At 52.9% G+C, this 227,805-nt stretch carries 235 protein-coding genes and 1 tRNA gene (2 of these 236 running past the window's edge); 91 read left to right on the plus strand and 145 right to left on the minus strand.

Annotated elements, in window-relative coordinates:
- The 3 genes from AC6I8T_RS11250 to AC6I8T_RS11260 all read right to left on the minus strand — a co-directional run.
- Positions 1–1,234 carry the 5' portion of a DNA topoisomerase III gene (locus AC6I8T_RS11250; protein WP_021183047.1) on the minus strand. The gene continues 695 nt to the left of window position 1, outside the view, so 1,234 of the gene's 1,929 nt are visible here — the first part of the coding sequence; it begins with the start codon at positions 1,232–1,234; its stop codon lies beyond the left edge, outside the window.
- Between the two features lie 22 nt (positions 1,235–1,256).
- Complete coding sequence (selD, locus tag AC6I8T_RS11255; RefSeq protein ID WP_415174536.1) at positions 1,257–2,300, minus strand: selenide, water dikinase SelD; 1,044 nt, start codon at positions 2,298–2,300, stop codon at positions 1,257–1,259.
- Positions 2,301–2,452: 152 nt separating this feature from the next.
- On the minus strand, positions 2,453–3,004 hold the full coding sequence (locus tag AC6I8T_RS11260) for an NAD(P)H nitroreductase (RefSeq protein WP_021183045.1): 552 nt from the start codon (positions 3,002–3,004) through the stop codon (positions 2,453–2,455).
- Positions 3,005–3,173: 169 nt separating this feature from the next.
- Here AC6I8T_RS11260 and sppA point away from each other — a divergent pair, with 169 nt between their 5' ends.
- From sppA to pncA, 3 genes are all read left to right on the plus strand, one after another.
- The gene (gene sppA, locus AC6I8T_RS11265) at positions 3,174–5,030 is read left to right on the plus strand and encodes a signal peptide peptidase SppA (protein WP_208723540.1); all 1,857 of its coding nucleotides are present in this window, start codon (positions 3,174–3,176) and stop codon (positions 5,028–5,030) included.
- 85 nt (positions 5,031–5,115) lie between these two features.
- On the plus strand, positions 5,116–6,129 hold the full coding sequence (gene ansA, locus AC6I8T_RS11270) for an asparaginase (protein ID WP_036625011.1): 1,014 nt from the start codon (positions 5,116–5,118) through the stop codon (positions 6,127–6,129).
- A 16-nt stretch (positions 6,130–6,145) separates the two neighbouring features.
- Positions 6,146–6,754: a bifunctional nicotinamidase/pyrazinamidase gene (gene pncA, locus AC6I8T_RS11275; RefSeq protein ID WP_208725541.1), complete on the plus strand. Its 609-nt coding sequence runs from the start codon at positions 6,146–6,148 to the stop codon at positions 6,752–6,754.
- Positions 6,755–6,789: 35 nt separating this feature from the next.
- On the opposite strand, the gene AC6I8T_RS11280 is transcribed toward pncA, so the two are convergent.
- Both AC6I8T_RS11280 and msrB read right to left on the minus strand, forming a co-directional pair.
- Positions 6,790–7,071, minus strand: coding sequence for a YeaC family protein (locus tag AC6I8T_RS11280; RefSeq protein WP_021183041.1), 282 nt, complete (start codon positions 7,069–7,071; stop codon positions 6,790–6,792).
- 2 nt (positions 7,072–7,073) lie between these two features.
- On the minus strand, positions 7,074–7,484 hold the full coding sequence (gene msrB, locus AC6I8T_RS11285) for a peptide-methionine (R)-S-oxide reductase MsrB (RefSeq protein WP_208723541.1): 411 nt from the start codon (positions 7,482–7,484) through the stop codon (positions 7,074–7,076).
- 339 nt (positions 7,485–7,823) lie between these two features.
- On the opposite strand from msrB, the gene gapA reads away from it, so the two are divergent.
- The gene (gapA, locus tag AC6I8T_RS11290) at positions 7,824–8,822 is read left to right on the plus strand and encodes a glyceraldehyde-3-phosphate dehydrogenase (protein ID WP_021183039.1); all 999 of its coding nucleotides are present in this window, start codon (positions 7,824–7,826) and stop codon (positions 8,820–8,822) included.
- Between the two features lie 83 nt (positions 8,823–8,905).
- Positions 8,906–9,781, plus strand: a complete 876-nt coding sequence (locus tag AC6I8T_RS11295; RefSeq protein ID WP_208723542.1) for a D-hexose-6-phosphate mutarotase — start codon at positions 8,906–8,908, stop codon at positions 9,779–9,781.
- Positions 9,782–9,802: 21 nt separating this feature from the next.
- Here AC6I8T_RS11295 and AC6I8T_RS11300 read toward each other — a convergent pair whose 3' ends face one another.
- Entirely contained in the window at positions 9,803–10,654 is an 852-nt protein-coding gene (locus AC6I8T_RS11300; protein WP_497833827.1) for an aldo/keto reductase, read from the minus strand.
- Positions 10,655–10,739: 85 nt separating this feature from the next.
- Complete coding sequence (locus AC6I8T_RS11305; protein WP_036625007.1) at positions 10,740–11,489, minus strand: MipA/OmpV family protein; 750 nt, start codon at positions 11,487–11,489, stop codon at positions 10,740–10,742.
- Positions 11,490–11,898: 409 nt separating this feature from the next.
- On the opposite strand from AC6I8T_RS11305, the gene yeaG reads away from it, so the two are divergent.
- The 6 genes from yeaG to AC6I8T_RS11335 all read left to right on the plus strand — a co-directional run bounded on the left by yeaG (position 11,899) and on the right by AC6I8T_RS11335 (position 20,626).
- Positions 11,899–13,833, plus strand: a complete 1,935-nt coding sequence (gene yeaG / locus AC6I8T_RS11310; protein WP_021183035.1) for a protein kinase YeaG — start codon at positions 11,899–11,901, stop codon at positions 13,831–13,833.
- 91 nt (positions 13,834–13,924) lie between these two features.
- Positions 13,925–15,202, plus strand: coding sequence for a YeaH/YhbH family protein (locus tag AC6I8T_RS11315; protein ID WP_208723544.1), 1,278 nt, complete (start codon positions 13,925–13,927; stop codon positions 15,200–15,202).
- Positions 15,203–15,432: 230 nt separating this feature from the next.
- Positions 15,433–17,160, plus strand: coding sequence for a potassium/proton antiporter (locus AC6I8T_RS11320; RefSeq protein ID WP_208723545.1), 1,728 nt, complete (start codon positions 15,433–15,435; stop codon positions 17,158–17,160).
- 77 nt (positions 17,161–17,237) lie between these two features.
- Positions 17,238–17,471 carry a DUF1480 family protein gene (locus AC6I8T_RS11325; protein ID WP_021183032.1) on the plus strand — a complete coding sequence of 78 codons (234 nt, stop codon included), beginning with the start codon at positions 17,238–17,240 and terminating at the stop codon, positions 17,469–17,471.
- A gap of 378 nt (positions 17,472–17,849) precedes the next feature.
- Entirely contained in the window at positions 17,850–19,316 is a 1,467-nt protein-coding gene (gene wbaP / locus AC6I8T_RS11330; protein WP_497829083.1) for an undecaprenyl-phosphate galactose phosphotransferase WbaP, read from the plus strand.
- Between the two features lie 116 nt (positions 19,317–19,432).
- Entirely contained in the window at positions 19,433–20,626 is a 1,194-nt protein-coding gene (locus AC6I8T_RS11335) for a multidrug effflux MFS transporter (RefSeq protein ID WP_208725542.1), read from the plus strand.
- Here AC6I8T_RS11335 and dadX read toward each other — a convergent pair.
- The gene (gene dadX / locus AC6I8T_RS11340) at positions 20,619–21,689 is read right to left on the minus strand and encodes a catabolic alanine racemase DadX (protein ID WP_208723547.1); all 1,071 of its coding nucleotides are present in this window, start codon (positions 21,687–21,689) and stop codon (positions 20,619–20,621) included. The genes AC6I8T_RS11335 and dadX overlap by 8 nt on opposite strands.
- A 21-nt stretch (positions 21,690–21,710) precedes the next feature.
- Positions 21,711–23,012: a D-amino acid dehydrogenase gene (locus AC6I8T_RS11345; protein WP_021183028.1), complete on the minus strand. Its 1,302-nt coding sequence runs from the start codon at positions 23,010–23,012 to the stop codon at positions 21,711–21,713.
- Positions 23,013–23,517: 505 nt separating this feature from the next.
- On the opposite strand from AC6I8T_RS11345, the gene AC6I8T_RS11350 reads away from it, so the two are divergent.
- Positions 23,518–25,053: a SpoVR family protein gene (locus AC6I8T_RS11350; protein ID WP_036624998.1), complete on the plus strand. Its 1,536-nt coding sequence runs from the start codon at positions 23,518–23,520 to the stop codon at positions 25,051–25,053.
- A 63-nt stretch (positions 25,054–25,116) separates the two neighbouring features.
- Here AC6I8T_RS11350 and fadR read toward each other — a convergent pair whose 3' ends face one another.
- A complete protein-coding gene (gene fadR, locus AC6I8T_RS11355; protein ID WP_208723548.1) occupies positions 25,117–25,836 on the minus strand; it encodes a fatty acid metabolism transcriptional regulator FadR in 720 nt (239 codons plus the stop codon).
- A 208-nt stretch (positions 25,837–26,044) separates the two neighbouring features.
- On the opposite strand from fadR, the gene nhaB reads away from it, so the two are divergent.
- A complete protein-coding gene (nhaB, locus tag AC6I8T_RS11360; RefSeq protein ID WP_208723549.1) occupies positions 26,045–27,574 on the plus strand; it encodes a sodium/proton antiporter NhaB in 1,530 nt (509 codons plus the stop codon).
- Positions 27,575–27,694: 120 nt separating this feature from the next.
- A complete protein-coding gene (gene dsbB / locus AC6I8T_RS11365; protein ID WP_036624994.1) occupies positions 27,695–28,225 on the plus strand; it encodes a disulfide bond formation protein DsbB in 531 nt (176 codons plus the stop codon).
- Between the two features lie 35 nt (positions 28,226–28,260).
- Here dsbB and ycgN read toward each other — a convergent pair whose 3' ends face one another.
- The 3 genes from ycgN to AC6I8T_RS11380 form a co-directional block, all read right to left on the minus strand.
- Positions 28,261–28,707, minus strand: a complete 447-nt coding sequence (gene ycgN / locus AC6I8T_RS11370; RefSeq protein WP_021183023.1) for a cysteine cluster protein YcgN — start codon at positions 28,705–28,707, stop codon at positions 28,261–28,263.
- A 64-nt stretch (positions 28,708–28,771) separates the two neighbouring features.
- Positions 28,772–29,431: a fumarylacetoacetate hydrolase family protein gene (locus AC6I8T_RS11375; protein ID WP_021183022.1), complete on the minus strand. Its 660-nt coding sequence runs from the start codon at positions 29,429–29,431 to the stop codon at positions 28,772–28,774.
- A 248-nt stretch (positions 29,432–29,679) separates the two neighbouring features.
- Complete coding sequence (locus AC6I8T_RS11380) at positions 29,680–29,955, minus strand: YcgL domain-containing protein (RefSeq protein WP_208723551.1); 276 nt, start codon at positions 29,953–29,955, stop codon at positions 29,680–29,682.
- A gap of 153 nt (positions 29,956–30,108) precedes the next feature.
- Between AC6I8T_RS11380 and minC the strand changes: the two genes are divergently transcribed.
- Genes minC through minE form a run of 3 tightly spaced genes read left to right on the plus strand, consistent with a single transcriptional unit; the run spans position 30,109 to position 31,932 of the window.
- Positions 30,109–30,813, plus strand: coding sequence for a septum site-determining protein MinC (gene minC, locus AC6I8T_RS11385; protein ID WP_208723552.1), 705 nt, complete (start codon positions 30,109–30,111; stop codon positions 30,811–30,813).
- 33 nt (positions 30,814–30,846) lie between these two features.
- Positions 30,847–31,659, plus strand: coding sequence for a septum site-determining protein MinD (gene minD, locus AC6I8T_RS11390; protein ID WP_021183019.1), 813 nt, complete (start codon positions 30,847–30,849; stop codon positions 31,657–31,659).
- Between the two features lie 3 nt (positions 31,660–31,662).
- Positions 31,663–31,932: a cell division topological specificity factor MinE gene (gene minE, locus AC6I8T_RS11395; RefSeq protein WP_013509389.1), complete on the plus strand. Its 270-nt coding sequence runs from the start codon at positions 31,663–31,665 to the stop codon at positions 31,930–31,932.
- A 54-nt stretch (positions 31,933–31,986) separates the two neighbouring features.
- Here minE and rnd read toward each other — a convergent pair whose 3' ends face one another.
- From rnd to yoaA, 5 genes are all read right to left on the minus strand, one after another.
- Positions 31,987–33,108, minus strand: coding sequence for a ribonuclease D (gene rnd, locus AC6I8T_RS11400; RefSeq protein WP_497834294.1), 1,122 nt, complete (start codon positions 33,106–33,108; stop codon positions 31,987–31,989).
- A 101-nt stretch (positions 33,109–33,209) separates the two neighbouring features.
- Complete coding sequence (gene fadD, locus AC6I8T_RS11405; protein WP_208723553.1) at positions 33,210–34,883, minus strand: long-chain-fatty-acid--CoA ligase FadD; 1,674 nt, start codon at positions 34,881–34,883, stop codon at positions 33,210–33,212.
- A gap of 211 nt (positions 34,884–35,094) precedes the next feature.
- Entirely contained in the window at positions 35,095–35,688 is a 594-nt protein-coding gene (locus AC6I8T_RS11410) for a Slp family lipoprotein (protein WP_208723554.1), read from the minus strand.
- A gap of 61 nt (positions 35,689–35,749) precedes the next feature.
- Positions 35,750–36,448, minus strand: a complete 699-nt coding sequence (gene tsaB / locus AC6I8T_RS11415) for a tRNA (adenosine(37)-N6)-threonylcarbamoyltransferase complex dimerization subunit type 1 TsaB (protein WP_208723555.1) — start codon at positions 36,446–36,448, stop codon at positions 35,750–35,752.
- Positions 36,449–36,501: 53 nt separating this feature from the next.
- Positions 36,502–38,412 carry a DNA repair helicase YoaA gene (gene yoaA, locus AC6I8T_RS11420; RefSeq protein ID WP_415174525.1) on the minus strand — a complete coding sequence of 637 codons (1,911 nt, stop codon included), beginning with the start codon at positions 38,410–38,412 and terminating at the stop codon, positions 36,502–36,504.
- Positions 38,413–38,537: 125 nt separating this feature from the next.
- Here yoaA and AC6I8T_RS11425 point away from each other — a divergent pair, with 125 nt between their 5' ends.
- Positions 38,538–38,882, plus strand: coding sequence for a RidA family protein (locus AC6I8T_RS11425; RefSeq protein ID WP_021183012.1), 345 nt, complete (start codon positions 38,538–38,540; stop codon positions 38,880–38,882).
- Between the two features lie 13 nt (positions 38,883–38,895).
- On the opposite strand, the gene AC6I8T_RS11430 is transcribed toward AC6I8T_RS11425, so the two are convergent.
- Positions 38,896–39,081: a YoaH family protein gene (locus AC6I8T_RS11430; protein ID WP_021183011.1), complete on the minus strand. Its 186-nt coding sequence runs from the start codon at positions 39,079–39,081 to the stop codon at positions 38,896–38,898.
- Between the two features lie 111 nt (positions 39,082–39,192).
- Between AC6I8T_RS11430 and pabB the strand changes: the two genes are divergently transcribed.
- From pabB to pdeD, 4 genes are all read left to right on the plus strand, one after another.
- Complete coding sequence (gene pabB, locus AC6I8T_RS11435) at positions 39,193–40,551, plus strand: aminodeoxychorismate synthase component 1 (RefSeq protein ID WP_497833828.1); 1,359 nt, start codon at positions 39,193–39,195, stop codon at positions 40,549–40,551.
- A gap of 1 nt (position 40,552) precedes the next feature.
- Complete coding sequence (locus AC6I8T_RS11440) at positions 40,553–41,131, plus strand: CoA pyrophosphatase (RefSeq protein WP_208723557.1); 579 nt, start codon at positions 40,553–40,555, stop codon at positions 41,129–41,131.
- 185 nt (positions 41,132–41,316) lie between these two features.
- A complete protein-coding gene (locus tag AC6I8T_RS11445) occupies positions 41,317–42,681 on the plus strand; it encodes an L-serine ammonia-lyase (protein WP_208723558.1) in 1,365 nt (454 codons plus the stop codon).
- 238 nt (positions 42,682–42,919) lie between these two features.
- Positions 42,920–44,482, plus strand: a complete 1,563-nt coding sequence (gene pdeD, locus AC6I8T_RS11450) for a cyclic di-3',5'-guanosine monophosphate phosphodiesterase PdeD (protein ID WP_021183007.1) — start codon at positions 42,920–42,922, stop codon at positions 44,480–44,482.
- Positions 44,483–44,546: 64 nt separating this feature from the next.
- Here the strand turns inward: pdeD and AC6I8T_RS11455 are convergent, their stop codons facing one another.
- On the minus strand, positions 44,547–46,106 hold the full coding sequence (locus AC6I8T_RS11455; protein ID WP_208723559.1) for a TerC family protein: 1,560 nt from the start codon (positions 46,104–46,106) through the stop codon (positions 44,547–44,549).
- 510 nt (positions 46,107–46,616) lie between these two features.
- Between AC6I8T_RS11455 and manX the strand changes: the two genes are divergently transcribed.
- The 4 genes from manX (at position 46,617) to AC6I8T_RS11475 (ending at position 49,849) form a co-directional block, all read left to right on the plus strand.
- The gene (gene manX, locus AC6I8T_RS11460) at positions 46,617–47,579 is read left to right on the plus strand and encodes a PTS mannose transporter subunit IIAB (RefSeq protein ID WP_208723560.1); all 963 of its coding nucleotides are present in this window, start codon (positions 46,617–46,619) and stop codon (positions 47,577–47,579) included.
- A gap of 62 nt (positions 47,580–47,641) precedes the next feature.
- A complete protein-coding gene (locus tag AC6I8T_RS11465) occupies positions 47,642–48,442 on the plus strand; it encodes a PTS mannose/fructose/sorbose transporter subunit IIC (RefSeq protein ID WP_021183003.1) in 801 nt (266 codons plus the stop codon).
- Positions 48,443–48,457: 15 nt separating this feature from the next.
- Complete coding sequence (locus AC6I8T_RS11470; RefSeq protein ID WP_021183002.1) at positions 48,458–49,303, plus strand: PTS mannose transporter subunit IID; 846 nt, start codon at positions 48,458–48,460, stop codon at positions 49,301–49,303.
- Between the two features lie 87 nt (positions 49,304–49,390).
- Positions 49,391–49,849 (plus strand): DUF986 family protein, encoded by a 459-nt coding sequence (locus AC6I8T_RS11475; RefSeq protein ID WP_021183001.1) that lies wholly within the window; start codon positions 49,391–49,393, stop codon positions 49,847–49,849.
- Here the strand turns inward: AC6I8T_RS11475 and rlmA are convergent.
- From rlmA to AC6I8T_RS11500, 5 genes are all read right to left on the minus strand, one after another.
- Positions 49,846–50,652 (minus strand): 23S rRNA (guanine(745)-N(1))-methyltransferase, encoded by an 807-nt coding sequence (rlmA, locus tag AC6I8T_RS11480; RefSeq protein WP_497833829.1) that lies wholly within the window; start codon positions 50,650–50,652, stop codon positions 49,846–49,848. The genes AC6I8T_RS11475 and rlmA overlap by 4 nt on opposite strands.
- 139 nt (positions 50,653–50,791) lie before the next feature.
- Positions 50,792–51,001 carry a transcription antiterminator/RNA stability regulator CspE gene (cspE, locus tag AC6I8T_RS11485; RefSeq protein WP_001062678.1) on the minus strand — a complete coding sequence of 70 codons (210 nt, stop codon included), beginning with the start codon at positions 50,999–51,001 and terminating at the stop codon, positions 50,792–50,794.
- A 77-nt stretch (positions 51,002–51,078) separates the two neighbouring features.
- Complete coding sequence (locus AC6I8T_RS11490; RefSeq protein ID WP_139810977.1) at positions 51,079–51,159, minus strand: DUF2627 domain-containing protein; 81 nt, start codon at positions 51,157–51,159, stop codon at positions 51,079–51,081.
- Between the two features lie 530 nt (positions 51,160–51,689).
- Entirely contained in the window at positions 51,690–52,700 is a 1,011-nt protein-coding gene (locus AC6I8T_RS11495) for an MBL fold metallo-hydrolase (RefSeq protein WP_208723562.1), read from the minus strand.
- A gap of 18 nt (positions 52,701–52,718) precedes the next feature.
- Positions 52,719–52,991 (minus strand): YebO family protein, encoded by a 273-nt coding sequence (locus AC6I8T_RS11500; protein WP_208723563.1) that lies wholly within the window; start codon positions 52,989–52,991, stop codon positions 52,719–52,721.
- Between the two features lie 210 nt (positions 52,992–53,201).
- Here AC6I8T_RS11500 and AC6I8T_RS11505 point away from each other — a divergent pair, with 210 nt between their 5' ends.
- Entirely contained in the window at positions 53,202–53,438 is a 237-nt protein-coding gene (locus AC6I8T_RS11505) for a YobH family protein (protein WP_021182996.1), read from the plus strand.
- A gap of 42 nt (positions 53,439–53,480) precedes the next feature.
- Here the strand turns inward: AC6I8T_RS11505 and kdgR are convergent, their stop codons facing one another.
- Positions 53,481–54,272 (minus strand): DNA-binding transcriptional regulator KdgR, encoded by a 792-nt coding sequence (gene kdgR, locus AC6I8T_RS11510; RefSeq protein WP_021182995.1) that lies wholly within the window; start codon positions 54,270–54,272, stop codon positions 53,481–53,483.
- A 190-nt stretch (positions 54,273–54,462) separates the two neighbouring features.
- Between kdgR and AC6I8T_RS11515 the strand changes: the two genes are divergently transcribed.
- Positions 54,463–55,845, plus strand: coding sequence for an MFS transporter (locus AC6I8T_RS11515; protein WP_208723564.1), 1,383 nt, complete (start codon positions 54,463–54,465; stop codon positions 55,843–55,845).
- Between the two features lie 68 nt (positions 55,846–55,913).
- On the opposite strand, the gene htpX is transcribed toward AC6I8T_RS11515, so the two are convergent.
- From htpX to AC6I8T_RS11535, 4 genes are all read right to left on the minus strand, one after another.
- On the minus strand, positions 55,914–56,795 hold the full coding sequence (htpX, locus tag AC6I8T_RS11520; protein WP_021182993.1) for a protease HtpX: 882 nt from the start codon (positions 56,793–56,795) through the stop codon (positions 55,914–55,916).
- Positions 56,796–57,017: 222 nt separating this feature from the next.
- The gene (gene prc / locus AC6I8T_RS11525; protein ID WP_497833830.1) at positions 57,018–59,057 is read right to left on the minus strand and encodes a carboxy terminal-processing peptidase; all 2,040 of its coding nucleotides are present in this window, start codon (positions 59,055–59,057) and stop codon (positions 57,018–57,020) included.
- A 19-nt stretch (positions 59,058–59,076) separates the two neighbouring features.
- Positions 59,077–59,760, minus strand: coding sequence for an RNA chaperone ProQ (proQ, locus tag AC6I8T_RS11530; RefSeq protein ID WP_021182991.1), 684 nt, complete (start codon positions 59,758–59,760; stop codon positions 59,077–59,079).
- A gap of 96 nt (positions 59,761–59,856) precedes the next feature.
- A complete protein-coding gene (locus AC6I8T_RS11535) occupies positions 59,857–60,357 on the minus strand; it encodes a GAF domain-containing protein (RefSeq protein WP_021182990.1) in 501 nt (166 codons plus the stop codon).
- Between the two features lie 215 nt (positions 60,358–60,572).
- Between AC6I8T_RS11535 and yebS the strand changes: the two genes are divergently transcribed.
- From yebS to rsmF, 3 genes are all read left to right on the plus strand, one after another.
- Positions 60,573–61,817, plus strand: coding sequence for a membrane integrity lipid transport subunit YebS (yebS, locus tag AC6I8T_RS11540; RefSeq protein WP_497833831.1), 1,245 nt, complete (start codon positions 60,573–60,575; stop codon positions 61,815–61,817).
- A complete protein-coding gene (locus tag AC6I8T_RS11545) occupies positions 61,786–64,425 on the plus strand; it encodes a PqiB family protein (protein WP_208723566.1) in 2,640 nt (879 codons plus the stop codon). Before yebS ends, AC6I8T_RS11545 begins: the two co-directional genes overlap by 32 nt.
- Before the next feature lie 81 nt (positions 64,426–64,506).
- Entirely contained in the window at positions 64,507–65,925 is a 1,419-nt protein-coding gene (rsmF, locus tag AC6I8T_RS11550; protein ID WP_497833832.1) for a 16S rRNA (cytosine(1407)-C(5))-methyltransferase RsmF, read from the plus strand.
- A 3-nt stretch (positions 65,926–65,928) separates the two neighbouring features.
- Here the strand turns inward: rsmF and AC6I8T_RS11555 are convergent, their stop codons facing one another.
- A complete protein-coding gene (locus AC6I8T_RS11555) occupies positions 65,929–66,576 on the minus strand; it encodes a metallophosphoesterase (RefSeq protein WP_021182988.1) in 648 nt (215 codons plus the stop codon).
- A 544-nt stretch (positions 66,577–67,120) separates the two neighbouring features.
- On the opposite strand from AC6I8T_RS11555, the gene AC6I8T_RS11560 reads away from it, so the two are divergent.
- On the plus strand, positions 67,121–67,399 hold the full coding sequence (locus tag AC6I8T_RS11560) for a hypothetical protein (protein WP_497833833.1): 279 nt from the start codon (positions 67,121–67,123) through the stop codon (positions 67,397–67,399).
- 46 nt (positions 67,400–67,445) lie between these two features.
- On the opposite strand, the gene AC6I8T_RS11565 is transcribed toward AC6I8T_RS11560, so the two are convergent.
- Together AC6I8T_RS11565 and AC6I8T_RS11570 are read right to left on the minus strand one after the other, a co-directional pair.
- Complete coding sequence (locus AC6I8T_RS11565) at positions 67,446–67,613, minus strand: hypothetical protein (RefSeq protein ID WP_021182986.1); 168 nt, start codon at positions 67,611–67,613, stop codon at positions 67,446–67,448.
- Between the two features lie 82 nt (positions 67,614–67,695).
- Positions 67,696–68,022: a hypothetical protein gene (locus AC6I8T_RS11570; protein WP_497833834.1), complete on the minus strand. Its 327-nt coding sequence runs from the start codon at positions 68,020–68,022 to the stop codon at positions 67,696–67,698.
- 1,222 nt (positions 68,023–69,244) lie between these two features.
- Here AC6I8T_RS11570 and AC6I8T_RS11575 point away from each other — a divergent pair.
- Complete coding sequence (locus AC6I8T_RS11575) at positions 69,245–70,291, plus strand: acyltransferase family protein (protein ID WP_497833835.1); 1,047 nt, start codon at positions 69,245–69,247, stop codon at positions 70,289–70,291.
- Between the two features lie 1,341 nt (positions 70,292–71,632).
- On the opposite strand, the gene AC6I8T_RS11580 is transcribed toward AC6I8T_RS11575, so the two are convergent.
- From AC6I8T_RS11580 to AC6I8T_RS11595, 4 genes are all read right to left on the minus strand, one after another.
- Positions 71,633–71,878 (minus strand): hypothetical protein, encoded by a 246-nt coding sequence (locus AC6I8T_RS11580; RefSeq protein ID WP_497833836.1) that lies wholly within the window; start codon positions 71,876–71,878, stop codon positions 71,633–71,635.
- Complete coding sequence (gene umuC, locus AC6I8T_RS11585; protein WP_497833837.1) at positions 71,875–73,137, minus strand: translesion error-prone DNA polymerase V subunit UmuC; 1,263 nt, start codon at positions 73,135–73,137, stop codon at positions 71,875–71,877. Before umuC ends, AC6I8T_RS11580 begins: the two co-directional genes overlap by 4 nt.
- The gene (locus AC6I8T_RS11590; RefSeq protein ID WP_497832259.1) at positions 73,137–73,376 is read right to left on the minus strand and encodes a DNA polymerase V; all 240 of its coding nucleotides are present in this window, start codon (positions 73,374–73,376) and stop codon (positions 73,137–73,139) included. The genes umuC and AC6I8T_RS11590 overlap by 1 nt, the downstream gene beginning before the upstream one ends.
- A gap of 370 nt (positions 73,377–73,746) precedes the next feature.
- A complete protein-coding gene (locus AC6I8T_RS11595) occupies positions 73,747–75,051 on the minus strand; it encodes a tail fiber domain-containing protein (protein ID WP_497833838.1) in 1,305 nt (434 codons plus the stop codon).
- A 162-nt stretch (positions 75,052–75,213) separates the two neighbouring features.
- On the opposite strand from AC6I8T_RS11595, the gene cor (AC6I8T_RS11600) reads away from it, so the two are divergent.
- On the plus strand, positions 75,214–75,438 hold the full coding sequence (cor, locus tag AC6I8T_RS11600; RefSeq protein WP_497833839.1) for a phage exclusion lipoprotein Cor: 225 nt from the start codon (positions 75,214–75,216) through the stop codon (positions 75,436–75,438).
- On the opposite strand, the gene AC6I8T_RS11605 is transcribed toward cor (AC6I8T_RS11600), so the two are convergent.
- The 5 genes from AC6I8T_RS11605 to AC6I8T_RS11625 all read right to left on the minus strand — a co-directional run bounded on the left by AC6I8T_RS11605 (position 75,427) and on the right by AC6I8T_RS11625 (position 81,477).
- Positions 75,427–76,383 carry a hypothetical protein gene (locus tag AC6I8T_RS11605; RefSeq protein ID WP_497833840.1) on the minus strand — a complete coding sequence of 319 codons (957 nt, stop codon included), beginning with the start codon at positions 76,381–76,383 and terminating at the stop codon, positions 75,427–75,429. The two genes, cor (AC6I8T_RS11600) and AC6I8T_RS11605, sit on opposite strands and share 12 nt — an antisense overlap.
- Positions 76,383–79,517, minus strand: a complete 3,135-nt coding sequence (locus AC6I8T_RS11610; RefSeq protein ID WP_497833841.1) for a TipJ family phage tail tip protein — start codon at positions 79,515–79,517, stop codon at positions 76,383–76,385. The genes AC6I8T_RS11605 and AC6I8T_RS11610 overlap by 1 nt, the downstream gene beginning before the upstream one ends.
- Positions 79,518–79,580: 63 nt before the next feature.
- Positions 79,581–80,105 (minus strand): tail assembly protein, encoded by a 525-nt coding sequence (locus AC6I8T_RS11615; RefSeq protein ID WP_497833842.1) that lies wholly within the window; start codon positions 80,103–80,105, stop codon positions 79,581–79,583.
- Positions 80,048–80,776: a C40 family peptidase gene (locus AC6I8T_RS11620; RefSeq protein ID WP_497833843.1), complete on the minus strand. Its 729-nt coding sequence runs from the start codon at positions 80,774–80,776 to the stop codon at positions 80,048–80,050. Before AC6I8T_RS11620 ends, AC6I8T_RS11615 begins: the two co-directional genes overlap by 58 nt.
- The gene (locus AC6I8T_RS11625; protein WP_497834295.1) at positions 80,773–81,477 is read right to left on the minus strand and encodes a phage minor tail protein L; all 705 of its coding nucleotides are present in this window, start codon (positions 81,475–81,477) and stop codon (positions 80,773–80,775) included. Before AC6I8T_RS11625 ends, AC6I8T_RS11620 begins: the two co-directional genes overlap by 4 nt.
- A 178-nt stretch (positions 81,478–81,655) precedes the next feature.
- Here AC6I8T_RS11625 and AC6I8T_RS11630 point away from each other — a divergent pair, with 178 nt between their 5' ends.
- Positions 81,656–81,925 carry a DUF1883 domain-containing protein gene (locus AC6I8T_RS11630; RefSeq protein WP_497833844.1) on the plus strand — a complete coding sequence of 90 codons (270 nt, stop codon included), beginning with the start codon at positions 81,656–81,658 and terminating at the stop codon, positions 81,923–81,925.
- Here AC6I8T_RS11630 and AC6I8T_RS11635 read toward each other — a convergent pair.
- The 4 genes from AC6I8T_RS11635 to AC6I8T_RS11650 all read right to left on the minus strand — a co-directional run bounded on the left by AC6I8T_RS11635 (position 81,908) and on the right by AC6I8T_RS11650 (position 85,835).
- Positions 81,908–82,081 carry an Rrf2 family transcriptional regulator gene (locus tag AC6I8T_RS11635; protein WP_497833845.1) on the minus strand — a complete coding sequence of 58 codons (174 nt, stop codon included), beginning with the start codon at positions 82,079–82,081 and terminating at the stop codon, positions 81,908–81,910. The genes AC6I8T_RS11630 and AC6I8T_RS11635 overlap by 18 nt on opposite strands.
- An 8-nt stretch (positions 82,082–82,089) precedes the next feature.
- The gene (locus AC6I8T_RS11640; RefSeq protein WP_497833846.1) at positions 82,090–82,443 is read right to left on the minus strand and encodes a phage tail protein; all 354 of its coding nucleotides are present in this window, start codon (positions 82,441–82,443) and stop codon (positions 82,090–82,092) included.
- 11 nt (positions 82,444–82,454) lie between these two features.
- Positions 82,455–85,478 (minus strand): tail protein (tape measure), encoded by a 3,024-nt coding sequence (locus AC6I8T_RS11645; RefSeq protein ID WP_497833847.1) that lies wholly within the window; start codon positions 85,476–85,478, stop codon positions 82,455–82,457.
- A 63-nt stretch (positions 85,479–85,541) separates the two neighbouring features.
- Positions 85,542–85,835, minus strand: a complete 294-nt coding sequence (locus AC6I8T_RS11650; protein ID WP_497833848.1) for a hypothetical protein — start codon at positions 85,833–85,835, stop codon at positions 85,542–85,544.
- Positions 85,836–86,189: 354 nt separating this feature from the next.
- Here AC6I8T_RS11650 and AC6I8T_RS11655 point away from each other — a divergent pair, with 354 nt between their 5' ends.
- Together AC6I8T_RS11655 and AC6I8T_RS11660 are read left to right on the plus strand one after the other, a co-directional pair.
- Positions 86,190–86,477, plus strand: a complete 288-nt coding sequence (locus AC6I8T_RS11655; RefSeq protein WP_497833849.1) for a hypothetical protein — start codon at positions 86,190–86,192, stop codon at positions 86,475–86,477.
- A 3-nt stretch (positions 86,478–86,480) separates the two neighbouring features.
- Positions 86,481–86,987, plus strand: coding sequence for a hypothetical protein (locus AC6I8T_RS11660; RefSeq protein ID WP_497833850.1), 507 nt, complete (start codon positions 86,481–86,483; stop codon positions 86,985–86,987).
- 157 nt (positions 86,988–87,144) lie between these two features.
- Here the strand turns inward: AC6I8T_RS11660 and AC6I8T_RS11665 are convergent, their stop codons facing one another.
- From AC6I8T_RS11665 to AC6I8T_RS11805, 29 genes are all read right to left on the minus strand, one after another.
- A complete protein-coding gene (locus tag AC6I8T_RS11665; RefSeq protein WP_497833851.1) occupies positions 87,145–87,870 on the minus strand; it encodes a DUF6246 family protein in 726 nt (241 codons plus the stop codon).
- A 50-nt stretch (positions 87,871–87,920) separates the two neighbouring features.
- A complete protein-coding gene (locus tag AC6I8T_RS11670) occupies positions 87,921–88,664 on the minus strand; it encodes a phage tail tube protein (RefSeq protein WP_497833852.1) in 744 nt (247 codons plus the stop codon).
- Between the two features lie 24 nt (positions 88,665–88,688).
- Positions 88,689–89,072 (minus strand): phage tail termination protein, encoded by a 384-nt coding sequence (locus AC6I8T_RS11675; protein WP_497833853.1) that lies wholly within the window; start codon positions 89,070–89,072, stop codon positions 88,689–88,691.
- Positions 89,069–89,509: an HK97 gp10 family phage protein gene (locus AC6I8T_RS11680; protein ID WP_497833854.1), complete on the minus strand. Its 441-nt coding sequence runs from the start codon at positions 89,507–89,509 to the stop codon at positions 89,069–89,071. Before AC6I8T_RS11680 ends, AC6I8T_RS11675 begins: the two co-directional genes overlap by 4 nt.
- 2 nt (positions 89,510–89,511) lie before the next feature.
- Positions 89,512–89,862: an uL10 family ribosomal protein gene (locus AC6I8T_RS11685; protein WP_497833855.1), complete on the minus strand. Its 351-nt coding sequence runs from the start codon at positions 89,860–89,862 to the stop codon at positions 89,512–89,514.
- Between the two features lie 170 nt (positions 89,863–90,032).
- Positions 90,033–90,410, minus strand: coding sequence for a DUF7370 family protein (locus AC6I8T_RS11690; protein WP_497833856.1), 378 nt, complete (start codon positions 90,408–90,410; stop codon positions 90,033–90,035).
- 2 nt (positions 90,411–90,412) lie between these two features.
- Positions 90,413–90,727: a hypothetical protein gene (locus AC6I8T_RS11695; RefSeq protein WP_497833857.1), complete on the minus strand. Its 315-nt coding sequence runs from the start codon at positions 90,725–90,727 to the stop codon at positions 90,413–90,415.
- A 40-nt stretch (positions 90,728–90,767) separates the two neighbouring features.
- Entirely contained in the window at positions 90,768–91,799 is a 1,032-nt protein-coding gene (locus AC6I8T_RS11700) for a major capsid protein (protein WP_497833858.1), read from the minus strand.
- A gap of 12 nt (positions 91,800–91,811) precedes the next feature.
- Complete coding sequence (locus AC6I8T_RS11705) at positions 91,812–92,255, minus strand: hypothetical protein (RefSeq protein ID WP_497833859.1); 444 nt, start codon at positions 92,253–92,255, stop codon at positions 91,812–91,814.
- On the minus strand, positions 92,255–93,688 hold the full coding sequence (locus AC6I8T_RS11710; RefSeq protein WP_497833860.1) for a DUF2213 domain-containing protein: 1,434 nt from the start codon (positions 93,686–93,688) through the stop codon (positions 92,255–92,257). Before AC6I8T_RS11710 ends, AC6I8T_RS11705 begins: the two co-directional genes overlap by 1 nt.
- Positions 93,689–94,051: 363 nt before the next feature.
- Positions 94,052–94,942 carry a phage minor head protein gene (locus AC6I8T_RS11715; protein ID WP_497834296.1) on the minus strand — a complete coding sequence of 297 codons (891 nt, stop codon included), beginning with the start codon at positions 94,940–94,942 and terminating at the stop codon, positions 94,052–94,054.
- A gap of 58 nt (positions 94,943–95,000) precedes the next feature.
- Complete coding sequence (locus AC6I8T_RS11720) at positions 95,001–96,431, minus strand: anti-CBASS protein Acb1 family protein (RefSeq protein WP_497833861.1); 1,431 nt, start codon at positions 96,429–96,431, stop codon at positions 95,001–95,003.
- Positions 96,432–96,443: 12 nt separating this feature from the next.
- Positions 96,444–97,745, minus strand: a complete 1,302-nt coding sequence (locus AC6I8T_RS11725) for a terminase large subunit domain-containing protein (protein WP_497834297.1) — start codon at positions 97,743–97,745, stop codon at positions 96,444–96,446.
- On the minus strand, positions 97,723–98,709 hold the full coding sequence (locus tag AC6I8T_RS11730; protein WP_497833862.1) for a terminase small subunit: 987 nt from the start codon (positions 98,707–98,709) through the stop codon (positions 97,723–97,725). Before AC6I8T_RS11730 ends, AC6I8T_RS11725 begins: the two co-directional genes overlap by 23 nt.
- Positions 98,710–98,762: 53 nt before the next feature.
- Positions 98,763–98,924: a hypothetical protein gene (locus tag AC6I8T_RS11735; protein ID WP_497833863.1), complete on the minus strand. Its 162-nt coding sequence runs from the start codon at positions 98,922–98,924 to the stop codon at positions 98,763–98,765.
- Positions 98,925–99,129: 205 nt separating this feature from the next.
- Positions 99,130–99,372, minus strand: a complete 243-nt coding sequence (locus AC6I8T_RS11740) for a DUF1378 family protein (RefSeq protein ID WP_497833864.1) — start codon at positions 99,370–99,372, stop codon at positions 99,130–99,132.
- A 5-nt stretch (positions 99,373–99,377) separates the two neighbouring features.
- Entirely contained in the window at positions 99,378–99,629 is a 252-nt protein-coding gene (gene lysC / locus AC6I8T_RS11745; protein WP_497833865.1) for an Rz1-like lysis system protein LysC, read from the minus strand.
- The gene (locus AC6I8T_RS11750; RefSeq protein WP_497833866.1) at positions 99,517–99,909 is read right to left on the minus strand and encodes a DUF2570 family protein; all 393 of its coding nucleotides are present in this window, start codon (positions 99,907–99,909) and stop codon (positions 99,517–99,519) included. The genes lysC and AC6I8T_RS11750 overlap by 113 nt, the downstream gene beginning before the upstream one ends.
- Positions 99,906–100,406 carry a lysozyme gene (locus AC6I8T_RS11755; protein WP_497834298.1) on the minus strand — a complete coding sequence of 167 codons (501 nt, stop codon included), beginning with the start codon at positions 100,404–100,406 and terminating at the stop codon, positions 99,906–99,908. The genes AC6I8T_RS11750 and AC6I8T_RS11755 overlap by 4 nt, the downstream gene beginning before the upstream one ends.
- 8 nt (positions 100,407–100,414) lie before the next feature.
- Entirely contained in the window at positions 100,415–100,660 is a 246-nt protein-coding gene (locus tag AC6I8T_RS11760) for a phage holin (protein ID WP_497833867.1), read from the minus strand.
- A 230-nt stretch (positions 100,661–100,890) separates the two neighbouring features.
- On the minus strand, positions 100,891–101,124 hold the full coding sequence (locus tag AC6I8T_RS11765) for a hypothetical protein (RefSeq protein ID WP_497833868.1): 234 nt from the start codon (positions 101,122–101,124) through the stop codon (positions 100,891–100,893).
- A 238-nt stretch (positions 101,125–101,362) separates the two neighbouring features.
- Positions 101,363–102,202, minus strand: a complete 840-nt coding sequence (locus tag AC6I8T_RS11770) for an antitermination protein Q (RefSeq protein ID WP_497833869.1) — start codon at positions 102,200–102,202, stop codon at positions 101,363–101,365.
- Positions 102,203–102,235: 33 nt separating this feature from the next.
- Positions 102,236–102,592, minus strand: a complete 357-nt coding sequence (locus AC6I8T_RS11775; protein WP_497834299.1) for a RusA family crossover junction endodeoxyribonuclease — start codon at positions 102,590–102,592, stop codon at positions 102,236–102,238.
- The gene (locus AC6I8T_RS11780; protein WP_497833870.1) at positions 102,592–103,974 is read right to left on the minus strand and encodes a replicative DNA helicase; all 1,383 of its coding nucleotides are present in this window, start codon (positions 103,972–103,974) and stop codon (positions 102,592–102,594) included. The genes AC6I8T_RS11775 and AC6I8T_RS11780 overlap by 1 nt, the downstream gene beginning before the upstream one ends.
- Positions 103,971–105,023, minus strand: coding sequence for a replication protein (locus tag AC6I8T_RS11785; protein ID WP_497833871.1), 1,053 nt, complete (start codon positions 105,021–105,023; stop codon positions 103,971–103,973). The genes AC6I8T_RS11780 and AC6I8T_RS11785 overlap by 4 nt, the downstream gene beginning before the upstream one ends.
- Positions 105,016–105,240 carry a hypothetical protein gene (locus AC6I8T_RS11790; RefSeq protein WP_497833872.1) on the minus strand — a complete coding sequence of 75 codons (225 nt, stop codon included), beginning with the start codon at positions 105,238–105,240 and terminating at the stop codon, positions 105,016–105,018. Before AC6I8T_RS11790 ends, AC6I8T_RS11785 begins: the two co-directional genes overlap by 8 nt.
- Positions 105,233–105,424, minus strand: coding sequence for a DUF4222 domain-containing protein (locus AC6I8T_RS11795; protein ID WP_497833873.1), 192 nt, complete (start codon positions 105,422–105,424; stop codon positions 105,233–105,235). The genes AC6I8T_RS11790 and AC6I8T_RS11795 overlap by 8 nt, the downstream gene beginning before the upstream one ends.
- Positions 105,411–105,713, minus strand: a complete 303-nt coding sequence (locus AC6I8T_RS11800) for a CII family transcriptional regulator (RefSeq protein ID WP_497832300.1) — start codon at positions 105,711–105,713, stop codon at positions 105,411–105,413. The genes AC6I8T_RS11795 and AC6I8T_RS11800 overlap by 14 nt, the downstream gene beginning before the upstream one ends.
- Positions 105,714–105,774: 61 nt before the next feature.
- Positions 105,775–105,972: a Cro/CI family transcriptional regulator gene (locus AC6I8T_RS11805; protein WP_497833874.1), complete on the minus strand. Its 198-nt coding sequence runs from the start codon at positions 105,970–105,972 to the stop codon at positions 105,775–105,777.
- Positions 105,973–106,080: 108 nt separating this feature from the next.
- Here AC6I8T_RS11805 and AC6I8T_RS11810 point away from each other — a divergent pair, with 108 nt between their 5' ends.
- From AC6I8T_RS11810 to AC6I8T_RS11860, 11 genes are all read left to right on the plus strand, one after another.
- Positions 106,081–106,797, plus strand: a complete 717-nt coding sequence (locus AC6I8T_RS11810) for a LexA family protein (RefSeq protein WP_497833875.1) — start codon at positions 106,081–106,083, stop codon at positions 106,795–106,797.
- Positions 106,798–107,484: 687 nt separating this feature from the next.
- The gene (locus AC6I8T_RS11815) at positions 107,485–108,075 is read left to right on the plus strand and encodes a hypothetical protein (RefSeq protein WP_497833876.1); all 591 of its coding nucleotides are present in this window, start codon (positions 107,485–107,487) and stop codon (positions 108,073–108,075) included.
- A 413-nt stretch (positions 108,076–108,488) separates the two neighbouring features.
- Positions 108,489–108,893 carry a hypothetical protein gene (locus AC6I8T_RS11820; protein ID WP_497833877.1) on the plus strand — a complete coding sequence of 135 codons (405 nt, stop codon included), beginning with the start codon at positions 108,489–108,491 and terminating at the stop codon, positions 108,891–108,893.
- On the plus strand, positions 108,890–109,024 hold the full coding sequence (locus tag AC6I8T_RS11825) for a hypothetical protein (RefSeq protein ID WP_497833878.1): 135 nt from the start codon (positions 108,890–108,892) through the stop codon (positions 109,022–109,024). The genes AC6I8T_RS11820 and AC6I8T_RS11825 overlap by 4 nt, the downstream gene beginning before the upstream one ends.
- Positions 109,015–109,224, plus strand: coding sequence for a hypothetical protein (locus AC6I8T_RS11830; RefSeq protein WP_497833879.1), 210 nt, complete (start codon positions 109,015–109,017; stop codon positions 109,222–109,224). Before AC6I8T_RS11825 ends, AC6I8T_RS11830 begins: the two co-directional genes overlap by 10 nt.
- Positions 109,193–109,870 (plus strand): exodeoxyribonuclease X, encoded by a 678-nt coding sequence (gene exoX, locus AC6I8T_RS11835; protein ID WP_497833880.1) that lies wholly within the window; start codon positions 109,193–109,195, stop codon positions 109,868–109,870. Before AC6I8T_RS11830 ends, exoX (AC6I8T_RS11835) begins: the two co-directional genes overlap by 32 nt.
- A gap of 1 nt (position 109,871) precedes the next feature.
- Complete coding sequence (locus tag AC6I8T_RS11840) at positions 109,872–110,549, plus strand: P-loop NTPase family protein (RefSeq protein ID WP_497833881.1); 678 nt, start codon at positions 109,872–109,874, stop codon at positions 110,547–110,549.
- The gene (locus AC6I8T_RS11845) at positions 110,549–111,250 is read left to right on the plus strand and encodes a hypothetical protein (RefSeq protein WP_497833882.1); all 702 of its coding nucleotides are present in this window, start codon (positions 110,549–110,551) and stop codon (positions 111,248–111,250) included. Before AC6I8T_RS11840 ends, AC6I8T_RS11845 begins: the two co-directional genes overlap by 1 nt.
- Positions 111,251–111,334: 84 nt before the next feature.
- The gene (locus tag AC6I8T_RS11850) at positions 111,335–111,523 is read left to right on the plus strand and encodes an ANR family transcriptional regulator (RefSeq protein WP_497833883.1); all 189 of its coding nucleotides are present in this window, start codon (positions 111,335–111,337) and stop codon (positions 111,521–111,523) included.
- Complete coding sequence (locus tag AC6I8T_RS11855) at positions 111,524–112,054, plus strand: HD family hydrolase (RefSeq protein WP_497833884.1); 531 nt, start codon at positions 111,524–111,526, stop codon at positions 112,052–112,054.
- Positions 112,047–112,265 carry a hypothetical protein gene (locus tag AC6I8T_RS11860; RefSeq protein ID WP_497833885.1) on the plus strand — a complete coding sequence of 73 codons (219 nt, stop codon included), beginning with the start codon at positions 112,047–112,049 and terminating at the stop codon, positions 112,263–112,265. Before AC6I8T_RS11855 ends, AC6I8T_RS11860 begins: the two co-directional genes overlap by 8 nt.
- 79 nt (positions 112,266–112,344) lie before the next feature.
- On the opposite strand, the gene AC6I8T_RS11865 is transcribed toward AC6I8T_RS11860, so the two are convergent.
- A complete protein-coding gene (locus AC6I8T_RS11865) occupies positions 112,345–113,106 on the minus strand; it encodes a hypothetical protein (RefSeq protein WP_497833886.1) in 762 nt (253 codons plus the stop codon).
- A 25-nt stretch (positions 113,107–113,131) separates the two neighbouring features.
- Here AC6I8T_RS11865 and AC6I8T_RS11870 point away from each other — a divergent pair, with 25 nt between their 5' ends.
- From AC6I8T_RS11870 to AC6I8T_RS11885, 4 genes are all read left to right on the plus strand, one after another.
- Entirely contained in the window at positions 113,132–114,001 is an 870-nt protein-coding gene (locus tag AC6I8T_RS11870; RefSeq protein ID WP_497833887.1) for a phage N-6-adenine-methyltransferase, read from the plus strand.
- Positions 113,998–115,740, plus strand: a complete 1,743-nt coding sequence (locus AC6I8T_RS11875) for a DNA cytosine methyltransferase (RefSeq protein ID WP_497833888.1) — start codon at positions 113,998–114,000, stop codon at positions 115,738–115,740. Before AC6I8T_RS11870 ends, AC6I8T_RS11875 begins: the two co-directional genes overlap by 4 nt.
- Positions 115,741–115,816: 76 nt before the next feature.
- Positions 115,817–116,089 (plus strand): excisionase, encoded by a 273-nt coding sequence (locus AC6I8T_RS11880; protein ID WP_497832318.1) that lies wholly within the window; start codon positions 115,817–115,819, stop codon positions 116,087–116,089.
- Complete coding sequence (locus tag AC6I8T_RS11885; protein WP_497833889.1) at positions 116,058–117,143, plus strand: tyrosine-type recombinase/integrase; 1,086 nt, start codon at positions 116,058–116,060, stop codon at positions 117,141–117,143. The genes AC6I8T_RS11880 and AC6I8T_RS11885 overlap by 32 nt, the downstream gene beginning before the upstream one ends.
- 315 nt (positions 117,144–117,458) lie before the next feature.
- Here AC6I8T_RS11885 and AC6I8T_RS11890 read toward each other — a convergent pair whose 3' ends face one another.
- The 3 genes from AC6I8T_RS11890 to copC are packed head-to-tail and all read right to left on the minus strand — an operon-like array spanning position 117,459 to position 119,098.
- The gene (locus tag AC6I8T_RS11890; RefSeq protein WP_036625101.1) at positions 117,459–117,806 is read right to left on the minus strand and encodes a YebY family protein; all 348 of its coding nucleotides are present in this window, start codon (positions 117,804–117,806) and stop codon (positions 117,459–117,461) included.
- A gap of 33 nt (positions 117,807–117,839) precedes the next feature.
- A complete protein-coding gene (gene copD, locus AC6I8T_RS11895) occupies positions 117,840–118,721 on the minus strand; it encodes a copper homeostasis membrane protein CopD (RefSeq protein WP_497833890.1) in 882 nt (293 codons plus the stop codon).
- Positions 118,721–119,098 (minus strand): copper homeostasis periplasmic binding protein CopC, encoded by a 378-nt coding sequence (gene copC, locus AC6I8T_RS11900; protein ID WP_208724172.1) that lies wholly within the window; start codon positions 119,096–119,098, stop codon positions 118,721–118,723. The genes copD and copC overlap by 1 nt, the downstream gene beginning before the upstream one ends.
- Positions 119,099–119,251: 153 nt before the next feature.
- Here copC and AC6I8T_RS11905 point away from each other — a divergent pair, with 153 nt between their 5' ends.
- Positions 119,252–119,482 (plus strand): DNA polymerase III subunit theta, encoded by a 231-nt coding sequence (locus AC6I8T_RS11905; RefSeq protein ID WP_021182980.1) that lies wholly within the window; start codon positions 119,252–119,254, stop codon positions 119,480–119,482.
- A gap of 3 nt (positions 119,483–119,485) precedes the next feature.
- Complete coding sequence (gene exoX, locus AC6I8T_RS11910; RefSeq protein ID WP_497833891.1) at positions 119,486–120,154, plus strand: exodeoxyribonuclease X; 669 nt, start codon at positions 119,486–119,488, stop codon at positions 120,152–120,154.
- Here exoX (AC6I8T_RS11910) and AC6I8T_RS11915 read toward each other — a convergent pair.
- The gene (locus AC6I8T_RS11915) at positions 120,148–122,211 is read right to left on the minus strand and encodes a S9 family peptidase (RefSeq protein ID WP_497833892.1); all 2,064 of its coding nucleotides are present in this window, start codon (positions 122,209–122,211) and stop codon (positions 120,148–120,150) included. The genes exoX (AC6I8T_RS11910) and AC6I8T_RS11915 overlap by 7 nt on opposite strands.
- Before the next feature lie 120 nt (positions 122,212–122,331).
- A complete protein-coding gene (locus AC6I8T_RS11920) occupies positions 122,332–122,985 on the minus strand; it encodes a tellurite resistance TerB family protein (RefSeq protein ID WP_497833893.1) in 654 nt (217 codons plus the stop codon).
- 163 nt (positions 122,986–123,148) lie between these two features.
- Here AC6I8T_RS11920 and purT point away from each other — a divergent pair, with 163 nt between their 5' ends.
- Entirely contained in the window at positions 123,149–124,327 is a 1,179-nt protein-coding gene (purT, locus tag AC6I8T_RS11925; protein WP_497833894.1) for a formate-dependent phosphoribosylglycinamide formyltransferase, read from the plus strand.
- A 38-nt stretch (positions 124,328–124,365) separates the two neighbouring features.
- Here purT and AC6I8T_RS11930 read toward each other — a convergent pair whose 3' ends face one another.
- The 5 genes from AC6I8T_RS11930 to AC6I8T_RS11950 form a co-directional block, all read right to left on the minus strand.
- Entirely contained in the window at positions 124,366–125,004 is a 639-nt protein-coding gene (locus AC6I8T_RS11930) for a bifunctional 4-hydroxy-2-oxoglutarate aldolase/2-dehydro-3-deoxy-phosphogluconate aldolase (RefSeq protein WP_208724168.1), read from the minus strand.
- Positions 125,005–125,145: 141 nt separating this feature from the next.
- On the minus strand, positions 125,146–126,570 hold the full coding sequence (gene dhaM, locus AC6I8T_RS11935) for a dihydroxyacetone kinase phosphoryl donor subunit DhaM (protein ID WP_497833895.1): 1,425 nt from the start codon (positions 126,568–126,570) through the stop codon (positions 125,146–125,148).
- Positions 126,571–126,601: 31 nt separating this feature from the next.
- The gene (gene dhaL / locus AC6I8T_RS11940) at positions 126,602–127,225 is read right to left on the minus strand and encodes a dihydroxyacetone kinase subunit DhaL (protein WP_208724166.1); all 624 of its coding nucleotides are present in this window, start codon (positions 127,223–127,225) and stop codon (positions 126,602–126,604) included.
- Positions 127,226–127,298: 73 nt separating this feature from the next.
- On the minus strand, positions 127,299–128,363 hold the full coding sequence (gene dhaK, locus AC6I8T_RS11945; RefSeq protein ID WP_208724165.1) for a dihydroxyacetone kinase subunit DhaK: 1,065 nt from the start codon (positions 128,361–128,363) through the stop codon (positions 127,299–127,301).
- Positions 128,364–128,412: 49 nt separating this feature from the next.
- Positions 128,413–129,141: an MIP/aquaporin family protein gene (locus AC6I8T_RS11950; RefSeq protein WP_208724164.1), complete on the minus strand. Its 729-nt coding sequence runs from the start codon at positions 129,139–129,141 to the stop codon at positions 128,413–128,415.
- Positions 129,142–129,588: 447 nt separating this feature from the next.
- Between AC6I8T_RS11950 and dhaR the strand changes: the two genes are divergently transcribed.
- Positions 129,589–131,574, plus strand: a complete 1,986-nt coding sequence (dhaR, locus tag AC6I8T_RS11955) for a dihydroxyacetone kinase operon transcriptional regulator DhaR (protein WP_208724163.1) — start codon at positions 129,589–129,591, stop codon at positions 131,572–131,574.
- An 87-nt stretch (positions 131,575–131,661) separates the two neighbouring features.
- On the opposite strand, the gene zwf is transcribed toward dhaR, so the two are convergent.
- Entirely contained in the window at positions 131,662–133,137 is a 1,476-nt protein-coding gene (gene zwf / locus AC6I8T_RS11960) for a glucose-6-phosphate dehydrogenase (protein WP_021182969.1), read from the minus strand.
- 365 nt (positions 133,138–133,502) lie between these two features.
- Here zwf and AC6I8T_RS11965 point away from each other — a divergent pair, with 365 nt between their 5' ends.
- The 4 genes from AC6I8T_RS11965 (at position 133,503) to AC6I8T_RS11980 (ending at position 138,691) form a co-directional block, all read left to right on the plus strand.
- Positions 133,503–134,381, plus strand: coding sequence for a MurR/RpiR family transcriptional regulator (locus tag AC6I8T_RS11965; protein ID WP_200864652.1), 879 nt, complete (start codon positions 133,503–133,505; stop codon positions 134,379–134,381).
- Between the two features lie 106 nt (positions 134,382–134,487).
- Complete coding sequence (pyk, locus tag AC6I8T_RS11970; RefSeq protein ID WP_021182967.1) at positions 134,488–135,930, plus strand: pyruvate kinase; 1,443 nt, start codon at positions 134,488–134,490, stop codon at positions 135,928–135,930.
- Between the two features lie 86 nt (positions 135,931–136,016).
- Positions 136,017–137,249, plus strand: a complete 1,233-nt coding sequence (locus tag AC6I8T_RS11975) for an MFS transporter (RefSeq protein ID WP_208724161.1) — start codon at positions 136,017–136,019, stop codon at positions 137,247–137,249.
- Positions 137,250–137,752: 503 nt separating this feature from the next.
- On the plus strand, positions 137,753–138,691 hold the full coding sequence (locus AC6I8T_RS11980) for an omptin family outer membrane protease (RefSeq protein ID WP_021182964.1): 939 nt from the start codon (positions 137,753–137,755) through the stop codon (positions 138,689–138,691).
- Between the two features lie 42 nt (positions 138,692–138,733).
- On the opposite strand, the gene lpxM is transcribed toward AC6I8T_RS11980, so the two are convergent.
- The 3 genes from lpxM to znuA form a co-directional block, all read right to left on the minus strand.
- Positions 138,734–139,708 carry a lauroyl-Kdo(2)-lipid IV(A) myristoyltransferase gene (gene lpxM / locus AC6I8T_RS11985; protein ID WP_208724159.1) on the minus strand — a complete coding sequence of 325 codons (975 nt, stop codon included), beginning with the start codon at positions 139,706–139,708 and terminating at the stop codon, positions 138,734–138,736.
- A 126-nt stretch (positions 139,709–139,834) separates the two neighbouring features.
- Complete coding sequence (gene mepM, locus AC6I8T_RS11990) at positions 139,835–141,169, minus strand: murein DD-endopeptidase MepM (protein WP_208724158.1); 1,335 nt, start codon at positions 141,167–141,169, stop codon at positions 139,835–139,837.
- 14 nt (positions 141,170–141,183) lie between these two features.
- Entirely contained in the window at positions 141,184–142,152 is a 969-nt protein-coding gene (gene znuA, locus AC6I8T_RS11995) for a zinc ABC transporter substrate-binding protein ZnuA (protein ID WP_208724157.1), read from the minus strand.
- 77 nt (positions 142,153–142,229) lie between these two features.
- On the opposite strand from znuA, the gene znuC reads away from it, so the two are divergent.
- Together znuC and znuB are read left to right on the plus strand one after the other, a co-directional pair.
- Complete coding sequence (znuC, locus tag AC6I8T_RS12000; RefSeq protein WP_036624966.1) at positions 142,230–142,985, plus strand: zinc ABC transporter ATP-binding protein ZnuC; 756 nt, start codon at positions 142,230–142,232, stop codon at positions 142,983–142,985.
- Positions 142,982–143,767, plus strand: coding sequence for a zinc ABC transporter permease subunit ZnuB (gene znuB / locus AC6I8T_RS12005; protein ID WP_497833896.1), 786 nt, complete (start codon positions 142,982–142,984; stop codon positions 143,765–143,767). The genes znuC and znuB overlap by 4 nt, the downstream gene beginning before the upstream one ends.
- 7 nt (positions 143,768–143,774) lie before the next feature.
- Here the strand turns inward: znuB and ruvB are convergent, their stop codons facing one another.
- From ruvB to aspS, 6 genes are all read right to left on the minus strand, one after another.
- Positions 143,775–144,779, minus strand: coding sequence for a Holliday junction branch migration DNA helicase RuvB (gene ruvB, locus AC6I8T_RS12010; protein WP_021182958.1), 1,005 nt, complete (start codon positions 144,777–144,779; stop codon positions 143,775–143,777).
- 8 nt (positions 144,780–144,787) lie between these two features.
- Positions 144,788–145,402, minus strand: a complete 615-nt coding sequence (gene ruvA, locus AC6I8T_RS12015) for a Holliday junction branch migration protein RuvA (RefSeq protein WP_013509467.1) — start codon at positions 145,400–145,402, stop codon at positions 144,788–144,790.
- A gap of 91 nt (positions 145,403–145,493) precedes the next feature.
- Positions 145,494–146,021 carry a crossover junction endodeoxyribonuclease RuvC gene (gene ruvC, locus AC6I8T_RS12020; RefSeq protein WP_084875399.1) on the minus strand — a complete coding sequence of 176 codons (528 nt, stop codon included), beginning with the start codon at positions 146,019–146,021 and terminating at the stop codon, positions 145,494–145,496.
- A 37-nt stretch (positions 146,022–146,058) separates the two neighbouring features.
- Positions 146,059–146,802, minus strand: coding sequence for a YebC/PmpR family DNA-binding transcriptional regulator (locus tag AC6I8T_RS12025; protein WP_021182956.1), 744 nt, complete (start codon positions 146,800–146,802; stop codon positions 146,059–146,061).
- 161 nt (positions 146,803–146,963) lie between these two features.
- Complete coding sequence (gene nudB / locus AC6I8T_RS12030) at positions 146,964–147,395, minus strand: dihydroneopterin triphosphate diphosphatase (RefSeq protein WP_021182954.1); 432 nt, start codon at positions 147,393–147,395, stop codon at positions 146,964–146,966.
- Positions 147,395–149,176: an aspartate--tRNA ligase gene (gene aspS, locus AC6I8T_RS12035; RefSeq protein ID WP_036624961.1), complete on the minus strand. Its 1,782-nt coding sequence runs from the start codon at positions 149,174–149,176 to the stop codon at positions 147,395–147,397. The genes nudB and aspS overlap by 1 nt, the downstream gene beginning before the upstream one ends.
- Before the next feature lie 224 nt (positions 149,177–149,400).
- On the opposite strand from aspS, the gene AC6I8T_RS12040 reads away from it, so the two are divergent.
- The 3 genes from AC6I8T_RS12040 to cmoB all read left to right on the plus strand — a co-directional run bounded on the left by AC6I8T_RS12040 (position 149,401) and on the right by cmoB (position 152,008).
- The gene (locus AC6I8T_RS12040; protein WP_208724155.1) at positions 149,401–150,222 is read left to right on the plus strand and encodes a DUF72 domain-containing protein; all 822 of its coding nucleotides are present in this window, start codon (positions 149,401–149,403) and stop codon (positions 150,220–150,222) included.
- Between the two features lie 92 nt (positions 150,223–150,314).
- Positions 150,315–151,043: a carboxy-S-adenosyl-L-methionine synthase CmoA gene (gene cmoA, locus AC6I8T_RS12045; protein WP_013509473.1), complete on the plus strand. Its 729-nt coding sequence runs from the start codon at positions 150,315–150,317 to the stop codon at positions 151,041–151,043.
- Positions 151,040–152,008: a tRNA 5-methoxyuridine(34)/uridine 5-oxyacetic acid(34) synthase CmoB gene (gene cmoB / locus AC6I8T_RS12050; protein WP_497833897.1), complete on the plus strand. Its 969-nt coding sequence runs from the start codon at positions 151,040–151,042 to the stop codon at positions 152,006–152,008. The genes cmoA and cmoB overlap by 4 nt, the downstream gene beginning before the upstream one ends.
- Positions 152,009–152,011: 3 nt before the next feature.
- On the opposite strand, the gene AC6I8T_RS12055 is transcribed toward cmoB, so the two are convergent.
- A complete protein-coding gene (locus AC6I8T_RS12055) occupies positions 152,012–152,632 on the minus strand; it encodes a LysE family translocator (protein ID WP_497833898.1) in 621 nt (206 codons plus the stop codon).
- A 175-nt stretch (positions 152,633–152,807) separates the two neighbouring features.
- Between AC6I8T_RS12055 and AC6I8T_RS12060 the strand changes: the two genes are divergently transcribed.
- Entirely contained in the window at positions 152,808–153,905 is a 1,098-nt protein-coding gene (locus AC6I8T_RS12060; RefSeq protein ID WP_208724152.1) for a glycerol dehydrogenase, read from the plus strand.
- 38 nt (positions 153,906–153,943) lie between these two features.
- Here AC6I8T_RS12060 and AC6I8T_RS12065 read toward each other — a convergent pair whose 3' ends face one another.
- Positions 153,944–154,792, minus strand: coding sequence for a hypothetical protein (locus tag AC6I8T_RS12065; protein WP_208724151.1), 849 nt, complete (start codon positions 154,790–154,792; stop codon positions 153,944–153,946).
- Positions 154,793–155,316: 524 nt separating this feature from the next.
- Here AC6I8T_RS12065 and AC6I8T_RS12070 point away from each other — a divergent pair.
- Entirely contained in the window at positions 155,317–155,505 is a 189-nt protein-coding gene (locus AC6I8T_RS12070; RefSeq protein ID WP_021182947.1) for a hypothetical protein, read from the plus strand.
- 91 nt (positions 155,506–155,596) lie between these two features.
- Here AC6I8T_RS12070 and cutC read toward each other — a convergent pair whose 3' ends face one another.
- On the minus strand, positions 155,597–156,349 hold the full coding sequence (gene cutC / locus AC6I8T_RS12075; RefSeq protein WP_021182946.1) for a copper homeostasis protein CutC: 753 nt from the start codon (positions 156,347–156,349) through the stop codon (positions 155,597–155,599).
- A gap of 86 nt (positions 156,350–156,435) precedes the next feature.
- Between cutC and AC6I8T_RS12080 the strand changes: the two genes are divergently transcribed.
- Positions 156,436–157,581: a MalY/PatB family protein gene (locus AC6I8T_RS12080; protein ID WP_497833899.1), complete on the plus strand. Its 1,146-nt coding sequence runs from the start codon at positions 156,436–156,438 to the stop codon at positions 157,579–157,581.
- Here AC6I8T_RS12080 and AC6I8T_RS12085 read toward each other — a convergent pair.
- On the minus strand, positions 157,578–158,138 hold the full coding sequence (locus tag AC6I8T_RS12085) for a VOC family protein (RefSeq protein WP_208724149.1): 561 nt from the start codon (positions 158,136–158,138) through the stop codon (positions 157,578–157,580). The two genes, AC6I8T_RS12080 and AC6I8T_RS12085, sit on opposite strands and share 4 nt — an antisense overlap.
- Positions 158,139–158,452: 314 nt before the next feature.
- Between AC6I8T_RS12085 and AC6I8T_RS12090 the strand changes: the two genes are divergently transcribed.
- Together AC6I8T_RS12090 and argS are read left to right on the plus strand one after the other, a co-directional pair.
- The gene (locus AC6I8T_RS12090; RefSeq protein WP_013509482.1) at positions 158,453–158,575 is read left to right on the plus strand and encodes a hypothetical protein; all 123 of its coding nucleotides are present in this window, start codon (positions 158,453–158,455) and stop codon (positions 158,573–158,575) included.
- A 180-nt stretch (positions 158,576–158,755) separates the two neighbouring features.
- Positions 158,756–160,486 (plus strand): arginine--tRNA ligase, encoded by a 1,731-nt coding sequence (argS, locus tag AC6I8T_RS12095; RefSeq protein ID WP_021182943.1) that lies wholly within the window; start codon positions 158,756–158,758, stop codon positions 160,484–160,486.
- A 36-nt stretch (positions 160,487–160,522) separates the two neighbouring features.
- Here argS and flhE read toward each other — a convergent pair whose 3' ends face one another.
- The 10 genes from flhE to AC6I8T_RS12145 form a co-directional block, all read right to left on the minus strand.
- Positions 160,523–160,918 carry a flagellar protein FlhE gene (gene flhE / locus AC6I8T_RS12100; RefSeq protein ID WP_497833900.1) on the minus strand — a complete coding sequence of 132 codons (396 nt, stop codon included), beginning with the start codon at positions 160,916–160,918 and terminating at the stop codon, positions 160,523–160,525.
- Between the two features lies 1 nt (position 160,919).
- On the minus strand, positions 160,920–163,007 hold the full coding sequence (flhA, locus tag AC6I8T_RS12105; RefSeq protein ID WP_021182941.1) for a flagellar biosynthesis protein FlhA: 2,088 nt from the start codon (positions 163,005–163,007) through the stop codon (positions 160,920–160,922).
- Positions 163,000–164,154: a flagellar biosynthesis protein FlhB gene (gene flhB, locus AC6I8T_RS12110; RefSeq protein ID WP_021182940.1), complete on the minus strand. Its 1,155-nt coding sequence runs from the start codon at positions 164,152–164,154 to the stop codon at positions 163,000–163,002. Before flhB ends, flhA begins: the two co-directional genes overlap by 8 nt.
- Positions 164,155–164,341: 187 nt before the next feature.
- The gene (cobA, locus tag AC6I8T_RS12115) at positions 164,342–165,157 is read right to left on the minus strand and encodes a uroporphyrinogen-III C-methyltransferase (protein ID WP_208724147.1); all 816 of its coding nucleotides are present in this window, start codon (positions 165,155–165,157) and stop codon (positions 164,342–164,344) included.
- An 11-nt stretch (positions 165,158–165,168) separates the two neighbouring features.
- Entirely contained in the window at positions 165,169–167,772 is a 2,604-nt protein-coding gene (locus tag AC6I8T_RS12120) for a nitrate reductase (RefSeq protein ID WP_208724146.1), read from the minus strand.
- Positions 167,769–171,833, minus strand: coding sequence for a nitrite reductase large subunit NirB (nirB, locus tag AC6I8T_RS12125; protein ID WP_497833901.1), 4,065 nt, complete (start codon positions 171,831–171,833; stop codon positions 167,769–167,771). Before nirB ends, AC6I8T_RS12120 begins: the two co-directional genes overlap by 4 nt.
- Before the next feature lie 10 nt (positions 171,834–171,843).
- Positions 171,844–172,632, minus strand: a complete 789-nt coding sequence (locus AC6I8T_RS12130; protein WP_208724144.1) for an ABC transporter ATP-binding protein — start codon at positions 172,630–172,632, stop codon at positions 171,844–171,846.
- Between the two features lie 12 nt (positions 172,633–172,644).
- Positions 172,645–173,520: a nitrate ABC transporter permease gene (gene ntrB / locus AC6I8T_RS12135; RefSeq protein ID WP_208724143.1), complete on the minus strand. Its 876-nt coding sequence runs from the start codon at positions 173,518–173,520 to the stop codon at positions 172,645–172,647.
- Between the two features lie 11 nt (positions 173,521–173,531).
- Positions 173,532–174,782: a CmpA/NrtA family ABC transporter substrate-binding protein gene (locus AC6I8T_RS12140; RefSeq protein WP_208724142.1), complete on the minus strand. Its 1,251-nt coding sequence runs from the start codon at positions 174,780–174,782 to the stop codon at positions 173,532–173,534.
- 264 nt (positions 174,783–175,046) lie between these two features.
- A complete protein-coding gene (locus AC6I8T_RS12145; RefSeq protein ID WP_208724141.1) occupies positions 175,047–176,267 on the minus strand; it encodes a nitrate regulatory protein in 1,221 nt (406 codons plus the stop codon).
- Positions 176,268–176,760: 493 nt separating this feature from the next.
- On the opposite strand from AC6I8T_RS12145, the gene AC6I8T_RS12150 reads away from it, so the two are divergent.
- The 8 genes from AC6I8T_RS12150 (at position 176,761) to AC6I8T_RS12185 (ending at position 185,743) form a co-directional block, all read left to right on the plus strand.
- Positions 176,761–177,252 carry an SH3 domain-containing protein gene (locus tag AC6I8T_RS12150; RefSeq protein WP_200864649.1) on the plus strand — a complete coding sequence of 164 codons (492 nt, stop codon included), beginning with the start codon at positions 176,761–176,763 and terminating at the stop codon, positions 177,250–177,252.
- Between the two features lie 85 nt (positions 177,253–177,337).
- Positions 177,338–178,552 (plus strand): type IVB secretion system protein IcmH/DotU, encoded by a 1,215-nt coding sequence (gene icmH, locus AC6I8T_RS12155; protein WP_021182931.1) that lies wholly within the window; start codon positions 177,338–177,340, stop codon positions 178,550–178,552.
- Complete coding sequence (tssM, locus tag AC6I8T_RS12160; RefSeq protein ID WP_036625092.1) at positions 178,552–180,666, plus strand: type VI secretion system membrane subunit TssM; 2,115 nt, start codon at positions 178,552–178,554, stop codon at positions 180,664–180,666. Before icmH ends, tssM begins: the two co-directional genes overlap by 1 nt.
- A gap of 13 nt (positions 180,667–180,679) precedes the next feature.
- Complete coding sequence (gene tagF, locus AC6I8T_RS12165) at positions 180,680–181,378, plus strand: type VI secretion system-associated protein TagF (protein WP_208725578.1); 699 nt, start codon at positions 180,680–180,682, stop codon at positions 181,376–181,378.
- 35 nt (positions 181,379–181,413) lie between these two features.
- Positions 181,414–182,532: a type VI secretion system-associated FHA domain protein TagH gene (tagH, locus tag AC6I8T_RS12170; protein WP_021182928.1), complete on the plus strand. Its 1,119-nt coding sequence runs from the start codon at positions 181,414–181,416 to the stop codon at positions 182,530–182,532.
- Complete coding sequence (locus AC6I8T_RS12175) at positions 182,529–183,305, plus strand: PP2C family protein-serine/threonine phosphatase (protein WP_021182927.1); 777 nt, start codon at positions 182,529–182,531, stop codon at positions 183,303–183,305. Before tagH ends, AC6I8T_RS12175 begins: the two co-directional genes overlap by 4 nt.
- 14 nt (positions 183,306–183,319) lie before the next feature.
- Positions 183,320–184,270: a hypothetical protein gene (locus tag AC6I8T_RS12180; RefSeq protein WP_021182926.1), complete on the plus strand. Its 951-nt coding sequence runs from the start codon at positions 183,320–183,322 to the stop codon at positions 184,268–184,270.
- A 60-nt stretch (positions 184,271–184,330) separates the two neighbouring features.
- A complete protein-coding gene (locus AC6I8T_RS12185; protein WP_497833902.1) occupies positions 184,331–185,743 on the plus strand; it encodes a serine/threonine protein kinase in 1,413 nt (470 codons plus the stop codon).
- Here the strand turns inward: AC6I8T_RS12185 and AC6I8T_RS12190 are convergent.
- Both AC6I8T_RS12190 and chaB read right to left on the minus strand, forming a co-directional pair.
- Complete coding sequence (locus AC6I8T_RS12190) at positions 185,740–186,417, minus strand: gamma-glutamylcyclotransferase (protein ID WP_208724139.1); 678 nt, start codon at positions 186,415–186,417, stop codon at positions 185,740–185,742. The genes AC6I8T_RS12185 and AC6I8T_RS12190 overlap by 4 nt on opposite strands.
- 237 nt (positions 186,418–186,654) lie before the next feature.
- Positions 186,655–186,885: a putative cation transport regulator ChaB gene (gene chaB, locus AC6I8T_RS12195; protein WP_021182922.1), complete on the minus strand. Its 231-nt coding sequence runs from the start codon at positions 186,883–186,885 to the stop codon at positions 186,655–186,657.
- 367 nt (positions 186,886–187,252) lie between these two features.
- Between chaB and chaA the strand changes: the two genes are divergently transcribed.
- The gene (gene chaA / locus AC6I8T_RS12200; RefSeq protein WP_021182920.1) at positions 187,253–188,344 is read left to right on the plus strand and encodes a sodium-potassium/proton antiporter ChaA; all 1,092 of its coding nucleotides are present in this window, start codon (positions 187,253–187,255) and stop codon (positions 188,342–188,344) included.
- A gap of 121 nt (positions 188,345–188,465) precedes the next feature.
- Here chaA and kdsA read toward each other — a convergent pair whose 3' ends face one another.
- The 6 genes from kdsA to hemA are packed head-to-tail and all read right to left on the minus strand — an operon-like array spanning position 188,466 to position 193,768.
- Positions 188,466–189,320 carry a 3-deoxy-8-phosphooctulonate synthase gene (kdsA, locus tag AC6I8T_RS12205; RefSeq protein WP_208724138.1) on the minus strand — a complete coding sequence of 285 codons (855 nt, stop codon included), beginning with the start codon at positions 189,318–189,320 and terminating at the stop codon, positions 188,466–188,468.
- A 25-nt stretch (positions 189,321–189,345) separates the two neighbouring features.
- Positions 189,346–190,155: an invasion regulator SirB1 gene (gene sirB1, locus AC6I8T_RS12210; protein ID WP_021182918.1), complete on the minus strand. Its 810-nt coding sequence runs from the start codon at positions 190,153–190,155 to the stop codon at positions 189,346–189,348.
- Complete coding sequence (locus tag AC6I8T_RS12215; RefSeq protein ID WP_021182917.1) at positions 190,152–190,550, minus strand: SirB2 family protein; 399 nt, start codon at positions 190,548–190,550, stop codon at positions 190,152–190,154. The genes sirB1 and AC6I8T_RS12215 overlap by 4 nt, the downstream gene beginning before the upstream one ends.
- Before the next feature lie 10 nt (positions 190,551–190,560).
- Entirely contained in the window at positions 190,561–191,394 is an 834-nt protein-coding gene (gene prmC / locus AC6I8T_RS12220; protein WP_497833903.1) for a peptide chain release factor N(5)-glutamine methyltransferase, read from the minus strand.
- Complete coding sequence (gene prfA, locus AC6I8T_RS12225) at positions 191,394–192,476, minus strand: peptide chain release factor 1 (RefSeq protein ID WP_208724136.1); 1,083 nt, start codon at positions 192,474–192,476, stop codon at positions 191,394–191,396. The genes prmC and prfA overlap by 1 nt, the downstream gene beginning before the upstream one ends.
- Before the next feature lie 35 nt (positions 192,477–192,511).
- The gene (hemA, locus tag AC6I8T_RS12230; protein ID WP_208724135.1) at positions 192,512–193,768 is read right to left on the minus strand and encodes a glutamyl-tRNA reductase; all 1,257 of its coding nucleotides are present in this window, start codon (positions 193,766–193,768) and stop codon (positions 192,512–192,514) included.
- A 217-nt stretch (positions 193,769–193,985) separates the two neighbouring features.
- On the opposite strand from hemA, the gene lolB reads away from it, so the two are divergent.
- The 3 genes from lolB (at position 193,986) to prs (ending at position 196,549) form a co-directional block, all read left to right on the plus strand.
- A complete protein-coding gene (gene lolB, locus AC6I8T_RS12235; protein ID WP_021182913.1) occupies positions 193,986–194,609 on the plus strand; it encodes a lipoprotein insertase outer membrane protein LolB in 624 nt (207 codons plus the stop codon).
- Positions 194,606–195,463: a 4-(cytidine 5'-diphospho)-2-C-methyl-D-erythritol kinase gene (gene ispE, locus AC6I8T_RS12240; RefSeq protein ID WP_497833904.1), complete on the plus strand. Its 858-nt coding sequence runs from the start codon at positions 194,606–194,608 to the stop codon at positions 195,461–195,463. The genes lolB and ispE overlap by 4 nt, the downstream gene beginning before the upstream one ends.
- Before the next feature lie 138 nt (positions 195,464–195,601).
- Complete coding sequence (gene prs, locus AC6I8T_RS12245; protein ID WP_021182910.1) at positions 195,602–196,549, plus strand: ribose-phosphate diphosphokinase; 948 nt, start codon at positions 195,602–195,604, stop codon at positions 196,547–196,549.
- Between the two features lie 47 nt (positions 196,550–196,596).
- On the opposite strand, the gene AC6I8T_RS12250 is transcribed toward prs, so the two are convergent.
- Positions 196,597–197,904, minus strand: coding sequence for an IS4 family transposase (locus AC6I8T_RS12250; protein ID WP_303465395.1), 1,308 nt, complete (start codon positions 197,902–197,904; stop codon positions 196,597–196,599).
- Positions 197,905–198,210: 306 nt separating this feature from the next.
- On the opposite strand from AC6I8T_RS12250, the gene AC6I8T_RS12255 reads away from it, so the two are divergent.
- On the plus strand, positions 198,211–199,380 hold the full coding sequence (locus AC6I8T_RS12255) for a GGDEF domain-containing protein (protein ID WP_036624938.1): 1,170 nt from the start codon (positions 198,211–198,213) through the stop codon (positions 199,378–199,380).
- A 2-nt stretch (positions 199,381–199,382) separates the two neighbouring features.
- Here the strand turns inward: AC6I8T_RS12255 and ychH are convergent, their stop codons facing one another.
- On the minus strand, positions 199,383–199,658 hold the full coding sequence (gene ychH, locus AC6I8T_RS12260; protein WP_021182908.1) for a stress-induced protein YchH: 276 nt from the start codon (positions 199,656–199,658) through the stop codon (positions 199,383–199,385).
- A 263-nt stretch (positions 199,659–199,921) separates the two neighbouring features.
- Here ychH and pth point away from each other — a divergent pair, with 263 nt between their 5' ends.
- From pth to AC6I8T_RS12280, 4 genes are all read left to right on the plus strand, one after another.
- Positions 199,922–200,509, plus strand: coding sequence for an aminoacyl-tRNA hydrolase (pth, locus tag AC6I8T_RS12265; RefSeq protein ID WP_013509510.1), 588 nt, complete (start codon positions 199,922–199,924; stop codon positions 200,507–200,509).
- Between the two features lie 111 nt (positions 200,510–200,620).
- Positions 200,621–201,712 carry a redox-regulated ATPase YchF gene (gene ychF, locus AC6I8T_RS12270; protein WP_021182906.1) on the plus strand — a complete coding sequence of 364 codons (1,092 nt, stop codon included), beginning with the start codon at positions 200,621–200,623 and terminating at the stop codon, positions 201,710–201,712.
- Positions 201,713–202,061: 349 nt separating this feature from the next.
- Entirely contained in the window at positions 202,062–203,741 is a 1,680-nt protein-coding gene (locus AC6I8T_RS12275; RefSeq protein ID WP_497833905.1) for a hypothetical protein, read from the plus strand.
- A gap of 23 nt (positions 203,742–203,764) precedes the next feature.
- Positions 203,765–204,187, plus strand: coding sequence for an NUDIX domain-containing protein (locus tag AC6I8T_RS12280; RefSeq protein WP_021182904.1), 423 nt, complete (start codon positions 203,765–203,767; stop codon positions 204,185–204,187).
- Positions 204,188–204,245: 58 nt separating this feature from the next.
- On the opposite strand, the gene phoA is transcribed toward AC6I8T_RS12280, so the two are convergent.
- Positions 204,246–205,652 (minus strand): alkaline phosphatase, encoded by a 1,407-nt coding sequence (gene phoA, locus AC6I8T_RS12285; protein ID WP_208724131.1) that lies wholly within the window; start codon positions 205,650–205,652, stop codon positions 204,246–204,248.
- Between the two features lie 245 nt (positions 205,653–205,897).
- Between phoA and AC6I8T_RS12290 the strand changes: the two genes are divergently transcribed.
- Positions 205,898–205,985: transfer RNA gene (locus tag AC6I8T_RS12290), tRNA-Ser, on the plus strand.
- Between the two features lie 390 nt (positions 205,986–206,375).
- Here the strand turns inward: AC6I8T_RS12290 and AC6I8T_RS12295 are convergent.
- Both AC6I8T_RS12295 and AC6I8T_RS12300 read right to left on the minus strand, forming a co-directional pair.
- Entirely contained in the window at positions 206,376–206,795 is a 420-nt protein-coding gene (locus tag AC6I8T_RS12295) for a tail fiber assembly protein (RefSeq protein WP_497833906.1), read from the minus strand.
- A 10-nt stretch (positions 206,796–206,805) separates the two neighbouring features.
- On the minus strand, positions 206,806–207,768 hold the full coding sequence (locus tag AC6I8T_RS12300; RefSeq protein WP_497833907.1) for a hypothetical protein: 963 nt from the start codon (positions 207,766–207,768) through the stop codon (positions 206,806–206,808).
- 162 nt (positions 207,769–207,930) lie between these two features.
- Between AC6I8T_RS12300 and cor (AC6I8T_RS12305) the strand changes: the two genes are divergently transcribed.
- Positions 207,931–208,155: a phage exclusion lipoprotein Cor gene (gene cor, locus AC6I8T_RS12305; RefSeq protein ID WP_497833908.1), complete on the plus strand. Its 225-nt coding sequence runs from the start codon at positions 207,931–207,933 to the stop codon at positions 208,153–208,155.
- On the opposite strand, the gene AC6I8T_RS12310 is transcribed toward cor (AC6I8T_RS12305), so the two are convergent.
- The 9 genes from AC6I8T_RS12310 to AC6I8T_RS12350 all read right to left on the minus strand — a co-directional run bounded on the left by AC6I8T_RS12310 (position 208,144) and on the right by AC6I8T_RS12350 (position 218,236).
- The gene (locus AC6I8T_RS12310; RefSeq protein ID WP_497833909.1) at positions 208,144–209,100 is read right to left on the minus strand and encodes a hypothetical protein; all 957 of its coding nucleotides are present in this window, start codon (positions 209,098–209,100) and stop codon (positions 208,144–208,146) included. The genes cor (AC6I8T_RS12305) and AC6I8T_RS12310 overlap by 12 nt on opposite strands.
- A complete protein-coding gene (locus AC6I8T_RS12315) occupies positions 209,100–212,234 on the minus strand; it encodes a TipJ family phage tail tip protein (protein ID WP_497833910.1) in 3,135 nt (1,044 codons plus the stop codon). The genes AC6I8T_RS12310 and AC6I8T_RS12315 overlap by 1 nt, the downstream gene beginning before the upstream one ends.
- Positions 212,235–212,297: 63 nt before the next feature.
- Complete coding sequence (locus AC6I8T_RS12320; RefSeq protein WP_497833911.1) at positions 212,298–212,822, minus strand: tail assembly protein; 525 nt, start codon at positions 212,820–212,822, stop codon at positions 212,298–212,300.
- Complete coding sequence (locus AC6I8T_RS12325; RefSeq protein ID WP_497833912.1) at positions 212,765–213,493, minus strand: C40 family peptidase; 729 nt, start codon at positions 213,491–213,493, stop codon at positions 212,765–212,767. Before AC6I8T_RS12325 ends, AC6I8T_RS12320 begins: the two co-directional genes overlap by 58 nt.
- Positions 213,490–214,194 (minus strand): phage minor tail protein L, encoded by a 705-nt coding sequence (locus AC6I8T_RS12330; protein WP_497833913.1) that lies wholly within the window; start codon positions 214,192–214,194, stop codon positions 213,490–213,492. The genes AC6I8T_RS12325 and AC6I8T_RS12330 overlap by 4 nt, the downstream gene beginning before the upstream one ends.
- Positions 214,191–214,544, minus strand: a complete 354-nt coding sequence (locus AC6I8T_RS12335; RefSeq protein WP_497833914.1) for a phage tail protein — start codon at positions 214,542–214,544, stop codon at positions 214,191–214,193. The genes AC6I8T_RS12330 and AC6I8T_RS12335 overlap by 4 nt, the downstream gene beginning before the upstream one ends.
- Before the next feature lie 56 nt (positions 214,545–214,600).
- A complete protein-coding gene (locus AC6I8T_RS12340) occupies positions 214,601–214,813 on the minus strand; it encodes a hypothetical protein (RefSeq protein ID WP_497833915.1) in 213 nt (70 codons plus the stop codon).
- A gap of 36 nt (positions 214,814–214,849) precedes the next feature.
- A complete protein-coding gene (locus tag AC6I8T_RS12345) occupies positions 214,850–217,879 on the minus strand; it encodes a tail protein (tape measure) (RefSeq protein ID WP_497833916.1) in 3,030 nt (1,009 codons plus the stop codon).
- Positions 217,880–217,942: 63 nt separating this feature from the next.
- Positions 217,943–218,236 carry a hypothetical protein gene (locus AC6I8T_RS12350; protein WP_497833917.1) on the minus strand — a complete coding sequence of 98 codons (294 nt, stop codon included), beginning with the start codon at positions 218,234–218,236 and terminating at the stop codon, positions 217,943–217,945.
- A 192-nt stretch (positions 218,237–218,428) separates the two neighbouring features.
- On the opposite strand from AC6I8T_RS12350, the gene AC6I8T_RS12355 reads away from it, so the two are divergent.
- Positions 218,429–218,719 (plus strand): hypothetical protein, encoded by a 291-nt coding sequence (locus AC6I8T_RS12355; RefSeq protein WP_497833918.1) that lies wholly within the window; start codon positions 218,429–218,431, stop codon positions 218,717–218,719.
- A 3-nt stretch (positions 218,720–218,722) separates the two neighbouring features.
- Positions 218,723–219,229 carry a hypothetical protein gene (locus AC6I8T_RS12360; protein ID WP_497833919.1) on the plus strand — a complete coding sequence of 169 codons (507 nt, stop codon included), beginning with the start codon at positions 218,723–218,725 and terminating at the stop codon, positions 219,227–219,229.
- A gap of 13 nt (positions 219,230–219,242) precedes the next feature.
- On the opposite strand, the gene AC6I8T_RS12365 is transcribed toward AC6I8T_RS12360, so the two are convergent.
- The 13 genes from AC6I8T_RS12365 to AC6I8T_RS12425 form a co-directional block, all read right to left on the minus strand.
- Entirely contained in the window at positions 219,243–219,980 is a 738-nt protein-coding gene (locus AC6I8T_RS12365; protein WP_497833920.1) for a DUF6246 family protein, read from the minus strand.
- Between the two features lie 50 nt (positions 219,981–220,030).
- Entirely contained in the window at positions 220,031–220,774 is a 744-nt protein-coding gene (locus AC6I8T_RS12370) for a phage tail tube protein (RefSeq protein ID WP_497833921.1), read from the minus strand.
- Between the two features lie 24 nt (positions 220,775–220,798).
- Positions 220,799–221,182 (minus strand): phage tail termination protein, encoded by a 384-nt coding sequence (locus tag AC6I8T_RS12375; protein WP_497832275.1) that lies wholly within the window; start codon positions 221,180–221,182, stop codon positions 220,799–220,801.
- Positions 221,179–221,619 (minus strand): HK97 gp10 family phage protein, encoded by a 441-nt coding sequence (locus tag AC6I8T_RS12380; protein WP_497832276.1) that lies wholly within the window; start codon positions 221,617–221,619, stop codon positions 221,179–221,181. Before AC6I8T_RS12380 ends, AC6I8T_RS12375 begins: the two co-directional genes overlap by 4 nt.
- A 2-nt stretch (positions 221,620–221,621) precedes the next feature.
- Positions 221,622–221,972 carry an uL10 family ribosomal protein gene (locus tag AC6I8T_RS12385; protein WP_497833922.1) on the minus strand — a complete coding sequence of 117 codons (351 nt, stop codon included), beginning with the start codon at positions 221,970–221,972 and terminating at the stop codon, positions 221,622–221,624.
- Positions 221,973–222,142: 170 nt separating this feature from the next.
- On the minus strand, positions 222,143–222,520 hold the full coding sequence (locus AC6I8T_RS12390; RefSeq protein ID WP_497834300.1) for a DUF7370 family protein: 378 nt from the start codon (positions 222,518–222,520) through the stop codon (positions 222,143–222,145).
- A gap of 2 nt (positions 222,521–222,522) precedes the next feature.
- Positions 222,523–222,837 (minus strand): hypothetical protein, encoded by a 315-nt coding sequence (locus AC6I8T_RS12395; RefSeq protein WP_497833923.1) that lies wholly within the window; start codon positions 222,835–222,837, stop codon positions 222,523–222,525.
- Between the two features lie 40 nt (positions 222,838–222,877).
- Entirely contained in the window at positions 222,878–223,909 is a 1,032-nt protein-coding gene (locus tag AC6I8T_RS12400; RefSeq protein WP_497833924.1) for a major capsid protein, read from the minus strand.
- 12 nt (positions 223,910–223,921) lie between these two features.
- On the minus strand, positions 223,922–224,365 hold the full coding sequence (locus AC6I8T_RS12405) for a hypothetical protein (RefSeq protein WP_497833925.1): 444 nt from the start codon (positions 224,363–224,365) through the stop codon (positions 223,922–223,924).
- Positions 224,365–225,798 (minus strand): DUF2213 domain-containing protein, encoded by a 1,434-nt coding sequence (locus tag AC6I8T_RS12410; protein WP_497833926.1) that lies wholly within the window; start codon positions 225,796–225,798, stop codon positions 224,365–224,367. The genes AC6I8T_RS12405 and AC6I8T_RS12410 overlap by 1 nt, the downstream gene beginning before the upstream one ends.
- Before the next feature lie 59 nt (positions 225,799–225,857).
- Positions 225,858–226,478, minus strand: a complete 621-nt coding sequence (locus AC6I8T_RS12415) for a hypothetical protein (RefSeq protein WP_497833927.1) — start codon at positions 226,476–226,478, stop codon at positions 225,858–225,860.
- A 30-nt stretch (positions 226,479–226,508) separates the two neighbouring features.
- Entirely contained in the window at positions 226,509–227,399 is an 891-nt protein-coding gene (locus tag AC6I8T_RS12420) for a phage minor head protein (protein ID WP_497834301.1), read from the minus strand.
- A gap of 31 nt (positions 227,400–227,430) precedes the next feature.
- On the minus strand, positions 227,431–227,805 hold the end of the coding sequence (locus AC6I8T_RS12425) for an anti-CBASS protein Acb1 family protein (RefSeq protein ID WP_497833928.1). 1,083 nt of this gene lie beyond the right edge of the window; 375 of the gene's 1,458 nt are visible here — the last part of the coding sequence; its start codon lies beyond the right edge, outside the window — the gene reads right to left on this strand; it ends in the stop codon at positions 227,431–227,433.

The following is a 227,805-nucleotide window of genomic DNA, read 5'->3' on the forward strand; positions in this document are numbered from 1 at the left end:
TCAGATACTGACGCGCAATCAGGCCGTAGATATTGGCTTCATTTTCACTGAGATTCACCTTACTGGCGCGTGCGGTCGGGATGATGGCATGGTGAGCATCGACTTTCTTGTCGTCCCAGCAACGGTTGCGCTGTTCAGGGTTGAAATCAGCCGGTGGTGTCATATCCGGTTGATGGGCCTGAATGGCGTTCAGCACCGCATGACGCCCGGCAAAGTGTTCTTCCGGCAGGTAACGGCAATCTGAACGCGGATAGGTGATCAGCTTGTGGGTTTCATACAACCGCTGGCAGCAATCCAGAACGTTTTGTGCGCTCAGGCCGAAGCGTTTTGCCGCTTCAATCTGCAAACTGGAGAGGGAGAACGGCAGCGGCGCGATTTCTGATTCCCGTTTGTCGTTATAGGCGGTGACCAGCGCCGGTTGGCCGTTAATGCGCTCCAGCACATGATCCGCCAGTGGGCGGTGCAGCAAGCGCCCTTCCTCATCCTGCCAGGGTTCGCAGGCATCACTCGGCACCCAACTGGCGACAAAACGCTCATCCTTTGGCGTGACAATATGTGCTTTGACTTCGAAATAGTCCTTCGGGATAAAGTTCTCAATCTCTTCATCGCGTCGTACCACCAGCCCAAGCACCGGCGTCTGTACCCGACCGACCGACAACACACCGTCATAGCCTGCGTTACGCCCTAACAGCGTCCAGGCACGGGTCATATTGATGCCATACAACCAATCGGCACGGGCGCGTGCCAGCGCCGAAACACACAACGGGATAAACTCACGATTTTCACGCAGGCGGCTCACTGCGCGTTCCACCGCCTGCGGGTTGAGGTCATTAATCAGGCAACGTTGTACTTTCTGGCGCTTTTCCGCAGGCAATTGCAGGTAATCAATCACCTCATCCACCAGCAATTGTCCTTCGCGATCCGGGTCGCCCGCGTGAACCACTTCGGACGCTTGCGCCAACAAGCCTTCAATGACTTTAAGTTGTTTCGCCACCGAGGGACGCGGCTGGAGCCGCCACTTCTCAGGGATAATCGGCAAGTCAGCCAGATTCCAGCGCGCATAACGGCTGTCGTAGCTATCAGGTTGCGCCTGTTCCAGCAAATGCCCGACGCACCAGGTGACAACCTGATCATTACCGCAGGCAATATAACCATCGCCGCGTCGATGGGGTTTAGGCAACACGTCGGCGATGGCACGTCCGAGGCTCGGTTTTTCTGCAATAAACAAACGCATGAATGGCGTCGATCCTTAAACGTCAGTTAACTACGGTAATCAGCGGATGATTGGGTTCGGCGTCATACAATTCGCCAATCGCGGTGGGCGTCACACCGGCCAGCATGGCACAGCGGTGAAAGGCTTCAACTTCAGAAGGCTGTACCGCCACCAGTAAACCACCGGAGGTTTGTGGGTCACACAGTAGCGCACGCGTCGCGTCATCCAACGGTGACACATGGTGACCGTAGCTGGCAAAATTACGACTGGTTCCTCCCGGTACGGCACCGGCAGCGATATACCCGTCCACTCCCGGCAGGCGTGGCACCTGGGTCGCGTTCACCTCAGCACGTAAACCGGAACCCTGACAGATTTCACTTAAATGCCCCAGCAGACCAAAACCGGTGACATCGGTCATTGCAGTCACTCCGGCGAGCTGGGCAAACTCCGCACCCACCTTATTCAACTGACACATCACTTCCGCCGCCAGCGAGTGATGTTCCGGTCGTAACAGCCCTTTTTTCTCGGCGGTAGTCAGAATACCAATGCCGAGCGGTTTGGTCAGGAACAGCTGGCAGCCAGGCTGGGCTGCGCTATTTTTCTTCACCCGCGCCACATCAACGATGCCCGTTACGGCGAGGCCAAAAATCGGCTCAGGTGAATCGATCGAATGACCGCCCGCCAGCGCAATGCCGGCGGCCTGGCATGCCGCACGACCACCCTCAACCACCTGCTGCGCGACCTCGGGGCTCAGCACATTCACCGGCCAGCCAAGAATGGCGATCGCCATGATCGGCTTACCGCCCATTGCATAGATATCGCTGATGGCATTGGTGGCAGCGATACGGCCAAAGGTGTGGGGATCGTCAACAATCGGCATAAAGAAGTCGGTGGTGCTGACCACCGCACTGCCATTGCCCAGGTCATAAACGGCGGCATCATCGCGGGTTTCGTTCCCCACCAGCAGATGGGGATCGTGGAAGGCGCTCAGTTCACTATGCAGGATGGTTTCCAGCACCTGGGGTGAGATTTTGCAGCCACAGCCAGCGCCGTGGCTGTATTGGGTCAGGCGAACAGGGTCACTCATGGCAGGTTCCTTATGCACTGGCAGATAGCGCTATGTTAGCCTGGCTGCCAGCCTGAGGTAAGTGGTGCGCAATCACAGCTCGATCAATCGCACACGCGGTGTGCAATATTTGCAACGCCGCTCAGCCTGACGGAGAAACCCGCGGGTGTCTGTCAGAAATAACTGACAAATTCCGCCGTGTCAGGGGGCAGAACCGTGGTGCTGGATTTTAACTGCGGCGTACCGAGATACAGAAAACCGACAATCGCATCCTGTTCCCGACAGCCGAAGGCGTCACGCACCTGCGGATGATCGGTCCAGGGACCGCTGCGCCAGATGCCATTGAAGCCCTGCGCGGCTGCCGCCATCTGCATCGCCATCACCGCACAGCCTGCGGAAATCAACTGTTCCCAGCGTGGCACTTTAGGATGTTCTTCACAACGTGCGACCACCGTGATGATCATCGGTGCCCGGAACGGCGATGAGCTGGCTTTCTCGATGGCCTTGTCATCCATCGCGCTGGCACGCGCGGCCTGCTCCAGCAGCGTGCTCAAGCGCTCACGTCCCTCTTTCTCGACGATGATGAAGCGCCAGGGTTGCAGGGTGCCGTGGTCCGGCGCGCGCATACCGGCGCGCAGGATGTTTTCCAGCACCTCACCTGCCGGGGCGGGATCCGCCAGACGTGAGGCTGAACGGCGATTAACTAACAAATCAAGTGCATCCATTATCTTCTCCCTTGGAAAAAAACGTTGTCTAATCCTGGCATACCACGATCTTTTGTAACAGTCTGGCGCGATTTCCTGCTGACTTTTAACACGCTGCTCTTTAGGATGTGGTCGATATCGAGGCGGCTGGCGTGCTGGCTGTCTTCGGCTACGTGAATATGGAGAGTCTATGCGCACATTGTGGCGAATTATTGCTGGCCTGTTCCGCTGGGGCTGGCGGGTGCTGAATTTTATCCGGGAATTTATCCTTAATTTATTTCTGATTGTGTTGATCCTGGCGGGTGTGGGGATCTGGTTACAGGTGAGCGGTTCCGGCAGCAGCGAACCGGTCCAGCAGGGCGCGCTGAAAGTCGATCTTACCGGGGTGCTGGTGGACAAACCTTCGGTCAGCAACCGTCTGAGCCGGATTGGCCGTCAGTTGCTGGGTACCAGTAGTGATCGTCTCCAGGAAAACTCGCTGTTTGATGTGGTCGATGCCATTCGTCAGGCAAAAAGTGACAAAAACATCACCGGCATCGTGCTGGATCTGCGTGATTTTGCCGGTGGCGATCAGCCGTCATTACAATATGTCGGTAAAGCACTGCGCGAATTCCGTGACAGCGGCAAACCGGTCTACGCGATTGGCGATAGTTACAGCCAGGCACAATATTATCTGGCGAGTTACGCCAACAAAGTTTATCTCTCGCCGCAGGGCACCGTTGATCTGCACGGTTTCGCCACTAACGGCCTGTACTACAAAACCTTGCTCGACAAGCTGAAGGTTAACTCACATGTCTTCCGCGTCGGTACCTATAAATCGGCGGTCGAACCGTTCCTGCGTGACGATATGTCACCAGAAGCACGCGATGCCGATAGCCGCTGGATCGGTCAGCTGTGGCAGAACTATCTGAACACCGTCTCCGCGAACCGTCAGATTACCCCGGAACAGTTGTTCCCGGGTGCCGCCGGTATCATCAGCGGTTTGCAGGCGGTACAGGGTGATACGGCAAAATATGCGCTGAACAACAAGTTGGTCGACGCGCTGGATAGCCGTGCTTCTGCTGATCAGGAGCTGATTAAAACCTTCGGCTGGGATAAACAGAATAACGATTATCGTAACGTCAGCATTTACGATTACACCGTTAAGCAACCCACGCAGCAGGATGGCAATATCGCCGTGGTGATGGCGAGTGGCGCGATTATGGACGGTGAAGAAACCGCCGGAAACGTCGGTGGCGACACCACCGCTGCACAGATCCGCGATGCGCGTCTCGATCCGAAAATCAAAGCGATCATTTTGCGCGTCAATAGCCCTGGTGGCAGCGTGACCGCGTCAGAAGCCATCCGCGAAGAACTGGCTGCTGCCCATGCGGCAGGTAAACCGGTAGTGGTGTCGATGGGCGGGATGGCCGCGTCTGGTGGCTACTGGATCTCCACTCCGGCGGATTACATTGTGGCTAACCCCAGCACGCTGACCGGTTCGATTGGCATCTTCGGCGTGATCAATACCGTTGAGAACAGCCTGAGCACCATTGGTGTGCATACCGATGGCGTTGCCACCTCGCCGTTGGCTGACGTCGCCACCACCAAAGCGTTACCGACGGAAGTACAGCAACTGATGCAGCTGACCATCGAGAATGGTTATCGTAACTTCGTCGGTTTAGTGGCGGCTTCGCGTCATAAGACGCCAGAGCAGATCAATGAGATTGCCCAGGGCCATGTCTGGACCGGCAGCGATGCCAAAGCCAACGGGCTGGTGGATGCGCTGGGTGACTTTGATGATGCCGTCAGCAAAGCCGCTGAACTGGCTAAAATCACCACGCCGCAATTGAGCTGGTATCAGGATGATCCGGGCATGCTGGATCTGCTGCTGAATCAGATGAGCGCGTCTGCCAGCGCTATCATGCCGGAAGCCTTAAAAGTGTGGCTGCCTGCGCCGATGTTGGATGTCATGAGCGCAATGAAAAAACAGCCCGGTCTGTTTGATAACCTTAACGATCCGCAAAATCGCTACGCGTTCTGCCTGAACTGTGGCCAGGTAAAATAATCTTTACAGCCCGGCCGCTGGTCGGGCTGCTTTTCCCCGGTAATCCCCTTATACTGCGCGTTTTACGGCAAGTCTGAGTTCATTCATGCAAAAGAAAAATATCTACGTAGCCTACACGGGCGGGACCATTGGTATGCAGCGTTCGGCACACGGCTACATTCCGGTTTCTGGCCATCTGCAACAGCAACTGGCGAATATGCCCGAGTTCCATCGCCCGGAAATGCCCGATTTCACCATCCACGAGTACCAACCGTTGATGGATTCTTCCGATATGACGCCGGAGGACTGGCAGGCCATCGCCGATGATATCAAACAGAATTACGATCAATACGACGGCTTTGTTATTCTGCATGGCACAGACACCATGGCGTTCACCGCTTCGGCCCTCTCCTTTATGCTGGAGAATCTCGCCAAGCCAGTGATTGTGACCGGCTCGCAAATCCCGCTGGCCGAGTTACGCTCAGACGGTCAGCAAAACTTGCTTAACTCATTGTATGTCGCGGCTAATTATCCGATTAATGAAGTCGCGCTATTCTTTAATAACACGTTGTTCCGTGGCAACCGCACCACCAAAGCCCACGCCGATGGTTTTAATGCGTTTGCCTCCCCTAACCTGTCGCCGCTGTTGGAAGCCGGTATCCATATTCGCCGCCTGAATACCCCTCCAGCTCCCAAGGGAACAGGTGACTTGATTGTTCACCCGATCACCCCGCAGCCGATTGGTGTGGTGACGATTTATCCGGGGATCTCTGCCGAGGTGGTACGTAACTTCCTGCGTCAGCCGGTGAAAGCCCTGATCCTGCGTTCTTACGGCGTTGGCAATGCGCCACAAAACGCGGAGTTTCTGGCTGAACTGCAACAGGCCAGCGAGCGCGGCATTGTGGTGGTCAACCTGACGCAATGCATGTCCGGTAAGGTGAATATGGGTGGTTACGCCACAGGGAATGCGCTGGAGCATGCCGGGGTGATCAGTGGTTTTGATCTCACCGTGGAAGCGACATTAACAAAACTTCACTTTTTACTGAGTCAAAACCTCACCAGCGCGGAAATTCGTGCCAGAATGCAACAGAATTTACGTGGCGAACTGACAGAAGACTGATACGGAGCGAGATGTGATGAAGCGGGCACTGATAATCATCGATATACAGAACGATTTTTGCCCCGGCGGCCCCATGGCCGTACGCGAAGGTGACCTGACCGTTGCCGTTGCGAATCGCTACGCGCGTGAGTTTCGTGCCCGGGGCGAGTGTGTGGTGGCATTGCAGGACTGGCATCCGAATAATCATGGCAGCTTTGCGTCGGTATCGGGTGAGCCGGTTTATACCCTGGGTGAGCTGAACGGGCTGGCGCAGATCTGGTGGCCGGATCATGGCATTCAGGGTTCGGTGGGTGCCGATTTCCACCCTGACCTGGATCGCACGCTGATCGATGCCGTATTCCATAAAGGCGAAGATGTTGACGTTGACAGCTACAGCGCCTTTTTCGATAACGGCCACCGGCGCAAAACTGAGCTGGATAGATGGCTGCGCGAGCGTGACATCAGCCATCTGGTGGTGCTGGGTTTAGCAACCGATTATTGCGTTAAATATAGCGTGCTGGATGCGCTGGAACTGGGCTACCAGGTCGAGGTGGTGGAGGAAGGTTGTCGTGGGGTCAATCTCAACCCTGAAGACAGCGCCATTGCCATCGAGCAAATGCGTAACCAGGGTGCCATCATTATCTGAAAAAGCAGGGCTGGTTTTACAGCCCTGCTTTTTACTCAGTGCAGGTTGATGCGGGTGATATCCGTCTCAATACCGAACTCTTCTTTCAGTTCTTTTTTCGACTTCGTCACCATCTCACCACCTTTGCTGATGGTCATATGTTGCGGCGCATCGTTATGGCGCGCCTGCCAGAGCATCACCAGTTGCAGGCAATTTTCTTTTTGTTCGGGCGTCAGCGCTACCCCATCAGGCCACTTGCCGGTTTCCACCGCCGTGGCAAGACGCTGGTAAACTTCTGGCGTCATCGCCGCCAACATCGCTTCCAGTTCCTGTTTCATGCTTACCCCTGTTGTTGATTGCCTTGCTCGTCGGTAAAGTTGAGCGAGGCCGAATTCACACAGTAGCGCTCGCCTGTTGGCTGTGGGCCGTCCGGGAACACATGCCCCAGATGCGCATCACAGTTGCCACAGCGGATTTCAACCCGGTGCATACCGTGGGAATCATCTTCGAGGTAGCGGATAGCGTCATCACTAACCGGCTGATAGAAACTCGGCCAACCGCAGCCCGAGTCATATTTGGTTTCAGAGAGGAACAGCGGTGCGTTACAAACCAGGCAGTGGTAGATGCCCTCCTGCTTGTTATGCAGCAGGGCTCCTGTAAAAGGGGGTTCGGTTCCGCGATGCTGAGTTACATAGCGCTGCATTTCCGACAGCTGCGCGATTTTTTCCGCGGATGCGGTGTCTTTAGCCATTTTGGGATTCCGGAGTGTCATTCTGAAAAAATCGACTAGTATTCTAACAAATGAATAACATCATCCGGGTCTTTTTTCGTGCGAACACATCCGTCCTGCTGACGACAGCACGAATTTGTGATGCCGATCACCCTTTAGATCCCACATCCCTTTATAGTCGGCGATCGGCAAATCTGGCTTTGGAATAATCCCTGTTGCGCAAGCGTTTGCGCAACGAATAATTCCTGTCATTGGAATTGACCTGTCGCAACAATTGACACGATTCCGCTTGACGCCTGGTAAGGTTTTTGTAATTTTACAGCCAACCTTTTATTCACTAACAAATAGCTGGTGGAATATATGACTATCAAAGTAGGTATCAACGGTTTTGGCCGTATCGGTCGCATCGTTTTCCGTGCTGCGCAGCAGCGTTCTGACATCGAAATCGTCGCGATCAACGACCTGCTGGACGCCGATTACATGGCTTACATGCTGAAGTATGACTCTACGCACGGTCGTTTTGACGGCACCGTAGAAGTTAAAGACGGCGCGCTGATTGTTAACGGTAAAAAAATCCGTGTTACCGCTGAGAAAGACCCGGCTAACCTGAAATGGGACGAAGTGGGTGTTGACGTTGTTGCTGAAGCAACCGGTATCTTCCTGACCGACGAAACCGCACGTAAACACATCGCTGCGGGTGCGAAGAAAGTGGTTCTGACTGGCCCGTCTAAAGATGACACCCCGATGTTTGTTCGTGGTGCTAACTTCGACAAATATGCCGGCCAGGACATCGTTTCTAACGCATCCTGCACCACCAACTGCCTGGCTCCGCTGGCAAAAGTGATCAACGACAAGTTCGGCATCGTTGAAGGTCTGATGACCACTGTTCACGCTACCACCGCGACTCAGAAAACCGTTGATGGCCCGTCTCACAAAGACTGGCGCGGCGGCCGTGGCGCTTCTCAGAACATCATCCCGTCTTCTACCGGTGCTGCTAAAGCAGTAGGTAAAGTTCTGCCAGAGCTGAACGGCAAACTGACCGGTATGGCGTTCCGTGTTCCGACTCCGAACGTATCTGTTGTTGACCTGACTGTTCGTCTGGAAAAAGCGGCTTCTTACAAAGAAATTTGTGCAGCGATCAAAGCCGCTGCTGAAGGCGAAATGAAAGACGTTCTGGGTTATGTTGAAGATGACGTGGTTTCTACCGACTTCAACGGCGAAGTACTGACTTCAGTATTCGATGCTAAAGCAGGTATCGCGCTGAATGACAACTTTGTGAAGCTGGTTTCCTGGTACGATAACGAAACCGGTTACTCCAACAAGGTTCTCGATCTGATTGCTCTGGTTTCTGCTAAATAAGCTAACCAGCACAACAGACAGATCAGACAAGGGGCGACTTAGGTCGCCCTTTTTATTTGGCTAGCTTAAGAGAAGGATTTTGTATGCAAGAGTCGCTTTTTTCGCTACCCGTAGTTCAGCAGATCACCCCTTATCTGTCACAACGTCAGATTGGTGAACTGCCGGTCATTATTGTCAGCCATCCCCGCGTGCGCGCAGCCATTACCTTGCAAGGTGCGCATCTGCTCGCCTGGCAACCCAGTGGTCAACAGCCGGTCCTCTGGCTCAGTGAGAAGACGCCTTTTGCTGTCGGCAAGGCGATTCGTGGTGGCGTACCGATCTGCTGGCCGTGGTTTGGCCCGGCGGGTGAACCTGCGCACGGTTTCGCCCGTAATCAATCCTGGACGTTATCCGCGCATGACGAGAATGAAGAAGGCGTCATTCTGACCTTTGCGCTGGAGAGTAATGCACAAACGCTGAAACTGTGGCCGCACGATTTTACCCTGCTCGCCCGCTTCCGTATTGGTGCCCATTGCGAAATTGAGCTGGAAGCGCATGGCGACTTCGCCGCAACTGCCGCGCTGCACAGCTACTTCCAGGTGACCGATATTGCGGCAACTGAAGTCAGCGGTCTGGGTAACAGCTTCGTGGATAAAGTGAATGACAGTGCGGTCGGCACATCCAATGGTAAGCAGACCTATCCGGGTCGTATCGATCGCGTCTTTACCGCGCCGGAAGATTGCAGCGTGATTCATGATAAAGCGGGCAATCGACAGATCGAAGTGTACCATCACTATCAAAGTGACGTTGTCACCTGGAATCCTGGTCCGGAGCTGTCGTGCAGCATGGGGGATATGGCTAACGATGGTTACAAAACTATGGTGTGTGTCGAAACTGCACGCATTAACCAGCCACTGGTGAGCGCCGGTGAATCCCCTGCTCGCCTCGCCACAACTTTCCGGTTACGCAATAAAGTCTGACTAAACGGCGCGCATGCGCCGTTAGACCACATCCAGCGGCAGTTTAGCCTGCGGTGGTGGGAAGGCCTGATTCAGAATGGCCAGTTGTTCGCCACTTAACACCACATTAAGCGCTGCCGCATTTTCCTGGACATGCGCCACACTGCTGGCTTTCGGTATGGCGATCACCCCCTCTTTGCGAATCACCCACGCCAGCAGCAATTGCGCTACGCTAATGCCCTGCTGTTGTGCAATCTGCTGCACGCGCGGGTCACTGAAGAGCGTCTGGCGCAGACGTCCAGCCTGGGCCAACGGGCAATACGCCATAATCGGCACATCACGTAACTGGCATTCCGGTAGTAAATCATACTCAATACCGCGAGACGCCAGATGGTAAAGCACCTGATTGGTTAAACAGGCCTCTCCACCCGGCTCTCCCCACAGTTCCTGCATATCCTCGGTGTCAAAGTTGGAGACACCCCAGTGGCGAATCTTGCCCTGCTGTTGCAGTGTCTCCATGGCGCGAATGGTTTCCTCCAGCGGCACATTGCCCCGCCAGTGCAACAAATAAAGATCCAGATAATCAGTCTGTAAACGACGCAAGCTGCGTTCGCAGGCATCTATCGCATCGACTTCTCCCGCATTCCACGGATAGACCTTAGACACCAGCCAGGCTTGATCGCGCCGTCCTTTTAGCGCCTCGCCGACAACCATTTCGGCACCGCCTTCCGCATACATTTCGGCGGTATCAATCAGTTTAAGCCCAAGGTCGAGGCCTGACTGCAACGCGGCAACTTCCTGCTGATGTGTCGCCGGACTCTCCCCCATGTACCAGGTACCCTGGCCAATGGCTGGGATGGGTGCTTCTCCCCTGAACTGAATCATCTTTGTCATAAAACCTCCAAATGAACCATAACGGTGCGCAGCCTTGGTGCGCAGCAATAAAAATGCCCCATTTTGGGGCATTTCATTGCAGCCATCAGAAGCTGTAGCTGATACCTGTCCAAAGCGTCACTTGCCCGCTCTTATTCACCATTGGACTGTCTTTGATGTCACTACCAAATCGGGTATAACGTCCGGAAACCGTCGCGTTCCAGCTTTGGCTGATCTGGTAACTGGCGTTCATTTCCAGGTAGGGAGACCAACTGTCATCCGGTTGATAACGCGCGATACCGGTACGCGCACTTTCCTGTGATGAGACGCCATAGTAGTAGCGGTTTTGATTGGCGCTGTTCCACAAGGCACCAATCCCCGGCGTCAGGCTAAACGCACCAAAATCGAAACGATACAACCAGGTCATATCCCACATCACACCGTTGCTGTTGTTGAGTACATCCCCTAACAGCGCGGTGCGTAAGATGCCCCACTGTGAGATATGGCGATAGCTGGCACCCGCCATCAACGTCATGCGACGCTTGTCGAGTCGCTTCATATCGCTCAGATCATTGTCTTTCGGGTCATACTGCTGCGGCGAACCGAGCACCGTCAACGACAGTTGATCCTGCGGGTCCTTCCACAGGTAGTAACCCCCCTGTAGGCTATGGAACCAGAAGCTGTCGCCTTCATAATTAATCACCGGCACCGGTATATATCGGTCCTGTCCCCCGCGGTAGGGCGATTCGGCGTAAATAACAGAGGCCCCAAGAGATAAGGGATCGGCATACGTGCTGAAAGCCGCAAAATAGCAGGGTGCGAGCAGAGCAAGCGCTTTAAGTTTGAAATGGTTCACAATTTATTCAGTCCATAAATATAACAATCACACGCAGAGTCTAACCAATTTCTCCACAGGGTTTAACTTTTAATGGGGGTTGTTGTTAGCCGCAGCAGAATTGTCTGAAACCATCAATACCGCTGTGATTTGAGAGATCGGTTCCCTGTCCCTTATGAGACTTTGTTATTGATATATCGCTAAATAAGGAGAAGAAACGGAGGAAATTTCTTAAATGCCTTCTACAGTTAAAAGTAAGACGAGACTTTTTGTACGAGCAGAGTAACCATAAGAATTGTGTATCCCGATAAAAAATCGTCAGGTTGGCATAAGGGTTGCTGTACTCAATAGAGAATATCTTCCGGGAGCTGCAAGAGCATCTTAATTACGCTCCTTTACCTGTGCTAAAAACGAAAGGACGGGCATCGCTATGAATATATTCGATCACTATCGTCAGCGTTATGAAGCTGCCAAGGACGAAGAGTTCACACTGCAGGAATTCCTCGCAATTTGTAAGCAGGATCGCAGTGCATACGCCAACGCTGCAGAGCGACTGTTGATGGCCATTGGTGAGCCGGTGATGGTTGATACTGCTCAGGAGCCACGCCTTTCCAGAATATTCTCGAATCGCGTCATTGGACGCTACCCTGCGTTTGAAGAGTTCTATGGCATGGAAGAAGCGATTGAACAAATCGTCTCTTACCTGAAACATGCTGCGCAAGGGCTGGAGGAGAAGAAACAGATTCTTTACCTGCTGGGTCCGGTTGGTGGCGGTAAATCATCCCTGGCTGAACGCCTTAAATCCCTGATGCAGCGCGTACCGATTTACGTGTTAAGCGCTGACGGTGAGCGTAGCCCGGTCAATGACCATCCGTTGTGCCTGTTTAACCCACAGGAAGACGCGAACATTCTCGAAAAAGAGTATGGTGTTCCACGTCGTTACCTCGGCACCATTATGTCGCCGTGGGCAGCTAAACGCCTGCACGATTTTGGCGGCGATATTACCCGTTTCAAAGTTGTGAAAGTCTGGCCGTCAATCCTCGAACAGTTGGCGATTGCCAAAACTGAACCGGGTGACGAAAACAACCAGGATATTTCTGCGTTGGTGGGTAAAGTGGATATCCGCAAACTGGAAAACCACGCACAGAACGATCCCGATGCCTACGGTTACTCCGGTGCCCTGTGCCGCGCCAACCAGGGCATCATGGAATTCGTTGAGATGTTCAAAGCACCGATTAAAGTGCTGCATCCCCTGTTGACCGCCACTCAGGAAGGTAACTACAACGGTACGGAAGGTATTTCGGCGCTGCCGTTTAACGGCATCATTCTGGCGCACTCTAACGAATCTGAGTGGGTCACCTTCCGTAACAACAAAAACAACGAGGCGTTCCTTGACCGTGTTTACATCGTCAAAGTGCCTTACTGCCTGCGAGTTTCCGAAGAGATCAAAATCTACGAGAAACTGCTTAATCACAGTGAACTGTCAACCGCGCCATGCGCACCAGGCACACTGGAAACCCTGGCGCGTTTCTCTATCCTGTCGCGTTTGAAAGAGCCGGAAAATTCCAGCATCTACTCAAAAATGCGCGTCTATGATGGTGAAACGCTGAAAGATACTGATCCAAAAGCCAAGTCATGGCAGGAGTATCACGACTACGCTGGCGTGGATGAGGGAATGAACGGTCTTTCTACCCGTTTCGCCTTCAAAATTCTGTCACGCGTATTCAACTTCGACCATGCGGAAGTGGCCGCCAACCCGGTGCACCTGTTCTATGTGCTGGAACAGCAGATTGAACGTGAGCAGTTCCCACAGGAGCAGGCAGAGAAATATCTGGAGCACCTGAAAGGTTACCTGATTCCGAAGTATGCGGAGTTTATCGGCAAAGAGATTCAGACCGCCTATCTGGAGTCCTACTCCGAATACGGCCAGAACATTTTTGACCGCTATGTCACCTACGCCGACTTCTGGATTCAGGATCAGGAGTACCGTGATCCCGATACCGGACAACTGTTTGACCGTGAATCACTGAATGCCGAGCTGGAAAAAATCGAGAAACCTGCCGGGATCAGTAACCCGAAAGATTTCCGCAACGAGATTGTCAACTTTGTGCTGCGCGCCCGTGCGCAGAACAGCGGACGCAATCCGAACTGGACCAGCTACGAAAAACTGCGCACGGTCATCGAGAAGAAAATGTTCTCGAATACCGAAGAGTTGCTGCCGGTGATTTCGTTCAATACCAAAACCTCAACGGACGAACAGAAAAAACACGATGATTTTGTCGACCGCATGATGGAGAAAGGCTATACCCGCAAACAGGTTCGCCTGCTGTGCGAATGGTATCTCCGGGTGCGTAAATCGTCATAATTAGGTTTGTAAGCTAAACGGCGTCCAGACGCCGGAAGAGGAAGGTCGGGCAAGTCCCGACCTGGCTTGCACTGTAGTTTGGGGGAACTTTATGGCCTATTTCATCGATCGGCGTCTGAACGGCAAAAACAAAAGCGCGGTCAACCGGCAACGCTTTCTGCGCCGTTACAAGTCGCAAATCAAGCAGTCGATCTCCGAGGCCATTAATAAGCGTTCGGTTACCGACGTGGAAAGCGGTGAGTCTGTCTCCATTCCGATTGAAGATATTAACGAACCTATCTTCCATCAGGGCCGGGGGGGCAGCCGTCATCGCGTACATCCCGGTAACGATCACTTTGTGCAGAACGACCGCGTCGAACGCCCACAAGGTGGCGGCGGAGGCGGTGGTGGCGGCCAGGGCAATGCCAGTCAGGATGGTGAAGGCCAGGACGAGTTCGTCTTCCAGATTTCGAAAGATGAATACCTCGATTTGCTGTTCGAGGATCTTGCGCTGCCTAACCTGCGTAAAAATCAGCATCGTCAATTAAATGAATATAAAACTCATCGCGCTGGCTTCACCTCTAACGGGGTACCTGCCAACATTAGCGTGGTGCGTTCGCTGCAAAACTCGCTGGCGCGTCGGACTGCCATGACGGCGGGCAAACGCCGCATGCTGCATGAACTGGAAGCCACGCTGACCGAGGTGGAAAAATCTGAACCGGCGCAACTGCTGGAAGAGGAACGGCTGCGCAAAGAGATCGCCGAACTGCGTGCCCGTATTGAGCGGGTGCCGTTTATCGATACCTTTGACCTGCGTTACAAAAATTTTGAGAAACGTCCGGAACCGTCAAGCCAGGCGGTGATGTTCTGCCTGATGGACGTTTCAGGTTCGATGGACCAGGCCACCAAAGATATGGCGAAACGTTTTTACATTCTGCTCTACCTGTTCCTGAGCCGAACCTATAAAAACGTCGATGTGGTTTATATCCGTCACCATACTCAGGCGAAAGAGGTAGACGAACAGGAGTTCTTCTACTCACAGGAAACAGGCGGCACCATTGTCTCCAGTGCCCTGAAGCTGATGGATGAGGTGGTAAAAGAGCGTTATGACCCGACGCAGTGGAACATCTATGCTGCCCAGGCATCGGATGGTGATAACTGGGCGGATGACTCCCCGCTCTGCCACGAGATTCTGGCGAAAAATATCCTGCCGGTGGTGCGTTATTACAGCTATATTGAGATAACTCGCCGCGCGCACCAAACCCTGTGGCGTGAGTATGAGCATTTGCAGGTGATGTTTGATAACTTCGCTATTCAGCACATCCGCGAGCCGGAAGATATTTACCCGGTATTTAGGGAGCTTTTCCACAAACAAGTGGCAGAATCCTGATAAAAGCAGCCGGTCACTGACCGGCTTTTTACTCTCTGCTTTCCGCTAAAACCCTCTGCACCATACAGATTTTGTTGGCAAATTTAACTACAGATGCCTCAACACCTGCCGATATAAAAAAATATGTTATTTTCCGCTGACAAGCTATTGATAAGGCATTATCTTTTGTCTTTGTTCGCGTGAAGCTTACACACTACACCTGGATCACCACCCGCCGCAGGAGAATGCCGTTGAATGCCAGCATGGTTTACAGTTTATTCATTATTGGTTCAGTGCTGGTTGCAGCAAGCATTCTGCTAAGCTCCTTTTCCTCGCGCCTGGGCATACCAATTTTGGTGATCTTCCTCGCGCTCGGGATGCTAACCGGGGTCGATGGTATCGGCGGTATCGCTTTTGATAACTATCCGGTGGCCTACCTGGTATCCAACCTGGCGCTGGCGATTATCCTGCTTGACGGCGGTATGCGCACCAAGGCCAGCTCATTCAAAGTGGCGCTTGGCCCGGCGTTGTCGCTGGCAACGGTTGGGGTGATGATCACCGCCGGTCTGACCGGTCTGGCCGCTGCCTGGCTGTTCCACCTCGATTTGATGCAGGGCTTTCTGATTGGCGCCATTATCGGCTCCACCGATGCTGCTGCGGTATTCTCTCTGCTCGGCGATAAAGGGTTAAACGAACGTGTCAGCGCAACGTTGGAAATCGAATCCGGCAGCAATGACCCGATGGCGGTGTTTCTGACCATCACCCTGATCGACATGATTCAACAGGGACAAACGGGGCTGAGTTGGATGTTTATCGTGCATCTGGTGCAGCAATTTGGTCTGGGCATCGTGCTGGGGCTGGGCGGTGGTTGGGCGTTGCAGCAACTGATTAACCGCATCAATCTGGCGCAGGGACTTTATCCCCTGCTGGCATTGAGTGGCGGTATCATCGTGTTTGCCCTGACCACGGTGATGGAAGGTAGCGGCATTTTGGCGGTGTATCTATGTGGTTTCCTGTTGGGTAACAGCCCAATTCGCAACCGTCATGGCATTCTGCAAACCTTCGATGGTATGGCATGGTTGAGCCAGATTGGCATGTTCATTGTGCTGGGTCTGCTGGTGACGCCATCCGATTTGTGGCATATCGCCATTCCGGCGATGCTGCTGTCGCTGTGGCTGATTCTGGTGGCGCGTCCGTTGTCGATTCTGGTCGGCCTGTTGCCATTTAAGGGCTTTACCGGACGTGAACGCATTTTTATTAGTTGGGTTGGATTACGCGGTGCGGTGCCGATCATCCTGGCGGTGTTCCCGATGATGGCCGGGCTGGAGAACTCATCGCTGTACTTTAATATCGCCTTCTTCGTGGTGCTGGTATCGCTGATGTTGCAGGGGACGTCACTGGGTTTCGCCGCGCGAAAAGCCAAAGTGGTGGTTCCACCGACGGCCTCACCAATCAGCCGGGTTGGACTGGATATTCATCCTGAGAACCCGTGGGAGCAGTTCGTGTATCAGCTGAGCGCCGATAAATGGTGTATTGGTGCCGCCCTGCGAGACTTACAAATGCCGCGCGAAACCCGCATCGCGGCGTTATTCCGTGACAACGTTTTGATGCACCCCAACGGCAGCACGCGCCTGAAGGAAGGTGACGTGTTATGCGTGATTGGTCGCGAGCGCGATCTCCCTGCCCTCGGCAAGATGTTCAGCCAGTCACCGCCGGTGGCGCTCGACCAACGTTTCTTTGGTGACTTTATCCTGGATGCTGACGCCCGGTTGCGCGATGTGGCGCAAATTTACGGGTTGGATCTCGATGAAGAAACCAACGATCAACAATCCCTGGGGCAGTTGGTGATGTCGTTGCTGGGCAGCACGCCGGTGGTCGGTGACCAGGTTGAATGGAACCAGCTTACCTGGACGGTGGCGGAGAAAGAGGACAACCATATCCTGAAAATTGGTGTGCGACCGACAGAAGAGAAGGAATAATCCGAGCGCATTCGATTAGTAAAGCCCGCTGGACCGACTATGATCACTATTCCACCCTGCTGAAACGGGAGAATACGATGGGACATGTGGTTAAGATTGGTCGTTACGAGATCATCGATGCGGAATTGAACGCGGGAAAGCTCGAAACCGTCAGCATTCCCTGCCTGACCAATCCCGGCCTGAGTTATCAGCTCGACGGCTGGGATCATGAAACCAGTGTACCGGCGTGGATTGACGGCCAACCCGTCGATTTGGAGATCGGACACTATGACAAACAGCAAGACCGTTGGGTATTAAAGAAACCCGCCTGAGTTAATTTATTACCGCCATGCAGCTCATATGGCGGTTATTCCTAAAAGCAGTCTTAAAATCAAGCGCTATATCTGATGTTTTTTTGATTTTATCCATTCTATTCAATACGTTAAATGGGCGCTTCCACAGGCAATTCTTTTCTTTTCAGACTATGTCCATATTAACGCCATCAAATATATCCTGCATACTCATAAACGTTGCTGCATTATTTTGTGACGAAAATCACGCCACAAACGGTCCTTATCGTGCAGCGCTTATGGCAATGCTGATTTATATCTCGCTGAAATAAAAAGCCTTCTTCTTTCGGCGGTCCACACCTGAGCGCGTACTTGATTCTGGTCAGGCCATCTTTTACTTAAGAAAAGAGAGCAGGTTTTATGGCAAGTACATTGGTAATAAATAATGCAGCCCGCTCATGGAGCGGCTTGCGAAAAAACATTATTGCGAAAATAGCCCTAAGCATTTCTGATTTAATTGCACTGAATCTGGCACTTTTTTTATCCGCCGCCACCATCCAGGGGATTTGGGGAGAACTGGACACCTTTATTCCTCCGCATCAAATTGAATATCGCTTCGTTGCGCAGTTAGGCCTTTCACTACTTTGCACTTTATGGTTTTGGGTGCGCCTCCGTCATTACACCTACCGCAAGCCTTTCTGGTTTGAACTGAAAGAGATCGTCAAAACCCTTTTCGTTTTCTCCCTACTCGACCTGGCACTGATTGCCTTCTCGAAATGGGACTTCTCGCGCATGGTGTGGGTGTTTAGCTGGAGCTATGCCCTGCTGCTGCTGCCGCTGATGCGTGCCGGAGTGAAGCGAGCCATTAATCGCGCCGGTCAATGGCAAAAAGAAACCATTATTATCGGTTCCGGTAAAAATGCGCTGGAAGCCTATGCAGCCCTGCAAAGTGAAGAGATTCTTGGCTATAACGTGCAGGCGTTTATTGCCCTTGATAGCGACAAGCACCCGGAGCATGTCAATGGCGTGCCAGTGATTACCTGGGAAGATATTAACTGGCAAACCATGGATCGTGATAACACCCAATTTATTGTCGCCACTGAGTTCGAACAGCAGGTGGTGCGGGATAAATGGTTGAAGTTCCTTTCCAAAATGCAATGCCGTTCGGTTTCCGTTATCCCGACACTGCGCGGTGTGCCGCTGTACGGCACGGATATGTCGTTTATCTTCAGTCATGAAGTGATGATCCTGCGCGTCAGCAACAACCTGGCAAAACGCTCTTCGCGCTTCCTTAAGCGTAGCTTCGACATTATCGTCGCTTCATTGCTGTTGCTGTTCCTCGCCCCGGTATTTGCGCTGCTGTGCTGGATGGTGAAACGTGACGGCGGCAACGCCATCTATGGTCATGAGCGCGTCGGTTTCGAAGGCAAGAAGTTTCACTGTCTGAAATTCCGTTCGATGGTGACCAATTCACAGGAAGTGCTGCAAAACCTGCTGGCGACCAGTGAGGAAGCGCGAGCCGAATGGGACCGCGACTTTAAGCTGAAAAACGATCCGCGCATCACCAAAATCGGGGGCTTCCTGCGTAAAACCAGCCTCGATGAATTACCTCAGCTATGGAACGTGATTCGCGGTGAAATGAGTCTGGTGGGACCACGACCGGTGATTGAGGCCGAACTGGAGCGTTATGCCGGAGATGTGGACTACTACCTGATGGCGAAACCAGGCATGACCGGGTTATGGCAGGTGAGCGGCCGTAACGATATCGACTACGATACCCGCGTCTATTTTGACTCCTGGTACGTGAAAAACTGGGCGTTATGGACAGACATCGCCATCCTGTTCAAGACCGCTGGTGTGGTTCTGCGCCGCGACGGTGCCTACTGATACCCTCGACGCGATGTCTGTTGCAGTCTGGCAGACATCGCCTTTTTTAATCCTTTCCTTTTGCCCTCTGAATCATTACCCTTCCCGCTCGATTAACAGGATGTTTCTGGTTTGTGATGCAAAAATTTACCCTGCTGCTTTTAAGCCTGGTGCTGCTGGCACCGCTCGGCATTGATCTCTACCTGCCAACGCTACCGCAAATTGCCGAGGGGCTAAACAGCCCGGTGAGTCTGATTCAGACCACCATCCCACTGTTTTTACTGGTAATGGGGATCGGTCAACTGATCACCGGGCCATTGGTCGATAATTTTGGCCGTAAACCCATCGCGTTGATCGGGCTGGCGCTCTACATCATCGGTAGCGCCGTAGCGGCCACCGCCAGCGTCTGGCCGATATTTATGCTGGCACGCTTAATTCAGGGCTGTGCGGTATGTTGCACCGCGGTGGTGGCATTCAGCGGCGTACGCGACCGACTGAGCGGTGATGCCGCTGCTCGCGCTTACGGTTTTCTCAATGGCGCACTGAATATCGTCCCCGCACTGGCACCGTTGCTGGGTGGCCTGTTAGCCGATGCCTGGGGCTGGCGTGCCCCCTTCTGGTTTCTGTCGGCCTATGCCGTGGTGATCACTGCGGTGGTGCTGCTGTGGCTGCCAGAAACCCGCCCGGCCAATACCCTGCGTGTCTCAGGATTACCGCTGGGACAATATCTCGCCATCGCGCGGGAGCCACGTTTTCTGGCATTCGCCTTTGCCAATGCAGGCGCACTCGGCATGGTGCTGACCTATGTGTCGCTGGCCCCCCATGTACTGATGACCGAAGGCGGTCTGACACCACTCCAGTTCTCTTTTGCCTTTGGTGCCAATGGGTTCTGGATCATGCTGGTGAGTGCTTTTGTGAATAAAACCATCCGCAAAGCCGGTCGGCCATTTTGTCTGGCGATGGGTTTTGTCGCTATGTTAGTCGGTGCGCTGCTGCTCACCGGCGGAATGGCGCTGTTACCTGCGGCCTGGCAAACGCACTGGGCGTTGTACATGATCCCGGTCGCCATCTCCGTCGCCGGACTGGCTTTTACCGTTGGCCCGGCCACCAGCTATGCGTTGGAACCGTACCAACAGCAGGCGGGCGTTGCTGCGGCATTACAGGGATTTATTCAGATGGCCTGTGGTGCAGGCGGCAGCCTGTTGGTGGTGGCCTTACCGCTGGCGGAGAAATCCGCGCTGGCACTGATGATGCTGGTAGGTGCAGCGCTGGCGCTTATCGCCTGGCGCTGCAGTAAACGTATGCACGGTTCACTCACCGCGGTTAAATGATTTCCACCGGAACGCGTGGTGCCAGGGCGCACATCAACTCGTAGCCCACCGTTCCGGCTGCTTTTGCCACGTCATCGATTTTCACCTGTTCGCCCCACAGTTCCACTTTCGAACCAATTCCGGCCTGCGGGCAAGGTTCGAGATCAATCATAATCATATCCATCGAAATCGCGCCGACGGTTCGCGTCATCACTCCATTGACACTTACCGGTGTCCCGGTCGGCGCATGGCGCGGATAACCATCGGCGTAACCGCAGGCCACCACACCGATACGCTGAGCGGCAGATGCGTGATAGCGATAACCGTAGCCCACACCATCACCCGCCTGTAATTGTTGAATACCAATGATTTCGCTGGTCAGGGTCATCACCGGTTTAAGACCGGTGCTGGCGATATCCTGCCAGTTACCGCTCGGCGAGGCACCGTACAACACAATGCCGGGACGGACCCAGTCGAAATGCGCTTCCGGGTGCCACAACGTAGCCGCCGAATTCGACAGCGAGCGTGGGCAGTTCAGCCCTTCTGCTGCCAGTTCAATGCGCTTCATCGGCTCGATAATTCCCTGCGGATTCTCGGCATCAGCGAAGTGTGCCATCAGCGTCATCTCGCCGACATTGGGTAACGCCCGCAACGCCTGCCAGGCGGCATTCACCTGCTCAGGACGGAAGCCGAGGCGATTCATGCCGCTGTTCACCTTCACATAGATATCGATCGGCGCAGAGAGTTGCACCTGCGCCAGCGCCTGAATCTGCCAGTTGCTGTGCACGCTGGTCGTCAGGCGATAGCGGTCGATCAGTTGCAGATCTTCTGCATGGAAAAAACCTTCCAGCAGCAGAATCGGTTTTTTCCACCCCTGCTCACGCAGCAGGATGGCTTCTTCCATGTTCAGTAACGCGAAACCGTCGGTTTCGGCCAGGTTCTGCCAGACGCGGCGGATACCGTGCCCATAAGCGTTAGCCTTTACCACGGACCAGACGCGTGATGCGGGTGCCGCCTGACGAACGACGGTGAGATTATGTCGCAGCGCCTGTTGATTAATGGTGGCGACAATCGGACGTGACATGCTCTTGCTCTCCCTGAATGCTCAACGCGTTACGTTAGCGTTACGCAACGGCGATGTGTTTGGCTCAAAACCGGGTAAATAACGCAGCACTGACAAATCGTCAGAAGCGATGGCCGGTTTCTTCCCGGAAATCAGATCGGCCAGCAACTGGCCAGAACCGCAGGCCATCGTCCATCCCAGCGTACCATGACCGGTATTAAGATAGAGATTAGAGAGCGGCGTACGGCCAACAATTGGCGTGCCGTCCGGCGTCATCGGACGCAATCCGCTCCAGAACGTGGCCTGTTCAACATAACCGCCTTCAGGATAGAGATCGCTGACCACCATCTCCAGCGTTTCACGACGTGCTGGCAACAGTTTGGTGTTAAAACCAACAATTTCCGCCATGCCGCCCACGCGGATACGATCATCAAAGCGTGTGACAGCCACTTTATAGGTTTCATCCAGAATGGTAGAGACCGGCGCCGCATCCGGGTTTTTAATCGGAATCGTCAGCGAATAACCTTTCAACGGATACACCGGAATGCTGACAATATCTTTCAGCAGCGCGGTCGAGTAAGAACCAAACGCCACCACGTAAGCATCGGCTTTGATCACTTCATCACCACATTTCACACCGTAGATACGGTTACCTTCACGTAGCAGGTGATCAACCGGCGTATCGAAGCGGAAGGTGACGCCAGCGGCGGCAGCCATCGCCGCGAGGCGCTGGGTAAATAGCTGGCAATCGCCAGTTTCATCGTTTGGCAGACGCAAACCACCGGTCAGTTTGTGGGCCGTTGTCGCCAGCGCCGGTTCAACACTCGCCAGTTGGTGGGACTCCAGCAGTTGGTAAGGCACTCCCGCTTCTTTCAGCACCGCAATATCTTTGCTGGCGCTTTCGAATTGCTGGCGGGTGCGAAACAGTTGCAGGGTGCCGCCCTGACGTCCCTCGTAAGCTATCCCGGTCGATTCACGCAAGGCTTTCAGGCAGTCACGGCTGTATTCCGCAATCCGCACCATGCGACTTTTGTTTTCCTGATAGTGGCGCATATCGCAGTTGCGCAGCATGTTCCACATCCACTCCAGTTGGAAGCGACTGCCATCGAGGCGGATAGCCAATGGCGCATGACGCTGGAACATCCATTTAACCGCTTTGAGTGGTACACCCGGTGCGGCCCAGGGGGCAGCATAGCCGGGAGAAATTTGTCCGGCATTACCTGCGCTGGTCTCCAGCGCTGCCCCCGGCTGACGATCAATGACGGTAACCTCATGCCCGGCCTGCGCCAGGTACCAGGCGCTTGCGACGCCGACCACACCACTTCCCAGAATCACTACGCGCATAAGACCCTCGCCACCACCACAAAAGCATAATTGACCATATATTAAGCCTGGCACAGCATAACCAGACACCGGAAACCACCTCACATCTGACAGTATCATTTCACATGTTTTTTACCTTTCTGGTAACTAAAATCATGCCATCACGACAAAATCAGGATTTTTTATGCTGAAAAGTCATAAATCAGCAATTTATGATGCGGGAATCAGTCATTTTCACTTTTTTCAGGAGAAAGCGCCGCAGTCATACAATGCACTTATAATCAGAATAATATTCTGCAAAATAAAACCAAATCCATATTTGAAATTATGAAATCAGTTGCGAGGATTTTTTGAATGATTTTGTGCCAAAAGAATTCGTTTGAGTTCCGGTTTCGGATAAGCGACAGTGGACTATCATTGATGTGTTCGCTCAGTTTTTTTGGGCTGTCTTTCTCAGGATGAAGCCTTAAACGTTCGTGACAGGTGACATTCCGTTACCTGCCACTCTGCAAAACAGAGGTGCGCTATGACGACAATCTTTGACGAGCCAACCAGGAACAGTAAACGACTCAGTGACGGGCCTGACTGGACATTCGAGTTGCTTGATGTCTATCTGGCAGAAATTGACCGTGTAGCCAAACTCTATGGGCTGGATACCTATCCGCACCAAATTGAAGTAATCACCTCTGAGCAGATGATGGACGCCTACTCCAGCGTGGGTATGCCGATCAACTATGCCCACTGGTCCTTCGGCAAGAAATTTATTGAGACTGAGCAACGCTATAAGCACGGGCAACAAGGCCTGGCTTATGAGATCGTGATTAACTCCAACCCCTGTATCGCCTATCTGATGGAAGAGAACACCATGACGATGCAGGCGCTGGTTATGGCGCATGCCTGCTATGGTCACAACTCTTTCTTCAAAAATAATTACCTGTTCCGCAGTTGGACCGATGCCAGTTCGATTGTCGATTACCTGCTGTTTGCCCGTAATTACATCTCCGACTGTGAAGAACGTTACGGTGTAGAGGAAGTTGAGCGGTTGCTCGACTCCTGCCATGCCCTGATGAACTACGGCGTGGATCGTTATAAACGCCCGCAAAAAATCTCCTTACAGGAAGAGAAAGCGCGGCAAAAAAGCCGTGAAGAGTATCTACAAAGTCAGGTCAATACGTTGTGGCGTACCCTGCCGCGTAAAGAGAAAGAGTCGGTACAGGTTGAAGCCGCTCGCTATCCCTCTGAGCCACAAGAGAATTTGCTTTATTTTATGGAGAAGAATGCCCCGTTGCTGGAACCCTGGCAGCGTGAGGTGTTGCGCATTGTGCGTAAGGTTAGCCAGTACTTCTATCCACAAAAGCAAACCCAGGTAATGAACGAAGGCTGGGCAACGTTCTGGCATTACACCATCCTCAACCATATGTATGACGAGGGGAAAGTGTCGGAACGCTTCATGATGGAGTTTTTGCATAGCCATACCAACGTGGTTTTCCAGCCGCCCTATAACAGCCCGTGGTATAACGGCATTAACCCTTATGCTCTCGGTTTTGCGATGTTCCAGGATATCAAACGTATTTGTCAGTCCCCGACTGAGGAAGATCGTTACTGGTTCCCGGATATCGCCGGTTCAGATTGGTTAAAGACGTTGCACTTCGCGATGCGGGAATTCAAGGATGAAAGCTTTATCAGCCAGTTCCTGTCGCCGAAAGTAATGCGCGATTTCCGCTTGTTCACCGTGCTGGATGATGATCGTAACAACTATCTGGAAATTGCCGCGATTCATGACGAAGCCGGTTATCGGGCAATCCGCCAGCAGCTGTCGGCGCAGTACAACCTGAGTAATCTGGAACCCAACATTCAGGTTTACAACGTCGATCTGCGCGGGGATCGCTCGCTGACGCTGCGTTACGTACCGCAGCAACGTGCGCCGTTAGATAAAAGCCGCCGCGAAGTCCTGAAGCACGTACATCGCCTGTGGGGCTTTGATGTCATCCTTGAACAACAGAATGAAGATGGCAGCGTAGAACTGCTGGATCGCAGCCCGGCACGCGGTCCGGCGCTGTAAAGGTCACAAAAAAGCCGCCATCATGTTGATGGCGGCTTTTTATTGGACAAAAGGCAGGTTGAATTAACGCTTAGTCCCCAAATCATCCGGCATACTTTTCTGCATGCCATGCCAGATTTCACCGCTGCGGCGACCATAATCACGCACGCAATCGACAATCTGCTCCTGCGTCGGTTTAACCCCACACAGATCCGCCAGTTGACGGTAGAAACTGCGAGCCAACTCACGCGCTTCCGGATTGGAGAAGTAGTGGCGGCCAACGCGGGTATACAGACCTTTCAGTCCATTGAGGATCAAACCGTAGATCGGGTTACCGGAAGCAAATGCCAGACCACGGAATACACGATAGTCCAGCTCAGTGTAGGCATCTGCCTGATCCTCAGAATTCAGCGCCGTTTCCAGCACATCGCGCGCTTTGTCCGGATGATGACGTAAGGCACGGCTGATAAAGATAGAGGCAATATTGGTTCGTACCGACAACAGATTATCAATCAGCTGCGGCACGCTATCATGATCGAGCCTTGCCAGAGTTTCGAGAATGTTTAAACCTGATGTTTCCCAAAAATCATTCACCCGCGTAGGTTTACCGTGCTGGATGGTCAGCCAGCCATCACGCGCCAGGCGCTGTAAAACTTCACGCAGCGTAGTACGGGTCACCCCGATCAATTCAGAAAGCTCACGTTCGGCAGGTAGAATTGACCCCGGCGGAAAACGACTGTTCCAGATGCTTTCAATAATATACTCTTCAGCAAATCCTGCGGGGCTTTGCGCCTTAATCACCATAGCATTTATTTCTCGTTGCTTTCTTTATCGTAATTGGACTCATCATACCAGAGGGGCTATAGCGGATATAGCCTGGCAACCGATTAAAAGCGCGCGCTGCCGCAAATTTCCATATCATTTAATACCCACACGATCTCCATTTGCGTAGCACCTGGAGACGCATTACCCTTGGCAAAATTTATAACATGCAAGATCTCAGGGAGAGTCGATGGAACTCAGCTACGCGCAGGCCTTCAGACGCAATTTTCTCGGGCAATCACCCGAGTGGTACAAACTGACACTGATTACTTTTCTGGTCATCAATCCGCTGTTGTTCTTTTTTGTCAGCCCGTTTTTGGCGGGTTGGGTGTTGGTCGCCGAGTTTATTTTTACCCTTGGCATGGCGTTAAAGTGCCACCCACTGCTGCCCGGTGGCTTGTTGGCTGTCGAGGCAATTGCCATTGGCATGGCCAGTGCTGAACAGGTGAAAACTGAACTGGCCGGGAATATTGAAGTGTTGCTGCTGCTGATTTTTATGGTGGCGGGGATCTTCTTTATGAAACAACTGCTGTTATTCGTATTCACCCGTATTTTGCTGTCGATCCGCAGCAAAGTGCTGCTCGGCCTGACCTTCTGTCTTGCCGCTGCGTTTCTCTCCGCCTTCCTCGATGCGCTGACCGTACTGGCGGTGGTGATCAGCGTGGCGATGGGTTTTTATGATATTTATCATCGCGTGGCTTCGTCCGGGCTGCCGCACCATGAAGAAGTTGTCCAGCGGGAAACCCTGGAAAAATTTCGCGCCTTTTTGCGCAGCCTGATGATGCAGGCCGGTGTCGGCACCGCACTTGGCGGTGTAATGACAATGGTCGGCGAACCACAGAACCTGATCATTGCCCATGCCGCAGGGTGGAACTTCACAGAGTTTTTCCTGCGCATGGCGCCGGTTACCGTTCCGGTGTTGTTGTGTGGGATTATCACCAGCATTCTGGTGGAACGCTTCCGGGTGTTTGGCTACGGTGAAACGCTACCTGAGGCCGTACGCGCGATTTTACTGGAGAGCGACCGTCAGGCCAGTGAGCAGCGCACCCGCCAGGATACGCTGAGATTGTGGGTGCAGGCTTTGATCGGCGTTTGGCTAATTATCGCCCTCGCCTTTCATCTCGCCGAAGTTGGGTTGATCGGCCTTTCTGTGATTATTCTCGCCACCTCGCTGTGCGGGTTTACCGATGAACATACTCTCGGCCAGGCCTTTACCGAAGCTCTGCCCTTTACTGCATTGCTGGCGGTATTTTTTGCCATTGTCGCGGTGATCATTGACCAGCAACTGTTCCAGCCACTGATCCATTTTGTGTTGCAGGCCGACCCGGCCTCGCAACTCAGTTGGTTTTATGTGTTTAATGGTTTGCTGTCATCCATCTCGGATAATGTGTTTGTCGGCTCGGTGTATATCAACGAAGCGAAACATGCCTTCCAGAGTGGTGCGATTGATTTGCGTCAGTTTGAACTGTTGGCGGTCGCCACCAATACCGGCACGAATTTACCCTCAGTTGCTACCCCGAATGGTCAGGCAGCCTTCCTGTTTTTGTTGACCTCAGCACTGGCACCGCTGATTCGTCTCTCATATGGCCGCATGGTGTGGATGGCGCTGCCGTTTACCCTGGTGCTGTCACTGGTGGGATTTTTCTGCATCAATGAATTGCTGGTACCAATGAGTGATTATTTCATCCAGCAAGGTTGGCTTAGCACCACACAACTCTGAGGTTTTTTGGCCTGGATCAGGATAAGTCATTTTTATACATGATTTTTTCCTGCGTCCGGGCTGGCATGGTCACGCTTTTGGTTTACACTGCGAAACATTAATGGCTACAGGAAAGGCAATATGTTGCGATATTTGAACCAATGTTCGCGAGGACGCGGAGCCTGGTTATTGTTGGCACTGACGGCACTGGCTCTCGAACTGACTGCGCTCTTTTTCCAACACGTCATGGGATTACAGCCCTGTGTGATGTGTATTTATGAGCGTTGCGCACTGTTTGGCGTGATGGGTGCGGGTATTGTCGGAGCCATTGCGCCGAAAACCCCGTTGCGTTGGGTTGCGATTGTCATCTGGCTGTACAGTGCGATTCAGGGAGTTCGCCTCTCTTATGAACACACCATGATCCAACTCCATCCGAATCCCTTTGTCACCTGTGATTTTGCCGCGCGTTTCCCGACCTGGCTGCCACTGGATAAATGGTTGCCTGCCGTGTTCGTGGCGCGGGGTGACTGCGCCGCCATTGACTGGAGTTTCCTTGGCTGGAGCATGCCGCAGTGGATGATCGTCATTTTTGCGGCTTATCTGGTAGTTGGCCTGCTGGTGCTGATTGCACAGCCGTTCAAAGCCAAACGTCGTGATTTGTTTGGCCGTTAACAAATGAAAACAGGCAGCCTGAGCTGCCTGTTTTTTTAACCGTTACGGTCTGGCCGATCGATGATGTGATCTTCCCAATCCCGCACTTCACTCTCCCGCACCGCGATGTAACGCACTGAAATGCGTTGTGCATGCATGGCTTTCTTGGAACCTGCAACCAGCGGATGCCAGGCGGGTAATGTCTTCCCTTCACCGAGCAAACGATACGCACAGGTACGCGGCAGCCAATTGAAAGTGGTCAGATTTTCGCGTGTCAGCTTGATGCAGTCTTCTTCATATTCAAACCGCCGTTCGTAATTGCGACACTGGCAGGTTTTAATGTTTAGCTGATTGCAGGCGACGTTAGTGAAGTAAATTTCATCGGTATCCGCATCCTGCAATTTATTCAGGCAGCACTGCCCACAGCCGTCGCACAGCGATTCCCACTCTGCGTCGTCCATTTGGTCAAGGCGTTTTGTTTGCCAGAAAGGGTGATCAGTCATGATGGCGGTCCGGATTAACGTAAAGACCGCACCTTATAAAGGTTCAGGTGCGGTGATGCAAGTTTTACAGCACGCGCGTCGTAATACCGTGACCGGCCAGCGAGATCTCAAGTTTGTCACCAGAACGCATCGGGCCCACACCCTCTGGGGTGCCGGTAAGTACCACATCGCCCGCACGCAGCGTGAAATACTGGCTCATATAGGCAATCAACGGCAGAATTTTGTGGATCATATCTGCGGTGGTGCCATGCTGGCGAACTTCGCCATTCACCACCAGTTTCAGTTCGGTATCCTGTGGATTGCCGCTGAATTCAGCGGCCGGGATAAACCCAGACAGCGGGCAAGAGTTATCAAAACCTTTCGATTTTTCCCACGGCTGTCCCGCTTTTTTCAGACCAGCCTGGACATCACGCAACGTCAAATCCAGCGCCACACCGTAACCCGCGATGGCTTTCGCCACATGCTCTTCACTCGCCTGCTTCAGCGTGGCACCAATCAGCACCGCCAGTTCAACTTCGTGGTGGACTTCACCGAAATTCCCTGGAATCGACAGTGGCTGACGCAGATCGCACAGCGCGGTTTCAGGCTTGATGAACACCACCGGCTCGGTTGGCGTTGCACTTCCCATCTCCTTAATGTGCTTAGCATAGTTGCTGCCAACACAGACCACTTTACTGGCCGGGTAATCCAACAAAGCGCCCTGCCAGTTACGATGCTGATACATGCTATTCCCCTGCTTTAGTTTGCGTATGACGCCAGCCCTGCTGGCGCGTTGTGTTTGCTTCAGTGCCGGAACGTGGCACTGAGGGTCAATATATTAAGCTGGTTTGCGACTGCGGACTGTGCGGAAATTGTCAAAAGACGTTAATCAGATTCACTATATTGTCTGCAATAAGGGATTTAGCGCAGGCAAATAAATAAAGCTATCCATACAGATGATTAAATCTGGATATATTTACAGATGAATCCGAATTAATCTTTTTTGCCTTGCTGAAGATGTATGTTCAGCAGACTTTCCAGCGGGGGCGGCAATTGTAAATAATAGCCCTGATCGCTCAATGCCTGCTTTACTTTATTGATGTCTGCATTAGCCAGTTTGCCGCGTTTTTCCAGTGACAGCACCATTGCCAGCTGAGGTTTACCAAAGCCCCGCAGCAATTCTTCCGGCACGCGGGAAAAATCGTCTTTTTTTTCAACATAAAGATAAGTCTGGTCGCGTTGCGGGCTTCTGTAGATCACACAAAACATATTTTTTACTCGAATTAACTGATGGCGTCACTTGCCTGAATATAGCAGTAACTATAACATGCTTGCTGAACTTCGAATATTGACCGAGTGGTGTTAATGACGATTTTATCGGCATTCATCACCTGGTAGTGAAAACAGGACGAGTCAGGACAGATGTCGCAAATGCCAATCGAATTCAAGGGAAGCAGTTTTACCCTGTCAGTCGTTCATCTGCACCATTCGCAACCTGAGGTGATTCGTCAGGCGTTGCAGGACAAAATCGACCAGGCGCCTGGCTTTCTGAAAAATGCGCCCGTGGTGCTCAATGTGTCGGCATTGAACGGCGACATCAACTGGAAACAGATGCAACAAGCCGTCAGCGCAACCGGATTGCGTATCGTTGGCGTCAGCGGTTGTAAAGATGATGCGCTGAAAAAGATGATTGCGCGCGCCGGTTTACCGGTGCTGTCTGAAGGTAAAGAGAGCAAAAAGCGCACTGAAACGCCGGTTGCTGAAGCCGTCGCCGCCCCTGTTGTGGCTGAGACCGTCAATAAAACCCGCATCATCAATACGCCAGTACGTTCAGGCCAGCAGATCTATGCCCGCAATGCCGATTTAATCGTCACCAGCAGCGTCAGCGCCGGTGCTGAATTAGTTGCCGATGGCAACATCCACATTTACGGCATGATGCGCGGCCGCGCGCTGGCGGGTGCCAGCGGTGACCGTGACTGCCAGATTTTTTGCACCAACCTCGCCGCAGAGTTGGTCTCGATTGCCGGGGAGTACTGGATCATGGATCAGATCCCGGCAGAATTTTTTGGTAAAGCTGCGCGCCTGTGCCTCAAAGAGGGCGCGCTCACCATTCAGACACTTAATTAGGCCCCTTTTCTTTCGTTAAGGAAATCAACATTTATGGCACGCATCATTGTAGTTACATCCGGTAAAGGGGGCGTTGGCAAGACCACGTCAAGCGCGGCCATCGCCACTGGACTCGCGCAGAAAGGCAAAAAAACCGTGGTTATCGATTTTGACATCGGTCTGCGTAACCTCGACCTGATCATGGGCTGTGAACGCCGTGTGGTTTATGACTTCGTCAACGTTATTCAGGGCGATGCCACACTGAACCAGGCGCTGATTAAAGATAAGCGTACCGAGCAACTCTACATCCTGCCTGCGTCGCAAACCCGTGACAAAGATGCCCTGACCCGCGAAGGCGTTGAGAAAGTACTGAACGATCTGGCGACCATGGAGTTCGATTTTATCGTTTGTGACTCGCCGGCCGGTATCGAAACCGGTGCGCTGATGGCGCTCTATTTTGCCGACGAAGCGATTATTACTACTAACCCGGAAGTCTCTTCAGTACGTGACTCCGACCGTATTCTTGGCATCATCGCCTCAAAATCTCGCCGTGCAGAGAATGGCCAGGATGCCGTGAAAGAACACCTGCTGCTGACCCGTTACAACCCGGGCCGCGTCAGTCGTGGTGATATGTTGAGCATGGAAGACGTACTGGATATCCTGCGTATTCCATTGGTCGGCGTCATTCCTGAAGACCAATCGGTACTGCGCGCCTCTAACCAGGGCGAACCGGTGATCCTTGACGCGACCTCAGATGCCGGTAAAGCCTATGCTGATACCGTAGACCGCCTGCTTGGCGAAGAACGCCCCTTCCGCTTTATTGAAGAAGAGAAGAAGGGTTTCCTGAAACGCCTGTTCGGGGGATAACCAATGGCATTACTTGATTTCTTTTTATCCCGTAAGAAGAACACAGCCAACATAGCCAAGGAAAGGCTGCAAATTATTGTGGCTGAACGCAGAAGGGGCGACAGTGAGCCCCACTACCTGCCGCAGCTCAAGCGCGACATTCTGGAAGTGATTTGCAAGTATGTGAAGATTGACCCAGATATGGTGACCGTTCAGCTGGATCAGAAAGGAGATGATATCTCGATTCTGGAGCTGAACGTTACGCTACCGGAGACGGAAGAAGTCACCAAATGACGCTAGCGGTCTCCTGATTTTCCCCTGCGTTGTTTGCAGGGGAAAATACTGGATTTAGTGCGTCTGCAAAATCTCGTCGATGCGCGCCTTGAACAAATCGCCACGCCAGCCTGCGATTAATTCCGGTGTGCGTGAGGCATTTTTCAACCCCCAATGCACGCTCAACACCTGATTGATCTGACGACGTGAAGCCAGCAACTCCTGGCTAAAACCCGTCTCTTCGCTCACCTGCTGGACCAACGCTTTGATGGCTTTGAAGGTCTGCTTGTATTCCGGGTGATCAATCAGATTCCCCAGCGGTTGCGGCAACGTGCTTTCATCCTGCGCTTGCGCTTCGGCCACCATCGCCACCAGCGCTTTACCGTGGAAGCGGATTTCATGGCCATTCAGGCCCAGATGATCCAGTTCACCGAGACTGCCGGGCATAAAACGCGCCACTTTCCACAAGTTCTCTTCGCGCACCACGAAGTTCACCGCCATATCTTTCTGCCGCGCGATATTCAGCCGCCACGCCGCAAGACGCTGCAAAGCCGCCAACTGACGCGGGCGCAGTTGCCAGGCATTGGTGATATCACGCCAGGCATCTTCAGGCGCCAGCACATCCAGACGACGCTGGCATAAGGTGTCACATTCGCTCAGCGCTGCGGCCATGTTGCCTGCCGCTTCCGTTTGCGCCACCAGTTGATGGGCTATCGGCAGCAGGTAAGCGACATCCGCCGCCGCATATTCACACTGGCGCGCCGTCAGCGGACGCGCCAGCCAGTCAGTGCGCGCTTCACTTTTATCCAGCTCGATCTGATTAAAGTGCATCACCATCGCGGCAAAACCCCACGACAGAGGCTGCCCGGCAAAAGCCGCCAGAATTTGGGTATCGACCATCGGATCCGGCAGGCAGCGAAAACGATGCAGAAACACTTCGAGATCTTCACCACCCGCGTGCAGGAATTTGGTTACCTGGGTATCACGCAATAACGCAATAAACGGTGACCAGTCGCTAATGTTGAGAGGATCGATCAGGACCAATTGCTCGCCATCAAACAGCTGGATCAGGCCCAACTGCGGATAGTAAGTACGGGTGCGAACAAATTCGGTATCCAGCGCCACAGCGCTATGCTGCCGTGCTTTGTCACATACCGCCGCCAGTTGGTCATTTTGGTCGATCAGGGAATAATTCACGTTATGTTTTCGCTGCAACATACTTCGTGCAGCGCTCCATGTTAAAAGCAATAAAAACGCCGGACTTTGCCGGCGTTAACCTTTGAGCGAGGTGCGCACACTTACCCTTCCCGCTTCACCTCATCGCGCAACTCACGACGTAAAATCTTGCCGACATTAGTCTTAGGCAACTCGTCGCGAAACTCGATAATCTTCGGCACCTTGTAGCCGGTTAGCTGACGGCGACAGTGATCCAGCACTTCTTCTTTGGTTAAGGTGGGATCTTTCTTCACGATACACACTTTCACCGCTTCACCGGAAAGATCGCTCGGTACGCCAATCGCGGCGGCCTCTCGCACTTTCTCATGCTGCATCAGCACATCTTCGATCTCATTAGGATACACGTTAAAGCCCGACACCAGAATCATGTCTTTTTTGCGATCGACGATGCGGATAAAGCCTTCGCTGTCCACGGTAACAATATCACCGGTATGCAGCCAGCCATTTTTTAGCACTTCTTCGGTAGCTTCCGGGCGTTGCCAGTAACCGACCATCACTTGCGGGCCGCGTACGCAAAGCTCTCCCGGCTCACCCGGCAGGACATCATGTTCATCTTCATCGACGATACGCACATCGGTAGAAGGTACCGGTAAACCGATGCTTCCGGTATGGCAGGTGATGTCATAAGGATTCACCGACACCAACGGTGAACACTCGGTCAAACCGTAGCCTTCCAGCAGATAGTGGCCGGTCAGTTTCTCCCAGCGTTCAGCCACGGCTTTTTGCACCGCCATACCGCCGCCCGCCGACATCCGCAGGGTGGAGAAATCCAGCTTATTAAAGTTGGCATCGTTGAGCAGCGCGTTGAACAGGGTATTCACACCGGTAATCGCGGTGAACGGGAACTTAGCCAGCTCCCTGACAAAACCCGGGATGTCGCGCGGATTGGTGATCAACAGGTTCTGGCCACCCAGATCGAGGAACAGCAGACAGTTAACCGTCAGAGCAAAAATATGGTACAGCGGCAAGGCGGTGACCACGCACTCCTGTCCCGGACGCAGCAGCTTGCCATAGGTGGCTTTCGCCTGTTCGAGGTTGGCCTGCATATTGCCGTGCGTCAGCATTGCGCCTTTCGCTACCCCGGTGGTACCACCGGTATATTGCAGAAACGCCAGGTCATCATTGGTCACATCAGGGCGTTGATAAGTCAGTTGCTCCCCCTGCTGCAACGCCAGACGAAAAGAAACGGCACCTGGCAGATGGTATTTCGGCACCAACTTCTTCACATAGCGAACTACAAAATTAACCAGCGTTCCTTTGATGGGGGCCAGTTGATCGCCCATGCGCGTTAACATCACATGTTTAACCTGAGTCTCGGCCACGACTTTTTCTAAGGTGTGCGCAAAATTCGAGACGATGACAATCGCACTGGCACCGCTGTCGTTAAGTTGATGCTTTAACTCGCGTGGTGTGTAGAGTGGGTTAACATTCACTACCACCATGCCTGCACGCAGCACGCCAAACAGCGCCACCGGATATTGCAGCAGATTAGGCATCATCAGCGCAACCCGATCACCGGCTTTAAGCTTCAACCCCTGTTGTAACCAGGCAGCGAAAGCGCGACTTTGCTGGTCCAGCTGACGATAGGTCATCGGTTGACCCATGTTTACGAAAGCGACCTGATCGGCATAACGCGTTGCTGCATGCTCAAATAGATCGATCAAAGAGGTATAACGGTCCGCAGTAATTTCCGCTGGGACATCCGGCGGATAGCGTTTCAGCCAAACCTTAGTCAAAGATTCACCCCGAGATTCTTGTTGCGTAGCCATCGCAGCCTCTGCCATCAGTGTTGTTAACAATATTTTAACTGATTGTACCAGTTTGCCGGTGTCGACCTGTTCAGGTTGCGAGGCTCATCACTAAATTTCGCGCTTCGTTTGCGCACTCAATAAAAAGGCCCGTTCGCGTGCGCCGCGATCGGGCCGTAAATAACTGATTAAAAATAACTTATTCAGTCAGGATGGTTTCTACCTGTGCCGGACCACTATTGGACATGCCCCAGTAAGGGTTGGGTCCCCAATAGCCTGGATGATGGCGTGTCGGTCCGTAGAAAATCCAGGGATCGATAGGCTGCGGTGGCGTCATAACCTGCTGCGTTAAATGCCAGCGCTGATAACCTCTTACATCGATAACCACAAAATTATAGCTGGCCTGGCCGATCGTCCCTTTTTCTGTCCCTTTGATATTGCCCAGCACGGTAACGTACTGGTTTTTCACATCGGTCGGATCAACGAAGCCGTGAATATCGGCAAAAATACGACCGACCGATGCCGAACCAAGACGTGGTCGGGCGCTGTCATCCAATGGTTGGGTGGCAATTTCGAGGCGCGTCAGACCATTAAGATTGGTGACGTTTACCACTTTACCGCCGAAGCGCGACTCCTGGCCGACATAGAGCTGCGGCGCATTCATCACGCGTAATAGATCTTGCTGTGGAAGCTGTGAACTCCCTTTAATGGCATCCGGCACCGAAACACAACCGCTGATCAACAGCACGCAGGCTAACAGAGCGCCAGACATCCCTTTACGACTCATTGGCATAGCACTTCTCCTGTTATTTCTCAGATTAGACTGAGAGCGTAGCGATAAGTTGCGCGGTCCCTTAACGTCCCGGCAATTTTTTCCATGCCACTTCATTGCGCAGATATACGGGCTCGGCGTGTTCTACCGCTACCGTTTCTCCCCGTTGCCAGGCCGCAAGCGCCAACGGCAGCATATCTTCAGCAGCAGGTAACTGGACTTCGCTGGCGATCAGATGCGCACCGGGCGTGGTTAACAGCTGCGGATACGCCTGCCAACCGGTGCCAACCGTGGTCCACTCACCGCTCAGGCTGGCAATACGCGTCTGAGCGGCTTCCGGCGACAGCACGGCTTCGGTTTCTTCGCCGTGCCACTCGCCGTTCGCATCGCGTTGATACTCCGCCCAATAGACTTCGCCCATGCGTGCATCGATCGCCGCCAGCACACGCGTTGCGCCGCTCAGTCGCCAGGCGCCTTGCGCCATGGTGGCTAACGAGGAGACGCCAATCATTGGCAGATTCGCCCCCAGCGCCAGCCCCTGGGCGATACCGATGCCGATACGCACGCCGGTAAAACTGCCCGGCCCGCGTCCAAACGCCAGCGCATCCAGCGCCGTCAGCTCAAGTTGTTGCGCCTGCAACAACGCCTGTACCAGCGGCAGAATACGTTGAGTATGGTCACGCGGAGCGATTTCGAAACGGGAATCAAGCTGTTGTTGATTCAGCAGCGCGGCAGAACAGGCTTCTGTCGCCGTGTCCAGGGCTAAAATTCGGGCGGACATAACAACCTCGGGAGATTCAAAATGGCGCGCATCTTAACACAGGCTGACACAAATTAGTGACTCTCCTGCTCGCGGACAAAACGAATGGCGCGGTCAAGATCGCGGGTGCGCGGGGTAGGCGGCAAACTGTTGAGGAACAGCGCGCCATAGGGGCGAGACACCAGGCGCTGATCGCAAATCACCAGCACACCACGATCGTCGGTATCACGGATCAGACGGCCTACCCCCTGTTTGAGGGTAATTACCGCATCGGGTAACTGCACATCGTTAAACGGCTCACCGCCGCGCAGACGACAATCCTCCATGCGGGCTTTCAACAACGGATCCTCCGGTGAAGTAAACGGCAGTTTATCGATGATCACCAGTGACAACGCATCGCCCCGCACATCCACGCCTTCCCAGAAGCTGCTGGTTGCCACCAGCAAGGCATTGCCTGCCTCAAGGAATTGTTTCAACAGCTGACCTTTACTGGTTTCGCCCTGTAGCAGCACCGGTATGGTCATGGAGGCACGAAATTCCGCCGCCAGTTCACGCATCATCATATGCGAGGTACATAAAAAGAAGCAGCGGCCTTTGTTGGCATCAATCAACGGCTTCATCATCTGTGCCAACCGGCGCGCGCCACCGGGACGATTTGGCTCCGGCAGATGGCGCGGTACGCACAACAGCGCCTGGCGCGCATAATCAAACGGGCTGTTGAGGATCAGCGTTTTTGCTTTATCCACACCCAACCGGCTCGAGAAATGGCTCATCTGCTCATTCACCGCCAGGGTAGCAGAGGTGAAGACCCAGGCTGCTTTGCGATTGTCCATCACTTCGCGGAAACGTTCGGCAACCGAGAGCGGCGTCAGCGCGAGGGTAAAATGACGGCTGGAGCATTCATACCAATAGCTGAAGCCCGGTTCATCAATGGCACGTAAGCGTTTCAGGCGGGTACGATACAGGGCGGCGCGCTCAAAGGCGGCATCCAGCAATGCAGAACGCCCCAGCGATAACTTAATCACGTCGTAACAGAGTTCGAGTGCATCATCCAACAAGGTCAGCATGCGCATCACGTTATTATCGCTCAGCAAGTCGCGCAGGTTGCCGCGAAAGCCGGGTTCTCCCAATGTCAGGCGGAAATCCTGGGTGCATTGCGCCAGGCGGTCGGCGGATTTCTGCAACTGCTGCACATCACGCACTTCAGTACGGTAGGCAATAATGATGTCTTTGACTAAATCGAGGAGTTGGCGGCTGGAGAGTTGCTGGCCGAAATATTGGCTGGCGATATCCGGCAGCTGATGGGCTTCATCGAAAATCATCACATCGGCCTCGGGAATCAGTTCCCCAAAGCCCCCTTCTTTTACCACCAGATCAGCGAGGAACAAATGGTGATTCACCACCACCACATCAGCGTCCATTGCCCGTTTGCGGGCTTTCACCACAAAACAATCTTTGTACAGCGGGCAATCACTGCCCAGACAGTTGTCGTTGGTGCTGGTGACATAAGGCCACACCGGGCTGTCTTCTGCCACACCGGCACAGCTGCTGATATCGCCATCAATGGTTTCCGATGACCAGCCGCGCAACGTAATCAAATCGCCCAGCGCCTGGACGTTGAGATCCCCGCCGCTCTGGGTTTGCTGTTCCATCCGTTCCAGACAGAGATAGTTGGAGCGGCCTTTCAGCAAGGCGGTTTTGCCTTTGAACTTGAGCGCACGGGCAACGGTGGGTAGATCGCGATTATACAGCTGATCCTGTAACGCTTTGGAACCAGTGGAGATGATCACTTTTTTGTCAGCACGCAGCGCGGGTGCAAGATAAGCATAGGTTTTACCGGTGCCGGTACCGGCCTCCACCACCAGCTCACCGCCACTTTTTACCGCCTCTGCGACAGCCTGCGCCATCTCGCGCTGCGCTTCACGCGGTTTAAAGCCGGGAATCGCCTGCGCCAGCGCGCCGTCAGCTGCAAAATCGTCTGCCACACATCCTCACCGAAAATTCAAAAAAGTACTGTAATTATGTCAGGATTCTATTCATGCGACCACAACAGATGACAACCTGGCTGCGGTTATGGCAGGCTAGCGCTGCGATAAATAAGGAGAAAATCATGACCATTACGCGTATTGATCCAGAACACCGTATGTCGGAAGCTGTTATTCATAACCAGACGGTGTACTACACCAGCGTGCCAGAGAATCTTGATGAGGATGCAGAGGCACAAACCGCCAACGCGCTGGCCGTGATCGACGCCATTCTGACCCGTGTAGGTTCAGACAAAAGCAAAATTCTCGACGCGACTATTTTCCTCGTCGATAAAGCTGATTTCCCGGCGATGAACCGCGCCTGGGATGCCTGGGTGTCACCGGGCAATGCACCGGTGCGTTGCACCGTGCAGGCCGGTTTGATGAATCCGAAATATAAAGTCGAAATTAAGATCATCGCCGCGTTGTAAACTGATTCGGGCGTCAGACGTCCTCTTCGTCGTCTTCAAAGCGCGCCCGAATTTGTTCTCCCTGATGACTCTGACGAATTTCATGCGCGACCTGCGCAATCGCCTGGCCGCTGGCCATACCCCCTGCCATCAGTTCCTGAATACGTTCAACCGCCTGCTGCTGCTGTTCGTGAGATAATGCCGGAAGACCTGTAAACATGACTCGCTCCTGGGAAAAAGGGGACGCATTATTCCATGCGGAACAAACAGGTGCCAGCAACAAAAAAATGTGTCAGGCTTAGGTCTTTGTTGCTGTTATCTGATTTGTCTCATGATCGTAAAAACCCTCGCTCTCAATTATACGCCGGATACGCTGACGCACCTGTTTTCCACCCTTGCTCATCAGCCCTGGGCAATGCTGTTGACGTCGGGCCAGGCCGATCATGCTGATAACCGCTTTGATATTATGACCGCCGATCCGCGTGTAACCCTGGTGACCCGGGGTGACGTAACGGAAATCGTTCAGCAAGACCATATCCAGACCAGCCCGAATGATCCGCTGACGCTACTCCAGCAGCAGTGCGATGCATTCGGAGTTCAGCCCGCTTTTAATCCTGACCTGCCTTTTCAGGGCGGCGCGCTGGGATTATTTGGTTATGACCTGGGGCGTCGTTTCGAAACCTTACCTCAGCTGGCGAAGTCCGATCTCATTACCCCGGATATGGCGGTCGGCATTTATGACTGGGCGTTAATCGCTGACCATCAATTATGTCGCCTGACGCTGGTGTCACTGGATGATGCCGACGCGCGCTGGCAATGGCTGCAAGCGCAAAACGCCCCCGCTCAACAACCCTTTGCGCTAACCAGTGACTGGCAATCCAATCTGAGTTACGACGACTACACCCAACGTTTTGCCGCTGTGCAGGCCTATATTCAGGCAGGTGATTGCTACCAGGTTAATCTGGCCCAGCGCTTTCAGGCCAGCTATCGCGGTGATGAGTGGCAGGCTTTTCAGCATCTGAATGCGGCCAATCGCGCTCCCTTCAGCGCCTTTCTTCGGCTGCCGCACAGCGTGATTCTCAGCTTGTCACCGGAACGCTTTCTTTCCCTGCATCAGCAGGAAATTGAAACCCGGCCAATCAAAGGCACGCGCCCACGCCTGGCCGATCCTCACGCCGACCGTCGGCAGGCAGAAGAGCTGGCGCATGCCGAGAAAGATCGCGCAGAAAATTTGATGATTGTCGATCTGCTGCGCAATGATATCGGGCGCGTTGCCGAACCTGGCAGCGTCAGCGTACCTGAGTTATTTGTCGTCGAACCGTTCCCGGCGGTGCATCATCTGGTGAGTACCGTGCGAGCAAGGCTGCCCGCGCAGCTTGCCGCCACTGATCTGCTGCGTGCCTGTTTTCCCGGGGGCTCCATTACCGGCGCGCCGAAGATCCGCGCCATGGAGATCATTGAGGAGCTGGAACCACATCGCCGCAATGCCTGGTGCGGGAGCATCGGTTATATCAGCCTGTGTGGCCGCATGGATACCAGCATCACCATCCGCACACTTGTCGCCGAAAACCAGCAGTTATACTGCGCAGCGGGCGGTGGGCTGGTGGCCGACAGTGACGTCACCGCTGAATATCAGGAGACGTTGCATAAAGTGAATCGTATTCTTCCCAGCCTGCGAGAACTGGCCTGAAATGAACAGCGACCTGACTCTGGATCAATTCCTCAGCCGTTTTATGTTGCAACCGCCGGTGACACTGGCGAAAACGCCTGTTAATGGCCGGCGCGCTGCGGTGCTGGTGCCTGTTATTAACGATACAGAACCCGGGTTATTGCTGACGCGCCGTTCCAGTCGGCTCCGAAAACATGCCGGTCAGGTGGCTTTTCCTGGTGGGATGCAGGATGCCAGCGATGACTCGCTGATCTTTACCGCCCTGCGTGAGGCGCAGGAGGAAGTAGGTATCCAGCCTGATCAGGTGCAGGTGGTTGGCGTGCTGCCCGCAGTAACCAGCAGCACCGGTTTTGCCGTCACGCCGGTGGTCGGCATCATTCCCGCCGGGTTGCCTCTGGCGATTAATCCCGATGAGGTCGAAAGCGCCTTTTCCATGCCGCTGGCGGAAGCCTTGCGCCTTAGTCGCTACAGCGGTCTGACGCTACGTCGCGGCCAGCGTCAGCATCAGGTGTGGCTCTCATGGTATGAAGATTATTTTATCTGGGGCATGACCGCAGGCATTATCCGTGCGCTCGGTCAGCAAATTGCCCTGCCTGGTTGATGTACCCCTCGCTTGCCATTTCTTCCTGCACCGGTTTTGCCTCCTGCAATGGATAACTATTTCTGTGCTGTATAATTAGTTTATTTCATGCGAAAAGCTGCTCGTGTCTGCGCGCGTGCGATTACTATTAGCCGCATAAAACGGCCTGAGCCGTACAAAAATAAGCTTTGTGAGGAGTGTCACCGGTGATTAGTGTTTTTGACATGTTTAAAGTGGGCATCGGCCCTTCCAGTTCGCATACTGTCGGCCCAATGAAAGCGGGCAAACAGTTTGTTGATCTGCTGGCCGAACAGGGTAAGTTGCAGGACGTCACGCGTGTTGCGGTGGACGTTTACGGCTCTCTGTCGCTCACGGGTAAAGGTCACCACACTGACATCGCGATCATTATGGGTCTGGCCGGTGCCGCTCCGGATACCGTTGATATCGACAGCATTCCCGCTTTTATTCAGGATGTCGAACAACGCGAACGCCTGCTGCTGGCCAACGGTGCCCATGAAGTTGATTTCCCCCGCGAAGGCGGCATGGTGTTCCGTAGCGAAAACCTGTCGTTGCATGAAAATGGCCTGACACTGTTCGCTTTCGCTGGCGACCTGCTGATTCTGAGCAAAACCTATTACTCCATTGGCGGTGGCTTTATCGTTGATGAAGAGCATTTTGGTCAGTCCGTGCTGGACCAAGTCTCCGTGCCGTTCCCGTTCGATTCTGCTAAAGAGTTGCTTGCTCACTGTCGGCAGAGCGGCCTGTCACTGTCTGGCCTGGTGCTGAAGAACGAACTGGCGCTGCACAGCCGCGATGAAATTCATAGCTACTTCGCTAACATCTGGCAGACCATGCAGGCGTGTATCGATCGTGGGCTGAATACTGAAGGCGTGCTGCCGGGGCCACTGCGGGTGCCGCGCCGTGCGGCTTCGCTGCGCCGTTTGCTGGTCTCCTCCACCAAGCATTCTAATGATCCAATGAACGTGATTGACTGGGTCAATATGTTTGCGCTGGCAGTCAATGAAGAGAATGCCGCAGGTGGCCGCGTCGTCACCGCCCCGACCAACGGTGCCTGTGGCATCGTTCCAGCGGTGCTGGCGTATTACGATCACTTTATTGAAAGCGTGACGCCTGACATTTATATCCGTTATTTCCTCGCCTCCGGGGCCATTGGCATTCTGTATAAAATGAATGCCTCCATTTCCGGTGCTGAAGTGGGATGCCAGGGAGAAGTGGGTGTGGCCTGTTCGATGGCGGCCGCCGGCCTGGCGGAGTTGCTGGGCGCCAGCCCGGAACAGGTGTGTGTCGCTGCTGAAATTGGTATGGAACACAACCTTGGACTGACCTGCGATCCGGTCGCAGGTCAGGTGCAGGTCCCTTGCATTGAACGTAATGCCATTGCCTCGGTAAAAGCCATCAATGCGGCACGCATGGCGCTTCGTCGTACCAGCGAACCGCGCGTCTCACTGGATAAAGTCATTGAGACGATGTATGAGACCGGCAAAGATATGAATGCAAAATATCGTGAAACCTCGCGCGGTGGCCTTGCTATCAAGGTTCAGTGCGACTAACTCCCCCATGCAGTTGCTTTCTTCGGTGAGCAAAAAAACACCGATTGAACAATTTTATGCAACTGCTGCTACCTCCATCATGCTAAACCAGATAGAGTGATTTACGCGCGGCCCTCCCTGGCCGCGCTGCTTTTTCAGTACCGCTTTTTTTCCAGAGCCGTGCTAAACCTGGCCGCCGCTATGCCGATAACCCAGAAGTTCTTTGGCTTTATTCTTAGTCTTTGCAAGGTGGTTACTGATGCTCATAGCCCAGCAATTTGTTGGTCAATTTCGCCGTAAGCGATTGCTTATTGCGTTAGTGATCGCCGCGCTGGTTTTAATTCTTACGCTGACTTTTCGCTACATTGAAGAGAAGTCACGTATTGAGCAACAGTCTCTGGATTTTGCCTCTCGCGCCATTGAACGTTTTGATCGCATGTTTTCGCCGCTGGATGTCTCTGCCAATAACACCCTTGGCCTGGTCGGCGTGCCCTGCCCGCAAGTCCGTTTTCCGCTCATTGAAAAAATCGCCGCGCTGCAAACCGTCAGATCGATTCTGCTGGTGGAGAACGACACGCTTTACTGCTCCAGTATTTACGGCCCGCAAAATATCTCCTTCAGCCAGACTTACCCGGAACTGGCGATTAATAATGAACGCATGATGCTTACCACCGACGATTACCTGTTAAAAGGTTCTCCGGTATTGCTGCTGTGGACGCCTAAATCGCTGGATAATCGCGATGGTTTATTACAGGTCATTAATATCGAGTTAATGACCAATTATTTGCTTGAACCGCAGCTGCCGTGGGTGGAACGGGCAATTTTTAACGTGGGTGGACAAAGCCTGGAATATGGCAATCCGCTGATTGAACCGACGGTGCCCTCAGAAGATGAAGTCGCCTACGATCAGGCATCACTACGTTATCCCTACACCATTACGTTGTACGGTCCGTCACCGGCACGCCTGGCGCTGAGCACCCTGCCGTCTCAGTTGCCACTGGCGGTGCTGCTTAGCCTGCTGATGGGCTACATCGTCTGGCTGGCGACCGCCAACCGCATGAGCCTGAACTGGCAAATCAGTTATGGCATCACCGCAAATGAATTTATGGTTTATTGTCAGCCGCTGATTAACGCCAAAAGTGGCGAATGCGACGGTATCGAGCTGCTGTTACGCTGGCACAATCCCCGTCAGGGATGGATCGCTCCGGACGTGTTTATTCCGCTGGCCGAACGGCAAAATCTGATCGCACCACTCACCCGTTTTGTGATTGCTAAAGTGGTAGATGAACTACCGAATCTGCCGCACTGCTCTTCTTTCCATATTGCGATTAACGTTGCCGCCAGCCATTTTCACGATCGGGTGATTGTTGAGGACCTGCAACGAATCTGGTGGCCAGCCAACCCGTTACCGAAACTGGTGGTCGAGTTGACCGAACGCGATGCGCTGCCGGTGATTGATCAGGCGGTAGTTGCCCAGTTGCATGAGATTGGCGTCCGTCTGGCGATTGACGACTTCGGGACCGGGCACAGTTCGCTTGCCTATCTGAAAGATCTCAAACCCGATGTGCTGAAAATCGATAAGATTTTTACCGCCGCTATTGGCACCGATGCCATTAACGCCACCGTTACCGATATGGTGATTTCACTGGCGCAACGCCTGAACATCGCGTTGGTGGCGGAGGGAGTGGAGACTGCCGAACAGGCGCATTATCTGCGCGAACGTGGTGTCGACCATTTGCAGGGGTATTTCTATGCGCGTCCGATGCCGATTGAAGACTTCCCGGCCTGGCTGGAACAGCATCAGGCGCAGCTCAGCGCGTAATAGCGCGATAAATCGCGCCGCTACAACTGAATGAAAAAATTTGGCACCCGAAGGTGCCAAATTTTTATATTTCTTCATCCTCGTGCGGCTTGTCCTTTGTCACCCGCACTAAATCTACGCGGTAGTCAGTCGCTTCGATAATCTGGAAATGCAGCGGTGGCAAATCAATCACCTCACCCGGCACTGGCAATTGGCCTTTCTGATCAATCAGCAGGCCTGCCAGCGATGCATGATCGTCTTCAGCTTTAACCAATTCGTGATAATCCAGCAGCTGTTGCAGTGAGTGCAAATCCGTCCCCCCCTTCACCAACCAGCCCTCGCCATCGGCAATGATATCCGGTGTTTCATCTTCGTCCGGGAACTCACCGGCAATCGCTTCCAGTACGTCAAGCGGCGTGATTAAACCCTGGACCACGCCGAATTCGTTAGTGACGATCACAAAGCTGCCCTTCGCCCGACGCAACACGCCCAGCAGGTTAATCGGGTCCAGTGTTTCAGGCACCACAATCGGCGGGGTGTTGGCGGCAAAGGTCGCCACATCCATGCCATGCTCGAGAGCGACCAACAGCTCCTTGGCGCGAACCACGCCGATGATCTCATCCAACTCGCCGCGGCACACCGGGAACAGGCTGTGTGGTGTATCCAGCAACTGAATGCGAATTTCATCCACCGGACGTTCCACATCCACCCAAGAGATTTCACCACGCGGCGTCATGATGCTACGAATCGAGCGTTGCGCCAGCGTCAGCACACCGTTGATCATGTAACGTTCTTCGTCCTTAAAGGCTTCCTGCGGCATGGCTTCCACCAACGCCTGCTCTTCCGTCGTTACCGCCTGTTTACGCTGACGGCCTCCCATCAGACGCAGAATCGCTTCGGCGGTGCGTTCACGCATCGGGCGATGCGCCTGATGGCGGATAAAGTTACGACGCGCAATCTGGTTAAACAATTCGATCAGGATCGAGAAGCCAATCGCCGCATACAGGTAACCTTTCGGAATATGGAAACCAAAACCTTCCGCTACCAGCGACAAACCGATCATCAGCAGGAAGCTAAGACACAACACCACCACCGTCGGATGCGCGTTAACAAAACGGGTCAAAGGTTTTGAAGCCAGCAGCATCACACCCATCGCGATCACTACCGCCGTCATCATCACCGGCAGATGGTTCACCATCCCTACGGCGGTAATCACCGCATCCAGCGAAAACACCGCGTCCAGCACCACGATTTGTGTCACCACTGCCCAGAAGCTGGCATAGCTGCGGTTACCCTGATGCTCCAGATTGCGGTTCTCCAGCCGTTCATGTAGCTCCATCGTGGCCTTGAACAACAGGAACAGACCACCGGCCAGCAGGATTAAATCGCGCCCGGAAAAGCTGAAATCGCCTACGCTGAATAGGGGTCGCGTCAATGTCACCATCCACGAGATGAGTGACAACAGGCCAAGTCGCATTACCAACGCCAGCGACAGGCCGATCAGACGCGCTTTATCGCGCTGTTTTGGCGGCAGCTTGTCGGCCAGGATAGCAATAAAAACCAGGTTATCGATGCCGAGAACAATCTCCAGCACGATAAGCGTCAGCAAACCCGCCCAGATGGAGGGGTCGAAGAGAAATTCCATCAATGACTCCTTACCAGGGAAGCGTGCGAACGAAAACGGGCCTGCGCCACGCGGCGAGACAGCAAATCGTTAACGGATTGGATTACGCCATCAGGCGTGGATGCATGCGCCAGCAGGCGCTGTGAAGAGGTGAAGCGACGTCGGTGACGGTCCATAAAGGTGAGCTAATGCCCGGTACTCCTGAATAATAAACAGAACGTTAATGTATCAGTTACATCACCGGCGTCAAAAAATTTTCTTACATTTACAAACGGTAACAGCCTGAAAAAAGGGGAGATAAAAGCACAAATAGACACCGTTACGCTCTGAATTACTGACAAGCATCACATAATTTATTTTTTCACTCACTAAAATAAATCGCGACCTTATCGCTGTGTAGCGGAAAGTTTTAGGTTATTTATTGATGTTTTTCTTCATCTTAAACCGAAGCGATCCACAGGAAACAACAACGGTAATTTTCATCGATTCCCGGCGAAGCCAGAGAATCTCTCATGCGAACGGAGGTAGCAAGTGACCATTGCTATTGTAATTGGTACACATGGCTGGGCGGCAGAACAGCTGCTTAAAACAGCAGAGATGCTGTTGGGTGAGCAGGAAAATGTCGGATGGATTGATTTCGTGCCCGGCGAAAATGCAGAAACGCTAATTGAAAAGTATCAGGCCCGACTGGCGACAATGGACACCTCGAAGGGGGTGCTGTTCCTGGTCGACACCTGGGGTGGCAGTCCCTTCAACGCGGCGAGCCGCATCGTGGTGGATAAACCGGATTATGATGTCATTGCCGGTGTCAACATTCCGATGCTGGTCGAAACCCTGATGGGACGTGATGATAATCCCTCACTGGAGGAGTTAATTCACATCGCGGTCGAAGCAGGTCGCGAAGGTGTTAAAGCACTGAAAACCGAAACGGCTGAGCCTGCACCTGCCGTCCCCGTTGCCAAAGCTGCGCCGCAGCCGCAAAAACCGCTGGCCCCCGGCGAGCATATGAAGATTGGCCTGGCCCGCATTGATGACCGTCTGATTCATGGTCAGGTTGCAACCCGCTGGACCAAAGAAACCAACGTCACACGCATTATCGTCGTCAGCGATGAAGTCGCCAATGACCATGTGCGGAAAACGCTGCTCACCCAGGTGGCACCGCCCGGCGTCACGGCGCATGTGGTTGATGTCGATAAAATGATTCGCGTCTGGAACAACCCGAAATATGGTCAGGATCGCGTCATGTTGTTGTTCACCAATCCGACCGATGTGGAACGTATTGTGGAACAGGGCGTGGCTATCAAATCCGTCAATATCGGCGGGATGGCGTTCCGTCAGGGTAAAACCCAGGTTAATAACGCGGTCTCGGTTGATGAGAAGGATATTGCGGCGTTCCGCAAACTCAATGACCGTGGTATCGAGCTGGAAGTGCGCAAAGTTTCTAACGACCCGAAACTGAAAATGATGGACCTGATTGCGAAGGTAAATCCGTAATTCGCCATCTGTGCCTGCTTGCGCGGGCGAATATTTCGTGACCTTTGCTTAGGAGAAATGCAATGGAGATAACCTCGCTACAAATCATTTTGATATTTATTGTGGCTTGTATCGCCGGGATGGGATCGATTCTTGATGAGTTCCAGTTCCACCGTCCGTTGGTGGCTTGTACTCTGATCGGTGCGGTACTGGGTGATATGAAAACCGGTATCATCATCGGCGGTACACTGGAGATGATCGCGCTGGGCTGGATGAACATTGGTGCTGCTGTGGCACCGGATGCTGCCCTCGCCTCAATCATCTCAACCATCCTGGTTATTGCCGGTGGTCAAAGTGTCGGTGCGGGTATCGCGCTGGCCATTCCACTGGCTGCGGCCGGTCAGGTACTGACCATCATCGTTCGTACTATCACCGTGGCCTTCCAGCACGCAGCCGATAAAGCTGCGGAGAAAGGCAACCTGTCGGCAATTTCGTGGATTCACGTTTCAGCCCTGCTGTTGCAGGCGATGCGTATCGCAATCCCGGCATTGATCGTGGCAATTTCCGTCGGTACCAGCGCGGTTCATAGCTTGCTGAGTTCTATCCCGGAAGTGGTGACCAACGGCCTGAACATCGCCGGTGGCATGATCGTGGTCGTCGGTTACGCAATGGTCATTAACATGATGCGTGCTGGCTACCTGATGCCGTTCTTCTACCTCGGCTTCGTCACTGCTGCATTCACCAACTTCAACCTGGTGGCGCTGGGCGTGATTGGCGTGGTAATGGCGGTACTGTACATCCAGTTGGCTCCGAAATATAACCGTGTTGCGGGCGCTGCGGCTGCCGGTCCTGCGCAAAACGACCTCGACAACGAACTCGATTAAGGAACAGGTGACATCATGGTTGATACTACTCATTCTCAAAAGAAACTCACTCCGGGCGATGTCCGTGGCGTGTTCCTGCGCTCTAACCTGTTCCAGGGTTCGTGGAACTTTGAACGTATGCAGGCGCTGGGCTTCTGCTTCTCGATGGTGCCGGTAATTCGCCGTCTCTATCCGGAAAATAACGATGACCGGAAACAAGCCATCAAACGTCATCTGGAATTCTTCAATACCCATCCGTTCGTTGCAGCGCCAGTGCTCGGCGTGACGATGGCGATGGAAGAACAACGTGCTAACGGTGCAGCGATTGATGATGGTGCCATAAACGGTATCAAAGTCGGTCTGATGGGCCCGCTGGCGGGTGTGGGTGACCCGATTTTCTGGGGTACGGTACGTCCGGTGTTCGCTGCCCTCGGGGCAGGGATCGCCATGAGCGGCAGTCTGCTTGGCCCGCTGCTGTTTTTCCTCCTGTTTAACATTGCGCGTCTGCTGACCCGTTACTACGGCGTGGCCTATGGTTATCGCAAAGGGGTGGATATCGTTAGCGATATGGGCGGCGGCTTCCTGCAAAAACTGACCGAGGGGGCGTCAATTCTCGGCCTGTTTGTCATGGGGGCGTTGGTTAACAAGTGGACGCATGTGAACGTGCCGCTGGTGGTGTCACGCATCACCGACCAGACCGGCAAAACCACCGTTACCACCGTTCAGTCGATTCTCGACCAACTGATGCCGGGCCTGATTCCGCTGCTGTTAACCTTTGGCTGTATGTGGCTGCTGCGCCGCAAGGTCAACGCGCTGTGGATTATCGTTGGCTTCTTTGCGATTGGTATTTTTGGTTACTGGATCGGCTTGCTCGGTCTGTAAAATCTTGCCGGGGACCTTGTGTCCCCGGCAGTTTTACAGGGGTTACCTGAGCGTCAACGCTGAGGTCACTTCTGTTAAGGAATCATCATGTCACTGACTGACGCCCTGATTACGCTGCTTATTGCTGGCCTGCTGCTGTTTGCTATCTACGACGAGGCAATTCTGCCGCGACGTAATGGTCCCACAAAACTGCGTGTTGCGCTGCGCCGTCGCCATAAAATCGACAGCGCCATCTTTATCGTGTTGTTGCTAATTTTATTGTGGAACAACGTCAGCCATCAGGGACCACAACTCACCACCACCCTGCTCATGGTGCTGTGCTTTATGGCGTTCTGGTTGTTCTGGCTGCGTAGCCCGAAATTGCTGATGAAGAATGACGGCCTGTTTTTCGCCGGCGTCTGGATTGATTATCACCGCATTCAAAGCATGAACCTGTCCGAAGATGGCATTCTGGTGATGCAGCTTGAGCAGCGTCGCCTGTTGATTGCGGTAAAACAACTCGACGATTTAGAAAAGATTTACCACACGCTGGTGGACGCGCGTTAGGTGCGTTGCCAGAGCGTCAGCGTAAAGTCAGCTTCACAGTCAAACGCGGTGGCTGCCGCAAGGGTTTGCCACACCTCTTCCCGCGCACGCCAGGCAAATGGCGTCATCTGCAATAAGGTGGTGGCTGCGACACTGCTGAGCGTCATCCTGTAGCGCAGACTCTCCTGCGCCACCTGATTAAAACCCGCATACACCTTCTCTTCCGCCGCATGTAGCTGCACTTCACGGTAGATTAGCGCCTTAAATTGCTCCAGATGATGCGCCCCAGGGGTTACCGTCAGTAAATAACCGCCAGGCTTCACCACACGGCTCAATTCCTCTTCATTACATGGGGCATAGATGCGTACGATGCCATCGAGCGAGGCATTGGCAAACGGCAGCCGCTGGCTGGAGGCAACGCAAAATTTTATCGCGCGGTAGCGTTTCGCCGCCATGCGAATCGCCGCTTTCGCCACATCCAGACCATAGACTTGCGCCTGTGGTAATGCTGCCGCCATCTCGGCGGTGTAATACCCTTCGCCACAGCCGATATCCAGCAACTGCGCAGATACCGCTGGCAGACGTTGAGACAGCCATGCAGCAACGCGATCGCGCAATGGTTGGTAATATCCGACATCGAGGAATTCGCGGCGCGCCAGCAGCATTTCCGGGCTGTCGCCGGGCTGACGCGAGCTTTTGTGTTGAACCGGCAGCAGATTGACATACCCTTCTTTGGCCAAATCAAACTGATGACCGGTATCGCAGCGATAGCTGGCGGTTTGCAGCAGAAGAGGTTGATGACAAAGAGGGCAAATCAAAGACATAGATAACTCCGGGTTAGCAATTCGCGGCGCAGTTTACCCTGGTCATCTGTTTACAGAAAGGATAAAGAAAAGCCCCGGTCAGTGACCGGGGCTTTAGGATTCGTTTCAGTGGTGCATGACACCGAGCCTGGCGACGAAATCAGATAGCAGTGACGTTGACTGCAGCCGGACCTTTCTGGCCGTCCTGGATTTCGAATTCAACATTTTGGCCTTCGGCCAGAGTTTTAAAACCATTGCCCTGGATTGCAGAGAAGTGTACGAACACATCTTTGCTACCGTCAGCAGGAGTGATAAAACCAAAACCTTTAGACTCGTTGAACCACTTAACCTGACCTTTAATTTTTGCCATTTTGCAAATTCCTTAGAGTGTTTATATTGCCCGAAGGCAGACTTACAGAAAAACCAGAGACATTACTGCATGAGGCACTAATTTAAGGTTTCGGCAAGGAAGCGGTATTCAACGTCAACGTCTTTACTCGTAACTTCTTTACTGAAGATGCCATACATAAACAGAACTGTACCTCGTTTGACCCACGAATCGTTATCACATATCCGCAAATTAATGGCAAGCCATTTTTAAACACCTATCGACTTGTCGCACATAATTGCTGGCGAAGGCACAAACTTCACCTGCATTCTTCCTTCTTCGCGTAACCTTGCCTGCACAAAAAAGGATTATTGATCAGTAGCGTTACAGCCAAAAAAATGTTGTAGTCCAGCGGCTGATTTTTGTCCAATCCAACGCTATTTAAACTGATAATCATACGCAAAAAATATTGCACAAATATGGCATAGATAATGAATTTCACCAAAATGTTAACTTCTGGCGCAACATATGCGCATCGCGCGAATCTTGTACAGCTGTTTTTATCAGGTACAGGTTATTAATAGTTTTGCACCAAAATCAGGAAAATATATTCACCCTTGCCCCAAATATACGCATCCATTCTGTTTGGCAGTTATCTCATTTTTTTCTAACATCAAAACAAATAAATGTTAAAAAAACGCACCAACGTCCTCAATTTAACAAAATGCGGTTAGGACAAATCTGAATCAATATTCGGCAGGGTCCGACTCTCACCTATTCTCCACGGTGTGAAGTCATTACTCGTCTCGTTTGCGCTGAGCAACGCCTGAGCAAGAACTGCGGGTGGTTCATCCAGTGATTCGTCTGCCAATTCAAAGACTCCCCAATGAATGGGTATCGTCAATGGACGGCCAATTTGCTGCCATAACTGCACTGCCTGATCCGGGTCCATGTGCTGCCCACGCATGAACCATTTTGGTGCGTAGGCACCGATTGGCAACGCAGCCAGATTAAACGGACCGAGTTGTTGCGCGATGAGATTCAGGTTATCGCTATAACCACTGTCGCCCGCAAACCAGAAGTTGAGTGCTGGATTACGCACCACCCAGCCACACCATAAGGAACGGTTACGATCAAAGAAGGTACGCATACTCCAGTGACGCGCAGGTACTGCGGTAAACTGCGCACTTCCCAGCACAATGCTTTGCCACCAGTCCAGTTCAGTGACATGCCGGACACCGCGCTGCTGACACCACTTCCCCATGCCCAATGGCACCAGAAAATGGGCTGCGGGAAATTGTCGGGCAATGCGTTTCACCGTGGGACGATCCAGATGATCGTAATGATTGTGCGAAATCAGCACATAATCCAGATGTGGCAACTGCGCCACACGTAATGGTGCCGGCGTTTTGCGTTGCGGACCGGCAAAGGGAAACGGAGAGGCGCGTTGTGACAGCGCGGGATCAATCAACAGATAACGCTGATTCAGACGAAGTAATAAGGCAGCATGGCCGAGCCACCAGATACGATCCTCTTCCCCACTCAAATCGACTGGCTGGCACCAGTCGCTGATAAACGCCGGATAACCGGCCTGAGGGGGAAAGGGTAATCCCTGCTCTTTACGTTCACGCTGCCAGCGCTGTAAATCCCCCGGCTGCCTTAACTCTTCTTCCGGGTTACGAAAGCCCTGCGGCGTATGGTGTTGTTTCGCCGCATCGTACCAGGGATTTTGCCAGGCCATTACCACTCCATCTGTCGATTAACGCTCAGGGATCAGACGAATAAAATCGCGTTTTTCGTCCTCTTCCTCTACATCTTTCGGTGCTGTGTCAGACTGTGCATCCGCCAGGCGGCGCAACAGCGCATTTTGCTTTTTCTGTTCTTCTAACAGCGTTTCCAGCAACTGTATCTGCTCGCTGGCACGTACGCTGGCCCGGTTAACAAAGAACCAGGCGATAAAGGCCACAACGATAATGATGACCAGCACAGCGTAACTGAACAACGGGCTGGGATTTGCGGCTAACTCATTCATAACTGCCTCAGATTACTGATTAACGTCAAACTCTCACTTAGCGGGTGATTCTACTCTTTGCGGCAGGAAAAGATAATGGGGACGCACCGAATGCAGATTTTCCTGTGCATCACCTTTCAGTTATCTCTGATCGACCCGGTGAGGCAAGCTGCTACTATAGGGATGGCAGCAGCATCTGGACAGCTGCGTTATGTATCACATGGAGACAAAATGAAACTATTCATCCGGGCGATTATGCTGATCGCCGTTATCTGGCTGGCGATGTTATTCACGGGCTATGGCGTGTTAACCGGCAGCAATAAAAATGCAGCCGGACTCGGCCTGCAATGTAGCTATCTAACCGCGCGAGGCATGATTACCGCGCAATATCTGCATACCGATAGCGGCATTGTTGGCGTAACTGACTGCCCGATACTGAAGAAAAGCGGTGAAGTGATCGATAATTAATTACTGCATAAACGGGCTGGCAACAGCCCGTTTATTGCTGCGTTAAAACGGATATTCGTGATACCCCATTTGCTCTGAGACGGCACGCGCCGCTCGATGCAGCATCGCCACATATTCGTTTTTTCCCTCTTCCGAGAAACGAATAGTGGGGAAAGAGATGCTGAGGCCCGCAATCACTACGCCAAAACGGTCAAATACCGGCACGGCAATGCAACGTAACCCCTCTTCCTGCTCCTCGTTATCTTCGCCGAATCCCTGCACTTTTACCTGATCAAGCACCTTAAGCAAGGCGTCAGCGCTGACGATGGTGTTGGCAGTACTGCGCCGAAACTCCACTTCGCTAAGGATTTCCTGTACTTCGCTACGATCACGCCACGCCAGCAGCACTTTGCCGATTGCGGTGGTATGCAGCGGGTTGCGGCGACCAATACGTGAATACATGCGCAGGTTGTAGAGCGAGTCGATCTTGTGGATATAGACAATGCTGTCTTCTTCCAGCGCCCCAAGATGAATGGTTTCTTTAGTGAGGCGTGACAGTTCGCGCATCTGTACATCCGCGCTGCGGATCAGATCAACGTTCTGTAACGCCTTCGCGCCCAGCTCGAATAACTTGAGCGTCAGCGAATACTTTTCCGTTTCGCCTTCCTGCGCGACATAACCCAGCGACTTCATGGTTTGCAAAAAGCGATAGACGGTGCTTTTAGACATCATCACGCGTTGAGACAGCTCTGTGATGCCGTGGTCGCGCTCTTCACCCAGCGCCTGCAAAATACCAAACACCTTCATCACTGATGAGACGGAGTCAGGTTGTTTATCGTTATCAGCGTTCGCCATCGCGTATCCTTTTTTGAGGTTGTTTCAAAAAAAACGGAACAATAGTGCCAGTATATTCGCTTCAGGCCTTAAGCGGCAATCGATAGCACTAAGCGACACATTCCCTGATACTTTTTGTCACTTCATGCGGTGCTTTCTGCTACAGAATTGATTAGCATGATGATATTCACTTCCTTCACTTATTCTCCCTATGTCCGCAAGCTCACTCCAGGATGGTTTACCGGTTCCACAACGCTATGGCGCAATCATCACCATCGCGCTGGGTATTATGATGGCGGTGCTGGATGGCGCGATTGCCAATGTCGCCCTGCCCACCATTTCGCGTGAATTACACGCCAGCCCGGCGGAATCGGTGTGGATTGTCAACGCCTACCAGATCGCTATCGTTATCTCGTTGCTTTCTTTGTCGTTCCTCGGCGATATGCTGGGTTATCGACGCGTATATCAGGCGGGTCTGGCGCTGTTTATCGCCACGTCGTTGTTCTGCGCACTCTCTTCATCGCTGAACATGCTGACGCTGGCTCGCGTATTACAAGGGTTCGGCGGTGCTGCGTTAATGAGCGTCAACACCGCATTGATACGCATCATTTACCCGCAGCGTTTCCTTGGCCGTGGGATGGCGATCAACTCGCTCATTGTCGCGGTTTCAACGGCTGCCGGGCCGACGGTCGCTGCCGCGATCCTCTCCGTTGCCAGCTGGAAATGGCTGTTTCTGATCAACGTACCGCTTGGGATCATTGCATTGTGGCTGGCGCTGCGTTTTTTGCCTGATAATCCGCAAAAAGCCAAACAGCAGAAATTTGATGTGGTGAGCGCAGTGATGAACGCGCTGTTCTTTGGCCTGTTAATCTCCGCATTGAGCGGTTTTGCTCAGGGACAAAATCACTGGCTGATTCTCGGTGAGCTGATTGCATTGTTGTTGATCGGGGTGGTATTTATTCGTCGTCAGTTGGCGATGCCGGTGCCACTGCTGCCAGTGGATTTACTGCGCATCCCTATTTTCACCCTCTCCATCTGCACGTCGATCTGCTCCTTTTGCGCGCAAATGCTGGCAATGGTGTCGTTACCCTTCTTTCTGCAAAACGTGCTGGGACGCGATGAGGTAGCGACCGGTCTGCTTCTGACCCCTTGGCCGCTGGCGACCATGGTGCTTGCACCGATTGCTGGCCGTCTGATTGGCAAGGTTCATGCGGGCCTGCTGGGCGGGCTGGGGCTGGCGATGTTTGCGGCCGGTCTGTTCCTGCTGGCGTTGCTCCCCGCACAGCCAACGGATGTTGATATCATCTGGCGTATGATGCTGTGTGGTGCCGGTTTTGGTCTGTTCCAGTCACCGAACAACCACACGATTATCTCTTCAGCGCCGCGTAACCGTAGCGGAGGTGCCAGTGGCATGCTGGGCACGGCACGCCTGCTGGGGCAAAGCAGTGGGGCTGCGCTGGTCGCTCTGATGTTTAACCTGTTTAACGTGAGCGGTACTCATGCCTCGTTGATTCTGGCGGGTGCATTTTCCACTGTCGCGGCGGTGGTAAGTATGGCGCGGATGACGCAATCGCGTGAGACGACAGAGTCATAAAATCGTAGCGGTGCGATGATCTGGGGCTTTAACCCCGCGCGATGAATCGCGCCGCTACGTGAAGAGCCTTATTTCAGATAAGCACCGCTGCGCAGCGCTTCAATACGCTTATCCAGCGGCGGGTGTGACATAAACAGCTCGCTCAGCGACTTACCTTTACCGTTAATACAGAACGCCATCATGCTGCTCGGCTCCTGCGGTTCATAGCTGGTTTTTAGGCGCTGTAACGCGGCAATCATTTTCTCACGACCTACCAGTTTCGCTGAACCGGCATCGGCATGGAACTCACGATGACGCGAGAACCACATGGTGATGATGCTGGCAAGAATGCCGAATACCAGTTCCAGCACAGTAGCGACTGCGAAGTAAACCAGCGGGTTACCGTTGCTGCTCTCCTCACCATCACGGTTGCCAGACAGAAAACCCGATGCAACCTGCGCAATGATACGTGAGATAAAGATCACGAAGGTGTTCACGATACCCTGAATCAGCGTCATGGTAACCATGTCGCCATTGGCGATATGGCTGATTTCGTGGGCCAGTACTGCTTCCGCTTCATCGCGGCTCATGTTTTGCAACAGACCGGTAGAGACAGCGACCAACGACGCATCACGGCGCGCGCCCGTCGCAAAGGCGTTGATATCTGGCGCGTGATAAATCGCCACCTGCGGCATGGCAATGCCAGCCTGCTGAGCCTGGCGGCCAACAGTATCCATCAGCCAGCGTTCTGTCTCGTTGCGAGGTTGTTCAATCACTTCACCTCCCACCGAACGCAACGCCATCCATTTCGACATCAGCAGTGAAACAAACGCACCGCCGAAGCCAAACAGACCTGCCATAATCATCAGACCCTGAACACTGCTTGACTGGATTCCTGTCAGACTGAGAATCAGTCCGAAAACCAACATCACCGCCAGGTTGGTGATCAGGAAAAGAGCAATACGCATCATAAACGTTAATCTTCCTCAGTTGTGCACGCGCTTATGCGCGGATATACATCCTAGGGTCATTACGCAGCATTTCAAGCAACCTTAATGTTTAAGTGTCTAAAAAGACATAACTTTACATTCAGTAACGTCATATCCTCCAACCCATAAAACGACACTTAAGTATCCGACACCAGACAAAAAAAAAGCACCGCATTGAGCGGTGCTTATTCTCTGTCCGTACGGTTATTTACTGCCTGCGGGTTGCGGCTGGGATTTTTCCAGCTGCGCCAGATCGTTGGCAATTTTCACCGTTTCATCCAGATAAGGATCCGGCTCTTTGTAATCCTTTGGCAGATCGTCAAGGCTCTTCAGCGGTGCTTTACCTTCAGCCTGATAACGTGCATTGATACGCTCCAGACGCAGTGCATCTTCGTCATGGTTCTCTTTCTCGCGCTGGGCCAGATTGAGTGACACGATATTACGTTTATCTTTGGTCGCGTTAAAGCGCGCAATATCTTTCATGATGTACTGGAACTCGCGATCTTTCGCAATGCGGTCCTCATGTTCTTTGGTCAACTGCGGTACCAGCGCGGTGATATCCCCGGTTTTGGTATAGGTCGCCGCGTTGATGCTGTCCCACGGTAAGGCATTGTCTTCAAACTTCTCACCGGTTTCCGCCGCTTCCACGCCAGTTGGCATCAGCAGATCCGGGGTTACCCCTTTACGCTGAGTGCTGCCGCCGTTGATGCGGTAGAACTTCTGGATGGTGTACTGCACCGAGCCTAATGCAGGCCATTCAGGACGCAGCATCTGATCATAGATACGGTTCAGGGAGCGATACTGTTGAACGGTGCCTTTACCGAAGGTCGGTTCACCGACAATCAGGGCGCGACCATAGTCCTGCATGGCAGCAGCAAAAATCTCAGAAGCCGAAGCACTGAAACGATCGACCAGGACCACTAACGGACCTTTGTAATAAACAATGCCGTCGTTATCGCTGTCTTCACGTACGCGACCATTATTGTCACGTACCTGCACCACCGGGCCACTCGGAATAAACAGGCCGGAAAGCGAGACCGCTTCGGTTAACGCCCCGCCACCGTTGGTGCGCAGGTCGATGACGATGCTATCCACATTCTGCTTTTGCAGTTTTTGCAGTTGCACTTTCACATCATCGGTCAGGCCAACGTAGAAACCGGGGATATCCAACACGCCGACTATCTCGTTACCAACGGTATGCACCGTGCCCTTCACCGCGCGATCTTCCAGGCGGATCTTCTCGCGCGTCAGCGTCACAGTACGGGTTTTGGTACCTTTACCGGCAGGCAGGATCTCAAGGCGAACTTTGCTGCCTTTTGGTCCTTTGATCTTCGCTACGACGTCATCCAGACGCCAGCCGATCACATCTTCCATCGGTTTGCCTGGCTGTCCGACACCGACAATACGATCGCCAACGCTGATCGATTTGCTCTTGGCAGCCGGACCACCCGCGACCATTGAGTTGATCACGGTGTAATCGTCATCCATCTGCAACACCGCGCCAATGCCTTCCAGCGACAGGCTCATTTCGGTGTTGAACTGCTCGGTATTACGCGGCGACAGATAGTTAGTATGCGGGTCGATCTCATGCGCAAACGCAGTCATCGCCAACTGGAACACGTCTTCGCTGTTGCTTTGCGCCAGGCGACGAATGGCAAAGTTATAACGCTTGGTCAGCGTCTCACGAATCTCTTTGTCATCTTTGCCAGCCAGCTTCAGGCTCAGTTCGTCGTATTTAACTTTGGCATCCCAAAGCGCGTTCAGCTCAACGGTGCTTTTCGGCCACGGTGATTTACCACGATCGATGTCGATGGTGTCGTTGCCGGTAAAATTCATCGGGCGATTCAGCACACTCAGCGCGTATTGATAGCGCTCGAAGCGGCGTTTCTGCGCCAGATTGTATAAATCGTAAAACACATCCAGCTTACCGCTGCGCAGCTCATCACCGAGGGTGGTCTTCTTATCAGCAAACTGTGCGATATCAGAAGCCAACAGGACGTTGTGGCTGTAATCGAGCAGATTCAGGTAGCGATCAAAAATTTTCGCTGAAAAATCCTGATTCAGGTCGAACTGACGGTAGTGAGAACGGGTAAAGCGCGATGTAACGCGTTCACTGACGGTGGGATGCTGTGGTTCTTCATGTAACTGGGGAATCTGATCGGCGCGGGTAATGTTGTCTGCGCCAAAACTGGGGCCTGCCAGTAGCAGGCCCGCGATCATACCGATCTTAAAAATATTGTTCATGCCAGGGTCAGCCTCCGTTTCAGAACTGCAAATGTTCTGCGCGCACAATCATTGCCATGCCGGAAGCGAGCTGTACCCGAACGCCATCTTTGGTAATTTCAAGAATGGTTGCGTCCATCGCACTTTTGCCTGCTTTAACTTTAATATTCTGGCCGGGTTGCAAAGTTGAGGTATCAGTGATGGGTTTAGCTCGCGGCGGGCGAGGTGCAGCATTACGTTCAGAAGACGCAGCACGCGGTGCTTGCGAACGCGGTTTACGCGGCGCATCACCTTCTGCCGCTTTACGCGGTGCCGGTTTGCGTGGACGGCGTGGTTCGCCAGTCTCTTCGCCAGCTTCACGCTTCTTCGCTTTTTGCTGTTCGCGCTGTGCCTGTACGCGTGCTTTCGCTTCTTCCAGCTGTTTGCGCGCATGTTCTACGTGTTGCTCATCCAGCACGCCACAGGCGTTGCCGTCGAGATCCACACGGATGGCACCTGCTTTAATGCCGTAAAGGTAACGCCAGCTTGAGGTATAAAGACGCAGAGCCGAACGCAGTTGCGTCTTGCTCAGGCCCATATCGCCCTGAACACGCTCGACCAGATCCTGAAAGATACCGATCTTCAGCGGACGCGCTTCACCTTCGGCGCTAAAGCAGTGCGGAAAACGCTCCGCCAGAAAGGCGATCACTTCTTTACTGCTATTCAACTTAGGTTGATTTTCCATGAAATTTCCTGATTACAACGGGTTTGCCGACCAGAGCAGGCATGAACAGGCGACATTATAATGACAACATCGCCAAATGCTATGTGATCCAGTCGATTAGCTGCGCGTCAGTTGAAGATATTTTTCAATATCGCTGCCCGCCAACACTTCGCAAAGCCCGTCAGTAAGGGCCACCAGCCCCGTTTCATCCTCACTATCGAAGCGAGAATAAACCGTACTGTCGATGTCCAGCACACCGACTAACGTGCCATTCACTTTCAGAGGAATCACGATTTCCGCATTACTGGCGGCGTCACAGGCGATATGTCCAGGGAAAGCGTGCACATCTTCCACGCGCTGCACTTTCTCCTCTGCAATCGCCGTGCCACAAACACCTTTACCGACTGGAATTCGAACGCAGGCAATTTTGCCCTGAAAAGGGCCCAGTACCAGCGTATTCGCTTCAGTCAGCAAATAAAATCCTGCCCAGTTCACGCCTTCCAGGCGTTCAAATAGCAGCGCACTGCAATTGCCCAGCGCAGCGAGGAAAGACGTTTCACCCGCCAGCAGTGCGCGAGCATCGCGATTTAAATCCTCGTAAAAGGCTTTTTTGTTCATTGTTTAACCATAATCAGCTACAGCAGAGCCGCTTTGTCACTTAGTTGTTAAAATAAGCACTAATAATCCAGCCTCACAAGGTGAATCATTGTGTTAGTTACTATACCCTTAGCTTTCTGTGGATCGAACTTGATGCCACGACAGCTGTCTCAGCCAGCTAGCGCTGTATGACATGCCGGTAACAGTAACAAACGATGGGCCACTTGCGTCACCCTATGAAAATTCACGCTATCAGCCAGACGTTGCCCCACGCACGTTATCAGCGTTGTCCGCAATGCGATACCCTTTTTTCCTTACCGGATGTTAAATCGCATCAGGCTGCCCACTGCCCGCGTTGCAATGCCCGAATTCAGAGCGGTTTTGACTGGTCAATGACACGTCTTACCGCTATGGCCGTTACCATGCTGGTGCTGATGCCCTTCGCCTTTACCCTGCCGCTGGTGGATATCCGTTTGCTTGGGATGCGTATCAACGCCAGTCTGTTGGAAGGCGTGGTTCAGATGACGCAGCAAGGCGATGTGCTGACGGCATCGATCGTGGCGTTTTGCACCATTGGTGCGCCGGTCACCCTTGTGGCGGGCATCAGCTATTTAGGCATCGGTCATGCGCTCGGGATGAATTTGCGTCCGGTGTTGTTGATGCTGGAGAAATTAAAAGAGTGGGTAATGCTGGATATCTATCTGGTGGGTGTCGCGGTGGCATCAATCAAAGTCCAGGATTACGCCACACTGGAGGTCGGTTATGGCATGGTGGCCTATATCGCGCTGACGGTTCTCAGCGTTCTGACCCTGATCCACCTCAATGTTGAACAGTTGTGGGAACATTATTACCCGCAATCCGTACCGACCTCGCCTCCCGAACAATGGCAGGTCTGCCTGAATTGCCATCACACCGGTATGGCTGACAATCGCGGACGCTGCACCCGCTGCCACACGCCGCTGGATTTTCGCCGTCGCCATAGCCTGCAAAAATCCTGGGCGTCGCTGATTGCCTCCATTGTGTTGTTGATCCCTGCTAATCTGCTGCCGATTTCAGTGGTTTACGTCAATGGTGCCCGGCGCGAAGATACCATTTTCTCCGGCATTCTCGGTCTGGCCTCGGGCAATATCCCGGTGGCTGCCGTGGTATTTATTGCCAGTATTCTGGTGCCGTTTACCAAAGTGTTGGTAATGCTGACGTTATTGCTCAGTATCCACTTTAAATGTGAACAGGGGCTGAAGACCCGTATCCGTCTGCTGCGCGCCGTAACCTGGGTCGGCCGCTGGTCGATGCTCGATCTGTTCGTCATTTCTTTAACCATGTCGCTGGTCAACCGTGATCAGCTGCTGGCTTTTACGATGGGACCCGCCGCGCTCTACTTTGGTGCGGCAGTAATCCTGACCATTATGGCTGTTGAGTGGCTTGACAGCCGCCTGATTTGGGATGCACATGCAACAGGAAACGCCGACTACACCGACTAGCGCTAATCTGCGTAACAAACGCAAGATTTCGCCGTTCTGGTTATTGCCCATTATTGCCCTGCTGATTGCCGCATGGCTGCTGTGGACCAATTATCAGGAACGCGGAACCATCATCACGATTAACTTCCAAAGCGCGGACGGCATCGTGCCGGGGCGCACGCCGATTCGTTATCAGGGCGTGGAAGTCGGTACGGTACAGGGGATCGTGCTGAGTGATGACTATCACAGCATCCAGATCAAAGCCAGTATCAAAAGCGACATGCGTGATGCGCTGCGCGACAACACGCAGTTCTGGCTGGTCACCCCCAAAGCCTCTCTGGCGGGTGTTTCCGGGCTGGATGCGCTGGTGGGCGGTAACTATATTGGCATGATGCCTGGCAGCGGTAATCCACAGGAACATTTCACCGCGCTGGATACGCAGCCGAAATATCGCGTAAATACCGGTGAATTGTTGATCCATCTGCACGCCCCCGATCTGGGTTCGCTCAATACTGGCTCGCTGGTCTACTACCGCAAAATCCCGGTTGGCCGGGTCTATGACTACAGCATCAATAGCAACACCGATGGTGTGACTATAGATGTACTTATCGAGCGTCGCTTCATTAACCTGGTTAAAAAGCAGAGCCGTTTCTGGAACGTCTCGGGCGTGGATGCGGATGTCAGCCTGAGCGGGGCTAAGGTGAAGCTGGAGAGTCTGGCGGCATTGGTGAACGGTGCCATCGCCTTTGACTCACCGGATGAGGGTCAACAAGCGGCAAGCGATGAGAACTACACGCTATATCCCGATCTGGCCCAAAGCCAGCGGGGCGTGCAGGTCAGCCTTGATTTACCCAGTGGTGATAACCTGAAAGCCGACAGTACCCCATTAATGTATCAAGGCCTGGAAGTCGGCACCTTAACCAAACTCAATCTACTTCCTGGCGGTAAAGTCACCGGTGAGCTGACCGTTGATCCTTCCGTTGCCGGTCTGATGCGCAGTGGTACACGCATTGAGATGCGTTCGCCGAAGATCAGCCTGACTGACACCAACCTCAGCAGCCTGCTGACCGGTAATACCTTTGAATTGATCCCCGGCGAAGGCCAACCGCAGGACCACTTTAGTGTGCTGCCAGCCAGTGAATCGTTGCTGCAAAAACCTAACGTTCTGACCTTAAAACTGAACGCCCCTGAGACCTATGGCATCGATGCCGGTCAACCGCTGATGCTTTATGGCATGCAGATTGGTCAGGTGATTTCACGTCAGTTGGATGAACAAGGCATCAGTTTTGTGGTGGCGATTAATCCGGAGTATCGCCATCTGGTACACGCTGACAGTAAATTTGTTGTCAATAGCCGTATCAACGTTAAATTTGGCCTGGATGGCATGCAGGTGCTCGGTGCCAGTGCGCGTGAATGGGTGGACGGCGGTATTCGTCTGATTCCGGGTGCGAAAGGCAACCCGGACAGTCACTATCCACTGTATGCCGATGCTGAACGCGCCGAGGAAGGCATCATTGGCGAGCAGCCTCCTGCCACCCTGAAACTCACCGCCAACAGCCTGCCTGATGTGCAGACCGGTTCGGTGGTTTTGTATCGCAAATTCCAGGTCGGTGAAGTGGTAGATGTGGTTCCTCGCGCCGATGCATTTGAAATTTCGATACATATTGAACCTCAGTACCGCAAACTGTTAACCAGTGAAAGCGTGTTCTGGGCGGAAGGCGGTGCCAAGGTTCAGTTAAATGGCAGTGGTCTGACGGTACAAGCTTCCCCGCTGAACCGTGCGTTAAAAGGCGCCATCAGCTTCGACAATTTGAGTGGGGCACAGGCGGCCAAAGGGGTTAAACGTATCCTGTACCCGTCTGAAACGGCAGCGCGTGCTGTGGGTAGCCAGATTACGTTACATACTTTCGATGCCAGCAAACTTGCCGCAGGCATGCCGATTCGTTATCTCGGTATCAATGTCGGCCAGGTCGAATCATTGTCGCTCAGTGCCGATAACAACCAGGTCGTGGCAAAAGCGGTGCTGTATCCCGAATATGTGCAGGACTTCGCCCGAATTGGCAGCCGCTTCTCCGTGGTATCTCCACAGATTTCGGCAGCCGGTGTTAATCACCTCGAAACCTTGCTCCAACCCTATGTCAACGTCGATCCCGGCAAAGGGGCGCAGTCACGGACGTTCGAGCTTCAGGACAGCACCATCACCGATTCCCGTTATCTTAACGGCCTGAATATCTTCGTTGATGCAACCGAAGCCGGTTCGCTCTCCGTCGGTACTCCGGTGCTGTTCCGTGGCGTGGAAGTCGGTACCGTTACCGGTACTTCGCTGGGCAACATGGCGGACCGTGTCCAGGTAGCTCTGCGCATCAGTAAGAAATATCAACATCTGGTACGTAATAACTCGGTGTTCTGGCTGGCATCCGGCTACAACCTGAATTTCGGCCTGATTGGCGGTGTGGTGAAAACCGGTACTTTCCAGCAATTTATTCAGGGCGGCATTCAGTTTGCCACACCACCAACAGTGCCACTGGCTCCGCAGGCAGGTGCCAACAAACATTTCCTGTTACAGGATGAAGCGCCGAAAGACTGGCGCAATTGGGGCACGGCAATTCCCGACCCCGCACAACCGTAAGCAAATCGGGCAGCCTGGCTGCCCGATTCTTTTTCGCGTGTTACACTTCGCGCTCTGTTTGTTTTCCCCCGGAAGAAACCCGTGTCCGAACGCTTTCCAGAAGATTTCCTTGCGCTGATGCGCACCAGCTTGTCTGACGAGACTGAAATGCAACGCTTTCTCGCCATCAGTCAACAATCCTTACGTCGCAGCTTGCGCGTCAACACGTTAAAAATTAGCGTGGATGATTTTCTCGCCCAAACTTCAGATTATGGTTGGCAGCTCACGCCGATCCCCTGGTGCAAAGAAGGCTTCTGGATTGAACGCGACGATGAATCGCTCCCGCTCGGCAGCGTGGCTGAGCATCTCAGCGGATTGTTCTACATTCAGGAAGCCAGCTCAATGTTGCCAGTAACGGCATTATTTGATGCGGCTCCTGATGCCCATCAGGTGATGGATGTTGCTGCGGCACCGGGTTCTAAAACCACACAAATGGCGGCATTGATGCACAATCAGGGTGCCATCCTTGCTAATGAATATTCCGCCAGCCGGGTCAAGGTCTTGCATGCCAATATCAGCCGCTGTGGCGTCAGCAACGTCGCTCTCACCCACTTTGATGGCCGGGTTTTTGGTGCTGCGTTACCGGAACAATTTGATGCCATCCTGTTGGATGCCCCCTGTTCCGGTGAAGGCGTGGTGCGCAAAGATCCTGATGCGCTGCGCAACTGGACACTCGCCAGCACGGAAGAGATTGCCGCCACCCAGCGCGATCTTCTCGACAGCGCCTTTCATGCGCTACAGACCGGCGGAACGTTAATCTACTCGACCTGTACCCTTAATCAGATTGAGAATCAACAAGTTATCAGCTGGTTGCAGCAACGCTATCCCGATGCGGTTGAAATCGTTCCTCTGGCTGGCCTGTTTACCGGGGCGGAACAGGCGCTGACACCGGAAGGTTTTCTGCATGTATTCCCGCATATCTATGATAGCGAAGGGTTCTTTGTTGCTCGCCTGCGCAAAATTGCCAGTCTGCCCGCATTGCCGACACCCAGCTATAAAGTGGGTAAACTGCCCTTCTCTCCTGCCAGCAGAAAATTGAACGCTGAAGTGCAGCAAGCCGCCGCGAAAGTGGGTTTGCGTTGGGAGGATAATCTTCAGTTATGGCAACGCGATAAAGAACTATGGCTGTTCCCGGCGGCGCTGGAAAGCTGGTTGGGTAAGGTACGCTTTTCACGCATTGGCCTGAAACTCGCGGAGACTTTCCCCAAGGGGTATCGCTGGCAGCATGAAGCCGTGGTTGCGCTGACACAACCGGATAACGCGTTGTCGTTTGCACTGACGGAAGCGGAAGCGGAAAGCTGGTATCGCGGTCAGGATATCCATCCGGAAAATTTACCTGAACGCGATGAAGTTCTGGTGACCTACCAGCAACAAACGCTGGGGCTGGCAAAAAAAGTCGGGAATCGCATCAAGAATAGCTATCCGCGCGAGCTGGTTAGAGACGGTCGTCTGTTCCGCTAACCGCTATTGCAACTGTACCAATGTCAACCGGTTGCCAAACACGGCACCGGTATCAATGTAGTGTTGATTGGCAACGTTGAGCGGTTGCTCCAGCGGCGTATGACCAAAGTAGAAATCACTGGCTCCATCAATCGCCATCGTGTTACCCCGTTGATGCCGTCCCAGCCGGTCGCGACTCCACACCACCTGATGCCAGTCCACCTCCTGTCCCAGTTCATAGTGGCTGGCAGGATAATCAGCGTGCGCAATCACCACCACCCGATCCCCGAGCTGAAGATGTAAAATCAAGGGTAATTCCACGCATTGCTTCAGCGCGTGGCGTGCAGCAATCAAAGCAGTGCCACGTAGCTGCCAGAACCATTCACCACCATTCATAACCCATAACATCGGATCTTTGCCTTGCAGAGCAGCGATAGCCATCTGTTCGTGGTTTCCACGCACACAGCGAAACCAGGGTTCTTTAAGTAATTCAAGACAACCGGGACTGTCCGGCCCGCGATCGATCAAATCACCGACAGAAAGCAATAAATCCTGCTGTTTATCAAACTGGTGCAGGATCAGCTGTGAATCGAGCTGGGTGCGACATCCGTGTAAGTCACCGACTACCCAGATGTTACGCCACGCTTTTGCATCGACCGTTTGGTAAAACATAATGGTCTCCTGAAAGCTGGTTTACTGGAAGTTTAGTGATTACGGCATAAAGTATAGCCTGGCGGCCTGTAACCACCGGGGAGGAAGCGTGAACAGTCGGAAACAGTTTATTGGGATTCTGGTGGTGATTTTTATCGGCAGCCTGTTGCTGCTTGAAACCCTTGCGCGACTGGTGCATTTGCTGGTGGTGGGATAAATCAGAGAGGTCGGCCTGACTAAATTCAACAGCGGCTGCTTCCTGCAGCCCTGATGAATGCCCCTTCCGGCGCTTATCTCCGGCACTCATTAAAGGTGTTAGCTCTGCGAGGGACGGGAAGTAATGTAAACCTTCGGAGTATTCCGAACAAGTTAAATGATATTAACAATCATTCTCATAATCATTCCCCATAAAGGCCGTGTAATAATCAGATAATTCATGCAGTTAAAAGCATTCTGCTCAGTAACATCTGCCTGAGAATTCCGCAAGATTGGTTAGCATCTACAGACACATATCCAGCGCATCTTTTGCCAGACTTTACCTGAGGTTGTTTGAAGGAGTAAGCCGATGAAAGATTATTATAAAATCGATTTGGAAGACTTCATGCAGAGCAATAAGGTTTTGATTGGTGAGATTAAAAGTAAAGCGCCAGTTTACGCCGATGATATGGGGCTGGATGAAGTGCAGTACATAAACCGTGAGATCAAACGCGCCCATCTGGATTATGTCGAAAGCCTGGGAGTGAAAGACCCTTACGAATACTACATATCCCGGCATGAAGAAGATCACCCTCTGGCTGAGCAGCTTATTGCCCAGCACCGAAATTCACTTCATACCGCTCGATAACTCACATCACTTTTGCCACACCACAGGTGTGGCAATGTGTTATCAGCTAACGCGTGATAAAGAAAATAGCAGTCATAAAACCGATAAATAATACCGCGAAGGTAATAAATCCCAGGCGTGGCGATTTTGCCCGGCCAACCAACGCGGAAATAAACACACATAACAGGGTTAATGTGCCAATCATCACCCAGAGAAGATATTGTGTATTTGCCATCGAGAATCCTTGTATGCAGGCAACCATTTTTTAGCGCCACTCTTATACCATCTTTTGACCGCCAGAGCATGTCGTGCTGTGATTAGCCGGTCTGAGAATCCTGGCAACGAATCGCTTTCAGTGCTTCAAGCTGTTTAAGACGTGCGCTCACTTTGCTATTTGCTTTCGCTTTAGCAATACCGTTTCCGATGCCAAAATCGCCCACGAACCCAATGACCGTCAGGGCATCAAATTCACCGGTTTTATCGATTTGTTGTTGCGTCATGTGTGCTTTGGCAATTTCGGACTGCAAAGCCTTGCAATCATAAGTACTGGCTTCTTTATCAGTTACCGCAGGGGCTTGCGGATAGCGCTTAAGCGCACAGCCACTGAGAATCACAATTACCAGCAAGCGGAGAGGTAGGTACACGGCAGTTTTCCTGTTGCAATTCCTGGTACTGCTAAGTTAGCAGGAATTAGCAGTATAAGTCTGTGTTTCATCGAAGGGTCGTCATTGAAAATCGGTGCTGTGTTTCCATCTATCCAGACAGAGATAACCATCCGCATTTTGCAAGATAGACAACCACGACAACCGTTTACCTCCCTTAGAAGAACGATAGTAACCTATTTCGATAAATATCACCTTAAATTCAGGTTATTCATCACTCTATAGCTTGATAAGCACGCAACAAAAAAATATTCTGTATTCGTAGTCGGTAATCTTTTGACCGGACTGCAAATACAGCGATTCGTTTTTGAACAAGGGAAGGTTATGCTATTGATTTCATTGATTTATATCATCTTTGCGTTATGTATTTTTAAAACATTGCATATGTTACGAACCTATGCAGAACTCGGAAGTGTTCGCAACTGGGAAATCGCAGGGTTAATCTTTATTTCGGCATTCTGGCTTCCTGAACTTGTAATATTTGTTATTTGTTTTGCTTTTTTCGGACCAATGCTATGGATCTTTAGACATCTACGTCGGGTCAAGTTCTCTGACTGAATCAAAGATGCCATAGCAAGCCATTTGTTAAGAGCTTGATGTGGTTACAAATGAGCTCGCTGAACCGGTTGTAATCGGATGAACCAATAGACATCATACTGGTTATTGGACCGAAGATGATGTCACCCTGTATCCGATGACGATTACGGATGCAATGCGGGCTTGTTTTCCATTCATTGTTGGGATGTATTACAGACTGCCATGTTATGCTGCTCGGTGAACCTCTGGCGCAGGCTAGCCATATCTGACTCAGCTGGACGGTAAGTCCTACACCTGAACCAGTGCAAACTGGTGCATCTGCCCTTTTCAGAGAGACAAACATTTTCCAATGTGCCCACGGTTATCTGATAGAACAGCAACGCGAAGAGTTCTTTCTCGTTCTATTTTCGCTTCCCGGACACCAATCAGTCGTTGTAATAGGATTGTCTGACTCCAGACTCTTCAGTTCCAGAGTAATTAACGTTCCCTCAGTCAAGTCATGAGAGAAAAAGATATTCAATCATGCTAAACTGGCATGGATAGAATTAATAGCACGCACATTTGTAAATAAAAGAAGTTAATGCATTTGAATTTCTTGTATTCTTAACAGACCTGCGCTATCAATGACCAGGTGAGATTACAATCAATAGATTTTACTGGTGAGTTTGTGAATAAAAAAATTTTTCATGGCTTTGATGTAATAAGAACCTTTTTAGCGTTCTCTGTAGCACTTGGCCATTTCTTTTACTGGAATGGAGTTAACACAAACTTCCCCAGATCATTTTTTGTGGCCGTTGACTTTTTCTTTGTATTGAGTGGTTTTGTTCTCACCCAATCAATACTAATATCGAAACCTAAAAGCATCGATTTATTTATTAAAGAATTCACTTCAAAAAGAATAAAAAGATTATTCCCGTTGTATATCTTTGTCTTCCTGGTGACACTGGCAACCTTTGCACTAAGCGATAAATTAAGGGATGACCCATTTTTTTACTACTTCATTTCTTTTTTCCTCCTACAATCTTTGGGTTTCGATAGTGGAGCAAAATCAATATTTTCTGATACATCGATAGGCATTGCATGGTCCTTATCGATTGAGTTTTGGATAGGTATATTATTTTTTCCAATTGTATTTCTCCTCAAGAATAAACCTGTAACATTACTGTATTTATCTGTAATTTCGCTCATCACCACGATAACAATAACATTTAATTTCACACCATCAATTGACGTCAATTTTCAAAGACTTTCTGGACCGATAAGCTTCGCGGCACTGAGAGGCTGGATCGGGTTCTCATGCGGCTCAGCAGTATTTGTAATCTATTACCTACTAAAAGACACAATCAAAAACACATTGATTATTTCAATAACGGAGTTCATTTCAATTACCTTTTTAATTTCAGCCCTTTACTTACATCACGATCAGCGTAATGAATTTATCGCGCCAGTATTATTTTCCATGGTTTTGTTATCTCTTTCCTTTGAAAAAGGCTTAATTAGCAAAATCTTAACACATAATACACTCTCAACATTCCGATATACATCTTACTCTATTTATTTGATACATCCTTTAATTATTTTCATATGGCGTTGGTTTGATATCAACTTCACAGCAAGTAGTGCAGTCATTTACATAATTTTAGTTTATATTCTGTCGATTTTTTCATTTAGACTAATAGAAAGACCAGCGATGAAGTTCAAGATAATAAGTTGAAATACAACGGTGGTGTGACAAGTCTCCCCCCGAATGAAGTCATAAACATCACTGAAAACCGCCGAAATCTTTCATGAAATCAGGAGCCTCGCGTCCAGCTCGTATGCGGTGGAAAGAGATAAACGTGTGCGCAAGCCGGAACACTAAAAGAATACTTATAAATCATGAGGATAAAAAAAAGACCGAATACGATTCCTGTTTACGATGCATTGGGATATTTCTGTTATTTATCATGGTGATACATAACAAAAACACCTCTTTTCATGGTTGCAACACTTACCATTGCAGACTTTACAGATCAAACAGTTACCACTTTTTTCGGATCTGGTTCGGACAAATTTCGGTACAGTAATTTCGTCGGCCCTTCCCAATCAGATGTGTCATCTGTATCCATCAACGACTTGTATTTGCGAGAAGCTAAGCCGTACCTGGATTGCAACCAAAGACTCAGAGAATGCACTATGCTTAAGTAGCAACATTAAGCTGCGTGAAAGGGAATGCCATTTATGAAACGTTCGTTAAGTTGGCTAATTATTGTCTTTGTAAGTCTGATCACTTTAGCGGGATGTTATCACTCTGACCGACCAATTGGCCCCGATGGCCGCCCCAATGTACCGGCTGAACAATCAATCCCCGGTGGACCGATGAGCAAAGGACCAGTCGGGCAACCTCAAGCATAGGTCGCACAAAAATGCCAGGGATACTTCTAACTACACCCTCTTCTGAGAAGGTTTGCTGCATCCTTTGCGATAGCTTTTACGGGCAATTCTTTCGACGCAGCTGCGATGCGCTCTAGTTCGTACAAAATATTGGCCCGGTTCAGTGGGATACCTTTCGCACTCAACTCAATCACTGCTGTTCCTATAGCACAACCTATCATCCCTGCCCTCTGAGACTTCAGTTCTTTCATGTATACGTTACGACCATTAATTTGACTTAGTAATAAGCATAGAACGTATTGCTGAACTTTCCCCTGGGGATAATGTCTTAGAAATCATATGGGTTGATCCAAGTAGCGAATTTTGCGCCTGCTTAAGCAGGCATTTTTTTGCCCAAATCAAACAAGTTGGACCAGTTTCAAAATATTTATGTATAATGTTCACTCATCCCTTGTATGGGCAAGCTACACACAGCATGCGTAGCGAACATGAGAGATTTGCAATTTGAATTAATTATACCTGCTCTGGGCGGGTATTTTTTTGCGCGTCATTGGCATTCTGCTAAAGTTAAGAGGTGACATGTTGAACCACCATGACACTTTCAATTCAAGTATCGTATCCATGATAAATATTGCCCGCTCCTGCACACCACCCGCAGCGCGGGCTATTTTAGGTTTATCCTTTAAATCGTCGGCCCTTCCCCATCCCTGGTTCTTGTGATCACCCAGGTAATAACACCGATCACCGCTACCTCTTCCAGCGATTCACCCTCTATCGTGTCGCCGTCTTCACAGATGATCCCGCGTTTCTCCAGTCGGCCAATCTGATACTTATCCCAGGCTTCAAAATAGATTGTGTCACCCAGCACCGGCTTAACTGATTTGTCCACCACCACATATCCATCCGGGGTATCAAGTATGTGTGTCATCTCACCACTGGCAGATCCGAAAATCTGGTGGTGTATGCCGGAGACAGCATCTCGCGTTTCATATCCCACGCTTTCTGAATGCCCTGACCTGCGAACCATAATTTACCCTTCCCGCTCTGGTTTAGGCCATCAACGACTCTCATCAGCGCTTCGCTGTTGGCCTGTGGTTGGATTTCATCAAACAGATTGAGCTGCGCAACACCCTGACTGAAGAAGTCACCCAGCATCACACCTGCTTTCATGTAACGGTGTCCGGGTATCCAGATACGTTCCAGTGCTTCCATTGCCATCCGGATGATGTCCCGTGTGTCGTTTGACGGCGTCAGCAGCTTCCCCGTGGCCTGGTTGCCGTAGAACACTTCGTTTTCTGCATGTGGGCTGGTACGAAGGAATACAGCTATCTGGCGGCAGTACTGCTTTTCGCCTCTCAGTTTCTCAGCAGCTCTCTCTGCATAGGCGCATATGGCCTGACGCATATCGCTGTATTCCGTGATGCGTGAACCAAAGGATCGTGAGCACACAATCTGCTGCTTTGTCGGTGCGAACTCTTCCATCTCAAGACACGGCTCGCCACGTAATTCACGCACTGTGCGTTCCAGCACCACATTGAAATGCTTCCTGATGATGTAAGTGCTCTGCTCTGAAAGGTCTCTCGCGGTTGTTATACCCATTGCATTGAGCTTTTTACTGATGCGGCGGCCAACGCCCCACACATCCTCGACCGGCACCAGAGCCATCAGCTTGTGCTGGCGATCTACATTCGACAGATCAAGCACGCCACCAGTTTTAGTCCACTTTTTGGCTGCATGATTTGCAAGTTTTGCCAGTGTCTTGGTCGGCGCAATGCCGACGCCCACAGTAAGGTGTGTGTCCCGCTTTATACGTGCGCGCACCTGCCGTCCAAATTCTTCCAGTGAGTGATGCCTCTCAATGCCAGAAAGATTCATGAAGGCTTCATCGATTGAGTAGATTTCAACTGCCGGTGCCATTTCCTCAAGGGTAGACATCACGCGGTTAGACATGTCGGCATACAACGAATAATTGGAGCTGAAGGCATGCACTTTATGGCGGCGCAGCTCGTTCTTAATCTTGAAGTATGGGTCGCCCATTCGAATACCCAGGATCTTCGACTCTGCCGATCTTGCTATCACGCAGCCATCATTGTTCGACAGGACAACCACCGGCTTACCACGTAAGTCTGGTCTGAAAACCGTTTCGCAGCTCGCATAGAACGAGTTCACATCAACCAGGGCGAACATCACATGCCACCATTCGGGTTAAATACCTGGAATAGCCGCTCTTCACCTTCTGCTGTCGAAATGTCACGAAAAGTTGTTGTGTGAGTCTCAATCCACTTGTTGGCAGCACGCAACGTGTAATGCCAGTTCATCCGGTCCAGCTCCCGCACAAAATCGCGTGTGCTTACCGTGAAACGCCCCACGGCGTCTCGTTTTATCGCCTGCCTGAAGGCAATCATGATTTCGTAGTCGCGCGGCATGGCGATTACCTCTGATAGATTACTGGATGCATATACAGTATTATCGATCGATAGAATCGATCAAGTTGATTCTCAATGTTTCACGGAAACACATTGTCATGGAAGGAGATTTAGTTGGGGAGAGAAAGACATGACTATGACAGGGAATTATCAATGCAGACTGGCTGGCGCAATCTGCGTCTGTGTTTAAACTTAAAGGGTCATGATACACCTTTAGGCCCGGGCAAACTTATCCCGCTTCCCGGGCTTTTTTTGCGCATTTCGTGGTGATTGCTAAAATCATCTTTGCGGCATTTCTGTCCAATAGCCGTGATGACCAAATCCACGGATGAAATTGCCCGCGCTCATTTAACCATTGGCGCGGGCTTTTTTATGAGCCAGCACCCTCCAGAGCTGCAATGCGGTTTTGCAAGGCGGTAACCGCATCGTTCTGAACGCTTATCAATTGCTGCTGCGCCTGTACAGCCATCGTGAGTTTTGCTATCAAAGCTACCTGGTCCAAGGTGTAAGCGTTCGGGTTGTTTGGATCGGCAACAATGTCATAGTTTTCGGGCAGTCCATCACCCTCAACACATTCCGGGCTAACAAGCTTCAGGTCGTTCGCAATGAAACCAAGTCTTTCACTTGATTCGGGAATGAATTCCCCCCTGGCCTTATATTTAAATGTCGCTATTTTCCACTTAGTAACCTCGTTTAGCGCTTCAGCATTCGAGGTTTCAGGGACATACGCAATATCCGTTTTCAGCCCTTTATCTGATGAAGTGTTGAAAGCGAGGTATCCAAGGTATGTATTCCCTACAAAACCCGAAAGTGATGGATTCCCGTTGTAATTCCAGAAAAAATTCCAGGGTACGTTTTGATCAACGCTGCCAGTTGTTCCCGCTCTTGATATGTAGCCACCTTGAACATCAAGCACGCCATTTATGGTCAGTCTTCCACTTTGATCATTGATCAATCGCACATTGTAATCTGCTGTAGTATTTCCAAAGTGGAAGTCTACAAATGGGGTGTTTGCGAAAAGCTCCAATGAACCAAAATTAACAGCACCTGATTCGGGTAAGCCGATGTTAGTTCGAGCGTTAGCGACAGTAGTCGCGCCGGTGCCCCCCAATGTCACCGGCAACACACCACCAGATACACTGAATCCCAAGTTGGTTCGTGCATTAGCTGCCGTAGTTGCGCCGGTTCCTCCCTGTGCAATTGATAACGCCGTCGTTAATCCTGTTAGCGAAGTAATATCGCCATTCTCTCCATTCGCTGCCTTACCAGCGAGCGTGGTAGTAATCCCATTCCATGCCGGACCTGTCCAGGTTGTCCCATCTGGCAAGGTAACAGTGACATTACCGGTATTACTGAAAATCTGTTGCCAGTTTGCTTTATCAAGGTTAAGACCGCGAAGTGCATAAGTGACCTGGGAAGCAAGTGCAGACGTGATCAAATTGAGCGTTGCCAAAGGGACATAATCAAATGAAACACCCGATGTAGTCGGCCCGGTGTATGCCTGCGTCAATGTCAGCGCAGTATTGCTTGTTATTGCGCCGATCCCCAGCGTATACGCCGTACCGCCAACGGTCACCACAATGAACCCGTTGGCTGCCAGATCAGTTGTAAAAGCTGTTCCGCTACCCGTAACCGCAGTTGAACCGTTAGTTAAAGTGATAGTGCCTGCTGGCATATATTTTCTCCGGGAAATAAAAAACCGGCGCAGCGGCCGATTTTTATTCAATATGTCGAATAGCTCAAGAAAATAAATCGATCTTATCGATCTCTTTTATTCACTTAATCATTAATTAATTTCGTGATTCGATCATCCATACACATCAAAAAGGAACTAATAATGAAAAGTCTCGTCAGCGTGGCTCTTATTTCAATCGGCATCTCTGGATGTGCATCATCAACGCCTCCGATATGCAGCAATAAAGCCAAGATATCAAACCATAGTTATGACATTCCGGTTTTCAAGAAAGAAAATGGTCGATACCTTGCCGGATATCCTTTTTACACATGGACAGATAAATCACAGTTTATAGACACATCTGAGTGTGACAGGTTAAATCCCTAATGCCTGATGGTAGTAGGTATCGTACACATTTGTTTCAATATAGGCAGGTGGGCTGCACGCATACTGATAGGGTGCCTGCTGGTTATCATAGGAAACCTGATTGTAGGTATTTCCCCCTTGCGCCTCATACTTGCTTGTACCGGATATATTAAATCCGGCGCTATAACAGTTATATCTTACGTAACCTGAATTTCCGGTAACGGGTATCGCCACTACTACTGACACACCGCTGGTAATTGCAACCGGGACATCAGAGGTAGTGGTTGAACCCACTGTCAATTTCAGGGGCAGGCAGTTCTGGTGCCAGACAATCTGCCCGTTGTCATACATGAAGAATCCCGCCGCAGGTGTATTCACCATCATCTTTGAGAAAACATAGATACGAGTAGCAGACATTGCTGATCCAAAATTGCCTCTGAATTGCAACGCCCAATACCCGTTCTGCGTTATTTCAGTCCACCAGACATTGTTAAACCCGGATGCGCTCGTAGAACGATGGAACGCTATAAACGGCATCGACGCAGGTACATTGGTTTGCAAAATTTGGCCGCCAGTCGGCGTGAGGTCAATAACCTGGGCAAGATTGAACGGGGTAAATGGTGGCGCTATTTTGAACACAGGCGGATTCACACTATAGTCATTCAGAACGAATCCTGAATAACTGCCAATTGTCGTGGCGGTGGCGACCACGATAACCTTAGATACCGTGTCAACGCCTGACCAGCTTACTGTTTGCCCTGATACCGATGTGCCGTACGTTATCTGGCTGCTGCCGTAAGTTGTGCGACCACCTAAAATCGCCGCTGCAAGGGAGAAGCCCGGCAAGCTGTACGTTTTACTTCCGGACCCGGAGACGGTAATGATATCGACCACGAAGTTGAACGACATCGAATTAAGAACGTCATATGTTGTTCCATCAATATACGCTGTAAATCCGGCTGGCATTATCGGGCCGCCCCCATCGAACAAACAAGTTGTCCACTTGCGTTATACCAGGCTGCACCTTTGTTATCCACAACAAACCGGCCCTGCCCGGACACTGCACCATTAAGCTCAAATGAACCATCTGATTTCATAATTGTTCCTGTTGTGGCAGCGACATAATTTGAAGAATACCAGGAGCCAACCTTTGCAAGGGTTATTGCGGCATAATTGATCAAGGCATCATTAATAAATACCTGTCCATTCAAAGCAGCAAACGCTAGCTGATAACTTCCTGCGTCACTTCCCGTGTAAATGCCGAACTGATCAGCATTGAATGCAATTGTGGATTTATAGCTGGTGCCTGATGGCTCAATACCGATTGCCATGCCTGCACCATAATAAACCCCTGATCGCGTTATACCGACCTGAAGTGTGTATGACACTTTCGCCGTTCCATTATCAGTTACGGTTGCGGTGAGTTTTTCGTTAACTGCTGCATTCAGATCGCCGATTTCAGCCTGAACCTGAGTTTCAAGCTCGGCCATCGCCTGGTTAACTGAGGCGATAGTGGTCGTGATGACAATAACCTGAGCTTTTATCTCTCCATTGACCGCAAACTGATAATCCACCGAAGCATTATTATTCAGGGCATTCTGAAGCATCCCTTCAATGTTCGTGTCGATTTGCGTGGTGAGGTTGTCAAATGCATCGGATTCCCTGATTTGTTGGTCTATGAGGTCAATCATCCCCGGTATATCAGAGGACGCCTGACCTGACGCTTCCACGAATGCAGACACACCGAATGCATTTTTGGTGCGCACATACATGTAATAGGTCGTATCTGCTTTGAGACCGTTAAGAGTCCACTGAGACGCGCGACCAAGAAACTGCGCCTCATCCTCAATCGTACCAATGCTGCTGGCCTGCACTTCACCGGTGTACCAGAACTCGAAAGAGGTATCTGTGGTTGCAGTGACATTCATCACCGGCACGATATCAGCAGAGAAGATCCCCGGCGTCCACTGGATAAAGGTTGGCGCAGACGGCGCGCCGATCACCAGACTGACCTGCGTTTCCACGCCCTTCATGCCATTACTGTTGCGGCCACGTACCCCCAGCGTATAGCTCCCCGCATCCAGCCCATAAAAATCATAGGTAAACGCCTCAGTCTCGTAGCTTTTAACCACCGCACCGGCTTCAGTGTAAACCGTTAGTTCAAACGTCAGCTTTTTGGTGGTGGTTGCGGTTTCCCACTTCGCCGTGACCTGGACAGTCTCAGAGTTGGTGTTAATGATGGTCAGGTTTTCAACGTTAGGAACGCGGTATGCATTCAGCGTGTCGCTGGGCGTTTCAAACACAGCTCCCTCATCAACAACCGCCTGCTTGTTCGGGTCGTGGCGGGTTGCTGAGATGGTGTAAGTTGAATTGTTCTGATCTTCGGTTATACCCATGATCCGGAAAAGCTGCGTTGCCACCTCTCCCGTTGAAATAGCAAAAACAGTGCCGTCACGCACCCAGGCAGGTGCAGCGGAAAGCGTGATAACCGGACCGTTCACCGCTGAAATGGTGTGTTTAGCAAATTTCCCGTCAGCACCCATGATCGACATCGAGTCACCGCTACCGGCCAGGCTGGTCACATCAGCGTCAACGGTAATTTGTGCGCCGCTGTGCGACATTATCCGGCCACCCAGCCGCGTTCCGGCGCGGTTATTATCCGCAACCTCGATAATATCGCCCGGCATGAAAGCAATGGCATCGCGTGCCTGCTGGAATGAAACCTTGCGGTATTCGCGCTTGCAGGACTCAATCAGCCATTTTCCGGCCCGCACGGCCTGACCACGGGACGTACATCCGAACGCCTCCAGCGTCGTTTCGTTGTAGTTATAAAGGCTGATTTGCTCATCATCAGAAACATATTCTTTCGACGCGCTCCAGCCGTTGTTCGGGTCTGTCCACGATACGACAACAGCGTTAAATCGTTCGCTGCGCTTCATCGAACTGTACGTGAATTTACCGTCAACCACGCTGGCATTGGTCACGACGGCAACGGGGTCTGCCGGATTATCGATAATCATCGAAAATCGCATACCGTCCCAGAGTGCAATACCCCGGCACGCACTGGCAATTTTATCGAGGGTATCGCGAGCGCTGGAAGCGTCGGTCAGGTATGCGTTCATCGTAATGCGCGGCTCTTTACCACCATAGCCGTCATCAACTTCCTGATCGCAGAACTGTGAGAGGACATAGAGCGTGCCGTCATCAACATCGACATAGCCCGCATATTTAGCCAGTCCATACCGGGTATTTTTCACCAGCGCACGAAACAGCCATGCCGGATTATTTGTCCATGCCGACTTAAATCCACCGGTCCAGATCCCGGTGTAAGTGCGTGCAATCGGGTCGTAATTATCCGGCACATCAACAATCAGGCCGCGCAGATGATAAGTGCGGGTTGGTGTGTCTGTGTACTGATCGCGGTCAACAACACATCCGGCAATAGCGGTATACGGGTAAGACAGGCTGTCATCTGTGATTTCCGTATAGCTGTTCCATACGGTGCCGTTATTGAGGAGATCGCTGGTGCTGTCAGCGGTAATTCTGCGCAGGCGGATATCAAAAGGCTTTGTCTCAGGTGCATCAATCAAATGTGCTTCAAGATATTCGCCAGAGATTTTCCCTGTGATAGTCACCGTTTTAGCAGTGGCCCATGCAGCAGTACCGGTGCGTGTCTCGATCACCATTGTGACCGACGTGTTTTTCTGGTTGCCCTTTGAGTCCTGCTCAACCAGCGATGATACGCCAATATTCATACGAACCCGGCTGACATCTTCATCACTGACAGTACGCACAAGGGGAGTATCATAAGTCACGTCAGTATTAACAATTGTCGTTGCCTCAATGGTGTCAAATCCGGTGATCGCCGTCTGAGTCAGGCTACCGGGACGCCAAGCTGCACTGACACCGTTAATTGACACATTACCGCTGGAATCGGTTACAGGGGTGTCATTAAGCATGAACGAGGACAGGTAAGTCTGATCAACCGGTCCATAGATCGGCCCCTCTGACAACAAGTCCAATACCCTGTAAAATTGTTTTGATGTGAGATTGTCATCAACCAGTTTCGGTGTGCTGCTACCTCCGCCGCCAGAACTCATGTGAGCGCCCCATAAAAAAGGGCCGCCCTGAGGCAGCCCTGAAAAAGAATGATTTGTTGTCTATCAGCCGATTGAGATGTCCCAGTCTTCATTGTTGCTAGTATCAATGCCGAGACTGGCTACATTCGATCCGATAACCATCTCGCCCAGCAGAATCGGAACCGGACTCCCCTGACCTACCCGGTTTTCGGCACTGGTAAATGAATTGTTGGTGATGCTGGTCGAATCATTTTCCGATGAACTGGCAGTTTTCAGCGTGGATGTCATATAAAGCGAGTAGGCCACTGACGCGACCGTGACCGCCACCATAATCCAGGCAGCCGCGGCAGCAGTAATTGCCCCTTCAACTACCGGCACAAACAGCACCGCTGCACCGTCTTTCAGATGACGGTCCATATGAAACGCCAGGCTGTCGCTGGACACATCACCGCCATCGATGCGGATACGCAGACGGGTTTTATAAAAATCACGTTTGAAGGCAGGACATTGGGCCAGCAACAGGCGCAGCCCTTGAGATGGGGTATCAACGTTTAAAGCGATCTGGCGGAAATGTCGTCGTAGATTCCCCGCAAATCTAAAGATGAGCATTGTTCATGCCTCCAGATGGAATGGATCAGTGGAATGTAAATCGGGCGCAACTGTTCCCGGCGACTCAACCGCCCATAAACCTCATGGTGGAGAATGGTGTTATTATCCAGCCAGATCATCGCGTGGCACGGGTCGGCCTCGGGAAATGCGCGCCGGATAATGACATCACCGGGCTGGATATCTTCAGCGTTAACTTCATAAAATCCGTTGGCTGCCATGTTTTTTAAATACAGATTTTCGCCGCGCAGCCACCATCCGTTTGTACGTTCAAAATCAGGCAAATCGATGCCACAGAGGTGATAAGCGTCCCGAAACAGTGTGTAGCAGTCCGTGATTCCATGAATGAACCGGCGGCCCAGCAGATTAGGAACGGGCCGGATTTTGCGCAGTATCCCGGCGCTGGAGAGCCACCAGTCAATACCAGTGGCAATCTGTGCAGTGCGGTCAGCCGGTGACAACACCGGTTTTGGTTTTGGGTGAGAATGAAAAACGGCGGTGATTTCTCCCGCCGCTTCAGCGTTGATCCAGTCCTCATCGCATATTCTGAAATGCTGGGATGGCTGAGGGTGGACATTCTTACAACGGACAAGACGCGCGTTATCCAGGATCAGGCCGCACACTTCATCATTGGATGAAGCAGCGTAGAGAAGGCATTCATCTTCCAGCGTCATGATATTTTACTCGCCCCCGGATAACCCCCGTAGGGTTTAACCGCTGGCGCGGGAAACCGAAGACGGCAACCGCTCAGGTGTTTTGAACAACGGTCTTTCGTTGCATCCGATGTAGGCTGATCGAACTCATCAGCCACTGCGCCACCGCTGTAACCGCAACCGTCACCCCGGTAAAGCCACTGGCATACATCAGCGAGAATGGTGCGACCGGGGATCACAGCATTGTCCTGGTCTACCGGTGTGGAAAGGTTATAAGTGACCTGCTCGAATGTCTCCTCAGACATTTCCTCTACGGTGTAGCGGGACACAGCCTCCATCGTGGTATCTGCATCCGGATTCCCGTTCGGAAAGTTTACCGCATCAAGATATTTTACCAGCACCTGCCGGCGGGTCAGTATTGCTCCACTTGCATCATTAAAATCACTGTTGATGCCGGTAATCAGACCGTCCAAGTTGGCTACAGCCATTGTAGGGCGGGCATAGGTGCCCTCGGATTTGGTTTCGAACCCCTCTACAGCAATCGGGTAAGCTGAGTAAGCATTCCCCTTCCAAATCACATTGTTGTAATAACCGTTCGTGCCTGAGTGAAAGCGGATCACATCTCCGCCAAATGCCTGAAGGTCAAGCTCGAACAAATCGAGCATTGCGTCGACACCGGCATCGACACTTTCGATAATGAGTTCTGCTGGTATGTCTCGCATGTTGCACCCATAAAAAAAGGCCGCCATACGGCAGCCAGTGATTAATTACTGATCGAATATCAGGATGTTGCTGATTTACTGATAAGGATATGTTGAGTATTCGGCCCGTCCATGTTTGGGGCATGGACGCACACAGCAATGAGGGATGGCTGATTACCTCTGGTATTAAGGACGAAAAATGCAATTTTTACATAAACGAATGCACCTGAACGCGGGTGACATTGTTGTAGTTGACTGCTCACACCAGAGCAATATATTGCTCACCACAGACACCAACTTCAATAATTACAAAAACCGTAGAAGTTTTCAGCATCATGGCGGCGGCGGATTTTTCCAGAAACTACCGGCCCGTCTTCAAGCACCTCACTCTGGGTATTGGAATGTCACCATTGATTTAGGTGGCGGATCTGGAAATGTCCGTCATTCTATTTCAGTAATTCCAGCATAGAAGTTCTGATTTGGCCTGTTCCAAGGCCTCCTCAAGGGCGGCAATTATTTTCTGCTGTGTGCCGTCCTTAATATACCCCTTTGATGCAATCCCTTCTCCGGTTTTGCGATCTATCATCCAAATGACTTTTCCTGCTTCAATAACTGTGATTTTCATATTTTATCCTATCGGGGTACTTGCTCAAATGTTGCAGTTAACTCGTAATAGTTGCCGGTTTTCGTCATTGACCACGTTCGACACACAAAAAGCGCCTGGACTCCAGTGTCTGACGGCGTCCAGTAAAATGAATCAACTGCCATCCGCGCTTTAATAAAGGCTTCGGCTTCTTTTGCCACATTAGGCCGGGAGCACTTTGTATCGTCATAACCTACGAATTTAAGCGAGTAGCTGTCCATCAGTGGGTTGATGCCTTTGGTCTGACGCTGCTCATAGCCGTCCCCCAGAGACACAACGGACACGTTCGGTTGCCGCGAGACGGTGTAAGCCTTCTGCGGTGACCATGTGAAAGTTTCTGGCATTGGATTACCTGCTATTTACGAAGGATTCCACCTGGCCGTTGCTGGTCCTTCATCGCCCGCAATGACTGCTGGTAAGAAATTGTAGCTATCTGGTTAGCTAAGTCCTGAGGGTCGCCGGTGGCCGACTGAATGGTGAAATGATTAACCTGTTGAATTGTCGATCCGCTGCTTGAGCTACCAATGTCCCTATTGCTGATAACCGAGCCGTTATCACCGGGGATCATGTACTGGCTGCCATTGCTGGCTTTGAAGATTTCCGGCTTACCGCCCTCGCCTACCTTATACATGCTGTTGGCGCTGACCGGGCCGCCGTGTTCGCGAGCACCAGTGAGTGACATTGCCTGGGCAGTTGTCATTGCGGTTGTGAAGCCCGTCATGCCCGCTGCTGCTGCCCCGCCTGAGGTTGCTACTGATGCCGCCATTGCCGCTGGGGACCATGCTGCCAGCAGTTCAGCAGCTGCGGCTGACCCGGCAAAAACAGATGCTGTCAGAGCGGTTGCCGCGGTTGCCTGGTTACTGGCGATCGCAGTGGTCTGCGCGGCCTGGCCCATGACAGCCGATTCAACCCATCGCACGCCCATCTCGACCAAGCTGCTTACCAGACCATTGAGGACTGATGTACCAAGGTTGGCGAATGCTTCCGAAAGGCTTTGAGTCCCATTCAGAAGCCCGGTGATAGCGTTAGTGGCACCACCACCCAAAGATTCAATGGCTGTTCCCAATAATGCGTTTGAATCACTTTGCGCTTTGTAAATCTGCCATTGTGCGGCGATACGCGCCTGCTCATACTCGGTGTTGGCAGCATTCATAAGCGCCAGCCCGTTCTGCGTCAGTACGCCCTTTTCAGTTTCGAATTGCTGGATGAGAGCCAGTTTACGGGCGTTCTCATTTGCAAGTTGCTGGACAGGGTCAATTGCGCCTTGAGCATCCTGCAAGGGTGAAACACCGGAATTTTGCTCAGCCCGGATCTTGGCTAAATTAACCTGATGCTGTTGCTCCAGTTGCTCACTGGTCTGGTTATACTGCTGTTGGGTTATTTTCTTTGCATTGTAGGCAGTTTGCAGATCTTTTACGTCCTGCGCATAGCTGGAATTTTCCTTGGCTTCCGGGATGAGTTTTTCAGCTGCTGCCTGAGCCTTAAGTGCGTTTGCTGTGTCCCATTTTTGTGCTGCGTACTGTCCGGCCAGCGCAATTTGTTCCTGAGTCGCACCTTTGCCGAGAGACTGCTGCGCAGTGAGGATGGCCTGTTCACGGCTCAGTTCAGTTGTCGAGTTTGCAGCAAGTTCAGACTGCTGTTTCAGGTTTGCCAATTTTTGAGCGACAGACTCTTCCTGCTTAGCCAGTTGGCTACTGCTGCTTTTAAGTTTCTGCTGAGCCTGGACATTGTTATATGTCTGTTCGGCCTCATTTTGCATCTGAATAGCTTGTGAGCTGTTTCCTGTGAATCCTGCGTCTTCAGCCTTGTATAGCGCCTGCAACCTTGCGCGAGCTGCTCCCTGTAGCTTTGATAACGCAAGTTCCCTCTGCGACTGCTGGATCAGGTTTTTCTGTCCCTGAGTCAGGTTATCCATCTCCCCCTTAAGAGCCGCAACGTTTGCTTTCGCATTGGCAGAAGCGGAGACAAGATTGACCAGTTTGCTGATAAAAGCAGTAAGTGCCACCTGCCCATCAGTGGAAGATGATTTTATCCCCTGTAGCTCCAACACTAACGCTTGCAAAGCCTCGGGCGATTTGGTTTGGGAGACATTTTGCAACTGCTTTGCTAAATTGAAAGCTTGCTGTTCAGAAATGCCGAAATTGGATGATAAGGCTGAAATCGTGCTTGAAAATGTAAGCATTGATCCCTGCGCAGCATTGCCTCTCGACGCCAGTTGGCTAAATGCCTCTTTGACATTATCTGTTTCGATCTGATTGGCTTTAAGGATGTCATTGAATGCGCTTATGCCGACAGTTGCCCCAGCAAATGCTGCTTTTGCAGAATCTCCAAGTCCAAAAATTGAAGTGGCAGCATCATTTATTGCTGAAGGAAGTTTTGACACTGCTTGGTTATATTCGATTATTGCCTGATTTCGCAATATCGTGGCTGCTTCAGCGTTTGTTCGTGCCAACAAGGCATACTTGTCCGACAAAGCGGCCACGCCACTCTGCGAAATGTTAATCACATCATTCAGGGCATTAGTGGCAGTTGCCAGCGTTTTCATCTGGTCTTCTGCGCTACCCATTGATTTGACCAGCGTTCCTACCAGAACTGATCCCAAGGCGATTATCGCACCGATAATCGCACCGCTTGGCCCGAATGCACCGGCCAGTTGAGAACCCTGCTGGCTGAATGCCACCAGTGCAGACTGACCGCCCTGAACCTGGACAATGAAGTCCTGCACCTGATAACCGGCTTGCTGCATCTGTGCGCGCCAGTTACCGTGGCTTTTAGCACCCTGATCGGTGCTGTTTTTCATGTCGAAAAGCTGGCCTGTCAGTTGACCTATCTTCTGCTTCTCTTCGTCGGTCGCAGAAGAACCGGCACGCAACTGCGCAGCCAGGACAGCCGCACTACGCGCTCCATTCTCGTTGGCCTCTTCAAGAATGGCTATCTGATTACCCAATCCCTCGATGATCGATTCGGCACGCGAATACTCCCTTGATGCCGCAGCCGTGCTGCTGGAAGATTCCTTCATAGCGCTCGCCATAGAACTCACCGATGAAATCAGTGTCTGCATGGCAGCATTCATCTGTGTCAGCGTCATGCTGGCGGCAAGAGAATTTGTATTGGCCTGGCTGATGGCTGTGGCTACGGCAGAAAACGTGGTGTTCAACGATTGAAGACTGCCATCCATTGATTTGGCATGGCTGGTGATCTGATCCAGATTAGAAGCTGTAGACTTTGCCTCTTTACCAAGATTATCAACTGCTTTCCCGGTGTTCTTAGCGCTACCGGCCATGTAAGACAACGCAGATTTAACCTCATTTGCACCAGTCAGAAGCTGAGCCGTCTCCAGTTCAACGTCGTAATAAATTTCACCAACCTTTTCTGACATGCTGATCTCCGGGCATAAAAAAACCCCGCCGAAGCGAGGTTCACTATTTATCAATTCACCAAGTCAGACCTTTGATTTGCTGACTATGTATGACTGCACTTTCCCATTATGAGTTTTAACACTCAACACTTTTGCGTCAGCACCGAAAGCACTACCGATGCTGTATGACCACATAAGAACCTCGTTACCATCAGAATCAACAGTGGTTGTCGTCGGCTCGCCAAACATGGAAATAACTTCTTGTTTCGTGGTCACACCTTTCTGGACATTTGCCAACTTTGACTCATCAAAATTAGTGCCTACATATACGCATCCAGCGAGCACTATAGACAGCATCGCAATAAACAGTTTCCTCATATCCCTGTCCCCATCCGTAAAGTTAGGACCAATCCTAACATGAGGAACGTGTAAGAAAACGCAAAATGGACACAGCACAGCTGTCTTAAAAATCAATGAGGTTTTGTGATGACCACAAGGCCGAAACGAAGAGGAATCAACTCCTGCATGCCAAGTTTTGCTGACAGAATGGGGCTGCGACAGGTGCTAACCCATTTCAACCCTTAAGATCCGCTCTATTATGCCGATAAACACTGTTCATATGTCAGGATGTCACGAAATCGATTAAGAGTTAAGATTATTCTGGTTTTTCCATCACATTGCGCTATCAACTAATCGCTATCAGATATACCAAACGTTAAAAAAGGATTACCAATGTCAACTGAGCAAGACAACTCTACAGCTCCAAGCGTACCAACCTTTGCAGCAACTGCTGGCGTTACCGGTTATAAATTTGCCAAGGAGGCATACTTGGATTTACTTTTCATGAGGCCAGTTTTTTCTGTAGATCATGCTTTACAAGAAGTTCATGAGTCGGGTTTGGTTAATGCTAAAGCTAAAATGACAATGAAGACAGTAAGTTCGGTAACCCTAACAGAGAATCAGGCCCGTGAACTAATAAGGTCAATTGAGGACCAACTAGAAAAGCTGAAGGAAATTTAACAAATGGATGCGACCATATCATCATATGGTTTCAGTCGTGCGCTCACTTTGCCTATAGTCAGATTTGAAGATGTACAGCCGGTAGAAAATCCTAAAATAACATCTTCTACGGCCGCAACAGCAGTCTCGAGCATCAAAATGATAGCTCTACCTTCTAATCTCGCCTATGATCATGTGAACACTTTGCTCATACAGCAACCGCTCCGAATAGCAGATGAAATTATGACAATACCAACATCAACTCCATTAACAGTAGGCTGGGCTATTGGCCTCACAGCCACTTTGATTGTTGCAGCGTTAGGTATCGCAGGTGGGACCCTGTCTTTGATTCACTCAGACATAAATGATGCAAGAGCAGAGATGAGTTCAATTAGAGATGGTGCTTCAAGTGACAATCAGGGATTACGCGAAGATATGCGCCAAGATTTCTCTCAATTAAATGTCAAGCTGGACAAAATGAGTTCGGTTCTCACTGATATACGAGTAGATCAGGCCAAATCTCAAAAGTAAATAAGGCCCGGCGCTTGCCGGGTTTTCCTTATCCCTATCCGCACTCACCTACCTTCCATCAGTAAGCCTTAAACCCAGCGATATTGCCAACCCGATAGCATCCATCAATTGTTCAATATTCCGCATGTATGCCGAACCCATAAATGGTCGTGGTGGGTTATCCAGCCTTAGCCAACTTTCTTGCCTTCTTAGCCAGGTAGTCATCGGCTACTTTGTCGTATTCCTCGCGGGTGAAGCCCTTCTGATCGGGGTACTTCATGGCGATCATCATCTGAAACTCAGTCATCGTGAGTTGTTCGGCTTCATGTCGGCTGATTTCGAAGTGGTTGCGCGCCGCATTGATGTACTCAAGCGCGCTGAACTCAGTCGAACCGGTTGATGATTCATGCCGCTGGAGACGTCGCACCTTCGCTTTACCAATTAGGCCATGAATAATTAGCGATCGCGCGACCGTTATCATGTCTGCCACCGGGAGCTTTCCGGCGCGGTAAACGAAAGCCCATTTGCCACTTTTGCTGGGTATGAGTTCGCCAATCAATGGAGTGGCATCCCGGTCGCAGCATGCCTGGATAACAGAGTACGCAGCCATAATGGTTCGCTTGGCAGTCATTGCGCTGCACAGATGCCGCAACAGCCACTGCTGATCGTCAACCTTTCCAGTCATCGCCGTGTAGAGGATGCGCATTGACGCTGAAACGCTGCTTAGCCGTTGAATCTCGGCAACTATCTTTCGAGCCACGCTATCATCGAACAAATCATGAAAGGTGGTCACGATTTCTTCTGGTGAACCCAACTGCGTCATTGCAATAAACGAAGGTCTGAAAAAGAAATCCTGATCGCCATCGCTTATCAGGCACTCGCCAATTTCCTTCAAAGGTGTCATCGCTCTCTCCATAGTCATTATCAGGGGCAGCACGCCACCCCTTGTAATGATTACGCTGCGGTAACGGTAATTGTAGAAGTAGAGGTAAAGCTGCCATCGGCCGTTGTGGCGGTGATGGTTGCCGAACCCTCTGCCACACCAGTTACCAGGCCGGAAGAGTTCACTGTGGCGATCGCCGCGTTGGAAGATGACCAGGTTACTGCCGGGTTGGTTGCATCAGAAGGCGCGACAGTAACTGTTAACTGAGTTGTGGAACCTTCAGCAACTGATGCGGAAGACGGCGCAACGATAACACCGGTTACTGGCACGTCTTCAGGCGTGTCATATGCCTGAATAGTGGATGCATCACCAACTTTAAACTCGGTTGAGAAGGTTGTGATGTCGTTGGTGCCGCCGTCTGAGCTGAGCGCGGTGATCACCATATAACCCTGGAAGGTGACAGGGCCGAATTCCATACGAACCCAGAGACCTGGCTGACGCTTAGCAGCAAGCTCAGTGGCAAAGTATTTGATGAATTTGCCAACACCATACTGATCCAGCTTATCCTTTTTACGCACTTCACCTTCAAAGCTGATAGTGAAATCGGCATTGGTGATAATGCTCTCAACATAGCCACCGCCATCATCCGCATCACTGGTTGTGGCGTTTGGGTTGAAGTCAAAAGTTTTGCTGGTGCCTGCCGCCAGCGCCTTCCATTCTGACTCAACAGGGACCACGTCGCTGCATCCGTCAGCAACTTCAAGCACAACCGCGCCACCGAACAAACGTTCGTTGCTGTTCTGGCAATTTGCCATGAGTAATTCCTCTTTGACGTTTAACTAATCGCCGTAGGTGGCGACGAACTGGAGCCGATAGACCAGGCGGCCTTCGGTTGTAAGAACGGGGGCCGGGATGCCGCCGAGGTTTTGCAGATAACCAACGCAGTTGTCGGTCATGGGATTTTTCTGGACGTAGTCAATGATGGACTGCATAGCGGCATCGGCAGCGCTGTTACCGCCTTTTGCACCCACCACATCGACCATCACGTAATACTCGCTGCCGAGGTCATGCTGGATTGATGAACCACCATTAGGGCGAAACACCATAAATGCTTCGGTCAGCGTTCCTGTGTCGTTCCACACCAGCAACTGCGGCGTGAATCCAGTCAGTAACCCGGCATCCTCAAAATAATTGCGCACCCGCGTGTGCATTGGAGGGTTCAAAGTGATAACTCCTTCCTGACAACCCGATCAACATCATCCCTCGCCTGCTCGCCCCCTTTGGTAAGGAAATGAGGTTCTGCATGCGGATCCCAGTAATTTCCAGTACCGGAGCCGCCACCGAACTCCTTGCCGTCTCGGGTCTTGCCGAAATGCGCACGCGGCTGCCCTTTGAGTTTCCCGGATGCGTTGTGGACATAAAGCGCATAGTTGGCGGAATAACCAACCCGTCCGGTGATCCGCGTTCCGTTAACGATAATCTCGCGAAACTGAGAATTGAGAAGCGTGGAGGTATCAACCGGGGTGATGATTGCTGCCTGTGCGGCAATGACGAGGTTCGCCGACTGTAGGGCGCGGGGAATTTTCCGCGTCTGTATATCGTCGATAAGGCGGTTCAGGGCATTAACGCTATTTGCCACACCTCTGACCTTGATGCCCATATTCAAGCTCCAGTAATGATCGCGAAATCATCGGCCAAACGGTCGAACGTATCCGCATAGCGAATTGCCTGCATTATCTCATCGGCACCGGCAGCAATCGGATCTGCGCCTGTAGATACGCCGATCAGGATGTAATCGCCGGTATCGGCCAGCGCGTATTCAGTCCAGATGGTGTTTTTCACCACCTTTTCGCTGCCAATATCACCGACTCGCTTAGACAGACCGTCCTGATAATCACACAAGATGACCAGCGGTGCGGCAAACCCGAGCGGATCGCCATATTCGTTCTGGCCTTCAAGCTTTTTCCAGATGGTCGCCTGGGCGGTGTAACTCCAGTTCGCCAATGACGACATATCATGACCTCCAGCTAATTACAGTGGGCTTTTCGGCTGAGATACGACGGCAGTTAATTACCCATTCGCCGCTGCTGTTCACGTAGCCGGTTGTTTCCCGGCCAGTGGACGTGTTGAGCCACACGCGTTCGAATGGTTTTGGCAGTTGAGAGGCAGGTATCCATTGCATATCAGCCACCCAGCACCATGAAAAATCCTGCGCTTTGCCCGGCAGAAATCGGTAGTAACGCGGTGCAACCAGACGTGTCGGCCAGTGACAGCGCTGTGCGCAGGTTGGCAAGCCCCTCATCGTCATAATCGAATGACCGCGAAGCGCCTGAAGGTGCGCCTTGCGATTTGATGCGTCGGGCACCGGATGACGCTGACATGAGAGCCACGGCATATAGCTTGATCAGCGTCTGCGTCGCGTCGTCATAACCGGCACCTTCCAGACATGCATCAATACCGTTTGCTTTGGTGATTAGCAGGTTAAGCACTGTGTCCGGGATGGAGTAGCCCAGCTCAGCCAGGTACGCTTTCGCATCTGCAAGTGTGATCTGGGCTGCCATCGTTAACCTTCCTTCTTGGTTGCTGCTGCCAGTGCTGCGACCGCTTCGTCAGCGCGTTTGGTCTCAGCTTCCAGCTTGGTAGTGGCTTCCGCCAGGCTGGATTCTGCTGTTTCAGCACGCTTCGTCAGCGAGGTGATCTCCGCTTTCAGCTTTTTTACGTCAGCAGCGCCGGGCGTTGACACTTCGAAAGCATCAGCCGAAACAGGCGTCGCTTTGCCAGCCAGCCAAGCAGGCAGCGTTGCACCTTCGTACACCTCACCCTTTTTCAGCTCATGGCTGTCATGTGTCAGGATCCACTTCTGTTTTTCTTCAGGCATATGCCCTCCGCAAAATGAGTGGGGCCGAAGCCCCGGTTAATCAGGCTTTGGTCAGTTGGGCGTAACCGGCCTGACCTTCAGCATCGTGCTTGAACTGCGGTGCCGCAGCGGCCAGTACGGTAAAGACATAATCGTCTTCCGGATTCTGGCGTGCTTTCGGGCGCATGGTCAGCGGCATACCGTTAAGGATCTGCACCACATCGCTGCGCTTGACCACACCAAGCAGCTCGTTCGCCGGGACTCTTGAGGCCGGAACCAGCTTCTCAACGCCGGGAATTTCCATGATCCTGGTGAAGATGGTTTTGGGGTAGTTGACGGCATAGTCCGTGGTGGTGGTGTAAAACCAGTCTTTGTAATTCAGGTAGATGGTCACCGGCGCATAGAAGTTGTTGTCCTGCAAAAGGCTGATCAGCTCTTTAATAGCCTCAACCCATTGCGCACCGGATGCTCCGTTCAGATCCAGCGCAGTCGTACCAGTCGCACGATTCGGCGCGGTACGCAGGCCATAAATTTTGGCACCGCCCACGTTGATGTTGGCATCGCCGTTCAGCGCCATGTCCTCCAGCTTCTCAGCGACTTTGCGCTGATGGTTGGAGATCGCGTCGCTGTCCAGCGAATAGCCCTCAGTCTGCGCTGCCAGCATCTGACGCCAGCCGAATGACAGCTCACTGTCGATAATCGGCAGCGGCGTGCCTTCGTAATCCATGACCGGCTGATCCGTTTTGGCTTTGCCGCGTCCGTCCAGGCTGACGTTTACATCACCGGAATCGGACAGCGTCATGAAGTAGTGGATAAGCTTGCCGAGGGCCATCGGGCGGGACACGCTGGCGGCCAGGTCATTGAACACTGCCAGCACATCACGCTGAACGGTGATCGCCGAACGGTCCCACTCGCCCCACACATCCTTCGGGAGCACCGAAGCATTGCCGACCAACTGGTCATACGCGATGAACTGGCCGTTAGCATCATTCATCGCGAAACCATGCGCAACGGCCATGTTGCGCTGCATCATGTCCCAACGGCGGCGAGCATTGAGGATCAGCTTTTGCTGATCAACAGTAAACTTAAGCATTCTGTTTATTCCTTAGGCCGTAGCCGGTTTGGTGTAAGAGTTGACGATCACCACGTCGGCAAAACCCTGTACGGTGAGCGTGCGGGCAGCTGCTTCGTCAAAGGTGGCAACCACAATGTCGCCTTCGGCTGCCGCAGCGAATACACCACCCGCACCCACGGTCAGCTCCTGACCAACCGTGTAAGCGGCGGCGGCGAGTTGCACGTAATATTCCTGATCAACTTCAACACGGTATTGCACGCCGGTTTCGCTGGCAGCATAGGCTGTGTTGATGTCCTGACCGTAGAAGCGGCGATTACCCAGGATTAGCAGGCGACCGGTCGGGTCAGCTGCGACAGTGACACCGCCGGTGGTGTTCTTCTTCACCACTACACCGGGCTGGTAAGCACCAGCGACCGGCAGGTTAAGGGTTTCCGGTTCGCGCTCGACCGGGCCGCGATAAATGACATGAGGCATTATTTATTCTCCTGATCCGTACCGGTGTTGAGGTCATAGTTCGACCACTGGTCGTTATCCTGGCTGTTCTGGTGGAAACTACCGTTGAGGCCGTGCGAGGTCTGGCACTTCGCATACATGCCATCCAGCGCTGCACCATCCATCGCATTTACGGCTGCATCGTCCAGGCCAAACTTAACCTTCACGGCAGCGCGCTTAACGACCTTTTCTTTGTCAGCGTTAGCTGTCAGGCCGCTTTCGATGCTGGTCAGTTTTTCGGCAAACGGAGCAAACCAGGCTGGTGCCTGATCGCTGTTGTTGGTAGGTGCCGGTTTTTTCTTCGGCTTACCGGTTTCAGGATCGGTTTCGTCATCTTCACCGCCACCGCCTTTTTTCTTGGCTGCTTCATCCGCCTTCATCTGGTTGTAGGCATCCAGCAGTTCGGCCTCCGATTTGCCCTCGGTAGACTTACCGGCGGCTTGCAGCGCGTTGATAATCAAGTCTTTCATCGGATTAATTTCTCCGTTGGTTTTAATTTCGTACTCAGTGGGTTTGCGCACGACTTCTACAGGATCGCCAACCAGCGTCGCCGCGCCGTCAGCCATGAGGTACTTCTGGTCGAACAGCTTCCGCGTAACGCCTTCGCCGTCCTGTTCGTAAACGAAATGATCCGGCCAGACGCTGACGATGTAGCGCCACGTCTTATCGTCGGATTTGATAGCCATGCGCAACGCCTGGTAGATGTCGTCGAAGGACATATCCGCTGCGTTGCTGAAGAAGAATTTCACCTTGTTCCAGATGCCATCCTGGGTGTTGTTGGCTGCCTCGATGATGCTGGCGCTCTCGACTTCACCCTGCTCACCGTCGGCGTTAACGAACATGCCCACGCCTTCTTCTGGCGTGCCAGCGCCCGGCTCATCGAGCAGGATGGCAATGTGGTCGAAACGCATGTTGCGGGCGATCCACGAATACTTCTTGCCCTTCGATTCGCCCGCTTTGGTTTCTTTGTTGGTGAGTAGACCGGTGGAAACGTGGATCGGGTCAGTATTGGTGTTCGCCACCATGCCATCGAGGCGTTCAATCAGGCGTTTGCCGTCCGACTTGGACTCGGCAACCGCTTTATTGACGTAAACATCCATCACGACCTTGTCACCGGCCTTGCTGACGTTCTGCGCCCACGCGCCAGCGTGATACTTGTTCACGGCGCGCGGGTCGTTGGCGCTGACATAGTTGCCGTCTACCTTCGGGTGCGACAGCGGCATGAGCTTGCCTTCCATCGACTGGTAGCTGTTGTTAATCTCCTCCGCCGGATACAGGCCGCCATTCATCACGATGTTATCGACGATGGGAACCACACCACGGATCACGTAGTGTTCAGCACCGTCGATGGTGGTCGTTGAGATGTTGGAGGCGTTGATGGCGAGGGATTTAACGTGGATGCTGGATAGCTTCACGTTGCGTCCTCATTGGTGGATTTCAGGCGTAAAAAAAGGCCGCTGATGCGACCTTTAGATGATTAGAGTTCTATCTGATTATCCTGTAGAAAACTGAAGATTATCTCGTAGCGTTCTGCGAAGGTATTAGCCAATTCAATTAATCTTTCGCTCGGTTCTCCATTAGAGCGAAAGTCAATTATGTAGTCGCGAACATGTTCTCCATAAACATTAAACCCATTAATTTTAAAGATTTTCCTAACCGCATTGTAAAAACGCTGATCATCTAACGGGTGAAATGTCGACCATGTATCAATTTTGAGCCAACTGTCTAAAGCAGATAAATCGCGCATAAATCCCTCTATTAGTCCGATTATTCGAGACTCAAGTTTTCCATTTTTTACGCTCAACTTCTAACTTTTCCACCATCCCCCGGTTCACTATCTCGCCGTCGTCGTCGAGCAATACCGGGATCTGCGAGCAATAGCAGTTATAGCGGTTACCGTTTTCGGCATAGAACTGCTCAACCTCTTCGGTGGTGTACGTCTTGCCGTGTCGCGAAGCGTGCCACGGGCGCGTGGTGGGCTTCAGCGCTGACATCCAGAGCATGGCGGTATTGAGGCCCAGCCGGTCCCGCGTCCACTCTGTTTCGTTGCGTTGGGCTTTACGCAGCGCGCCAACCTGCTCGGTCTGCGCAATGGTCAGCGCCTTAGACATCGAGACATCGAGGCGTTTGCTCACCACTTTTGCGGTTTCGAGCGGGTTCACCCCACGCGCCACCGCATCGATCACAATACTCGCCAGGTCACCGCGCGCCGCGTCGCTGATGCTTTTCCAGTCGCTGTAGGTGGACAGCGCGGCTGCGGCTACCTGATTCTGGTAGGCCGGGCTGCTCAGCAACTGCGCCAGCGTCGTCTGCTGGGCGTAGTAATCAGACTGCCGGGACAGATTATTGAACGCCTCAAACGTGCCGCGCTGTAGCTCCTGCTCAACGTAACCGGAAGCCCAGAAATCATTCTGGCCGCCAGCCAACAGGTGATTATCCAGAATTGCCTGCATCAGATTCAGCATCTCGTTGAGCTGCTGGCTCGTCATGTCGTAGATGTAGGCAGAAGCATTGACCTGGTATAGCGTCGGCATATCACCGTTCTGGTGGCACAGGAAATGCCACTGATGCGAATTACCCTCTCTCTGCCGCCCAGTCAGGCGCTGATCAAACAGCGCTTTCAATGCCAGCTTAATCTGGTAATACCGTTCCTCAATGTCGCGGGCCATCTTGCTGACTGACTTACCGGACATCGTAGGGTCAATGCGCGACCTCGGGATAACCGGGCTACGCGGCTTCCTGTCCATCGTCGTCGCCGCCGAGAGGATCGGAACGTTTGGCAGGTGGTTGGTTGTCATCGATATCGTCCAGTTCCGGATCCGGCTGCAATTCGCCCTGAGCGCGCACCTCATTGCCGCTGATGGCTGACCGGCCCAGCGCATTCGTCGTTTTGACGGCGACATCGGCCATCGCACTCATGTTGGCAATCTTCTCGGACTGGCTCGGCGCGAGTAAATCAGACCAGCCAACCGTGATTTCACCTGAGGTGGGTGCCGGGACAATGCCCAGCGTCCAGAAGCGGGTCACCACATCGGTGATCACTTCGGTCAGGAAGCCATTACGGCGGGACATGCGGGTTTTGGCCCAGCTCCTGCCATCCTCAGTCGAGGCCCGTTCGCCGGTCTGCATACCCACCAGCTCTTTCATCGGGATCGGCACGGTGGCGCACCACTCACTCAGCGCAGTTCGCCACGTTGGTTCGGGATCGGCAGCGGCCACCGAAAGCACCTCAGCAGTACCAGCCTGCATAAAGCTGGCGCTATCGGTGCTGTCGTTTAGGCGTCGGACCTGCATATCCAGCGCATCGGCCAGCAATCCTTCAGTGGTTCCCAACGCTTTTGCCAGTGCCGAAAAATTGGTCTTCTCGCTGAAATTAAAGTTGAGCTGGCGACTGGCGTTCTTCAGAAATCCTTCAGACGCGCCGCCGCTCACCTTCTCGATGTCCAGCAGCTTGTTGAATCCGTCCTCCAGCATCGACCGGCCGGACGTCATAGAGCCATCTTCAGAGCCTTCGGCGAGGATGATCACGCGGTCGGGGTGCACGTTAATGACGCGGCCAGGACGGGGATCGCGACTATTGCCAACCGGCAATTCGACGAACGAATACATCTTCACATCACCGAATGTCTCGCTTTGCTCATCGCTGTCCCATTCAATCGGCTCAATCTGCGCTTCCCATGCCGGGATCAGCTTCACCAGCGCTTTCTCAGAAAGGCGGCCAACGACGGCTGTATCGACCGGCTCTCTCCAGGCTTTATTGTCTTTCACCTGGATCAGCAACGCCGAGTAACGGCCCACCAGATTGCGGCGGTCAGCGCCTTTAATCTGCTTCCAACAGCGTTTCAGCAGCTTATTGATCCGCTTATCCCACGGCGTCAGTTTGGTTGCATCTTTGGTGTCATCGCCTTCATAGACTTCCGGATTGTCTTCCCAGCAGCCATCAATCATGCGTTGCACTGATGCACCGGCGATCGCGTTACGCGTGTAGGCGCGGTAGAAATCGTCGAAGCACAATTCAACCGGGTAGCCGAATTCCTGATACAGCCGCTGGCGCTTCGTGTTGCTGGTGCCGGTGAAAAGTGACGACAGGTATTTGCCCCTGTCCTTTTCAATACTGGCGTTTGCGGCGCGCTGTTGTTTCATCTCGCTTTCGTTCACAGGAGTCCTCCGTCAGCGCGAGCGCACCAACATGCCGATGTGATTAACAATTGGGAATTCTTTGACGATGTAATAGCCGCCAGCATCGTTCGGGTGGTCGTTATCAGCAGACTTATCCGGTTCGCCATTAACGGCCCATACCTGTTGCTCAAGCGCCTCGGTATAGACCGGGCAGCGCTTCACGTTCACCTTGTAGCGGCGCTGCCCGTAACCATTGCAGAACATCGCATTCATTGAGTTGATGCGGTCTTTAACTGGCGGGTTTGAGGGGTTCACGATGACGCTGAAACCAGCATCACGGAGTTGCGCCAGATCACTTTGACTGGCGTTGTTCGATTTGCGCGACTCGCCAGAGGCGTCCGGGTAGATGTAGATTTCCCGATCCTTGAGGTAGTCGCCATTTACGTATGACCAGTATCGATCCCGGATGATTCGTATCATGTCCGGCGTGTCATATGCCTTAACGATTTCAGCGACCGCTCGCGGTTCATCGTCACGTAACACATGGACGATCCCAGCCATTTTCCCAACGTTGAAGTCCATGCCAATGAATAGCGGTTCGCCCGGCTGCTCCTCATCGGCGCAGTTATTGAGCTGGCGATCGAACTGGTGATAAATGGTGCCGCTGGTCAGGTTAGTGAACTGGCCGCGCAGGTACGCTTTGATCAACTCTTCCGGGTACGAACTCATCAGCGATGGGATGTAGTCAGGTGGCAGGTTCTTCGCATTATCGAAGGTGCTCGCCTGCGTCAGCCCGTACAATGTCGCCAGTTCAGGTTTATCGCGCACGGCTTTGACAAACTGCTGCCAGACGAATTTGAACCCTTCCGGCGTCGTGGTTACGTCAATGCCGTTACGCAGGCCCGGAACCTTGTAACGCATACGTGCGATGATTTTCCGCCATGCCTGCTGTGCTTTAGCCGCGGGCATGACGTCCAGCTCATCCACCAGCGCATTACCGATCTTAAAGCCGACAATGCTGGCCGGTTTCTCCATCGAGCGGCAAATGGTGGTTCCCCGGTAAGTCCTGCCCTCGTAGAAATGGACCTCTTTATTGCTCTCATTGATCCGGACGGTCAGCCCCCAATCGAAAGCAACCTCCTCTACGGTCGGGTAGAAGATATCGCGGATCTGCGGGTACGTCGGGGCAAAGTAACCCTGGTTAATCTTCGGGAACTCCCAGAAGCCTTTACAGAGGCCGCCACAACCTACCCACGTTTTACCGCTACCGAATCCGGCCACATAGGCTTTGAATTTATGCGGCATCGCCAGAAAGCGCGCCTGAGGAATGTTAAGTGTCGGGCTGATCCCCATCGTCTGCCCTCGCATCTACCACGTTGATATTGATCTGCACCGGCGTAGCCTGGCGTTCTTCGTCGTCCTCTTCAGCCATGCGTTTGTTTTCCATCTCGCGCCTGGCCACTTCCAGTTCTTCCAGCTTGCGGGAGTGGGCGGTGTCGAATATGCCGAGATGCTTCGCCACGCTCTCCAGCATTTTGGCTCGGTCAGCGATAAGCATCTGCACACCGTCTTTGGTCACCTTCACGCCGTCGTAAGCCATACGGGCTGCCAGCGATAACCGCCGCGTGTCATGCATATGAACGGTGCCGTAACCCTCACCGTTGCATTCCGGGCATTCGGGGTGTGGCGGGCGATGCGGGCGAAACCCAAAGCCACCAGCTGTATCTGGCGGCTCCTCGTCTCGCTCCTCGGCGCTCATCCGGGCTTCGTTGTACTGCTCCTCGGTCCACTGATAACCATGATTTTTACCCCAGCAGTGACGGCAGCACGTCCGGCGATACTCCACCAGCTCATTAACATCGAGCGTAGCTATGCCCCACATCCGGGCAATCACCTGGTCGGTCGAAATCAGCGCACGTTCAGCCGCTGCGCACAGTTGCCGCTTAATTGCGCGCGCAATGTGATCTTTCGCGATCAGCTGGCGGCCGGTCGAGGCGTCGCTGTAGCCAGCACGTAAGGCCGCCTGAGAGGCGTTCTTATCCTTCAGATATTCAAGGATAAAATCGGCTTGCTGAGGAGTGAGTGATTCGTCTTCGATTAATTCTTCAGCACTCTGAAGACGCTGTGTAGCCTGAGCATTGCGCACACTTTTTTGCGCATCCTGCGCACTTTTGCGCTGCGCAGGCTTTTTGATATAGCGGCGGGCCGTGGCGTAGTTGATGCCCCGCGCCTCGCACCAATCCTTTGGCGATATACCTGATATGGCATGATCGGCGAGGAACTCATGCTGTATGGCCCCCCAATCCGGTTTTGCCATATGAACCCCAATAAAAAACCGCCTGAAGGCGGTTTTTCGTTAGTAAAAAATTATTATTTCCCATCAAATTTTAAAGCTATCGCGTCATAATGCTTTTTGAATGCATCATCTACCGATGCACTATTTCTAAAATGATCTGGCCTTTGTTCCATTTCAAGTTTTGTTAATGATGCTGCAATCTCGGCAATACGTACTTTAGTTTCGTTGATATCCATATTAATAACCTTAAATTTGCGAGGATTCGCATAATCATAATTGAGGCTAATTTGGAATTATCAACAGCATAAATCTCAACAAACCATGATTTTTGAGTATATGTTCATATATCCGTAACCTGTTACCACTCTAATCATGATCTGTATTATCAAGAGAAAAGCATCATCAGGCGCACTCGCTGGAATGCGCCTTGTGATGTCCTGCTTAAGCAGCAGTTTTGCTTTCAGTAACTGGTCCAGCTACTGATGTTGCCGTGGTTGTTGGGGCGTCAGCACTGGCAGCCTGCGCAGCCTTCAGTCGCGTCTGCACCTCTTCCTCAATTGCATCAGACTTAGCCTGCGCTTTTGCCTTAATGTAATCCCGGATTTTTACCCAGCCACCGGCGATGAGATACAGTGCGGAAACGATGGTCGAGAACCACAACATGATTGTTTCATAAAAGGTCATTTGGCTTATTCCTGTCTGGATTGTTCAATGGTACGGATGTCTGCTTTGTCCTGATTGCATTTCTCAATCACGGCTAGCAATTGCTCATTCAGCGTGAGGCTGTCGCTCCACGTCATCTGGTAAGGAATTTCAGGGATGACACAATCAACCAGCAGGCTTGCCGGTAGTTGTACGGGTGGCACCTGCACGTATTCGGTTCGCGTGTTCCCGCAACTGCTCAACAGCAGCGGCAGGCACAGGGCGCCTAGCGCACTCATCACCAGCAACGGCCTTTTGAATAACAACGATACGCTCCGCTGATTGCTGATCTGTTTTCTGCTTTGCATCTGCATTCGCCTGGACAATGCTGTTGATGATCGAAACAGCCTTCAGAACGTTGGCCGTCACCATGCTGGACTGGTTCGCTGCTTTCTCAGCGGCATCGGCGCGGGCGCTGTTGCTTTTGTACTGGTAACCCAGATAAGCACCGCCGCCAGCCAGCCCGAGCAGCAAGATCACCAGCAACACGACAACCCCGGCTTTAATCTCTGCTGTCATGGATTCGCACCCCACATGCAGACTTCACGCTCAATCTCGCGCCTGTTCACCAGTCCTTTAAATTTTTTACCCCCGGCATACGTCCAGTTGCGTAAAGCATTGCAAGCGCCAGCTGTATCACCTTTGTTGATGAGGTAAAGCAGAGTCGAGGTTTTGAAATTTCCAGAACCGACGTTGTACGCAAATGAATAGAGAGCACCATGCGTTGATGCCGGGAGAGCGACTTTGATGTAAGGGTCAATCTGGCGAGCTGTTGTTTGCAGATCGTTATTAAGCAGCGACATGCATTCTGTTGGCGTATAGGTCTTACCTGGTGTGATGTCCTTGCCAGTGTGTCCGTAACAAACCGTCCAAATGCCAACAACATCATGGTATGGCTTGTATCTCACCCCCTCCAGACCGTCATTCCCATTGGTGCCCGTTATTAAGGTTACGCCAACGGCAATTGCCCCGGCGCTTACTGCGCCAATCAGGCTTTTTCGCAGCGCCGAGGATATAGCCATGACTAATCCTCCTGCGCTGGCGGGGTAATGATGCCGCGCGCGATACCCTCGCGATAGGCTTTTAACATCTGGCGCTTGTACCAGGCATTAACTAGAAATGTTGCGAAACCAATAAACACCCCACTGATTATCGCAACCTGATTCCAGTCGAGGTTCTGTATCCACTGTGACACACCACCTCCGCATACAAGGGTGCCAGACACGCAGTAACTGGCTGCGGAAGCAATTTTGTCAGGCATAATTTTCATCTCTACCCCCTTGAGGGGATTCGCTTTTAGGAATTGAGGAAATTGTGACCACAGCGAACCCGGTTAATATTTTCACTGTCACCTGAAAATATCCCCCAAGAGTTCCCCTTCACTTCCGATAAGAATCAGCAGCTTGCCACTTCAGAAAAGGTTTGAGGTTGCAGTGATTGGCAGGGCGAAAAAATAAAAGGCCCACCGAAGTGAGCCTTAGATACATTTTCAATATGCACTTACTTTTTTAGATTGGCTATGACGTCAGGAAGAGTCGCACTAGTATTGAGGACTGCCTTATTGTACTCAAGTAAAATGCAGTCAATCTTAATTAATGCTAAAGACTCATCATTGCTTGCCTTAACCGCTTCTAAAATTTTCTCGGAGTATTTCCGAGGTAGCAGCACATCCCTTAAATGCTCAGACAGTTGCTGTGCAGTCTGTTGAATTCTCTCTAGCTGTTCTTTGTCCATGTTGTTTTCCATTAATACTTCTGGCATAGACAAGATACATGATCTAAAACTAATTCGGTTAATTTGAATCTAAAATTAAGAAAAAAGCGCCTTCTGGCTGGTGAGACCTCAGGGCGCTTTATTTAGTCACAGTTTTTGCAACTGACCGGATTCGGCGTTGATGAACAGCACACAGAAATCCCATCATTGGCGAGATATTGGGCCATTTTCGTCACAACGTCAATACAACTAATCGGACCTAATTGATTTTTTCCAAATTTTCCCGGTTTCTCGTTACCTTCTGAAGCATGTCATCAGCGTGCGCCTCTTCTTTATGGCACTGGATGATCAGCATCTCATAGAACGGTTTAAAGCTGCGCCGCCATGTCGGCTCACTGATGGCCATCACCGCATAACCAGCTGCGCGGCGCACCGTCTCCCCTGGCAACCTAGCATAGCCACGCCCGGAGCATTTCGGGCAAGTTTTCATAACCGGTACGCCCTGCAAATCGCTTTGCTCTTTATCCAGCACCTTCCCCTTTCCGTGACAACGGCAGGCGTTGCTGATTTCGCCTTTGCCGTCGCATGACTTACAAATAACGCGCACAACCTCGCGCTTAGCCCTCACCTCTTCCCAATATGACGGGAATACACCTTTGGTGGTGCGTGCCCATACTGGCGGCTTGCCGTCTGGATAATACGTTTTGTTGGTGAACACTTCTGCATCAGTAAACCCGCTACCACCGCAGCATGGACATTGCCGCGTACTGGCCGCGCTGCGCGAATAATCCTGATATGCGAATGTTGCGAGCAATTGCACCAGGTCGCGTTTAATATCGTTTTCGAGTACGGCAATAGCCCGGTAAAGCACCGCCTGACTCAGACCAAAATCAGTAAGCATCTCCACGGCGCGGTCACTGGTAGTGATGCCGTGTTTCGACAGGAACAGTTCAAAGCCAAAGCGTGCCTGCGCCTCGGTGAGACCAAAGGATGCCATCACATCCGTAATGGTGAAGCTGTCACTGGCCGTTGCCCGTGGAGAATCGCTTAACTGCGGTGATTTGGGCGCGAAAAATTTAATAGAGTTTTCCAGATTCAATTTGATTCTCCTGATATTTATTGGCGTGGTACATCAGTCAATGTTGCCGATCCGTATCTGTCCCTTCTCCCCCCAAACTTTGGTGATCCGCGCATCCCATACCGCGCTGTCATCGTCGAATACCGCATCCATCAGCGCCTTATGCAGGTTATCGACATCCGGCTTTTGCTGATGAGGACGCCCGATGAGTTCAGCCCGCTTCTTTTTGCTCCAGCTTTCAGGCATCGGAAGCACAAACGTAATGTGGCATCCGGCATCAGGCAGAGTTACGCCCCTCAAGCGAACCTCATCGCAGAATGCCCGGTATCGCAGCACCGCCAGGCGCTTTGCCCATTTATCCCGCTGTGTCTGCCTGGGCTTGCCCAGTGGCGTGATGTCGTAAATCTGGATCAAAAGTCTCTCCCTGAATGTTTACCGCCATAGGCCGGTTTCTCGCGGGCGAGTTGCGCCGCGACAGCCTGGTCGGTGTCGATGAAATGGCCGTTACGGAATTCCTGATAAACAACGCCCTGAGCACCGTGGCGGTTTTTGCCAATGATGATTTCAGCAATGTTGGCCGCCGGGCTGTCCGGGTTGTAGGCACCATCGCGATATATAAACCAGATGCCGTCGGCATCCTGCTCAATGCTGCCGCTATCGCGCAGATCAGCATTAACCGGACGTTTGTTCGGGCGCTTTTCCACATCGCGAGAAAGCTGGCTGAGGCACATCACGGGCGTGTGCAGTCCCATTGCCATCGTCTTCAGGCCGCGAGTGATTTCGCCAATCGCCAGGTCGTTACGTTCGGCTGAAGGCTTTCTGATGAGGCCGAGATAGTCAGCCAAAATGAGCGACAGGCCTGGATAACGCTGCTTATGGCGCGTGGCTACTGCCCGGATCTGGTCAATGCTGAGTTTTGTGGCATCTACCACCCATACATCAAGGTTTGCCAGTTGCGCGATACCCATAGATATCCGCCCCCAATCCTCGTCCTCCAGCTCCTGCGCTTTACGGAGTTTGGAAACCGATAAATTTGAAGCGTTTGCCAGCTGGCGCTCAACAATTTGCTGGCCCTGCATCTCCATGCTGAAAATAAGCACGCCTCGTTTCACTTTCTCCGTGCCGAGGGTGACAGAACGCTGGGCAATGCATTCGGCAATCTTCAGAGCGAGTTCGGTTTTACCCATACCGGGACGAGCCGCAAGGATGATCAGGTCAGTGTCATTCAGCCCACCGGTAATTTCATCGAGTTCCTGTATGCCGGTTTTGACGGTGAAAGAATCCTCGGGATCACTGACACGCTTCTCCAGATTTTCCAGGTAACCATCGAGCAGATCACCAACACGAACCGGCTGCACCTCATCATCAGGCCGGTTGATGTTCATCAGCTCGCGCGTGAACGCCTGGATCTGCTCGACTGCCAGATCATGGTTAATTGCCCCGGTGATTTTGTCGTAATGCGTTTCCATCAGCCGGGCGAAACCGCTGATCATGGCCTTCTCGTTGAGGCGTTTGGCGTACCCTTTCAGGTTGGCCGCGCTGGGAACCACTTTCACGGTTTCCATCACATCCGCAAATATGCCCGGCTCATTGCCCATAGACTCAGCCACCAGCAACGCGTCGATCATTTTCTTGTGCGTCGCCTGGCGCTTAATCTCGATGTACAGACGGCTGTAGAACGAGTTGGTGAACGCGGTGGATTCAACCGAGTTCAGAACGTCTACCGCGTCAGGCGTCAGGCCGGAATGCAGCAGACAGCCAATCACGCTGGCCTCAAGGTGCAGATCACTCATAACGCACCTTCCCGGACTTTACGGAGCGTTTCAGGTTTCATCAGGTAATCGAAGTTGGCACGCCAGCCCGTTCCATCGGGACCACCAAAGTGGAAATCTCGGGCATCAGCCATGAAGGCAACAAAGTATGACCGGAAAGCCTCCACGGTCTTTTTCGACATGTGTTTGGTCACCAGTTCACGAATCGCATTCTCACGATCCCGATCCAGTTCAGCCGGTGCCAGGCGGCCATCGGTGATTTGGTTCCATGCCTCAACGACAGCAGCGCAATCAATCTCCACGTAGCTTGCATTCCACGCGGTGGCATCGGCCAGATAACCGTCAAAGCTGTTCACACGGCAGATGCTTACCGGTTTCGCCACGGTGCCATTGCGCCGCTTCCACGTTTTGGCAACCCAGCGGATCACCAGCTTCAGGTCATCAACGGTGTAAGCATCACGGGATGAGCGCTCTGTGAGTAAAACGGCAAAGGCTTCGGCAGAGCGGCAGGCAGTGCCTGTGACCTCGTTGTAATACTCCAGGACCTGTTTTGCCTGTGAGAGAACCTCCTCCGAAAACTCCCCCTTCTGGGGGTTAGGGGGATCTGTTTTTACTGTCTTTGGAATAATGTCTTTGGTGTCCCCCTGTTTTGAGGGATTGCTATCCCCTAATTTGAGGGATTTTTTATCCCCCGATTTGAGGGATTCTCCCTCGTTTTGAGGGATAGACCATTCAGAGACGTTTTTGTTGGGTCCAAACTGGCGACCGTGCTGGATAAGAATATTCATGGAAACCAGTTGCAGCTTGGCTTCGTTGCAGCGCTTAACGGGGAGTTTGGCAATGCTGGCGATCTGCGAATCGCTGATGCGGTCCATTTTTTTATTCCATCCATAGGTGAGCCGCAGAACGGCAAGCAGCACTTTAAACTGGCGCTTCGTTAAATCAGCACCGGCGTATTCTTCCAGCAGCATATTTGCCAGCCTGGCATACCCGTCATCGGTATCTGCCACACGCTGCTCCTCACGCTCCTGACGGGCGCGAAAATTGATAATTTCGGCGGTGTTACTCATCCCCGGACCTCTCACGCTTCAGCTGTTTGGCCTGTTCAAGAGCATCACGAAGATGACGCCCGACACCGGGCGCTATCTGGCGCGCAAACTCATCACGCGCCATGTCTTTATGTACAGTATTTTCAGGTTGCGGTTTACGGCGCTTCTGTCGCATAATTGACCTCGCTTGTGGAAAGCAATGCAGTACCCGGCTGGACAGTTGCTGCTGTTCAGCCATCTCCTTCAAACTCCCTGAAATATTTCTCGAAGTACCACTTAGGCACGCAACAGTCGTCCGGATATGCTGGCCTCCTGAAAATGACCCATCTGGTCTGGCGGTCATATCCAGTGACACGAACGATTATCCCGCGCCGGTCACGGTAGAGCTTGTCGGTTTTAACAACCCTTTCATCCACCAGCACCCCCGTTCTCTGCCCGGAGATGCTCAAGCATTCCAATCAAGCACCTCGCCAGATCAGCTGTCTCATCACCCTTAAAGATCACCATTCCGGATGGCTGCTGGAAATCGAGGGCGGCCAGCAAACAGCTGGCTTTCTCAATCATTCCGCCGCGGCTCTGCCAGCGGCTGACCTGCGATTTATCGACGCCGAGTTTTTTGGCAACTGCCGTCACCCCCTGGGCGGCAATACGACTGACAATTTCGCTTTCGATATCACGCGCCTTGTTGCGTGACGTTGCGTTTGATTCCATTGATTATTTTCCTTTATTCAAAATGTAAACATGCAAGTGTTCGTCGCTTGCACCGTGCTGATCAGTCTTTAAGGTGGCGCTGGGTTGGGAAAGGCCGAGATTCTTCAGCCGTAACCTTCCCGTCAGGTAATCGGGTTACGAAGATTTTTCGCCCCACCCGCACCGCCTTGCTGATCGCCGTCTGATGAACACCAATAGCCTCAGCTGCATTTGCTTGGCCGTTTTCTTTGACGAAATCGCTTAGGGGGATTTTCTCCATCGGTATTTCTCCAGTTGTGACCCGATGGCCCAATAATACCCTAAGTATTAAATATATCAATACTGGCGGTATTTCACGTTTTAATAACGCAGGTATTAGAATCAGGATATGGATAAGAAAAAGTCTCTGACGCCAGAACAGCTTGAAGACGCTAAGCGCCTAATGGCTTTGTATGAGTCAAAAAAGAAAGCCTTAGGTGTGACACAGCAAAAAATTGCTGATGAGCTTGATATTACCCAAGGTGGCGTGGGCCATTATCTGAACGGTCGGATCGCGTTGAACGTTCCGGCTGCGACTGTTTTCGCCAAAACCTTGCAAGTTTCTATCGCAGAATTTAGTCCCTCACTCGCAAGGGAAGCTGAGGAAATAGCAAAAGCTGTTGAGTCAAACGTCACTTTTGCCAGTGCCCATAAAAGAGGCCAACCATATCCATTGATTAGCTGGGTTAGTGCTGGCGCATGGTCAGAAGCTGTTGAACCCTATTCTCTTGATGAGATAGATGAGTGGTATGAGTCTGAGGTTCATGTATCAGGTGCTGCTTTTTGGTTGCGTGTGAAGGGCGACTCGATGACATCACCCGTAGGGTTAAGCATTCCTGAAGGGACGCTGGTTTTGGTCGATACAGGTAGAGAAGCCAAAAACGGCAGTTTGGTTATTGCAAAACTTACAGATGCCAATGAGGCTACTTTTAAGAAGCTGGTCATCGATGAAGGAATGGGGGAACGCTATTTACAACCACTGAATCCTTCGCAAGGACGAGTTAAGATAAATGGTAACTGCCGCATCATAGGCGTAGCGATCGAGACAAAATTGCGATTGGTATAGCCCCACCCCCAAAAAAACCTCTTAAAACCCGCCAAGTGCGGGTTTTTTAATACCTAAGTAAAAATAAATCACCCTACAAATCAACTAATTAATAGTTACGGTATTTTTATTAATACCTGTAGTATTGCTTTAATTTAATACCGCCAGTATTGTTATTGCACAGCACGACGCAGCCCACCGCAGAAAGCTGACCGCTCTTTAACAATTTAACCCGCGTGACAGGCAAGCCGATGCGCTCCTAGCAAACGAAATAGCACCCGATCGGATCGAGGTAAGTGCCGAGTCCATATGCGTATGGTAGGTACAGAGGACTACAAAACGGTGAGCTGATAAGTCACGCAAGTTGGGCGCTCCGATGATGGGGCGCAACCAGAGGAGATGAATTATGTAATCGATGAGCGGATTGGACCGCGGAATGTATTACCAATAGCAGAGTTGGTTTTAGCAAAAACCGCTGTGGAGCTTAATCCCTGTACCACTCAGATTGAACTGAGAAGCGACTTGAAATCTGCAAATTGAAATAGGGTTCGGCAAGTGCACTTACTGAAAAGACGGTACATATGCGTTCTTCCTGAGTAAGTTCAACAACTGAAAAAGCGCCTAAATCGCCGTTTTTTATAAGGATTATTCATATGAATATATTGTAGAATTGCATAGTAAACTAAACTAAGCATAAGGCTTGAAATAATGACTATGAAAGTTAATAGCATTGCTATTGTAGTTGCTTCTTTTGTTCTGGGCGGATCAATTTTTGGCGCATCTTTGGTTAACAAAGGCTTGGTTCTTCAAAAAGAACAGGTACAGCCAAGAGAGAACATCCTGACCACAACTGTCGGCCATGTGAATTTAGGTAAGGTGTACAGTGAAAGTCGTGGAATGGACATCACCCTTATTAACACTTCAGACAAATCACCGGCAGCCATACATCTGGTCGATGTTGACCCCAACAATTTTTCGAAAGAACTCCATGATGCCTTAGTGAAGATTGCAAAAGATGTTAATGAAAGCCAGAAGCTAACTGGCGATAAGGAAATAAAAGCCGAAAATTTAGTAGGTAACGTAGCCTTCAAGTTAAATATCAAAACTTACATAAAGTACATATCTGAGAATATGCCTATGTATACGCTTATGATTAAAGACGAAGATGTAATAATTGATAAAAATGAACGATTTGAAAGCAAAATCACTGCTGAAGCAGACAGGATAGCAAAGGATAGCTCACAAGCATTTTCAACAAATAGTTTTATTAATGAGCCATCAATTAAACCCAAACAGTAAAAATTTAAATCATCATACATTAATAACAAGGCTGCTTATGCGGCCTTTTTTATTACCTACATCTGAGGCCACTAATGAAGAAATTAATCTCAATTTCAGATTTAGAAAGGCAGTGGATAAGCCGGGCATCATCCAGGCACGCAACGGAGAGAGCACTGCGCCGAATATCTGGCCAGCACCTGTGTAACTCCACCTGGGGGTGAGGTAGTGAGGTCGCAAAGGCGACGTTACGGGCAACCCGGCGCAAGGTGGTCAAATGCAGTGCTCTCCCCGTTGTGGTGAATTTGCAGTCCATCGAGACAACCAGAAGACCAGCGCCTGGCGCCACAACCCAATAAATGCTGTGTGTAGTTGTTAGCCCCCGCCTCGGGGGCATTTTTTTGACTGTTTTCCAGCATGCCGAGGTAAACCACATGCAAATCATTCCCAAGCTGACGCGCCAGCGCCTCGTGGAGCTGCCGTCAGGCACGCCAATCCGCATAGGTAACCAGAACGTTATTTTCGACCACTGCTCGATTGAGCCGGACTACAAAGGGCACGACGAAACCTTTGTTCACTATATCGACGGCACCGGCCAGCGGCGCAAGCACATGGAATTCACCGTGCTCCAGTCCGGAACCGAATTCACCGAATCAGAGTTGTGTGATTACTGCGGGCGTTTCCGCCACCCTGGCGATACAAAACTGGCGGTCATCCGCTTCTGGAACCGCACCGAGCAGCGCAATTTCTGCAATGACAGGGAATGCGCCCGGCTTTATCAGCAAACCATACGTGTCCCGGCAGCGCGTCCGGGCAAAACCCGGAGACGTGCATCATGAACCCTGTTGAACGACTGCAATTCAAGCACCGGCTTACCGGCGCTGATTTTCACCCGCGCCGTCGCACCTGGCTGATTCCTCTTACTCTGGCCGCGCTTGTCGTGGCGGGGATGTGTGCTGGATGGATGTAACCATTATCCCCACAGAAATCGCCCTGAAAGAGGCGATGCATTCCCTGACGCTCGACACGATTTTAACCATCTGCGAGCAGAACCAGATTACCCCGGCGGAACTGGTGACGCTGGCCCACCGGCTGGCGCAGCGCGAAGCGAACGCCGACGCATTAACAGGAGAGATTTATGCCTACAGTCATTCGCGTGATCGACACTGAAACCACCAGCTTTGAGGGTGGTATCTGTGAGGTTGCCAGTATCGATATTATCAACGGCCAGTTATGCAACCCGATGAGCGATTTTGTTAAGCCCCCAGAGCCAATCACAGTTGGTGCAATGGCGATACACCACATTACCAACGACATGGTTGCCGACGCACCGCCAATTGATGATGTGATACATCGTTATCAAGAAGCTGACGTTTATGTCGCGCACAACGCTAAATTCGACCGGGAAAAACTGCCACGAATCACAGCGCCGTGGATCTGCACGCTGAAACTGGCGCGCAAGTTGTTCCCCGAGCTGGAGAGTCATTCAAACCAGTACCTGCGCTATCACTTCATGCTCGATGTAGATGTGCCCGAGGGATTACACGCCCACCGCGCGTTGTACGACTGCTACGTCACGGCGGCGTTGCTGCTGCGCCTGAACCGCGATGCGAGATTCACAATCGCCCAGATGCGGGATATCAGTTCGCGCCCTTCTCTGTTACATGCCATGCGTTTCGGGAAGTATAAAGGTATCCCGTTTGAAGAGTGGGTTTTGACTGATTTCAAATATCGGCGGTGGTGTTTTGACAACCTGGCCGACGACGAAGATATCCAGTTCACCCTCAGACATCATTTGCAACAGGCAGGAGGTTGATATGGGAACCCCTGTCCTGATCTTGGGTGATTCTGGCGCGGGTAAGTCGTACAGCCTCAGGAACTTCAACCCCGATGACTGCCTGCTTATCCAGTGCATCCCCAAAATGCTGCCATTTCGCCATAAGGGCGCTTGGAAGGTACACGGCAAACTTGATGCAAGCGGCAACCCACAGCGTGGCAACGTTTTCCGTACCGATGACTGGGCAGATGTGGAGGACAAAATCCAGCGTATGGTTTTGTCGAAGTCTCGCCGGGTGCTGATTATCGATGATTTCCAGGTAGTGATGCAGCACGAAAACATGCTGCGTGCGTACCAGACCGGCTACACAAAGTTTACTGAAATGGCCGATCACATCTGGCGCATCATCACTGCGGCAACCCAGTTGCCGGACGACATCCGGGTTTACTTCCTGGCCCATACCGAGGAATCGGAAGGCAAAGTGCGAATGAAGACCGCGGGCAAGATGCTTAACGAGAAGCTGACGCCTGAGGGTTATTTCTCTATCGTGCTGCGCGCCATCAAGAAAGACGGCAAGCACGTTTTCCTGATTAAGGGCGATGACAACGACACTGCCAAAGCGCCCCCCGATTTATTCCCTGACCAAACCGAAATGGAAAATGACCTGTTCGCTGTAGATCAGGCCATTTGCAACTTCATGTCCGAAGGAGACATCTGATGCAACCAATGAGCTTTAAGTTTGACCCTGACGCAGCTAAGAAAGCTGGCGCGTCTGCCCTGATTAACGAAACCGGTGCCTATGAAGGTTTCATTCTCCATGCACAGGTTGGCTTCGGTACTGACAGCCAGTCTCAGACGATGGAAATTAAGTTCGAGTCCAATGGTGCTAAAGCCGATTACCTGCGCATCAACTTCATTGGCCGCGAAGGTGAACCAACATTTGGTATGGATCTGGTTAACGCCCTGATGTGGACCGCTGGCGTGCGTGACCTTATTCCTGAGCAGCAACAGGCACCTGATGGCACGGTCTGGGTATTCCCCGCGCTGACCAACAAAAAGGTCGGTTTTGTTCTACAGAAAGAGCTGCGCACCAAACAGACCGACGGTTCTGATACCTACCAGATGAACATCCGACACGTATTCCAGCCCGGCAGCCGTCTGACTTATGCTGAATTTGCCGAAAAACAACCTGCGGAGGCGATCGACAAGCTGCTACTCACCCTGAAAGATGTAGATAAGCGCCAGCCAGCAACAAACGGCCCCGGCAGCCAGCAGCGCGGCGGACCAACTGGAAACCGTTACGCCAACCAGGCGAACACCGTGGCGCCACAGTCGAACCTGCAACGTAACGCTGGCGGTCGAAACAACCAGACTCCACAAAATCAGCCTGAGCAGTGGGACGACGACATACCCTTCTGAGGTGTGAATTTTGTCAGCCGGTCATCATAACCGCCTCGCATGAGGCGGTTTTTGTTTCATCAACCATCAGCTGCCGAGGCAACTATGGACGAAACCTACACGTCACTCGCAACCGAAGCCGTTGCCCTTGAGCACAACGGCGAATTCTTCAGAGCATCCCAGGTATGGCGCCAGGCCAAAAAGAGAGCCTCAGGTGCCAACGTCAACTGGTCAAAACACCGCGCCCTCTTCTGCCTGGGTGCGTTTAAGCGCAGCAAACAGGGAGAGGAATAAATGTCCTGGATCACCACGCAGTCTGGCAAACACTTCGATTTCCTCAACATGTCGGCAGATGCCATCTGCATCGATGACATCGCCTGTGCGCTGTCGAATCTCTGCCGCTTTACCGGCCACGTTCAGGACTTCTACAGCGTCGCGCAGCACTCGGTCCACGTCAGCTATCTGGTGCCGCCCGAGTTCGCACTGGAAGCGTTGCTGCACGACGCGGCGGAGGCTTACTGCAACGATATTTCGTCACCTCTAAAGCAACTGTTGCCGGAATACCGCCGCATCATCAAATCAGTGGAAGAGGTCATCGCTGCTAAGTTTGGGTTTCCGTCGGCAATGAGCGACGAAGTTAAGCATGCCGACCTGGTGATGCTGGCGACCGAGCGCCGTGATCTCGATTTAGATGACGGCACGCCCTGGCCGATTCTTGAGGGAGTAGAACCAGCACCTTTTCTGCTATCCCCATTCAATCCCCGCCAGGCGCGTGTGTTGTTTCTACAGCGCTTCAATGATTTGAAAGGTGGCGATTATGCCTGACAAATTTCCCTACAATCTGGCAGTGCGCAAAATCGCACGCGAGCAGAAACGGACCATCAAAAAAACCGCCTGGTTCTGCGGTGTCTCGACCAGCACGTTGCGCCAGTTAATGAACAGCAAGCATACCTACATCAGCACGATCAAAAAGTATGCTGCCAAGTTCAATATGTCCATCATCCTTTTTATCCAAAAAGGACAGAGCAAAAATTAAGGCGGCGGCGAACACTTGTGCAAGCCAGCGGAAAGAAATTCACATGGCTATTCTTGTGAATTTAACTGGGCTGAAGAAATTATTGGTATTTATGAACAGTGAAGATTGGTACTGAATCACGCCCCACTTTTTCATGCGATTGAGAATAGAAACAGTTTTTAATTTTATGAATTTCGTTTAAATCATAAAGTCTGACAAGTTGAATACTTTGATCATTCTTCTGCATTTCATAATGTACATCACTCCTATCGCACCACCCAAAAACATACATTCCTCCCACACTTGTAAGCAAGTATGTTTCTTCGCCTCTTTTTTTAAATAGGTACTGCTGAGAAGCAGCGGAAACAGTCCCTAAGGGAAATGCCATGAAGACAATCATAACGGAACTTGAAAAAATATAAAAAATAGGTGCCTTAAGCCCTAATTTTGAATAGATCCCTATCGTTTGAGGAATGAACATGCCAATCAATATAAAGCCATTGATTGCAAAAACCTTAAAATACACCCCTGATTCATATACCCAACCAAACCTTCCACCATTCACGATTAGAATGGATATGGTCGAGGACAAAGCGATATAACCCAGAGTGAGAAATTTAAAGGAGTGTTTGAAAGGTTCAACCACCTTAACAATGAACATACCAATTATAGATGCCAACACTAAATAGGTGATTGGAAAAAATGAATCGAGAATGAAGTTCAGATCTAGTGTTTGAAACCCTATGCTGTAGCCATAGAAATAAGCATATCCCGACTGGTAAGCATAAGACATAAAATACACAACTGCTGTTACTAACGCCAACAATGGAACTTCAAAACTAAGATCATCCTTTTTAAACATCTCAATCTCCAATATGGATAAAGTTATGGCTTATGAGAAAAATTATCTTACAGCTATAAAGCGATTAAAAGAGAAAAAAAACCATCTCCTTAAAGAGGTCGGCGATCAGTGGCGCACGCCGGATCCGCTCTGGTGGGGTATCAACACAATGTTCGGTCCGTTCGTGCTGGACCTGTTTGCCGACGCCAGCAATGCCAAATGCGATGCGTTTTACACCGCCGAGGATAACGCGCTGGTGCAGGATTGGTCAGTGCGCCTGGCGGAATTGAACGGCGCGGCATACGCCAACCCGCCCTACAGCCGCGCCAGCCAGCATGAGGGGCATTATATCACCGGCATGCGGCACATCATCGCTCACACGCTGGCAATGCGTGAGGTTGGCGGGCGCTATGTGTTTCTCATCAAAGCAGCAACCGGCGAGGTGTGGTGGCCGGAAGATGCCGATCATATCGCCTTCATCCGCGGGCGAATAAGTTTTGATCTGCCCACCTGGTATCGGCCAGAACCGGGCCAGCCGGAAGAATCATCCGCCGGGTTCGGCGCGGCCATCGCGGTATTCGATAAAACGTGGCGCGGGCCAAAGTTCGATTATGTCAGCCGAGACGAGCTGGAAAAGCGTGGATCTGTATTGATGGCGCAGATTGAGCGTGCAGCAGCCCGGTTGATCCCACCGGCATCACCAGCGCCAGCTATACCGGTAACAGATAATGATATCTGGCCCCCTGAAGTTCAGTTGCTGGCCGGGCAGTTGCCGCAACTCGCCAGCCTGGGCACTGACCACCAGCGCAAAGTAAAGCACCACATCAACCGCATGCTGCTGGAACGCCAGCCATCAGCCGAAATCATTGCCGCAGCACAATCACTTACAGCCACATTCGGAGAACAGGCCCAATGAGGGAAATCATCGTCGATAATTTTGCCGGTGGGGGCGGAGCCAGCACCGGAATTGAAATGGCTACCGGCCGCAGCGTCGACATCGCGATTAACCACGACCCCAACGCGATCGCCATGCACACCACCAACCACCCCGACACCCTGCATTACTGTGAATCGGTATTCGACATCAACCCGCTGGCAGCCACCGCTGGCGCGCCGGTCGGCCTTGCCTGGTTCTCGCCTGACTGTCGCCACTTCAGCAAAGCCAAAGGAAGTAAGCCGGTCAAGAAGGAGATTCGGGGGCTGGCGTGGACTGTGATCCGCTGGGCGCTGGCGAAGCGGCCACGCGTTGTCATGCTGGAAAACGTGGAAGAGTTTAAAACCTGGGGGCCGCTGCTTGCCGATGAGGACCGGCCAGACCCGGCGCGCGCGGGAGAAACGTTCGCCGCATTCGTGGGCATGCTCAGCACCGGAGTTGCCGCTGATCACCCTGCGCTGGATGAAGTGTGTGAGTTCCTGAACATTAACCGTCACAGCGATGATGCGCGCCGCCTGGCGTCCGGGCTGGGTTATGCCGTCGAGCACCGTGAGCTTCGCGCCTGCGACTTCGGCGCGCCGACAATCCGCAAACGCTTCTTCATGGTAATGCGCTGCGACGGGCAGCCGGTAACGTGGCCGCAGCCAACGCACGGTGATCCAAAAAGCCTTGCGGTTCAGTCAGGGCACCTGAAGCCGTGGCGTACAGCAGCAGAGTGTATTGACTGGTCGATTCCCTGCCCCAGTATTTTCGACCGCGCTAAGCCGCTGGCAGAAAACACGATGAAACGCATCGCGCGCGGTATTCAGCGCTTCGTGATCGACAATCCGACGCCGTTCATCGTTAAGTGCAACCACACAAGCAACCGGACGAAATACGACTGTTTCCGGGGGCAGTCGCTGGAAGAACCGCTGAAAACCATCACCCAAACACACGGTTATGCTGTTGTGTCACCAGTGTTTGCTGGAACCGGCGGATCTACATTCCAGATGAAGCCGCGCCCAGTGGACAAACCGTTTTTCACGCTGCTAACGCAGAACCGCACCAACATCATCTGTCCGCGGCTGGCCCCGGTTATTTCCCGTCAGTTCGGCAGCAGCATCGGTCATCCAGTAGATGAGCCAGCGGGAACGGTCACCGCTGGCGGCGGTGGCAAAAGCGCGCTGGTCACCACCTTTCTGGCTAAGCACTTCGGCGGGAATTACACCGGCCCCGGCGCGGCGGTGGATGCACCAGCACACACCGTAACCACCACCGATCACCACGCGCTGGTTACCTCCAACCTGGTGAAGATGCGCGGCACCAACACCGGGCAGAAAGCAGATGATCCGCTGCAAACGGTTACCGCCGGTGGTAATCATTTCGGAGAGGTTCGGGCCTTCCTGATGAAATATTACGGCAATGAAAAAGGCGGCGTTGGCCTGAGTGACCCGCTCGGCACCGTCACCACCAATGACCGTTTCGGCCTGGTCACTGTAGAGGGAATTGATTACCAGATAGTGGATATCGGCATGCGGATGCTTCAGCCACATGAACTCTACGCCGCCCAGGGCTTCCCATCCTGGTATGTCATCGACCGCGATTATCGTGGCGTGAAATACGCCAAAGACAAACAGGTTGCCCGCTGTGGTAACGCCGTCCCGCCGCCGTTTGCCGAGGCGCTGGTGCGCGCCAATCTGCCTGAAATGTGCTCCCCATTAGCTATTCCACGCTCTGCTTGAAGAATAAGCACGCAAAATCTTCATATATTGCGCTTCGTTGCGCTTAAAACCTGGTAAAAAGACCCAGAGGTAGACTATGGCAAAACTACTCACTTTGCAGGAGTGGGCTGCTGATACATACTCGCGCCCTCCTTCCCTTTCCACACTTCGCCGCTGGGTGCGGGAAGGCCGTATTTATCCATGCCCCGAGTTACACGGAAGGGAATATAAACTTTCGCCCGATTCGGTTTATGTTGATCCGCGCAAAAGTAAGATGAAGCGCAAACCGGCGCACGTTGCCCCGCCCAGAAAGGGGTCGCTACTGGAGAAGTTGAAGCATGTCGAACAGACCGGAACGGTACGACGCTAACCTGCCAAGGAATCTGACTTATCGTAAGTCCAGGCAGAGTTATTACTGGCGAAATCCCGTGACAGGTCAGGAAATTTCTCTCGGACGCATTTCACGCAGGGAAGCGGTTGCCCAGGCTATTGAGGCAAATAACTATATCGAGGAAAATTATCTACCTTCGGCACTGCTCGACAGGTTGAAAGAGAAACCAACATTCACTTTCAGCAAATGGCTTGAACGTTACAGTGTCATTCTGGAGCGCAGGCAGTTGAAGCCGAACACAATGAAGATCCGGAGCAATCAGCTTTCAACACTTCAGGTTGAGTTTGGCCGCCAGCCCATCGAAGTGATTACCACGCGGGAAATCGCACTGTTTCTTGAAACCTACGTTGAATGCGGAAAGCGGAGTATGGCTGTTGCTCTCCGCTCTTTAATGCTGGACGTTTTCAGGGAAGCTGTCGTGGAGGGGATCATTGAGCGCAACCCGGTAGAGCCAACCAAGACCCCGCCACCAGAGGTTAAACGCGAACGGCTGTCTCTCGATAACTTCATCGCGATCCGCACTGCTGCGGCGTCTATGGGGGGCTGGCTCGAGTGTGCGATGAATATCGGGTTGCTAACCGGGCAGCGGCGTGAAGATATCACCAGGATGAAGTTCAGTGACATTGCAGATGGAAGGTTGTTTATCACACAGAGCAAGACCAGCCACAAACTGGCACTGCCGGTGACGTTGCGGCTGGAGATTATCGGGCTGGATCTGAATGGAGTGATAGAACGCTGCCGGGTAGGCAATCCTTCCGACAACCTGATTTATTCGTCAGTCCGGCGTGGTGGACGTAAAGCCGGCCCGGTTATGCCCGATGCCATGACCGCTGCGTTTGCTGAAGCTCGTGATTTGAGCGGGATTCAGTTCGGGGCAAATCCACCGACTTTCCATGAGATCAGAAGCCTTGCCAGTCGATTATATGAAGTAGAGAATGGAGAGGAATTCGCTCAAAGGTTGCTCGGCCATAAAAACATAGCCATGACCAAAAAGTACCTGGATTCGCGAGGTCAGGAATACGTTATGGTTTAAACCGGATATCGGAAGTTCGGACAAATTTCGGACATTTTCGGACGAATGAAAATAAATCGTTATAAATCATATAAATAAAAAAAGACCGAATACGATTCCTGTATCCGGTCCAGGGAAATGGCTCTTAGAGAGCCGTGCGCTAAAAGTTGGCATTAATGCAGGCGAGTTCGCCTTGCCTTTTAAAGGTAGACCACGGGTGATTATTTTCCAGCCAACTGTCACCGGGGGGGCGGAAAGCTGTCGACTCTGTGATCGCGACGGCAGAATACTTGAGGGATGAGGCGCAGCAGGCTCTGCCGCGCCATGCAGCGGGATTTACTTGTCGCAGAGTGCCTGAGCACGGGCGATAATCGGTTCCAGGCTCATTTTCTGTCCGGGATGGGCTTTATCATCAGCCTGAATTGAGCTGATCGATTCAGTGGTGCCGCGTCCGGACTTTTGGTTCGCTTCCGCTTTATCATTCAACGGGTAACGCAACAAGGTGCTGGGGTTGATGGCGAACAGCGCTCCCCCCTTCTCACAGCTCAACATGACTTCTTCCCGCGTGAACGGCCACTTGTCTTTGCCAATCTCAAAACGGCTGATGGTTATAATTTCAGCAGCCATCGCCTGGCTGCAAAGTGCCATCAGTACACAAGCTGGAATCAGTTTCTTCAGCAAAATGTCGACCTCATACATTCAATCGGTATTAATGATTCAGGCTGGTGCCAACGTGGCCAACACGCTGACCAACCCAATTACAGCGATCGCCAGCAGCAGCTCAAGCTGCGTCAGACGAATAAAAAGTGTTGCTGCATCGCTTCCGGCCAGACGAAAACGAGGAACCAACCAGTAGCGGTTAATCACAGCAATGGTCACCATCAACATGACCAGCAACACTTTGACAATCAGCAGCGTGCTCCACCATGTGGGCTGCCATTGCAATGGATCACCGGCAATCAACAGGCTGTTGAACATCCCGGTCAGCAACGCCAGCGCAACCGCCAGATGCCCATAGCGAGAGAAACGCATCATGCTGCGGATGGCATCAGCCCGATGGGCTATGTTGCGTGCGTCGCGCATCAGTAGTAGCAGTGGTAGCAAACCACCACTCCAGAACGCGGCAGAAATCAGATGCAAGGCGTGGTTTGCCTGCTGCAAGCTTCCCAGCCAGCCATCACGCATCGCCGCGTGGCCCACACCCGCTAATGCGATAAGCTGGAGTAATCCGGTCAGTAACAACAATTGCTGACACAACCTGCCTCGAAGCAATAACGCCAACACGCTCGCTAACGCGAAGAGAATCTCCCAGCGCCATACCCCGCCAAAACGGGTGCTCAGTACTGCCAGCCAGGTTTCTGCATCGGACACATTGCGCCAGTCACCGCTCATCAGGCCTGTTTGCGTCGCCAGCATTAACACTGCCGCCTGCAAACTCACCAGTGCGCTTAACGCCAGGATGCCACGCAGACGAAACGCCAGTACCGGACGAAAACGCGCCGGCGCCAGCAGTGCGGTGTAAAACGCACTGCCAGTCAGCAATAATACCGACAAAAAGTGGATCGCCCGCAGGCTTACCCACAGCGTGCTTAGCCCCATTACTTCACGCTAAACTGATAACTACCTTTGGTTTTATGACCATCAACCGAGAGCACATGCCAGTTCACCTGATAACTTCCCGCTGGCAGTGGCTGGCTCAGCGGTACAATCAGTTGATCATGTTGCTTTGCGTTAATCTGAGCTTTCCCAACCGGTACGGTTTGATTCTGTGCATTGCGGATTTCAACGCCGCTAAATGCCGGTTCGACATCTTCGGTAAACGTCAGAGTTAACGACTTGGGTGAAGCATCAACGGTAGATTTGTCAGCCGGAACCGGCGTTTTAAGGTGGGCATGCGCCAGCGCAAACTGACTGAAGGCCAGCGCGGATGACGCCAGCAACAGCGCCGCCAGGCGGCTTAATCTCGTCTTCTTCATCAGGCTATCCTCTTTTTTACGGCAATCTGCCGCAAGCGTGGCAGCAGGATACGCTGCTGTTCCGCAGGTGTCGATACCTGCAATGCGATCCCTTTTCCCTTGATCCTGAACGGGGAAAACATTACTTTTGCCCCTGTTTATCAGGAGAAAAACATGAGTCAAAACCTTGCCCTGCTGTCGCAGGAAGAGAAAGACAAAGTGAATGTCGATCTGGCAGCCGCTGGCGTGGCGTTTAAAGAGCGCTACAACATGCCGGTGGTAGCGGATTTGGTCGAAAGGGAGCAACCGGAAGCGCTGCGTGACTGGTTTCGCCAGCGTCTGATGCAATATCGTCAGGCGTCACTCAGCCTTTCTCGCCTGCCCTACGAACCGAAGCAGAAATAAGCCATGCTACGCGTAATCGATACCGAAACCTGCGGTTTACAGGGTGGTGTGGTTGAAGTGGCATCCGTGGATGTGATTGACGGGCAGATCCTCAATCCGATGAGTGATCTGATCTGCCCGGATCGCCCCATCAGCCGCCAGGCGATGGCCGTGCATCGCATCACTGAAGCGATGGTCGTGGGGAAACCCACCATTGAGCAGGCAATCGGTCGCTACCACGGCAGCCCCCATTACGTCGCGCACAACGCCAGTTTTGACAGGCGAATGCTGCCGGAAATGCCGGGGCTGTGGATTTGCACCATGACGCTGGCGCGTCAACTTTGGCCCGGTCAGAAATACGGTAACCAGGCCCTGCGTCATAGCCTGAAACTGGACGTCACCCCGCCCGCCAATTTGCACGCGCACCGCGCGCTGTACGATTGTTACGTCACCGCGGCGTTGCTGATTCGCATCATGGAGAAGTCTGGTTGGGATGCTGAGCAGATGGTCAGCCGTTGCCAGCCCGCACCGGTGGCCGATGATGTGTTCCCGTTTGGAAAATATCGCGGGCAAAGTATCGGCAGCGTGGCGCGCAAAGATCCCGGTTATCTGCGCTGGGTGCTGGAAAATGTGCGTGATTTGCGCCCACCACTGCGGCAGGCGCTGCGCAAGTACGTCAAAAATGATCAGTAGTCATGACGGTCTGGCAGAACACCCTGCGCCAGACCAATCAGGAAGGTAAACTCCTGCGCGACCCCTTCATAGGATTTAAAACGGCCTGATTTGCCACCGTGACCAGAATCCATATCGGTGCACAACAACAGCAACGTATCGTTGGTTTTTAGCTCGCGCAATTTCGCCACCCATTTTGCCGGTTCCCAGTACTGTACCTGTGAATCGTGCAGACCGGTGGTCACCAGCAAATGCGGATAGTCTTGTGCGGCCACGTTATCATACGGGCTGTATTGTCGGATGCTGTGATAATACGCCTCCTCCTCTGGATTGCCCCATTCATCATATTCCCCGGTAGTCAGCGGAATGGAAGGATCCAGCATGGTGGTCACCACATCCACAAATGGCACCTGCGCCACCACGCCGTGGTAAAGCTGCGGAGCCATATTGATCACCGCGCCCATCAATAACCCCCCGGCACTGCCCCCCATCGCGTATAACCGTTGCGGGTGACCAATTCCCTTCGCAACCAGCGCTTCCGTGACGTCGATAAAGTCAGTGAAGGTGTTCATCTTGTTGTGCAGTCGGCCATCGTCATACCATTGCTGACCCAGCTCGCCACCGCCCCGCACATGGATAATCGCATAGACAAAGCCACGTTCCAGCAAACTGATACGGCTGGTGCCGAAGCTGGCGTCCATGCTGCTGCCATAAGCACCGTAGCCATAAACCAGCATCGGGTTATTGCCCGTCTGGAAGTGCTTACGATGGTAGACCAGCGAAACCGGAACTTCCGTGCCATCGCGTACGGTTATCCAGTGATGTTCACTTTTATAATCATCCGGATTGAAACCCGGGACAGGCGTCTGCTTCAGCACACGCCGCTCGCCGCTTTCCATGTTGAGTTCAAATAACGTCGTTGGGGTGGTCATTGACGAGTAGCCGTAGCGCAGCGTATCGCTCTCCGGCGTTGGATTGTAGGCCAACCAGGTGACATAGGTGGGATCGTCAAAAGCAATGCCGGTGCTCTCACCGCTTTCCCAATGAATCTGACGCAGACTGGTCATCCCACGCGAGCGCTCTTCTACCACCAGCCAATGCTTGAACAGTTGAAAATCTTCCAGAACCACCTGATCGCGAGCCGGAATCAGCGTCTGCCAGCGATTTTCCGCCAACCAGGCGCTGCGGTATAAACCGAAATTCTTCCCTTCACGATTCGAACGAATATAAAACTGATGATTGTAGTGATCGATGGTGTATTCATGGTCGCGACGGCGTGGGCAAAAGACCTGGGGTTGAGCGTCAGGATATTCCGCATCGATCAGCTGAATCTCGCTGGTGGTGGTGCTAAACAGCGCAATCAGGATGAAGTGTTCAGAGGTGGTTTTGTGCACGCTGAGATGGAACGTATCATCCTTCTCCTCGTAGACCAGTTGATCATCAGATTGCGGATGCCCTAATTCGTGACGCCAGACCTGATAAGCCAGCAAAGTCTTGGGATGTTTACGCACGTAATAGACGGTACGCGAATCATTGGCCCAGGCGAGGCTGGAAGAGGCATCACTCAGCACCTCGGGATACCAGCTGCCGCTGACCAGGTTGCGAAAGCGAATGCCATACTGGCGACGAGAAAGAAAATCCTCCGCCAATGCCATCACCTGATTATCCGGGCTAATCGCCAGCGCCCCCATAGTGTAAAAATCGCTGTGCGACGCGCGCTGATTACCATCAAGCAGCAATTGCCATTCGGCATCGAGATCAGCTTCTTTCGGCTGGCGATAATAGGCCGGATATTCATTGCCGGTTTCATAACGACTCTGGTAACGGTAGCCGTTTTTCACGTAGGGCACCGAATGATCCTGCTGAGGAATGCGGTCGATAATCTCTTTCAGCACCCGATCCTGTAGTGGCGCCTGCGTAGCCATCATCGCTTTGCCATAGTCATTTTCAGCATGCAAATAGTCGATCACCTCGGGATTTTCCCGATCATCATCACGTAGCCAGAAATAATTGTCGGTGCGAGTTTCCCCATGCAGGGTCATTTGGTGAGGGACTTTTTTTGCCTGAGGATGATTCATAATGGTTCATTTCCCTGAAGAGACAACATTGTGCAAGCGTGGCACCGATCGCGCAGGAAGCCAAGCCATTGAGTACAAGGAAAATGTAAAACAAGGCCACCCAGGTGGCCTGTGCGGGGGTTAACTGGCGGGTAAGCTGGCTTTTTCAGCGGCGAGATCTTTTTGCATTTCGTCGCGTACATCCTGCGGGATCTTTAAGGCATCGCCCAATGCGGTCAGGTAACTGCGCTCCATAAAGTGGTCGACATCAATAGCTGCGCAACTGAGAAAATAGAGTTCCAGTGCCTCTTCTTCATTTTTCACATCAGCCGCCAGCCAGTGCGGATCGAGCGGGCGGTTCATCGCCTGCTGAATCAGGGCTTCCGCTTGCGCGCCGTAACCCGCCTGATGAATATTCTGCTCAATCGCCGCACGTTCACGATCGTCGATATGCCCATCACTCTTGGCCGCAAACACCAGGGCGGTGACCAACCTTTCAGCACGCTGATCCAGCGGCGTTTGCACCTGGCCGAAACCCGGTTGATCCTGATGGGTTTCACGTACCCGTTGCTTATATTTATTCCACAGCACGGCACCCGCTGCGGCTCCACCGCCAATAATCAACGCCTGCCCACCGTACTTGGTCAGCAACTTACGGGAGGATTTGCTGGCAATCAGCAAACCCGCCAGCCCACCTAACGCCCCCGGTGCCAGCATGTCGCTTAACCCGCTACCCCTACCGCTGCTTCCCTGCTTTTTCAGTACCGATTGAATTTGCTGCAACCAGTTATTCATCGTTTAACTCCTGTTTAAGAACCGGGTTTCACATGCTGCCGCAGTGGATGTCAGGAAACGTCAGAACGACGCAAAGTAAGGCAAACGTTGCCGTGCTGAAAAGATGAGAACGCAAACGTTTTCGTATATACTGCGCGCGCATTTTGACTGCTAAGGTGAAATTATGACGACTCTCGGAACCGCGCTGCGTCCTGCCGCAACGCGTGTCATGCTGTTAGGTTCAGGCGAGCTGGGTAAAGAAGTGGCACTGGAGTGCCAGCGTCTGGGTGTGGAAGTGATTGCTGTCGATCGCTACGCCGATGCGCCTGCCATGCATGTTGCCCATCGCAGCCATGTCATTAACATGCTGGATGGCGACGCATTGGCCGCGCTGATTGCCCAGGAGAAACCGGATTTCGTGGTGCCGGAAATCGAAGCCATCGACACCGAAAAACTGCTTGAGCTGGAGCAGCAAGGGCAAAAAGTGGTGCCCACCGCGCGCGCCGCGCGTCTGACTATGAATCGTGAAGGGATTCGTCGTCTGGCTGCCGAGGAACTGGCATTGCCGACTTCCACCTACCAATTTGCCGACAGCAAAGAAAACTTTGTTGCCGCCGCCAATGCCATTGGTTTTCCATGCATCGTCAAGCCGGTGATGAGTTCTTCCGGTAAAGGGCAGAGTTTTATTCGCGAAGCCAGCCAGCTCGACAAGGCCTGGGATTATGCGCAACAAGGTGGGCGCGCCGGTGCCGGTCGTGTGATTGTTGAAGGCGTGGTGAAGTTCGATTTCGAAATCACGCTGCTGACCATCAGCGCTGTCGATGGCATACATTTCTGTGCCCCGATCGGCCATCGTCAGGAAGATGGCGATTACCGTGAATCCTGGCAACCCCAGCAAATGAGCGACCTCGCCCTGCAACTCGCGCAAGCTATCGCGGAAAAAGTGGTTAAGGCACTGGGTGGTTATGGCCTGTTTGGCGTGGAATTGTTCGTGTGTGGCGATGAGGTGATCTTTAGCGAAGTGTCACCGCGTCCACACGATACCGGCATGGTAACGCTGATTTCTCAGGATCTGTCTGAGTTCGCGCTGCATGTCCGTGCCTTCCTCGGTTTACCGGTTGGCGGTATTCGTCAGTATGGCCCAGCGGCCAGCGCGGTGATTTTGCCGCAACTGGAAAGCACCAATGTACGCTTCGTAAATGTTGAAGCGGCACTGGGTGCGGGCTTGCAGTTACGTTTGTTCGGTAAGCCGGAAATCGCCGGTCAACGCCGTCTGGGCGTGGCGCTCGCCACCGGTGAGAATACCGATGACGCCGTTGCTCGCGCTATCAAAGCCGCAGCCGCGGTGAAAGTCGAAGGTTAACACCTGATGCGGTGAGCACCCGGCTCACCGCTCATCACTTATTTCGCGCCCGCTACCGCTTCGCGAGCCAGATGGGTAATACGATCCCAGTCACCCGCCTCCAGCGCATCGTTCGGCACCAGCCATGAGCCGCCAATACACAGCACGCTCTTCAGCGCCAGATAGTCACGATAGTTAGCCGGTGAGATACCGCCAGTTGGGCAGAAACGTACTTGTGGGAAGGGTCCGCCAATCGCCTGTAACGCTTTCACGCCACCGTTGGCCTCCGCCGGGAAGAATTTAAACTCGCGCAGACCATAGTCCATACCCGTCATCAGCTCGGATACGGTGCTGATACCCGGAATCAACGGCACCGGGCCTTCTACAGCCGCTTTCAGCAACGGTTCGGTGATACCGGGGCTGATGACAAACTGCGCGCCCGCGTCGGTCACTTCTTTCAACTGCTGGGGGTTGATAACGGTTCCCGCCCCGACAATCGCTTCCGGAACTTCTTTAATCATGGCACGCAGCGCATCCATCGCCACTGGCGTGCGCAGGGTCACTTCCAGCACGCGAACACCGCCCGCCACCAGCGCTTTAGCCATGGGTACGGCGTGTTCGAGTTTGTTTACCACAATGACCGGAACAACCGGTCCGGTGGTCAGGATCTGTTCTGCACTTGTTTTCCAGTTTTTCATCACGTTTCCTAAGGGTTTCAGTCAGGCCGTAGCTGGCCCGCAGGATGTTCCTGAGCATTACCATACAAGATCGGCGTGACTTACGTCTATCGGTGACGCCAGGTTTTTGAAACCACGGTTCAATTCAGGATGATGAAAAGGTTATACCGCCATGATCTCGCCGGAATCCGTTGCCAGCTGCACTCGCGTGCCATCCTGCCATTGTCTGGTACGCTTGCCGTTGCGGTCGATAAACACCGCTATCCCGCGTGCGGCGGCCAAAATCGCCGCATGAGATTGGGCATCGATGGTGGTAAAACAGACGCCCTCGGTCAGCATGCTGTCTAAGGCCATAATTTCCGAGGGCAAGAGATAATTAGCGATAATTAATGTGGGCGAATGCGCTGGCGGCAGAGTAAACAGAGGATGGCCGAGCAACAGCCCCAGCACCCGCATACCAACGTCATAAACATCGATATACCGTTCACGCAGATACGTATCCTCAATCGCCCGGTATTCATCGGCCATCTGGCTAATCACGCCAAGCCACAACTGCTCGACAGGTGCTGGTTGTTGCTCCAGCCGTTCAAGGGTGGTGTCGAACAACTCGCCATCTTCCAACATCATCTGGTGAGCGGAGAACATTGCCGCCTCATTGTCCGTCAGTTGCTCAGATGTGGTGGCAATCAATATCTCCAGTTCCTGCTTCGCCGCCGCAATCGCCTGACTCAGTCGGGCAATTTCGACGTCTTTTGCGGCCACTGCACGTTGCGTCAATTGTGGCAGGCCACGTTCGATGCGGCAGATCGTCACCGCCAGCACGCCGGACTTTTTTTTCACCACCGCCTCCGGCCCCGCGTTGTCATCGCCAAATTGCGTTGCTGCCAGCGCGGCAAATGCATCGATTGCCTGCTGCGCCTCAGGTCCATGAGCGTGCAACGTAATGACATCACCACATTTGATGCCCAACAGCGCCACATTGTTCATGCTCTTGGCATTCAACACACGGTCGCCATTGACGATTTGTACCTCCGCATCAAATTGATTCAGACAACGGGCAATCGCCGATGCCGGACGGGCGTGAATGCCGGTCGGATTGGTTATTGTCCAGGAAAAGCTTTTGCTGTCGTTGTGCGTGTCAGTTGGCCCCACCGGGAGCGGCATCGTTGGCAACGCCTCGCTCTGCCCCAACTGGGCGTACTTTGCTGTCAGCGCCTGATGTGCCTCTGCCATCACCTGTTCAACCGATTGCCCGGATGCCGCCGCGACCGCTGCCGCCACCGTGCCTTCCACCAGCGGCGCTGCGCAAATCTGCACCCGTGCCATCTTTTCCTCGCCAAGCAGCTCTTTCGCCATGTCGGTACTGAGGATCGCGCTTCCCATATCGACCATCACCAGCACATCGTCATCCAGCACCTCCTCAATGGCCATCATCACCGCGACCGGATCAGTACCAATCGGGTTTTCAGGATCATCAATGCCAGCCGCCAGGGCGAACTTTACTTTTCCCTGCGTCATTTGTGACGCCAGCTCAATCACGCCTTCAGCCAGCTTCCTGCTATGCGAAACCACCACAATATTAACCATAGTTGGATCACCTTATTGAGGACCACGTTTGTTAGCCAACAACCTCACAAAGTGTTTTAAATAACAGATAACTGGAGGTCGCACCGGGGTCCTGGTGTCCGATAGAACGTTCACCAAGATAACTGGCACGCCCTTTTGCGGCCCGCATCGGAATGGTGCTTTTCATCGCGGCCTCGGCCGCCACTAATGTGCTATTCAATGCACTGGTTAGCGGAGCTTCCTGCTGGGTTTGCAACGATGAAACAATGGCCGACAATGTATCCACCATGGTTTTATCACCCGGGTGTGCCATCCCGCGTGCGATGATACGCTCCGTGCCTTCGCGGTACAGGTTGTATAAATCCGTCACCGTTAATTCTTCTTTCGCCATGACACATTCGGCGGCTTTCAGGAAAAAAGTGCCATAGAGTGGCCCGCTGGCACCGCCAATGCTCGACAACAACACCATCCCGGTATTTTTCAAAATGGTGCCAATATCCTTATCTTCCAGCGTCGGCAGTTTCTCTTTGACCTTTTTGAAGCCACGATTCATGTTCAACCCGTGATCGGCATCGCCGATTTCGCGGTCCAGATTGGTCAGAAACTCTTGCTGCTGCTCAAAAACCGTTGCTGAGGCATCCAGCCAATCAATCACCTGTTTTTTGCTTACGACCATTGTTATCCCCCACAGAATGCTCTCTTCCCGCGTCACAGCGGCCTGGCTTTACTGACCAGACCGCGACACCAGGTTACATTTTCCAGCGTAGCGCTGGGGTGCTGACCGGAAAATCCCACAACGTCAGCATCTCTTCGTCGACTTTCAACAGCGTGATCGATACCCCCTGCATGTCGATGGAGCTACAGAACGTCCCCACCAGGTTGCGGGCGATATGGATGTTGCGCGCGGTCAGGATTTCTGCCGTTTTGCGGTACACCGCATACAGCTCTGATAACGGCGTGCCACCCAGCCCATTGACCAGCACAATCACGCTGTCCTGTTCATTTAACGGCTCGGTAGTCTGGCTGTTTTCCACCCACTCGCCTTTATCACCGTCCCACTGCCGCAACACGCGACTGTAGGGCGTATTGTCGAGAATTTCGTTGAGCATCTCTGTGACCAGGGTATCGCAGTCACTGTACTTCTCGCGGCGGATACCCGGTTCACCGTGGATACCAATACCAAATTCAATTTCATCATCAGCTAAATCAAAACTTGCCCGGCCCGCAGCGGGCACCGTACAGGCCGACAGTGCCACGCCGATTGAACGCCCACGGTTACTAATACGCGTCGCCAGTTGCACGCATTCATCCAGGCTGTAACCCTCTTCCGCCGCTGCGCCCAGAATTTTCTCTGCCAGCACCGTCGTGGCAACACCACGACGACCTGCGGTGTACAGGCTATCTTTCACCGCCACGTCATCGTCAATCACCGCCACCTGTACCGGAATGCCCTCGCCATGCAGCAATTCAGCGGCGGTTTCAAAGTTAAGAATGTCGCCGGTGTAATTTTTAATCAGCAACAGGATGCCGTTATCGCTGTTGACCTTTTGCGCGCATTCGTACATCTGATCGGGGGTTGGCGAGGTAAAAATATGTCCAGGGCAGGCACCGTCCAACATGCCAAAACCGACAAATCCACCGTGCATCGGTTCATGCCCTGACCCACCACCGGAAATCAGTGCAACCTTCGGTTTATCGGTGCGGCGACAGACATAGAAAGGTTCGATATTGACCGTTAATTCCGGATGCGCCAGGGCAAAGCCTTCAAGTTGTTCCCTGACAACATCATCAACCTTGTTGATTAACTTTTTCATCAATCTTTCCTCGTCATGTCCCCAGGCCGGTGCGGCCTGGGGGCGACTGTTATGGGGTAGTTAAGAGAGGTAATAAGAATTTGTATAATAGAGAGCCGACCGCACCGCCAATTAATGGACCGACAATCGGCACCCAGGCATAGCTCCAATCGGAACCGCCTTTGTTTTTAATCGGCAATAACGCATGCGCGATACGCGGGCCAAGGTCACGCGCCGGGTTGATCGCATAGCCGGTAGGTCCGCCTAATGACAAACCGATACTCCACACCAACACGCCGACCGCATAAGGCCCAAAACCACCGGCAATACCGTTGTGCGAGTTGAAAATCGCCAACACGCCGAATACCAGCATCGCAGTACCGATAATTTCAGTGACCAGGTTCCATTTATAGTCGCGGATAGCAGGACCGGTACAGAAAGTGGCAAGAATTAAGCCGGGATCATCGGAAACATCATAATGGCGCTTATACGTCAGCCAGACGAGGATAGCGCCAAGAAACGCCCCCACCAGTTGGCCGAGCATGTAAACCAGCACCATTCCCGATGGAATGCCCCCCTGAAGCCAGACAGCCAATGTCACTGCCGGATTGAGATGCGCGCCGCTGATCCAGCCGACGGCGTAAACAGCGACCGTCACCGCAAAACCCCACCCTGCGGTAATCACAATCCAGCCGCTACTTCCTCCCTTGGTTTGTTTTAAGACCACGTTGGCCACCACACCGTCGCCAAGCAGAATCAACAGCATGGTGCCGACCATTTCTGATAAAAAGATGTTCATCTTCCTTTCCTTTTATTAACAGTTGATATAACTGGTCGTCTTATGCAAGAACATGCTGAGAATAGAAAGGGAGAAAAAGGCTGTAAAAAATATTTTTTTGTTTAATTCAGAAACGTTATTTTTTCCGGGAAGGTTGCAAAAAGAAACATAATGACGGATGAAAACAGGGTTATTTGAACCCGGTCATACTGTATTCAAAGATGTGAGACATTTCACATCAGTTGTTTAAATAAATAAAAAACAAATTAAATACAATTGGTTAGTTTAAAATAATAGTGAACATTGATGCGGGAAACTATTTCCAGATCGCTGTCACAATTTGGCACGCTGCTTTACCGGGAAGCGTCAAAATACACTACATATAGCGTTATGCTCCGCGCCAGTGATCGGCTCTTACCCTGACAGACTCAATTAATAGCTGGGCCATTTTCAGCAGGAAGGCAATGCATGCGTCTCAATATGAAAGCAATATGGCGGGCATTCATCGCCAAGGATCCGGAGTTATATAACAACCTCACCAGTCTGGACCGCCCGGACATCAAACCCTGGCTGAAACAATCCTGGCTGCGTTGCCGACGCCTGTTGCGTCACGATCACTGGCCACAACAACTTTATGCCCGAGGCATAACCTTTGAGTCGCTGTGCCGCAACCAATCCGAAATGCTGAATATCTCATCCCCCATCATCGAAGATATTTTCGAATATCTTGATGCGCCGGATTGCGCCATCTTCGTGACCGACGAAACCGGTTGCACGTTGAAGTTTTATGCTACGCCGTCGATGGCGATCAGGCTGGCACCGCTCGGGATTCGCGAAAGCATTTATTGGCGCGAAGGCATGATGGGCAATAACGCCATCTCCAGCGCATTGTTGTTGCATGAAACCCTCAGCATCAAGGGCTATGAACATTTCAACCGACATCTGCACCCGTTTGAGATCTGCGCCGCACCGGTGTTCGGCAGCGACAGTACGCTGATGGGGGCGGTGGGGATTATTTTACTTAGCGCTCAGGAGAGCGCCCCGGCGCTGGGGTTGGCGCTGGTGCATTCCATTGAGCAACAGATCACCGCCAAACTGAATACCGATTTGATTCTGGCTGAGTCCAATCAACATCTCAGCGAAGTCCACGCCCTGCTGGATGGCGTGGAGGAAGGGGTACTGGCATGGGATAATAAAGGCACTATCCTCTATCTCAATATCCACGGTAGCGACTTGTTCGGGGTCAAAAGTGAAAAAATTCTCGGCAAAAATATTCACGATATCATCAAGCTACCGCAAAGCATTCTCAATGCGATCGCTCACAATCGTGAGGTTGATCTATTTGAAACCGCCATCGAATTTGCGGGTTCCTTCATCTCTCTGGCGATTTCACTGAAAATCGTCAAGGGACCGAACAATACCTCGGATCGTTATATCGCTCTGATGCACCCGATTGATCGCATCCGCGAGTTGGTCCATCGCCATAGCGGTATTGGTGCTCGGCTCACCTTTGATGACCTTGATTATGTCGGCACCTCAAATACCATTCGCCGCGTGGTGCGCCTGGCGCAACAGGCGGCGAAAGGTCGAGGTTCGGTGCTGCTGCATGGTGAGGAAGGGTTGGGTAAGTCCTATCTGGCTCAGGCCATTCATAATGCCAGCGAGCGTCAGGATAAGCCCTTTATCACCATCAACTGCCAGGCAATCCCGCGCGAAACCATGACCAGTGAGTTTCTCGGCGGCATCGTCAATGGCGACAAACATGTGATCTCAAAGTTTGAACTGGCCAAAGGCGGCACGCTTTTGTTGGAGAATGTGGAGTACCTGACCACCGAAGTCCAGACCGCCCTGCTGCAACTGCTGAAAACCGGCTTGCTGAGTAAGGCCAACCAACTGCTGGTACCGTTGGATGTACGGCTAATCACCACCACCAGCGTCGATATTAATCAGTACGTGGATGAAAACCGTTTTCGCCGCCATTTGCTGTATGAATTGCAGTCGTTCGATATCCATATCCCCCCTTTGCGCGAACGCAGTGAAGATATTCCGGCGCTGATTAAACGTTATCTGAAGATCATGAGCCGTGAAGTCGACAGCAATCTGTCGTTGTCAGAGGATGCGCTGCAACTGTTGACGCGTTACAGTTGGCCGGGAAATAACCGCGAGTTACGCAATGTGCTCGAGCGGGCTTTTAGTTACAGCGATGGCGCGGTAATCCGCGTCAAAGATATTCCCCTGGCGCTGATTGAACGTATTCGCGATCTGGCCACGCTCCCGCCGTCGAATGGTTTGCATAGCCTCATCGATATGGAACGTGATGCGTTAATTAAAGCCGCCGTCCAGTGTCAGGGCAAAGCCATAAAGATTACTCAGACGCTGAAGATCAGCCGCACCTCATTATGGCGCAAGCTGAAAGCTTTCAATATTCATCTGGAGGATTATAAATCACGTTGAGTTAAGGCATATTGCGTAGCGGCACGATTTATCGTGCGCGTTTTTCACGCACGAAATTGCGCGAAAAATCGCGCCGCTACCATTCTGTTACTCGAACTCGTTCCAGGAACGACCGTCGCGGGTGATCATCGCCACAGAGGCAACCGGTCCCCAGGTACCTGCCTGATAAGGTTTCGGTGCATCCGCATCGGCGCTCCATGCGTCCATGATGGAGTCAACCCAGGTCCATGCCGCTTCCACTTCATCACGACGCACAAACAGCGCCTGAATGCCACGCATGGTTTCCAGCAGCAGGCGCTCATAAGCATCCGCCAGATGGGACTGATTGAAGGTTTCAGAGTAGCTGAGGTCCAGTTTGGTGGTCTGCAATTTGTGTTTATGATCCAGACCCGGCACCTTGTTCAGGATCTCGATATCCACACCTTCATCCGGTTGCAGACGAATCGTCAGCTTGTTCTGCGGCAATTCAGCGTAGGAATCTTTGAACAGGTTCATTTCCGGGTTCTTGAAGTAGACCACCACTTCAGAACACTTGGTCGGCAGACGCTTACCGGTGCGCAGGTAGAACGGCACGCCTGCCCAGCGCCAGTTGTCGATATCGACACGGATCGCCACGAAGGTTTCGGTCGCGCTCTGCTTATTCGCGCCCTCTTCCTCCAGGTAGCCAGGGACTTTTTTACCCTGGACGAAACCGGCGGTGTACTGGCCACGCACGGTTTTGTCGCGCACGTTGCTCTGGTCGATACGACGCAGCGAACGCAGCACTTTGACCTTCTCATCACGAATCGCATCGGCGCTCAGATCAGACGGCGGTGACATGGCGATCATGGTCAGGATTTGCAGCAGATGGTTCTGGATCATGTCACGCATCTGGCCTGCTTTGTCGAAATACCCCCAACGGCCTTCGATACCAACCTCTTCAGCCACGGTAATCTGTACGTGGTCGATAGTGCGATTGTCCCAGTTATTCACAAAGATCGAGTTGGCAAAACGCAAGGCCAGCAGGTTCAATACCGTTTCTTTACCAAGGTAATGGTCGATACGGAAAACCTGGCTCTCTTCGAAGTATTTACCGACGCTGTCGTTAATCTCCTGAGAGGTTTCCAGTGAGGTGCCCAACGGCTTTTCCATCACCACGCGTGCCGGTTTGGCGTTCAGTTTGGCTGAACCCAGACCTTCACAAATCGCACCAAAGGTGCTCGGCGGCATCGCGAAGTAGTTAATGGTCACGCGATTTTTCTGGTCGAGCATTTTGCCCAGACGAGAGAAATGCGAGGTGTCGTTGACGTCGAGGTTACAGAAGTCGAGACGGCTGCTGAGTTTGTCCCACAGCGCTTCGTCGATCTTCTCTTTCATGAAGGTTTCCAGCGCTTCACGTACCACTTTGGTATACGCGTCTTTGTCCCACTCCGCGCGCCCCACACCAATGATCCGTGTGGTTTCGTGAATCTGACCGGCTTTTTCCAGCTGATACAGTGAAGGCAACAGTTTCCGGCGCGCAAGATCGCCTTTGGCACCGAAAATCACCAGATCGCATGCCTGGGCTGTTTGTGTTACCGCCATTTTCCTCTCCTCGTTGCAGGATATACCCGGTCGAGCGTCCTCATTTACCGGGTCCTTATTGTAATTTTCTTACAGCACAATGTACTTTTTTCCCGGTTCCAGGACAACCCGAACGGGGGTGTTGCATCAGATAACTCTGCACGCCATTTGCGACTAACGTGTGTTGTCGCGTGCGCTTTCGGCGCTTTTTTCTGTTTCGCGATTTGTCGGGGAAAACCTGGTGCGCGTCAAAGTATGACAAAAAAATCACGTTTACATTTATCCGCTACTGCGTGCGACCGCAGTTTACACGGTATATTGTTCTGAACAGAGCGCCCTTTCATCCAGGAATGAAATTGGCAAAAGTGGTGAGTGGTCATCGGGTTATCAATATGCTGGAACAGATTAAGGCGCAATTACCGACGCTGAGCAAATCGGAACGAAAAGTCGCAGAGCAAATCCTTGCTGCACCTCAGGAGGCGATGCATTCCAGTATCGCTACGCTTGCGCGTGCCGCACAGGTTAGCGAGCCAACGGTGAATCGCTTTTGCCACCGTATGGGTACGCGCGGGTTTCCGGATTTTAAACTGCAACTGGCACAAGGTTTAGCGAAAGGCCCGAACTGGGTCAGCCGGGGTGTGGAAGAAAATGACAGCGTCGAGCGCTACAGTCAGAAAATTTTTGATTCGGCGTTGGCCGGGTTAAGTCGCGTAAGCCAGCAACTGGATATGGCGGTGATTCATCAGGCGGTAAAGGCGCTGACACGGGCGAATAAGATTGCATTTTTTGGTCTGGGAGCCTCCGCCGTCGTGGCCCATGATGCCACCAATAAGTTTCTGCGTTTTAATCTGCCGGTCATCTGGTCAGAGGATATTGTGATCCAGCGCATGAGTTGCATAAATAGTGGACCAAATGACGTTTTTGTTCTCATATCACATACTGGTCGAACCAAAAATATGATAGAACTGGCTCGCCTGGCGCGTGTAAACGCTTCCACCGTTTTGGCTATCACCTCTCCCGGTTCACCGCTTGCAGCAGAAGCCACGCTGGCGCTGACGCTCGATGTCCCGGAAGATACTGATATCTATCTGCCGATGGTTTCCCGCCTGGCACAATTGACCCTGGTCGATGTCCTTGCAACGGGTTTTACCCTTGAGCGTGGCGCCTCTTTTCGCGAAAATCTGAAACGAGTGAAAGAGGCGCTGAGAGATTCGCGCCTGGAGAAGCATGTGCAGCAGGAAATCAATGCACAGCAAAATAATTAACATCGCATTCACATGTGAGTCGAATCACAGCCCATCGATCATATAGAATAGTGACCACAACGTGTCCAGATGACAGGGACACGATACTTAGTCAACGGAGTCCTTCATGTCCAGACGTCTCAGAAGAACCAAGATCGTAACAACCCTCGGCCCGGCAACCGATCGCGATAACAACCTCGAAAAAATCATTGCGGCAGGTGCGAACGTTGTTCGACTAAACTTCTCCCACGGAACCCCGGAAGATCACCAGCTACGCGCAAATAAAGTGCGTGAGATTGCGGCCAAACTGGGTCGCCATGTCGCCATTCTCGGCGATTTACAGGGTCCTAAAATTCGTGTTTCGACCTTCAAAGAAGGCAAAGTGTTCCTCAATGTCGGCGACCGTTTCCTGCTGGATGCCAGCCTGGGTAAAGGTGAAGGCGACAAAGAGAAAGTCGGCATCGACTATAAAGGTCTGCCGGCGGATGTGGTGCCAGGTGACATTCTGCTGCTGGACGATGGTCGCGTGCAGTTGAAGGTGCTGGAAGTTCAGGGCATGAAAGTGTTCACCGAGGTGACCGTCGGCGGCCCGCTTTCCAACAATAAAGGCATCAACAAACTGGGTGGTGGCCTGTCAGCCGAAGCGCTGACCGAGAAAGATAAGGCCGATATCCTCACCGCAGCAAAAATTGGCGTAGATTATCTGGCCGTCTCTTTCCCGCGTTGCGGCGAAGATATGAACTATGCGCGCCGTCTGGCGCGTGATGCCGGTTGCGATGCCAAACTGGTCGCAAAAGTGGAACGTGCTGAAGCGGTTGCCACGCAGGAAGCGATGGATGACATTATCCTCGCCTCTGACGTTGTGATGGTGGCGCGCGGTGATCTTGGCGTGGAAATTGGCGATCCGGAACTGGTCGGTATCCAGAAGGCACTGATTCGTCGTGCGCGTCAGCTGAATCGTACCATCATTACCGCGACACAGATGATGGAGTCGATGATTACCAACCCGATGCCAACCCGTGCAGAAGTTATGGACGTGGCAAACGCTGTGTTGGATGGCACCGACGCGGTAATGCTGTCAGCAGAAACAGCTGCCGGTCAGTACCCGGCGGAAACCGTGTCTGCGATGGCAAAAGTGTGTCTGGGTGCGGAGAAAATCCCAAGTGTCAATGTGTCCAAGCACCGTCTTGAAGTGCAGTTCGACAACATTGAAGAAGCCATCGCCATGTCTGCCATGTACGCCGCAAACCATTTGCAAGGCGTTACCGCGATTATCACCATGACTGAATCTGGCCGTACCGCGCTGATGACCTCCCGTATCACCTCCGGTCTGCCGATCTTCGCGATGTCACGTCATGAACGCACTCTGAACCTGACTGCGCTTTACCGCGGTGTAACGCCGGTTTACTTTGACAGCAACAATGATGGTGTTGCCGCTGCGCACGATGCCATTAACCTGCTGCGTGACAAAGGTTTCCTCGTTTCAGGCGACCTGGTGATTGTCACCCAGGGTGATGTCATGGCGACCACAGGCACCACCAATACCAGCCGTGTACTGCGCGTAGATTAATTACGCCCTCTGACAGCGGCTGTAACATTATGGACAACGCGACTGCTTCGGCAGTCGCGTTTTATTTTCTCTGTCAAGGAGGCCAGATGGCCCGCTATCAACCGATAACTCAACTCACCGGGCGCGTGCTGCTGTTTCCGCTGGCGTTGGTGTTGTTCGAGTTTGCCACCTATATCGCCCACGACATGATTCAACCCGGTATGTTGTTGGTGACGCAAGAGTTTCAGGTCGGCCCGGAATGGGTATCGACCTCACTGACGGCTTACCTGATGGGCGGCGTGGTGTTGCAATGGCTGCTTGGGCCGCTCTCCGACAAATATGGTCGACGGCCCGTATTGCTGTTCGGCATCCTGTTCTTTGCCGCCGCCTGTATGCTGACCACGCTGGTGCAGAACATCGAACAATTCGTAGCACTGCGTTTTATTCAGGGGATCAGCCTGTGCTTTATCGGCGCGGTCAGCTATGCGGCGGTACAGGAGGCTTTCGCTGAAGCGCTTGCCGTGCGCATGATGGCGTTAATGGCCAATGTGGCTCTGCTCGCCCCGTTAGCAGGACCGCTGGCGGGGGCCGCCTGGCTCAGCGTTGGCGACTGGCGCAGCATGTTCTGGTTATTCGCCGCCTGTAGCATCGTGGCGTTTGTGGTGTTGTGGCGCATCATGCCGGAGACGGCCGGTGATCGTAGCCATTCCATTGCCCTGCCGACGCTGGCGCGTGGCTATGGTCGTCTGGCGCGTGACCGCCAGGTGATGTATGGCTCTTTCGCCATCGGTCTGGTTTTTATCCCCATCCTGACCTGGGTAGCGTTATCCCCGGTGATCCTGATGCATGATGAAGGGTTATCTCGCCTGCATTATGCCTTGCTGCAATTACCGGTATTCCTCGCGATGATTGCCGGAAACCTGACGCTCGGTAAGCTGGCCGGTCGGGTGCCGATTGAGCAACCGGTAAAATTTGCCGCATGGCCAATTTTGCTTGGTCTGAGCATTGCGCTGCTGGCGAACCTGCTCAATAGCCACAGCTACCTGCTGCTGACGGCAGGATTGAGTTTGTACGCTTTTGGTGCCGGGATGGTTAACGCCGGTTTGTACCGTCTGACGCTGTATGCCAGCAACGAAGGGAAAGGCAGTATCGCCGCGATGCTCGGGATGATCAGCATTCTTACCCTGGCGATAGGTATCGAGCTGGCAAAAAGTGGTTATTTCAGCGGGGGTACACCGTGGTTCAGCGCGATTAACTTTATCAGCGGAGTGATGTGGTTTGGCCTGGTCACGCTGTTCCTGCGTGAACGTAAACGCCGTAGCCAGCTGGCTGAGGTGTGATTAATCAGGCGTTGAGTATCTGGCAAACATTATTCAACGCCTGAAATTGATCATATTTGCAGCGAAAAATTTCGCTTAAGATAATTGATGAAAAGATTTCATGATAGTGCAGTGAACTTTATTTTTGTGTATTTTATCGCCAACCTTATCATTAACTCAAATAGCCCGTGGACGTGCATAAAAATAAAATTTACTGCACAATGGCCGACTCCAATTAATTCGCAGCGGAAATTAACGCGCCAGACCCGGTAAAAAAGGTCCTTCCTGCTTCGGGCACGAAAAACCATCTAACCTTCTGCTTATAAACATAATTATTTAACTACGCCCGTTTACTCATCAGGCGATCGGTTATTATCGTCCCAAAAACACATTTTATTAGTTAATTTTACTGAAGTCTCACCTGACATTTTCTTATCCAAAAACTTACACTTGCCTGACACTTTACTGCGCATTAGGCTGTGCCCGCTGTTTAAGGATTAACGTAATTCAACACGGGATATAAAATGAAAAAAACTACTGTTGCGGTAATGATGATGGCCGCACTTTCAGGGAGCGCTTACGCTGAATCTGCGCAATTTATGCCAAACTTTTCAGCGGATAGCGTAAGTGTTGCAACCTCTATCGGGATGCTGGGCGGGAAATCGAAAGAACTGGTTTATGACACCAGCAACGCACGTAAAATTAGCCAGCTCGACTGGAAAATTAAAAACGTGGCGATCCTGAAAGGTGATTTCTCCTGGGATGCCTTCTCCTTTCTGACCCTGAACGCGCGTGGCTGGACCTCACTGGCTTCCGGTTCTGGCCATATGGATGACTACGACTGGCAGAACGCTAACCAGTCAAGCTGGACCGATCACTCATCACACCCCAGCACAGACGTGAACTACGCCAACGAATACGACCTGAATGTTAAAGGTTGGTTCTTGCAGGGTGATGATTACAAAGTGGGTGCTGTCGCAGGTTATCAGGAAACGCGTTTCAGCTGGACCGCGACCGGTGGTTCCTACAATTACGATAACGGCGCATTCCAGGGCAACTTCCCGAACGGTCAGGCAGGCATTGGCTACAGCCAGCGCTTCTCTATGCCGTACATTGGGTTAGTGGGCCAGTACCGTATCAACGATTTTGAATTCAACGCACAGTTCAAATTCAGTGATTGGGTTCGCGCACACGATAACGACGAACACTATCTGCGTGATTTGACCTTCCGTGAGAAAACATCGAACTCACGTTACTACGGCGCGTCAGTAGATGCGGGTTACTACGTCACTGCGAATGCGAAAGTGTTTGCTGAATTCACTTACAGCAAATATGAAGAAGGGAAAGGCGGTACTCAGGTGATCTACACCCCTACCGGCGAATCAGCCTCTTATGGCGGTGATGCTGCGGGTATCTCCAACAAGAACTATACCGTTACTGTTGGTCTGCAATATCGCTTCTGATGCAATGAACCTGTCGGGAGCACATCCCGACAGGTTTTTCCGTTATTTGCGTGGGTAAAGATCTTTACGCACGTAGGGTTCAATATCCCCCTCTTTGCGCGTCTTCAGTAATTTCAGAATCCAGGTGTACTGCTCGGGATGAGGACGGACAAAAATCTCCACCTCCTCATTCATACGCCGCGCCAGGGTTTTATCATCGGCATCCAGCAGATCATCCATCGGCGGACGGACATAGACCTCAAGACGATGCGTTTCGCTGTTATACACCGGAAACAACGGCACCACGCGCGCACGACACACCTTCATCAGACGCCCAACGGCAGGTAATGTCGCTTTATAGGTGGCAAAGAAATCGACAAACTCGCTGTGCTCGGCACCGTGATCCTGGTCCGGCAGATAATAGCCCCAATAGCCCTGGCGCACCGAGCTGATAAAGGGTTTGATACCGTCGTTACGCGCATGCATGCGGCCACCGAAACGGCGACGCACGGTGTTCCACACATAATCCATCAGTGGATCGCTTTGATTATGGAACATCGCCGCCATCATCTGACCTTCAGACGCCAGCAGCATGGCAGGAATATCAACACCCCAGCCGTGTGGCACAAGGAAAATAACGTTTTCGTTATTGGTCTGTAACTGATCGATAATTTCACGACCATACCAGTCAACACGCTGACGCACGCGCGCCGGGTCGCGGATGCCTAATTCGGCCATCATCACCATCGCCTGCGGCGCAGTGGCAAACATCTGGTCGACAATGGTTTCGCGTTCCGCTTCGCTTAATTCAGGCAGACAGTAATAAAGATTGATCAATGCACGACGACGCGCGCTTTTCGCCAGCTTTCCAGCCAGTTTGCCCAGACCACCCAGCACCGGATCGCGAACTTTAGCAGGCAACATCGCCATGCCAGCAAGCGCCCCAATCGCCAGCCAATTGCCCCAGTATTTCGGCTTTAAAAAAGAACGTTGAAAAACGGGTATAAACTCAATGTTATTTTTTTTACGGGTTTCCATGCACTCGCCTCTGACAATGACCGGTCAATAATAGTGACGATGACTAATTTTGCAATCTTCGTGCGTCAGATAGCAAAAAACCGACGAAGAATCCGTCGGTTTTTACTCACTACTCGCGATAAAGCGTTATTTCAACGCCAGCTGTGGCAGGTACGATTTCACATCCGCCAGATAGCTGGTCCGTTCTTTACCGGTCAAACCTTCCATACGTGGCAGCTTCGCTGTCAGCGGATTCACCGCCTGATTATTGATCCAAATTTCATAGTGCAGGTGTGGGCCGGTTGAACGCCCGGTATTACCGGAGAGGGCGATACGATCGCCGCGTTTCACTTTCTGGCCCGGTTTCACCAACACTTTGCTCAGATGCATGTAGCGCGTCATATACTGACGACCATGTCGAATCGCCACGTAATTACCAGCGGCACCGCCATTCTTTGCCACCACCACTTCACCGTCGCCCACCGCCAGGACCGGCGTGCCAATCGGCAATGCAAAGTCGACACCACGGTGCGGCGCAATGCGACCGGTGACCGGATTCAGACGACGCGGGTTAAAGTTGGATGAGACGCGGAACTGCTTCACCGTTGGGAAACGCATAAAACCACGCGCCAGACCAGAACCATTGCGATCATAGAATTTGCCGTCTTCGGCGCGGAACGCATAGTAATCCTTGCCACCAGTTCGCAGACGAACACCGACCAATTGGCTTTGTGCGCTTTTACCGTTCAGCATTTCACGAGACATCAGCACGCTGAACTGATCGCCAGCACGCAGCTTGCGGAAATCCATCTGCCACTGCAACGCCTTGATCACATTGCTGGTTTCCGCACTGGTTAATCCGGCACTGCGGGCGCTGGCGGCAAAACTGCCACGCACTTCACCTTTCAGCACGCTGTTCTGCCATTCACCCTTTTGCAGCTCCTGCTGCATTTTATAGCTGCCATTCGGCTGGCGCTCATAACGACGGGTTTCACGGCGATCCATTTCCCAGCTGAAGGTCTGCAACTGACCGTCGGCATTCAGTGTCCAGCTCAGCTGCTGTCCCACGCGCAGACCGCGTAGATCTTTGTCGCTGCTGACCAGGGCATTGATGTCGCTCAGATCGATACCGTATTGATTCAACGCGCTACTCAGGGTATCCCCGGAAGATACGGTGTAATCATGGACGTTCGGATTTTCCGGTACGTCTTTATCGATATCATCCGCAGGAATATCTTCTTCCGGTTCCGGCTCAGGCGCGGTCTGATCGATCGGCTCACTGGCTTCCGGCAACAGATGCGGGGATTCGAACTTGTCCAGTGTGATGCTTTTAACAACCGGCGTATCGTCACTGGGATGATAAACATAGGGCCGCCATACTGCGACGGCCAGAGTGATAACAGTTAATGACCCCAGCATAACGCGGTGGGGGCGCGGCAAATTATTAAATGCGAGGGCGACAGAGCGGGCTATCTGCTGCACTTTTACCTATTCCTCTATGCTCCATTCAGGCAGCTTGCATACTGGCTCGACAACTGTGAGAGGAATTTCACGTAGCTGTCTTTGGTTAAGCTGATCCCCATGCCCAACGGATCCAGGGTGCCTTTACGCACATTGGTTCCCCGTGACACTGCATCGATGACTGCTGGCCTGAATTGTGGTTCAGCGAAAACGCATGTGGCTTTCTGCTCAACCAACTGTGTTCGTATCTGATTTAAACGCTGTGCGCCCGGTTGGATCTCAGGATTGACGGTAAAATGCCCTAATGGTGATAAACCGTAATGTTTCTCAAAGTAGCTATAAGCGTCGTGAAAAACGAAGTAACCCTTATTCCGCACCGGCGCGAGCTGCGCGCCAATGTGTTTGTCGGTATCCGCTAATTCTGCCTCGAACTGATGCAGGTTTGCGTCTAGTTTGGCCTTGCTTTGCGGCATAAGTTCCAATAATTTCCCATGGATTGCAACCGCTGATTGCCTTGCTATCTCTGGGGACATCCACAAATGCATATTAAACTCACCGTGATGGTGATGTTCATCAGACACGTCTTGTTGACCAGACTTTACTGATTCCTTACTCAACTCTGCATCATGTTCGTGCTCGTCATCATCGATACCACGAATCAAAAGTGGTTTAACTCCTGCAATATCAGCAATTTCGAGGTTTTTATTTGCCGGAAGTTGCGCCGCCGATTTAGTCAGGAACGCCTCCATTTCAGGGCCAACCCAAACCACTAAGTCCGCGTTTTTTATACGTTTTACATCTGAAGGGCGTAGTGCATAATCATGCTCAGACGCACCATCCGGCAAAAGTACTTCAACCGGCGTGACGCCATCGGCGATCGCAGCGGCAATGAATCCAATGGGTTTAATCGAAGCAACAACCGCAGCCGATGCTGGCAGAGCAAAAGAAGCAGCCATTGCTGCCGCAGGAAGGGTAAAAGCAAGGCGCTTTTTAATGTGTAACATAATGCGTCATTCCATCGTGACCAGTTGATGGAATGTGATATTATAACATCCGAAATTCTGTGCAACCTGTAAATATCATGCCTTCACTTGTTACGCTCGAAAACATCTCTGTGAAATTCGCTCAGCGTCCGGTACTTGCGGGTATCAGCCTCAAACTGGAGCCGGGAAGAATTTTAACGTTACTTGGCCCTAACGGTGCCGGGAAATCGACCCTGGTGCGCGTCGTGCTGGGTCTGCTGACGCCCGATAGCGGCGAAGTGAAACGCGACGCCAATTTACGTATTGGTTATGTGCCGCAAAAGCTGCATATCGACCCTACCCTGCCGATTAGCGTCGAACGCTTTATGCGTTTATCGCGTGGCAGTCGCGCCGATGCCATCCTGCCAGCGTTGAAGCGCGTGCAGGCGGGCCATCTGTTGCACGCACCGTTGCAGAAATTATCCGGTGGTGAAACCCAACGAGTCCTGCTGGCCCGCGCGCTGCTCAGTGACCCGCAATTGCTGGTACTGGATGAACCGACACAAGGGGTGGATGTGAATGGTCAGGTCGCGCTGTATGACCTGATTGACCAACTGCGCCGCGAGCTTAACTGCGGTGTGCTGATGGTCTCGCACGATCTGCATCTGGTTATGGCAAAAACCGACGAAGTGCTGTGCCTCAATCATCATATCTGCTGTTCCGGCACCCCGGAGGCGGTATCGCAACACCCGGAATTCATCGCCATGTTTGGTCCGCGCGGTGCACAGCAACTGGCTATCTATCGCCACCATCATAATCATCGTCACGATTTACAGGGACGCATCGTTCTGCGCAAAGGAAACGGCCCGTCATGATTGAACTGTTATTACCCGGCTGGCTGGGTGGTGTGTTTCTGGCACTGGCCGCCGGTCCCCTCGGCGCTTTTGTCGTCTGGCGCCGTATGTCCTATTTTGGTGACACCCTGGCGCACGCGTCACTGCTTGGTGTGGCATTCGGCCTGCTGTTTAACGTTAACCCCTATTATGCGGTGATCGTGGTCACGGTCTGCCTCGCGTTGGGGCTGGTGTGGCTTGAGCGGCGTCCTCATCTGGCCATTGATACCCTGCTGGGCATTATGGCGCACAGCGCGTTATCGCTGGGCCTGGTGGTGGTCAGCCTGATGTCCGGGGTTCGCGTTGATTTAATGGCGTATCTGTTCGGTGACCTGCTTGCAGTCACACCGCAGGATTTGTGGATGATGGGTGGGGGTGTGGCGATTGTGCTGGCGGTGATGGCATGGCAGTGGCGTTCTTTGCTGTCAATGACTATCAGCCCGGAGCTGGCGCAGGTCGACGGTGTCAATATTCAACGTACACGTCTGATGTTGATGCTGGTCACCGCGCTGACCATTGGCGTGGCGATGAAATTTGTCGGTGCGCTGATTATTACCTCATTGCTGATCATCCCGGCGGCCACCGCACGCCGCTTTTCCCGTTCGCCTGAGCAGATGGCGGGGTTTGCGGTAATCATCGGTATTCTCGCGGTGACCGGCGGTTTAAGCTTTTCAGCGTTGTACGACACGCCTGCCGGTCCTTCGGTGGTGCTCTGCGCAGCCATGCTGTTTATCATCAGCATGGCAAAAAAACCGGCGTCCTGACGCCGGTTTACTCTTCGCGCGAAATGCCGAAGTGACGATACGCATGCTGCGTTGCCATACGGCCACGCGGCGTGCGTTGAATGAACCCTTGTTGGATCAGGAAGGGTTCAATCACATCCTCAATGGTTTCACGCTCTTCACCGATGGCAGCAGCCAGGTTATCCAGCCCCACCGGCCCGCCCATAAACTTATCGATAATCGCCAGCAACAGCTTACGATCCATATAGTCAAAACCCTGGCTGTCGACATTCAGCATATCCAGCGCGCTGGCGGAAACGTCTCCACTCATGTTGCCATTGGCGCGTACTTCGGCAAAGTCACGCACACGGCGCAGCAGACGGTTCGCAATACGTGGTGTACCGCGTGAACGACGGGCGATTTCCAGCGCGCCTTCCTCACTTAATGTCAGGCCAAGACAGGCCGCGCTACGACCCACAATATGTTGCAGGTCAGCCACGTTGTAGAACTCAAGGCGCTGAACAATGCCAAAGCGATCGCGCAGCGGCGAAGTCAATGAACCCGCACGCGTTGTGGCACCAATCAGGGTAAAGGGAGGGAGATCCAGCTTGATCGAGCGCGCAGCCGGGCCTTCGCCAATCATAATATCCAGCTGGTAATCTTCCATCGCCGGATAAAGGACCTCTTCCACCACCGGTGACAGCCGATGGATCTCATCGATGAACAGCACATCATGCGGTTCAAGGTTGGTCAGCATCGCCGCCAGATCCCCTGCTTTCTCCAGCACCGGCCCCGAAGTGGTGCGCAGATTGACACCCATTTCATTGGCGACAATGTTTGCCAGCGTGGTTTTGCCGAGGCCCGGGGGACCAAAAATTAACAGATGATCGAGCGCATCACCGCGCAACTGCGCAGCCTTGATGAAGATCTCCATCTGTTCACGCACCTGTGGCTGACCGACATATTCTGCCAGCAGCTTAGGACGGATGGCGCGGTCAAGACTCTCTTCTTCGTTGACACTGCCGGCCGAGACCAGGCGATCGGCTTCAATCATGCATTACCTCAAATGGCTGCGCGCAGGGCTTCACGGATCAGGGTTTCACAATCCGCATCGGGTCGGCCAATTTTGCTGACCATACGGCTGGCTTCCTGCGGTTTATACCCCAGCGCTACCAGCGCCGCAACCGCTTCTGCTTCGGCGTCGTTGTTCTCTGGTGCCGCAGATGGCGTGGTCAGGGTAAAGGCGTTATCACCACCAAACAGGTCGCCATGCATCCCTTTGAAGCGGTCTTTCATCTCGACAACCAGACGCTCGGCGGTTTTTTTCCCGACGCCGGGGAGTTTCACCAGCACCGCAATCTCTTCTTTTTCCACGGCGGTAACGAACTGCTGAGCCGACATGCCGGAGAGGATCGCCAGTGCCAGTTTTGGCCCCACGCCGTTGACCTTGATTAGCTCGCGGAATAGCGCTCGCTCCTGCTTGCTGTTAAAGCCGAACAGCAGTTGCGCATCTTCACGCACCACGAACTGGGTGAAGATGATGGCTTCCTGATTGAGTTCAGGCAGCTCATAGAAGCAGGTCATTGGCATATGCACTTCGTAACCGACACCGTGCGCCTCAATCAACACCAGCGGCGGCTGTTTTTCCAGAATATTGCCTCGTAGACGACCAATCACCTGAACGCTTCCTTATTTGTATGAACCCGTATGGCGGCTATTTATAACATAAAAAAGGCTGGATGAATATCCAGCCTGATGGGGGTGTTCGTTAGCCCGATCGTAGCCTGCCGCGCGTCAGCACCAGTTTGCTGTCACTCATCCGTGCGGCATTCTGGCTGACGTGGCAGTGAGTGATGGCAATCGCCAACGCATCGGCCGCATCGGCCTGGGGATTCGCCGGTAACTTCAGTAAGGTTCGCACCATGTGCTGCACCTGGCTTTTCTCCGCGCTACCGATGCCGGTAACCGTCTGCTTCACCTGGCGCGCCGCGTATTCAAACACCGGCAAATCGAGATTCACCGCGGCAACAATCGCCGCACCACGAGCCTGTCCCAGCTTCAGCGCAGAATCCGCGTTTTTCGCCATAAACACCTGTTCGATGGCAAAAAAGTCCGGGGAAAATTGGGTGATGATTTCGCTGACGCCAGCGTAAATCAGTTTGAGACGGGAAGGCAGGTCGGTCACGTTGGTGCGGATACAGCCGCTGCCCAGGTAACTGAGCTGGCGGCCGGTCTGACGAATAACACCGTAACCGGTGACGCGCGAGCCGGGATCGATCCCGAGAATTATTGCCATAGCGCGCCTCCGGCAGGTTGCGGTTGAGAAAACGCCATTACAGCGTTTCCGCCACCTCATCAGAAATTTCACCGTTATGGTAAACTTCCTGCACGTCGTCACAATCTTCCAGCATATCAATCAGACGCAGCAGTTTTGGTGCGGTTTCCGCATCCAGATCGGCTTTGGTCGATGGGATCATGGTGACTTCAGCTTCATCGGCTTTCAGGCCAGCGGCCTCCAGCGCATCGCGCACTGCGCCCAACTGTTCCCAGGCGGTGAAGACATCAATCGCACCATCATCGTAGCTCACGACATCTTCCGCACCGGCTTCCAGCGCAGCTTCCATCAGGGTATCTTCATCCTGGCCCGGAGCAAACGAGATCACGCCTTTTTTGCTGAACAGGTAGGAAACGGAGCCGTCTGTGCCGAGGTTGCCACCCGTTTTGGTGAAGGCATGACGCACTTCGCCCACGGTACGGTTACGGTTGTCACTCAGACACTCAACCATGACCGCTGAACCACCCGGCCCGTAGCCTTCATAGATGATGGTTTCCATGTTGGAATCATCTTCACCACCCACGCCACGCGCGATTGCACGGTTCATGGTGTCACGGGTCATGTTGTTGGACAGGGCTTTGTCCATTGCAGCACGCAGGCGCGGGTTAGAACCGGCATCGCCACCACCCAGTTTCGCGGCAGTGACCAGCTCACGAATGATTTTGGTGAAGATTTTACCGCGCTTTGCATCCTGAGCAGCCTTACGGTGCTTGGTGTTTGCCCATTTACTATGTCCGGCCATTTCTCATCTCTCGTCTATTGCACGGGCTATCTTGCTGGCGGTGTACAACCTCGCTGCGCCGATAACGCCCGTCTGTTTAAGTCTGCAATGCAGTTAAACCGCATCGAATAAATAAAAATCTTAAAGAATTTGCCGCCGGAAAAACGCGCGGCGGCTGGCATTCAGATAAATTCTTCAATTGCCTGGCGGTTACTCCAGGACTTGGTCAGGGCTGCTGCATCCGCGGGAGCCAGCCAGCGCGCGGCAAGGTGTTCGCTGAGGATCACCTCGCGCTCGGCGGGCAGTGCCAACCTGAACCAGTGCTCGCGGTTGTGGGTGGTACCCGGGGCGTAGCGGTGGCGATAATGCGGGAAGATCTCAAATTCGATCTGTTTGTGGCAATCCACCAGCGCCAGCTGTTCATTCACCACATCAATCGCCAGTTCCTCCTGCACTTCACGCTGAGCGGCCTGAAGCGGGGTTTCCCCGGCTTCGAGGCTGCCGGTGACCGATTGCCAGAAGCTGTCGTCATCACGGCGTTGCAGCATCAACACCCGGCCCGAGTCCTGAGCAAAAATCACCACCAGAACCGAAACCGGATGCTTATAACCCATTATTTATTCTCGAGCTTGTCTTTCTTCGGTGCCAACTGAATCCCCAGATCCGCCAGCGCGGCCGGATTGGCTTCGCTTGGCGCTTCGGTCATCAGACAGGCCGCCGCAGTTGTTTTCGGGAAGGCGATAACATCACGAATGTTGTCAGTGCCGGTCAGCAGCATGGTGACGCGGTCCAGACCGAAAGCCAGACCCGCATGCGGTGGCGTACCATATTTCAGTGCATCCAGCAGGAAGCCGAACTTCTCGCGCTGTTCTTCTTCAGCAATGCCGAGAATGCTGAACACCGCCTGCTGCATGTTGCCATTGTGGATACGTACCGAACCGCCGCCCACTTCATAACCGTTGATCACCATATCGTAAGCGTTGGCGATTGCCTGCTCCGGGTTAGCCGCCAGCTCTGATGCCGTCATCTCTTTCGGCGAGGTGAACGGATGGTGCATCGCCGCCAGACCGCCTTCGTCATCCGCTTCGAACATCGGGAAGTCGATCACCCACAGCGGTGCCCAGGCTTTGTCATTGGTGATTTGCAGGTCGCGCCCCACTTTCAGACGCAGCGCACCCAGCGCATCTGACACCACTTTGGCGCGGTCAGCACCAAAGAAGATCACATCACCATCCTGCGCACCGGTACGCTCCAGGATCGCGGCCACAATCTCAGGACTCAGGAACTTCGCAACCGGGCTTTGAACCCCTTCGAAGCCTTTCGCCAGCTCGTTGACCTTCATCCACGCCAGGCCTTTCGCGCCGTAGATCTCAACGAACTTACCGTATTCATCAATCTGTTTACGGCTCAGGGTCGCACCACCCGGAACACGCAACGCTGCCACACGGCCTTTCACGTCGTTCGCCGGGCCAGAGAACACCTGGAACTCAACGTTTTTCAGCAGATCAGCAACATCTACCAGTTCCATCGGGTTGCGCAGGTCTGGCTTATCGGAACCGTAACGACGCATCGCTTCCGCGAAGGTCATCTGCGGGAAGCTACCGAGATCAACACCTTTGATATCCAACCACAGTTCACGGATCAGACGTTCCATCACTTCACGCACCTGCTCGGCGGTCATGAAGGAGGTTTCAACGTCGATCTGGGTGAATTCAGGCTGGCGGTCAGCGCGCAGGTCTTCGTCGCGGAAGCATTTGACGATCTGATAGTAACGGTCAAAACCGGACATCATCAGCAGCTGTTTGAACAGCTGCGGAGACTGCGGCAGCGCATAGAATTTACCTTTATGCACGCGGCTCGGTACCAGGTAATCACGCGCGCCTTCCGGTGTGGCTTTGGTCAGCATCGGGGTTTCGATATCGAGAAAACCTTCGCTATCCATAAAGCGACGCACGAAGCTGGTGATTTTCGCGCGAGTTTTCAGACGCTGCGCCATTTCCGGACGACGCAGGTCAAGGTAACGGTATTTTAAGCGTGCTTCTTCGCTGTTGACCTGGTTGGAGTCCAACGGCAGCGGCTCAGCACGGTTAATGATGTTCAGGTCGTGGGCAAAGATTTCAATCTCGCCGGTTGCCATGTCGCTGTTTTTATTCTTCTCATCACGCGCACGCACGGTGCCGGTAATCTGAATACAGAATTCGTTACGCAGCTCAGACGCCAGCTGGAAAGCCTCCTGGCGATCGGGATCGAAGAACACCTGCACGATGCCTTCACGATCGCGCATATCGATAAAAATCAGGCTACCCAGATCGCGACGGCGGTTTACCCAGCCGCAAAGAGTGACTTGCTGACCCACATGAGACAGATTGAGCTGTCCGCAATATTCTGTACGCATAACGTATCCTTTTAACTTCGCCGCTGCTGCTGCTGACAACATCAGGCCGCGTAACCTTCTGAGATGCTGCCGCAAAAAAGGCGGCTATTATAATGGAAAAAGCCAGACAGGATAAGTAGAGCCGCGCCAAAGCCAACAAAACATCTGCTTTTGTCACAGCTTGTTATCCCACGGTTGCGAAAACCGGTTAACCTGTGGCGGATTTTACCGCCTGGAGATCATTTTTGACGCTACGTATTGGTTTGCCGCAGTGGCAGCATCCACACTGGAAACAATTTGGCCTGGAGACACTGGCGGATTACGCGCAGTTATTCGATTGTGTCGAAGGCAACACCACCCTCTACGCCCTGCCGAAACCGGAAGTCGTCCAGCGCTGGTACGATATGACCCACGATGATTTCCGCTTCTGCTTTAAATTTCCCGCCAGCATTAGCCACCAGGCTGCACTGCGTCAGTGCGATGACTTGCTGGCTGAGTTTTTCCGCCTGCTGGACCCGTTAGCCAACCGCATCGGCCAATATTGGCTACAACTGCCCTCCACCTTTGCTCCGGCACAGCTGCATGACCTGTGGCAATTTCTGGATAGCCTGCCACGCCGCTTCAGCTATGGCGTGGAAGTGCGCCACGCGGCGTTCTTCGCTAAAGGGGAAGCCGAGCGCGCCCTGAATCGCGGCCTGCAACAGCGTGGGGTAAATCGGGTGATCCTCGATAGCCGCCCGGTGCATGCTTCACAATCGCAAACTGCCGCCGCCATTGAAGCACGCAGAAAGAAGCCGCGCGTACCACCGCATGCAGTGCGCACCGGGCAGCAACCGATGGTCCGTTTTATCGGGAGCGATAGCGTGACCGAAAGCCTGCCGCTGTTTCAACCGTGGCAGAGTAAGCTGGCGGAATGGCAGGTGGAGAGCGATCCACTGCTGTTTATCCATACCCCGGATATGGGCGAGGTTTTCCCGCTGATTCAGGCATTGTGGCCACAGTTGCAGCAACTGGAACCGTGTCTGCCCGCCCTGCCCGTCTGGCCGCAGCAATCGAGCCTGTTCTGATCGCGCAGGCTACACTCATGGGAAACGGGTGCAGCCTGCGGCAGTTTCTGCCAGAATAGCGCCCTTTCCGTTTTCTCTCCGGATATTTCATTATGTCTGACCGCGATACGCTATTTTCCGCGCCCATTAATAAATTGGGTGACTGGACCTTTGACGAGCGCGTGGCTGAAGTCTTTCCTGATATGGTTCAGCGCTCGATCCCTGGTTATTCCAACATCATTTCGATGATTGGCATGCTGGCAGAACGCTTTGTCCAGCCCAACAGCCAGGTCTACGATCTCGGCTGCTCGCTGGGTGCGGCGACGCTTTCGGTGCGCCGCAATATCCATGTGCCGGGTTGCCAGATCATTGCAGTCGATAATTCACCGGCGATGGTGGAACGCTGCCGTCGTCATATCGACGCTTTCCGTGCCGATACGCCGGTTCAGGTGTTAGAAGCGGATATCCGCGATATTCCGATCGAAAACGCTTCCCTGGTGGTGTTGAACTTTACGTTGCAATTCCTCGAACCCGATGCACGCGTGCTGCTGCTGGAGAAAATCGCTCAGGGGTTGAACCCGGGCGGCGCGCTGGTGCTGTCTGAGAAATTCAGCTTTGAAGATGCTGAAGTCGGCGAGTTGCTGTTTAACATGCATCACGACTTTAAGCGGGCCAATGGCTACAGCGAGCTGGAGATCAGTCAAAAGCGCAGCATGCTGGAAAACGTGATGTTGACCGACAGCGTAGAAACCCATAAGGCCCGTCTGAAACAGGCCGGTTTTGGTCACGCAGAGTTGTGGTTCCAGTGCTTTAACTTTGGCTCACTGGTGGCGTTGAAATGATTGATTTTGGCAGGTTCTATCAACAAATCGCGACCGGCCCGCTCGCCAGTTGGCTGGAAGTGTTACCGGCACAGGTTGCGGCCTGGCAGCGTGAAAATTTGCACGGCCACTTTCGCAACTGGGAAAAGTCGGTTGAACACCTTCCGGCGCTGGTGCCGCATAAACTTGATTTACTCCATAGCGTCAGTGCCCAGCAGGATGATTTAACCGAGCGTCAGCGCACCGGGATTGAGAAACTGCTGCGTAATTTGATGCCGTGGCGCAAAGGGCCGTTTTCCCTGTACGGCACCGAGATCGACACCGAATGGCGTTCGGACTGGAAGTGGCAGCGTGTGTTGCCGCATATCTCGCCGCTGGCGGGCCGTACCGTGCTGGATGTCGGCTGCGGTAGCGGTTATCACATGTGGCGCATGGTCGGTGCGGGCGCGCAGTTGGTGGTGGGCATCGACCCGATGCAGTTGTTTCTCTGTCAGTTCGAAGCGGTGCGTAAACTGTTGGGCGACGATCGCCGCGCGCATCTGCTGCCGCTCGGCATTGAGCAGCTCCCGGCGCTACAGGCGTTCGATACCGTGTTTTCGATGGGCGTGTTGTATCACCGCCGTTCACCGCTGGACCATCTGCTGCAACTGAAAAATCAGTTAGTCAGCGAGGGGGAGTTGGTGCTGGAAACGCTGGTGATTGAAGGTGATGAGAACGCGGTACTGGTGCCCGGTGAACGTTATGCGCAGATGCGTAACGTTTACTTTATTCCGTCTGCCGCTGCACTGAAAAGCTGGCTGGAGAAGTGTGGCTTTGTGGATGTGCGCATTGCTGATTACGCTATCACCTCGGTGGAGGAGCAGCGTCGCACCGACTGGATGACCAGTGAGTCACTGGCCGAATTCCTGGATCCGCACGACAGCAGTAAAACGGTAGAAGGTTACCCGGCTCCGCTGCGCGCGGTGCTGATAGCCCGCAAACCGTAAGCCTTAACGCCGCGACAGCGCCAGCTTCGCGGCGAACCCGATAAACACGCAACCGGTCAGTCGGTCCATCACTTTAATCACCGCCGGACGGCGCAGATGCGCAGCAAAGTAGTGGCTACCGCCAATCAGCACAGCATTCCACACCAGGCCAATCGCCATATGGGTCAGCGCCATCAAGGTACACCACAACGGCACGGAAGCGCCGGCTGGAATAAACTGCGGCAGAAAAGTGACATAAAACACCCCCACTTTCGGGTTCAGCATATTACCGAGTAAACCGCGTACGAAGCAGGCGAAAAAGCCTTGCTCTTTGGTGGCGCTGGGCTGCCCCTCCAGCGCCTGGGTGCGCGGATTCAGCAGCAACTTCACCCCGAGCCACAGCAGATATAACGCCCCGATCCATTTCAGCAGGTTATACGCCATCTCGGACGCCAGCAGTAACGCACCCAACCCCAGCCCCACCATCACGCCCCAGGCCAGACAACCTAATGTCACGCCAAACGCGGTGGCGGAAGCGCGTTGCCAGCCCTGAGCTGCTGCGGTACGCAGCACCAGCGCCGTATCGAAACCCGGTGTTAAGGTGAGGATGGTGATGGCAAACAGAAATGAAATCAGTAACGTCATGGCCGACTCCCGGTGAATTGTCCTACATCTTAACGTTGTGTCTGCGTGAACACGATAGTTACCTTCCGTGATTAATTGAGAATGATTCTCAACTTGCCACCAAAGGTTAAATTGCCGTCAGGCTTCTGTGTCAGTGTGGTGCCAGTCTCTTTTCTAACCCAAAGGAGTTATGGCTATGAGTAAATTTATTTTCTCTTCACCACGGAAGTATGTTCAAGGCGCTGGCGTGCTGGATGAACTGGGGTCATACATCGCCGAGCTGGGTCATCACGCGTTTCTGGTGGCCGATGATATTGTCTGGCAGCTGATTGGCGAGCGTACCCAGCTGACCTTAAAAGCTGCCAGCGTCGAGTTCAGCCGCCAGGCGTTTAAGGGTGAGGCGTCCAGCAATGAGATCAACCGTCTGACGCAACTGGCACAGTCTCAGGGCAGCAACGTGATTGTCGGGCTGGGCGGCGGTAAGACGCTGGATACGGTAAAAGCGGTAGCCGATGAACTGAAGCTGCCGGTCGCCATCGTCCCGACGGTCGCGTCAACCGATGCGCCTTGTAGCGCGCTTTCAGTGATCTACTCCGACAGCGGCGTGTTTGAAAGCTATCGTTTCTACAGCAAAAACCCGGATCTGGTACTGGTGGATACCGCCGTCTGTGCCGCTGCACCGGCGCGCCTGTTCGCCTCGGGTATTGCTGATGGTCTTGCCACCTGGGTTGAAGCCCAGGCGGTGCTCCGTTCACATGCCAAATCAATGGTCAATGGCGATCCCACTATCGCCGGTCTGGCGATCGCCCGCGCCTGTGAAGAAACGCTGCTGACCTGGGGTTTCAGCGCCTGGACCGCCGTGTCGGAGAAACGCGTGACGCCTGCGGTGGAAGCGGTGGTGGAAGCCAATACCCTGCTCTCTGGCCTGGGTTTTGAAAATGCCGGACTGGCGGGCGCGCACGCCATTCATAATGGCTTTACCGCCATCGATGGCGATATCCATCATCTGACGCACGGCGAGAAAGTGGCTTATGGCACGCTGACGCAGATGGTGCTGGAGCAACGCCCGGATGAGGAAATTGCCCGCTATATCCGTTTCTATCGCTCGATCAACATGCCTACCACCCTGAAAGAGGTGCATCTGGAGAGTGAAAGCTGGGAGAATCTGGTGCGGGTCGGCGCGCTGGCAAACAGTGACGGTGATACGCTCAAAAACCTCAATCCACATCTCTCACCGGAAGATATTGCTAACGCCATTTTGGCGGTCGATGCGTTCAGCAAAACGGTGAAATAAGCCTGCCTGCGGCGCGGTTTAACGCGCCGCTAACGAGATTACTGTTCTTCCGTTGGCTTATCCCAATACTGATATTTATATGCCGAACTCAGGTGGCGCTCGATAGTCCCTTTCTCAAACACTTCCGTTTCATGCAAATAACTTAGCGTGCAGTTGCCGACCTCGTCCCATAGCTGACATTCATCGACAGAACGGATGGTGCTGACGGGGGTGCTGGCCGTGCCGTTCAGACGTAACTCACGCCATTGGTTATCGTAGGTGTAGGTATCTTTGCTGCGTGCGCTGGTGGCGCTGGTCACCAGACCTTGTGGATTCCAGTTGTAGACACTCTCGCCGTTGGTCAGCTCATCGCTGCCGCGCGCGATACTGCGCTCCAGCCGAAAGTGTTTGTCATAGCGATAGGTGGTATCGGTGAAGCCATCTTTGCCCATGCTGGTAAATTTATCCGACGAGCTGATGATGTTTCCGCGCTGTCCCATCTGCCAGTTGATGGTACCCTGCCGGTTATCTACCACCACTTCTTTACCTTCTTTCAGCACCTTGACCAGATAAGCATATTCAGCGACCCAGCCGCCCTGCACCCGTGCGATATGTTGCTCCATGCTGAGGACCACATTGCTTTCACTTTTATCGTAACTGATATCTGCCACCATTAAATCACCGCAGGGATCAAACTGCCCCAGAATCCGTTTTTGTGAATCCACATCTTTGCCAAACTCACCGGCAATAACCTGACGTACCGCGCCTTTGGCATTGCCACCCAGCATGATCCAGTTGTTGCTATTGGTGATATTTTTGCTCAGCGGTGGGCATTGCGTGCTGACGGCCAGCGCAGCGCCACTGAGCGGAAAAAGCAGCAGTAAAACGGCACAAGAGATGGATTTCATGATGGTTATCCGTGAATAGCCTTAACGTCAATGTAAGCATCTTTTTCCATGATGCGCTATGGCCTGGTTAAAAGTTGCTATTGCCGTGGAAGGGAAAGACCGCCGCCAGTGCGTATTGATTAACTGTTTGAAATTGAATGATGTGCGGTGCCGGGTGCCTCCCGGTGAGCCGGATAAGCCCCAATCCCGGCCCGCATGACACGTCAGAAACCTTGGCTTTGCCCCTCCGCACAGGGGGATTCACCGCATAACGGCCAAATTACGCAGCGCAAAAGTTTATTTATACTTTGATTTAATTACTTAACCCCAGTCTCACCACGGAAATATCACTTTCGTGATCGATGTTGCATTTAATCCAGCATCCCAATGCAGAACCCTTCTGAATAAAGTCAAGCCTTATTAAGCATCTATTGTTTGGTTACTCACAAGATTACTCTCAAGGACGATCTTCTAAACTCCCCAAGGCAATCTTAATAAAACGAGTAGTACCCTACCTTACCTGACTCGATACTAAGGGGTTGAGCATGATTCAATCAGCAAGTGATATCCAGAAGCGCAGCGACGAAAAACGGGGTGTCAAACCTAAAACCTATAAACTGCCGTTGCAAACCATTGATCGTATCGAGTTGCTGGCAAGTGATACCGGGGTGTCTCAGGCGGCTATCATTGCCACGGCCATTGATATTTATGAGCAGTCGTTAAAGCGCGTTTGATAAAAAGAACCCCAGCAAGAAGACTGGGGTTTGGTACTTGCAAACATCACGTCAGGCTATCGGCGTGCTGTGCGGCAAAAATGGTACGATGTCAGGCGACCCGGATGCTGTTCATTTGCATCATGCTTTTCATGGCTTCAACCACATCACCATCAACGCAATAGCGGCTGAATTCATCGTTTTCCGCTTCTGAACACATCGATACACCCGCTTTACGGTAGCGCATCGGAGAAGCAACTAAGCGGCTGGCCGAGCTGTGAACCTCCTGCAAACCACTATCGAGAAACTTTTGCAGGTTGCTTAAACGGACGCCAGCCCCTGCCATAATAATTGGACCGCTACTCTGTTCATTAAGTTCCCGTAATAATGGAATTCCGGTTTCCGCACTTTGCTGCTGGCCCGAAGTCAGTATCCGCGCGATACCCAGATCAGTTAACACTTCAAGCGCGCGTTTCGGGCTGTGGCACAAATCAAAGGCGCGATGGAAGGTCACCGCCATCCCATCACACAGCGCCATAATCTGCCGCATACGGGCGATATCCACATGGGCATCTTCGTCCAGCATACCAATCACCAGCCCAGGGAAACCCAGCTCGCGTATCAGCGCCACATCCGACTTCATGGTTTCAAACTCACGGTCGGTGTAGCAAAAATCGCCGCCGCGTGGTCGAACAATCGGATGGACCGGAATGGTAATTTCTCGTCGTACGGCTTCCAGCACCCCTGCGGATGGGGTTAACCCGCCTTCGCGTGGCGCGCTGCACAGCTCCAGACGGTCAGCACCGGACAGCTGCGCAGTCATTGCACAGTCGATGCCGTAGCAGCATATTTCCAGTTTCGTCATACTTTTCTCCTTTACATGACAGCTGGCTCGGGAAGATTGCTTAAGTTAGTCTGCTCATTGGAGACAGTTTACGTGGAAAACTCACTATGGCATTCAATTTTGACCAATGGATAGACCGTCGTCACAGCGATAGTTTGAAATGGCACAAATATGGCGATCAGGATGTACTGCCACTCTGGGTTGCGGATACCGATTTTCGCTCCCCTGAATGCGTTATTGAAGCGATAAAGCAGCGCGCTGAGCATGGGGTTTTTGGTTATGGCGACACCCCCAGCGGTTTGATAGATATCACAATATCCCGCCTTGAACAGCGTTATGGCTGGCGCATTCAACCGGAGTGGATTGTCTTTCTGCCTGGCGTGGTATGCGGCCTCAATCTTTCGGTCCGTGCATTTACCGACTCCGAACAAAGCACGGTCGCACCGGCACCCATTTATCCACCGTTTCGCGCGGCGGCGAAACTGGCTGAACGCGCGCAGATCAGTCTGCCGTTGCGATTAGAAGGTCAGCGCTGGCTTATGGATTTACACACTGCCCCTGAAAGATTGCAGGGCGATGAACGTTTATTGATGCTGTGTAATCCGCAAAATCCCGGCGGCACGGTCTATCGCCGTTCAGAACTGCTGGCGCAACTGGCTTTTGCCCAACAGCACGATATGATTGTCTGCTCCGATGAAATTCATTGTGATTTGCTTCTCACTCCAGGCGTGGAGCATATTCCCTTTGCCACCTTAAGCGAGGATGCAGCCCAGCGCAGCATTACACTGATTTCCCCTTCAAAAACCTTCAACATTGCGGGTCTTGGTGCCTCAATGGCGATCATCCCCAACCCGGAATTGCGCAGGCGCTTTAAACAAACACGTCAGGGGATTGTGCCCGGTGTGGATATCCTGGCATTGGTGGCCGCAGAAGCCGCATGGCGCGGCGGAGATGACTGGCTGGCGGCGCAGATCGCCTATCTGCGCGCCAACCGCGACCGGCTAGTTGAGCAGGTGAATGCGTTGCCGGGACTGAGTATGGTCGCACCCGAAGCGACTTATCTTGGCTGGATCGATGCCAGCGGGCTGGGTGTCGACAACCCGACGGGTTATTTCGAACAGCATGGTCTGGGGTTCTCGCCAGGACACGATTTTGGTGATGGCCGCTTCGTGCGCTTTAACTTCGGCTGTACCCGCGCCACGCTGGAGGAAGCGATCACGCGACTGCAACGGGCGATCGCTGCACGGCGCTAGTCTTGCTCGCTGGCGACGATCTCTTCCAGCCGCCACGGATGAAATTTGATGGTTGTTTGCCCATCCGTGACCGCCAGGGTCGGATTGGGCAGACGCTCCTTTTCGCCCTGCGGGGCGCTGGTTTTAAAGGAGATGCCAGGCTGCATCAACGCCTCATCGGCCAGCAGCGCCATCGCCCGCATGCCCAGCGTGTCCGGTTCACCACGCAGCACAATTTCCACATGTTCCCAGCCCTCGTGGCGATAAAGTTTTTCCCCCGGCCACGGCAACTCAATCACATCGATCTGCCATCCCGCCAGTTGCAGCGGCTGATGCAGTTTGAACAAACAAATCGGACGACCATTGATCATCGCTTCAGAGAACTGGCTACCGATTTGCAGCAAACCTTGCTTCCAGCGCTCCGCTGTCGCGTATTGATGGCAACGAACGGCCACATGATCGGCGTCGTGTTCATTCAGTTGCAGACCTAAACGTTCAGCAAATTGCTGCAATGCCTGTTCAAAGCGCAGCAGGTCTTGTTCCAAATCCTTCAGTTCTGAAGGAAAAATCATCGTCATGCGTCAATTACTCCGCTATCAGTTTAAATATTTTAATCAATCCAGCACATTGCTTTTCCAGAGCTTCTGACGGCAAAATAGTCAGAATCCTCTGATTTAGCCGCAAAACCCCCGAAAAACCGTATAAAAGTGCCTTTGAATTAGGATTAATCGCAGGCACAGGTCCAGTTGTTACTTTATGAAAGTACCTTAACGACATGTTTAATATAACAATAATTAATACAATGAGATAAGTCTTATTTAGCCTGCGAACAATTGCAGCCTGAAATCCTTTCTTATAAATTTGTGGCTACACAAATTAAAGGAATGGCCCTATGTCTATGCTCATTGTTGTCGCGGTCCTGATTGCATTGATGGGATTTGCTATTTCCCGCCACTGGAAGGTACGTGAAGACAAAAGCGTCAAAAATCCTCGTCGCTTTCAACGGCGCCGTTAATCGGCGCTGGAGTTTCCCTGCCTGATTCCGGCGTCTATCCGATAGCTGACGCACTCTAACATTTCACGTATACTTCCCGTCTTATTTTTTCCGTCCCGCCCGCCCAACAGCGCCTCTGCGGGATGACGACATCGGCTCGCACATGGCAGGCGAGCAATTTCAGCATATGAAGGTAACGCGGTGAATATTCAGGCTCTTCTTTCCGACAAAGTCGGTCAGGCAATGATCGCGGCAGGTGCGCCTGTCGATTGCGAACCACAGGTACGTCAGTCCGCTAAAGTGCAATTCGGCGACTACCAGGCGAACGGTATCATGGCCGTGGCGAAAAAGCTCGGTCAGGCACCGCGTCAGTTGGCTGAACAGGTGATCCAGCATCTCGATCTGCACGGCATTGCCAGCAAGGTTGAAATCGCCGGGCCGGGTTTTATCAACATTTTCCTTGATCACCAGTGGCTGGCTGACCAGGCCGCGCAGGCGCTGAACTTACCGCGTCTTGGCGTCAGCAACGTGGCGGCGCAAACCATTGTCGTCGACTATTCTGCCCCTAACGTCGCGAAAGAGATGCACGTCGGCCACGTCCGTTCCACCATCATCGGTGATGCTGCGGTGCGTACGCTGGAGTTCCTCGGCCATCATGTCATCCGCGCTAACCACGTTGGCGACTGGGGTACGCAGTTCGGCATGTTGATCGCTTATCTGGAGAAACAGCAGAGCGAGCATCATGAAGATATCGCGCTGGCCGACCTCGAAGCCTTTTATCGCGAAGCCAAACGCACCTATGACGAAGATGAAGCCTTCGCGGAACGTGCCCGTGGCTATGTGGTGAAATTGCAGGGTGGCGATGAGTATTGCCGTACCATGTGGAAGAAGCTGGTCGACATCACCATGAGTCAGAACCAGAAAGTTTATGACCGTCTGAACGTCACCCTGACGCGCAAAGATGTGATGGGTGAAAGCCTGTACAACGATATGCTGCCGGGCATCGTTGCTGATCTGAAAGAAAAAGGTCTGGCAGTGATCAGCGAAGGCGCAACCGTGGTGTTCCTTGATGAATTCAAAAACAAGGAAGGCGAACCTATGGGGGTCATCGTGCAGAAGAAAGATGGCGGTTACCTCTACACCACCACCGACATCGCCTGCGCGAAATATCGTTATGAAACCCTTCATGCTGACCGCGTGCTGTACTACATCGATTCACGTCAGCATCAGCACCTGCAACAAGCCTGGACCATCGTACGCAAAGCCGGTTACGTACCGGAATCGGTGCCGCTTGAACACCACGCATTCGGCATGATGCTGGGCAAAGATGGCCGTCCGTTCAAAACCCGTAGCGGCGGCACCATCAAACTGGCCGACCTGCTGGATGAAGCGGTGGAACGCGCGCTGGCGTTGGTGAGCGAGAAAAACCCGGAAATGTCTGCCGACGAGTTACAGGCGCTGGCAGAAGTGGTAGGTATTGGTGCGGTGAAATATGCCGACCTGTCAAAAAGCCGCACCACCGATTACATTTTCGACTGGGATAATATGTTGGCCTTTGAAGGCAACACCGCACCTTACATGCAGTATGCCTACACCCGCGTGCTGTCGGTGTTCCGCAAAGCCGGTATCGACGCCGACAGCCTGCAAGGCAACATCATTCTGTCTGAAGAGCGTGAAGCCCAACTGGCAACCCGCCTGCTGCAATTCGAAGAAGTGATCACCCTGGTGGCACGCGATGGTACGCCGCATGTGATGTGTGCTTATCTTTACGATCTGGCTGGCCTGTTCTCCGGCTTCTATGAACATTGCCCGATTCTGGCGGCGGAAGATGAGCAGGTGCGCAACAGCCGTCTGCAACTGGCGGCGCTTACCGCGAAAACCCTCAAACAAGGTCTTGATACCCTGGGTATCAAAACCGTCGAGCGTATGTAATACGAAAAACCCGCCAACCGGCGGGTTTTTTATTGGCTACTGATAATTCACCGTCACTTCGCTGCTCACCACGCGCAAACCTGGTGGCATCGCTCCCCGGCCATTAAAACCAAACGCCAGATGCAGGGTTTCATCGGCAGCGACATGTGCCAGCCCGCGCGTGGTGCCGCTGGCGCCGTCCAGCAACACGCAACTCTGGTTGGCACACAGCCGAACCACCAGTCCTGACGGGGCGGGACGGCTCAGCTTATAACGCCAACTGACCTGAGAAATAACGCCCGGCACCGGGCCAGCAGCGCGCAGCGGTGGCGAGCTTAGCCAGTTGCCACGCGCCCCGAGACTCGGTCCACTGGCGCTGGCATGCCATGCCCCCTCGGCAGCCACCGCCCACAAGGGCAGCAGCAGAAATAATCCCGGCCACACGCGGCGCATCTTATTTGCCCCCGATGGTGGCGGTCATACGGATCTGACGATTATCCGTCAGCTCCATATTGGAGAGCACCACCAGCTGAGGCAGATTGCGACGCAGGAAGCGTGCCAATAACGCACGTAGCGGATGGTTCACCAGCAGCACCGGCGGTGCTCCCAGCATCTCCTGACGTTGCAGCGCATCCTGCGCCTGATGCAACAGACGGTCAGCCAGACCCGGCTCCAGACCGCCACCGCCCTGCAACGCCTGCAACAGCAGACGTTCCAGCGTCGCATCCAGGCCAATCACCTGCACTTCGCCGTTACCCGGGAACCACTGCTGGGTGATCGCACGGCCCAGCGCCACCCGCACCACGCTGGTCAGCTCCTGCGCATCAGTCTGCACCGGCGCATGCTCCGCCAGGGTTTCAATAATGGTACGCATATCGCGAATCGACACACGTTCGGTCAGCAAATTCTGCAACACCTTGTGCAGCGTGGTCAGGGTGATCACGCCCGGCACCAAATCTTCGGTCAGTTTCGGCATTTCCTGCGTGACACGATCCAACAGTTGCTGCGCTTCCTGACGACCAAACAGCTCGCTGGCGTATTGACCGATCAGATGATTCAAGTGTGTCGCCACCACGGTACTGGCTTCCACCACCGTGAAGCCCTGAATCTGTGCCTGTTCTTTCAGCGCGCTGTCGATCCAGATCGCAGCCAGACCAAAGGCCGGATCGACGGTGGCTTCACCCGGCAAGGTGCCTGCTGCGGTACCCGGGTTAATCGCCATCCAGCGTCCCGGATAGGCATCACCGCTGCCAATCTCTACCCCTTTCATCAGAATACGGTAGCGCGCAGGCGGCAGTTCCATATTGTCGCGAATATGCACCACCGGCGGCAGGAAACCGACCTCCTGCGCCACTTTTTTACGGATACTACGAATACGTCCCAGCAGCTCACCATTTTGCAGGTGATCGACCATCGGGATCAGACGATAGCCTACTTCCATCCCGAGCGAATCTTCCAACTGGACATCGGTCCAGGAGGCTTCCACTGTCGCCGGGGTTTCCTGATTTTTCACCACGCTGGACGCTTCTGGCTGTTTCTTCGGCTGCATTTGACGTCCACGCAGCCACCATGCCAGTCCCAGCAACGCAGCGGTAAACAGCAGAAAGACAAAGTTCGGCATGCCCGGCACCAGGCCCAGCAGACCAATAACTCCGGCACTCAGCATCAGTACGCGCGGATTGTTAAACAGCTGCCCGACCATCTGCTCGCCCACATCCTGATCGGTGCTGACGCGCGTGACAATAACACCGGCGGCGGTAGAGATGACCAGCGCCGGGATCTGCGCCACCAGACCGTCACCGATGGTCAGCAGCGTATAGGTTTCCGCCGCGTGCCCCAGATCCAGACCATGCTGCACCACGCCAACCAGCAGACCACCGATGACGTTAATCACCATGATCATGATCCCGGCGATGGCATCACCACGCACAAACTTACTGGCACCGTCCATTGAGCCGTAGAAGTCGGCTTCCTGCGTCACTTCTGCGCGACGCTTCTTCGCTTCATCTTCACGAATCAGACCGGCGTTGAGGTCGGCGTCGATCGCCATCTGCTTACCCGGCATCCCATCGAGCACAAAACGCGCCCCGACTTCGGCGATACGTCCGGCACCCTTGGTGATGACCATAAAGTTGATGATCACCAGGATGATGAACACCACGATACCGATGGCGAAGTTGCCGCCGACCAGGAAGTGACCAAAGGCTTCAACCACGCGACCTGCGGCGGCCGCGCCGGTGTGACCATCCAGCAGGATGATACGGGTGGAGGCCACGTTCAACGCCAGGCGTAACAACGTAGAGAACAGCAGAATGGTGGGGAATGCGGCAAAATCCAGCGTGCGCTGGGTGAACATCGCCACCAGCAACACCATAATGGACAACGCAATATTGAAGGTGAACAGCAGGTCAAGGATGAACGCCGGTAAAGGCAGCACCATCATCGACAGAATCATCATGATCAGCACCGGCCCCGCCAGTACCTGCCATTGCGTGTCTTTAAAATTGCCCGGTAACCGCAGCTTTTCGGCCAGATTAGCCATCGTTTCTGTTCTCTCCTGGAATGTCCATCTCTGCCGGGACCGACAGATTATGAGGTTTCTTCGGTATCAGGCCGCCTTCACGCTTCCAGCGTCGCAGCTGCCAGACCCACGCCAGCACTTCCGCTACCGCCGCATACAGCGCGCCGGGAATGAACTGACCAATTTCGGTATGGCGGTACAGCGCACGCGCCAACGGCGGTGCCTCAAGAATCGGGACGCGATGTTCCTTGCCCAGTTCACGAATTTTCAGCGCCACTTCTCCGGCACCTTTAGCAACCACCTTCGGGGCGCTCATCTTCTTGTCGTTATATTGCAGAGCCACGGAGTAGTGTGTCGGGTTGGTGACAATCACATCCGCCTTCGGGACGTCAGCCATCATGCGGCGGCGAGCCGCCGCGCGCATGGCCTGACGAATACGCCCTTTGACGTGCGGATCGCCCTCTTGCTGCTTGAATTCATCGCGGATATCCTGGCGCGACATACGTAACTTTTTGAAGTAGCTGTACAACTGCCAGAAAACGTCAAATCCCACCATCGGGATCAAGCCAAGCATCACCAGCGCACAACAGATGGCAATCATGTTCATGCCATGTTCCAGCGCATTCATCGGGGATTCGCTGATTAAACGCAGCATCTCCGGCCAGTGCGACCAGATGTACCAACCTGCGACCGTACCCACTAACACCGCTTTCAGGATCGCCTTCAACAACTCCGCCCAGGTCTGCCCGGAAACCATACGCTTCAGGCCGCTTAACGGGTTGAGTTTGGTGAAATCCGGACTAAGGGATTTGCCGCTGATCACAATGCCGCCCAGCAGCATGGGGGCCGCGATCGCCACCAGCACCAGTCCGGCCATCAGCGGCAGCACGGCCAGTACCGCCTGACCAATCAGACTGCTGATATGCGCCACGATCACCTTGTCATCGGTCACCATGCCATGATCAAAACGAAAACCGGTCGCCACCATCGAAGCCAGACGACGCGCGATGCTGGTGCCGCCCAGCCACAGAATCATGATGCCGGACAACATCATCAATAACGATGTCAGCTCGCGCGAACGCGGAATCTGCCCATCCTGCCGTGCTTTTTCAAGTCGGTGCGCTGTGGGCGATTCTGTTTTGTCCTCGTCGCTACTCTCGTCAGCCACGGCATACCTCTGCTGGCAGGAATTCTGAGCATAGAATGCCAAAAGGCGACGAAGCTAAAGCGTGGATTAAGGGGAGAAAACGTCAGTTTATTTAGCCATAAGGGAAATTGTCACCAGCACGGGTCCCGTAGCGGCGCGATTTATCGCGCATTTTCAGCACGGAAGAAACGCGCGATAAATCGCGCCGCTACGGGCTTATGTGAGTTTCAGTCGCCCGGATGCTGGCTTCTTGATAAAACCGCACCACCTCGCCCACCAGCAATAACGCCGGTGACTGAGGCTGTTCGCGTGCCACCGTCTCGCTTAGTTGAGTCAGCGTCGTGATCAGCACCCGCTGGTCAGCTCTGGTGCCGTTTTCAATGATGGCGACCGGTGTGGCCGCATCACGCCCCTGCGCCATTAACTGGCTGCTGATGCTACTGCTCCACTTCAGCCCCATGTAGAACACCAGCGTCTGGTTAGCCGCTGCCAGACTTTTATCCTCCAGGCATGGCTCGCCGGATTTGCCGTGACCGGTGATCAGACGCAAGGATTGCGCGCAATCACGATGGGTGAGCGGAATGCCACTGGCAGCCGCGCAACCCGCCGCGGCCGTAATGCCGGGTATCACCTGACAAGCAATCCCCGCCTGCTGCAAAAATGCCATCTCTTCGCCACCCCGGCCAAAAATAAAGGGATCGCCCCCTTTGAGCCGCACCACGTTGCGTCCACTGCGCGCCAGATCCACCAACAACTGGTTAATCTGTCCCTGCTTTAATCCATGACTCCCCGGCTTTTTGCCGACGTCGATCGCCAGCGTTCCCGCCGGCACCTCTGCCATCACCTCATCACTCACCAGTCGGTCATACACCACCACATCGGCCACTTTAATCAACCGTAGCGCTTTCAACGTCAGCAACTCGACATCGCCCGGTCCTGCCCCCACCAGCCACACCACCCCATCCTGGCCGGTCGCGCCCTGTGGGTTGAACAGTTTATCCAGCGTCTCAATTGCCTGTGTCATGCGGACCTCCATTACTGCGCCACGGTGTGCGCCGCGATAAGTTGTTTCAGCTCCGGGATACAGGAGCCACAGTTGGTGCCACATTTCAGCGCCGCCCCGAGGGCGGCGGCTGTCTGGCAGCCTTGATCAATGGCGCGGCGGATCGCCAGTTCGCCCACCCCGAAGCAGCTGCACAGGGTACGACCCTGACTCTCCCCCTGTTCCGGTCGTCCACCCAGCAGCGCATGGCGCTGTTGCGCCGAGCCTGGCGGGAGGCTGAATGCCTGTGCCACAAAAGCGTGGTCGATTTCAGGTAGCCAGGGCGCAGCATAGAACGCCCGTTCCAGTACCCCATCGCGCCAGCCCAGCATATGTCGCTGCTGACCGGCGTGCGCCTGCTGCCATTCCAGCTCATCCATGCCGGGCTGCTGATGCAGCCATGCCGCCGGATCCCCCTGACCAGCCAATACGTAACGTTGCACACCGGACTGCGGCACGCGTGACCAATAATCCAGTTGCTGCGGATCGCATCGCGCACGCTGCCACAGCCACCCCTGCCACTGCGGGCGCAGCGGTTGCAGGCGCACCGCGGTTTGCTTCAGCGCCGGTTGCCCGGAGACCGGACAACTGCGCGCCGCCACCAGGCCATCGACATTGGCCTGGGCACTGAATTGACGCGTCCAGTGCATCGGGATAAACAGTTGGCCGCGTGTCAGGCCGTGATCGATCATCACCCGGCCACACCACCAGCCTAATGTGGATTGCACCCGTGTCAGATCACCCTGCCCCAGCCCGTGAGCGGCGGCATCATGCGGATGGAGCAACACAAAAGGTTCGTCATAATGCTGCATCAAGCGTGTGACGTTACCGGTGCGTGTCATGGTGTGCCATTGATCGCGGATACGCCCGGTATTCATCAGGAGGGGATAGTGGCGGGTGGGTGAACTGAGGATTGGGATGCCCACTGGCAACAAGCGGGCTTTACCATCCGGATGATAAAAGTGGCGCGTGGCGAACAAGCGCGACGAGCCATGCGGTGCGGCGGCATTTACCGGCCATTGTACCGGCGTAAGTTGGTCATACTGCTCACGGCTTAAGGTCGCCAGCGCGCTGATATCAAACGCACGGCTACCGGCGTTTTCAAAACCTGATAACGCCGCATGTTCGACAAAGACTTCATGGGGATGCTGCCAGTCAAAGGCTGCGCCATAACCCAATCGCTGCGCCACCTGTGCCAATAACCACCAGTCCGGTTTCGCCTCCCCGACAGGGGCGACAAAACCGCGCTGGCGCGAGATACGTCGTTCTGAATTGGTCACGGTACCGTTTTTTTCGCCCCAGGCCTGGGCAGGCAACAGCACATCGGCAAAGGCGCTGGTGTCGGTCACGGCACTGACCTCCGAGACGATCACCAACGGACAGCGCCGCAGCGCCTCGGCGACGCGGTTGCCCTCCGGCATCGACACCGCCGGATTGGTACCCATGATCCATACCGCTTTTACCTCGCCACGTTCAATCGCCCGGAACAGATCGACCGCCATCAAACCCGGCTGATGCGCTACACGATCGCTATGCCAAAAACGCCCAAGCCGATCAACCTCTTGCGGACTAAACCCCATATGCGCCGCTAACTGGTTAGCTAAACCGCCCACTTCACGCCCGCCCATCGCATTGGGTTGACCGGTCAACGAAAACGGCCCGCAGCCAGGTCGGCCAATTTTACCGCTCAGCAGATGAACATTGAGGATAGCGTTGTTGTTGTCGCTACCGGTTTGCGATTGGTTGATCCCCATACACCATAAGGTCAGTACCCGGGGTTGGGTGGTGAACAGCTGCCAGAAGGCGAGAATGTCAGCGTCTGCTAACTGGCAGGTATGGGCCACCGCCGCAAGATCCCAGTCAGCACAGGCCGCCAGCGTGCTATCCACGTTGGCAAGATGCGGCAACATTGTCTGATCGATCCCGCCCTGAATCGCCAGCCAGTTAAGCAATCCGGCAAACAGCGCGCCGTCGCTGCCGGGGCGGAGCGCCAGATGCACGTCAGCCAGCTCGCAACTGGCGGTACGACGTGGGTCGATCACCACCAGCTTCATCTCAGGACGCTGCTGTTTCGCCTGTACCAGACGCTGCCACGCCACCGGATGCGCCCAGGCGGCATTCGAACCCACCAGAACCACCACATCGGCCTGCTCAAGATCTTCATAACAACAGGGCACCGCATCAGCACCGAACGCCCGTTTATAGCCCACCACCGCCGACGCCATACACAGCCGCGAATTGGTATCGATATTGGCGGCACCGATAAAGCCTTTCATCAGCTTGTTGGCAACGTAGTAATCCTCGGTCAGCAACTGCCCGGAGGCATAAAACGCCACCGCCTGCGGCCCGTGCTGCGCGATGATCGTCTGCAATTCGCTGGCAACCACATCCAACGCGCGATCGATACTCACCCGCTGCCCCCGCACCTGCGGCCACAACAAACGCCCTTCCTGTCCGAGGGTTTCACCCAACGCCGAACCTTTGACACACAGGCGGCCAAAATTGGCCGGATGCTGACGGTCGCCACTCACTGACCTATCCGCTGCGTCGATCTCAACGCCACAGCCCACGCCACAGTAGGGACAGGTCGTTTTCATGATGCCGCCGCCAGCGCCAACAGCGGCTGATTACCCAACCACACCTGACCGCCTTCCAGACGCACGGGCCAGCAACGCAACTGATGCTGCGGATTATCCAGGCTCTGGCCGTCCCGCAACCGGATGCGTTGTTTATACAAGGGGGAAATCACCACCGGCTCACCGGCTACATCGCCCAGGATGCCACGCGACAACACGCTGGCCTGAGTGCCGGGTTCAATATCTTCCAGGGCATAAACGGTGTCGCCGAAGCGGAACAGGGCCACGCGCTGATTGCCAAGCCGGGCACCCATCCCCGCTGAGGCAGGAATGGCGCTTTGCTCACAAATGGCGCTCCACGGCTCCGCAGGCAGGGTTACACTCGGGATAGTCAGCCTCTCCAGCGGCTGGCGCTGCCCCCGCACCTCGGCGTAATGCAGGGTTTCGTCCGGCTGGTCGCTGTTGATGGTGGCGGTGAACAGCGCCCGACGCGAGGGGTTCTCCAGCGTGGTCTGCCATTCGCACTGATAACGATCGACCACCCACTGCATTTCCTGTTCCAGCGTGGCACCCAGGCCGAGCGAGTCGTCAATCACCACCTGACGCAGATAAGCCAAGCCCCCCTCCATGTTGTCCATCCACACGCTGGTGCGTTGCAGCCTGTCAGCGGTGCGTACATAGAACATCAGAATGCGGTCAACGTAGCGGATCAGCGTGGCATCATCCAAATCGCTGGCAAACAGGTCGGCATGGCGGGGTTTCATTCCCCCGTTGCCGCAAACGTACAGATTCCAGCCCTTATCGGTGGCGATCACCCCAATGTCTTTGCTTTGCGCTTCCGCACATTCACGGGTGCAGCCGGAGACGGCCATTTTGATTTTGTGCGGTGCGCGCAGCCCTTTGTAGCGATGCTCGAGGGCGATGGCAAACGCAGTAGAATCCTGTACGCCATAGCGGCACCAGGTCGATCCCACGCAGGATTTCACCGTGCGCAGTGATTTGCCATAGGCATGGCCGGTTTCAAATCCGGCAGCGATCAGCGCTTCCCAAATCGCCGGAAGCTGATCAAGACGCGCACCAAACAGATCGATGCGCTGACCGCCGGTGATTTTGGTGTAGAGACGGTACTGCGCCGCCACCGCGCCAATCGCCATCAAGCCCTCGGGCGTAATCTCGCCACCGGGCACCCGCGGCACCACTGAATAGGTTCCGTCCTTCTGGATATTGGCAAAGTAGCGATCGTTGGTATCCTGCAACGGCAGATGCGCCGGTTTCAGCAGGTAATCATTCCAGCAGGAGGCTAACAGCGATCCGACCAGCGGCTTGCAAATTTCGCAACCGTGACCACGACCATGCTGTGCCAGCAGTTGGTCGAATGTGGTGATCTCACCCACCCGAATCAGGTGATACAGCTCCTGCCGTGACCAGGCAAAATGTTCACAAATATCCTTCTTCACCTCGACACCCTGGCTGGCAAGTTGATGCTCCATCACCTGCTTCACCAGCGCGCTACAGCCACCGCAGCCGGTCGCGGCTTTGGTGCAGCTTTTCAGCGCAGCCATATCACCACAACCACTTTGCACTGCTGCGCAAATATCCCCTTTGCTGACATTGTGGCAGGAACAGATCTGCGCGCTGTCCGGTAGCGCCGCCACACCCAATGCTTTGCCGGGTGCGCCTGCCAGCTGCGGTAGAATCAGACTTTCCGCTGCTTCCGGCAGCGCCATTTTGTTCAGCATCATCTGCAACAGGCTGGCATAGTCGCTGCTGTCGCCCACCAGCACACCGCCAAGCAGGGTTTTACCGTCGTCGGAAATCACCAACTTTTTGTAGATGCCTTTCGGGTTATCCGTCCACTGATAACTCTGGCTGCCCGGTGTACGTCCATGTGCATCACCAAATGACGCCACCTCAACACCGAGCAACTTGAGTTTGGTGCTCATGTCGGCACCGTTAAATGCGGTTGTCTCTTGCGCTAACTGCCCCGCCAGTACGCGCGCCATCTGGTAGCCTGGCGCCACCAGACCAAAAATTTGTCCCTGCCACAACGCGCACTCGCCGATAGCATAGATGTCGCTGACGCTGGTGGCGCAGCCATCATCAATCACGATGCCTCCACGCTCGCCCATGCTGATGCCCGCCGCCCGTGCCAACGCATCACGCGGGCGGATCCCGGCAGAGAACACCACCAGGTCAGTCGCCAGCAGGCTGCCATCCGCAAAGCGTAACTGCACGCTGCCGTCCGGCTGGTTTTCAATCGCTTCCGTCGCCTTGCTGGTGTGTACCTGTACACCTAACGCGGCAATTTTACCGCGCAGCATCTGCGCGCCGCCGTCATCCAGCTGCACCGCCATCAGCCGTGGCGCAAACTCCACCACATGGGTTTCCAGTCCCAATTGTTTTAACGCATTGGCGGCTTCCAGACCGAGCAGACCGCCGCCAATCACCACGCCGCGCGTTGCCTGCCGGGCGCAATCGGCGATCGCATCCAGATCCGCCAGCGTGCGATAGACAAAACAACGCGGATGGTCACGCCCTGGCAGCGGTGGCACGAAAGGCACCGAGCCGGTCGCCAGCACCAGTTTATCCCATGCCAGTTCGCTGCCGTGGCTATCACGCAAGCTGCGGCGTTGCGTGTCAATCGCCAGCACTTCACAGCCGCAACGCAGCTCAATTCCGTGCTGTTCAAAGAAGTTGTCACTGACTAACGACAGGTCATCAGCGCTCTTGCCGTTGAAATACTCCGTCAGGTGTACGCGGTCATAGGCCATCTGCGGCTCATCACCGTACACCACGATATGGTACTGCTGGTGCAGATCGCGGCTGACCAGTTGTTCGAGAAAATGGTGGCCGACCATACCGTGACCAACCAACGCGAGAATCGGTTTGCTCATCATTACCTTTCCTACAGCGCGAGGCTGCGTCTTGTTATTGTCCAGACCGAACAGCGCATTGAGATCCACCGGTTCGGCCCGCTGAAGTCGGGTCAGTAAACGGGAGGCCAGGGTGCTATCGCCAAACAGCAACACCCCCGCCAGCACGCCGTCGCGTAGAAATAGCCGCCGGTAGTGTCCGGACAGCGGATCGAAACTGGTGAGAGAGGGGGCATCGCGGATGTCTCCGGCGCTGAAGACGTCAATACCGCTGACCTTGAGCCGCGTCCCATTCTCCTGATAGTGGAAATCGTCAATCGGTTGCCCGGCCAGACTGGCCGCCAGGACCAAAGCCTGCGCCAGACAGGGGGCGATCAACCCGAAGGTTTCACCGTCGATTTCACAGCATTCGCCGAGCGCGTACACATCGGGAATGGCGGTATGCAGTTGACGATCGACCTGAATGCCGCGCTGACAAGGCACACCCGCCGCCTGCGCCAGCGCGATTTCCGGCTCCACGCCAATGGCGATCACCACCTGTTGTGCTGCCAGACAGCTACCATCGGTCAGCGTGACCTGCTGCGCATCAATCCGTTGCAACGAGACGCCGAGTCGACAATCGATACCGCGCGCCGTCAGATGTTGTTGCAACAACGCTCCCGCCTGCGCATCGAGCTGGCGATCGAGCAGCCAGCGGCGGTGATGCAGCAGCGTGACATCGCGCCCCAGCAACCGCAGGGCAGCCGCCGCTTCTACCCCCACCAGCCCGCCACCGAGGACCACGACCGGTCCCTGCTGGGCCTGCATCCGCTCCACATCGCGCACGGTGCGGAAACCCAATACGTGCGGGCATGCCATACCGGGTAAGGTCGGCATCCGTGGCTGGGAACCACAGGCAAATACCAGCTTGTCCCAGTGCAGACTGCGCTGGTCGGTATGGAGCTGACGCCCGGCGACATCAACGGAACGCACCTCCTCCCCCGCCAGCAACCTGACTCCGTGTTCCTCGTACCACTCTGGCGTATGGATCAGGGTGTCGGCGAAGGTCTTCTCCCGGCCCAGCACCGGCGACAGCAGCACCCGGTTGTAGTTGCCGTGCGGTTCACGGCCTATCACCGTGATGGCGTAGCGGCCCGGTGCTTGCTGCACCAGAGTTTCCACCATGCGCATACCCGCCATACCGTTGCCGATGACAATCAGTTGCTGCATGCCCGGCTCCTTACGCCACTGCCGTCTGCTTTTCATACAGGAAATGCAGTACCTGCTGGCGCAGATGGTGGTAACGCGGCTCCTCCGCCAGCGCCACACGGGAACGTGGGCGCGGCAGGTCAATCGGCAGAATTTCACCGACGCGCGCCGCCGGACCGTTGGTCATCATCAACACGCGATCGGAGAGCAACACCGCTTCATCGACATCGTGGGTAATCAGCACGATGGTGGTGTTCAGTTCCTGCTGGATACGCATCACGCTGTCCTGAAGATGGGCGCGCGTCAGGGCATCCAGCGCGCCAAAGGGTTCATCCAGCAGCAACACGCGCGGCTTCATTGCCAGCGCCCGGGCAATGCCCACCCGCTGTTTCATGCCACCGGATATTTCTCCAGGACGCTTGTGCAGCGCATGGCTCATCTGTACCCGGCCAAGGTTGTGCTCGATCCACTCCGCCATCTCGCTCCGGTTCATCTTGCCTTTAAACACCTGCTGCACCGCCAGTTCGACGTTCTGATACGCTGTCAGCCACGGCAGCAGCGAATGGTTCTGAAACACCACCGCGCGTTCCGGGCCAGGGCCGGTCACTTCACGGTTGTCGCACAACAGCACGCCGCTGCTCGGGCGCGTCAGACCGGCTATCAGGTTCAGTAAGGTGGATTTGCCACAGCCGGAATGGCCGATCAGGCTGAGGGTTTCCCCCGGATGGATATCGAAGCTGACATTATCAAGCGCGAGGAATTCCCCCTGCGCGGTGGCAAAGCGCTGGCTCACCTGCTGCACACGAATAATTGGATTCATCGTCATGGCTCCTTATTTTTCCCAGCTAAAACGACGGGCCAGTAACATCAACGCCTGTTCGAGCAGCAGCCCGACCACACCGATGATGACAATGGCAATCAGGATGTTTTCCACATTGAGGTTGTTCCACTCATTCCAGATCCAGAAGCCGATCCCCAGACCACCAGTCAGCATCTCGGCAGCGACAATCACCAGCCAGGCGATGCCGATTGAGAGACGAACGCCGGTCAGTACCGCAGGCAGCACCGCCGGAAACAGGATGCGGCGCATCACCGTCCACTCCGAGAGTTGCAGCACCCGCGCCACATTGAGGTAGTCCTGGGGAATGCGCTGCACCCCTTCGGCGGTATTGATCACCATCGGCCAGATCGAGCAGATAAAAATGGTCCAGCTTGAGGCCGGTTCAGCACGCTGGAACAACAGCAAGCCAATCGGCAGCCAGGCGAGTGGGCTGACCGGACGTAGCAGCGCGATAATCGGGTTGAACATGCGTGAGACAAAGGTGAAACGGCCCAGCAGGAACCCTGCCGGAATCCCCACCAGCGCCGCCAGCCCAAAGCCCACCGCCACGCGTTGCAGTGAGGCCAGCACGTTCCAGCCAATACCCTGATCGTTGGGGCCATTGTTGTAGAAGGGATCAGCAAACAAGGTTAATGCCGCCTGCCAGGTGGCCCACGGCGTGGGGAAACCCTTGCTCGACATGGCCGCAATTTGCCATACCAACAGCAGCAACAGGATGCCGCAACTCGCCGGGATCAACCGTTGCAGCAACGGCCGCAGCCTGGGCTGTCGTACGCCGGACCGGCTTTGGGCCTTAAGGGGGATCACCTGTGCCGTGGGGGCAGCGGCGCTGACCGGTGGTGTCAGGGAACGCGCTTCAGATTTCATGGTAATTCCTCTTAACGGTGAATGGCGAAACTGGCGGCATAGGCGGCGGGGTTACTACCGTCCCACACTTTGCCGTCCATCAGGGTGCTGCTGCGCATGGCGTTGGCGGGCACGGTCACGTTCCCCACCGCCGCTGCCGCCTGTTGATAGATGTCGAGTCGGTTGATTTTTTGCGCCACGCCAAGGTAATCCGGGTCAGTTTTCACTAGTCCCCAGCGCTTCATCTGTGTCAGAAACCACATGCCGTCGGAGTAGTACGGGAAGCTGACTTCACCGTCGTGGAAGAAACGCATCGCATGGGCATCCTGCCATTGTTGACCGAGGCCGTTTTGGTACTGGCCGAGCATGCGTCCCTCGAGGGTTTCAGGTTTGGTATTGATCCATGCCCGTCCGGCCAGGGTTTGCGCTGTTTCGCGCCGGTTGTCATCCGATGCATCAATCCAGCGTGCGGCTTCCAGCACCGCAGCAGTCAGGGCGCGGGCGGTGTTGGGATTCTCCGTCACCCATTGCGCGCGGGTGGCGAGGATTTTTTCCGGGTGATCCGGCCAGATTTGCTGGGAGGTGGCGGCAGTGAAGCCGATGTTGTCGCTGATGGCACGTTGGTTCCACGGTTCACCAACACAAAAACCGCTCATATTGCCGATTTTCATGTTCATCACCATCTGCGGTGGCGGCACCACGACGGTACGCACATCCTCAAAGGGATCGATACCGGCATTCGCCAGCCAGTAGTAAAGCCACATGGCGTGGGTGCTGGTGGGAAAGGTATGAGCAAAGGTGTAAGTGCCTTTGGCGCTGCCTGCGATAAAGGTTTTCAGACTGGCTGCATCCGTCACCTTCTGTTCTTTGAGCTGATTCGACAGGGTGATGGCCTGGCCGTTGTTATTCAACGTCATCAGGTTTGCCATGTCATGTTGTGGACCGGCAACGCCCAATTGCAGTCCATAGATCATGCCGTACAACGCGTGGGCCGCATCCAGTTCGCCAGCCGTCAGCTTATCGCGCACCGCCGCCCAGCTCGCCTCTTTGCTGGGTTGCAGACTGATACCGTATTTTTTGTCGAAGCCTTTCACCGCTGCCATCACCACCGGCGCGCAGTCGGTCAGTGGGATAAAACCAACCCGCACAGTGCTTTTCTCCGGCGCATCGCTACCTGCCGCCCAGACGGCATTGCGTAACCCCGGCAGCAGATAACTCCCCCCAACCGCCGCACTGCCCAGCAAAAAATGCCGACGGGAAATCGAAAACTGCGTTCTGCTCATCCGCATCACCCTGAAAAAAAGGAATAAAAAAAGGCGTCCTCCCACATGCAATCGCATGGGGCCGGACGCCTTTATCCAAAGCACTCGTTCTGCCGCCGTTGGCACAACAAATGCGCAATGTCATAAAGATGTTGCAAAGGGTGTGCCAGGATGGCGGAGGGTGAATTTTCAGCTATTTATCAGCATCAGCTCCCGCGCCCCCCCTTGACACGCACCGCGTTGACGCAAAATACGCACATTCTTTGTGCAGATAACTCCAATGGGTTAGACCTTCAATGTGGCGGCGACAGCGAGAATCGCCTGAGCGATCTCAAGGATGCGTTTGTTCTGGTTCATGGCGCTTTTGCGTAGTGTCTGCCAGGCATCCTGCTCGCTGTAACCATGCTGCTGCATCAGCCAGCCTTTGGCCTGATCAATGACTTTTCGTTCATCGAGTGACGCACGCATACTGGCCAGCTCATCGGCCTGTGCCTGCAAACGCTGCGCCTGTTCACGGATGAGCGACAGGACCGAGCGTCCCAGCTGTGGCGCCAGACCGCTGCTGTCCAGCGTGACATCCTGCCCTGCCAGCCAGTTGGCCCCGGCGACATACAAGGTAAAACCTGCTTCATCCGCCAGCAGGGTGGCATTAGCATCGTGTTGCTGCGTTTCGGCCATTGCCCGGCGGCAGCAGCTCATTAAAGCCGCGCTCAGACCATCTTCGACCTGCTTCATATTGTCCAGACGCGCCGTGAGCAAAGAGAACCACTGCAACACGCCGTTATCACCGCAGTGCGCACCGGTACAGGCGATACGGCGCAGACGTTCGACTTCACTGCCCGCATCACTCATCCGACGCCAGCGTTGCAGATTCTGTGCATCGGCAAACTGACTGAAGGTGGCAAAACTTTGCTCCTGGGCTTCGATCAGCGCCTGAACGCGCTGCCGCTGCTCCGGGGTAAATTGCCCGGCAGCAAAGCCCGCTGAGCCGGTTGCCCGTTCCTGACCAGCCAGCTCTTTGCCCTGCATAAAGCTGAACAACGCGATCAGCGCCCGTGAGATATCCGGTTCGCTGGCGGTATCTGCCGCTTCAAACACCAGATTCAATAAGGTGCGAATGATGTGGTTGAAGGCGTCCATCGCCTGCGCATGGGGCAATTGCAGGCTGCGCACCTGCGCCCGCAGCGCCGGCAGCCCTTCCAGCGCCTGTAATGCGGCGGCAATTAACAGACAGAAACGGCTGTAGCCGGGTTGCGCATCTGCCGCCGGTAACACGGAGAGCATGTGACGCTGTTCTGATTGCACATCTTGCGCACGCGCTTCCAGCTCATCACCAAATACGCGTCCGGTTGAGCATAACCAGATATTGCTGACGCCTCTCTCGCGCTGTAACCGATGAATTAACTCACTGATGGCAGTGATCAATTCACCGGTACGCAGTAGCCGTTGCAGGCTGGCAATTTCACTGGCGCGGCTGGCATTCAGGTAATCTACAGCCTGAGTCATCGCATTCTCCTGGCATTCCCCTTTTGAGTAAAAGTCTTAGCAAAAGCCATGCCGGAACTGGATTTGCAACTGGCTGAATCAGGCACGGATATTCTGAAAGTAAGAAAATTGTTTACTGCCGCAATCTTTTTTTATGATAGAAAATAGATTAATCTTATTTACCAATTTTCTTTGGCGCTAACTTGAGCCAAAAGCGGCTACGCAGCCTTAGGCGCTGAATGGCAACAAATAAGTTAAATTGGCTTAACTATCCCTGAAGGTACGCTTTTTTTATCACCGGCAAACAACGCCGTTTTACCCAGTAGCACGGGATTTCCCACGGTGCAATAGTTTGAATTCTCAAAAGTCTTATGTAGACTGACGGGAGCACTATCTTTCTGTAATCTGACTGTTTTTTTGAAGGCATTCTCACTGCATAATCTGGCCGCCTGCGCCTGATTTTCGCCGTAAAGGGCAATGCATTATGCAGTTAATCTGATGAAATTTGAGGATCATGGTGAATAAGAGTCTTGTGCTAACGCTGCTGGCGGTGCTGACTTTGGCAAGTTGCAAAGCACCACCGCCGCCAGTCACAGATGACACCCTGGTAACCAGTGAAGTGAATGGGGTTAAACTGGTTCATCGTCATGCGGTGGCAGCACCTGGCGAATTCACGCCGGTCAATCAGAGCTTCCGGGCGCTCTATGGCGCTTCAATCATGACCACGCCAGATTACAGCGGCAAAGTGGTACGCTACCTGGAGACGGGTAAAACCTTTGAAGTTCTGGGTCGTGTTGAGCATAGCTGGCTGGCGATTGCTGATGAACCCCAGGGCACGCTGATTGGCTACGTGCCGCCGAAAGCAGGCGTAGAGAGCAGCCGCTATGATGCCACCCTGCGTAGTGACCGCCCCCGTCCTCGCCGCAGCAAACAGGTCTGTGTAGACGTGGGGGGCGCCAGCAAAGCGTGCCGCACCAACGATACCGCGACCTGGATCTTAGACTGATCATGAAATCCGGCGCATATTGCCCGCAGAAGCCTTACTCTCTGCGGGCAGAGGGTTCCACTATTGCCTGGAAGAACGAGATTTAATGACTCAGGAAGCCCTGGCACGAGACGTTACCGTCGCGGGCAATGATAACCTGTTATTGACTGCCGCAGCCCCGATCCTCAATGCCGTCGTTCAGATACGGCAGGCCGCCACACACGATGACCCCGCTGGTTTACGTCAGCTGTTGATCGATGAAATTCGTCAGTTTGAACAGCGCTGTAAAATGTCCGGTTTACCTTTCGAGATGATCATTGGCGCACGCTATTGCCTTTGCAGCTTGCTGGATGAAGCGGCAGCACAGACCCCGTGGGGTACGCGCGGCGTCTGGTCAGGTAACGGTATGCTGGTGACATTCCACAACGAAAGCTGGGGCGGCGAGAAGGTGTTCCAGCTGTTATCGCGCATTTCACAAAATCCGCAGCAACATTTGTGGTTGCTGGAAGTGATCCACTACTGCCTGTTGTTAGGCTACGAAGGACGCTATCGCGGTAGCGAAAATGGCCAGGCGCAGTGCGAAATCATTCGGAAACGTTTGGCGCATCTGATTGCAGAAACCCGACCCGATACTGGCGCTGCCAGCGCCCGACTGGTTGAGGTGCATCCGCTGGTGAGCAGCTTATCTCGCCCGATGGTGCCGCTGTGGGCCTGCATCACCCTGGCGGCGCTGGTGGCGTGTCTGATTTATAGCGGTCTGAACTGGCGTCTCGGCAATGCGGCGGAACCGCTGTTACGTGCCATCTACGAAACCCCTTTACCGCAAATCACCCCAGGGCGTCGCCCAACGTCACCGCAGGCATTGCTTGATTTGCATCAGCGTCTCAATGATGTCATCGCGGCGGGGCAACTTGAAGTGAGCGATGGGGCCTTCGGCAGCAAAGTTATCATCCCGGCTGACAAGTTGTTTATCACTGATGGCACCGTGGTCAATCAGGTGGGACGTGCGCTACTGGCGCATGTTGCCAGTGCCATGAAAACCGTGAAGGGCACGGTGCTGGTGTCGGTTTATACCGATAACAGCCCGGTGGATGGCCGTTTTGCTTCCAGTTACGAATTCTCCTTTGCCCGCGCCCGCGCTGTCGCCCAGTTGCTCAATCCGCAACTGGCTGAGGGACATAGCGTGAAGGCGGAGGGCCGTGGTGACAGTAATCCCCTGTTGCCAAACGACAGCAATGAAAATCGCGCCCGCAATCGCCGGGTAGAAATCACCCTGTTTGCGGCACCGGAAACCCTTAGCAATCATCAGGGAGGCCAATGATGCGCGCATCACTTCAGCATTTATTAACGCACCGTCTGCTGTGGAGTTTTATTGGCATCACTGCACTGAGCTGCGTGTTGTGGATTCTCGGCCCACTGTGGAGCTGGGGCGATACCCGACCACTCGAACCCTTATTGCCACGGCAACTGGTAGTGGGATTGCTCTATTTTTGTTGGGTACTGTTCCAGTTTATCCCTGCCATCTGGCGTGCCTGGTTTAACAGCAAACTTTTGACCCGCTTGCAGCAAGTCAGCAGCGAGGAGCTTTCCGATCGCCAGATGACGGAGACGCTGCTGACTCAACGATTTAGCGAAGCAGCCCAACGGCTGAAACGCACCCAATTTGGCCGCCGTCAGCGGCAAGGCTGGTTGGCGCGCTTCCAGAGTCACTATCTCTATCAGCTACCGTGGTACGTCATTATTGGCGCGCCTGGTGCCGGGAAAACCACCGCGTTGCTCAATGCCGGACTGGAGTTTCCCCTCACCGACAGTCTCGGCAATGCCGCTGTACGCGGGGTTGGCGGTACACGTCATTGTGACTGGTGGTTTACGGACAGTGCAGTGCTGATTGATACCGCTGGCCGGTATGCGTTGCAGGAAAGCCAACGGGCACGCGATGCCAGCGAATGGCATAACTTCATCCAGTTGTTGAAGCGTTACCGTACCCGGCAACCCATCAATGGCGTGATCATGACCATCAGCGTGGCCGATCTGCTGACCGACTCCGCCGAAGCACGCCACGCGCAGGCCACCGCGTTACGCCAGCGGATGGTGGAATTGCACCAGCAAACCGGCATCCACTTTCCGGTATACGTGATGGTGACGAAAACCGATCTGTTGAAAGGTTTTATGAGTTTCTATGGTGGCCTGAATAAACAGCAACGCGATGCTATCTGGGGTTTTACCTTTCCCTGGGAACCGGGTAAACCACACAAGGATGACTGGCACCGCAGCTTCAGCCAACAATATCATCTGCTCGAACAGCGCCTGCATCAGCAGCTGGCAGGTGTGATGGCGCAGGATCGCGACCTGACCCAGCGCGCCGATAGCTTCCTGTTTCCACAGGAATTCAGCTCGTTGCGTCCCTTGCTGAACGAGTACCTTGATGTGGTATTTTCCGGCCATCAGGACGCCGTGGCCTGGTCGGCACGCGGCCTGTTTTTCACCAGCGGCACCCAGGAAGGCTTGCCTTTTGATCGCATTATGGGCGAGCTAAACCGCAAACTTCAGTTGCCGCAAGCAGGCCAGCACACCATCGCCGCCTGGGATAGCGTCAATCGCAGCAGCCCAATCCCCGGCACGCGTGGGCAAAGCTTCTTTATTCGCAACCTGTTGAGCGATTTAGTGTTTCGGGAGAGCGGTCTGGCAGGCAGCAACCGTCACTGGGAGTACCGCAATCGCTTGTTCCACTGGATTGGCTATGGCGTGTTGACCGGCGCTTTGCTGCTGCTTTCCTGCCTGTGGCTCGCCAGCTATCTCCAGAATCAGCGCTATCTTGATCAGGTCGCCGCACGTATCGCACCGATCACCCAGCAGAGCCAGCAAGTTATTCATCAGCCTGCGGATAATATTTTTGATCTGCTACCCTTCTTAAATAATCTGGTGAAGTTGCCGCTTTCGGATCGCTTTTCCCTCGATAATCCTCCGCTAACCATGCGTGTCGGCTTGTATCGCGGTAATCAGGTAAGCGATGCAGCTTGGGTGCTTTATCAAAACGCCCTTAAGTCTTTATTACTGCCGCGCGTGGCCCAGCAGATCACCAATCTGCTGCGCGACGATCCCGGTACTGATAATGAATACAGCCGTAATGCGCTCCGGGCCTATCAGATGCTGTATCAGCCACGCAATTATGATGGCGAGTTTTTGCGTGGCTGGCTGATGCAAAATCTGCAACGCACCCTGCCGGATAACGTCAGTGCACGCGATTTACAGCAGCTGGACTGGCACCTCAGTCAATTGCTGGATCAGCAGATTCAGTCTTCGCCTTATGCCCGCGACAACGCACTGATGATGCGTAAGCTTGCGGAAAATCTGAAAAATGCCGGTCAGAACGGCAATACGCTGACGCTCGCACCGTTAAACGCTGCACAGCGATTGACCGGACACAGTGAGTAATGGTGAGGTAATGATGGCGACACATACCGCCCCTGGCTGGTACGGGAAGTTGCCGACAACCGGTGATTTCCTGCGCCAGCGACTCAGTGAGAATAGCGTGACATCCTGGAGCCATTGGTTTCAGCAAGGTTTACTGCATTGGCATCAGCAGGAGAATGCCACGACCCAGCACTTTCTGGCGGCACCGGTGTGGAATTTTGTTTTACCGATTTCACCGTTGCGCCCCCAGGTACAAATGGGTTGCCTGCTGCCCTCCTGTGACCGTGTCGGGCGCGCCTGGCCGTTGCTGGCGTTGCGCAGTTTTCCCGTGAGCCAGTGGCATCCTGCGCAACTGGCGCTCTCTGGCGACTGGTATCAGGAACTGGGGATGACGTTGTTGCGTGCAGTGCGGGATGCCCAGACCGCAGACATGCTGGAACTGGCTATACAACAGATGTCACCGTTGCTGGTCCCGGAAAAACGTCGTACCGACATCATGGACGTGATCGGCTTCGCTGACCTGCCCAGCTCGTTAAGCTGGCGTGAAGTGGCCGACCATTTTGATCCCCACGAGCATATCAGCTACTGGTGGAGTAACCGCAGTGACGGTTTTGCACACGCCACACATAAACACAGTGGCCCGCTCACCGCGCAGCTTTTTGCATTATTGTTTAACCCGGCGTCAGGTGCGCAGCCGGGACGTAACGGCCTCTATCCGCCCATGTTCGAATAGACCGCGACGTTTGCCCTCTGTAAACGGGAAGACTCATGGAATTTACCATTGTGCAGTGCAATACGGATGTGCCGGCAAAAACGGTGGCCTTCAAGCCGCCAGGCGGCACCATCGGCCGTAGTCAGGATAATGATCTGGTGCTGCCGGATGAATCGCGAGCCATTTCTCGCCTACAGGCACTGGTACATCTGTCGCCCGAAGGCGAATGCCGTTTGACCAACCAGGGCAGCGTCACCTCCGTGGTGCTGAATGGCGTGCCATTGCCACGCGGTGCGCAAGCGTCATTGCAACATGGTGATGCGTTAACGATTGGAGAATACGGGCTCGAGGTACGCGACCCGGCACGCACCACGGCGCAAAAAGACGATCCACTGGCGTTTTTTTCCCCGGCAGAAAGTGACCCGCTTGGCATGCTGGAGAGCATCCAGCATGTCATCCCTGAACCCGCAGCGCCGCGCCCTGAACGTCATAATGATGCACGCCTGGCGATCGACCCACAGGAGAGTTCACCCGCCCTGCCCACGGTGCTGCCCGGTACGGACCAGGATAAGCTGATTATCGCGTTGCTGGAAGGAATGGGGCTGAACAACGGCCATCAAACGCCCATGAACGAAGAACAGATGCGCATCACCGGACGGATGCTGAGTCTGTTTTCGCAGGGCACAGTCGCGCTTCTCTCCTCGCGATCGATTCTGAAACGCGGTGTCAAAGCCGATATGACGATGATCCTCAACGAGGCCAATAACCCCTTCAAAATCCTTCCTTCTGGCAAAACGGTGCTGATGCAGATGTACCAAAGCCAGATGCCGGGCTTTATGCCGCCAGAAACTGCCGTGCGTGATGCCCTGGTGGATTTACAGGCCCATCAATTAGGGATGATTGCCGGTATTCGCGCCATCATCGCGGCGATGCTGCAATCATTCAATCCCCAGCGGCTGGAAGATCAGGCACGACAAGATGGCGTCATGCCAAAAATGCCGTTTGCGAATACACGTAAGGCCGCGCTATGGGACCATTTTTCCCGTCATTATCAACGCACAGCTGGCGAGATTGAGGATGACTTCCACACCCTGTTCGGTGAAGCCTTTCTGCACGCCTACGATATGGAAGTTAACCAGTACAAAGATTCACAGACGCGGACGGAAGACTCATGAAGATGATGTTTGCCAGCCGCTGCCAGCAAGGTATGCGCGATGAAAATCAGGATCGTACCGGTGCGCAACTGGACGATCGCAAGGCTTGTTTTGTGGTGTGTGATGGCGTGGCGGGCCTGCCGGGCGGAGATCGGGCGGCACAACTGGTACGTGATACCCTGCTCGACGCAGTACAACAAGATGCGGCCTTCACACCAGCGGTGACTGCCGAGGCAATCAAACTTTGCCAGCGCGTGCTGCTGGAGGAACAGGGAAAGAATCCGAATTTTTCCCGCATGAGCACCACGCTGGCCGCGCTATTTATTGATCGGGAAAAACAACGGGCATGGTGGGCGCACGCTGGTGATAGCCGGGTTTATCACTTTCGCCACGGTTCTCTTTTTCAGGTAACACGCGATCATAGTCTGGCCCAACAATTGCGTGAGGCTGGCTATGAAAATACCGGCATTAACAGTAATTTACTCTATAATGCGCTCGGCGTTGAACCGGCGCGTCCGGCCACTTTTAGCGAGGTAATTGCGCTGGAAGATGGCGATGCCTTTCTGGTCTGTACCGACGGATTCTGGCTCAACCTGACGACTGACGAAATGGAACAGGCCCTGCGCATGGTCAATGCCTGCGAAGAGTGGCTGGCATTGATGGAACAAGCCGTTAACCGCAGCGTAAAAAGCGACAATCTGAGTGCTCTGGCGATCTGGATTGGTGAGCCACAGGAAGCAACGCTGCTTTATTCCCAGGCCGATGCGGCACGTTTTCTGCCGTCACGTTATTGATTCCAAGGATTCATATGAAATTGTGGTTGTCGGGCTTAGCGACGCTGCTGCTGGCCCTGAATGCACAGGCTGAAGATTATCGGGTGGTGTACTCCCCGAGCCTCGCGCTGGAAGTGTATATCGATGACGTGGCAAGTAACGCCCCAAACGACTGGTGTAAAGAGACACTACCGCTGCGTATTGTCTCCGGCAAAGGCACCGACTCCAGCGTGCTCACCAGCTTTTTGCCGCGTGTCGGCACGCTGCTGGCGAATCAGTGCGGCACACTGGATGTGATTCCCTGGCAGATGACCGACAAAGATGGCAACGTGCTGGCTAACGGCAGCGCCACCAAATTACAGAACTGGCGGCCTATTGTGCTGAATGATGCCACCGCCAATGCCAGCGCCAACAATGCTGCTCCTCTCGATTTATCACGCCCGGCAGACAGCAGCCCACTGCAACAATTTGCCTTGCCGGGTGGCTGTCATTTCCGCACCTGGTGGGATGATAAAGGCGCATCGCTGTTTATCCCTGAAATGACGCAGCAGCATTGCTCGTCTGAAGGTTGGCTGGAAGGCAGCAGCGAGCTGACCCAGGTGATCAACGGCCAGCCGCAGCAGTTGGCGGTCAATTTTTACCAGGGTTATCCGATCGCCAATCTCAATGTCAGCGGCCCACCGTTACAGGTGATCGCCGTCAATAACCAACGCATGATCGTGACGCGCCCGGATGCTGCCGACAGCTGGCTGGTGCTGCCCTTCGATGCCAAACAGCACCTCTGGCGTTTTAACGGAACGCTGTTGGTCAAAATGGACAAGACCACGGGACAGGATGCCGATGTGGTTAAAAAACGCGTTGAAACTTTACGTGGCGTCTGGTCGCCGCAGTTTATGCCACAGCAAAAAGTGACTGTGTTACTGATTGACACCCTGCATGCGGATCTCGCGGATCCTGCCATTGGTGCCTGGCGTAACATTAATTAATAGCGGCCGTTGCCCGTGTATTTCCCGGGCGGGCTACAGGACGTGTTCAGAGAGTTCACTATGTCGGCAAACGATAATCTAAAGATACCTAACGCCCTGCCTGCGGGTTACCGGTTCAATGAGTTCGAAATTAAAGATGTGATTGGCGGCGGTGGTTTTGGCATTGTCTACCGCGCCTGGGATCATCAACTGGAACGAACCATCGCCATTAAGGAATATATGCCGGTGTCGCTGGCGGTGCGCGCTGCCGATCTGTCGCTGGAACTGCGTGGCGAACGTTTTCAAAAATTGTTCAACGCCGGTCGCAACAGTTTTATTCAGGAGGCTCGCCTGCTGGCGCGCTTTAATCATCCTGGCCTGCTACACGTTCTGCGTTTTTGGGAAGAAAATGGCACTGCCTATATGGGCACGCTCTATTACAGCGGGATGACGCTTAAAGAGTGGCAAGTCACCAGCCCGGAAAGCATCGATGAAGCCTGGATCCGCCGACTGTTACCACCGCTGTTTGGCGCGATCAATACCATTCACCAGGCGGGTTATCTGCATCGCGATATCTCCCTGGACAACATCCAGATTCAGGAAAATCAGCTGCCGGTGCTGCTCGATTTCGGCTCCGCACGCAAGGAGATTGGTAATCTCTCCGACGAAACCGAAATCATGCTGAAGCCGGGCTTCGCACCGATCGAGCAATACAGTGAAGAAGGTGAAGGCGAACAAGGTCCCTGGACGGATATCTATGCGCTGGGCGCGGTGTTGCACAATCTGATCACCGGCTATGCGCCCCCGGTTTCCGTAGTACGCTGCATTGAAGACAACTATCAGCCGCTGGTTGAACGTAAACCTGAAGGTTATTCGTTGCCACTGCTGCATGCGATTGATTGTGCGCTGGCGATGAAGCCAGCAGATCGGCCACAGACCATTGATGCGTTTGCCAGCCTGATCGATCTGCCGGTGAGCGATGTGGAAGCCTTGGTTACCCAGATTACCCCGTTTAACGACACGCCCATCGAGCCAGAAGTACCGATTAGCGTACCCGAACCACAGGTAATGGCCGTTAACCACGCGGCTGCGGTTATTGAACCGGTCACCCCGCGCAATGTACGTCTTTTGTCACCCGGTCTGCTGGCCGTCGCTGCGGTGGCTATTCTGGCGGTGATCGTTGCCGTGTGGAAGGTCAACCATCGCAGCGCTGAACCAGAAATAGCCGCCTCAAATGCCGCAGCCTCCGCTGACGCCAGCAAATCTGCCAGCAGTACGCCGGTGTTGGCAACCCTTTATCTGCGGTTGCAGGACGGGGAAAATATTGTGGTGAATGGTAAAGCGCAGAATGTGAAACCCGCCAGTAACGGCTTTGCGTCATTGAGTCTGGCGGCAGGTCAGTATCATATTGAAGTGCACAACGGTAACCAGGTTCACAGTCAGTCACTGACGATTGATAAACCTGGCACCTGGCTGATTAATCCCGGTAATTAAGAGGATACCCGCGCTGTGCACTGTTGCAGCGCTCTGACCTGGGTAGCCAGAACCGTCAGGCCCTCTTCCTGCATGCCGCGTTTTGCCAGCTCCTGCTCCAGCGAGAACAGATATTGCGCATTGGTGCCCAGCGGACCGCTGGCCTGGGCAATTAATGGCGCAATGGTGCCCGGACAGGAGTCTGCTTCAAACAACGGATGACGCGGGTCCATGATAAATACCAGCGCCGACACCCTGCGATCATCATCCAGCTTCAGTTCGCACCAGGTAGGCAGATAGCAACCGGTGATCATTTCCCGCTTCCACAGCAATTCCAGCTCGTCATGCAGACGCACTTCGGGCAGACGAAACGCCAGGCCGCTGGTGCTGCCACCCTCTTTCAACGCGAGCATACGTCCGGGATGCGTTGCCGTTCCACGCCCGGCAATTAACCGCAGGCAGAATGCCCGGTGCCAGCCATCAAGTTGACCAGAAGCGACTTCTTCCGCCTCAAACACCGGGTTCCACATCAGCGAGCCATAACCAAAAATCCATACCGGACTGTGGTCAGGACGGCAGGCAAGCGTGGCGGCAAGCGAAGCAGCTCGCTGTTCGCAACTCCACAGCAACGTCTCTTCGATATCACCGAATGAGGTTTTACAATCTGCTTTTAATAAGAATTCCCGGGTTAGCAATGCGACCTCCTCAACTGCCCTGACATCCTGTCGGTTTAGCTCCTGAGATACTGATTTCGTCACAGCGGATGCTGATGCACCGCCTTATCAGAAGACATTAATGCATTTGTCACAATTTTTTCAAGGTTGATGCCGATCACAAAGGGTAAATTGCCCGTAAATAGCATCGGCTGCCTGGCATGAAACTTGACCGGGGGAGACAGGAAGTGTGAAGCGGGCCGCAATGGCCCGCAGGGATCAGTGTTTAGGGTGCCACTTGTTATCGTCGCCTTTTTGATAATCTTTTTTGACCGCAGCCCAGGCAACTTTGTGGGCCACTTTTTCGCGCGAGTCGTTACCGAAGCGATCATCCTCATCACGGTATTCATCCCAGGCGCTGTTAAATGCTTTCTGGTAGATTTTTTGCGCATGCGCCGGTAGTACGTGGCGTACACTGTCAGGTAGTTCATGTGTTGATGAGTAAGGCATAAATCCTCCTTTTCTAACCACAGGGTAAGTCTGGAACAGATAGTAAAAAACGCAAATCATCACTTTTATCGCGTTAAAGGAATTAAAAGTTCATAACCAGCATTTACTCAAACCAAAACGTAAAAAAAACGCCATATTTCCAGATTAAGATGAGAATCAACAATGATTAACGTAATGAAAATAATGAAATGAAGAGAAATAACCGGGTTTTTTTAGTGATGAGATTTATTTTTTCTTCTAAAGTAAATAATCGTAAAAACCCGGCACCGAACGTGATGAAAAGTTACACTGCGCAACGCTGTAAAAGTAAGTATATTTATCAGGCACTGACTGCCTGATTTTATTCTTTTTTCGGAGAGGATGGCGAATGGCTGTACATGAGAAAACCCGTCACACTGAATATTCCCTGATTTTCCCCATCGTCGCACTGGGCGTACTGAGTTTTTTTGGTGCACAAACCAGCCTGCCAGTGGTGATTGGCATTAATTTGCTGGCCCTGGTGGCCATTCTGAGTAGTGCGTTCAGCGTGGTACGCCATGCCGATGTGCTGGCGCACCGACTGGGTGAGCCTTATGGTTCGCTGATACTCAGCCTTTCCGTGGTGATCCTTGAGGTCAGCCTGATATCGGCGCTGATGGCAACCGGCGACGCCGCTCCCGCATTGATGCGCGATACCCTGTATTCGATCATTATGATTGTTACCGCCGGGCTGGTGGGATTTGCCCTGCTGCTGGGTGGACGCAAATTCGCAACGCAATACGTCAATCTGGTGGGGGTGAAGCAATACCTGATCGCCATTTTCCCACTCGCCATCCTGGTGCTGGTGTTCCCGAATGCGTTGCCCGGCGGCAATTTTTCAACTGCACAGGCTTTGCTGATTGCGGCGATTTCTGCCGCAATGTACGGCGTGTTTCTGTTGATTCAGACCAAAACGCATCAAAACCTGTTTGTCTACGAACACGAGGATGAGAGCGATGATGGCGACCCGCACCACGGAAAACCTTCAGCGCACAGCTCGTTATGGCATACCGCCTGGCTGATTGTGCATCTGATTGCGGTTATCAGTGTAACCAAGATGAATGCCAACACGCTGGAGCATCTGTTAACCGAATTAAACGCACCGCAGCAGTTTACTGGCTTTCTTGTGGCATTGCTGATCCTGTCACCGGAAGGACTGGGGGCGATTAAAGCGGTGCTGATGAACCAGGTGCAGCGTGCGATGAACCTGTTTTTCGGTTCAGTACTGGCCACCATTTCACTGACCGTACCGGCGGTAACCATTATAGCCACGCTGACCGGGCAGCAACTGGTGTTCGGTCTGGAACCACCGCATATGGTGGTGATGAGTGCGGTGCTGATCCTGTGCCATATTTCATTTTCCACCGGACGAACCAATGTGTTGAATGGCGCGGCGCACCTGGCGTTGTTTGTCGGCTATTTGATGACGATTATGCTGTAGCGGTGCGATTCATCGCACGCCTTTAACGCTATCGGTAATACCTGCGCGATAAATCGCGCCGCTACGGATAGCAAGCCAATAAAAAAGGCGTCTTTCGACGCCTTTTTTACCAACCAACGATTTAGTTGCTGGTATCCAGTTCCGGGAAGCTTTTCACCAGGTCATCAATCGCTTTCATCTGTACCAGGAACGGCTCCAGTTTGTCGAGCGGCAGTGCAGACGGGCCATCACATTTGGCGCTGTTTGGCTCCGGGTGGGCTTCGATAAACAGACCAGCAATGCCGACCGCCATACCGGCACGCGCCAGTTCACCCACCTGCGCACGGCGACCGCCTGAGGCAGCACCAAACGGATCACGAGTTTGCAGCGCATGAGTCACGTCGAAAATCACCGGGCAGTTATTGGTGACTTTCTTCATCACGTTAAAGCCCAGCATATCCACGACCAGGTTGTCATAACCGAAGTTGCTACCACGGTCACACAGGATCACTTTATCGTTACCGCCTTCGGCGAATTTATCGACAATGTTACCCATCTGACCCGGGCTGACGAACTGGGGTTTTTTCACGTTAATGACTGCGCCCGTTTTCGCCATCGCTTCAACCAGGTCAGTCTGACGTGCAAGGAAGGCCGGCAGCTGAATGACATCTACCACATCAGCCACAGGCTGTGCCTGCGCCGGTTCGTGGACGTCAGTAATGATTTTCACACCGAAGGCTTGCTTCAGCTCCTGGAAAATCTTCATCCCCTCTTCCAGGCCCGGACCACGGTAAGAGTGGATAGAGGAACGGTTGGCTTTGTCAAAAGAGGCTTTGAACACGTAGGGGATACCGAGTTTGTCGGTCACGGTTACGTAATGTTCGCAGATACGCATGGCGAGGTCGCGCGACTCCAGCACGTTCATGCCGCCAAAGAGAACAAATGGCAGATCGTTTGCGACCTTGATATCACCAATACTGACTACTTTCTGTGTCATGCCCTTTCCTTTTTCAGAGGTACGCTTAGTGCAGCGTGACCTGTTTTTGTTCAATTGCGTGGATCTGCACTTTAATCATTTCGCTAACCGGGTCTTCCGGACACTGTTCAACGAAGTAGGTAAGATCATTTAGCGCGATATGTTCGCACTCCAGTTGCGCGTAAATCAAACCACGGTCGCGGATTTCGTAGGGGTCATCCGGATCGATTTGTAACAGCACCTGGCTAACATTTAACGCCAGCTCCATCTTTTTCTCGTCCATCAGCGCCGCTTTCAGCGTATCCAGCATCTTACGCATTACGCTGACCGTTTTCGCTTCATCGAGATCATCCTGATAGAGCTTGGCCGTCGGGCTGATATTGCCCTTCAGCCAGACTTCCAGCGTGTGGGTATCGAGGGTTTCACCGTTAAACGGGTTAATCAGCCACATCTCACCATCCAGCCAGTCGGCCCGCAGAATCATCTGGGTCGGGAAGATAACCGGCATCAGCGGCAACTCCAGCTCTTCGGCAATGTGCAGCAGGATCACGCCCAGTGACACCGCAGTGCCCTGACGGCTTTTCAACACCTTATCGATCCATAAGGCATCGGATAAATTGTAGACGCCACTGGCACCGCCAAAACCCCACTGGCGGTAGAACAGCTCCAGCAACTTCTCCAGTTGCAGGTCAGCATCACTGGCACTGCTGACATACGCACGCGCTTCCGCCACTAACGCTGCCAGCTGTTGCTCTACGGATTGAGCAGAAAAATCTTCGCGGATGGCGCAGGTTGCACCAATAACCGCTTCACATAACGGTGTTTGACTGTAATCGAGTTGCTCTGGCGAGGTCATACTATCCCCAATAACGGCATTTTGGTCATCGCCAACTTAATCACTACCAGTAACGCAACGATCGCGACCAGGCAGGCAATCCAGCGGGTGCTCATCTTTCGCGGGCGACGACTCAAGGCCACGGAACCTAAGGCGATGTAGATAATAACCCCTAACAGCTTCTCAGTCAGCCAGCTTCCTTGTGGTGTGAACGGGTAAAAGTGCGTAATTACGACCAGCAGCACACCACTCAGCAACAAAAACGTGTCGTTGATGTGCGGAGCAATGCGCACCCAGCGGCGATCGAGCTGTGCTGAACCGGTGCATTTCCAGTAAAAACGCACCAGAAACAGGCTGACAGTAATCAGCACTGTAAGCAGATGAAAATGTTTAATCAGCGGATACCAGCTAGCCATCTTGCTTCCTTTATAAGAAAAATTGCCCAAGTGTAACGCGCGGGTTGCCGCCGTAGTCGTCCACTGTGTTGACCTGTTGATAGCCATGTTGAACCATCAATTCTCGCACCGCCTCGCCCTGCTGCCAGCCATGTTCCAGCAACAACCAACCGCCAGCGAGCAGCCAGTGTGGTGCCGTTGCAATAATCACCCGCAGATCGGCTAATCCAGCTTCATCGGCAACCAGCGCACTTAGCGGTTCAAACCGCACATCACCCTGCTGCAAATGATGGTCGGTAGCGTCTATATAGGGGGGATTACTGGCAATCAGATCAAAACGTTGCGGGGTGAGATTGTCGAACCAATCGCTGAGGAGAAATTGTGCATTGCTGATGTGCAAACGCTGCGCGTTTTCCTGCGCCAGCGCCACGGCAGCTGCGATACGATCACACCCGATGACCTGACAATCAGGCCGTTCGCTGGCGAGCGCCAGCGCGATGGCTCCGGTGCCAGTACCTAAGTCAAGGAGAGTGGCGGCACGGGTCGGCAGATGAGCCAGCGCCTGCTCGACCAACACCTCGGTGTCAGGACGCGGGATCAAGGTCGCATCGCTGACGCGCAGAGGTAACGACCAAAATTCACGTTCACCCACCAGATGCGCCACCGGCTCGCCCTGCGCACGTCGAGCCAGGAGCACATTCAGTTGTTGTAACTGGTTCTCATCCAGCACTGTATCGTCAAACGCCACCAGCCAGGTACGGGATTTGCCGGTAACAAACGCCAGCAAAATTTCGGCATCGCGCTTGGGGCTGTCGCCGCCGCTCAGGGTGGCAACGGCATGCTTCAGCCAGTGGCGAATATCCATTAATCCTGTCCAGCCAGTGCGGCCAACTGGTCGGCCTGGTATTCCTGCACGATAGGCTCAATCAGGCTATCCAGCTTGCCTTCCATCGTCTCATCCAGACGATAGATGGTCAGGTTAATGCGGTGATCGGTAACGCGCCCCTGCGGGAAGTTGTAAGTACGGATACGGTCCGAACGGTCGCCGCTGCCCAGCAGGTTACGACGGGTGGACGCTTCCGCTTCATGGCGTTTTGCCATCTCCGCCGCGTGAATACGCGCGCCCAGTACTGCCAACGCTTTAGCTTTGTTTTTATGCTGCGAACGCTCATCCTGACACTCCACCACAATGCCGGTCGGCAGGTGGGTAATACGGATGGCGGAATCGGTGGTGTTAACGTGCTGACCACCCGCACCGGAGGAGCGGAAGGTATCAATTTTCAGGTCGCTGGGGTTGATATCCGGCAGCTCGGCTTCCGGCAGTTCCGGCATTACCGCCACCGTACAGGCCGAGGTGTGAATACGCCCCTGTGATTCGGTTTCCGGCACACGCTGTACGCGATGACCGCCCGATTCGAACTTGAAACGACCATAGGCACCATCACCCGTCACACGGGCGATGACTTCTTTATACCCGCCATGCTCACCGTCATTGCTGCTGATAATTTCCACCTGCCAGCGGCGAGACTCGGCATAACGGCTGTACATGCGGAACAGGTCGCCGGCAAAAATTGCCGCTTCATCGCCACCGGTACCAGCACGCACTTCGACAAAGCACGGACGCTCATCATCAGGATCTTTCGGCAGCAACAATACCTGTAGCTGCTGCTCCAGCACTTCACGCTTTTCGCGTGCGGTTTTCAGTTCATCCTGCGCCATCTCGCGCATTTCAGGGTCGTCGAGCAACATCTCCGCTGTCTCAACATCTTCCTGCACCTGCTGCCATTCACGGAAACAGCGGGTCACATCAGACAGTTGCGCATATTCGCGCGAGAGGGCACGGAAACGATCCTGATCGGCGATCACGCCAGCATCGCCCAGCAGGGCTTCCACTTCTTCGTGGCGTTCCTGGAGAGCTTCCAGCTTGGCAACAATAGAGGTCTTCATGTAATTGAGGGTATCCCGTAAAAGGTCGTGACAGCCTAATCGAGACCGAGGCTGTCACGTAAGATTTGCAGGCGTTCGCTGTCGCCATCGCGCGCGGCCTGCTGTAGTGATTTGGTTGGAGCGTGAATTAAACGATTGGTAAGTTTGTGCGCCAGTTCCTGCAACACTTTTTCGGCATCCGCTCCCTGACGCAGTGCGGCCAGCGCGCGCTCCTGCAATTCAAGGCGTACATCATCGGCCTGCGAGCGATATTCACGAATGGTGTCGACCGCGCTTTGCGCACGCAGCCAGGCCATAAATTCGCCGCTTTCCTGCACCACGATGCTTTCAGCCTGCACCGCCGCAGCTTTACGCTGGGCCATGTTCTGCTCAATGATCGCCTGAAGGTCATCCACGCTGTACAGGTAAGCATTGGCGAGCTTGCCGACTTCCGGCTCCACATCGCGCGGTACTGCGATATCCACCAGCAGCATCGGCTGGTTACGGCGGGCTTTCAATGCACGCTCGACCATGCCTTTACCAATAATCGGCAACGGGCTGGCGGTGGAAGAAATAATAATATCGGCATCAGCCAGTCGCGAATCGATATCCGCCAGCCCGATGACTTCTGCCCCGACCTCATCAGCCAGCAACTGCGCGCGTTCACGCGTACGGTTGGCAATCATCAGCTTTTGCACATGATGCTCACGCAAATGACGCGCGACCAATTCAATCGTTTCGCCCGCGCCCACCAGCAACACGTTAACCGTGCTGAGAGATTCGAAGATTTGACGTGCCAGAGAACAGGCGGCAAACGCCACAGATACCGCACTGGCACCAATTTCAGTTTCTGTGCGCACCCGTTTGGCGACGGAGAAGGTTTTCTGGAACATCCGCTCCAGTTCACTGGACAACGCCTGACCACGTTGTGAATCGGCAAAGGCTTTTTTTACCTGGCCGAGAATCTGCGGCTCACCCAGCACTAAAGAATCCAGACCGCTGGCAACACGCATCAGATGGCTGACTGCCGCGTTGTCCTGATGCCAGTACAGGCTCTTACGCACATCTTCTTCACGCAGTTGGTGATAGTCACACAACCAGCGCACCAGCTTCTCCTGCAAATCGGCCTGCTGCTCTACGCTGAGGTAGAGTTCAGTGCGATTACAGGTGGAAAGCACCACTCCGCTTTGCACCATCGGCTGGGACAGCAGGCTGCTAAGCGCCTGATCCAGCGTGTCCGGCGTGAACGAAACACGTTCGCGCAGTGCAACGGGTGCGGTTTTATGGTTGATTCCGAGAGCGAGCAGCGTCATGGTGGTTCTGGTTGGGATATCCCAATTATTGTCAGGGTTTTGTGAAGCGCATTCTACAAGATGCCACAGATCAAGAAAAGCCATACAAAGCCTATGACTGTAATAAGATTAAACTGATCGTGCGCAATAATCGGTACAACAGCATTGACGGCTTAGATGCGGATGGTTAGCGTTACCGGTTACGAAGTAAAAACCTGTCTGAGGAGATGACCAGGTGATGCCTATGCCTTCGCGCAAGCTGTTGCGCCTTTTACCCCTTGCCAGCGTATTGCTGGCTGCCTGTAGCGTCAACAAACCGCAGGGACCAGGCCCAAGCACCACCGCACCCCAGTGGCAGCAACATCAACAGGCGGTGGCTAAAGTCAGCCATTATGAGACACGCGGTGCCTTCGCCTATATTTCTGATCGCCAGAAGGTGTATGCCCGCTTTAACTGGCAGCAAACTGCCGCTGACCGTTATCGTTTGCTGCTGACCAATCCGCTGGGCAGCACCGAGTTACAACTTGATGCCCAGGGTTCCGTGGTACAGGTGGTCGATAACAAAGGCAAACGCTATGTCAGCAATGACGCTGAAAAGATGATTTCTCAGCTTACCGGGATGGATATTCCCCTCGCCAACCTGCGTCAGTGGATGATGGGTCTGCCAGGCGATGCCAGCGACTATCAGTTAAACGACCAGTATCAATTGCAGAGCCTGAATTACAGTCGTAACGGCCAGCAATGGCACGTAGCCATCTCAGATTACGACAGCAAAGTTACCCCTCCTCTGCCTGCCAATCTCGAGCTGACCGAGGGTGGACAGCGTATTAAGCTGCGGATGGATAGCTGGACCGTACAATGATTACCTCCTGGCCTGCCCCGGCAAAGCTGAATTTATTTCTTTACATCACCGGCCGTCGTCCTGACGGCTATCATAACCTGCAAACCCTGTTTCAGTTTTTAGATTACGGCGATACGCTGACCATCACCCCGGATGAGAGTGGCAACATTCGTCTGTTGACACCGTTAGCGGGTGTGCCGGATGAACACAACCTGATCGTTCGTGCCGCTCATGCCCTGATGCATGCGGCTGAAGCACGCGGTACGTTACCGCCCCAGGCCGGTGCGGCGATTGCGCTGGAAAAGCGGCTGCCAATGGGAGGAGGCCTGGGTGGTGGCTCATCAGATGCGGCGACGGTGTTGGTGGCGCTGAATCATGTGTGGCAAACGCGACTTAGCGTAGATGAGCTGGCAACCCTTGGCGTGCGACTCGGTGCCGACGTTCCGGTGTTTGTTCGCGGTCATGCCGCCTTTGCGCAAGGCGTAGGTGAACAATTGCAACCCGCAGAGCCAGATGAAAAATGGTATCTGGTGGCGCATCCTGGCGTAAGTATCGCCACACCGGTCATTTTTGGCGATCCTGAACTGACGCGCGATTCACCGATACGCTCACTTGATGAACTTTTGCAGCGCCCTTTCCACAATGATTGTGAGTCTGTGGCAAGAAAACGTTTTCGCGAGGTTGATGAGCTGGTTTCCTGGCTGCTAGAATACGCGCCGTCGCGCCTGACTGGGACCGGGGCCTGTGTGTTTGCTGAATTTAACACCGAATCCGAAGCTCGTCAGGTGCTGGAGCTTGCCCCGGAATGGATACGAGGATTTGTGGCGCGCGGGCTGAATGTCTCGCCGTTACAGCGTACTCTTTCCGGGATTTAAGCGTATGCGTGACTGTGTCACCCCTGTTCCAGGCACAGCACGCGACGCATCAACACACCTGTCTGAACACGCTTTGCGATATTCGCCGGTTATCGCAACGTCGTTCATTCGCTGGACGCAAAGCCTGAGGTTCTTCTCGTGCCTGATATGAAGCTATTTGCTGGTAACGCCACCCCGGAACTAGCACAACGTATTGCCAACCGCCTTTACACCAGCCTCGGAGACGCCGCTGTCGGTCGTTTCAGCGACGGTGAAGTGAGTGTACAGATTAACGAAAATGTACGCGGTGGTGATATTTTCATCATCCAGTCCACCTGTGCCCCCACCAACGATAATCTGATGGAGCTGGTTGTGATGGTCGACGCGCTGCGTCGGGCTTCTGCTGGTCGTATTACTGCCGTTATCCCCTACTTTGGCTATGCCCGTCAGGACCGCCGTGTGCGTTCCGCGCGTGTGCCGATTACCGCTAAAGTAGTCGCGGATTTCCTTTCCAGCGTTGGTGTTGACCGTGTTTTGACGGTTGACCTGCACGCCGAGCAGATCCAGGGCTTCTTTGATGTCCCGGTAGACAACGTATTTGGCAGCCCGATCCTGCTGGAAGATATGTTGCAAATTGGTCTGGAGAACCCGATTGTCGTTTCTCCTGACATTGGTGGTGTGGTGCGCGCCCGTGCCATCGCCAAACTGCTTAACGACACTGACATGGCTATCATCGATAAACGTCGCCCGCGTGCTAACGTTTCTCAGGTGATGCACATCATCGGTGACGTCGCTGGCCGTGACTGTGTACTGGTCGACGATATGATCGACACCGGCGGTACGCTGTGCAAAGCGGCTGAAGCGCTGAAAGAGCGTGGCGCGAAACGCGTTTTCGCTTACGCCACCCACCCGATCTTCTCTGGTAACGCGGTGGAAAATCTGCGCAAGTCAGTGATCGATCAGGTGATTGTCTGTGACACCATCCCACTGTCTGACGAGATGAAATCTCTGCCGAACGTACGTACTTTGACGTTGTCCGGTATGCTGGCCGAAGCGATTCGTCGTATCAGCAACGAAGAATCCATTTCAGCCATGTTCGAGCATTAATCGAACGAAACCGGGCCACCTCTGGCCTAATGCTTGTCAGTTAAGCCTCAGTCATGCCGGAACGCATAGCGTTTCGGCCTCTTTTTTACCGCCCGTGGATAATGCCTCTGCCTTCGCTTCGGAAGCACGAAGCTTCCTGCCATCTCCATTATTTCATTTATTATTCGCGGGATTTTTCCCGGTGCTACGGCGGGCAGGATGCTTAGCTGGCCCGTCAGATAAAGCGCGGCCTGCTTAAAGCCCATCTGATAAGGTTCCACATTCTTCAGGCTGTAAGCCATCTGCGCCATCATAAAGCGCAGGAGATTGTACGCCAGTGCAACGCCCCATAACTCCTGTCTCACCAGCTCCGGTTTTTTACTTCTCAGCGTCAGTTCATTGTTCAGTAGATGCTGTTTCATCTCCCGGAAGCCATGCTCGATTTCCCAGCGATACCCGTAAAGCTCAACGATATCCGCCTTCGGATAACGACGCGCATCGCACATCGAGGTCAGGATTTGTACTGTTTTCCCGTTAACCTGCTTGCTTATCAGCCGCGCCGTCAGTGTCTCCGGCGCATCTTTCCATTTTTTGCGCGCCTGCCACGACAGGTCGAACTCTACCAGCTCGTGGCCTTTGTCCAGCTTTTTCAGAACCCGGTACTTTGCATCTTTACGCAATGGAAGCATCCAGTGTCGCCCTGTCCCGGATGTCTGCCAGTAGTGCAGCAGGCCGAGCGCATAGAAGCCTTTATCCAGTATAGTCAGTGAGTTATCGGGAGTCTGTTTCACCAGCCCGGCGGCAAGGTCAACTTCGCTGGTTTCTGTCACACTGCCAAAACTCACACCTGACAGCAGATGGCTGGTCACTTCCATCTGGCAGACCATGCGTAACTGCGGCCAGTCAGAGCGGCTGTGTATATTTGCCGTTCGTCCAAAAGCGGCATCGTTTTCCGGCGTATCGGGCGCACGCCATAGCGTGCCATCGACGGCCAGCAGGGTCAGACCATTCCAGTTCGACAAGGGTGTTTTGTCGAACCAGAGCTGGCGGGACTTCTCAAAAACCAGACGAACAACATCTTCACCGAGTCGCTGACGCGCCTGCACCACGGCGCTGGGCGCGACAAAAGGACGTTTACCCGGTAACACGATATCCAGATGAGAAACAATCTGGTTCATGGAAAGCGAACGAAACAGGGACATGCCGGTAACAGCCCAGACCATCATATCCATTGGGAGGCGGCGTTTTCGCAGAGTCACGACACCGGTATCAACCAGACATTCATCAATGAGTTCGGGTGAGAGCAGATCGGAAAGCGCAGAAAATTCTTTCGGCGTAAAGTTCAGGACGGTATCGAGAGCCTGGCTGAGTAACATAAAAAAATCCGTAATCCCCGGGAGATTACAGATTTTTGCAGAACTACAGGATCGTTCAATCGATCATTTCATGCTTAACTGATCGGCATTAGGCCACCTCTGGCCCGGTTTTATTTCCCTGCCACACGTTTAAGTTCAGTTACCGATTAAGGCGCTTCGGGCGCAGATTTTTTCGCGATAATTTTCGTTAAAATTCGCTATTCGCGTTGCCATTCACTGTTTTCAACTAACACTACTATCCGGACTTTAGCCGTCCAGGGTTTAGTGGTATTTTTCACCACACTTTTTTTGAGAACTCCGACCACTATGGCTCTCGACATCTACACACTTTTTGTTTGCGAGCTCTATGTCCTGGGGTTTTTAAGCATCATTATGGTATTTGCCTGGATTGGCTCACAGTATGATCGGGTACTGGGTTTCACCACTCTGACGCTGGTGTTAACCCTTACCGCCGTGTTTCTGAGCAGCCTGCGTGCCGCAGGATTACAGTTCCTGCCCATTGCGGTGGGTAATGTGGTGATGATGCTGGCTTATGGCAACCTGTTAAATGCTTTCCGGGTGTTTTGTAAAAAACCGCTTGGCATGAGCTGGCTGGCGGGGGCATTGCTATGGGCGATTCTGTGTATTTTCCCGGCGTTTTACTTCAGTCTGCCAAAACGCGTTCTGGTCGTTTGTCTGCTGTGCATCATCTACACCGGCGCATTGATTCAGCTGCTGTGGCGGGCACGCGCCGCGCTCACCGTCACCTTCTGGCCCGCGCAGATGTTGTTGTGGATACATTTGCTGTTTCACGTCGCACGAATTTTCTTTGATGACGCCGTTGCCACCCCGGTGCATGGTGCAATTGGTGGTTCCAGTTTTTCCGTGTACGTCATGCTGGAATCGATTCTGTTCGTTATTGGCCTGACGTTTACGATTCTGGCGATGGTCAATGAACGTACCCAGATCGCCCATAAACTGGCATCACTGCACGATCCCTTAACCAGTGTGTGGAACCGTCGCGCATTGTTCGAGCAGGCGGAAAAAATCATCGCCCGACGCTTACGGCAACAACAACCCTTCACGGCGATATTATTCGATCTCGACCATTTCAAAAGCATTAACGATCGTTACGGCCACCAACAAGGTGATCGGGTATTAATTGATTTTTGCCAGATTGCCCAGGCGTTATTGCCCGACGAGGGGCAGTTTGCCCGGTTAGGAGGTGAAGAGTTTGCCGCCATCCTGCCCGGCGACAGCGAGCAGGCACAATTGGTATGTGAACGTATTCGCGTCGCAACGCAGTTATCGCTGCCGGATAATATCAGCTACACCGTCAGTATCGGCTATGCAACAGCCAGCAAGGAAGAACTTCACTTTCCGACATTACTGGCATTGGCTGATGAGGCGTTGTATCGCGCAAAAGCCAGCGGCCGTAACCGTACTGAACAATATCTGACACAGTTACAGCCGTTGAATCAGGCTACGCTGGTGTAGTCTTATGGGTGATGCGTGTTACGACGACAACGTTTATCACCGTAGTGGCGCAACCAAAAATAGCGGTCTTCCACTTTTTCACGCCCACTGACACGCGCACCCACCAGCCAGAGCAGCGCACCAATAAAGATGCTAAACATTGCGCCATGCGCCAGGAATTGCGGCAGATTTAGCGAAGGAATTTGATTAATGATCGAGTAACCGACGCCAAGCACCATGGTGAGTAAACCGAGACACATCAGGCCATTACCGATATAGCGAGAGTGATGACGTTTCATAATTCACCTCCATCCTTTTTTAGTAATGCCAAAAACAGCACATAACGTTAACTTGCTATAAGTTTAGGCAATGACCCGGGGTTAAGATGCGTGCATGATCACACATCTTTCACAATCCTGACGAAACTTTACCGCTTATCGGGTTGATTTCGATAGAAAATGATAAATAACGTAGCGGCACTATTCAGTGTCTGCGCCCTTTGTCATCTCCCCTGCCAGGCAGTAAACTAACGCCCTTTCGATTTCGAGACAGGATAATCATCGTGAGCAGCATTAAACTGATTGTGGGACTGGCTAATCCCGGCGCGGAATATGCCGCTACGCGCCATAACGCAGGTGCCTGGTATGTGGATCTGCTGGCGGAGCGCAACAATCAGTCTCTGAAAGACGAACCCAAATTCTTTGGCTACACCGCTCGCTTATCGCTGGCGGGCGAAGATGTGCGGCTACTGGTACCCACCACTTTTATGAACCTGAGTGGGAAGGCGGTCGCGGCAATGGCGACGTTCTACCGCATCGCGCCAGAGGAAATTTTGGTGGCACACGATGAACTGGACCTGCCTCCTGGCGTGGCGAAGTTTAAACAGGGTGGCGGCCACGGTGGTCATAACGGTCTGAAAGACATCATCAGCAAGCTGGGTAACAACAATAATTTTCACCGTTTACGGGTCGGCATTGGTCATCCGGGTGACCGCAATAAAGTCACCGGATTTGTACTGGGTAAACCCCCTGCCAGTGAACAGAAGCTGATCGATGATGCCGTAGATGAAGCGGTGCGCTGTACGGAACTGTGGCTGAAAGAAGATAAGATTAAAGCAATGAACCGTCTGCACGCCTTCAAAGCCGGTTAAGGCCAAATCCCGCGCCGCAGACCGGGAAATCTGTGTATAATGCGCGAAATTTTTTGAATCGTCAGCGTTGCCGGTCAACGCTGCACACTCAGCGAGAAAGGTAATCAGATCATGGGATTTAAATGCGGTATTGTGGGCCTGCCGAACGTCGGTAAATCCACCCTGTTCAACGCGCTGACCAAAGCGGGTATCGAAGCAGCCAACTTTCCGTTCTGCACCATCGAGCCAAACACCGGTGTCGTTCCAATGCCCGATCTGCGTCTTGACCAGCTGAGCGAGATCGTGAAGCCACAGCGCGTTGTGCCGACCACCATGGAGTTCGTTGATATCGCCGGTCTGGTGGAAGGTGCTTCTAAAGGTGAAGGCCTGGGCAACAAATTCCTGACCAATATCCGTGAAACGGATGCCATCGGCCATGTGGTTCGCTGCTTCGAAAATGAGAACATCATTCACGTCGCGGGCAAAGTAAACCCGGCGGAAGATATCGATATCATCAACACCGAACTGGCGCTGTCCGATCTCGATACCTGTGAACGTGCTATCCAGCGTGTACAGAAGAAAGCCAAAGGCGGCGACAAAGACGCCAAAGCTGAGTTGGCGGCGCTGGAGAAGTGTCTGCCGCATCTGGAAAATGCCGGGATGCTGCGCTCACTGAATCTGGATGCTGATGAGAAAGCGGCTATTCGTTATCTCAGCTTCCTGACGCTGAAACCCACCATGTACATCGCCAACGTTAACGAAGATGGCTTCGAGAACAATCCTTATCTCGACCAGGTTCGTGCGATTGCAGACGCAGAAGGTTCAGTGGTTGTGCCAGTTTGCGCCGCAGTGGAATCCGATATCGCTGAACTGGAAGATGATGAGCGTGCGGAGTTTATGGCTGAGATGGGCCTGGAAGAACCCGGTCTGAACCGCGTGATTCGCGCTGGTTATACTCTGCTGAACCTGCAAACTTACTTCACCGCGGGTGTAAAAGAAGTTCGTGCCTGGACTATCCCGGTCGGTGCCACTGCACCGCAGGCGGCTGGTAAAATCCATACCGACTTCGAGAAAGGTTTTATCCGTGCCCAGACTATCGCGTTTGATGACTTCATCGCTTATAAAGGTGAACAAGGCGCGAAAGAAGCAGGAAAAATGCGTTCTGAAGGTAAAGAATACATCGTTAAAGATGGCGATGTAATGAACTTCCTGTTTAACGTCTAATCATTTTCAGCAACAGACGTTAATTAAAAGCCCATGCTTGTGCATGGGCTTTTTTATTCACTCAACAATACCACTTCGGTTTGTCAATTATCTTCAATTGCAGTTTACTGACGAAATACACTCCTGGGAACTTTCTCAACGCGCGCCAGAACACTCTCTATTTTCACTTCTTCGACATTGTTATATCTTAATTATCAATTAAATTATTACCTTTGACACATTGATAATTTTATTCAGTGAAGTGCAGGGTATATTTATTCCTTGCTTAGCTGCAACCAGACCCAAAACTGAAGTTTATTAAAATAACTACAGAAAAAATTACAATATTTTATTTTTACACCGGAGAAACATGAAACACCATTTATTAGCCCTGGCGCTTTGTGCGACATTCGCAGGGAATGCTGCCTCTATTACACCAGGAGGAATGGCAGGTTGGAACTATACTCTCGATGCAACGAATATCACCGGCCTGACCTTCCCATTTACAGTTAATACCGCTCCGGAAACGCCAGGTTATTACTATGCAAACCAATTTGGTTTTACGGGTGCAACCGCAATTGGTTATATTGGTCTGCAACCGCGAACTGCCGATCAATATTCAGTCGTGTTTTCCTCTTTTGTTTACGGCACTGAAGTTGTAGACAGTGAACGCTGTAGACTGGGCGCTGATGGTAGCTATGGTGCCAGTTGTTCCAGGTTATACCCGATCAAAAAAGGGCAAAGATATCTGTTTGAAGTCCGTCGTGGGAGTGACGATGTCAACGTCTGGTACGGTTTCGTCAAAGAAGAAGGCAGCACAACAGAAACACAAATCGGTGCATGGCGACTTCCTGCTGGCTCGGGGTTACTGAGGTCAGTTCAATCCGGTTGGATTGAATATTATAAAAGTGTCGATACCTGTTACACACCTGAAGTTTCACAAATTACCGTTTCACCACCCTATGTCACTGCAACCGGTAAACAGGGATCGTTTTACTACCCGCATGAGTATGGTAGGTGCACAGGTAAAGTGAATTATCAATACGGATGGGTTGGTAATGATCTCAGAACGACCGTTGGCCGACGTATGATTACGACCGACGCCTATAGTTCCGCTCTTTTCGATGGTGAACTTTCCCCTGACAGTTTCATTACGATCGGCGTATATGACAGTCAAAATAAAGAACTGGAAAAACACACAGTAAAAGTGGGTAAAGACTACGTCAGCAAATGGACCTGGCCGGCATACTCTGCGGCGATCTTCAATAGCAATTTAAAGAAAGTTAAACTTGGGATGCTGGACATTAATACGGGTGAAATTAATGTTAAGCCTGGTTCATCCTTCGAAAACCAGATTTATAAAAACAAACTGGACAATTTAAAAGTCATCACTACCATCGAGGACATGTGGGTTAATAACGACCCTTTCGGTGACGAACTTTACACTGGTGATTTGGCCTCCGGCAGTTCAGTCATGATTACGGTAAAAGATCAGGCTGGGCAAATGTTGGAAGATTACACAGTGATGGTTCCTGATAGTATGACGGGTCGCTGGCGCTGGTCAGAATATACTGGCTATGAATTCAACAATGCTCTGAAAAAAATCAAGATTGGCGTTAAAGATGCTAATAATGATATCACCATTATGCCCTGGACCTCCTGGCAAAATAAAATCTGGAAAAAGAGTCAGGAACATTTAACCGTCAAAGCTGAGATTTTTACTGCATCAGAAAATCCCTGGGTAAACCATGACCTTTTTGGCAATAAGCTGGCAGCCGATTTACCTTCAGGTAGCAAAGTTACCATAAAGGTAAAAAGTAGCCTGGGTAATTTGCTGGAGGAACATACGGTTGAGCTGCCGGATGGACACCTGGATCGCTATAAGTGGCCCCCTTTTGCAGCCAATGAGTTCAATCAGATCTTTAAGCAGATTGTAATTGGTGAAAAAGAGGGAGATAACACCATCAACGTGATCGCTGGCTCGCAATATCGCAACCTGATATGGAAAAAAGAGCGCGCCAACCTGACTGTTGAAGTCTCAATTGATTAATCGTTGCCAGAACGGAAACAGAAGTGAACCACATTGAAGAGATGCGCGGCCAGGTTGGACACCGCTTATTACTGCTGGCAGGGACGCGTATCCTGTTACAACTGCGCAAGGATGGAAGTTGGGGCTTACCAGGCGGCTGGTTGGATCCTGGGGAATCACCAGAACAAACGGTGAAACGTGAAGTGAAGGAGGAAACCAATCTTGATGTACATCGGATGCAACTGTTAGGATTTTTTTGTGAGCCGGAATATACCCTTAACCAGGAGTACAACGAGGGAGACAACGCCGTAACGGCTCTCTATCAGGTTGATGAATGGTCGGGTGTGATGATCAATGATCCCAGTGAAAGCGATGAACTGACTTTTTTCTCATCTGATGAACTGCCGAAAAACCTGGCAGAAAAGTGTCGGCACTCTATCCGTTGCTATTTGTCACATCAGCGTTAATTGTTTTCCCAACGTAAAAATCCACGCTTGCGCGTGGATTTTTTTAGGCTGGATTAGCTTACTTAATTCCCATCGCATCTTTCAGGGTGAAGAACAGGTCCGTCTGGTCAGTCAGTCCAACCACATTCGCCGCATGCGGGCCATAGGCAGCAATACGCAACTGAGTACCGGTATGCTCCTGTGAATCTTCTTCTGAGTTACCGTAACTGATGGTCATCACCGCGCCATCTTTGGTGTTCAGTGCCTGAGTCAAGCCTGGTGCTTTGGTACCATTTTCTACGATCTGGCTACTGTGCGCGTGATCTGCCGTCACCACGACCAGGGTATTGCCATGCTCGCGAGCAAAAGTCAGTGCCTGTTGTACCGCTTCATCAAGGTCAACGGTTTCACCAATTTGCCCACAAGGATTAGCGGCATGATCCTGTTTATCAATGGAGGCACCTTCAACTTGCAGGAAGAAGCCCTTGTCATTTTTGCTCAACAGATCCAGCGCTTTTTTGGTCATCTGCGCCAGTGTTGGCGTACTGACCGGGCGATCCTTATTCACTTCACAGGTGACTACCGGCTTATCAATATTGCCGTGATAACTGGCTTTCGGCCCCTGCCAGCGCACCGGCATATTACCTTCCGAGAACAGCCCCAGCAGCGGTTTGTTCTGATCCGCCTGCTGGACCGCATTCATACCGTCAAGGTTGTCCACCAGTTGAAAACCCAGTGCCTGAGCCTGCTCACGCAAAGTCTTGCCTTGATATTCCCCTGCTTTCGCCACTTCGCTGAAGGATTTAGCGCCACCACCCAGCGTGACATCCGCACGAGTTTTCAGCATCTGCTCGGTGATGGAACCTTTGCCACCCTGCTCCAGCGCGTTGCTCGGGCATAGCTCGCTGGTTTTTTCCGGGCCATAGCATTTACGTGAAGTGACATGAGCGATCAACGCCGCAGGCGTTGCATCCTGTAGCTCCGCAGTTGAAACGTTACCGGTGGCCTTACCGGCAGCTTTCGCCAGTTCCAGCAGCGTGGTTTGGTCTTTCCCATTCACATCGACGCCAATTGCGCCATTATAGGATTTGGTCCCCGTGGCCCACGCGGTCGCAGACGCTGCTGAATCCGTGACGTAGTTCGGTTTGTGGGTTTTCTTATCCAGCGAGTAATGGGTGTACTGACCGGTTAAAGGTAAGGCATCAATCCCGGGGAAAAAGCCACCTGCGCCCATTGCCTGATTACGTGCAGCAGTGATTTCTGAGTCCCCCATGCCGTCACCGATCAACAAAATGACATTTTTTGCCGTACTGTTACTCAGAGAAGCTTTGAGCGCCTCCGTTTGATCACCGGTCAGGCGACGCGCACCACCATGCTGAGTCAGGTCACCGGTGGCGGCACGCGAGTAGCTGGTTGCATCAGCAAGTGCTGCCGTCGCGAACAATGAGGTGATAAGCGGAACCGTAATCAAAGGTATCTTTTTCATTTATAAGCATCCTTATTCACAAATATAACCAAATGTTTCCGCTGACAAGTCTGCGACAATGCCGTGACACTTTTGTGACTGACACGCAATATTTTGATGACAGGATCGGCAAAACGAACAAGGCTAATGCAATCCGCTCAGAGCTTAAGCGAATAGAAAAAAAGGAGAAAATAGAGCTTGACCCTTTTCAGCTAACTCCCTATAGTAGCGCCCCGTTGACCCGCTGAGGTTGGCAAACAAAATGTGGTGAGGTGTCCGAGTGGCTGAAGGAGCACGCCTGGAAAGTGTGTATACGGCAACGTATCGGGGGTTCGAATCCCCCCCTCACCGCCATCATTAGTAGGACGTTAGGTGGACAACACCGCATGTAGACTGACTTCCGAGACTACATGAAGACAACGGAACTACAAAAGCAGTAAAAAAAAGTGCACGCGAAATGCACGCGCATCTTGGATGCAAAGAAAAAGCCTCTGGTTAATCCCCGAGGCTTTTCTGTTTGTGTCTAATTGAAACACAATATTTCTTAAATTGTCGGCCTGTTGTCATCATGACCCGATATCGCTCCCCAAGTCTGAACGCCAATCGCCGTAACCTCGTCCAGTGCTTTGCCCTCACCGTGTTCTGCTATAATGATCTTACGGCATGCCACACCGACATGCCGGAAACCGATTATCAATGCTAGTACTTGCCCGCGTTTTTTCCGTCCCGGAGTGCGGGCTTTTTTTATGCTGGCTTCATGGGCCAGTCAATATCAGGGGCTTTTGAAAGGTCGAGGGCGTTAAGCGCGTCACTGTAGTCAAGCCAGGCGTTAACAGTAGCTTCCTCTGCATCAGTTAATGTCCGTCCCATCATTAATTTAAGGTTAAGTGAGTAAGTGGCCTGCTGAGACTCTGCCTGTAGAGCCTGCTGCGTCTGTTCGGCGACAGCAACATAGTCCACTCCCGGAGTATCAATAAGTACCGGTTTCCCGTCTTCCCATGCAATGGATTTGCCCGCTGGCGGGTTGAACCAGGCTTCATAGTCATCAAGGCTAATCTCAGTCAGAGTTTCTGGGGTAAATCCATTTGCCGTGATAGTTCCGGGGAATTCGCTACTAAAGAAAGCTTTTGTGGCTGAGTCGTAATAATAGGTGATCGAGGTCATTATCCGTTCCTTACAGGTTAACGATTCCCATAACTGTGTAGTTGATCTGCACCGTAGTGTTCGCAATAACAGCGCCGCTGAAGTTCCTTAATCTGAAATCGAACCCACCGGCACCCGGTGTGTTAATAACCTGTATATCTCCTGCGGTAAGAGCTGCGCCATTTCCGTTGGAAACCACAACACTCGCTGGCGCAGAAGCAAAACTAACAGGGAAAGACACCGTACCCTCTCCAGCTGCGTTTGAAGTTGGGGCCGCCGCTGATGTAATGATCATCAGTCCCTGAGTGGTGGAGATAGGGATAACCAATCTGACGTTTGTGCCCTGCACTCCCATATTTAAAAGGCTTTGCCTGGCATTCGCTGCGGCCGCAAAGGAAATCGCGCCGCTCAATGCCCCGCCTGACTTAGGGTAACCACCGAGCGCTGAGAGCGCCAACTCTGCCGTTTTAGCCCCTGTGCCGCCCTGCTCAATACTCATCGCGGTTGTTAATCCGCTCAGCGAAGTGATATCGCCGTTTGCTCCATTTTTCGCGTAATCATTAAGATCGGTTGTGTCCGCCTTACTGTTCAGAAGGTCGATAATTCCGTTCCATGCCGGGCCTGTCCAGCTCGTGCCATCCGGTAGAGTTATGGTGACATTACCGGTGCCAGTAAAAATCTGTTGCCAGTTTGCTTTGTCCAGGTTCAGCCCGCGAATGGCGTAAGTAACCTGAGAAGCCAGCGCAGACGTTATCAGGTTCAGCGTTGCTAACGGAACATAATCAAATGAAACATCCGATGTTGTCGGACCGGTGTATGCCTGCGTCAATGTCAGCGCAGTATCACTTGTTATTGCGCTGATCCCCAGCGTATACGCCGTACCGCCAATGGTCGCCACGATGAACCCGTTAACCGCCACGTCAGTTGTAAAAGCTGTTCCGCTACCCGTAACCGCAGTTGACCCATTAGTTAAAGTGATAGTGCCTGCTGGCATATATTATCTCCGGACAATAAAAAACCGACGCTGCGGCCGGTTATTATTCGACATTTAGAATGCCTCAAGAAAATAAATCGATCTTATCGATCTCTTTTATTCACTTAATCATTAATTAAATTCGTGATTCGATTATCCATACACATAAAAAAGGAAATAACCATGAACAAACTCATCAGCATAATTCTTATTTCAATCGGAATCTCTGGATGTGCATCATCGACCCCGCCGATATGTAGCAATAAAGCCAAGATATCAAACCATAGTTATGACATTCCGATTTTCAAGAAAGAAAATGGCCGATACCTTGCCGGATATCCTTTTTACACATGGACAGATAAATCACAGTTTATTGACACATCTGAGTGTGATCGGCTAAACCCCTAATGCCTGATGGTAGTAGGTATCGTACACATTTGTTTCAATATAAGCCGGAGGGCTGCATGAATACTGATAAGGTGCCTGTTCATTATCATAGGATACCTGATTATAAGTATTCCCCCCTTGCGCCTCATACTTGCTTGTGCCGGATATATTAAATCCGGCGCTATAACAGTTGTACCTTACGTAACCTGAGTTCCCAGTAACGGGTATCGCCACTACTACTGAAACGCCGCTGGTAATTGCAACCGGGACATCAGAGGTAGTGGTTGAACCCACGGTCAATTTCAGGGGCAGGCAGTTCTGGTGCCAGACAATCTGCCCGTTGTCATACATGAAGAATCCCGCCGCCGGTGTATTCACCATCATCTTTGAGAAAACATAGATACGAGTAGCAGACATTGCTGATCCAAAATTGCCTCTGAATTCCAACGCCCAATACCCGTTCTGCGTTATTTCAGTCCACCAGACATTGTTAAACCCTGATGCGCTCGTAGAACGATGGAACGCTATAAAGGGCATTGACGCAGGCACATTCGTTTGCAGGATTTGCCCGCCAGTCGGCGTGAGGTCAATAACCTGGGCAAGATTGAACGGGGTAAATGGCGGCGCAATTTTGAACACAGGCGGATTCACACTATAGTCATTCAGTACGAACCCTGAATAACTGCCAATTGTCGTGGCGGTGGCGATCACGATAACCTTAGATACCGTGTCAACGCCTGACCAGCTTACTGTTTGCCCTGATACCGATGTGCCGTACGTTATCTGGCTGCTGCCGTAAGTTGTGCGACCACCTAAAATCGCCGCTGTAAGGGAGAAGCCCGGCAAGCTGTACGTTTTACTTCCGGACCCGGAGACGGTAATGATATCGACCACAAAGTTGAACGACATCGAATTAAGAACGTCATATGTTGTTCCATCAATATAAGCTGTAAATCCATCAGCCATTATCGGACAGCCCCCATTGAGCAAACAAGTTGTCCACTTGCGTTATACCAGGCTGCACCTTTGTTATCTACAACAAATCGACCCTGCCCGGACACCGCACCATTAAGCTCAAATGAACCATCTGATTTCATAATTGTTCCTGTCGTGGCAGCGACATAATTTGAAGAATACCAAGAGCCAACCTTTGCAAGAGTTATTGCGGCATAATTTATCAAGGCATCATTGATAAATACCTGACCATTCAAAGCAGCAAACGCCAGCTGATAACTTCCAGCATCACTTCCTGTGTAAATCCCGAACTGGTCGGCATTAAATGCAATTGTGGATTTATAGCTGCTGCCTGATGGCTCAATACCTATTGCCATGCCAGAACTATAATAAACTCCACTACGGGTTATACCGACCTGAAGCGTGTATGACGCTTTCGCCGTTCCATTGTCAGTTACGGTTGCGGTGAGTTTTTCGTTAACGGCTGCATTCAGATCCCCAATCTCTGCCTGAACCTGAGTTTCAAGTTCGGCCATCGCCTGGTTAACTGAAGCAATGGTGGTTGTGATGACAATAACCTGGGCTTTGATCTCTCCATTGACCGCAAACTGATAATCGACTGAGGCATTATTATTTAGAGCGTTCTGAAGCATTCCTTCTATGTTCGTATCAATTTGCGTGGTGAGGTTTTCAAATGCTTCTGATTCCCTTATTTGTTGGTCAATAAGGTCAATCATTCCGGGTATATCAGAAGATGCCTGCCCTGACGCTTCCACGAAAGAAGACACACCAAAGGCATTCTTGGTGCGCACATACATGTAATAGGTCGTGTCTGCTTTGAGACCGTTAAGAGTCCACTGAGACGCGCGACCGAGGAACTGCGCTTCATCCTCAATCGAAGCAACGCTACTGGCCTGCACTTCACCGGTGTACCAGAACTCGAAAGAGGTATCTGTGGTTGCAGTGACATTCATCACCGGCACGATATCAGCAGAGAAGATCCCCGGCGTCCACTGGATAAAGGTTGGCGCAGACGGCGCGCCGATCACCAGACTGACCTGCGTTTCCACGCCCTTCATACCATTACTGTTGCGGCCACGAACCCCCAGCGTATAGCTCCCCGCATCCAGCCCATAAAAATCATAGGTGAACGCCTCAGTCTCGTAGCTTTTCACCACCGCACCGGCTTCAGTGTAGACCGTGAGTTCAAACGTCAGCTTTTTGGTGGTGGTTGCGGTTTCCCACTTCGCCGTGACCTGGACGGTCTCAGAGTTGGTGTTAATGATGGTCAGGTTTTCAACGTTAGGCACGCGGTATGCATTCAGCGTATCGCTGGGCGTTTCAAATACAGCGCCCTCATCTACCACCGCCTGTTTGTTCGGGTCGTGGCGGGTTGCTGAGATGGTATAAGTTGAATTGTTCTGATCTTCCGTGATACCCATGATCCGGAAAAGCTGCGTTGCCACCTGCCCCGTTGAAATCGCAAACACAGTACCGTCACGCACCCAGGCCGGTGAAGCGGAAAGCGTGATAACTGAACCGTTCACCGCTGAAATAGTGTGTTTAGCAAATTTCCCGTCAGCCCCCATGATCGACATCGAGTCACCGCTACCGGCCAGGCTGGTCACATCAGCGTCAACGGTAATTTGTGCACCGCTGTGCGACATTATCCGGCCACCCAGCCGCGTTCCGGCGCGGTTGTTATCCGCAACCTCGATAATATCGCCTGGCATGAAAGCAATAGCATCGCGCGCCATCTGAAATGAAACCTTACGGTATTCACGCTTGCAGGACTCAATCAGCCATTTTCCGGCCCGCACGGCCTGACCACGGGACGTACAACCGAACGCCTCCAGTGTCGTTTCGTTGTAGTTATAAAGGCTGATTTGCTCATCATCAGAAACATATTCTTTCGACGCGCTCCAGCCGTTGTTCGGGTCTGTCCACGAGACGACAACAGCGTTAAATCGTTCGCTGCGCTTCATCGAACTGTACGTGAATTTACCGTCAACCACGCTGGCATTGGTCACAACAGCAACCGGGTCCGCCGGATTATCGATAATCATCGATAACCGCATCCCGTCCCAGAGTGCAATGCCCCGGCACGCACTGGCAATCTTATCCAGGGTGTCGCGGGCGCTGGAGGCATCAGTCAGGTATGCATTCATCGTAATGCGCGGCTCTTTACCACCATAGCCGTCATCAACTTCCTGATCGCAGAACTGAGACAGGATGTATAGTGTGCCGTCATCCACATCGACATAGCCCGCATATTTAGCCAGGCCATACCGTGTGTTTTTCACCAGCGCACGAAACAGCCAGGCCGGATTATTTGTCCATGCCGACTTGAATCCACCGGTCCAGATCCCGGTGTAAGTACGTGCAATCGGATCGTAATTATCCGGCACATCAACAATCAGACCGCGCAGATGATAAGTGCGGGTTGGTGTGTCTGTGTACTGGTCGCGGTCAACAACACACCCGGCAATAGCGGTATACGGGTACGACAAGCTGTCATCGGTGATTTCCGTATAGCTGTTCCATACGGTGCCGTTATTGAGGAGATCGCTGGTGCTGTCAGCGGTAATTCTGCGCAGGCGAATATCAAACGGTTTGGTTTCCGGCGCGTCAATCAGATGCGCTTCCAGATACTCCCCCGAGATTTTCCCCGTAATGGTCACAGTTTTAGCAGTCGACCAGGCCGCCGTACCGGTGCGGGTCTCTATCACCATTGTGACCGACGTGTTTTTCTGGTTGCCCTTTGAGTCCTGCTCAACCAACGCTGACACGCCAATATTCATACGAACCCGGCTGACATCTTCATCACTGACAGTACGCACAAGGGGAGTGTCATAAGTCACGTCAGTATTAACAATTGTTGTTGCCTCAATGGTGTCAAATCCGGTGATCGCCGTCTGAGTCAGGCTACCGGGACGCCAAGCGGCACTGACACCGTTAATTGACACATTACCGCTGGAATCAGTGACAGGGGTGTCATTGAGCATGAACGAAGACAGGTAAGTCTGATCAACCGGTCCATAGATCGGCCCCTCTGACAGCAAGTCCAGTACCCTGTAAAATTGTTTTGATGTTAGATTGTCATCAACCAGTTTCGGTGTGCTGCCACCGCCGCCGCCAGAACTCATGTGAGCGCCCCATAAAAAAGGGCCGCCCTGAGGCAGCCCTGAAAAAGAATGATTTGTTGTCTATCAGCCGATTGAGATGTCCCAGTCTTCATTGTTGCTGGTATCAATGCCGAGACTGGCTACATTCGATCCGATAACCATCTCGCCCAGCAGAATCGGAACCGGACTCCCCTGCCCTACGCGGTTTTCGGCACTGGTAAATGAATTGTTGGTGATGCTGGTCGAATCGTTTTCCGATGAACTGGCGGTTTTCAGCGTGGATGTCATATAAAGCGAGTAGGCAACCGAAGCGACCGTGACCGCCACCATAATCCAGGCCGCAGCCGCAGCCGTAATTGCCCCTTCAACTACTGGCACAAACAACACCGCTGCACCATCTTTCAGATGACGGTCCATATGAAACGCCAGCCTATCGCTGGACACATCACCTCCATCGATGCGGATACGCAGACGGGTTTTATAAAAATCACGCTTGAAGGCGGGGCATTGAGCCAGCAGCAGGCGCAGCCCCTGAGAAGGGGTATCAACGTTTAAAGCGATCTGGCGGAAATGTCGTCGTAGATTCCCCGCAAATCTAAAGATGAGCATTGTTCATGCCTCCAGATGGAATGGATCAGCGGTATGTAAATTGGGCGCAACTGCTCTCGGCGACTCAGCCGCCCATGAACCTCATGATGGAGAATGGTGTTATTCCCCAGCCAGATCATCGCGTGGCACGGGTCGGCCTCGGGAAATGCGCGCCGGATAATGACATCGCCTGGCTGGATATCTGCGTCGGCAACGCCATAAAATCCGTTGGTTGCCATGTTTTTTAAATACAGATTTTCACCGCGCAGCCACCACCCGTTCGTGCGTTCAAAATCAGGCAAATCGATGCCACAGAGATGATAGGCATCCCGAAACAGCGTATAGCAGTCCGTGATGCCATGAACGAACCGGCGTCCCAGCAGATACGGAACGGGACGGACTTTGCGCAGCACCCCAGCGCTGGCGAGCCACCAGTCGATGTCAGTGGCAATCTGTGCAGTGCGGTCAGCAGGTGACAGCACCGGTTTTGATTTCGGGTGAGAATGAAAAACGGCGGTGATTTCTCCCGCCGCTTCAGCGCTTGTCCAGTCCTCATCGCTTATTCTGAAATGCTGAGATGGCTGTGGATGGACATTCTCACAGCGGATAAGGCGCGCGTTATCCAGGATCAATCCGCACACTTCATTACCGGATGAAGCAGCGTAGATCAGGCATTCATCTTCCAGCGTCATGATATTTTGCTCGCCCCAGGATAGCCCCCGTAGGGTTTAACCGCTGGTGCGGGGAACCGAAGACGACAACCGCTCAGGTGTTTTGAACACCGGTCTTTCGTTGTATCCGATGTGGGCTGATCGAACTCATCAGCCACCGCACCTCCGTTGTAACCGCAACCGTCACCCCGATAAAGCCACTGGCATACATCAGCAAGAATGGTGCGACCGGGGATCACCGCGTTGTCCTGGTCTACCGGTGTGGAAAGGTTATAAGTGACCTGCTCGGGTGTCTCTTCAGACATTTCCTCCACGGTGTAACGAGACACAGCCTCCATCGTGGTATCAGCATCCGGATTCCCGTTCGGAAAGTTTACCGCATCGAGATGTTTTACCAGCACCTGCCGGCGGGTCAGCGTTGCCCCAGCTGCATCGTTAAAATCACTGTTGATCCCGGTAATCAGACCGTCCATGTTGGCGACAGCCATTGTAGGACGGGCATAGGTTCCCTCGGATTTGGTTTCGAACCCCTCTACAGCAATCGGATAGGCTGAATAAGCATTCCCCTTCCATATGACATCGTTGTAATAACCGTTCGTACCTGAATGGAAGCGGATCACATCGCCGCCAAATGCCTGAAGGTCAAGCTCAAACAGATCGAGCATCGCGCCGACACCAGCATCAACACTTTCGATAATGAGTTCGGCGGGTATATCTCTCATCGTGGCACCTGTTCAAATGTTGAGGTTAACTCGTAATAATTGCCAGTTTTAGTCATCGACCACGATCGGCACACAAAAAGCGCCTGAACTCCAGTGTCTGACGGCGTCCAGTAAAATGAATCAACTGCCATCCGCGCTTTAATAAAGGCTTCGGCCTCTTTTGCCACATTAGGTCGGGAGCACTTTGTATCGTCATAACCCACGAATTTAAGCGAGTAGCTGTCCATTAGTGAATTGATGCCCTTGGTCTGACGCTGCTCATAGCCGTCTCCCAGAGACACGACGGACACGTTCGGTTGCCGCGAGACGGTGTAAGCCTTCTGCGGTGACCATGTGAAAGTTTCTGGCATGGGTTACTCCAAATAAAAAACCCGCCGGAGCGGGTTCTCAATATGCAGTGTGAATATTAAATTTCCGAAACCAATTCTTGCAGCTGTTGCTTGGCTTTTTCAAACAGACGCCGCTCAATTTCAGCCAGAGACGCCAATTTGTCGTAAGGTATGCGCACTAATACTTTGATGGTCCGGTTATGATCCTCATAAATGAACTTAACCGTGGCAATAATTCCCGAATCGTCCTCATGCTCGAAAGCAGTAATATCTTCGATATAGCGTTGCATTTTCTTACTCCTTGTTGTCAGGTAATTATTACAGCATTATTTTGTTTTACTTAACATACCTCTCGGGCGCTGCTGATCTTTGATTTGATATAGCGCAACCTGCTTCATCATCGCAGCCATCTTGCTCATGGTTGCATCATCAATGCCACCGGTTGTCTGGATATTGAAATGCACTTCCTGCTGAATTGTCGATCCGCTGCTGGAGCTACCAATGTCCCTGTTGCTAATAACGGAGCCGTTATCACCTGGGATCATATACTGGCTGCCATTGCTGGCCTTGAAGATTTCAGGCTTACCGCCCTCTCCCACCTTATACATGCTGTTGGCGCTGACCGGGCCGCCGTGTTCGCGAGCACCAGTGAGTGACATTGCCTGGGCAGCTGTCATTGCCGTTGTGAAGCCCGTCATGCCCGCTGCTGCTGCCCCGCCTGAGGTTGCTACTGATGCCGCCATTGCCGCTGGGGACCATGCTGCCAGCAGTTCAGCAGCTGCGGCTGACCCGGCAAAAACAGATGCTGTCAGAGCGGTTGCCGCGGTTGCCTGGTTACTGGCGATCGCAGTGGTCTGCGCGGCCTGGCCCATGACAGCCGATTCAACCCATCTCACGCCCATCTCGACCAAACTGCTTACCAGACCATTGAGGACTGATGTACCAAGGTTGGCGAATGCTTCCGAAAGGCTTTGAGTTCCATTCAGAAGCCCGGTGATAGCGTTAGTGGCACCACCACCCAAAGATTCAATGGCTGTTCCCAATAATGCGTTTGAATCACTTTGCGCTTTGTAAATCTGCCATTGTGCGGCGATACGAGCCTGCTCATACTCGGTGTTGGCAGCATTCATAAGCGCCAGCCCGTTCTGCGTCAGTACGCCCTTTTCAGTTTCGAATTGCTGGATGAGCGCCAGTTTACGGGCGTTCTCATTTGCAAGTTGCTGGACAGGGTCAATTGCACCCTGGGCATCCTGCAAAGGTGAAACCCCGGAATTTTGCTCTGCCCGGATCTTGGCTAAATTAACCTGATGCTGTTGCTCCAGCTGTTCACTGGTCTGGTTATACTGTTGCTGGGTTATTTTCTTTGCATTGTAGGCAGTTTGTAGATCCTTAACATCCTGCGCATAGCTGGCATTTTCCTTGGCTTCCGGGATGAGCTTTTCAGCTGCTGCCTGAGCCTTAAGTGCGTTTGCCGTGTCCCATTTTTTGGCTGCGTACTGCCCGGCCAGCGCGATTTGTTCCTGAGTTGCCCCTTTGCCGAGAGACTGCTGCGCAGTCAGGACGGCCTGTTCACGGCTCAGTTCAGTTGTCGAGTTTGCAGCGAGTTCAGACTGATGTTTCAGATTTGCCAACTTTTGAGCGACAGACTCTTCCTGCTTAGCCAGTTGGCTACCGCTGGTTTTAAGTTTCTGCTGAGCCTGGACATTGTTATATGTCTGTTCGGCCTCATTTTGCATCTGAATAGCTTGTGAGCTGTCTCCGGTGAACCCTGCATCTTCAGCTTTGTATAGCGCCTGCAACCTTGCACGAGCTGCTCCTTGTAGCTTTGATAGCGCCAGTTCCCTCTGCGACTGCTGGATCAGGTTTTTCTGTCCCTGAGTCAGGTTATCCATCTCCCCCTTTAGAGCCGCAACGTTTGCTTTCGCATTTGCAGAAGCGGAGACAAGATTGACCAATTTGCTGATAAAAGCAGTAAGCGCCACCTGCCCATCAGTGGAAGATGATTTTATCCCCTGTAGCTCCAACACCAACGCTTGCAAAGCCTCGGGGGATTTGGTCTGGGAGACATTTTGCAACTGTTTGGCTAAATTGAAAGCCTGCTGTTCAGAAATGCCAAAATTGGATGATAAGGCTGAAATCGTGCTGGAAAATGTAAGCATTGATCCCTGCGCAGCATCACCTCTCGACGCCAGTTGGCTAAATGCCTCTTTGACATTATCTGTTTCGATCTGATTGGCTTTAAGGATGTCATTGAACGCGCTTATGCCGACAGTTGCCCCAGCAAATGCTGCTTTCGCAGAATCTCCAAGTCCGAAAATTGAAGTGGCCGCATCATTTATTGCTGAAGGCAGTTTTGACACCGCCTGGTTGTATTCGATTATTGCCTGATTGCGCAATATCGTGGCTGCTTCAGCGTTTGTGCGTGCCAGCAGAGCATACTTGTCCGACAAAGCGGCCACGCCACTCTGAGAAATGTTAATCACATCATTCAGGGCATTTGTGGCAGTTGCCAGCGTTTTCATCTGGTCTTCAGCGCTGCCCATTGATTTAACCAGCGTTCCTGCCAGTACAGATCCCAAAGCGATTATCGCACCGATAATGGCACCGCTCGGACCGAATGCACCGGCCAGCTGAGAACCCTGCTGGCTGAATGCCACCAGCGCAGACTGACCGCCCTGAACCTGTACTATGAAATCCTGCACCTGGTAACCGGCCTGCTGCATCTGTGTGCGCCAGTTACCGTGGCTTTTTGCACCCCGATCGGTGCTGTTTTTCATGTCGAAAAGCTGACCTGTCAGTTGACCTATCTTCTGCTTCTCGTCATCAGTCGCAGCAGAACCGGCACGCAACTGTGCAGCCAGGACAGCAGCGCTCCGCGCTCCATTCTCGTTTGCCTCTTCCAGAATGGCTATCTGGTTACCAAGCCCCTCGATGATAGATTCTGCGCGTGAATACTCCCTTGATACTGCCGCCGTGCTGCTGGATGATTCTTTCATCGCGCTCGCCATAGAGTTCACCGATGAAATCAGTGTCTGCATGGCGGCATTCATCTGTGTCAGCGTCATGCTGGCGGCAAGAGAGTTTGTGTTGGCCTGGCTGATGGCTGTGGCTACGGCAGAAAAAGTGGTATTCAGCGACTGGAGGCTACCATCCATTGATTTTGCATGACTGGTGATCTGGTCCAGATTAGAAGCTGTAGATTTTGCTTCTTTACCAAGATTATCAACTGCTTTCCCGGTGTTCTTAGCGCTACCGGTCATGTCCGACAACGCCGATTTAACCTCATTGGCACCAGTCAGGAGTTGGGCAGTCTCCAACTCAACGTCGTAATAAATCTCCCCAACCTTTTCTGACATACGGATCTCCGGGCATAAAAAAACCCCGCCGAAGCGAGGTTCACTTTTTATCAATTTATAATGTCAGACCTTTGATTTGCTGACCGTGTACGACTGTACTTTCCCATTATGAGTTTGAACGCTCAACACTTTTGCGTTAGCACCGAAAGCGCTACCGATGCTGTATGACCACATCAGAACCTCGTTACCATCAGAGTCAACCGTGGTTGTCGTCGGCTCGCCAAACATGGAAATAACTTCCTGTTTCGTGGTCACACCTTTCTGGACATTTGCCAGCTTTGACTCATCAAAATTAGTGCCTACATATACGCATCCAGCAAGCACTATAGACAGCATCGCAATAAACAGCTTCCCCATATCCCTATCCCCATAAGTAACAGTGGGTTAAATCTTAGCATGGGGCAGGTGACAAAAAGTGCAAAACCATAAGCACTGATCATATGTCAGGATATTAAGAACGTAAAAATAGCGTTAGGATTATTCTGGTTTTTAAGTAAAAAAGATACTGAGAAAAGAGTTTTTTGTCTAACCGTTTGAAAAGGAATTAAAATGAATCATACACCTGAAATTAGCGAAAATGAAAATGTTCCTGTATTCGCCGCCACCACAGGCGTTACAGGTTACAAATTTGGCACTGAAGCATATCTCGACTTACTTTTTATGAGGCCGATTTTTGCTATAGACAAATCTGCTGAACAGAGCATTAATGAAGGTGGTACAATGAGCGCTCAGGCAAAGATGATACTCAAGAACGTAAGTTCTGTGACACTGACGGAAGCCCAAGCTCGTCAACTGATTACTGCAATTGAAGATCAACTTAAGAAGTTAAAGGATATTTAACAAATGGATGCCACCATATCTTCATATGGTTTCAGTAATGCATTCACACTATCAGTTGCCAGATTTGAAGATACACAACCAGTAGAAATTCCTAAAATTACATCTTCTTCGGTTGTAACGGTAATTAAGAGCATCAAAACGATAGCTCTACCTTCAAATCTTGCCTATGATCATGTCAACACTCTACTTGTACAGCAACCGCTCATAACAGCAGATGAAATTATGACAGTACCAACTTCATCACCACTAACGGTAGGTTGGGCTATTGGCCTGACAGCCACACTGATTGTCGCAGCTTTAGCGATCGCTGGGGGCACCTTTTCCTTGCTTCACTCTGACATAAATGATGTCAGAGCTGACATAAGTTCAGTAAGGGATGGGGCTTCGAGTGATAATCAGGCTCTGCGAGAAGACATGCGCCAGGATTTCTCTCAGCTAAACGTCAAGCTGGATAAAATGAGTACAGTCCTAACTGACATACGAGTGGATCAGGCCAAATCTCAACAATAAAAAAAAGCCCGGTTCAGGCCGGGTTTTCTTGACCCTTTGCTAGCCGCCTCGCCTTCTTAGCCAGATAGTCATCTGCTACTTTGTCGTATTCCTCGCGGGTGAAGCCCTTCTGATCGGGGTACTTCATGGCGATCATCATCTGAAACTCAGTCATCGTGAGTTGTTCAGCTTCATGTCGGCTGATTTCGAAATGGTTGCGTGCTGCGTTGATGTACTCAAGCGCACTGAACTCAGTCGAACCGGTTGATGATTCATGCCGCTGGAGGCGTCGCACCTTCGCTTTACCAATCAGGCCATGAACAATTAGCGATCGCGCGACCGTTATCATGTCTGCCACCGGGAGCTTTCCGGCGCGGTAAACGAAAGCCCATTTGCCACTTTTGCTGGGTATGAGTTCGCCAATTAATGGAGTGGCGTCCCGGTCACAGCATGCCTGGATAACAGAATACGCAGCCATAATGGTTCGCTTGGCAGACATTGCGCTGCACAGTTGCCGCAACAGCCACTGCTGATCGTCAACCTTTCCAGTCATCGCCGTGTAGAGGATGCGCATTGACGCTGAAACGCTACTTAGGCGTTGAATCTCGGCAACTATCTTTCGAGCCACGCTATCATCGAACAAATCATGAAAGGTGGTCACGATTTCTTCTGGTGAACCCAACTGCGTCATTGCAATAAACGATGGTCGGAAAAAGAAATCCTGATCGCCATCGCTTATCAGGCACTCGCCAATTTCTTTGAGGGGGATCATCAGTGTCTCCATAACCATTATCAGGGGCAGCACGCCGCCCCTTGTAATAATTACGCAGCGGTAACAGTGATTACAGAAGTGGATGTGAATCCGCCGTCTGCGGTCGTTGCAGTAATGGTGGCCGATCCTTCTGCAACGCCTGTCACCAGGCCGGAAGAGTTCACTGTGGCGATCGCCGTGTTGGAAGATGACCAGGTTACTGCCGGGTTGGTTGCATCAGAAGGTGCGACAGTCAGTGTTAACTGAGTGGTAGCGCCTTCAGCAACTGATGCGGTAGATGGTGCGACGGTAACACCGGTTACTGGTACGTCTTCAGGCGTGTCATATGCCTGAATAGTGGACGCATCACCAACTTTAAACTCGGTTGAGAAAGTTGTGATGTCGTTGGTTCCGCCGTCTGAGCTGAGCGCGGTGATCACCATATAACCCTGGAAGGTGACAGGACCGAATTCCATACGAACCCAGAGACCAGGCTGACGCTTAGCAGCAAGCTCAGTGGCAAAGTATTTGATGAATTTGCCAACACCATACTGATCCAGCTTATCCTTTTTACGCACTTCACCTTCAAAGCTGATAGTGAAATCGGCATTGGTGATGATGCTTTCAACATAGCCGCCGCCGTCATCCGCATCACTGGTTGTGGCGTTTGGGTTGAAGTCGAAAGTTTTACTGGTGCCTGCCGCCAGCGCCTTCCATTCTGACTCAACAGGGACTACGTCGCTGCATCCGTCAGCAACTTCAAGCACAACCGCGCCACCGAACAAACGTTCGTTGCTGTTCTGGCAATTTGCCATGAGTAATTCCTCTTTGACGTTTAACTAATCGCCGTAGGTGGCGACGAACTGGAGCCGATAGACCAGGCGGCCTTCGGTTGTAAGAACGGGGGCCGGGATGCCGCCGAGGTTTTGCAGATAACCAACGCAGTTGTCGGTCATGGGGTTTTTCTGGACGTAATCGATTATGGTCTGCATGGCAGCGTCGGCAGCACTGTTACCGCCTTTTGCACCTACCACATCGACCATCACGTAATACTCGCTGCCGAGGTCATGCTGGATTGATGAACCACCATTAGGGCGAAACACCATAAATGCTTCAGTCAGCTGTCCTGTGTCGTTCCACACCAGCAACTGCGGCGTGAATCCAGTCAGTAACCCGGCATCCTCAAAATAATTGCGCACCCGCGTGTGCATTGGAGGGTTCAAAGTGATAACTCCTTCCTGACAACCCGATCAACATCATCCCTCGCCTGCTCCCCCCCTTTGGTAAGGAAATGAGGTTCTGCATGCGGATCCCAGTAATTTCCAGTACCGGAGCCGCCACCGAACTCCTTGCCGTCTCGGGTCTTGCCGAAATGCGCACGCGGCTGCCCTTTGAGTTTCCCGGATGCGTTGTGGACATAAAGCGCATAGTTGGCGGAATAACCAACCCGTCCGGTGATCCGCGTTCCGTTAACGATAATCTCGCGAAACTGAGAATTGAGAAGCGTGGAGGTATCAACCGGGGTGATGATTGCTGCCTGTGCGGCAATAACGAGGTTCGCCGACTGTAGGGCGCGGGGAATTTTCCGCGTCTGTATATCGTCGATAAGGCGATTCAGGGCATTAACGCTGTTTGCCACACCTCTGATCTTGATACCCATATTCAAGCTCCAGTAATGATCGCGAAATCATCGGCCAGACGGTCAAACGTATCCGCATATCGAATGGCCTGCATTATCTCATCGGCACCGGCGGCAATCGGATCTGCGCCTGTCGATACGCCGATCAGGATGTAATCGCCGGTATCGGCCAGTGCGTATTCGGTCCAGATGGTATTTTTCACCACCTTCTCGCCGCCAATATCGCCGACACGCTTTGACAGACCGCCCTGATAATCACAAAAGATGACCAGCGGTGCGTCAAACCCGAGCGGATCACCGTATTCGTTCTGGCCTTCGAGCTTTTTCCAGATGGTCGCCTGAGCCGTGTATGACCAGTTAGCCAATGACGACATATCAATGTCTCCAGCTGATTACAGTTGGCTTTTCAGCAGCGATACGCCGACAGTTAATTACCCATTCGCCGCGGCTATTCACATAGCCGGTTGTTTCCCGGCCAGTGGACGTTTTGAGCCATACGCGTTCGAATGGTTTGGGGAGTTGAGAGGCTGGTATCCATTGCATATCAACCACCCAGCACCATGAAAAAGCCAGCGCTCTGCCCGGCGGAAATCGGCAGCGACTCGGTGCAACCGGATGTGTCGGCCAGTGACAGGGCCGTACGCAGATTGGCTAGCCCCTCATCATCATAATCGAACGACCGCGAAGCTCCTGAAGGTGCGCCCTGCGATTTGATGCGCCGGGCACCGGATGACGCCGACATGAGAGCCGCCGCATACAGCTTAATCAGCGTCTGCGTGCTTTCGTCGTAACCGGCACCGTCCAGGCAGGTATCAATTTTACTGACTGCACTCAGGATCGGCGTCAGGAGAACATCAGGGATGGAATAGCCCAGCTCAGTGAGCAGCGACTTTACATCCTCCGCAGTGATCTGGGCTGCCATCATTAACCTTCCTTCTTGGTTGCTGCTGCCAGCGCTGCGACCGCTTCATCAGCGCGTTTGGTCTCCGCTTCCAACTTGGTATTGGCTTCCACCAAGCTGGCTTCTGCTGTTTCAGCACGCTTCGTCAGCGAGGTGATCTCCGCTTTCAGCTTTTTTACATCAGCAGCACCGGGCGTTGACACTTCGAATGCATCAGCCGATACAGGCGTCGCTTTGCCAGCCAGCCAAGCAGGCAGCGTTGCGCCTTCGTACACCTCACCCTTTTTCAGCTCATGGCTGTCATGTGTCAGGATCCACTTCTGTTTTTCTTCAGGCATATGCCCTCCGCAAAATGAGTGGGGCCGAAGCCCCGGTTAATCAGGCTTTGGTCAGCTGGGCGTAACCGGCCTGGCCTTCCGCATCGTGTTTGAACTGCGGTGCCGCTGCGGCCAGCACGGTAAAGACATAATCGTCTTCCGGATTCTGGCGTGCTTTCGGGCGCATAGTCAGCGGCATACCGTTAAGGATCTGCACCACATCGCTGCGCTTGACCACACCAAGCAGCTCGTTAGCAGGTACTTTTGACGCCGGAACGAGTGCGGCCACACCTGGGATTTCCATGATCCGGGTGAAGATGGTTTTGGGGTAGTTAGCCGCATAATCCGTGGTGGTGGTGTAAAACCAGTCTTTGTAATTCAGGTAGATGGTCACCGGCGCAAAGAAGTTGTTGTCCTGCAAAAGGCTGATCAGCTCTTTGATGGCCTCAACCCATTGCGCACCGGATGCGCCGTTTAGATCCAGCGCAGTCGTACCGGTCGCACGATTCGGCGCGGTACGCAAACCAAAGATTTTGGCACCACCGACGTTGATATTGGCATCGCCGTTCAGCGCCATGTCCTCCAGCTTCTCAGCGACTTTGCGCTGATGGTTAGAGATAGCGTCGCTATCCAGCGAATAGCCTTCGGTCTGCGCCGCCAGCATCTGACGCCAGCCGAATGACAGCTCACTATCGATAATCGGCAGCGGCGTACCTTCGTAATCCATGACAGGCTGATCTGTTTTAGCTTTGCCGCGACCATCCAGGCTGACGTTCACATCACCAGAGTCGGACAGCGTCATGAAGTAGTGGATGAGCTTGCCGAGGGCCATCGGGCGGGACACGCTGGCGGCCAGATCATTAAACACGGCCAGCACATCGCGCTGAACGGTGATAGCCGAACGGTCCCACTCACCCCACACATCCTTCGGTAGCACTGAGGCGTTGCCGACCAACTGGTCATACGCGATGAACTGGCCGTTGGCGTCATTCATCGCAAAACCATGCGCGACGGCCATGTTGCGCTGCATCATGTCCCAGCGGCGACGGGCATTGAGGATTAGCTTTTGCTGATCAACAGTAAACTTAAGCATTCTGTTTGTTCCTTAGGCCGCAGCCGGTTTGGTGTAGGAGTTAACGATCACCACGTCGGCAAAACCCTGTGCGGTGAGCGTGCGGGCGGCTGCTTCGTCAAAGGTGGCAACCACAATGTCGCCTTCGGCTGCCGCAGCGAATACACCACCCGCACCCACGGTCAGCTCCTGACCAACCGTATAAGCGGCGGCGGCCAGCTGCACGTAATACTCCTGGTCAACCTCAACGCGGTACTGCACGCCTGTTTCACTGGCGGCATAGGCCGTGTTGATGTCCTGACCGAGAAACCGGCGATTGCCCAAAATCAGCAGGCGACCGGTCGGGTCGGCAGCGACAGTGACACCGCCGGTGGTGTTTTTCTTCACCACCACACCAGGTGTGAGCGCGGTAGCAACCGCCAGATTAAGGGTTTCCGGTTCACGCTCGACCGGGCCGCGATAAATGACATGAGGCATTATTTATTCTCCTGATCCGTACCGGTGTTGAGGTCATAGTTCGACCACTGGTCGTTATCCTGGCTGTTATGATGAAAACCACCGTTGAGGCCGTGCGAGGTCTGGCACTTCGCATACATGCCGTCCAGCGCTGCACCGTCCATCGCGTTGACCACTGCATCGTCCAGGCCAAACTTCACCTTTACGGCAGCGCGCTTAACGACCTTTTCTTTGTCAGCGTTAGCTGTCAGGCCGCTTTCGATGCTGGTCAGTTTTTCGGCAAACGGAGCAAACCAGGCTGGTGCCTGATCGCTGTTGTTGGTGGGTGCCGGTTTTTTCTTCGGCTTACCGGTTTCCGGATCGAGGTCATCGCCTTCACCGTTACCGCCTTTTTTCTTGCCCGTTTCCTCCGCCTTCATCTGGTTGTAGGCATCGAGCAGTTCGGCTTCCGATTTGCCCTCGGTCGGCTTACCTGCGGCTTGCAGCGCGTTGATAATCAGGTCTTTCATCGGATTAATTTCTCCGTTGGTTTTAATTTCGTACTCAGTGGGTTTGCGCACGACTTCTACAGGATCGCCAACCAGCGTCGCCGCGCCGTCAGCCATGAGGTACTTCTGGTCGAACAGCTTGCGCGTAACGCCTTCGCCGTCCTGTTCGTAAACGAAATGATCCGGCCAGACGCTGGCGATGTATCGCCATGTCTTATCGTCGGATTTGATAGCCATGCGCAGCGCCTGGTAGATGTCGTCGAAGGACATATCCGCTGCGTTGCTGAAGAAGAATTTCACCTTGTTCCAGATGCCATCCTGTGTGTTGTTGGCCGCCTCAGTAATGCTGGCGCTCTCAACCTCACCCTGTTCACCATCGGCGTTAACGAACATGCCCACGCCTTCTGCTGGCGTGCCAGCGCCCGGCTCATCAAGCAGGATGGCTATGTGGTCGAAACGCATGTTGCGGGCGATCCACGAATGCTTCTTTCCCTTCGATTCGCCCGCTTTGGTTTCTTTGTTGGTGAGTAGGCCGGTGGAAACGTGGATCGGGTCGGTGTTGGTGTTTGCCAGCATGCCATCGAGGCGCTCAATCAGGCGTTTGCCGTCCGGTTTAGACTCAGCCACCGCCTTATTCACGTAAACGTCCATCACGACCTTGTCACCGGCCTTGCTGACGTTCTGCGCCCACGCGCCAGCGTGATACTTGTTCACGGCGCGCGGGTCGTTGGCGCTGACATAGTTGCCGTCTACCTTCGGGTGCGACAGCGGCATCAGCTTGCCTTCCATCGACTGGTAGCTGTTGTTAATCTCCTCCGCCGGATACAGGCCGCCGTTCATCACGATGTTATCGACGATCGGCACCACGCCACGAATGACGTAATGCTCGGCACCATCGATGGAGGTCGTTGAGATGTTGGAGGTGTTAATGGCGAGGGATTTAACGTGAATGCTCGATAACTTCAACGTCGCGTCCTCATTGATGGATTAAGGGCAATAAAAAAGCCGCTTTCGCGGCTTTATGTTTATGAAAATATTTCTATTAGATGCTGAACATCTTGTGAGTATCTCTCAAACTCATTTGGCTCTGTAGCATCCATTGAACCCATGAGCCAGTATGCTTCTTTGATTGGATGTTGGATGTGCAAATAATTTGAGATTTCTTCAGCATACTTCAAAGAAGGAACAATAATTTTAATAGCTTTTGTCACATCCAGCTCAGGTTCATTTAGACGCCATTCACGTTCCCAAGTGAAATTGATGCCAGCCTCTCGCTTACGTGTGTCTAATGGATTGTAAGTTACATGCCGCCAGTGCATACAGGGAGGCATTGCTTCACCCTCTTCTTTTGTCTGGTAGATTACATGCCTACCGCCAATACTAAATATGTATTCTTTTGTGAACGAAAAGCCAAAAGTTGTATAACGCGAGGTTTGATGTGCTTTAACTTCCTTTGGAGACTCAGTAAAGCAAATACTTTTGATTTTTTTGAATGTGTCTTTACCCGATGCTCTAAGAAATCCGTCATCGAAAATCTTTAGCATCACCTCAAATGCTTTCTCCCGAGCTACTTCTTCATCTTGACCAAAGTAATCTGTTTTAATCCAATGATATAAATCCGGCGAGTAGTCTGTGTGTTCATGCATAAACATCTCCTTTTTATTCATGATACAAAACTATGAGCTCCACTGCTCACGCTCTTTCGCCAGTTTTTCCACCATCCCCCGGTTCACTATCTCGCCGTCGTCGTCGAGCAATGCCGGGATCTGCGAGCAATAGCAGTTATAGCGGTTGCCGTTTTCGGCATAGAACTGTTCAACCTCTTCCGTGGTGTACGTCTTGCCGTGACGCGAGGCGTGCCACGGGCGAGTGGTGGGCTTCAGCGCTGACATCCAGAGCATGGCGGTATTAAGCCCCAGCCGGTCCCGCGTCCACTCTGTTTCGTTGCGCTGGGCTTTACGCAGCGCGCCAACCTGCTCTGTCTGTGCAATGGTCAGCGCCTTAGACATGGATACATCGAGGCGTTTGCTGACAACCTGCGCGGTTTCAAGCGGGTTCACACCACGAGCTACCGCATCGATCACAATACTCGCCAGGTCGCCGCGCGCTGCGTCACTGATGCTTTTCCAGTCGCTGTAGGTGGACAGCGCGGCAGCTGCTACCTGGTTCTGGTACGCCGGGCTGCTCAACAGCTGCGCCAGCGTTGTCTGCTGGGCGTAGTAATCAGACTGTCGGGACAGATTGTTGAATGCCTCAAACGTGCCGCGCTGTAGCTCCTGCTCTACATAACCGGAAGCCCAGAAATCATTTTCGCCGCCAGATAGCAGGTGATTATCCAGAATTGCCTGCATCAGATTCAGCATCTCGTTGAGCTGCTGGTTCGTCATGTCGTAGATGTAGGCTGAGGCGTTGACCTGGTACAGCGTCGGCATGTCACCGTTCTGATGACACAGGAAATGCCACTGGTGCGAATTACCCTCGCGTTGCCGCCCGGTCAGGCGCTGATCAAACAGCGATTTGAGCGTCAGCTTTATCTGGTAATACCGTTCATCAATATCGCGGGCCATCTTGCTGACTGACTTACCAGACATTGTGGGGTCAACGCGCGACCTGGGGATCACCGGGCTTTGTGGTTTCCTGTTCATCGTCGTCACCGCTGAGAGGGTCGGGACGTTTGGCAGGTGGTTGGTTGTCATCGATATCATCCAGTTCCGGATCCGGCTGCAATTCGCCCTGCGCGCGCACCTCGTTGCCGCTGATGGCTGAGCGGCCCAGCGCATTCGTCGTTTTGACGGCGACATCGGCCATCGCGCTCATGTTGGCAATCTTCTCGGACTGGCTCGGCGCGAGTAAATCAGACCAGCCAACCGTGATTTCGCCTGACTCTGGTGGCGGCACAATGCCCAGCGTCCAGAAGCGCGTGACCAGGTCGGTGATCACGTCGGTAAGAAAGCCATTGCGGCGTGACATTCG

The organism is Pantoea sp. X-Soil-OKNW-556, from assembly GCF_059730695.1.

Coding starts and splice junctions, on each gene's coding strand:
- dhaK (WP_208724165.1), bottom strand. CDS start 128,363: ATGAAAAAGTTAATCAACAAGGTTGATGATGTTGTCAGGGAACAACTT.
- AC6I8T_RS12090 (WP_013509482.1), top strand. CDS start 158,453: ATGTCTATGCTCATTGTTGTCGCGGTCCTGATTGCATTGATGGGATTT.
- AC6I8T_RS11760 (WP_497833867.1), bottom strand. CDS start 100,660: ATGAAAATTATGCCTGACAAAATTGCTTCCGCAGCCAGTTACTGCGTG.
- AC6I8T_RS11490 (WP_139810977.1), bottom strand. CDS start 51,159: ATGTATGGCATCTTCAGTAAAGAAGTTACGAGTAAAGACGTTGACGTT.
- AC6I8T_RS11515 (WP_208723564.1), top strand. CDS start 54,463: ATGTCCGCAAGCTCACTCCAGGATGGTTTACCGGTTCCACAACGCTAT.
- AC6I8T_RS12140 (WP_208724142.1), bottom strand. CDS start 174,782: ATGAGCAGAACGCAGTTTTCGATTTCCCGTCGGCATTTTTTGCTGGGC.
- AC6I8T_RS11735 (WP_497833863.1), bottom strand. CDS start 98,924: ATGGATATCAACGAAACTAAAGTACGTATTGCCGAGATTGCAGCATCA.
- AC6I8T_RS11765 (WP_497833868.1), bottom strand. CDS start 101,124: ATGGACAAAGAACAGCTAGAGAGAATTCAACAGACTGCACAGCAACTG.
- copD (WP_497833890.1), bottom strand. CDS start 118,721: ATGGGGCTAAGCACGCTGTGGGTAAGCCTGCGGGCGATCCACTTTTTG.
- AC6I8T_RS11740 (WP_497833864.1), bottom strand. CDS start 99,372: ATGACCTTTTATGAAACAATCATGTTGTGGTTCTCGACCATCGTTTCC.
- AC6I8T_RS12330 (WP_497833913.1), bottom strand. CDS start 214,194: ATGAGAGATATACCCGCCGAACTCATTATCGAAAGTGTTGATGCTGGT.
- ansA (WP_036625011.1), top strand. CDS start 5,116: ATGCAAAAGAAAAATATCTACGTAGCCTACACGGGCGGGACCATTGGT.
- AC6I8T_RS11595 (WP_497833838.1), bottom strand. CDS start 75,051: ATGCCAGCAGGCACTATCACTTTAACTAACGGTTCAACTGCGGTTACG.
- cobA (WP_208724147.1), bottom strand. CDS start 165,157: ATGACACAGGCAATTGAGACGCTGGATAAACTGTTCAACCCACAGGGC.
- AC6I8T_RS11700 (WP_497833858.1), bottom strand. CDS start 91,799: ATGCTTAAGTTTACTGTTGATCAGCAAAAGCTGATCCTCAATGCTCGC.
- AC6I8T_RS11825 (WP_497833878.1), top strand. CDS start 108,890: ATGAACCCTGTTGAACGACTGCAATTCAAGCACCGGCTTACCGGCGCT.
- AC6I8T_RS11455 (WP_208723559.1), bottom strand. CDS start 46,106: ATGGAATTTCTCTTCGACCCCTCCATCTGGGCGGGTTTGCTGACGCTT.
- pabB (WP_497833828.1), top strand. CDS start 39,193: ATGATCGTAAAAACCCTCGCTCTCAATTATACGCCGGATACGCTGACG.
- AC6I8T_RS11980 (WP_021182964.1), top strand. CDS start 137,753: ATGAAAAAAACTACTGTTGCGGTAATGATGATGGCCGCACTTTCAGGG.
- AC6I8T_RS11590 (WP_497832259.1), bottom strand. CDS start 73,376: ATGCCGCGCGACTACGAAATCATGATTGCCTTCAGGCAGGCGATAAAA.
- AC6I8T_RS11690 (WP_497833856.1), bottom strand. CDS start 90,410: ATGGCAGCCCAGATCACACTTGCAGATGCGAAAGCGTACCTGGCTGAG.
- proQ (WP_021182991.1), bottom strand. CDS start 59,760: ATGGAAAATCAACCTAAGTTGAATAGCAGTAAAGAAGTGATCGCCTTT.
- AC6I8T_RS11810 (WP_497833875.1), top strand. CDS start 106,081: ATGGATAAGAAAAAGTCTCTGACGCCAGAACAGCTTGAAGACGCTAAG.
- AC6I8T_RS11920 (WP_497833893.1), bottom strand. CDS start 122,985: ATGAATAACTGGTTGCAGCAAATTCAATCGGTACTGAAAAAGCAGGGA.
- AC6I8T_RS11505 (WP_021182996.1), top strand. CDS start 53,202: ATGAAACTATTCATCCGGGCGATTATGCTGATCGCCGTTATCTGGCTG.
- cor (WP_497833839.1), top strand. CDS start 75,214: ATGAAAAGTCTCGTCAGCGTGGCTCTTATTTCAATCGGCATCTCTGGA.
- AC6I8T_RS11620 (WP_497833843.1), bottom strand. CDS start 80,776: ATGACGCTGGAAGATGAATGCCTTCTCTACGCTGCTTCATCCAATGAT.
- AC6I8T_RS11545 (WP_208723566.1), top strand. CDS start 61,786: ATGCAACAGGAAACGCCGACTACACCGACTAGCGCTAATCTGCGTAAC.
- AC6I8T_RS12335 (WP_497833914.1), bottom strand. CDS start 214,544: ATGCCAGAAACTTTCACATGGTCACCGCAGAAGGCTTACACCGTCTCG.
- cutC (WP_021182946.1), bottom strand. CDS start 156,349: ATGACGAAACTGGAAATATGCTGCTACGGCATCGACTGTGCAATGACT.
- phoA (WP_208724131.1), bottom strand. CDS start 205,652: ATGAAAAAGATACCTTTGATTACGGTTCCGCTTATCACCTCATTGTTC.
- AC6I8T_RS11615 (WP_497833842.1), bottom strand. CDS start 80,105: ATGCTCATCTTTAGATTTGCGGGGAATCTACGACGACATTTCCGCCAG.
- AC6I8T_RS11850 (WP_497833883.1), top strand. CDS start 111,335: ATGGACGAAACCTACACGTCACTCGCAACCGAAGCCGTTGCCCTTGAG.
- AC6I8T_RS12175 (WP_021182927.1), top strand. CDS start 182,529: ATGAAGATGATGTTTGCCAGCCGCTGCCAGCAAGGTATGCGCGATGAA.
- AC6I8T_RS11560 (WP_497833833.1), top strand. CDS start 67,121: ATGAAAGATTATTATAAAATCGATTTGGAAGACTTCATGCAGAGCAAT.
- cmoB (WP_497833897.1), top strand. CDS start 151,040: ATGATTGATTTTGGCAGGTTCTATCAACAAATCGCGACCGGCCCGCTC.
- AC6I8T_RS11580 (WP_497833836.1), bottom strand. CDS start 71,878: ATGACACACATACTTGATACCCCGGATGGATATGTGGTGGTGGACAAA.
- AC6I8T_RS12320 (WP_497833911.1), bottom strand. CDS start 212,822: ATGCTCATCTTTAGATTTGCGGGGAATCTACGACGACATTTCCGCCAG.
- AC6I8T_RS11280 (WP_021183041.1), bottom strand. CDS start 7,071: ATGAAACAGGAACTGGAAGCGATGTTGGCGGCGATGACGCCAGAAGTT.
- exoX (WP_497833880.1), top strand. CDS start 109,193: ATGCCTACAGTCATTCGCGTGATCGACACTGAAACCACCAGCTTTGAG.
- minE (WP_013509389.1), top strand. CDS start 31,663: ATGGCATTACTTGATTTCTTTTTATCCCGTAAGAAGAACACAGCCAAC.
- AC6I8T_RS11380 (WP_208723551.1), bottom strand. CDS start 29,955: ATGTTTTGTGTGATCTACAGAAGCCCGCAACGCGACCAGACTTATCTT.
- AC6I8T_RS11880 (WP_497832318.1), top strand. CDS start 115,817: ATGGCAAAACTACTCACTTTGCAGGAGTGGGCTGCTGATACATACTCG.
- AC6I8T_RS11640 (WP_497833846.1), bottom strand. CDS start 82,443: ATGCCAGAAACTTTCACATGGTCACCGCAGAAGGCTTACACCGTCTCG.
- AC6I8T_RS12415 (WP_497833927.1), bottom strand. CDS start 226,478: ATGCATGAACACACAGACTACTCGCCGGATTTATATCATTGGATTAAA.
- AC6I8T_RS11425 (WP_021183012.1), top strand. CDS start 38,538: ATGACCATTACGCGTATTGATCCAGAACACCGTATGTCGGAAGCTGTT.
- AC6I8T_RS11335 (WP_208725542.1), top strand. CDS start 19,433: ATGCAAAAATTTACCCTGCTGCTTTTAAGCCTGGTGCTGCTGGCACCG.
- AC6I8T_RS11930 (WP_208724168.1), bottom strand. CDS start 125,004: ATGAAAAACTGGAAAACAAGTGCAGAACAGATCCTGACCACCGGACCG.
- sirB1 (WP_021182918.1), bottom strand. CDS start 190,155: ATGACCTCGCCAGAGCAACTCGATTACAGTCAAACACCGTTATGTGAA.
- AC6I8T_RS11815 (WP_497833876.1), top strand. CDS start 107,485: ATGACTATGAAAGTTAATAGCATTGCTATTGTAGTTGCTTCTTTTGTT.
- AC6I8T_RS11650 (WP_497833848.1), bottom strand. CDS start 85,835: ATGAGGAAACTGTTTATTGCGATGCTGTCTATAGTGCTCGCTGGATGC.
- AC6I8T_RS12380 (WP_497832276.1), bottom strand. CDS start 221,619: ATGGGTATCAAGATCAGAGGTGTGGCAAACAGCGTTAATGCCCTGAAT.
- AC6I8T_RS12310 (WP_497833909.1), bottom strand. CDS start 209,100: ATGGCTGATGGATTTACAGCTTATATTGATGGAACAACATATGACGTT.
- minD (WP_021183019.1), top strand. CDS start 30,847: ATGGCACGCATCATTGTAGTTACATCCGGTAAAGGGGGCGTTGGCAAG.
- prmC (WP_497833903.1), bottom strand. CDS start 191,394: ATGGATATTCGCCACTGGCTGAAGCATGCCGTTGCCACCCTGAGCGGC.
- minC (WP_208723552.1), top strand. CDS start 30,109: ATGTCGCAAATGCCAATCGAATTCAAGGGAAGCAGTTTTACCCTGTCA.
- AC6I8T_RS11605 (WP_497833840.1), bottom strand. CDS start 76,383: ATGCCAGCCGGATTTACAGCGTATATTGATGGAACAACATATGACGTT.
- AC6I8T_RS12340 (WP_497833915.1), bottom strand. CDS start 214,813: ATGCAACGCTATATCGAAGATATTACTGCTTTCGAGCATGAGGACGAT.
- ruvB (WP_021182958.1), bottom strand. CDS start 144,779: ATGATTGAAGCCGATCGCCTGGTCTCGGCCGGCAGTGTCAACGAAGAA.
- kdsA (WP_208724138.1), bottom strand. CDS start 189,320: ATGACACAGAAAGTAGTCAGTATTGGTGATATCAAGGTCGCAAACGAT.
- AC6I8T_RS11790 (WP_497833872.1), bottom strand. CDS start 105,240: ATGGCTGAACAGCAGCAACTGTCCAGCCGGGTACTGCATTGCTTTCCA.
- AC6I8T_RS12385 (WP_497833922.1), bottom strand. CDS start 221,972: ATGTCGTCATTGGCTAACTGGTCATACACGGCTCAGGCGACCATCTGG.
- purT (WP_497833894.1), top strand. CDS start 123,149: ATGACGACTCTCGGAACCGCGCTGCGTCCTGCCGCAACGCGTGTCATG.
- AC6I8T_RS12130 (WP_208724144.1), bottom strand. CDS start 172,632: ATGAATCCAATTATTCGTGTGCAGCAGGTGAGCCAGCGCTTTGCCACC.
- chaB (WP_021182922.1), bottom strand. CDS start 186,885: ATGCCTTACTCATCAACACATGAACTACCTGACAGTGTACGCCACGTA.
- pncA (WP_208725541.1), top strand. CDS start 6,146: ATGAAGCGGGCACTGATAATCATCGATATACAGAACGATTTTTGCCCC.
- prfA (WP_208724136.1), bottom strand. CDS start 192,476: ATGAAGACCTCTATTGTTGCCAAGCTGGAAGCTCTCCAGGAACGCCAC.
- AC6I8T_RS11345 (WP_021183028.1), bottom strand. CDS start 23,012: ATGCGCGTAGTGATTCTGGGAAGTGGTGTGGTCGGCGTCGCAAGCGCC.
- AC6I8T_RS12025 (WP_021182956.1), bottom strand. CDS start 146,802: ATGGCCGGACATAGTAAATGGGCAAACACCAAGCACCGTAAGGCTGCT.
- AC6I8T_RS11905 (WP_021182980.1), top strand. CDS start 119,252: ATGAGTCAAAACCTTGCCCTGCTGTCGCAGGAAGAGAAAGACAAAGTG.
- tagF (WP_208725578.1), top strand. CDS start 180,680: ATGGCGACACATACCGCCCCTGGCTGGTACGGGAAGTTGCCGACAACC.
- AC6I8T_RS11840 (WP_497833881.1), top strand. CDS start 109,872: ATGGGAACCCCTGTCCTGATCTTGGGTGATTCTGGCGCGGGTAAGTCG.
- chaA (WP_021182920.1), top strand. CDS start 187,253: ATGGCTGTACATGAGAAAACCCGTCACACTGAATATTCCCTGATTTTC.
- flhA (WP_021182941.1), bottom strand. CDS start 163,007: ATGGCTAATCTGGCCGAAAAGCTGCGGTTACCGGGCAATTTTAAAGAC.
- ycgN (WP_021183023.1), bottom strand. CDS start 28,707: ATGACTGATCACCCTTTCTGGCAAACAAAACGCCTTGACCAAATGGAC.
- kdgR (WP_021182995.1), bottom strand. CDS start 54,272: ATGGCGAACGCTGATAACGATAAACAACCTGACTCCGTCTCATCAGTG.
- ychH (WP_021182908.1), bottom strand. CDS start 199,658: ATGAAACGTCATCACTCTCGCTATATCGGTAATGGCCTGATGTGTCTC.
- AC6I8T_RS12315 (WP_497833910.1), bottom strand. CDS start 212,234: ATGAGTTCTGGCGGCGGCGGTGGCAGCACACCGAAACTGGTTGATGAC.
- AC6I8T_RS11800 (WP_497832300.1), bottom strand. CDS start 105,713: ATGGAATCAAACGCAACGTCACGCAACAAGGCGCGTGATATCGAAAGC.
- znuC (WP_036624966.1), top strand. CDS start 142,230: ATGCCTTCACTTGTTACGCTCGAAAACATCTCTGTGAAATTCGCTCAG.
- AC6I8T_RS11300 (WP_497833827.1), bottom strand. CDS start 10,654: ATGACAAAGATGATTCAGTTCAGGGGAGAAGCACCCATCCCAGCCATT.
- AC6I8T_RS12255 (WP_036624938.1), top strand. CDS start 198,211: ATGGCTCTCGACATCTACACACTTTTTGTTTGCGAGCTCTATGTCCTG.
- rlmA (WP_497833829.1), bottom strand. CDS start 50,652: ATGTCTTTGATTTGCCCTCTTTGTCATCAACCTCTTCTGCTGCAAACC.
- dhaR (WP_208724163.1), top strand. CDS start 129,589: ATGCGTCTCAATATGAAAGCAATATGGCGGGCATTCATCGCCAAGGAT.
- AC6I8T_RS12060 (WP_208724152.1), top strand. CDS start 152,808: ATGAGTAAATTTATTTTCTCTTCACCACGGAAGTATGTTCAAGGCGCT.
- AC6I8T_RS11725 (WP_497834297.1), bottom strand. CDS start 97,745: ATGGGGATCAGCCCGACACTTAACATTCCTCAGGCGCGCTTTCTGGCG.
- AC6I8T_RS12250 (WP_303465395.1), bottom strand. CDS start 197,904: ATGTTACTCAGCCAGGCTCTCGATACCGTCCTGAACTTTACGCCGAAA.
- AC6I8T_RS11630 (WP_497833844.1), top strand. CDS start 81,656: ATGCAATTTTTACATAAACGAATGCACCTGAACGCGGGTGACATTGTT.
- AC6I8T_RS12360 (WP_497833919.1), top strand. CDS start 218,723: ATGGATGCCACCATATCTTCATATGGTTTCAGTAATGCATTCACACTA.
- dhaM (WP_497833895.1), bottom strand. CDS start 126,570: ATGGTTAATATTGTGGTGGTTTCGCATAGCAGGAAGCTGGCTGAAGGC.
- exoX (WP_497833891.1), top strand. CDS start 119,486: ATGCTACGCGTAATCGATACCGAAACCTGCGGTTTACAGGGTGGTGTG.
- dadX (WP_208723547.1), bottom strand. CDS start 21,689: ATGTCACGTCCGATTGTCGCCACCATTAATCAACAGGCGCTGCGACAT.
- AC6I8T_RS11465 (WP_021183003.1), top strand. CDS start 47,642: ATGGAGATAACCTCGCTACAAATCATTTTGATATTTATTGTGGCTTGT.
- AC6I8T_RS11860 (WP_497833885.1), top strand. CDS start 112,047: ATGCCTGACAAATTTCCCTACAATCTGGCAGTGCGCAAAATCGCACGC.
- AC6I8T_RS12295 (WP_497833906.1), bottom strand. CDS start 206,795: ATGACCTCGATCACCTATTATTACGACTCAGCCACAAAAGCTTTCTTT.
- AC6I8T_RS12355 (WP_497833918.1), top strand. CDS start 218,429: ATGAATCATACACCTGAAATTAGCGAAAATGAAAATGTTCCTGTATTC.
- AC6I8T_RS11870 (WP_497833887.1), top strand. CDS start 113,132: ATGGCTTATGAGAAAAATTATCTTACAGCTATAAAGCGATTAAAAGAG.
- icmH (WP_021182931.1), top strand. CDS start 177,338: ATGACTCAGGAAGCCCTGGCACGAGACGTTACCGTCGCGGGCAATGAT.
- AC6I8T_RS11295 (WP_208723542.1), top strand. CDS start 8,906: ATGCAAGAGTCGCTTTTTTCGCTACCCGTAGTTCAGCAGATCACCCCT.
- dsbB (WP_036624994.1), top strand. CDS start 27,695: ATGTTGCGATATTTGAACCAATGTTCGCGAGGACGCGGAGCCTGGTTA.
- ychF (WP_021182906.1), top strand. CDS start 200,621: ATGGGATTTAAATGCGGTATTGTGGGCCTGCCGAACGTCGGTAAATCC.
- AC6I8T_RS11950 (WP_208724164.1), bottom strand. CDS start 129,141: ATGAACATCTTTTTATCAGAAATGGTCGGCACCATGCTGTTGATTCTG.
- lolB (WP_021182913.1), top strand. CDS start 193,986: ATGCCTATGCCTTCGCGCAAGCTGTTGCGCCTTTTACCCCTTGCCAGC.
- lysC (WP_497833865.1), bottom strand. CDS start 99,629: ATGAGTGCGCTAGGCGCCCTGTGCCTGCCGCTGCTGTTGAGCAGTTGC.
- AC6I8T_RS12395 (WP_497833923.1), bottom strand. CDS start 222,837: ATGCCTGAAGAAAAACAGAAGTGGATCCTGACACATGACAGCCATGAG.
- AC6I8T_RS11695 (WP_497833857.1), bottom strand. CDS start 90,727: ATGCCTGAAGAAAAACAGAAGTGGATCCTGACACATGACAGCCATGAG.
- AC6I8T_RS12420 (WP_497834301.1), bottom strand. CDS start 227,399: ATGGCCCGCGATATTGATGAACGGTATTACCAGATAAAGCTGACGCTC.
- AC6I8T_RS11535 (WP_021182990.1), bottom strand. CDS start 60,357: ATGAACAAAAAAGCCTTTTACGAGGATTTAAATCGCGATGCTCGCGCA.
- AC6I8T_RS12345 (WP_497833916.1), bottom strand. CDS start 217,879: ATGTCAGAAAAGGTTGGGGAGATTTATTACGACGTTGAGTTGGAGACT.
- AC6I8T_RS11625 (WP_497834295.1), bottom strand. CDS start 81,477: ATGCGAGACATACCAGCAGAACTCATTATCGAAAGTGTCGATGCCGGT.
- fadR (WP_208723548.1), bottom strand. CDS start 25,836: ATGGTGATTAAGGCGCAAAGCCCCGCAGGATTTGCTGAAGAGTATATT.
- yebS (WP_497833831.1), top strand. CDS start 60,573: ATGAAAATTCACGCTATCAGCCAGACGTTGCCCCACGCACGTTATCAG.
- htpX (WP_021182993.1), bottom strand. CDS start 56,795: ATGATGCGTATTGCTCTTTTCCTGATCACCAACCTGGCGGTGATGTTG.
- AC6I8T_RS11865 (WP_497833886.1), bottom strand. CDS start 113,106: ATGTTTAAAAAGGATGATCTTAGTTTTGAAGTTCCATTGTTGGCGTTA.
- AC6I8T_RS11470 (WP_021183002.1), top strand. CDS start 48,458: ATGGTTGATACTACTCATTCTCAAAAGAAACTCACTCCGGGCGATGTC.
- cor (WP_497833908.1), top strand. CDS start 207,931: ATGAACAAACTCATCAGCATAATTCTTATTTCAATCGGAATCTCTGGA.
- AC6I8T_RS11375 (WP_021183022.1), bottom strand. CDS start 29,431: ATGTATCAGCATCGTAACTGGCAGGGCGCTTTGTTGGATTACCCGGCC.
- znuA (WP_208724157.1), bottom strand. CDS start 142,152: ATGTTACACATTAAAAAGCGCCTTGCTTTTACCCTTCCTGCGGCAGCA.
- AC6I8T_RS11260 (WP_021183045.1), bottom strand. CDS start 3,004: ATGGATGCACTTGATTTGTTAGTTAATCGCCGTTCAGCCTCACGTCTG.
- AC6I8T_RS12400 (WP_497833924.1), bottom strand. CDS start 223,909: ATGCTTAAGTTTACTGTTGATCAGCAAAAGCTAATCCTCAATGCCCGT.
- aspS (WP_036624961.1), bottom strand. CDS start 149,176: ATGCGTACAGAATATTGCGGACAGCTCAATCTGTCTCATGTGGGTCAG.
- AC6I8T_RS11685 (WP_497833855.1), bottom strand. CDS start 89,862: ATGTCGTCATTGGCGAACTGGAGTTACACCGCCCAGGCGACCATCTGG.
- selD (WP_415174536.1), bottom strand. CDS start 2,300: ATGAGTGACCCTGTTCGCCTGACCCAATACAGCCACGGCGCTGGCTGT.
- AC6I8T_RS11350 (WP_036624998.1), top strand. CDS start 23,518: ATGACGACAATCTTTGACGAGCCAACCAGGAACAGTAAACGACTCAGT.
- pyk (WP_021182967.1), top strand. CDS start 134,488: ATGTCCAGACGTCTCAGAAGAACCAAGATCGTAACAACCCTCGGCCCG.
- umuC (WP_497833837.1), bottom strand. CDS start 73,137: ATGTTCGCCCTGGTTGATGTGAACTCGTTCTATGCGAGCTGCGAAACG.
- AC6I8T_RS12370 (WP_497833921.1), bottom strand. CDS start 220,774: ATGGCAAATTGCCAGAACAGCAACGAACGTTTGTTCGGTGGCGCGGTT.
- zwf (WP_021182969.1), bottom strand. CDS start 133,137: ATGGCGGTAACACAAACAGCCCAGGCATGCGATCTGGTGATTTTCGGT.
- AC6I8T_RS11645 (WP_497833847.1), bottom strand. CDS start 85,478: ATGTCAGAAAAGGTTGGTGAAATTTATTACGACGTTGAACTGGAGACG.
- AC6I8T_RS12150 (WP_200864649.1), top strand. CDS start 176,761: ATGGTGAATAAGAGTCTTGTGCTAACGCTGCTGGCGGTGCTGACTTTG.
- AC6I8T_RS11705 (WP_497833859.1), bottom strand. CDS start 92,255: ATGCCTCATGTCATTTATCGCGGCCCGGTCGAGCGCGAACCGGAAACC.
- AC6I8T_RS11750 (WP_497833866.1), bottom strand. CDS start 99,909: ATGACAGCAGAGATTAAAGCCGGGGTTGTCGTGTTGCTGGTGATCTTG.
- tsaB (WP_208723555.1), bottom strand. CDS start 36,448: ATGTCCGCCCGAATTTTAGCCCTGGACACGGCGACAGAAGCCTGTTCT.
- AC6I8T_RS12070 (WP_021182947.1), top strand. CDS start 155,317: ATGATTCAATCAGCAAGTGATATCCAGAAGCGCAGCGACGAAAAACGG.
- AC6I8T_RS11715 (WP_497834296.1), bottom strand. CDS start 94,942: ATGGCCCGCGACATTGAGGAACGGTATTACCAGATTAAGCTGGCATTG.
- AC6I8T_RS11885 (WP_497833889.1), top strand. CDS start 116,058: ATGTCGAACAGACCGGAACGGTACGACGCTAACCTGCCAAGGAATCTG.
- AC6I8T_RS12405 (WP_497833925.1), bottom strand. CDS start 224,365: ATGCCTCATGTCATTTATCGCGGCCCGGTCGAGCGTGAACCGGAAACC.
- tssM (WP_036625092.1), top strand. CDS start 178,552: ATGCGCGCATCACTTCAGCATTTATTAACGCACCGTCTGCTGTGGAGT.
- AC6I8T_RS11665 (WP_497833851.1), bottom strand. CDS start 87,870: ATGACACCTTTGAAGGAAATTGGCGAGTGCCTGATAAGCGATGGCGAT.
- AC6I8T_RS11915 (WP_497833892.1), bottom strand. CDS start 122,211: ATGAATCATCCTCAGGCAAAAAAAGTCCCTCACCAAATGACCCTGCAT.
- AC6I8T_RS12325 (WP_497833912.1), bottom strand. CDS start 213,493: ATGACGCTGGAAGATGAATGCCTGATCTACGCTGCTTCATCCGGTAAT.
- AC6I8T_RS11565 (WP_021182986.1), bottom strand. CDS start 67,613: ATGGCAAATACACAATATCTTCTCTGGGTGATGATTGGCACATTAACC.
- AC6I8T_RS12215 (WP_021182917.1), bottom strand. CDS start 190,550: ATGGCTAGCTGGTATCCGCTGATTAAACATTTTCATCTGCTTACAGTG.
- flhE (WP_497833900.1), bottom strand. CDS start 160,918: ATGCGCCGCGTGTGGCCGGGATTATTTCTGCTGCTGCCCTTGTGGGCG.
- AC6I8T_RS11845 (WP_497833882.1), top strand. CDS start 110,549: ATGCAACCAATGAGCTTTAAGTTTGACCCTGACGCAGCTAAGAAAGCT.
- AC6I8T_RS11730 (WP_497833862.1), bottom strand. CDS start 98,709: ATGGCAAAACCGGATTGGGGGGCCATACAGCATGAGTTCCTCGCCGAT.
- hemA (WP_208724135.1), bottom strand. CDS start 193,768: ATGACGCTGCTCGCTCTCGGAATCAACCATAAAACCGCACCCGTTGCA.
- AC6I8T_RS11780 (WP_497833870.1), bottom strand. CDS start 103,974: ATGAGTGATCTGCACCTTGAGGCCAGCGTGATTGGCTGTCTGCTGCAT.
- yeaG (WP_021183035.1), top strand. CDS start 11,899: ATGAATATATTCGATCACTATCGTCAGCGTTATGAAGCTGCCAAGGAC.
- AC6I8T_RS12300 (WP_497833907.1), bottom strand. CDS start 207,768: ATGCCAGCAGGCACTATCACTTTAACTAATGGGTCAACTGCGGTTACG.
- AC6I8T_RS11610 (WP_497833841.1), bottom strand. CDS start 79,517: ATGAGTTCTGGCGGCGGAGGTAGCAGCACACCGAAACTGGTTGATGAC.
- nhaB (WP_208723549.1), top strand. CDS start 26,045: ATGGAACTCAGCTACGCGCAGGCCTTCAGACGCAATTTTCTCGGGCAA.
- AC6I8T_RS11855 (WP_497833884.1), top strand. CDS start 111,524: ATGTCCTGGATCACCACGCAGTCTGGCAAACACTTCGATTTCCTCAAC.
- AC6I8T_RS11655 (WP_497833849.1), top strand. CDS start 86,190: ATGTCAACTGAGCAAGACAACTCTACAGCTCCAAGCGTACCAACCTTT.
- AC6I8T_RS11440 (WP_208723557.1), top strand. CDS start 40,553: ATGAACAGCGACCTGACTCTGGATCAATTCCTCAGCCGTTTTATGTTG.
- AC6I8T_RS11475 (WP_021183001.1), top strand. CDS start 49,391: ATGTCACTGACTGACGCCCTGATTACGCTGCTTATTGCTGGCCTGCTG.
- prc (WP_497833830.1), bottom strand. CDS start 59,057: ATGAACAATATTTTTAAGATCGGTATGATCGCGGGCCTGCTACTGGCA.
- AC6I8T_RS12055 (WP_497833898.1), bottom strand. CDS start 152,632: ATGACGTTACTGATTTCATTTCTGTTTGCCATCACCATCCTCACCTTA.
- AC6I8T_RS11325 (WP_021183032.1), top strand. CDS start 17,238: ATGGGACATGTGGTTAAGATTGGTCGTTACGAGATCATCGATGCGGAA.
- AC6I8T_RS12065 (WP_208724151.1), bottom strand. CDS start 154,792: ATGAAATCCATCTCTTGTGCCGTTTTACTGCTGCTTTTTCCGCTCAGT.
- AC6I8T_RS12085 (WP_208724149.1), bottom strand. CDS start 158,138: ATGACGATGATTTTTCCTTCAGAACTGAAGGATTTGGAACAAGACCTG.
- AC6I8T_RS12350 (WP_497833917.1), bottom strand. CDS start 218,236: ATGGGGAAGCTGTTTATTGCGATGCTGTCTATAGTGCTTGCTGGATGC.
- cmoA (WP_013509473.1), top strand. CDS start 150,315: ATGTCTGACCGCGATACGCTATTTTCCGCGCCCATTAATAAATTGGGT.
- AC6I8T_RS11660 (WP_497833850.1), top strand. CDS start 86,481: ATGGATGCGACCATATCATCATATGGTTTCAGTCGTGCGCTCACTTTG.
- AC6I8T_RS12390 (WP_497834300.1), bottom strand. CDS start 222,520: ATGGCAGCCCAGATCACTGCGGAGGATGTAAAGTCGCTGCTCACTGAG.
- AC6I8T_RS12080 (WP_497833899.1), top strand. CDS start 156,436: ATGGCATTCAATTTTGACCAATGGATAGACCGTCGTCACAGCGATAGT.
- AC6I8T_RS11500 (WP_208723563.1), bottom strand. CDS start 52,991: ATGAATGAGTTAGCCGCAAATCCCAGCCCGTTGTTCAGTTACGCTGTG.
- AC6I8T_RS12275 (WP_497833905.1), top strand. CDS start 202,062: ATGAAACACCATTTATTAGCCCTGGCGCTTTGTGCGACATTCGCAGGG.
- AC6I8T_RS12185 (WP_497833902.1), top strand. CDS start 184,331: ATGTCGGCAAACGATAATCTAAAGATACCTAACGCCCTGCCTGCGGGT.
- AC6I8T_RS12180 (WP_021182926.1), top strand. CDS start 183,320: ATGAAATTGTGGTTGTCGGGCTTAGCGACGCTGCTGCTGGCCCTGAAT.
- tagH (WP_021182928.1), top strand. CDS start 181,414: ATGGAATTTACCATTGTGCAGTGCAATACGGATGTGCCGGCAAAAACG.
- copC (WP_208724172.1), bottom strand. CDS start 119,098: ATGAAGAAGACGAGATTAAGCCGCCTGGCGGCGCTGTTGCTGGCGTCA.
- AC6I8T_RS11820 (WP_497833877.1), top strand. CDS start 108,489: ATGCAAATCATTCCCAAGCTGACGCGCCAGCGCCTCGTGGAGCTGCCG.
- AC6I8T_RS11975 (WP_208724161.1), top strand. CDS start 136,017: ATGGCCCGCTATCAACCGATAACTCAACTCACCGGGCGCGTGCTGCTG.
- AC6I8T_RS12145 (WP_208724141.1), bottom strand. CDS start 176,267: ATGACTCAGGCTGTAGATTACCTGAATGCCAGCCGCGCCAGTGAAATT.
- msrB (WP_208723541.1), bottom strand. CDS start 7,484: ATGGCTAAAGACACCGCATCCGCGGAAAAAATCGCGCAGCTGTCGGAA.
- AC6I8T_RS11805 (WP_497833874.1), bottom strand. CDS start 105,972: ATGGAGAAAATCCCCCTAAGCGATTTCGTCAAAGAAAACGGCCAAGCA.
- wbaP (WP_497829083.1), top strand. CDS start 17,850: ATGGCAAGTACATTGGTAATAAATAATGCAGCCCGCTCATGGAGCGGC.
- nirB (WP_497833901.1), bottom strand. CDS start 171,833: ATGCAGCAACTGATTGTCATCGGCAACGGTATGGCGGGTATGCGCATG.
- dhaL (WP_208724166.1), bottom strand. CDS start 127,225: ATGGTCGTAAGCAAAAAACAGGTGATTGATTGGCTGGATGCCTCAGCA.
- AC6I8T_RS11830 (WP_497833879.1), top strand. CDS start 109,015: ATGGATGTAACCATTATCCCCACAGAAATCGCCCTGAAAGAGGCGATG.
- cspE (WP_001062678.1), bottom strand. CDS start 51,001: ATGGCAAAAATTAAAGGTCAGGTTAAGTGGTTCAACGAGTCTAAAGGT.
- ntrB (WP_208724143.1), bottom strand. CDS start 173,520: ATGAAATCTGAAGCGCGTTCCCTGACACCACCGGTCAGCGCCGCTGCC.
- AC6I8T_RS12365 (WP_497833920.1), bottom strand. CDS start 219,980: ATGATCCCCCTCAAAGAAATTGGCGAGTGCCTGATAAGCGATGGCGAT.
- lpxM (WP_208724159.1), bottom strand. CDS start 139,708: ATGGAAACCCGTAAAAAAAATAACATTGAGTTTATACCCGTTTTTCAA.
- AC6I8T_RS11680 (WP_497833854.1), bottom strand. CDS start 89,509: ATGGGCATCAAGGTCAGAGGTGTGGCAAATAGCGTTAATGCCCTGAAC.
- AC6I8T_RS11670 (WP_497833852.1), bottom strand. CDS start 88,664: ATGGCAAATTGCCAGAACAGCAACGAACGTTTGTTCGGTGGCGCGGTT.
- pdeD (WP_021183007.1), top strand. CDS start 42,920: ATGCTCATAGCCCAGCAATTTGTTGGTCAATTTCGCCGTAAGCGATTG.
- ispE (WP_497833904.1), top strand. CDS start 194,606: ATGATTACCTCCTGGCCTGCCCCGGCAAAGCTGAATTTATTTCTTTAC.
- AC6I8T_RS11430 (WP_021183011.1), bottom strand. CDS start 39,081: ATGTTTACAGGTCTTCCGGCATTATCTCACGAACAGCAGCAGCAGGCG.
- AC6I8T_RS11785 (WP_497833871.1), bottom strand. CDS start 105,023: ATGAGTAACACCGCCGAAATTATCAATTTTCGCGCCCGTCAGGAGCGT.
- AC6I8T_RS11555 (WP_021182988.1), bottom strand. CDS start 66,576: ATGTTTTACCAAACGGTCGATGCAAAAGCGTGGCGTAACATCTGGGTA.
- sppA (WP_208723540.1), top strand. CDS start 3,174: ATGCGCACATTGTGGCGAATTATTGCTGGCCTGTTCCGCTGGGGCTGG.
- AC6I8T_RS12120 (WP_208724146.1), bottom strand. CDS start 167,772: ATGAAAACGACCTGTCCCTACTGTGGCGTGGGCTGTGGCGTTGAGATC.
- AC6I8T_RS11875 (WP_497833888.1), top strand. CDS start 113,998: ATGAGGGAAATCATCGTCGATAATTTTGCCGGTGGGGGCGGAGCCAGC.
- AC6I8T_RS11315 (WP_208723544.1), top strand. CDS start 13,925: ATGGCCTATTTCATCGATCGGCGTCTGAACGGCAAAAACAAAAGCGCG.
- gapA (WP_021183039.1), top strand. CDS start 7,824: ATGACTATCAAAGTAGGTATCAACGGTTTTGGCCGTATCGGTCGCATC.
- nudB (WP_021182954.1), bottom strand. CDS start 147,395: ATGGGTTATAAGCATCCGGTTTCGGTTCTGGTGGTGATTTTTGCTCAG.
- AC6I8T_RS11635 (WP_497833845.1), bottom strand. CDS start 82,081: ATGAAAATCACAGTTATTGAAGCAGGAAAAGTCATTTGGATGATAGAT.
- AC6I8T_RS11495 (WP_208723562.1), bottom strand. CDS start 52,700: ATGGCCTGGCAAAATCCCTGGTACGATGCGGCGAAACAACACCATACG.
- ruvC (WP_084875399.1), bottom strand. CDS start 146,021: ATGGCAATAATTCTCGGGATCGATCCCGGCTCGCGCGTCACCGGTTAC.
- AC6I8T_RS11410 (WP_208723554.1), bottom strand. CDS start 35,688: ATGCCAATGAGTCGTAAAGGGATGTCTGGCGCTCTGTTAGCCTGCGTG.
- znuB (WP_497833896.1), top strand. CDS start 142,982: ATGATTGAACTGTTATTACCCGGCTGGCTGGGTGGTGTGTTTCTGGCA.